The sequence below is a fragment of the Mycobacterium sp. ITM-2016-00316 genome (genome assembly GCF_002968335.2).
Taxonomy (GTDB): Bacteria; Actinomycetota; Actinomycetes; order Mycobacteriales; family Mycobacteriaceae; genus Mycobacterium.
Genome location: NZ_CP134398.1, coordinates 57,672 through 288,357, shown reverse-complemented (window position 1 = coordinate 288,357; position 230,686 = coordinate 57,672). Strand labels below are relative to the sequence as shown.

At 67.7% G+C, this 230,686-nt stretch carries 199 protein-coding genes and 3 pseudogenes (2 of these 202 only partly in view); 83 read left to right on the top strand and 119 right to left on the bottom strand.

Annotated features, from left to right (window positions below):
- On the bottom strand, positions 1-784 hold the 5' portion of the coding sequence (gene nirB, locus C6A86_RS01275) for a nitrite reductase large subunit NirB (RefSeq protein ID WP_105365969.1). The gene continues 1,778 nt to the left of window position 1, outside the view; the window shows 784 of its 2,562 coding nt (coding positions 1-784); it begins with the start codon at positions 782-784; its stop codon lies beyond the left edge, outside the window.
- A gap of 135 nt (positions 785-919) precedes the next feature.
- Here nirB and C6A86_RS01270 point away from each other — a divergent pair, with 135 nt between their 5' ends.
- Positions 920-1,756 (top strand): hypothetical protein, encoded by an 837-nt coding sequence (locus C6A86_RS01270; protein WP_105365970.1) that lies wholly within the window; start codon positions 920-922, stop codon positions 1,754-1,756.
- A 60-nt stretch (positions 1,757-1,816) separates the two neighbouring features.
- Here C6A86_RS01270 and C6A86_RS01265 read toward each other — a convergent pair whose 3' ends face one another.
- Entirely contained in the window at positions 1,817-2,575 is a 759-nt protein-coding gene (locus tag C6A86_RS01265; protein WP_105365971.1) for an isocitrate lyase/phosphoenolpyruvate mutase family protein, read from the bottom strand.
- A gap of 114 nt (positions 2,576-2,689) precedes the next feature.
- Here C6A86_RS01265 and C6A86_RS01260 point away from each other — a divergent pair, with 114 nt between their 5' ends.
- From C6A86_RS01260 to C6A86_RS01240, 5 genes are all read left to right on the top strand, one after another.
- Positions 2,690-2,983 (top strand): hypothetical protein, encoded by a 294-nt coding sequence (locus C6A86_RS01260; RefSeq protein ID WP_105365972.1) that lies wholly within the window; start codon positions 2,690-2,692, stop codon positions 2,981-2,983.
- Positions 2,984-3,030: 47 nt separating this feature from the next.
- Entirely contained in the window at positions 3,031-3,870 is an 840-nt protein-coding gene (locus C6A86_RS01255; protein WP_105365973.1) for a hypothetical protein, read from the top strand.
- A 41-nt stretch (positions 3,871-3,911) separates the two neighbouring features.
- On the top strand, positions 3,912-5,852 hold the full coding sequence (locus tag C6A86_RS01250; protein WP_105365974.1) for a fumarate reductase/succinate dehydrogenase flavoprotein subunit: 1,941 nt from the start codon (positions 3,912-3,914) through the stop codon (positions 5,850-5,852).
- A 2-nt stretch (positions 5,853-5,854) separates the two neighbouring features.
- On the top strand, positions 5,855-6,604 hold the full coding sequence (locus tag C6A86_RS01245) for a succinate dehydrogenase/fumarate reductase iron-sulfur subunit (RefSeq protein WP_105365975.1): 750 nt from the start codon (positions 5,855-5,857) through the stop codon (positions 6,602-6,604).
- Between the two features lie 133 nt (positions 6,605-6,737).
- Positions 6,738-6,899, top strand: coding sequence for a hypothetical protein (locus tag C6A86_RS01240; RefSeq protein ID WP_199196417.1), 162 nt, complete (start codon positions 6,738-6,740; stop codon positions 6,897-6,899).
- A gap of 58 nt (positions 6,900-6,957) precedes the next feature.
- Here the strand turns inward: C6A86_RS01240 and C6A86_RS01235 are convergent, their stop codons facing one another.
- Positions 6,958-7,440, bottom strand: a complete 483-nt coding sequence (locus C6A86_RS01235; RefSeq protein WP_105365976.1) for a flavin reductase family protein — start codon at positions 7,438-7,440, stop codon at positions 6,958-6,960.
- Between the two features lie 190 nt (positions 7,441-7,630).
- Here C6A86_RS01235 and C6A86_RS01230 point away from each other — a divergent pair, with 190 nt between their 5' ends.
- The gene (locus C6A86_RS01230; RefSeq protein WP_105365998.1) at positions 7,631-9,352 is read left to right on the top strand and encodes an AMP-binding protein; all 1,722 of its coding nucleotides are present in this window, start codon (positions 7,631-7,633) and stop codon (positions 9,350-9,352) included.
- A 12-nt stretch (positions 9,353-9,364) separates the two neighbouring features.
- The gene (locus C6A86_RS01225) at positions 9,365-9,997 is read left to right on the top strand and encodes a GAP family protein (protein ID WP_105365977.1); all 633 of its coding nucleotides are present in this window, start codon (positions 9,365-9,367) and stop codon (positions 9,995-9,997) included.
- 3 nt (positions 9,998-10,000) lie between these two features.
- Here C6A86_RS01225 and pe read toward each other — a convergent pair whose 3' ends face one another.
- Genes pe through C6A86_RS01210 form a run of 3 tightly spaced genes read right to left on the bottom strand, consistent with a single transcriptional unit; the run spans position 10,001 to position 15,582 of the window.
- Positions 10,001-11,134: an acyltransferase PE gene (pe, locus tag C6A86_RS01220; RefSeq protein ID WP_105365978.1), complete on the bottom strand. Its 1,134-nt coding sequence runs from the start codon at positions 11,132-11,134 to the stop codon at positions 10,001-10,003.
- Positions 11,131-14,106: an RND family transporter gene (locus tag C6A86_RS01215; RefSeq protein ID WP_105365999.1), complete on the bottom strand. Its 2,976-nt coding sequence runs from the start codon at positions 14,104-14,106 to the stop codon at positions 11,131-11,133. Before C6A86_RS01215 ends, pe begins: the two co-directional genes overlap by 4 nt.
- 54 nt (positions 14,107-14,160) lie before the next feature.
- Positions 14,161-15,582: a condensation domain-containing protein gene (locus C6A86_RS01210; protein WP_105365979.1), complete on the bottom strand. Its 1,422-nt coding sequence runs from the start codon at positions 15,580-15,582 to the stop codon at positions 14,161-14,163.
- A 288-nt stretch (positions 15,583-15,870) separates the two neighbouring features.
- Here C6A86_RS01210 and C6A86_RS01205 point away from each other — a divergent pair.
- Positions 15,871-26,921: pseudogene (locus C6A86_RS01205) on the top strand (type I polyketide synthase).
- On the opposite strand, the gene C6A86_RS01200 reads toward C6A86_RS01205, so the two are convergent.
- Complete coding sequence (locus C6A86_RS01200) at positions 26,918-28,006, bottom strand: dihydrodipicolinate reductase (protein ID WP_105365981.1); 1,089 nt, start codon at positions 28,004-28,006, stop codon at positions 26,918-26,920. The pseudogene C6A86_RS01205 and the gene C6A86_RS01200 overlap by 4 nt on opposite strands.
- A 276-nt stretch (positions 28,007-28,282) precedes the next feature.
- Between C6A86_RS01200 and C6A86_RS01195 the strand changes: the two genes are divergently transcribed.
- The 4 genes from C6A86_RS01195 to C6A86_RS01180 all read left to right on the top strand — a co-directional run bounded on the left by C6A86_RS01195 (position 28,283) and on the right by C6A86_RS01180 (position 32,097).
- Positions 28,283-30,118 (top strand): acyl-CoA dehydrogenase, encoded by a 1,836-nt coding sequence (locus C6A86_RS01195; protein WP_105365982.1) that lies wholly within the window; start codon positions 28,283-28,285, stop codon positions 30,116-30,118.
- 103 nt (positions 30,119-30,221) lie between these two features.
- A complete protein-coding gene (locus tag C6A86_RS01190) occupies positions 30,222-30,914 on the top strand; it encodes a DUF1361 domain-containing protein (protein WP_105365983.1) in 693 nt (230 codons plus the stop codon).
- Positions 30,911-31,510: a ClpP family protease gene (locus C6A86_RS01185; protein ID WP_105365984.1), complete on the top strand. Its 600-nt coding sequence runs from the start codon at positions 30,911-30,913 to the stop codon at positions 31,508-31,510. Before C6A86_RS01190 ends, C6A86_RS01185 begins: the two co-directional genes overlap by 4 nt.
- Positions 31,507-32,097: a ClpP family protease gene (locus tag C6A86_RS01180; RefSeq protein WP_105365985.1), complete on the top strand. Its 591-nt coding sequence runs from the start codon at positions 31,507-31,509 to the stop codon at positions 32,095-32,097. Before C6A86_RS01185 ends, C6A86_RS01180 begins: the two co-directional genes overlap by 4 nt.
- Here the strand turns inward: C6A86_RS01180 and C6A86_RS01175 are convergent.
- Positions 32,094-32,453, bottom strand: coding sequence for a helix-turn-helix domain-containing protein (locus C6A86_RS01175; RefSeq protein WP_105365986.1), 360 nt, complete (start codon positions 32,451-32,453; stop codon positions 32,094-32,096). The genes C6A86_RS01180 and C6A86_RS01175 overlap by 4 nt on opposite strands.
- A 219-nt stretch (positions 32,454-32,672) precedes the next feature.
- Entirely contained in the window at positions 32,673-33,629 is a 957-nt protein-coding gene (locus C6A86_RS01170; protein WP_199196418.1) for a TIGR03564 family F420-dependent LLM class oxidoreductase, read from the bottom strand.
- A 15-nt stretch (positions 33,630-33,644) separates the two neighbouring features.
- On the opposite strand from C6A86_RS01170, the gene C6A86_RS01165 reads away from it, so the two are divergent.
- Complete coding sequence (locus tag C6A86_RS01165) at positions 33,645-34,760, top strand: TDT family transporter (protein ID WP_105365988.1); 1,116 nt, start codon at positions 33,645-33,647, stop codon at positions 34,758-34,760.
- Positions 34,761-34,954: 194 nt separating this feature from the next.
- On the opposite strand, the gene C6A86_RS01160 is transcribed toward C6A86_RS01165, so the two are convergent.
- Entirely contained in the window at positions 34,955-36,256 is a 1,302-nt protein-coding gene (locus tag C6A86_RS01160) for an acetyl-CoA C-acetyltransferase (protein ID WP_105365989.1), read from the bottom strand.
- A gap of 46 nt (positions 36,257-36,302) precedes the next feature.
- On the opposite strand from C6A86_RS01160, the gene C6A86_RS01155 reads away from it, so the two are divergent.
- Together C6A86_RS01155 and C6A86_RS01150 are read left to right on the top strand one after the other, a co-directional pair.
- Complete coding sequence (locus C6A86_RS01155) at positions 36,303-37,655, top strand: 3-oxoacyl-ACP reductase (protein ID WP_105365990.1); 1,353 nt, start codon at positions 36,303-36,305, stop codon at positions 37,653-37,655.
- 33 nt (positions 37,656-37,688) lie between these two features.
- Positions 37,689-38,534 (top strand): MaoC/PaaZ C-terminal domain-containing protein, encoded by an 846-nt coding sequence (locus tag C6A86_RS01150; RefSeq protein WP_105365991.1) that lies wholly within the window; start codon positions 37,689-37,691, stop codon positions 38,532-38,534.
- On the opposite strand, the gene C6A86_RS01145 is transcribed toward C6A86_RS01150, so the two are convergent.
- Both C6A86_RS01145 and C6A86_RS01140 read right to left on the bottom strand, forming a co-directional pair.
- On the bottom strand, positions 38,531-39,133 hold the full coding sequence (locus tag C6A86_RS01145) for a TetR/AcrR family transcriptional regulator (RefSeq protein ID WP_105365992.1): 603 nt from the start codon (positions 39,131-39,133) through the stop codon (positions 38,531-38,533). The two genes, C6A86_RS01150 and C6A86_RS01145, sit on opposite strands and share 4 nt — an antisense overlap.
- A gap of 19 nt (positions 39,134-39,152) precedes the next feature.
- Complete coding sequence (locus tag C6A86_RS01140) at positions 39,153-40,313, bottom strand: glycoside hydrolase family 3 N-terminal domain-containing protein (RefSeq protein ID WP_105365993.1); 1,161 nt, start codon at positions 40,311-40,313, stop codon at positions 39,153-39,155.
- 107 nt (positions 40,314-40,420) lie between these two features.
- On the opposite strand from C6A86_RS01140, the gene C6A86_RS01135 reads away from it, so the two are divergent.
- Genes C6A86_RS01135 through C6A86_RS01125 form a run of 3 tightly spaced genes read left to right on the top strand, consistent with a single transcriptional unit; the run spans position 40,421 to position 45,363 of the window.
- Entirely contained in the window at positions 40,421-40,594 is a 174-nt protein-coding gene (locus C6A86_RS01135; RefSeq protein ID WP_105365994.1) for a DUF2613 domain-containing protein, read from the top strand.
- Positions 40,595-40,628: 34 nt separating this feature from the next.
- Positions 40,629-44,825, top strand: coding sequence for an alpha-(1->3)-arabinofuranosyltransferase (locus tag C6A86_RS01130; protein WP_311101257.1), 4,197 nt, complete (start codon positions 40,629-40,631; stop codon positions 44,823-44,825).
- A complete protein-coding gene (locus C6A86_RS01125; protein ID WP_105362799.1) occupies positions 44,806-45,363 on the top strand; it encodes a GNAT family N-acetyltransferase in 558 nt (185 codons plus the stop codon). Before C6A86_RS01130 ends, C6A86_RS01125 begins: the two co-directional genes overlap by 20 nt.
- Here the strand turns inward: C6A86_RS01125 and C6A86_RS01120 are convergent.
- From C6A86_RS01120 to C6A86_RS01110, 3 genes are read right to left on the bottom strand one after another with little or no spacing between them, the layout of a single operon-like run.
- The gene (locus C6A86_RS01120; protein ID WP_105362798.1) at positions 45,287-45,886 is read right to left on the bottom strand and encodes a GNAT family N-acetyltransferase; all 600 of its coding nucleotides are present in this window, start codon (positions 45,884-45,886) and stop codon (positions 45,287-45,289) included. The genes C6A86_RS01125 and C6A86_RS01120 overlap by 77 nt on opposite strands.
- Before the next feature lie 58 nt (positions 45,887-45,944).
- Positions 45,945-47,015, bottom strand: a complete 1,071-nt coding sequence (locus tag C6A86_RS01115) for a PDR/VanB family oxidoreductase (protein ID WP_105362797.1) — start codon at positions 47,013-47,015, stop codon at positions 45,945-45,947.
- Entirely contained in the window at positions 47,012-47,908 is an 897-nt protein-coding gene (locus C6A86_RS01110; RefSeq protein ID WP_105362796.1) for a metal-dependent hydrolase, read from the bottom strand. Before C6A86_RS01110 ends, C6A86_RS01115 begins: the two co-directional genes overlap by 4 nt.
- Before the next feature lie 86 nt (positions 47,909-47,994).
- Here C6A86_RS01110 and C6A86_RS01105 point away from each other — a divergent pair, with 86 nt between their 5' ends.
- Positions 47,995-48,972: a phosphotriesterase gene (locus tag C6A86_RS01105; RefSeq protein WP_105362795.1), complete on the top strand. Its 978-nt coding sequence runs from the start codon at positions 47,995-47,997 to the stop codon at positions 48,970-48,972.
- Here the strand turns inward: C6A86_RS01105 and C6A86_RS01100 are convergent.
- The gene (locus tag C6A86_RS01100; RefSeq protein ID WP_105362794.1) at positions 48,966-50,129 is read right to left on the bottom strand and encodes an acyltransferase; all 1,164 of its coding nucleotides are present in this window, start codon (positions 50,127-50,129) and stop codon (positions 48,966-48,968) included. The genes C6A86_RS01105 and C6A86_RS01100 overlap by 7 nt on opposite strands.
- An 87-nt stretch (positions 50,130-50,216) precedes the next feature.
- Here C6A86_RS01100 and C6A86_RS01095 point away from each other — a divergent pair, with 87 nt between their 5' ends.
- Both C6A86_RS01095 and C6A86_RS01090 read left to right on the top strand, forming a co-directional pair.
- Positions 50,217-51,428 carry a DUF3068 domain-containing protein gene (locus C6A86_RS01095; RefSeq protein WP_105362793.1) on the top strand — a complete coding sequence of 404 codons (1,212 nt, stop codon included), beginning with the start codon at positions 50,217-50,219 and terminating at the stop codon, positions 51,426-51,428.
- Positions 51,429-51,466: 38 nt separating this feature from the next.
- Positions 51,467-53,062 carry a hypothetical protein gene (locus C6A86_RS01090; RefSeq protein ID WP_199196143.1) on the top strand — a complete coding sequence of 532 codons (1,596 nt, stop codon included), beginning with the start codon at positions 51,467-51,469 and terminating at the stop codon, positions 53,060-53,062.
- 53 nt (positions 53,063-53,115) lie between these two features.
- On the opposite strand, the gene C6A86_RS01085 is transcribed toward C6A86_RS01090, so the two are convergent.
- Positions 53,116-54,288 (bottom strand): glycosyltransferase family 4 protein, encoded by a 1,173-nt coding sequence (locus C6A86_RS01085; RefSeq protein ID WP_105362792.1) that lies wholly within the window; start codon positions 54,286-54,288, stop codon positions 53,116-53,118.
- 79 nt (positions 54,289-54,367) lie between these two features.
- On the opposite strand from C6A86_RS01085, the gene C6A86_RS01080 reads away from it, so the two are divergent.
- The 3 genes from C6A86_RS01080 (at position 54,368) to C6A86_RS01070 (ending at position 57,621) form a co-directional block, all read left to right on the top strand.
- Positions 54,368-55,129, top strand: coding sequence for a class I SAM-dependent methyltransferase (locus tag C6A86_RS01080; protein WP_105362791.1), 762 nt, complete (start codon positions 54,368-54,370; stop codon positions 55,127-55,129).
- A 47-nt stretch (positions 55,130-55,176) separates the two neighbouring features.
- Complete coding sequence (locus C6A86_RS01075) at positions 55,177-56,646, top strand: aldehyde dehydrogenase (RefSeq protein WP_199196142.1); 1,470 nt, start codon at positions 55,177-55,179, stop codon at positions 56,644-56,646.
- 171 nt (positions 56,647-56,817) lie between these two features.
- Complete coding sequence (locus C6A86_RS01070) at positions 56,818-57,621, top strand: transglutaminase family protein (RefSeq protein WP_105362789.1); 804 nt, start codon at positions 56,818-56,820, stop codon at positions 57,619-57,621.
- A 77-nt stretch (positions 57,622-57,698) separates the two neighbouring features.
- On the opposite strand, the gene C6A86_RS01065 is transcribed toward C6A86_RS01070, so the two are convergent.
- The 3 genes from C6A86_RS01065 to C6A86_RS01055 all read right to left on the bottom strand — a co-directional run bounded on the left by C6A86_RS01065 (position 57,699) and on the right by C6A86_RS01055 (position 61,272).
- Positions 57,699-59,534 (bottom strand): acyl-CoA dehydrogenase, encoded by a 1,836-nt coding sequence (locus tag C6A86_RS01065; RefSeq protein ID WP_105362788.1) that lies wholly within the window; start codon positions 59,532-59,534, stop codon positions 57,699-57,701.
- Positions 59,535-59,831: 297 nt separating this feature from the next.
- On the bottom strand, positions 59,832-60,356 hold the full coding sequence (locus tag C6A86_RS01060; protein ID WP_105362787.1) for a dihydrofolate reductase family protein: 525 nt from the start codon (positions 60,354-60,356) through the stop codon (positions 59,832-59,834).
- Position 60,357: 1 nt separating this feature from the next.
- Positions 60,358-61,272, bottom strand: a complete 915-nt coding sequence (locus C6A86_RS01055; RefSeq protein WP_311100992.1) for a helix-turn-helix domain-containing protein — start codon at positions 61,270-61,272, stop codon at positions 60,358-60,360.
- Positions 61,273-61,351: 79 nt separating this feature from the next.
- Here C6A86_RS01055 and C6A86_RS01050 point away from each other — a divergent pair, with 79 nt between their 5' ends.
- Entirely contained in the window at positions 61,352-62,497 is a 1,146-nt protein-coding gene (locus tag C6A86_RS01050) for an acyl-CoA dehydrogenase family protein (protein ID WP_105361680.1), read from the top strand.
- Complete coding sequence (locus C6A86_RS01045) at positions 62,494-63,480, top strand: acyl-CoA dehydrogenase family protein (RefSeq protein WP_105361679.1); 987 nt, start codon at positions 62,494-62,496, stop codon at positions 63,478-63,480. Before C6A86_RS01050 ends, C6A86_RS01045 begins: the two co-directional genes overlap by 4 nt.
- Before the next feature lie 3 nt (positions 63,481-63,483).
- Here the strand turns inward: C6A86_RS01045 and C6A86_RS01040 are convergent, their stop codons facing one another.
- Positions 63,484-64,368, bottom strand: a complete 885-nt coding sequence (locus tag C6A86_RS01040) for an arylamine N-acetyltransferase (protein WP_105361678.1) — start codon at positions 64,366-64,368, stop codon at positions 63,484-63,486.
- 108 nt (positions 64,369-64,476) lie between these two features.
- On the opposite strand from C6A86_RS01040, the gene C6A86_RS01035 reads away from it, so the two are divergent.
- From C6A86_RS01035 to C6A86_RS01025, 3 genes are read left to right on the top strand one after another with little or no spacing between them, the layout of a single operon-like run.
- Positions 64,477-65,286 carry a 1-acyl-sn-glycerol-3-phosphate acyltransferase gene (locus tag C6A86_RS01035; protein ID WP_105361677.1) on the top strand — a complete coding sequence of 270 codons (810 nt, stop codon included), beginning with the start codon at positions 64,477-64,479 and terminating at the stop codon, positions 65,284-65,286.
- On the top strand, positions 65,286-66,950 hold the full coding sequence (fadD12, locus tag C6A86_RS01030; RefSeq protein ID WP_105361676.1) for an acyl-CoA ligase FadD12: 1,665 nt from the start codon (positions 65,286-65,288) through the stop codon (positions 66,948-66,950). Before C6A86_RS01035 ends, fadD12 begins: the two co-directional genes overlap by 1 nt.
- Positions 66,922-68,139 (top strand): alpha/beta hydrolase, encoded by a 1,218-nt coding sequence (locus tag C6A86_RS01025; RefSeq protein ID WP_311100991.1) that lies wholly within the window; start codon positions 66,922-66,924, stop codon positions 68,137-68,139. The genes fadD12 and C6A86_RS01025 overlap by 29 nt, the downstream gene beginning before the upstream one ends.
- Positions 68,140-68,209: 70 nt before the next feature.
- On the opposite strand, the gene C6A86_RS01020 is transcribed toward C6A86_RS01025, so the two are convergent.
- The 3 genes from C6A86_RS01020 to C6A86_RS01010 form a co-directional block, all read right to left on the bottom strand.
- A complete protein-coding gene (locus tag C6A86_RS01020) occupies positions 68,210-68,962 on the bottom strand; it encodes a hypothetical protein (protein WP_142406909.1) in 753 nt (250 codons plus the stop codon).
- Between the two features lie 42 nt (positions 68,963-69,004).
- On the bottom strand, positions 69,005-70,360 hold the full coding sequence (locus tag C6A86_RS01015; protein ID WP_396835438.1) for a wax ester/triacylglycerol synthase family O-acyltransferase: 1,356 nt from the start codon (positions 70,358-70,360) through the stop codon (positions 69,005-69,007).
- Between the two features lie 89 nt (positions 70,361-70,449).
- Positions 70,450-71,673 (bottom strand): alpha/beta hydrolase, encoded by a 1,224-nt coding sequence (locus C6A86_RS01010; protein WP_199196094.1) that lies wholly within the window; start codon positions 71,671-71,673, stop codon positions 70,450-70,452.
- Between the two features lie 127 nt (positions 71,674-71,800).
- Here C6A86_RS01010 and C6A86_RS01005 point away from each other — a divergent pair, with 127 nt between their 5' ends.
- The 3 genes from C6A86_RS01005 (at position 71,801) to C6A86_RS00995 (ending at position 75,508) form a co-directional block, all read left to right on the top strand.
- Positions 71,801-73,969: an acyl-CoA dehydrogenase gene (locus tag C6A86_RS01005; RefSeq protein WP_105362270.1), complete on the top strand. Its 2,169-nt coding sequence runs from the start codon at positions 71,801-71,803 to the stop codon at positions 73,967-73,969.
- 79 nt (positions 73,970-74,048) lie between these two features.
- Positions 74,049-74,579: an HD family phosphohydrolase gene (locus tag C6A86_RS01000; protein WP_105362265.1), complete on the top strand. Its 531-nt coding sequence runs from the start codon at positions 74,049-74,051 to the stop codon at positions 74,577-74,579.
- Positions 74,580-74,593: 14 nt separating this feature from the next.
- Positions 74,594-75,508 carry an alpha/beta hydrolase gene (locus C6A86_RS00995; protein ID WP_233212911.1) on the top strand — a complete coding sequence of 305 codons (915 nt, stop codon included), beginning with the start codon at positions 74,594-74,596 and terminating at the stop codon, positions 75,506-75,508.
- Between the two features lie 25 nt (positions 75,509-75,533).
- Here C6A86_RS00995 and C6A86_RS00990 read toward each other — a convergent pair whose 3' ends face one another.
- Positions 75,534-75,920 (bottom strand): heme-binding protein, encoded by a 387-nt coding sequence (locus tag C6A86_RS00990; protein WP_105362264.1) that lies wholly within the window; start codon positions 75,918-75,920, stop codon positions 75,534-75,536.
- A gap of 382 nt (positions 75,921-76,302) precedes the next feature.
- On the opposite strand from C6A86_RS00990, the gene C6A86_RS00985 reads away from it, so the two are divergent.
- The gene (locus tag C6A86_RS00985; protein ID WP_255419424.1) at positions 76,303-76,437 is read left to right on the top strand and encodes a hypothetical protein; all 135 of its coding nucleotides are present in this window, start codon (positions 76,303-76,305) and stop codon (positions 76,435-76,437) included.
- Positions 76,438-76,439: 2 nt separating this feature from the next.
- On the opposite strand, the gene C6A86_RS00980 is transcribed toward C6A86_RS00985, so the two are convergent.
- From C6A86_RS00980 to C6A86_RS00955, 6 genes and pseudogenes are all read right to left on the bottom strand, one after another.
- A complete protein-coding gene (locus tag C6A86_RS00980; protein WP_105362263.1) occupies positions 76,440-77,741 on the bottom strand; it encodes an amidohydrolase family protein in 1,302 nt (433 codons plus the stop codon).
- On the bottom strand, positions 77,735-78,841 hold the full coding sequence (locus tag C6A86_RS00975; RefSeq protein ID WP_105362262.1) for a CoA transferase: 1,107 nt from the start codon (positions 78,839-78,841) through the stop codon (positions 77,735-77,737). The genes C6A86_RS00980 and C6A86_RS00975 overlap by 7 nt, the downstream gene beginning before the upstream one ends.
- Before the next feature lie 35 nt (positions 78,842-78,876).
- Complete coding sequence (locus C6A86_RS00970) at positions 78,877-79,773, bottom strand: acyl dehydratase (RefSeq protein WP_105362268.1); 897 nt, start codon at positions 79,771-79,773, stop codon at positions 78,877-78,879.
- 91 nt (positions 79,774-79,864) lie between these two features.
- Positions 79,865-80,239: a metalloregulator ArsR/SmtB family transcription factor gene (locus C6A86_RS00965; protein WP_105362261.1), complete on the bottom strand. Its 375-nt coding sequence runs from the start codon at positions 80,237-80,239 to the stop codon at positions 79,865-79,867.
- Complete coding sequence (locus C6A86_RS00960) at positions 80,181-81,443, bottom strand: MFS transporter (protein ID WP_311100990.1); 1,263 nt, start codon at positions 81,441-81,443, stop codon at positions 80,181-80,183. The genes C6A86_RS00965 and C6A86_RS00960 overlap by 59 nt, the downstream gene beginning before the upstream one ends.
- 49 nt (positions 81,444-81,492) lie before the next feature.
- A pseudogene (locus tag C6A86_RS00955) lies at positions 81,493-82,310 on the bottom strand (helix-turn-helix domain-containing protein).
- A 101-nt stretch (positions 82,311-82,411) separates the two neighbouring features.
- Between C6A86_RS00955 and C6A86_RS00950 the strand changes: the two are divergent.
- Complete coding sequence (locus tag C6A86_RS00950; protein WP_105364995.1) at positions 82,412-83,122, top strand: SDR family oxidoreductase; 711 nt, start codon at positions 82,412-82,414, stop codon at positions 83,120-83,122.
- Here the strand turns inward: C6A86_RS00950 and C6A86_RS00945 are convergent.
- Positions 83,085-83,999, bottom strand: coding sequence for an enoyl-CoA hydratase/isomerase family protein (locus C6A86_RS00945; protein ID WP_105364992.1), 915 nt, complete (start codon positions 83,997-83,999; stop codon positions 83,085-83,087). The genes C6A86_RS00950 and C6A86_RS00945 overlap by 38 nt on opposite strands.
- Positions 84,000-84,012: 13 nt before the next feature.
- Complete coding sequence (fadD4, locus tag C6A86_RS00940) at positions 84,013-85,530, bottom strand: fatty-acid--CoA ligase FadD4 (protein WP_105364991.1); 1,518 nt, start codon at positions 85,528-85,530, stop codon at positions 84,013-84,015.
- Positions 85,531-85,698: 168 nt separating this feature from the next.
- On the opposite strand from fadD4, the gene C6A86_RS00935 reads away from it, so the two are divergent.
- Both C6A86_RS00935 and C6A86_RS00930 read left to right on the top strand, forming a co-directional pair.
- A complete protein-coding gene (locus C6A86_RS00935; RefSeq protein ID WP_105364990.1) occupies positions 85,699-86,916 on the top strand; it encodes a mechanosensitive ion channel family protein in 1,218 nt (405 codons plus the stop codon).
- Positions 86,913-87,344: an SRPBCC family protein gene (locus C6A86_RS00930; protein WP_105364989.1), complete on the top strand. Its 432-nt coding sequence runs from the start codon at positions 86,913-86,915 to the stop codon at positions 87,342-87,344. The genes C6A86_RS00935 and C6A86_RS00930 overlap by 4 nt, the downstream gene beginning before the upstream one ends.
- 1 nt (position 87,345) lies before the next feature.
- Here the strand turns inward: C6A86_RS00930 and C6A86_RS00925 are convergent, their stop codons facing one another.
- The 4 genes from C6A86_RS00925 to C6A86_RS00910 all read right to left on the bottom strand — a co-directional run bounded on the left by C6A86_RS00925 (position 87,346) and on the right by C6A86_RS00910 (position 92,823).
- Entirely contained in the window at positions 87,346-88,296 is a 951-nt protein-coding gene (locus C6A86_RS00925; RefSeq protein ID WP_105364988.1) for an SDR family NAD(P)-dependent oxidoreductase, read from the bottom strand.
- A gap of 146 nt (positions 88,297-88,442) precedes the next feature.
- On the bottom strand, positions 88,443-90,272 hold the full coding sequence (locus C6A86_RS00920) for a phosphoenolpyruvate carboxykinase (GTP) (RefSeq protein ID WP_105364987.1): 1,830 nt from the start codon (positions 90,270-90,272) through the stop codon (positions 88,443-88,445).
- Between the two features lie 173 nt (positions 90,273-90,445).
- Positions 90,446-91,888, bottom strand: a complete 1,443-nt coding sequence (locus C6A86_RS00915; protein WP_311100989.1) for a hypothetical protein — start codon at positions 91,886-91,888, stop codon at positions 90,446-90,448.
- Positions 91,885-92,823, bottom strand: coding sequence for a hypothetical protein (locus C6A86_RS00910; protein WP_105364985.1), 939 nt, complete (start codon positions 92,821-92,823; stop codon positions 91,885-91,887). The genes C6A86_RS00915 and C6A86_RS00910 overlap by 4 nt, the downstream gene beginning before the upstream one ends.
- A gap of 168 nt (positions 92,824-92,991) precedes the next feature.
- Between C6A86_RS00910 and trmB the strand changes: the two genes are divergently transcribed.
- The 6 genes from trmB (at position 92,992) to C6A86_RS00880 (ending at position 100,237) form a co-directional block, all read left to right on the top strand.
- Positions 92,992-93,762, top strand: a complete 771-nt coding sequence (trmB, locus tag C6A86_RS00905) for a tRNA (guanosine(46)-N7)-methyltransferase TrmB (RefSeq protein ID WP_105364984.1) — start codon at positions 92,992-92,994, stop codon at positions 93,760-93,762.
- 2 nt (positions 93,763-93,764) lie between these two features.
- Positions 93,765-94,469, top strand: a complete 705-nt coding sequence (locus tag C6A86_RS00900) for an NYN domain-containing protein (RefSeq protein ID WP_105364983.1) — start codon at positions 93,765-93,767, stop codon at positions 94,467-94,469.
- A 64-nt stretch (positions 94,470-94,533) separates the two neighbouring features.
- Positions 94,534-97,416, top strand: coding sequence for an MMPL family transporter (locus C6A86_RS00895; RefSeq protein ID WP_105364982.1), 2,883 nt, complete (start codon positions 94,534-94,536; stop codon positions 97,414-97,416).
- Positions 97,417-97,525: 109 nt separating this feature from the next.
- Complete coding sequence (locus C6A86_RS00890) at positions 97,526-98,608, top strand: YbhN family protein (protein WP_105364981.1); 1,083 nt, start codon at positions 97,526-97,528, stop codon at positions 98,606-98,608.
- The gene (locus C6A86_RS00885; RefSeq protein WP_199196319.1) at positions 98,605-99,882 is read left to right on the top strand and encodes a M23 family metallopeptidase; all 1,278 of its coding nucleotides are present in this window, start codon (positions 98,605-98,607) and stop codon (positions 99,880-99,882) included. Before C6A86_RS00890 ends, C6A86_RS00885 begins: the two co-directional genes overlap by 4 nt.
- Complete coding sequence (locus C6A86_RS00880; RefSeq protein ID WP_105364980.1) at positions 99,875-100,237, top strand: DUF3054 domain-containing protein; 363 nt, start codon at positions 99,875-99,877, stop codon at positions 100,235-100,237. Before C6A86_RS00885 ends, C6A86_RS00880 begins: the two co-directional genes overlap by 8 nt.
- Here C6A86_RS00880 and C6A86_RS00875 read toward each other — a convergent pair.
- The 3 genes from C6A86_RS00875 to C6A86_RS00865 form a co-directional block, all read right to left on the bottom strand.
- Positions 100,176-101,609 (bottom strand): HAMP domain-containing sensor histidine kinase, encoded by a 1,434-nt coding sequence (locus C6A86_RS00875; protein ID WP_105364979.1) that lies wholly within the window; start codon positions 101,607-101,609, stop codon positions 100,176-100,178. The genes C6A86_RS00880 and C6A86_RS00875 overlap by 62 nt on opposite strands.
- Before the next feature lie 16 nt (positions 101,610-101,625).
- Complete coding sequence (locus C6A86_RS00870) at positions 101,626-102,294, bottom strand: response regulator transcription factor (RefSeq protein ID WP_199196320.1); 669 nt, start codon at positions 102,292-102,294, stop codon at positions 101,626-101,628.
- A 78-nt stretch (positions 102,295-102,372) separates the two neighbouring features.
- The gene (locus tag C6A86_RS00865; protein ID WP_105364977.1) at positions 102,373-102,912 is read right to left on the bottom strand and encodes a hemophore; all 540 of its coding nucleotides are present in this window, start codon (positions 102,910-102,912) and stop codon (positions 102,373-102,375) included.
- Between the two features lie 296 nt (positions 102,913-103,208).
- Here C6A86_RS00865 and C6A86_RS00860 point away from each other — a divergent pair, with 296 nt between their 5' ends.
- Positions 103,209-106,061 carry an MMPL family transporter gene (locus C6A86_RS00860; protein WP_105364976.1) on the top strand — a complete coding sequence of 951 codons (2,853 nt, stop codon included), beginning with the start codon at positions 103,209-103,211 and terminating at the stop codon, positions 106,059-106,061.
- A gap of 122 nt (positions 106,062-106,183) precedes the next feature.
- A complete protein-coding gene (locus C6A86_RS00855; protein WP_105364993.1) occupies positions 106,184-106,585 on the top strand; it encodes a transcriptional regulator in 402 nt (133 codons plus the stop codon).
- A gap of 13 nt (positions 106,586-106,598) precedes the next feature.
- On the opposite strand, the gene C6A86_RS00850 is transcribed toward C6A86_RS00855, so the two are convergent.
- Both C6A86_RS00850 and C6A86_RS00845 read right to left on the bottom strand, forming a co-directional pair.
- Entirely contained in the window at positions 106,599-107,288 is a 690-nt protein-coding gene (locus C6A86_RS00850; protein ID WP_105364975.1) for a hypothetical protein, read from the bottom strand.
- A complete protein-coding gene (locus tag C6A86_RS00845; RefSeq protein ID WP_105364974.1) occupies positions 107,285-107,854 on the bottom strand; it encodes a hypothetical protein in 570 nt (189 codons plus the stop codon). The genes C6A86_RS00850 and C6A86_RS00845 overlap by 4 nt, the downstream gene beginning before the upstream one ends.
- 50 nt (positions 107,855-107,904) lie before the next feature.
- Between C6A86_RS00845 and C6A86_RS00840 the strand changes: the two genes are divergently transcribed.
- On the top strand, positions 107,905-109,896 hold the full coding sequence (locus C6A86_RS00840; protein ID WP_199196317.1) for a M13 family metallopeptidase: 1,992 nt from the start codon (positions 107,905-107,907) through the stop codon (positions 109,894-109,896).
- Between the two features lie 66 nt (positions 109,897-109,962).
- On the opposite strand, the gene C6A86_RS00835 is transcribed toward C6A86_RS00840, so the two are convergent.
- From C6A86_RS00835 to C6A86_RS00825, 3 genes are all read right to left on the bottom strand, one after another.
- Positions 109,963-110,928, bottom strand: a complete 966-nt coding sequence (locus C6A86_RS00835) for a L,D-transpeptidase family protein (RefSeq protein ID WP_105364972.1) — start codon at positions 110,926-110,928, stop codon at positions 109,963-109,965.
- A gap of 172 nt (positions 110,929-111,100) precedes the next feature.
- Positions 111,101-111,397 carry a metal-sensitive transcriptional regulator gene (locus C6A86_RS00830; protein WP_105364971.1) on the bottom strand — a complete coding sequence of 99 codons (297 nt, stop codon included), beginning with the start codon at positions 111,395-111,397 and terminating at the stop codon, positions 111,101-111,103.
- Positions 111,394-111,981 (bottom strand): DUF305 domain-containing protein, encoded by a 588-nt coding sequence (locus tag C6A86_RS00825; RefSeq protein WP_105364970.1) that lies wholly within the window; start codon positions 111,979-111,981, stop codon positions 111,394-111,396. The genes C6A86_RS00830 and C6A86_RS00825 overlap by 4 nt, the downstream gene beginning before the upstream one ends.
- 80 nt (positions 111,982-112,061) lie before the next feature.
- On the opposite strand from C6A86_RS00825, the gene ilvD reads away from it, so the two are divergent.
- Complete coding sequence (gene ilvD / locus C6A86_RS00820; protein ID WP_105364969.1) at positions 112,062-113,786, top strand: dihydroxy-acid dehydratase; 1,725 nt, start codon at positions 112,062-112,064, stop codon at positions 113,784-113,786.
- A gap of 39 nt (positions 113,787-113,825) precedes the next feature.
- Here ilvD and C6A86_RS00815 read toward each other — a convergent pair whose 3' ends face one another.
- The 4 genes and pseudogenes from C6A86_RS00815 to C6A86_RS00800 all read right to left on the bottom strand — a co-directional run bounded on the left by C6A86_RS00815 (position 113,826) and on the right by C6A86_RS00800 (position 117,702).
- Positions 113,826-114,191, bottom strand: a complete 366-nt coding sequence (locus C6A86_RS00815; RefSeq protein WP_105364968.1) for an SRPBCC family protein — start codon at positions 114,189-114,191, stop codon at positions 113,826-113,828.
- 44 nt (positions 114,192-114,235) lie between these two features.
- Positions 114,236-115,550 (bottom strand): annotated as a pseudogene (locus C6A86_RS00810) (DUF222 domain-containing protein).
- A gap of 38 nt (positions 115,551-115,588) precedes the next feature.
- On the bottom strand, positions 115,589-116,374 hold the full coding sequence (locus tag C6A86_RS00805; RefSeq protein ID WP_105364967.1) for a DAPG hydrolase family protein: 786 nt from the start codon (positions 116,372-116,374) through the stop codon (positions 115,589-115,591).
- Positions 116,374-117,702: an FAD-binding oxidoreductase gene (locus tag C6A86_RS00800; protein ID WP_311100988.1), complete on the bottom strand. Its 1,329-nt coding sequence runs from the start codon at positions 117,700-117,702 to the stop codon at positions 116,374-116,376. Before C6A86_RS00800 ends, C6A86_RS00805 begins: the two co-directional genes overlap by 1 nt.
- A gap of 70 nt (positions 117,703-117,772) precedes the next feature.
- Between C6A86_RS00800 and C6A86_RS00795 the strand changes: the two genes are divergently transcribed.
- On the top strand, positions 117,773-118,504 hold the full coding sequence (locus tag C6A86_RS00795) for an IclR family transcriptional regulator (RefSeq protein ID WP_105363168.1): 732 nt from the start codon (positions 117,773-117,775) through the stop codon (positions 118,502-118,504).
- Here the strand turns inward: C6A86_RS00795 and C6A86_RS00790 are convergent.
- The 3 genes from C6A86_RS00790 to C6A86_RS00780 are packed head-to-tail and all read right to left on the bottom strand — an operon-like array spanning position 118,497 to position 120,354.
- On the bottom strand, positions 118,497-119,144 hold the full coding sequence (locus C6A86_RS00790; RefSeq protein ID WP_105363169.1) for an O-methyltransferase: 648 nt from the start codon (positions 119,142-119,144) through the stop codon (positions 118,497-118,499). The two genes, C6A86_RS00795 and C6A86_RS00790, sit on opposite strands and share 8 nt — an antisense overlap.
- Positions 119,141-119,620, bottom strand: coding sequence for a TIGR04338 family metallohydrolase (locus tag C6A86_RS00785; protein WP_105363170.1), 480 nt, complete (start codon positions 119,618-119,620; stop codon positions 119,141-119,143). Before C6A86_RS00785 ends, C6A86_RS00790 begins: the two co-directional genes overlap by 4 nt.
- On the bottom strand, positions 119,620-120,354 hold the full coding sequence (locus tag C6A86_RS00780; protein WP_396835433.1) for a DUF2786 domain-containing protein: 735 nt from the start codon (positions 120,352-120,354) through the stop codon (positions 119,620-119,622). The genes C6A86_RS00785 and C6A86_RS00780 overlap by 1 nt, the downstream gene beginning before the upstream one ends.
- 753 nt (positions 120,355-121,107) lie before the next feature.
- Between C6A86_RS00780 and C6A86_RS00775 the strand changes: the two genes are divergently transcribed.
- The 5 genes from C6A86_RS00775 to C6A86_RS00755 all read left to right on the top strand — a co-directional run bounded on the left by C6A86_RS00775 (position 121,108) and on the right by C6A86_RS00755 (position 130,225).
- Positions 121,108-125,466: a PQQ-dependent sugar dehydrogenase gene (locus C6A86_RS00775; protein ID WP_233212990.1), complete on the top strand. Its 4,359-nt coding sequence runs from the start codon at positions 121,108-121,110 to the stop codon at positions 125,464-125,466.
- Positions 125,467-125,493: 27 nt separating this feature from the next.
- A complete protein-coding gene (locus tag C6A86_RS00770) occupies positions 125,494-126,756 on the top strand; it encodes a GtrA family protein (protein ID WP_105363172.1) in 1,263 nt (420 codons plus the stop codon).
- Entirely contained in the window at positions 126,753-128,315 is a 1,563-nt protein-coding gene (locus C6A86_RS00765) for a hypothetical protein (RefSeq protein WP_105363173.1), read from the top strand. Before C6A86_RS00770 ends, C6A86_RS00765 begins: the two co-directional genes overlap by 4 nt.
- Positions 128,316-128,462: 147 nt before the next feature.
- Positions 128,463-129,920, top strand: coding sequence for a glycosyltransferase (locus C6A86_RS00760; RefSeq protein ID WP_311100987.1), 1,458 nt, complete (start codon positions 128,463-128,465; stop codon positions 129,918-129,920).
- 38 nt (positions 129,921-129,958) lie between these two features.
- Positions 129,959-130,225, top strand: coding sequence for a LuxR C-terminal-related transcriptional regulator (locus C6A86_RS00755; RefSeq protein ID WP_105363175.1), 267 nt, complete (start codon positions 129,959-129,961; stop codon positions 130,223-130,225).
- Positions 130,226-130,236: 11 nt separating this feature from the next.
- Here the strand turns inward: C6A86_RS00755 and C6A86_RS00750 are convergent, their stop codons facing one another.
- Complete coding sequence (locus C6A86_RS00750) at positions 130,237-131,283, bottom strand: hypothetical protein (RefSeq protein WP_105363176.1); 1,047 nt, start codon at positions 131,281-131,283, stop codon at positions 130,237-130,239.
- A complete protein-coding gene (locus C6A86_RS00745; RefSeq protein ID WP_105363177.1) occupies positions 131,280-132,155 on the bottom strand; it encodes an alpha/beta hydrolase in 876 nt (291 codons plus the stop codon). Before C6A86_RS00745 ends, C6A86_RS00750 begins: the two co-directional genes overlap by 4 nt.
- Positions 132,156-132,191: 36 nt before the next feature.
- Here C6A86_RS00745 and C6A86_RS00740 point away from each other — a divergent pair, with 36 nt between their 5' ends.
- A complete protein-coding gene (locus C6A86_RS00740; protein ID WP_105363178.1) occupies positions 132,192-133,214 on the top strand; it encodes a sigma-70 family RNA polymerase sigma factor in 1,023 nt (340 codons plus the stop codon).
- Here the strand turns inward: C6A86_RS00740 and C6A86_RS00735 are convergent.
- Positions 133,197-133,697 (bottom strand): VOC family protein, encoded by a 501-nt coding sequence (locus C6A86_RS00735; RefSeq protein ID WP_105363179.1) that lies wholly within the window; start codon positions 133,695-133,697, stop codon positions 133,197-133,199. The two genes, C6A86_RS00740 and C6A86_RS00735, sit on opposite strands and share 18 nt — an antisense overlap.
- A 162-nt stretch (positions 133,698-133,859) precedes the next feature.
- On the opposite strand from C6A86_RS00735, the gene C6A86_RS00730 reads away from it, so the two are divergent.
- Positions 133,860-134,984: an NDMA-dependent alcohol dehydrogenase gene (locus C6A86_RS00730; protein ID WP_105363180.1), complete on the top strand. Its 1,125-nt coding sequence runs from the start codon at positions 133,860-133,862 to the stop codon at positions 134,982-134,984.
- 64 nt (positions 134,985-135,048) lie between these two features.
- Here the strand turns inward: C6A86_RS00730 and C6A86_RS00725 are convergent, their stop codons facing one another.
- The 7 genes from C6A86_RS00725 to C6A86_RS00695 form a co-directional block, all read right to left on the bottom strand.
- Entirely contained in the window at positions 135,049-137,760 is a 2,712-nt protein-coding gene (locus C6A86_RS00725) for a hypothetical protein (protein WP_311100986.1), read from the bottom strand.
- Between the two features lie 296 nt (positions 137,761-138,056).
- Positions 138,057-138,833, bottom strand: coding sequence for an SDR family NAD(P)-dependent oxidoreductase (locus C6A86_RS00720; RefSeq protein ID WP_105363859.1), 777 nt, complete (start codon positions 138,831-138,833; stop codon positions 138,057-138,059).
- 53 nt (positions 138,834-138,886) lie between these two features.
- Positions 138,887-139,129, bottom strand: coding sequence for a hypothetical protein (locus C6A86_RS00715; RefSeq protein WP_105363860.1), 243 nt, complete (start codon positions 139,127-139,129; stop codon positions 138,887-138,889).
- Between the two features lie 23 nt (positions 139,130-139,152).
- The gene (locus C6A86_RS00710) at positions 139,153-139,602 is read right to left on the bottom strand and encodes a DUF5078 domain-containing protein (RefSeq protein ID WP_105363880.1); all 450 of its coding nucleotides are present in this window, start codon (positions 139,600-139,602) and stop codon (positions 139,153-139,155) included.
- A 23-nt stretch (positions 139,603-139,625) separates the two neighbouring features.
- Positions 139,626-139,967 carry a DUF732 domain-containing protein gene (locus C6A86_RS00705; protein ID WP_105363861.1) on the bottom strand — a complete coding sequence of 114 codons (342 nt, stop codon included), beginning with the start codon at positions 139,965-139,967 and terminating at the stop codon, positions 139,626-139,628.
- A gap of 8 nt (positions 139,968-139,975) precedes the next feature.
- Positions 139,976-142,861, bottom strand: coding sequence for an RND family transporter (locus tag C6A86_RS00700; RefSeq protein ID WP_105363862.1), 2,886 nt, complete (start codon positions 142,859-142,861; stop codon positions 139,976-139,978).
- A complete protein-coding gene (locus tag C6A86_RS00695) occupies positions 142,858-143,280 on the bottom strand; it encodes an MmpS family transport accessory protein (protein ID WP_105363863.1) in 423 nt (140 codons plus the stop codon). Before C6A86_RS00695 ends, C6A86_RS00700 begins: the two co-directional genes overlap by 4 nt.
- A gap of 201 nt (positions 143,281-143,481) precedes the next feature.
- Between C6A86_RS00695 and C6A86_RS00690 the strand changes: the two genes are divergently transcribed.
- Positions 143,482-144,135: a TetR/AcrR family transcriptional regulator gene (locus C6A86_RS00690; RefSeq protein ID WP_105363881.1), complete on the top strand. Its 654-nt coding sequence runs from the start codon at positions 143,482-143,484 to the stop codon at positions 144,133-144,135.
- A gap of 4 nt (positions 144,136-144,139) precedes the next feature.
- Here the strand turns inward: C6A86_RS00690 and C6A86_RS00685 are convergent, their stop codons facing one another.
- A complete protein-coding gene (locus tag C6A86_RS00685; RefSeq protein ID WP_105363864.1) occupies positions 144,140-144,589 on the bottom strand; it encodes a MarR family winged helix-turn-helix transcriptional regulator in 450 nt (149 codons plus the stop codon).
- 70 nt (positions 144,590-144,659) lie between these two features.
- On the opposite strand from C6A86_RS00685, the gene C6A86_RS00680 reads away from it, so the two are divergent.
- Complete coding sequence (locus C6A86_RS00680) at positions 144,660-145,421, top strand: pirin-like bicupin family protein (protein ID WP_105363865.1); 762 nt, start codon at positions 144,660-144,662, stop codon at positions 145,419-145,421.
- Positions 145,402-146,703: a gluconolaconase gene (locus tag C6A86_RS00675; RefSeq protein WP_105363866.1), complete on the top strand. Its 1,302-nt coding sequence runs from the start codon at positions 145,402-145,404 to the stop codon at positions 146,701-146,703. Before C6A86_RS00680 ends, C6A86_RS00675 begins: the two co-directional genes overlap by 20 nt.
- A gap of 14 nt (positions 146,704-146,717) precedes the next feature.
- Here C6A86_RS00675 and C6A86_RS00670 read toward each other — a convergent pair whose 3' ends face one another.
- Positions 146,718-146,996: a GlsB/YeaQ/YmgE family stress response membrane protein gene (locus C6A86_RS00670; protein WP_105363867.1), complete on the bottom strand. Its 279-nt coding sequence runs from the start codon at positions 146,994-146,996 to the stop codon at positions 146,718-146,720.
- Positions 146,997-147,185: 189 nt separating this feature from the next.
- Between C6A86_RS00670 and C6A86_RS00665 the strand changes: the two genes are divergently transcribed.
- Positions 147,186-148,268: a phosphodiester glycosidase family protein gene (locus tag C6A86_RS00665; RefSeq protein WP_396834521.1), complete on the top strand. Its 1,083-nt coding sequence runs from the start codon at positions 147,186-147,188 to the stop codon at positions 148,266-148,268.
- A 318-nt stretch (positions 148,269-148,586) separates the two neighbouring features.
- Positions 148,587-149,897: an HNH endonuclease signature motif containing protein gene (locus C6A86_RS00660; protein ID WP_105363868.1), complete on the top strand. Its 1,311-nt coding sequence runs from the start codon at positions 148,587-148,589 to the stop codon at positions 149,895-149,897.
- Positions 149,898-150,087: 190 nt separating this feature from the next.
- Here C6A86_RS00660 and C6A86_RS00655 read toward each other — a convergent pair whose 3' ends face one another.
- The 16 genes from C6A86_RS00655 to fadD5 all read right to left on the bottom strand — a co-directional run bounded on the left by C6A86_RS00655 (position 150,088) and on the right by fadD5 (position 168,734).
- Positions 150,088-152,514, bottom strand: a complete 2,427-nt coding sequence (locus C6A86_RS00655; RefSeq protein WP_233213045.1) for a hypothetical protein — start codon at positions 152,512-152,514, stop codon at positions 150,088-150,090.
- 103 nt (positions 152,515-152,617) lie between these two features.
- Entirely contained in the window at positions 152,618-153,448 is an 831-nt protein-coding gene (locus C6A86_RS00650) for an SDR family NAD(P)-dependent oxidoreductase (protein ID WP_105363869.1), read from the bottom strand.
- A gap of 9 nt (positions 153,449-153,457) precedes the next feature.
- On the bottom strand, positions 153,458-154,138 hold the full coding sequence (locus C6A86_RS00645; protein ID WP_105363870.1) for a YoaK family protein: 681 nt from the start codon (positions 154,136-154,138) through the stop codon (positions 153,458-153,460).
- A 20-nt stretch (positions 154,139-154,158) separates the two neighbouring features.
- Positions 154,159-154,836 carry a mammalian cell entry protein gene (locus C6A86_RS00640; RefSeq protein ID WP_142407002.1) on the bottom strand — a complete coding sequence of 226 codons (678 nt, stop codon included), beginning with the start codon at positions 154,834-154,836 and terminating at the stop codon, positions 154,159-154,161.
- Positions 154,803-155,354: a mammalian cell entry protein gene (locus C6A86_RS00635; protein ID WP_105363873.1), complete on the bottom strand. Its 552-nt coding sequence runs from the start codon at positions 155,352-155,354 to the stop codon at positions 154,803-154,805. Before C6A86_RS00635 ends, C6A86_RS00640 begins: the two co-directional genes overlap by 34 nt.
- The gene (locus C6A86_RS00630; RefSeq protein ID WP_105363874.1) at positions 155,351-156,319 is read right to left on the bottom strand and encodes an RDD family protein; all 969 of its coding nucleotides are present in this window, start codon (positions 156,317-156,319) and stop codon (positions 155,351-155,353) included. Before C6A86_RS00630 ends, C6A86_RS00635 begins: the two co-directional genes overlap by 4 nt.
- Positions 156,316-156,954 carry a hypothetical protein gene (locus tag C6A86_RS00625; protein WP_105363875.1) on the bottom strand — a complete coding sequence of 213 codons (639 nt, stop codon included), beginning with the start codon at positions 156,952-156,954 and terminating at the stop codon, positions 156,316-156,318. The genes C6A86_RS00630 and C6A86_RS00625 overlap by 4 nt, the downstream gene beginning before the upstream one ends.
- On the bottom strand, positions 156,924-158,474 hold the full coding sequence (locus C6A86_RS00620; protein WP_233213046.1) for an MCE family protein: 1,551 nt from the start codon (positions 158,472-158,474) through the stop codon (positions 156,924-156,926). Before C6A86_RS00620 ends, C6A86_RS00625 begins: the two co-directional genes overlap by 31 nt.
- A gap of 6 nt (positions 158,475-158,480) precedes the next feature.
- Complete coding sequence (locus C6A86_RS00615) at positions 158,481-159,635, bottom strand: virulence factor Mce family protein (RefSeq protein ID WP_105363877.1); 1,155 nt, start codon at positions 159,633-159,635, stop codon at positions 158,481-158,483.
- On the bottom strand, positions 159,635-161,278 hold the full coding sequence (locus C6A86_RS00610; protein ID WP_105363878.1) for a virulence factor Mce family protein: 1,644 nt from the start codon (positions 161,276-161,278) through the stop codon (positions 159,635-159,637). The genes C6A86_RS00615 and C6A86_RS00610 overlap by 1 nt, the downstream gene beginning before the upstream one ends.
- Positions 161,279-161,288: 10 nt before the next feature.
- Complete coding sequence (locus C6A86_RS00605; protein WP_105363879.1) at positions 161,289-162,875, bottom strand: virulence factor Mce family protein; 1,587 nt, start codon at positions 162,873-162,875, stop codon at positions 161,289-161,291.
- On the bottom strand, positions 162,872-163,903 hold the full coding sequence (locus C6A86_RS00600; protein WP_311100985.1) for an MCE family protein: 1,032 nt from the start codon (positions 163,901-163,903) through the stop codon (positions 162,872-162,874). Before C6A86_RS00600 ends, C6A86_RS00605 begins: the two co-directional genes overlap by 4 nt.
- Before the next feature lie 61 nt (positions 163,904-163,964).
- Positions 163,965-165,185 (bottom strand): MCE family protein, encoded by a 1,221-nt coding sequence (locus C6A86_RS00595; RefSeq protein ID WP_105363217.1) that lies wholly within the window; start codon positions 165,183-165,185, stop codon positions 163,965-163,967.
- 4 nt (positions 165,186-165,189) lie between these two features.
- Positions 165,190-165,966, bottom strand: coding sequence for an ABC transporter permease (locus C6A86_RS00590; protein ID WP_396835430.1), 777 nt, complete (start codon positions 165,964-165,966; stop codon positions 165,190-165,192).
- 94 nt (positions 165,967-166,060) lie between these two features.
- Positions 166,061-166,798: an ABC transporter permease gene (locus tag C6A86_RS00585; RefSeq protein ID WP_199196177.1), complete on the bottom strand. Its 738-nt coding sequence runs from the start codon at positions 166,796-166,798 to the stop codon at positions 166,061-166,063.
- Between the two features lie 277 nt (positions 166,799-167,075).
- Positions 167,076-168,734, bottom strand: coding sequence for a fatty-acid--CoA ligase FadD5 (gene fadD5, locus C6A86_RS00580; RefSeq protein WP_396834515.1), 1,659 nt, complete (start codon positions 168,732-168,734; stop codon positions 167,076-167,078).
- A gap of 126 nt (positions 168,735-168,860) precedes the next feature.
- On the opposite strand from fadD5, the gene C6A86_RS00575 reads away from it, so the two are divergent.
- Entirely contained in the window at positions 168,861-169,541 is a 681-nt protein-coding gene (locus tag C6A86_RS00575; protein WP_199196176.1) for a GntR family transcriptional regulator, read from the top strand.
- On the opposite strand, the gene C6A86_RS00570 is transcribed toward C6A86_RS00575, so the two are convergent.
- Complete coding sequence (locus C6A86_RS00570) at positions 169,542-169,982, bottom strand: SRPBCC family protein (RefSeq protein WP_105363215.1); 441 nt, start codon at positions 169,980-169,982, stop codon at positions 169,542-169,544.
- 22 nt (positions 169,983-170,004) lie between these two features.
- Complete coding sequence (locus tag C6A86_RS00565) at positions 170,005-170,427, bottom strand: thioesterase family protein (protein WP_199196175.1); 423 nt, start codon at positions 170,425-170,427, stop codon at positions 170,005-170,007.
- Between the two features lie 26 nt (positions 170,428-170,453).
- Between C6A86_RS00565 and C6A86_RS00560 the strand changes: the two genes are divergently transcribed.
- The gene (locus C6A86_RS00560) at positions 170,454-171,536 is read left to right on the top strand and encodes an alcohol dehydrogenase catalytic domain-containing protein (RefSeq protein WP_105363213.1); all 1,083 of its coding nucleotides are present in this window, start codon (positions 170,454-170,456) and stop codon (positions 171,534-171,536) included.
- Between the two features lie 15 nt (positions 171,537-171,551).
- Here the strand turns inward: C6A86_RS00560 and C6A86_RS00555 are convergent, their stop codons facing one another.
- Positions 171,552-173,075 carry a phospholipase D-like domain-containing protein gene (locus C6A86_RS00555; protein WP_105363219.1) on the bottom strand — a complete coding sequence of 508 codons (1,524 nt, stop codon included), beginning with the start codon at positions 173,073-173,075 and terminating at the stop codon, positions 171,552-171,554.
- 156 nt (positions 173,076-173,231) lie between these two features.
- On the opposite strand from C6A86_RS00555, the gene C6A86_RS00550 reads away from it, so the two are divergent.
- On the top strand, positions 173,232-174,353 hold the full coding sequence (locus C6A86_RS00550; protein ID WP_105363212.1) for an L-talarate/galactarate dehydratase: 1,122 nt from the start codon (positions 173,232-173,234) through the stop codon (positions 174,351-174,353).
- Positions 174,354-174,360: 7 nt separating this feature from the next.
- On the top strand, positions 174,361-175,047 hold the full coding sequence (locus C6A86_RS00545; RefSeq protein ID WP_105363211.1) for a FadR/GntR family transcriptional regulator: 687 nt from the start codon (positions 174,361-174,363) through the stop codon (positions 175,045-175,047).
- On the opposite strand, the gene C6A86_RS00540 is transcribed toward C6A86_RS00545, so the two are convergent.
- From C6A86_RS00540 to C6A86_RS00500, 9 genes are all read right to left on the bottom strand, one after another.
- Entirely contained in the window at positions 175,044-176,573 is a 1,530-nt protein-coding gene (locus C6A86_RS00540) for a tripartite tricarboxylate transporter permease (RefSeq protein ID WP_105363210.1), read from the bottom strand. The genes C6A86_RS00545 and C6A86_RS00540 overlap by 4 nt on opposite strands.
- A gap of 16 nt (positions 176,574-176,589) precedes the next feature.
- Complete coding sequence (locus tag C6A86_RS00535; protein ID WP_105363209.1) at positions 176,590-177,132, bottom strand: tripartite tricarboxylate transporter TctB family protein; 543 nt, start codon at positions 177,130-177,132, stop codon at positions 176,590-176,592.
- Positions 177,132-178,145, bottom strand: coding sequence for a tripartite tricarboxylate transporter substrate binding protein (locus C6A86_RS00530; protein ID WP_105363208.1), 1,014 nt, complete (start codon positions 178,143-178,145; stop codon positions 177,132-177,134). Before C6A86_RS00530 ends, C6A86_RS00535 begins: the two co-directional genes overlap by 1 nt.
- A gap of 142 nt (positions 178,146-178,287) precedes the next feature.
- Positions 178,288-179,295 (bottom strand): tripartite tricarboxylate transporter substrate binding protein, encoded by a 1,008-nt coding sequence (locus C6A86_RS00525; protein WP_105363207.1) that lies wholly within the window; start codon positions 179,293-179,295, stop codon positions 178,288-178,290.
- 108 nt (positions 179,296-179,403) lie between these two features.
- Positions 179,404-181,101 (bottom strand): acyl-CoA dehydrogenase, encoded by a 1,698-nt coding sequence (locus C6A86_RS00520; protein ID WP_105363206.1) that lies wholly within the window; start codon positions 181,099-181,101, stop codon positions 179,404-179,406.
- 41 nt (positions 181,102-181,142) lie between these two features.
- Positions 181,143-182,381: an acyl-CoA desaturase gene (locus C6A86_RS00515; RefSeq protein ID WP_105363205.1), complete on the bottom strand. Its 1,239-nt coding sequence runs from the start codon at positions 182,379-182,381 to the stop codon at positions 181,143-181,145.
- A 10-nt stretch (positions 182,382-182,391) separates the two neighbouring features.
- Positions 182,392-183,525 (bottom strand): ferredoxin reductase, encoded by a 1,134-nt coding sequence (locus C6A86_RS00510; protein ID WP_105363218.1) that lies wholly within the window; start codon positions 183,523-183,525, stop codon positions 182,392-182,394.
- A 93-nt stretch (positions 183,526-183,618) separates the two neighbouring features.
- The gene (locus tag C6A86_RS00505) at positions 183,619-184,395 is read right to left on the bottom strand and encodes an SDR family oxidoreductase (protein WP_302031145.1); all 777 of its coding nucleotides are present in this window, start codon (positions 184,393-184,395) and stop codon (positions 183,619-183,621) included.
- Positions 184,392-185,033 (bottom strand): TetR/AcrR family transcriptional regulator, encoded by a 642-nt coding sequence (locus tag C6A86_RS00500; protein WP_105361399.1) that lies wholly within the window; start codon positions 185,031-185,033, stop codon positions 184,392-184,394. The genes C6A86_RS00505 and C6A86_RS00500 overlap by 4 nt, the downstream gene beginning before the upstream one ends.
- A 145-nt stretch (positions 185,034-185,178) precedes the next feature.
- Here C6A86_RS00500 and C6A86_RS00495 point away from each other — a divergent pair, with 145 nt between their 5' ends.
- On the top strand, positions 185,179-185,289 hold the full coding sequence (locus C6A86_RS00495; protein ID WP_019514171.1) for a hypothetical protein: 111 nt from the start codon (positions 185,179-185,181) through the stop codon (positions 185,287-185,289).
- Positions 185,290-185,357: 68 nt separating this feature from the next.
- On the opposite strand, the gene C6A86_RS00490 is transcribed toward C6A86_RS00495, so the two are convergent.
- The 6 genes from C6A86_RS00490 to C6A86_RS00465 all read right to left on the bottom strand — a co-directional run bounded on the left by C6A86_RS00490 (position 185,358) and on the right by C6A86_RS00465 (position 189,693).
- A complete protein-coding gene (locus C6A86_RS00490) occupies positions 185,358-186,137 on the bottom strand; it encodes an ABC transporter ATP-binding protein (RefSeq protein WP_396834509.1) in 780 nt (259 codons plus the stop codon).
- The gene (locus C6A86_RS00485) at positions 186,121-187,146 is read right to left on the bottom strand and encodes a glycine betaine ABC transporter substrate-binding protein (RefSeq protein ID WP_105361912.1); all 1,026 of its coding nucleotides are present in this window, start codon (positions 187,144-187,146) and stop codon (positions 186,121-186,123) included. The genes C6A86_RS00490 and C6A86_RS00485 overlap by 17 nt, the downstream gene beginning before the upstream one ends.
- Complete coding sequence (locus C6A86_RS00480; protein WP_105361913.1) at positions 187,147-188,010, bottom strand: ABC transporter permease; 864 nt, start codon at positions 188,008-188,010, stop codon at positions 187,147-187,149.
- Positions 188,011-188,168: 158 nt separating this feature from the next.
- On the bottom strand, positions 188,169-188,786 hold the full coding sequence (locus tag C6A86_RS00475; RefSeq protein ID WP_233212875.1) for a DUF3159 domain-containing protein: 618 nt from the start codon (positions 188,784-188,786) through the stop codon (positions 188,169-188,171).
- A gap of 23 nt (positions 188,787-188,809) precedes the next feature.
- Entirely contained in the window at positions 188,810-189,166 is a 357-nt protein-coding gene (locus tag C6A86_RS00470; RefSeq protein WP_199196063.1) for a hypothetical protein, read from the bottom strand.
- 95 nt (positions 189,167-189,261) lie between these two features.
- Positions 189,262-189,693: a hypothetical protein gene (locus C6A86_RS00465; protein ID WP_199196064.1), complete on the bottom strand. Its 432-nt coding sequence runs from the start codon at positions 189,691-189,693 to the stop codon at positions 189,262-189,264.
- A gap of 109 nt (positions 189,694-189,802) precedes the next feature.
- On the opposite strand from C6A86_RS00465, the gene C6A86_RS00460 reads away from it, so the two are divergent.
- The 4 genes from C6A86_RS00460 (at position 189,803) to C6A86_RS00445 (ending at position 194,870) form a co-directional block, all read left to right on the top strand.
- Entirely contained in the window at positions 189,803-190,810 is a 1,008-nt protein-coding gene (locus C6A86_RS00460) for a magnesium transporter CorA family protein (RefSeq protein ID WP_105361915.1), read from the top strand.
- A gap of 202 nt (positions 190,811-191,012) precedes the next feature.
- On the top strand, positions 191,013-192,536 hold the full coding sequence (locus C6A86_RS00455) for a Re/Si-specific NAD(P)(+) transhydrogenase subunit alpha (RefSeq protein ID WP_105361916.1): 1,524 nt from the start codon (positions 191,013-191,015) through the stop codon (positions 192,534-192,536).
- A gap of 35 nt (positions 192,537-192,571) precedes the next feature.
- Positions 192,572-193,993 carry a Re/Si-specific NAD(P)(+) transhydrogenase subunit beta gene (gene pntB, locus C6A86_RS00450; RefSeq protein WP_105361917.1) on the top strand — a complete coding sequence of 474 codons (1,422 nt, stop codon included), beginning with the start codon at positions 192,572-192,574 and terminating at the stop codon, positions 193,991-193,993.
- 4 nt (positions 193,994-193,997) lie between these two features.
- A complete protein-coding gene (locus C6A86_RS00445; RefSeq protein ID WP_233212876.1) occupies positions 193,998-194,870 on the top strand; it encodes a DMT family transporter in 873 nt (290 codons plus the stop codon).
- A 21-nt stretch (positions 194,871-194,891) separates the two neighbouring features.
- Here the strand turns inward: C6A86_RS00445 and C6A86_RS00440 are convergent, their stop codons facing one another.
- Positions 194,892-196,286: a DUF222 domain-containing protein gene (locus tag C6A86_RS00440; RefSeq protein ID WP_311100984.1), complete on the bottom strand. Its 1,395-nt coding sequence runs from the start codon at positions 196,284-196,286 to the stop codon at positions 194,892-194,894.
- A gap of 171 nt (positions 196,287-196,457) precedes the next feature.
- Here C6A86_RS00440 and C6A86_RS00435 point away from each other — a divergent pair, with 171 nt between their 5' ends.
- Complete coding sequence (locus C6A86_RS00435) at positions 196,458-197,597, top strand: acyl-CoA dehydrogenase family protein (RefSeq protein ID WP_105361753.1); 1,140 nt, start codon at positions 196,458-196,460, stop codon at positions 197,595-197,597.
- On the opposite strand, the gene C6A86_RS00430 is transcribed toward C6A86_RS00435, so the two are convergent.
- The 3 genes from C6A86_RS00430 to C6A86_RS00420 are packed head-to-tail and all read right to left on the bottom strand — an operon-like array spanning position 197,587 to position 200,350.
- The gene (locus C6A86_RS00430) at positions 197,587-198,489 is read right to left on the bottom strand and encodes an alpha/beta fold hydrolase (protein WP_105361754.1); all 903 of its coding nucleotides are present in this window, start codon (positions 198,487-198,489) and stop codon (positions 197,587-197,589) included. The genes C6A86_RS00435 and C6A86_RS00430 overlap by 11 nt on opposite strands.
- Before the next feature lie 42 nt (positions 198,490-198,531).
- On the bottom strand, positions 198,532-199,701 hold the full coding sequence (locus tag C6A86_RS00425) for a sensor histidine kinase (RefSeq protein ID WP_233212860.1): 1,170 nt from the start codon (positions 199,699-199,701) through the stop codon (positions 198,532-198,534).
- Between the two features lies 1 nt (position 199,702).
- The gene (locus C6A86_RS00420) at positions 199,703-200,350 is read right to left on the bottom strand and encodes a response regulator transcription factor (RefSeq protein ID WP_105361756.1); all 648 of its coding nucleotides are present in this window, start codon (positions 200,348-200,350) and stop codon (positions 199,703-199,705) included.
- A gap of 65 nt (positions 200,351-200,415) precedes the next feature.
- Between C6A86_RS00420 and C6A86_RS00415 the strand changes: the two genes are divergently transcribed.
- The 4 genes from C6A86_RS00415 to C6A86_RS00400 all read left to right on the top strand — a co-directional run bounded on the left by C6A86_RS00415 (position 200,416) and on the right by C6A86_RS00400 (position 204,693).
- A complete protein-coding gene (locus C6A86_RS00415; RefSeq protein WP_105361757.1) occupies positions 200,416-201,297 on the top strand; it encodes a LysR substrate-binding domain-containing protein in 882 nt (293 codons plus the stop codon).
- 46 nt (positions 201,298-201,343) lie between these two features.
- Positions 201,344-202,564 (top strand): MFS transporter, encoded by a 1,221-nt coding sequence (locus tag C6A86_RS00410; RefSeq protein WP_233212861.1) that lies wholly within the window; start codon positions 201,344-201,346, stop codon positions 202,562-202,564.
- A 123-nt stretch (positions 202,565-202,687) separates the two neighbouring features.
- Positions 202,688-203,905, top strand: coding sequence for an acyl-CoA dehydrogenase family protein (locus C6A86_RS00405; protein ID WP_311101252.1), 1,218 nt, complete (start codon positions 202,688-202,690; stop codon positions 203,903-203,905).
- Positions 203,902-204,693, top strand: coding sequence for a tyrosine-protein phosphatase (locus C6A86_RS00400; protein WP_105363059.1), 792 nt, complete (start codon positions 203,902-203,904; stop codon positions 204,691-204,693). Before C6A86_RS00405 ends, C6A86_RS00400 begins: the two co-directional genes overlap by 4 nt.
- Here C6A86_RS00400 and C6A86_RS00395 read toward each other — a convergent pair.
- The 8 genes from C6A86_RS00395 to C6A86_RS00360 form a co-directional block, all read right to left on the bottom strand.
- Positions 204,686-205,168 carry a DUF456 domain-containing protein gene (locus C6A86_RS00395; protein ID WP_057169085.1) on the bottom strand — a complete coding sequence of 161 codons (483 nt, stop codon included), beginning with the start codon at positions 205,166-205,168 and terminating at the stop codon, positions 204,686-204,688. The two genes, C6A86_RS00400 and C6A86_RS00395, sit on opposite strands and share 8 nt — an antisense overlap.
- A gap of 16 nt (positions 205,169-205,184) precedes the next feature.
- A complete protein-coding gene (locus C6A86_RS00390) occupies positions 205,185-205,883 on the bottom strand; it encodes a haloacid dehalogenase type II (protein WP_105363058.1) in 699 nt (232 codons plus the stop codon).
- Positions 205,883-206,848: an NADPH:quinone oxidoreductase family protein gene (locus C6A86_RS00385; protein WP_105363057.1), complete on the bottom strand. Its 966-nt coding sequence runs from the start codon at positions 206,846-206,848 to the stop codon at positions 205,883-205,885. Before C6A86_RS00385 ends, C6A86_RS00390 begins: the two co-directional genes overlap by 1 nt.
- Positions 206,845-207,708, bottom strand: a complete 864-nt coding sequence (locus C6A86_RS00380) for an SDR family oxidoreductase (RefSeq protein WP_105363056.1) — start codon at positions 207,706-207,708, stop codon at positions 206,845-206,847. The genes C6A86_RS00385 and C6A86_RS00380 overlap by 4 nt, the downstream gene beginning before the upstream one ends.
- A 47-nt stretch (positions 207,709-207,755) precedes the next feature.
- Entirely contained in the window at positions 207,756-209,159 is a 1,404-nt protein-coding gene (locus C6A86_RS00375; RefSeq protein WP_105363055.1) for an aldehyde dehydrogenase family protein, read from the bottom strand.
- Positions 209,160-209,235: 76 nt separating this feature from the next.
- On the bottom strand, positions 209,236-210,177 hold the full coding sequence (locus C6A86_RS00370) for a class I SAM-dependent methyltransferase (protein WP_105363054.1): 942 nt from the start codon (positions 210,175-210,177) through the stop codon (positions 209,236-209,238).
- Between the two features lie 52 nt (positions 210,178-210,229).
- A complete protein-coding gene (locus tag C6A86_RS00365) occupies positions 210,230-210,865 on the bottom strand; it encodes a TetR/AcrR family transcriptional regulator (protein ID WP_105363053.1) in 636 nt (211 codons plus the stop codon).
- A gap of 95 nt (positions 210,866-210,960) precedes the next feature.
- Positions 210,961-211,932: a pirin family protein gene (locus C6A86_RS00360; protein WP_105363052.1), complete on the bottom strand. Its 972-nt coding sequence runs from the start codon at positions 211,930-211,932 to the stop codon at positions 210,961-210,963.
- Between the two features lie 158 nt (positions 211,933-212,090).
- Between C6A86_RS00360 and C6A86_RS00355 the strand changes: the two genes are divergently transcribed.
- Positions 212,091-212,246 (top strand): hypothetical protein, encoded by a 156-nt coding sequence (locus C6A86_RS00355; protein WP_105363062.1) that lies wholly within the window; start codon positions 212,091-212,093, stop codon positions 212,244-212,246.
- A 6-nt stretch (positions 212,247-212,252) separates the two neighbouring features.
- Here C6A86_RS00355 and C6A86_RS00350 read toward each other — a convergent pair whose 3' ends face one another.
- Positions 212,253-213,932, bottom strand: a complete 1,680-nt coding sequence (locus C6A86_RS00350; protein ID WP_233212974.1) for a phosphoenolpyruvate--protein phosphotransferase — start codon at positions 213,930-213,932, stop codon at positions 212,253-212,255.
- Positions 213,933-214,032: 100 nt separating this feature from the next.
- Here C6A86_RS00350 and C6A86_RS00345 point away from each other — a divergent pair, with 100 nt between their 5' ends.
- From C6A86_RS00345 to C6A86_RS00310, 8 genes are all read left to right on the top strand, one after another.
- The gene (locus C6A86_RS00345; RefSeq protein WP_105363060.1) at positions 214,033-214,812 is read left to right on the top strand and encodes a DeoR/GlpR family DNA-binding transcription regulator; all 780 of its coding nucleotides are present in this window, start codon (positions 214,033-214,035) and stop codon (positions 214,810-214,812) included.
- Positions 214,809-215,786 carry a 1-phosphofructokinase gene (gene pfkB / locus C6A86_RS00340; RefSeq protein ID WP_105363051.1) on the top strand — a complete coding sequence of 326 codons (978 nt, stop codon included), beginning with the start codon at positions 214,809-214,811 and terminating at the stop codon, positions 215,784-215,786. Before C6A86_RS00345 ends, pfkB begins: the two co-directional genes overlap by 4 nt.
- Before the next feature lie 17 nt (positions 215,787-215,803).
- Entirely contained in the window at positions 215,804-217,777 is a 1,974-nt protein-coding gene (locus tag C6A86_RS00335; RefSeq protein WP_105363050.1) for a fructose-specific PTS transporter subunit EIIC, read from the top strand.
- Between the two features lie 38 nt (positions 217,778-217,815).
- On the top strand, positions 217,816-218,073 hold the full coding sequence (locus C6A86_RS00330) for an HPr family phosphocarrier protein (RefSeq protein WP_105363049.1): 258 nt from the start codon (positions 217,816-217,818) through the stop codon (positions 218,071-218,073).
- Positions 218,074-218,251: 178 nt separating this feature from the next.
- The gene (gene mycP, locus C6A86_RS00325) at positions 218,252-219,598 is read left to right on the top strand and encodes a type VII secretion-associated serine protease mycosin (protein WP_105363048.1); all 1,347 of its coding nucleotides are present in this window, start codon (positions 218,252-218,254) and stop codon (positions 219,596-219,598) included.
- Positions 219,595-220,998 carry a type VII secretion protein EccE gene (eccE, locus tag C6A86_RS00320; RefSeq protein ID WP_105363047.1) on the top strand — a complete coding sequence of 468 codons (1,404 nt, stop codon included), beginning with the start codon at positions 219,595-219,597 and terminating at the stop codon, positions 220,996-220,998. The genes mycP and eccE overlap by 4 nt, the downstream gene beginning before the upstream one ends.
- On the top strand, positions 220,995-222,548 hold the full coding sequence (locus C6A86_RS00315) for a PPE domain-containing protein (RefSeq protein WP_311100983.1): 1,554 nt from the start codon (positions 220,995-220,997) through the stop codon (positions 222,546-222,548). Before eccE ends, C6A86_RS00315 begins: the two co-directional genes overlap by 4 nt.
- Positions 222,545-222,889 (top strand): YbaB/EbfC family nucleoid-associated protein, encoded by a 345-nt coding sequence (locus C6A86_RS00310; RefSeq protein WP_233212815.1) that lies wholly within the window; start codon positions 222,545-222,547, stop codon positions 222,887-222,889. Before C6A86_RS00315 ends, C6A86_RS00310 begins: the two co-directional genes overlap by 4 nt.
- On the opposite strand, the gene eccD is transcribed toward C6A86_RS00310, so the two are convergent.
- The 8 genes from eccD to eccCa form a co-directional block, all read right to left on the bottom strand.
- The gene (eccD, locus tag C6A86_RS00305) at positions 222,886-224,415 is read right to left on the bottom strand and encodes a type VII secretion integral membrane protein EccD (protein ID WP_311100982.1); all 1,530 of its coding nucleotides are present in this window, start codon (positions 224,413-224,415) and stop codon (positions 222,886-222,888) included. The two genes, C6A86_RS00310 and eccD, sit on opposite strands and share 4 nt — an antisense overlap.
- Positions 224,412-225,833 (bottom strand): MinD/ParA family protein, encoded by a 1,422-nt coding sequence (locus tag C6A86_RS00300; protein WP_105361620.1) that lies wholly within the window; start codon positions 225,831-225,833, stop codon positions 224,412-224,414. The genes eccD and C6A86_RS00300 overlap by 4 nt, the downstream gene beginning before the upstream one ends.
- Before the next feature lie 88 nt (positions 225,834-225,921).
- Complete coding sequence (locus C6A86_RS00295; RefSeq protein ID WP_105361621.1) at positions 225,922-226,209, bottom strand: WXG100 family type VII secretion target; 288 nt, start codon at positions 226,207-226,209, stop codon at positions 225,922-225,924.
- A 29-nt stretch (positions 226,210-226,238) separates the two neighbouring features.
- Positions 226,239-226,541: a WXG100 family type VII secretion target gene (locus C6A86_RS00290; RefSeq protein ID WP_105361622.1), complete on the bottom strand. Its 303-nt coding sequence runs from the start codon at positions 226,539-226,541 to the stop codon at positions 226,239-226,241.
- Between the two features lie 91 nt (positions 226,542-226,632).
- Entirely contained in the window at positions 226,633-227,976 is a 1,344-nt protein-coding gene (locus C6A86_RS00285; protein WP_233212846.1) for a PPE family protein, read from the bottom strand.
- Positions 227,977-228,018: 42 nt separating this feature from the next.
- A complete protein-coding gene (locus C6A86_RS00280; RefSeq protein WP_105361624.1) occupies positions 228,019-228,315 on the bottom strand; it encodes a PE family protein in 297 nt (98 codons plus the stop codon).
- A 178-nt stretch (positions 228,316-228,493) separates the two neighbouring features.
- Complete coding sequence (gene eccCb / locus C6A86_RS00275) at positions 228,494-230,242, bottom strand: type VII secretion protein EccCb (RefSeq protein ID WP_311100981.1); 1,749 nt, start codon at positions 230,240-230,242, stop codon at positions 228,494-228,496.
- Positions 230,239-230,686, bottom strand: the 3' portion of a protein-coding gene (gene eccCa, locus C6A86_RS00270) for a type VII secretion protein EccCa (RefSeq protein WP_105364695.1). The gene runs 1,790 nt beyond the window's last position; the window shows 448 of its 2,238 coding nt (coding positions 1,791-2,238); the start codon falls outside the window, past its right edge; the stop codon is at positions 230,239-230,241. The genes eccCb and eccCa overlap by 4 nt, the downstream gene beginning before the upstream one ends.

The window sequence follows — 230,686 nt, the reverse complement described above, 5'->3', positions numbered from 1 at the left end:
CGCGGGGGCGCACACCGGCGGCGAAGATGACGACGCCGGCCTCGATGCTGGTGCCGTCGTTGAGCGTCACCCGCACCGCGTCGTTGGAGTGGGATTTGCGCAGCGGCTGGTTCTTTTGAGCGGGCTGGATGCTCTCGGTGCTCACGCCGGTGTGCACCTCGATGCCCAGGCCGCGGATCATCCGGGTCAGTACGGCGCCGCCGGCCTCGTCGAGCTGGGCCGCCATCAGATGCGGTGACATCTCCAGCACGTGGGTGTCCAACCCGAAGCCACGCAGCGCATTGGCGGCTTCCAGACCGAGCAGCCCGCCACCGATGACCACGCCGACCGGTGTCTTCGTCTTGGCCGCAGCCAGTGCGCCGTCCCGGATGCCGTCCAGGTCGTCGAGGGTGCGGTAGACGTGGCACTGCGGCAGATCACGGCCGGGCACCGGCGGCACGAAGGCGTAGGAACCGGTGGCCAGCACCAGGGCGTCGTAATCAAGGGACCGGCCGTCGGCCAGTGTGACGGTCTTGGCGGCCCGGTCGATATCCCGGGCCGCCAAGCCCAGATGCAGGACGACACCGTTGTCGCCTGCATAGTCATTGCCGGGCAGTGCCAGCTTGGACCGGTCCCAGTGCTCGGTGTATCCGGTCAGGCCGACCCGGTCATAGGCCGCGTCGGCCTCCTCGGAGAGCACGGTGATCCGCCAGGCACCCTCGGTGTCGCGGGCCCGCAACGCCTCGACGAAGCGGTGCCCGACCATGCCGTGTCCGACGACCACCACGTGCTTGGCTGATTGCATACCGCGACGGTAGGGAGCCGATATTGCCGCAATGTCGCCTCGTGTGAATCGGCCGTCACGGTGTTCTCACATCGGCCGGGCGGCCGGTGTGAGTGCCACCCCGAGATTGTCGGTGTGCCGACGGACACTGCTGACATGGGGGATCCGTTCATCGGTAGCGAGGCATTGGCCGCCGGCCGCCTGACGCGGCACCAGTTGCGCACCCGATTTGTCGCCGTGCACCAGGACGTCTACGTCGAACGAGGTACGCGACCGACGGCCGTGATGCGCGCGAAGGTGGCCTGGCTGCGGTCGCGGCGTCACGGAGTGCTGGCCGGCTATTCCGCAGCAGCGCTGCATGGTGCCCGCTACATCGACCCGGGCCTACCCGCGCACATCATCGACAGCAATCGGCGACCGGTACGGGGGATCACCGCCTGGGCCGACACGGTCGAGCAGGACGACATCTGTTCGGTCGGCGAGATGCGACTCACCGATCCGCTCCGCACGGCGGTCGACCTGGCCCGCCGGATCGCAGAGGACGAGGCTGTCGTGGTCATCGACGCGCTCGCTCGGGCCGCCCGGCTCAAGACGACCGACCTGGAATTGGCTGCCGAATGCTTCGACGGCTGGAAGGGCATCGTGGCGGCCCGCAAGACCATCGCTCTGGTCGACCCGGGTTCGGAATCCCCGCAGGAAACCAGGCTGCGACTGCTGATCGTGCGCGCGGGATTCCCGCCGCCGGAAACGCAGTACCCGATCTTCAACGAATACCGGGTACTGATCGGCGAAGCCGACATGGCATGGCCGGATATCAAGGTCGCGGTCGAGTACGAGGGCAGGCACCACACCGATCCGGACCAGCTGCGCAAGGACATCGCGCGGATGGACGAGATGATGGAGATGGGCTGGATCGTCATCAGGGTGACGGCGCGCGATACACCCGCCGTCACTTTGCGAAAGATCCTCCGGGCGTGGGCCTTACGTTCGTAACGCCATGGCACTCAAAGCTCACAAATTCCGCCGTGACGTTACGAACGACCCCGCGAAGAGCTACTTCCAGGGCGCCACCAGTTCTTTGATCCGTTCGGTCAGGGTGAACTGTAGGAACGGCCCGAAGCTGATCCGGCCGACGCCGAGCGGACCGAAGCGCGCCGGGTCGTCCTGGCCCGGCAGTGCGATCGCGTTGATCGGCAGCGGCAGCTCCTCGACGAGCCGGCGGTAGGTGTCGTCATCGTGACGGCCCACCGGGTAGAGGCTGTCCGCGCCCGCGTCGGCGGCCAGCTTCAGCTTGCGCACCGCGCGCTCGAACCGGTCGGACTCGTCGCCGACCTCCCGCAGGAAGAGATCGGTGCGGGCGTTGATGACCACATGTACGCCGGCGGCGTCGGCGGCCCTGCGGAGCTCACCGACCAGTGCGGCGTGATCCTCGTCGGAGCGGATCCGGCCGCCGTCGGAATGCACGGTGTCCTCGATGTTGAGGCCGACCGCGCCGGCCGACAGCAGTCCGTCGATCAACCGGGCCCCCGACTCGCCGTAACCCGACTCGATGTCCACCGAGATCGGCACGTCGACCGCGCCGGTGATCTGCGTGACCCGGGTCAGCAGATCGTCGTAGCTCATGCCCTCGCCGTCAGGCTTGCCCACCGAGTCGGCCACCGGGTGACTTCCCACCGTGAGCGCGGTGAAACCGGCATCCACCACGGTCTTCGCCGACCACGCGTCCCACACCGTCGGCAGGATCGCCGGGTCCCCGGGACGGTGCAGCGCGAGCAGCGCGGAGGCTTTCTGCTGAAGATCTTCGTTGGACATCTGAATCCTTTTCCTCGACGTAGACGTGATCTGTCTCACTCTCAAGTCCGCGATGTGGCTAACATCGAATGCGTAATGTGATCCCTGACACCCTTCAGCCCAAGGAGGTCAACCTTGTCCACCACGACCGAACTTGCCGAACTTCACGAACTGATCGGCAACCTTCGCCGCTGCGTCACATCGCTGCGAGCCCGCTACGGCGACACCCCGGCGATGCGCCGCATCGTCAACGACGCCGAACGCATGCTCAACGATATCGACCGGCTGGACATCGATGCCGCGGAACTGGAGATGCGTGGAGCCCCAGCGCACTCCCGCCCCACCGAGAAGGTCTCCATCCCCGACACCGACTACACCAGAGACTTCTGGCAGGGAGTCGATGACGAGGGTCTCGGCGGCAGCCGCTAGACCGCCCGGGGTTCACCGCCCCGACACAACAGAAGAAGAGGAACTCAGTGAGCGCACCGACCTCGAAACCTCAAGGTACCGGCGTCTTCTCACCCACAAGAGCGCAGATCAAGCAGCGCACACTGCGTACCGATGCGTGGTGGAAATCTCCGCTGCTGACCGATCTCGGCTTCGCCGCGTTCGTCATCTACGCGACGGTGCGGGCGTTCCTGCAGAACAACTACTGGGTCGCCGACTACCACTATCTGACGCCGTTCTACTCACCGTGCGTCGTGAAGTGGAACGAGGCGACCCAGTCCGGTTGTGTCCCGGAGGCCAGCCACTTCGGCCAGATCCTGCCGGACGTGTGGTGGCTGCCCTACGCCGCGTTCTCGCTGCCGTTCCTGCTGCTGTTCCGGCTCACCTGTTACTACTACCGCGGCGCCTACTACCGGTCGGTCTGGCAGTCGCCGACCGCCTGCGCGGTGGCCGAGCCGCACGCCACGTACACCGGTGAGACCCGCCTGCCGCTGATCATCCAGAACACGCACCGGTACTTCTTCTACATCGCGGCCATCATCTCGGTGATCAACACCTACGACGCCATCCTGGCGTTCCGCTCGCCGACCGGATTCGGATTCGGGCTGGGCAACATCGTGCTGGTCGTGAACGTCGTGATGCTGTGGGTCTACACGCTGTCGTGTCATTCCTGCCGGCACGTCGTCGGGGGCCGGCTCAAACACTTCTCCAAGCACCCGGTGCGGTACTGGATGTGGGGACAGATCAGCAAGCTGAACACCCGGCACAAGCTGTACGCGTGGATCACCCTCGGCACCCTGATGCTCACCGACTTCTACATCATGCTGGTCGCCAGCGGAACCATCAGCGACCTGAGATTCATTGGCTGACAAGGCCATCAGACCCAAATCAACAGTAGTGAGGATCTTGAATGGGTGACCTGGAACGGCACGCCTACGACGTCGTCGTGATCGGTGCCGGCGGGGCGGGGCTGCGCGCGGTGATCGAGGCCCGCGAGCGCGGCCTGCGGGTGGCGGTGGTGACCAAATCGCTGTTCGGCAAGGCGCACACCGTGATGGCCGAGGGCGGCTGCGCGGCGGCGATGCGCAATGTGAACACCAAGGACAGCTGGCAGGTGCACTTCGGTGACACCATGCGCGGCGGCAAGTTCCTGAACAACTGGCGGATGGCCGAACTGCACGCCCAGGAAGCCCCGGACCGGGTCTGGGAACTGGAAACCTATGGGGCGCTGTTCGATCGCACCAAGGACGGCCGGATCAGCCAACGCAACTTCGGCGGCCACACCTACCCGCGGCTGGCCCACGTCGGTGACCGGACCGGCCTGGAGATCATCCGCACCCTGCAGCAGAAGATCGTGTCCCTGCAGCAGGAGGACTTCCGGGAAACCGGGGACTACGAAGCCCGCATCAGGGTCTTCCACGAATGCTCGATCACCGAGCTGATCCTCGACGACGGGGCCGGGGCGAGCGGAGCGACGGGGGAGAAACGGGTCGCGGGAGCCTTCGGATACTGGCGCGAGACCGGCGAGTTCATCCTGTTCGAGGCGCCTGCGGTGGTGCTGGCCACCGGCGGAATCGGCAAGTCCTTCAAGGTGTCGTCGAATTCCTGGGAGTACACCGGCGACGGCCATGCCCTGGCGCTGCGCGCCGGTTCGGGCCTGATCAACATGGAGTTCATCCAGTTCCACCCGACCGGCATGGTCTGGCCGCTGTCGGTGAAGGGCATCCTCGTCACCGAGGGTGTGCGCGGTGACGGCGGAGTCCTGAAGAACTCCGAGGGTAAGCGCTTCATGTTCGACTACATCCCGGACGTGTTCAAGGGCCAGTACGCCGAGACCGAGGAAGAAGCCGACCAGTGGCTCAAGGACAACGACTCCGCGCGCCGCACCCCTGATCTGCTGCCCCGCGACGAGGTGGCCCGTGCCATCAACGAAGAGGTGAAGGCCGGCCGCGGCAGCCCGCACGGCGGCGTCTACCTCGACATCGCCTCCCGGATGCCCGCCGAGGAGATCAAGCGCCGGTTGCCCTCGATGTATCACCAGTTCATCGAGCTGGCCGAGGTCGACATCACCAAGGACGAGATGGAGGTCGGTCCGACCTGTCACTACGTGATGGGCGGTATCGAGGTCGATCCCGACAGCGGCGGCGCGGCCACCCCCGGCCTGTTCGCCGCGGGCGAGTGCTCCGGTGGCATGCACGGCTCCAACCGGCTCGGCGGCAACTCGCTGTCGGATCTGCTGGTGTTCGGCCGCCGGGCCGGGCTCGGCGCCTCCGACTACGTCCGGTCGCTGACCGACCGGCCCGCGGTCACCGAGGACGCCCTGACGGCGGCCAGCCAGCTGGCGCTGGACCCGTTCACCCCGAAGGCCAACGCGGAAAACCCCTACACGCTGCACGCCGAACTGCAACAGTCGATGAACGACCTGGCCGGCATCATCCGCAAGGAGGGTGAACTGCAGGAGGCGCTGGCCAAGATCGACGAGCTCAAGGCGCGCTACGCCAACGTCGTCGTCGAGGGCGGCCGTGTGTTCAACCCGGGCTGGCACCTGGCCATCGACATGCGCAACATGCTGCTGGTCAGCGAGTGCGTGGCCAAGGCCGCACTCCAGCGCACCGAGAGCCGCGGCGGGCACACCCGCGACGACTTCCCGCAGATGGACTCGCACTGGCGCAACAAGCTGCTGGTGTGCCGGGCGGTGGAGGGCGACCACCAGGTGGTGCCGGACATCACCGTCGAGGCGGAACAGCAGCCGGTGATGCGGCCGGATCTGCTGGCCACCTTCGAGCTGTCCGAGCTGGAGAAGTACTACACCGAAGACCAACTGGCCGAACACCCCGAGCGGAAGGGCTGACCATGGCTGCCTACAACGCGAAGCTACGGGTCTGGCGCGGCGACCCGTCCGGCGGCGAACTGCAGGACTACACGGTCGAGGTCAACGACGGTGAAGTGGTGCTCGACATCGTCCATCGGCTGCAGGCCACCCAGGCCGGCGATCTCGCGGTGCGCTGGAACTGCAAGGCCGGCAAGTGTGGATCCTGCTCGGCGGAGATCAACGGTCGTCCGCGGCTGCTGTGCATGACGCGGATGTCCACGTTCGACGAGAACGAGACCGTCACCATCACCCCGTTGCGGACCTTCCCGGTGATGCGCGACCTGGTGACCGACGTGTCCTTCAACTACGAGAAGGCGCGCCAGATCCCGTCGTTCACCCCTCCCAAGGATCTGCAACCGGGCGAGTACCGCATGCAGCAGGAGGACGTGAACCGCAGCCAGGAGTTCCGCAAGTGCATCGAGTGCTTCCTGTGCCAGAACGTCTGCCACGTGGTGCGTGATCACGAGGAGAACAAAGAAAGCTTCGCGGGTCCGCGATTCCACATGCGCATCGCCGAGCTGGACATGCATCCGCTGGACACCGTGGACCGCAAGGACATGGCCCAGGAGGAGCAGGGGCTGGGTCTGTGCAACATCACCAAGTGCTGCACCGAGGTGTGCCCCGAACACATCAAGATCACCGACAATGCGCTGATCCCGATGAAGGAACGCGTCGCCGATCGCAAGTACGACCCGATCGTCTGGCTGGGAAACAAGCTCTTCCGGCGGTAAGGGCGTCGACTCTGCGCCCACGGTGCAGAACTACGAGTAGCTCGCGCCCAGACCGCAGCGCCAGTGCCTGTGCGTGGCGCGGGATCGCGCGTACGGTTGTGACAGCGGCCAATCAACCCTGAAGAGGCACAGCATGTCACAACGAGAAACGATCAGCGTCAACGATATTCGCACCGCGATCCGGGAGCTCACCGCCCGCGCGGAACTCGCCCGCAAGGAAGGCAGACCGGCGGATGCCGCCGAACTGGAGCAGCGGGTCGCGAAATACCGCGATGACCTGGGATCGCGGCCGTAGGCGCACGCCGAACTAGGCGCGAGGTACGAGCTGCGCTGAGAAGTGCGCCGAGTGCAGCTCAGCCACCCAGTTTGCGGAACGCGCTGCGGTGGAACACGATCGGCGGCACGTCGTGCACGGTGATCTCACTGACCTGCAGCACCACGATGGTGTGATCGCCCGCGGGAACTTCCTGGGTGATCGTGCTTTCCAGCCACACGCTGGTGCCGTGCACGAACACCGCCCCGCTGTCGCGGGACTGGGTCTCCAGGCCGGCGAAACGGTCGCCGGTCTTGGCGGCCAGGGTGCGTGCCGCGGCGTCATGCGATTCGCCCAGCACGCTGATCCCCAGTGAGGGCAGGGCCTTGAGCTTTGGCCAGGTCTCCGATGAGTTCTGCACGCAGAACGACACCAGCGGGGGATCCAGCGACACCGGCACGAAGGTGCTGGCCGCCAGACCGACCCGGACGCCGTCGACCTCGGCGGCGATGGCGATGACTCCGGTCGGGAAATGCCCGAACGCCTCGCGCAGCGAAGCCGGGCTCAGTTCTGTGTCGCTCATAACACTTCCATCTTCACATGTAATGGTGCGCAGCGGCGACCTCGGGGTGTGCGCATACCCGACTCTTCCACGCATTGCGGCCCCGCCGGCGCCGTCCGCACAGAAAACCACCCGTCCATCGTGCCCCTCGAAGGCCACGGCTGCCATGGTCACGCTCAGCCTGAACGCAACCTTGAGTAGCCTGACCCCCATGCCCAACGCGTCCATCCTCACCGTGCTGCGGGAACGTGCTGGCGATACACCCGACGAGCTCGCGTTCACCTACACCGACTACGACCGGGATCCCGGCGGGGTCGCCGAAACCCTGACCTGGGCACAGCTGTACCGGCGCACCCTGAACATGGCCTCCGAAGCCGGCCAGTACGGGTCGCCCGGGGACCGGGCGCTGATCATCGCGCCGCAGGGACTGCCCTACATCGTGGCGTTCCTGGGCGCCATGCAGGCCGGGTTCATCGCCGTTCCGCTGTCGGCACCGGTGCCCGGCTCCCACGACGAGCGCATCGGCGCGGTGGTCGCCGACACCTCACCGGCGGTGGTGCTGACCACGTCCGCCCTGTTCGACATCGCCGCCCAATATGTGGACGACGGCGCCGCCATGACCGCGGTGATCTCGGTGGACACCCTGGACCTGGACACTCCCGAACCGGTCGCCGGCGATCCCCCGGACGGCCCGGACATCGCGTACCTGCAGTACACCTCGGGGTCGACGCGGGCTCCGGCCGGCGTGATGATCAGCCACCGCAACCTCATCGCGAACTTCGATCAGTTGATGCCGGACTACCTGCGCCAGTACGGCGGCAGATTCCCCGAAGGCGGCGCGCTGGTCTCGTGGTTGCCGTTCTACCACGATATGGGCCTGATGCTGGGCGTCGCGGCGCCCATCCTGGGCGGAACGCAGGCCGACCTGATGAGCCCGCTGGCATTCCTCACCCACCCGGCGCGCTGGCTGAAGACCATGGCCCGGCACCGGGTCACGGTGTCCGGCGGACCCAACTTCGCCCTGGATCTCGCCGCCCGGCGCACCAGCGACGAGGACGTCGCGGGTCTCGATCTGAGCGTCATCGAGAGCATCATCTGTGGCGCCGAACGAGTCCAGCCGCCCACCGTCGCCCGCTTCCTCGATCGGTTCGCGCCGTTCGGTTTCCGGCCCGAGGCACTCATGCCGTCCTACGGTCTGGCCGAGGCGACGGTGTTCGTGGCCAGTGGCGGTCAGGGGCGGGTTCCCGAGGTCGTCGAATTCGCCATCGACGAATTGACCGAGGGCACCGCGGTGCGCAAGCCCGGCGGCACTCCGCTGGTCCGGTACGGGGTGGCTCCGTCACCGTTGCTGTTGATCGTCGACGCCGAGACCGGCAGGCCCTGCCCGGATGGCGCCGTCGGCGAGATCTGGACGCACGGCGAGAACGTGTCGGCCGGATACTGGCGCAAACCCGATCAGACGGGTACCGGATTCGGTGCCGAACTCATCGACGGGCCTGCCGATCTGCCGACGACCGACTGGCTGCGCACCGGGGACCGCGGCTTCATCTCCGAGGGCGACCTGTTCATCGTCGGGCGTATCAAGGACATGCTGATCGTGCGCGGGCGCAATCACTACTCCGAGGACATCGAGGAGACGGTGCGCGGGATCACCCGGGGCAGGGTGGCCGCGATCGCCGTGACCGATGAGCAGGACGAGCACGACGAGAAGCTGGTCACCATCATCGAGTTCAAGAAACGCGATGACACCGAGGAGCTGGGCGAGGCGAAAAGCGATGTGACCGCCGCGATCTCGCGTGCACACGGACTGCAGGTCGCCGATATCGTGCTGGTGCCGCCCGGCTCGATCCCCACCACCACCAGCGGCAAGATCCGTCGCTCGGCATGTGTCGAGCAGTATCGACAGGGGCAATTCGTGCGGCTGGACGCGTAGCCAGCGCCCGCGATGTGGATCACCCTGCTGGTCATGGCCGTCGCCGTCAGCCTCGAACCGTTCCGCATCGGGATGTCGGTGCTGATGCTCAACCGGCCGCGGCCCCTGCTGCAACTCACCGCCTTCCTGTGCGGTGGCTTCCTGATGGGCCTGACCGTGGGCGCGGTGGTGCTATTCCTGCTCGAAACGCGCTTGGAATCAGCGCATTTCACTCTTCCCCGGGTGCAGATCGGGATCGGCTTGCTGGCCCTGCTGGTGGCCGTGTTCCTGGCCGTCACCACGGGACGCCCGCGTACACCGCCGGCCTGGCTGAGCCGGCTGCTCGACGGTCAATCCCTGTGGGTTGCCGGGGCGGCCGGGCTCGGAATCGCGCTGCCCTCGGTCGACTACCTGGCCGCGCTGGCCGTCATCGGCACCGCGGACATCAGCCCCACGACGCGGCTCGCGGCGCTGCTGATCTTCAACGTGGTCGCCTTCGCCCTCGTCGAGATCCCGCTGCTGGCTTACCTTGTCGCGCCGGAACGCACCCGCGCGCGGCTCACGGCACTCAACGACTGGGTGCGCGCCCGGGGTCGGCGCGGGATGGCCGTGCTGGTCGCGGTGGTCGGCGTGGTGCTGCTGGCCGTGGGGCTCGCCGGGTTGTAACCGCTAGGTGGGCGGGTTGTTCAGCACGTACTGCAGGCCGGCCATCAACTGCGACACCGGATCCGCACCGCCACCGAAGGCGGCCTGGGTGGCCGGGGCGGTGACCTCGGCGGGGTCGTAGCCGTTCACCGGGTCCACCGTGATGGGCGCCGTCAAGGGATCGTCGTTGCGCGTATAACCGGCGTCCACATAGGGTTTGAGCACGTTGTCGAGGTCGATGAGGGTCTTCTGATCCACCCCGAGGTACTTGAACGGCAGCACCAGCGGCAGGTGCTCCTCGGGGATCATGTACGTCGTCGTCCGCGCACCCCGGGAGTTGACCGTCGTCCGGATGTTCTGCGGCGGCACCATGCTCGGGTTGGTGAACGCGACCGCGGTGTGGCCGGTCGCCAGCCCGACAATCGCATTGGCGACCGAGATCCAGTTGTCCGAACGCTGCGGCCAGTCCGCGATGCTGTCGTAGGCGGAGACGAACAGATGCGTGTCGTACTGGCTCTCCACCGGCGCGGGCATCCGGTAGTCGAGCGAGGGCACCACGCTGCCGACGGGGAAGTTCTGGCTCAGAAAGCTCTCACCGAAGGCGTGCTTGCCGACCGGGTTCCCGTAGGTCGCAAAGCTCAGCTGATCCGGCGGCGGGGCTGTCGGATCGTTGGCCAGCCGCGCCTTCACGTCATCGAGAACCGACGCGCCCTCGGACAGGCCGATGGCCATACCCGGGCCGCCGGACTTGATGGCGGCCAGCAGATTGGGCCCGCCGACGTCGATGGACTCGCCGTAGCTGGGGCCGTCGATGCCGAGGCCCGGGAAGTTGTCGTCGAGGCGTCCGATACCCGGGAACAGCCGCTCCAGCGTGTGGCCCTGGACCTGGCCCGCGGGGTAGTCGACGATCTGCCGGTTCAGGTCCGGGAACCATTCGGCGCCGGTGCGCATGATGTATTCGTCGTACGGGATCCCGAGCACGTGCGCGCCGCCGAGGGCGTAGCCGCGGCCCTCGATCATGCGGGCAGCGCCGGGACCTGCCGGGCCGGGGACGGCCGGGCCGGGCGGCGGTTCGTCGGCGGCGGCGATACCGACACCCAACGGGCCGGAGGCGCCGATGGTCAGTAGCGCGGTGGCCGCCGCGAGTAGCTTCCTCATGCTCTGCTGCTCCCTCGCGCTGTGGGTCGAGACGGCCACCAGTTCGCCTTTCCGACCAGCGTAGCCATGGCGGGCACGGTGACGGTCCGGACCAGGAAGGTGTCCAGCAAGATGCCGATGCCGATGACGAACCCGCCCTGCACCACAGTACCGATGCTGGAGAACAGCAGGCCCCACATGGAGGCGGCGAAGATCAGGCCCGCCGCGGTGATGACACCGCCGGTCGAGCTCAGCGTCCGGATGATGCCGAACCTGCCCAGCGGGGCCTCGTCGCGCATCCGCGAGACGAGCAGCAGGTTGTAGTCCGCACCGACGGCGACGAGCACCACGAACGCCAGTGGCGGCACCGACCAGTGCAACTGCTGGTCGAGGATCACCTGGAACAGCAGCACACCGAGTCCGAGCGCGGCGAAGTACGAGATCACCACCGAACCCACCAGATACAGCGGCGCGATGACCGCCCGCAGCAGTGCCATCAAGATCAGCAGGACCACGATAATGGTCACGATGACGATGAACCGGATGTCGTTCTCGTAGTAGTCGCGGGTGTCGGCCAGCGCCACCGGATACCCACCCATCGACACCGAGGCATCCGCCAGCTCGGTGTTCGGCAAGGCGCTGCGCGCGGCGTCCTCGATGGCGCCCACCTGATCCATCGCGGCCGGGCCGAACGGATCGAGTTTGGTGAACACCAGATAGCGCGCCGAGTGCCCGTCCGGTGAGACGTAGGCCTTGGTGGCCGCCTTGAAATCCTCCAACTGCAGGATCTCGGGCGGGATGTTGAACCCGGCCATGGCCGGCGAGCCGGCGTTCTCGGCCATGGTCAGCAGGAAGGCCGCGGCCTGGTCGAGCCCGGTGCGCATCACCTTGATCTGCTCGACGATCTGATCCACCCCGTCGGCCACCTGCCGACTGCCGCTGGCCGAGCGTTCGGCGCCCTGCTGGAGCTGGGCCAGCGTCGCCTCGGCGCCGGCCGGGCTGCCCAGTCCCATCGCCTGCATCGCCTTGGTGAGCCGGGTGAACGCGGTGCCGACCTGCTGCAGTGCCGCGTTGAGGGACTGGCGGTCCTGCAGCGACTCCAGCTGCCCGGCCAGATCCTCGATCTCGGCGAGGGTGCCGTCATTGCGGGCCGCGGCGAGCCGGGACAGATGGATGCGGGTCTGGCTGCAGGAGGGGTCCAGATCGCAGACCACGTTGCCGTGCAGGGCCGTCAGCACCGGCGGGACCCAGGCGAACATGTCCCTGGTCGCCATCAGGTTCACGCCCATGGAGTTGCCGAGCCGGTTGATCGCGGCCACCAGTTTGGCCGCCACGTCGACGTTTTTGACCAGCTTGTCGCCGCCGTACTGGCCGCGCAGCGCGGCGAACGCGTCAACCATCTGCTGCAGGCTGTCGGCGATATCGGTGACCTGGCCGCGCACATCGGACAGGCCGCCGGCCAGCGTGTTGGCACCCGAGGACAACCGGTTCATATCGGCGGTGCCGTCAGTGATCATCTTCGCGCCGTCGGCCAGCCGGGTCCCGACGATGCCGGCCTGGTAGGTGGCCCGGAACTCGGGCGGCACCGACCCCAGCGGCCGGGTGATTCCGCTGACCATCTGGATGTCGGGCAGTTGGGTGATCCGCTCGGCCAGCTGCTCCAGGTCGGCGAGCGCCTCCGGATTGCGTAGATCCTTCGCCGACCTGATCAGCACGTAGGACGGGATGGACTGGTTGATGTCGAAGTGCTTCTCCAGCGCCGCATATCCCAGCGAGCTGGGTTCCGAAGCCGCGACCGCCTTGCGGTCGTCGTAGTTGAACGTCGCGAAACCGGCGAGACCGGCCAGTAGGAACAGCACCAGCAGGCTGCCCACCAGATGCGCCCACGGCCGGCGGACGATGCGCACGCCCGAGCGTCGCCACAGCCGGGTGGTCACGTCCTTGCGGGGTTTGATCCAGCCACGCGGCCCGACGACGGCCAGCAGGGCGGGCAGCAGCGTCATCGCGGCCAGGTAGGCGACACCGACGCCGACCGCCGACGACACCCCGACGGTGGAGAACACGCCCATCTTGGCGAAACTGATGCCCAGGAAGGTGACGCCGACGGTGGCCGCCGAGGCGGTGATCACCTTGCCCACCGACCCCAGCGCCTTGCGGACCGCGTCGTGGTTGTCCTCGCCCATCCGCACGTAATCGTGGTAACGGCTGATCAGGAAGACGGCATAGTCGGTTCCCGCGCCGAAGATGATCGCGCTGAGCAGGATCATCGCCTGGTTGGAGACCCCGAGGCCGGTGAACTCGGACAGCGCGGCGACCGTCGACTGCGCGATCACCAGCGACATCCCGATACCGGCCAGCGGCAACAGCATGGTCACCGGGTTGCGGTACACCACCAGCAACACCAGCAGCACCAGCACCGCGATCGCGAGCTCGATCGGCAGCCGGTCCTTCTCCCCGGCGACGGTGAGGTCGGCGACGGTGGCGGCCGGACCGGCGAGGTGGACCTCCAGTGGGCCGCCGGCGGTCGTCCGCTCGATGAGCTCGGAGACCTGATTGAACGACGTGTAGGACTGCGGCGTGCCCAGCGCGCCGGCCAGGCCGACCGGCAGCACCCAGGACTTGTTGTCCGCACTGGTCACGGTGGAACGCAGGGCGGGTGTCCCGATGAACTCCTGCAACATGACGACGTTCTGCTGGTCGTCGCGCAGGGCGTCCACCAGCTTGGCGTAGGTGGCCTCGTGCTCGGGGCCCAGCCCGTCCTCGTCGGTGAGTACGACCAGCAGCAGGTCGTCGGTGCCCGGTTCCTGGAACGCCTCCTCCATCTGCCGGGCCGCGACGCTGGACGGCGCATCCGCCGGCAACATCGAGAGCGGGTGCTTCTGGGCCATCTCGTTGAGGCTGGGCACCGCCAGCGGCAGCGCCACCGCCAGCGCGATCCAGATCCCGATCACGGCCAGGGGCCAGCGCACGACGAAATCGGCTAGCCGTCGCAACACACACCCCCTGGAGATACCGACCCGGACCTACTCACCGGCAGATCCCACCGCTCAGGCAAAACGGCCCCAGTCCCCGCTGTCGGCGACCTGCTCGATCACGGATTTCATGGTGGCGATATAGCGGGCGACCGACTTATGGGCCACCTCGTTGTCCGGGAACATCACCGCCATTGCCGTACCGGCCTCGTACCGGAAGACGTAAATGGTGAGCTGGTAGGAGAACCGGCCGTCGGAATAGATACCGATATTGTTCGAATAGCCCATTTCGGCTGCCGCGAGCACCGCATTCAATGGTGCGGCGCCACCGTGCAGGAAGTTCGACACCGGAAAGTTGGGTCCCGGTTTGTCCAGCCACGGCGCCAATTCCAGCACCCGGTAATACGGGACCCTCGCCAGGTTCAGGCCCGAATCGAAGGAGGTCTGCGCCGACCATGCGGCCTCGGCGAAGGTCGTCGCCGCGATCGGCACGGTGATCGGGACCAGGCCGGTGAACCAGCCCTGGGTCATGAAATTGTCCGATGTGCGCCGGGTGTCACGCGGAGTGAGTCCGTAATAGGTTGCCGCGCCGGTCAACTCGTGCTCGACCATGGCGGTGCAAGCGTAAAGGCCGCCGACGAAACGGGTGCCGGCCGCCGTGCAGGCCGCCTCGAACCTGGCGGTCTGGTCCGCGTCGAGCAGCAACTCCCCGACCATGTCGGCAACCGTCGGCTCTAGCGGATTGCCCAGCGGCAGCGGAAATTCGGGCATGCTGCCGTTGTTGTTCTCGGCGAACTCGATCCAGGCCCGGACCTCCGGGGAATCCACCGTCAGTCCTGCCGTGTTCTCGCGTTCCTGAACGCAGAAATCGTCGAATCGACCGGCGTCCGGCAGCGCCATCGGCTGGCCGGTGGAAAGCAACGACGTGTACATACCGTGCGCCTCGAGCATGGTGATCCCGATCAGCGCCGCATCGCCGTGCACATGGTCGATGGCGGCGTAGAAATCGAAATGGTCTTCGCTCTGCACGATTCCGAAGGAGAAACAGCCCCACTCCAACGGTGTGGGTATGTCGACAATGTGTTTGCGCGCGTCCACGGCGGTGATCTCGCCGTGGTTGACGGGTTCGAATTCGATATCGGCGGGGTCGACGATGCTGCGCCGGACGATCTCACCGGAACCGTCGTATTCGAACCAGCTGCGGTAGGTGTCATGCCGGCGCAGATAGTGGTTGAGCGCGTGATTCATCGCCGAGATATCGCAGGTGCCAGGCACTTCACAGGTCGCGATGATCTGCCGTGAATAGTCCAGACCTTTGGCGTCCTGCTCATAGACCCCACGGATGTGCTGGCCCTGCATGTAGCTGACCGGGACGGCACTGACCGGGGCCTGCCGGGCCTTGTCCATCGACTCGGTCGTGGGGTGCCAGGAGGTCACCACACCGGGGGCCGGCTTCCAGTCATCGATCGTGCCGATCGTGATCTTCCCGATTTGCAAGCTTTCCCTCCCGGGTCTCCAGCGGCGGCGGTCCGGCAACACCGACGGCGACTTCACGATAGCGGCTGTCGGCACGGGGAGCGCCGGGCCACCATCGGGCTCAGCGGCAGATATGAAACCGCGTGCGGTAGCAACCTACATGCAATACTGACCGGCGAGTAAGGTACCGGCCGTTGCTGTCGGCAGATAGCGGGCCGTGGCCGTCCAACAGACTGTGCGCGGCCTTTACCGATGGCACCGAAATCTCATCATCGGCAGTTCATCGGATCGACGCGGGGAGTACACCTGATGGCAGCAACCGACCATACCCGGTCGTCCGTAGAACGCTCGGGCCGCGAGGCCGGGCAGGAGCCGACCCGTTTCGCCATCATCGGCTACGCCGCGCGCCTGCCCGGCGCCGCCGACGCCGACCAGTACTGGGATGTGCTGCACGACGGCCGCGACGCGGTCTCGGAGATCCCCCAGGACCGGTGGGACGTCGAGGAGTTCTTCAACCAGGATGCCTCCGCGCCCGGCAAGATCGTCACCCGCCGGGCCGGCTTCGTCGACGACGCCACCGGGTTCGACGCGCCGTTCTTCGGTGTGTCTGCCCGCGAGGCAAGGCTCATGGACCCCCAGCACCGGCTACTGCTGGAGACCTCCTGGCGCGCTGTGGAGCATTCCGGCACCGCACCAACGGCTTTGGCGAACACCCAGACCGGTGTCTTCGTCGGCTTGTCCACCCATGACTACCTGGGCATGGCGTCCTCGGAGCTGACCTACCCCGAGATCGAGGCCTACCTGGCCATCGGAACCTCGGGTGCGGCCGGCGCGGGCCGGATCAGCTACCGGCTGGGGCTGCACGGGCCCGCGGTCACCGTCGACACGGCGTGCAGTTCCTCGCTGGTCGCCATCCACCAGGCCTGCCAGGCCCTGCAACTCGGGGAATGCGATCTCGCCCTGGCCGGTGGCGCGAACGTGCTGCTGAGCCCGGCCACCATGATCACGTTCTCGCAGTCCCGGATGCTCGCCCCGGACGGCAAGTGCAAGACCTTCGATGCCGCGGCCGACGGCTACGTCCGCGGCGAGGGTTGCGGTGTCGTCGTCATCAAGCGTCTCGAGGACGCGGTGCGCGACGGGGACCGTATCCGGGCGGTCATCCGCGGCAGCGCGGTCAACCAGGACGGCGCCTCGGGCGGGCTGACGGTGCCCAACGGTGTCGCCCAGCAGCGGGTCATCACCGAGGCGCTGGAACGCGCCGGTCTGAACGCCGGCGATATCGACTATCTCGAAGCGCACGGCACCGGAACCTCGCTGGGAGATCCCATCGAGGTGCAGGCCGCCGCCGCCGTCCTGGGCAAGGGCCGCGCAGCCGATCAGCCGCTGCTCATCGGATCGGCCAAGACGAACATCGGCCATCTGGAGGCCGCCGCCGGTGTCGCCGGTGTGCTCAAGGTCGTCCTCGCACTCGAGCACCAGGAGCTGCCCAAGCACCTGAACTTCCGCAATCCGTCACCGCACATCCCGTGGGACCGCATCCCGGTCCGCGTGGTGGAGGAATCCACCGCCTGGGAGCGCACGGAACGACCCCGCGTCGCCGGTGTCAGTTCGTTCGGATTCTCCGGAACCAACGCGCACGTCATCCTCGAAGAAGCACCGGCCGTGGCGCCGGCCGCCTCCGATGACACGGCCGACACCCGGCGTTTCATGGTGCTGCCGCTGTCCGCGCGCACCCCGGCCGCCCTGGTGCAGACCGCCGAGCTGTACCGCAGCTGGCTGACCGAGCACCCGGACGCCGACCTGGCCGACGTGTGCCTGACCGCGGGCGACGGGCGTGCCCACCTCGAACACCGTGCCGCGCTGGTGGTGAACTCGATCGAGTCCGCGCGCGAACTGCTCGGCGCGCTCGCCGACGACCGCCCCGCGCCAGGCCTGGTGCGCGGGCATTGCGCCGACGCACCCAAGACCGCATGGTTGTTCCCCGGGCAGGGCAGCCAGTACGCGGGAATGGCTCGGGAGCTGTTCGAGACCGAGCCGGTGTTCGCCGAGACCGTGCGGCGATGCGCCGACGCCGTCGCCGGGATGCTGGAAAGGCCGTTGCTGGAGGTCATCTACGACTCGGCCGACGGGGATGAGGCGCTGCGCCAGACCCGCCACACCCAGCCGGCGATCTACGCCATCGAAATGGGCCTGGCCCAGCTGTGGCAGTCGTGGGGATACGAACCGGATGTGGTGCTCGGTCACAGCGTGGGCCAGTACTCGGCGGCCTGTGTCGCCGGGGTGTTCAGCCTCGAGGACGGCGCCCGGTTGCTGGCCGAGCGCGGCCGCCTCTTCGGCGATCTGCCCGCCGGCGGGCGGATGGCCGCGATCTTCGCCGCCCCAGAGCGGGTCGAGCGGCTCACCGACGAGTACCCCAGCCTGTCGGTGGCCGCCTACAACGGCGCCAACACCGTGCTCTCGGGCCCCGGCGGTGACCTGGAACGCGCGGTGGCCGGACTGACCGCCGACGGTGTGCGCTGCGACTTCCTGGACACCAGCCACGCCTTCCACTCAGCACTGCTCGATCCCGCGCTCGATGCGTTCGAGACCTATGCGGACACGTTCACCTTCGCGGCTCCGCAACGGATCCTGGTCTGCAATCGGACCGGGGCTGCCCTGGGCCGCACCGCCAAACTGGACGGCGCCTACTGGCGCCGCCACGCCCGCCAGCCCGTCGAGTTCGCCAAGAGTGTGGCCACGTTGTCCGATCTGGGCTGCGCGATGCTGCTTGAGGTCGGCCCGCAGCCGGTGCTGACCGCTGCCGCGATGCGCGCCTGGCCCGATCCGACCAGCGCTCCGCGCGCCGTTGCCTCGATGCGGCGCAACGGTTCTGATCACCGCCATATCACCGAGGCGGTGGCCAACACCTACGTCGCCGGGCACCTGCCCGACTTCGCCGCACTGCTGGCACGCCCGGCGCGCAAGCTGGACCTGCCCACCTACCCGTTCGAGCACCGGCAGTACTGGTTCCGCGACAAGCAGACGCAGCCGGCCAAGAACGACGCCGTCCGCACCGATACGGTCAGGTTTCTCAGGACGGCCGCATCGAGGAACTCGCGGCACTGCTCGACACTTCGGGCACCAGCCTGACCACCGCTGATGTTCTCAACAAGCTTGCTGCCCAACATAATCGGCAGCGCGACGCCCAGTCCATCGCGGACGCCCGGTACGAGATCCGCTGGCTGGTATCCGCACCGGCATCCGCCGCGCCGACCGGTGAGGGCTGCGCCTGGCTGGTCATCGGCGATGATGCCGACACCGTGGCGCCGGTCCTCGACGCGCTGACCGCACAGGGCCACCGGTACCGGACGTTGCGCCTGCCGGCATCCGATGCCGACGAGGAACGCCTGTCCGCGGATCTGCGCGCCGCGGTGGAAGACGAACCCACCCTGCGCATCCTGCATGCCGCGGCGCTGGAAAAGGAGACCGCTCCGTCGATGCGCTCATTGCTGCGGATGCAGCATCGGGTCCTGGACGGCACCCAGCGACTGTTCCGCGCCGCCGCGGCGGCCGATCTGCGCGCCCCGATCTGGGTCGTCACCCGCGGCGCACAACGGGTGCTCGACACCGACCCGGTGGCACCTGAGCAGAGCAGCCTGTGGGGCTTCTGCCGCGCAGCTGCCCTGGAGTACCCCCAGATATGGGGCGGCCTGGCCGACGTTTCCGGGATCGCCGAGGAGTGGTCGCGGCTGATCAGCCAGATCGTCGGCGCCGCAACGGGTGAGGACCAGATCGCGCTGCGCGGGCAGGTCGTCCATGTGCCCCGACTCAGCAGGCGCACCGGGCAGCCGAATCCCACGACCCTCGAACTACGCTCCGACGCCACGTATCTGGTCACCGGTGGTCTGGGCTCACTCGGACTGGAGATCGCGGGCTACCTGGCCGCGCACGGCGCCCGCCACCTGGTACTGACCAGCCGTCGGGTCCCCAGCAGCGCCGCGGAGCAACGCATGGACGCGCTGCGCCAGCAGTACGGCTGCGAGGTTCGGGCCGTCGCCTCCGATGTCGCCAATCCGCACGACATCGCGCATCTGATGGCCACCATCGCCGCCGAACTGCCACCGCTGGCCGGCATCGTGCATGCCGCCGGTGAGAACAGCACCACCCCGTTGAGCAGCCTGGATCCCGCCGAACTGGATCGGGTGTTCTCCGGAAAGGTCTGGGGTGCCTGGTATCTCAGTGAGGCCATCACCGATCTGAAATTGGACTTCTTCCTGTCCACGTCCTCGATCTCCTCGGTGTGGGGCAGCTACGGCCAGAGCGCCTACAGCGCGGCCAACGCCTTCCTCGACGGGTTGACCTGGCGGTTGCGCGAGCAGGGCGTACCCGGATTCAGCGTCAACTTCGGGCCGTGGTCGGCGGGTATGGCCGACGGCGAAGCCCGCGCCCAGTTGGACAAGCGCGGTGTCCGCACGTTGTCGCCGGCCGACGCCCTGGCCGGAATGGCCGATGTGATGGTCGGCTCCGGCAATCAAGGTGTGGTGGCCCGGATCGACTGGGCCCGTTTCCTGCCCATCTATCTGCAGGCCGGGCAGCGTGCACTGCTCGCCGAGGTGGCCGGCGAGGTTCCCGAATCGGCCTCCGCACCGGCGGGATCCGCGGGCACAACCCGACTCGTCGAACGCCTCATCTCCGCTCCGGTGCAGCAGCGCAAGAAGCTCGTGCTGGAGGAACTGCGCGACGCGGTCGCCGAGGTGACCCAGATCGACGCCGCCGAGATCCGGGAAGAGACCGGTCTTTTCGACCTGGGCCTGGATTCGCTGATGGCCGTCGAATTACGACGGCGGCTGGAGCAGTCCGTCGGTGCCGAACTGCCCGCGACCCTGGCGATGGACCACCCCCGGCTGACCGATATGGCGGACTACCTGCTCGGCGATGTGCTGAAGCTCAACGAGCGCGGCGCCAAGAGGGCTGCTGCACAGCCGGTCTCGCTGACCACCGCCGCGGCCGATGAGCCGATCGCCATCATCGCCGTCGCCTGCCGTTTCCCGGGCTCTCCCGATCCGGAGGCCTACTGGGATCTGCTCGCCGGAGGCGTGGATGCCATCCGGGAGATCCCCGAGGACCGCTTCGACGTCGACGAGTTCTACGACCCGGATCAGCAGATGCCGGGCAAGATCTACACCCGAAGCGGCGGATATCTGGAGAGCGTCGACGGATTCGATCCGGAGTTCTTCGGCATCTCCCCGCGTGAAGCGGTCTGGATCGACCCGCAGCAGCGCCTCATGCTCGAACTGTCATGGGAGGGCCTGGAGCGGGCCGGCTACTCCGCTGCGTCCCTGCGCGGCAGCCGCACCGGCGTGTTCGTCGGCGTCGGCGCCAACGAGTACTCACACCTGCTGTCCAACGACTCGCTGGAGAACCTGCAGCCGCACTTCATCACCGGCAACGCCCTCAACGCGATTGCCGGCCGGGTCTCTTTCACCCTCGGACTCGAGGGCCCCGCGATGGCGGTCGACACCGCGTGCAGCTCCTCGCTGGTCGCCGTGCACCAGGCCGCCCAGGCCCTGCATTCCGGCGACTGCGATATGGCCATCGCCGGTGGGGTGAACGTCCTGCTGAGCCCGGCGTCGGTGGTCGCGGCCTCGCGGGCCCGGATGCTGTCCCCGGATGGCCGGTGCAAGACGTTCGACGCCGCCGCCGACGGCTACGTCCGCAGCGAGGGTTGCGGCGTGCTGGTGCTCAAGCGCCTGTCCGACGCCCAGCGCGACGGCGACCGGATCAGCGCGGTCATCCGCAGCAGCGCGGTCAACCAGGACGGTGCCTCCAGCGGCCTGACGGTGCCCAACGGTGGTGCCCAGCAACGGCTCATCAGCTCAGCGCTGGCCAGGGCCGGCCTGTCCGGCGATGACGTCGACTACCTCGAAGCGCACGGCACGGGCACCCCGCTGGGCGATCCGATCGAGGTGCAGGCGGCCGCGGCCGTGTACGGCGCGGGCCGGGACCCGAGCCGGCCGCTGCTGATCGGTACGGCGAAAACCAATGTCGGCCACCTCGAGTCGGCTGCCGGTGTCGCCGGCCTGGTCAAGGTCGTACTGTCGCTGCAGCACGACCTGCTGCCGCAGACCCTGCACTTCCACAACCCGTCACCGCACATCCCGTGGGACAGCCTGCCGGTGCAGGTCGTGGACAAGCCCACCCCGTGGCACGCCGACGGCCGTCCACGCCGCGCCGGTGTCAGCGCCTTCGGGTTCACCGGCACCAACGCCCACGTTCTGATCGAAGAAGCGCCCGAAGCACTTTCGGCACAATCCACCGACGAGTCACCGGCCGAGCCCGCGGACGGCACCGCCACGCCCGCGCGGGAACCGCTGAGCGTGCTGCCGCTGTCCGCGCGTTCGGCGCAGGGACTGGTGGCGCTGGCACAGCGGTACTCCGGCTGGCTGGACGCCCACCCGGAGGCCTCGGTCGCCGATGTGGCGTTCACCGCCGGAGCGGGGCGCTCGCACTTCGAGCACCGCGCGGCAGTGGTCGCGAACACCGTTGCGGAAGCCAAGATGCTGCTCGACGACCTGGTGGCCAACCGGCTGCGCCCGGGCGTGGTTCGCGGCGAATGCACCGACCCGCCGACCACGGCCTGGTTCTTCCCCGGACAGGGCAGCCAGTACCCGGGGATGGCCCGCGAATTGTTCGACTCGGAGCCGGTTTTCGCCGATACCGTGCGTCAGTGCGCGCAGGCCGTCGACGGCATGCTGCCCCGTCCGCTGCTGGACGCGATCTTCGACACCGGCCGGGAGGCCACCGAAACGCTGCGCCACACCTCGTTCGCCCAGCCGGCGATCTTCGCCGTCGAGATGGGCCTGGCCCGGCTGTGGCAGTCCTGGGGTATCGAGCCCGACGTGGTGCTGGGCCACAGCGTCGGCCAGTACGCGGCTGCCTGCGTGGCCGGCGTCTTCAGCCTGGAGGACGGCGCACGGCTGATCGCCGAGCGCGGGCGGCTGTTCGGCAGCCTGCCCGCGGGCGGGCGGATGGTGGCGGTGTTCGCCGACCCCGAGTACGTCGAGGGCGCCGCCGAGGCGTTCGGCCGGGTGTCGGTCGGCGCCTACAACGGCCGTAACACCGTGCTGTCCGGCCCCGGCGAAGATCTCGAACAGATCGTCGCCAACTGCAGTGCCGACGGCGCCCGCTGCACCTGGCTGGAGACCAGCCACGCGTTCCACTCCGAGCTGCTGGATCCGGTGCTCGACGAATTCGAGTCCTTCGCGGGTCAATTCGACTACGCCGTGCCGACCCGGCCGCTGGTATGCAACCGGACCGGGGCGGTGCTGACGGCCGAGACGCCGATCAACGCCCAGTACTGGCGCCGGCACTCGCGCCAGCCGGTGCAGTTCACCGAGAGCGTGCGCACCGTGGCGGCGCTGGGGTGCTCGGTGCTGATGGAGATCGGGCCGCAGCCGATCCTCACCGCCGCCGCACTGCAGAGCTGGCCCGAGTCCTCGGCCACGCCGCGGACCATCGTGTCGCTACGCAAGGGCGCCAACGCGCAGCGCCAGATCACCGAGGCACTGGCCACCGCGTACATCTGCGGTCACCGGCCCGATTTCGCCGCCAAGCATCACGGCGAGCAGCATCGACTCGAACTGCCCACCTACCCGTTCCAGCGCCGCCGCTACTGGCCCAAGACATCCGTGGTCGGCATGGGTTCCGGTGGGATCTCGACATCCGGGCTCCTGGGCAGCGCCAAGGATCTGGCCTCCGGCGACACCGTCTACAGCAATGTGCTGTCGGTCAAGACGCAGCCGTGGCTGGCGCATCACGTCATCTACGGCACCGTGGTGGTGCCAGGTGCGACCTACGCCGCGATGGCCCTGGCCGCCGCGGAAGCACCGGCGCACGTCAAGGACGTCTACTTCTACGAGCCGATCATCCTGCCCGACAAGGCCTCTCGCGAGGTGCAGCTGACGCTGCACCCGCAGGATGACGGCTGGAAGTTCCAGGTGCACAGCCGGCCCTACGGGGTGCGCGAGGCCGAGTGGTCGCTGAATGCGGACGGCACGCTCGGTTCGGGTGCCGATACCGATGCGCCGTCCGAGGACGCCCCGACCCTCAGCCCGGACGAAGCGGTCGAGCACATGAACCGCACCCGTCCGCAGGAGCTCTTCGAGATCTTCAACGATCTGGAACTCGCGTGGGGACCCACCTGGTCGACATCACTGAAGTCGCTGTGGGTCGGCGACGGTGAGGCGATCGGCGATGTGTCCGTCGGCGCCGAACTCGCCGAGCATCTGGGCAGCGAACCGATCCACCCCGTCCTGCTCGATCTGTGCACCGGTGTGGCCTTCCCGGCCTTCCCGGCGGTGCTGGCCGCCGAACAGGGCATGCACGACCTGTTCCTGCCGCTGCGGTACGGGCGGGTGCAACTGCTGGAGAAGATGCCGAACCGGTTCTACTGCCGGGCACGCTGGCACGAGGGCCCTCTCAACAGCGAAACCCTGGTTTTCGACCTCGATTTCGTGCACCGCGACGGCCGGGTGCTGGGCGGGATCCGTGAGTTCACCGTGAAGCGCGCGCCGCGGGAGGCGTTGCTGCGCGGGCTCGGCGGTGACTCCACCCGGTTGCTGTACACCGTCGGCTGGCACGAGGGTGCCGCGCCGGGCAACGCCGCCGAGGCCGGAGACGAGGCCGCCAAGATCGCGAGCGGCACCTGGCTGATCGCCGGTGACGACGCCCTGGCCGGTGCCGTCCCGCACGCTGTGCGCGTCGAGCAACCCGCCGACCCGGACGCCTGGAAGCAGGCGTTCGCCGCCGCCACCGACCGCGGCACCCCGGTCAGCGGGATCGTCTGGCGCAGTTCGGGGCACGCCGGTGCTGGGGCGAGCGGAGCGACGGGCAAAATCACCGATGAGCCCACCGCCGACCTCGCGGAGCGGTTGGAGTCCGAGGTCTCGGCCCTGCTCGCCGCCACCCAGAGCGCGCTGGCCGGCCAGGTGAGCAATCTGCCCGGCGGGCTGTGGATCATCACCGAAGGTGCGGTGGCCACCGAACCGGGTGAACCGGTCGACCCGGTGCAGGCCGCGCTGTGGGGTTTCGGGCGTACCCTGATCGCCGAACAGCCGACCCTGCGCTGCCGGCTGCTGGACGTGGCGGGTCCCGGAGAGCCGCTGAGCTGGCTGCCCGACGCACTCGGCACACCGGTCACCGAGCCCGAAATGGCGGTGCGGCAAGGGCGTTTCCTGGTGTCGCGGTTGCTGCACTGGGCCCGTACCGGTCATCTGCCGATGCCCCGGTCGGATGACTACGCGCTGGCTCCCACCGAGCGTGGTGCCATCGACAACCTGCGGCTGACCGAGGCGGAGGTGACCCCACCGGAGCCCAATGAGGTCCAGGTGCGGATCGAGGCCGCCGGCCTCAACTTCCGTGACGTGCTCAACGTGCTCGGCCTGTACCCCGGCGACCCCGGCCCGATCGGCGGCGACCTCTGTGGTGTCGTCACCGAGATCGGCTCGGAGGTCACCGGCTTCGAGGTCGGCCAACGGGTCTTCGGTTCCATGCAGGGCGCTTTCGCCAGTCGGCTCAACGTGCCCGCGCAGTTGCTGGCCGCGGTACCGGACGGGATCAGCGCGGTCGATGCCGCGACCATCCCCGCGGCGGCGCTGACGGTCCGGCTGGCCTTCGACTGGGCTAAGTTGCGACCGGGCGACAAGGTGCTCATCCACGCCGCCAGTGGCGGTGTCGGGTTGGCTGCGGTGCAGATGGCACGCCACCACGGCGCGACCGTCTTCGCCACGGCCAGCACCTACAAGCGGGCCACGCTGCGCGCGATGGGCGTGGAATACGTATACGACTCACGCAGCACCGATTTCGCGGATCAGATTCTCGCCGACACCGACGGTGCGGGTGTGGACGTGGTGCTCAACAGCCTGACCAATGAGGGCTTCATCGAGGCGACGGTGCGGGCGACAGCGCAGGGTGGTCGGTTCGCCGAGATCGCCAAGCGCGATATCTGGACCACCGCGCAGATGGCCGCGGTGCGTCCCGATATCGACTACGAGATCGTCGCACTGGACGTGACGATGATGAGCGATCCCGACCACATCCAGCGCCTGATGTCCGAGGTGTCCGACGGGCTGGCCAGTGGCGAGTGGACACCGGTGCCCGCCGAGGTCTATCCGCTGACCGAGGCCAGGACCGCGTTCAGGCGCATGCAGCAGGCCCGCCATATCGGCAAGATCGTGGTGCAGATGCCGAAACCGCTGCAGCCGCACAGTGATCGGAGCTACCTGGTGACCGGTGGTCTGGGTGCGCTGGGTCTGCACACGGCGGCCTACCTGGCTCAGCTCGGCGCCGGCGACATCGTGCTCACCAGCCGTCGCGCTCCCGATGCCGAGGCCCAGCAGGCCATCGACGCCATCACCGAGCGCTACCACTGCCGGATCCACGTCTTCTCCGCCGACGTCGGCGAGGTGGCGGCGGTGGCCACGCTGCTGGACAAGATCCGGGCCGAGCTGCCGCCGCTGGCGGGTCTGGTTCATCTGGCGGGCGTGCTCGACGATGCACTGCTGCCGCAGCAGAGCCTGGAGCGTTTCCAGGCGGCGTTGGGGCCCAAGGCCTATGGCGCGCACTACCTGCATCAGCTGACCAGAACCGACGAGCTGGATTTCTTCATCGTCTACTCGTCGGCGTCGGCCGTGTTGGGCTCACCGTCTCAGGCCAACTACGCGACCGCGAACGCCCTGCTCGACGGGCTCGTCGCGCAACGCAGGGCGCAGGGGTTGCCGGCGACCGCGGTCAACTTCGGTCCGTGGGGCAGCGGCGGCATGGCCAGCTCGCAGGCGGCGATGGCCAACCTCAGCGCCCAGGGCATGATGCCGCTGGAGCCGTCGGCGGCGCTGGCCGCGCTCGGCGAGGTCGTCCGGCACGGCACGGCACAGGCCACGGTGCTCAAGGCCAACTGGCAGCGGACCGCCAAGATGCTGGGCGGTATCCGTCCGCCGCTGCTGGATCAGGTGCTGCCCAGCGGGGACGCTTCATCCGGCGGGGACAGCGAGTTGCTCCGCCAACTGCAGGAGCTGCCGGTGGCGGCGCGGGCCGGTTTCATCACCGAGTTCCTGCAGCGCGAGGTGCAGGGCTTCCTGCGGCTGGCGCAGCCGCCAGCGGCGACGAGCCGGTTCCTGGACCTCGGCACGGACTCGCTGATGGCTGTCGAACTCCGCAACAGGTTGTTCGGCCAGTTCGGTGGCAAGTTCGATATCAGCCCGACGGCGGTGTTCGACTATCCGACCATCGGCGAACTCGCCGAGCACCTGGTCTCGCAGCTGCCCGATGCCGAATCACCGGCGGCTGAGCCCGAGCCGGCCGCGGAGCCGAAGACCGAAGGCTAGGCCCAGCGCGTCGCTTCCACCTCGGTGGGCAGCGCCGAACGCAGCGGCACATCCAGCCCGTCGTAGATCCCGGCGGGCTGGGTGGCCAGCCACTCGATGGCACCGAGCAGCCGGTTGGCGGCGGTGGTGTTCCCGCCGTCGGCGCGGGTGCCGCCGGGCACGTCGGCGCGGGTGGTGATGGTGAGCTGTGGATCGCCGTCGACGATGACGCGGTGATCACCGACTCCCTCGTCGGGCTGCGGCCAGTCCGGGGCGCAGGTCGGGTGGATGCGGGTGATGTGCTCGATGATGACGCGCTGTGTGCCGGCGGACCAGCCGATCACCTTGAGGAAGAACGCGCCCTGGGTGCCCTTCTCGAACGGTCCCATCACCGTGTCGACGGTCTGCTCCAGCGGTAGCCGCTCGACCTCCTCGGTGATCTCGTCGATCTCGAGGCCGAGGCCGCGCCCGATCAGGCGGACGTTGCCACCCCACACCATCGTCGGGATGGACGGCAGCAGCATCATCGGTGTCTCGTCCATGGCACCCCCGAACCCGCACGACACTTTGACCGCGAACGGCTGGTTGTAGGTGGAGTAGTCGAAGATCTCCTGACAGGTGATCGTCTTGATGCGGGTGCACAGGCTGGCTGCGGTCACCGCCAGGGCGTCATTGCCCCAGCCGGGGTCGACGCCGGACACCAGCAGACTCGCGCCGCCGGCGTGGGCGGCATCGGTGAGGCGCTGCACCCATTCCGGTGGTGCCGAGCGCGGGTCGTAGAGCGAGTACAACGACGGGGTCACCACGTGCGCACCGGCGCGCAGCGCGCGTTCGATATCGGCGATGGCCTCGTCGGGCCGGATGTCACCGGAGGCCATATAGGCGACGGCGTCTCCGTCGGAGAGCGCGGCGTCCACGTCGGCGGGATCGCTGACCGCCCGGACTCCGGTCTCGGCGTCCAGACCTGCGAAGGAGGCGGCGTCACGGCCGGTCTTCTCCGCCGACGAGGTGATCAATCCGGTCAGGCTCAACCCGGGAAAGGCCACCGTCGACCGGATCGCGGTCGCACCCATGTTGCCGGTTCCCCATACCACCACACGCCTCATCCGCCTCACTCTAGATGGCACGCCGCAGCCATCGTGGCCAGCATCACATTCGAGCGAGATATGCAGATCAGCGGGTATTTTCGGGCACGATACAACGCCCGATCAACCACCGGGTTGGGCGGTCGCCGAAAATTTGCTCCCGACCGCTTTGCGCGGAGGTTACTCGGCGGTATAGTTCACAGCAGTTACTGGTGGGTAACTTAGTGCAGTCCAGACGCAAGTACCCAACCGCCACAAGTACCAACTGCTTAGACCCAATCTCATTGAGGAGACACTGTGAGTCACTACAAGAGCAACGTTCGTGACCAGGTATTCGCCTTGTTCGATGTGCTCGGTCTCGACAAGGCACTCGGCGCGGGCAGCTTCGCCGACCTGGACGCCGACACCGCCCGCGAGATGATCAACGAGATGGCGCGTCTGGCCGAGGGCCCGATCGCCGCGTCGTTCGCCGACGGTGACCGCAACCCGCCGGTCTTCGATCCCGCGACGCACACCGTCACGCTGCCCGAGTCGTTCAAGAAGTCGGTCAACGCCACCATCGACGGCGGCTGGAACAAGGTTGCCCTCGACGAGGACCTCGGCGGCATGCCCGCCCCCAAGGCACTGCTGTGGGCGCTCAACGAGCACATCCTGGGCGCCAACCCGGCCGTCTGGATGTACGGCGGCGGAGCCGGTTTCGCGCAGATCTTCGCGCACAACGGCACCGAAGAGCAGAAGAAGTGGGCGGCCATCGCCTCGGAGAACAACTGGGGCGCCACCATGGTGCTCACCGAACCCGATGCGGGCTCCGATGTGGGCGCCGGCCGCACCAAGGCCGTCAAGCAGGAGGACGGTACCTGGCACATCGACGGTGTGAAGCGCTTCATCACCTCCGCCGACGCCGACGACCTCTTCCCCAACATTGCGCACCTGGTGCTGGCCCGCCCCGAGGGCGCAGGCCCGGGCACCAAGGGTCTGTCGCTGTTCTTCGTGCCGAAGTTCCACTTCGACTTCGAGACCGGTGAGATCGGCGAGCGCAACGGCGTCTACGTCACCAACGTCGAACACAAGATGGGCCTGAAGGTTTCGGCCACCTGTGAGCTGTCCTTCGGCCAGCACGACAAGCCCGCCGTCGGCTGGCTCGTCGGCGAGGTGCACAACGGCATCGCCCAGATGTTCGACGTCATCGAGCAGGCCCGGATGATGGTGGGCACCAAGGCCATCGCCACGCTGTCGACCGGCTACCTGAACGCGCTCGAGTACGCCAAGGACCGCGTCCAGGGTGCCGATCTGACCCAGATGACCGACAAGACCGCACCGCGGGTGACCATCACCCATCACCCGGACGTGCGTCGCTCGCTGATGACCCAGAAGTCCTACGCCGAGGGCATGCGCGCGCTGTACATGTACACCGCCACCTTCCAGGACGACGAGGTCGCCCAGGCGCTGCACGGTGTCGACGCCGACATGGCGGTCCGCATCAACGACCTGCTGCTGCCGGTGGTCAAGGGCTTCGGCTCGGAGACCGCCTACGCCAAGCTCACCGAGAGCCTGCAGACCTTCGGCGGATCGGGCTTCCTGCAGGACTACCCGGTCGAGCAGTACATCCGCGACGCCAAGATCGACTCGCTGTACGAGGGCACCACCGCCATCCAGGCGCAGGACTTCTTCTTCCGCAAGATCATCCGCGACAAGGGCCAGGCGCTGGCCTACCTGTCCGGTGAGATCGACAACTTCGTGAAGAACGCGACCGGCAATGGCCGCCTGAAGGCCGAGCGTGCACTGCTGGCGACCGCCCTGGAGGACGTGCAGGGCATGGCCGCCACCCTGACCGGCTACCTGATGGCCTCGCAGGAGGATCCGGCCGCCATCTACAAGGTGGGCCTGGGTTCGGTGCGCTTCCTGATGAGCGTCGGCGACCTGGTCATCGGCTGGCTCCTGCAGCAGCAGGCCGCCGTGGCGATCGAGAAGCTCGACGCCGGTGCCACCGGCGCGGACAAGGCGTTCTACGAGGGCAAGATCGGCGCCGCGTCGTTCTTCGCCAAGAACTTCCTGCCGCTGCTGACCAGCACCCGCACGGTGCTCGAGGCGATCGACAACGAAGTGATGGAACTGGACGAAGCAGCTTTCTGAGTCTCCGAGTTCCCCGAAGACCAAGGACCCCCGGCGATCCCGGGGGTCCTTGTCTTTCTCGGCTCGGCACACTGGAAGCGTGCGCAACCCTCAACCCGCCGCGGTGCCCACGACTCACGGCATCGTCCTGATCGGCTCACTGGCGGCGACCACCGCCCTGACCATCGCGCTCGGTGTCACCGACCCCGCCGCGCCACTGTCCTACCCGTACCGATTCCTCATCTGGAATCTGTGGCTGGCCTGGATCCCGATGTTCGCCGCGGTGGCATTCGCCGCGGTCCGGCGGCCCATCTGGCTGCTGCCGATCGGCGCGGTCTGGCTGGCGTTCCTACCCAACGCGCCCTACCTCGTCACCGATCTGGTGCACCTGGGCAACGGTGTCGAATTGTGGCGCCACATCCTGCAATACGGGTTCGCCGCGTGGACCGGGACCGTACTGGGCATCGTGTCACTTCGCCTGGTGCACAACCGCATCGAGCGACAGCTCGGGACGCTCGCGGGCTGGGTCGTGGTGGTGGTGTCAGTCGGCCTGTGCGCGGTGGGCGTGGTGATCGGCCGGTTCCAGCGGTGGAACTCCTGGGATCTGGTGACGCGCCCTGATGCGGTGGTGGCGCAGACCCTGGAGTGGGTGCGCTCACCGCTTGCCGAGGTCCAGTCGACCGGTGTGGCGATCGCGGTGGCCGCATTCTTCGGGCTGGCCTATCTGACCATCTGGTCGCTGGGCGGCGTGACCCGTTCTGCTCACAGCAGCACCGCAGGCGCAGAAGGCAGCTCACCCGGCACAGTCGAGGCATGACCGAGAAACCACCAACGTTCAGCCGTCAGTTGCGCGAGGACCTGTACCGCAAGCGGGTGCTCGTGCTCGACGGCCCCCTCGACGATGACAACGGCGCCGTGCTGATGACGCAGCTGCTGACGCTGGGCTCCGATTCCGATGACGATGTCGCCCTGTGGATCCACTCCCCCGGCGGTTCGGTGCCCGCCATGCTCGCGATCCGCGACGTGATGCGGCTGATCCCCGCCGACGTGTCCACCCTGGCGCTCGGACTGGCCTGCAGCGCAGGCCAATTCCTGCTCTCCTCCGGGACGCCGGGTAAGCGCTTCGCGCTTCCGCACGCGCGCATCCTGATGCACCAAGGCTCGGCGGGCATCGCCGGATCGGCGGTCGAGGTGGAGGTGCAGGCCGACGATCTGCGGCACACCCGCGACACCGTGCTGGCGATCATCGCCGCCGACACCGGCCAGGACGTCGAGCGCATCTTCACCGACTCACTGCACGACCGCTGGTTCACCGCCGAGCAGGCACACGCCTACGGCTTCATCGATCACATCGTCGGCGAGTTCTCCCAGATCGCCCTGAACCGCAAGCAGCACTTCGGAATTCAAGCATGAGCACCTACACCATCCCCAATGTCATCGCCCGCAGCGCCAACGGCGAACGCATCATGGACGTCTACTCACACCTGCTGACCGAGCGCATCGTCTATCTCGGCACCGCCATCGATTCCGGTGTCGCCAATGCCCTCATCGCCCAGCTGCTGCACCTGGAGGCCGACAACCCGGAGCAGGAGATCGGGCTGTACATCAATTCCGAGGGCGGTGATCTGTCGGCGATGCTCGCCGTGTACGACACGATGCGCTTCATCAAGGCCCCGGTGGCAACCACATGCGTCGGACAGGCCGTGGCGACCGGGGCGGTGCTGCTGGCCGCCGGTCAGCCCGGCCGTCGTTCGGTGCTGCCGCACACCAGGGTGGTGCTGCACCAGCCGGCCGCCCAGGGCCGCGGCACCATCCCGGACCTGATCCTGCAGGCCGATGAGGTGGTCCGGATGCGCAACCAGCTGGAATCGATCCTGTCCCGCCATACCGGCCGTGGCGTGGAACAGCTGCGGCACGACACCGACCGGGACCGGGTGTTCGATGCCGAGGGCGCGTTGGCCTATGGGCTGGCCGATCGGGTGCTGGATCAGCGCGTCTAAGCGGCCAGCAGGGTCGCGCCGCCGGCCCCTCCGGCGGGCGGGAGCGTAGCGACCCGGGAAGTCGAGGAAGTCGGACGCCTGGTCAGATCCGCCGAGATGCCACCGAGCAGCCGCACGAGGTCGATGTTCAGCGCACCGCACACGGCGGCGATCATCTCGCTCGACGGCTCCTTGCGGCCCCGCTCGATCTCGGAGAGATACTGCGGTGACAGCCCCGCGCGAGCGGCGACGTCGACGAGACGGGCACCGCGTCGTCGGCGGGTGTCACGCAGGCGCCGACCCAGGACTTCACGCCACAGGGGTTCGGGCTCGCGCGACGGCCTGCGGTCCGGGTGGATGCGAAGGATGTCGCCCATGCCAGCATCATGGCCGCATTCGGCGGGCGGTGGCGTGCTGTTCACCATGGGCAGAAGACATGAGGGCGGGTTCGGGAGGACTTGTCGGTCTTGCGACCTCGAGGGCGTCCTCACATACCTTTCGGTATCTCGCGCGGCCGGAGTTTCACCTCGTTCCGGCTCTGTGGATCTGTCTCTCCCGAACCCGTCGTGCGGTCGACTGTACGCCTGTGACGACAATCACACCAGGGGTTTTTCGGCGCCCTCCAGATCAACGTCCAGCGCCCGCAGCAGGGCCCTCGTTCGGTCTCTGACCTCGGGTGACCGGTCGTAGACCACACCGACATACTCGTGCACGCCGGCGGCGCGCAGCTCGTCGATGCGGGCGGTCACCGTCGCCTCGTCCCCGATCAGTACCGCATCGGCGGGCCCGGCGTAGCCCTCCCGGTCGAGCATGGCCCGATAGGACGGCAGGTGCCCGTACATCGCGAACTGCTCGGCGGCCTGCGACCGCGCGCCGTCGACATCGTCGGTGACGCTGACCGGCAGCGCGGCCACCACCCGAACGGAACGCCCCTCGGGCACGGCCGCGGCGCGCAACGCGGGACCGACATGCTCGGCCAACGTTTTCGGCCCGGTCATCCACGTCACGGTGCCCGCGGTGCGCCGCCCGGCGATCTTCAACAGTTGCGGACCCAGCGCCGCGATGTACACATCGGGCTGCGCAGCGCCGGGGATCTGCAGCGCACCGCGGGTCGTGTAGATCTCCCCGGGCGCGTCGGCGGGCTCGCCCGCCAGCAGCGGCAGCAGTCCATCCAGATACTCGTTGAGCCGCCGCACCGACCGATCCCACGGAATGCCCCACATGCCCTCGGTGACCGCGGCGTGGGTCATGCCGAGGCCGAGGGTGAAGCGGCCGCCGGCGATCAGATTGAGCGTCAGGGCGCGCTGGGCCAACTGCATCGGGTGCTGATTCTGGATCGGCACCACGCCGGTGCCGACCTCGATGGTGTCGACCTCGCGCATGGCCACCGCCAGCACGGTCAGCAGGTCCGGCTCGTACGGCATCTGCGTCATCCAGATCCGGCGGAAACCCTCGTCACGCAGCTTGGCGAATTCCGACACGACGCCGTCGACGAGGGATGTGGCGCCCGATCCGGACAGTGACCCGAGGATGCTTATCTGCATGCTCCTCATGATGCCCGCCGCACGATGACCGAAACCGGGAGTCGGCTGGGAAACTTCGGCCCGAACTGGTTCGCCTCGGTGATGGGTACCGGGATCCTCGTCGTCGCCGGCGCCACGCTGCCGGTGCAGCCACCCGGGCTGCGGGTGTTCACCGAGATCGTCTGGGTGTGCGCGGCGGTCCTGCTGGTGGCGCTCATCATCGCGGTCACCGTGCAGTGGTTCCGTCACCCCACCGTCGCCCGCGGGCACGCGCGCAATCCGCAGATGGCGCATTTCTACGGCGCCGCGCCGATGGCGCTGCTGACGGTCGGTTCCGGCACCATGCTGGTCGGCAAGGATCTGATCGGCGAGAGCCTGGCCGTCGATATCAACTGGGTGTTGTGGACGGCGGGCACCATCGGCGGCCTGTTCACCGCGATGACCATCCCGTACCTGATGTTCACCCAACTCAACGTCGGCCCGGACGCCGCCTTCGGCGGATGGTTGATGCCGGTCGTGCCGCCGATGGTCTCCGCCGCGTCGGGGGCGATGCTGATCCCGCACATGGCGGCGGGCACCGGCCGCACCACCATGTTCTACGGCTGCCTCGCGATGTTCGGGCTGTCCCTGATCGCCGCGCTGATCATCATCACGATGATCTGGAGCAGGCTCGCGCTCTACGGCACCTCCGGCACCGCGCGGGTCCCGACGCTGTGGATCGTGCTCGGGCCGCTGGGCCAGTCGGTCACGGTGGCCGGACTGCTCGCCACCCATGCCCACCTGGCCGTCGCGCCGGAACTCGCGGCCGGCACCGAGATCTTCGCGATCCTGTTCGGGGTGCCGGTCTGGGGTTTCTGCGTGCTGTGGATCGGGCTGGCCGCCGCGCTGACCGTCCGCACCCTGCGCCGCGGGATGCCGTTCGCGCTGACCTGGTGGAGTCTGACGTTTCCGGTCGGCACGTTCGTCACCGGCACCACACAGTTGGCGGTGCATACCGGACTGCCGGCTTTCGAGGTGGCCGCTTCGGCGGCCTACGCCGGTCTGCTGTGCACGTGGGCGCTGGTCGCGGTCCGGACCGCGCGCGGCAGCCTGGCCGGCAGTCTGTTCGCCCCACCCGGCGCGGGACCGATCACCGCGTCCAAGGACGTGCGCGAAAAATAGAGAAGCCCCGTGTTGCCGTCGGGTCGGGGGGTCAGACGGCAACACGGAGCTATCCCATGTATCGACGGTGCTCCGGCTAGCGTTACACCGAATCCGAAAAACTTTTTTCGCAACTTCCCGAGCCGGGCCGAAACTGTATTCCAGCAGGGAAAAGGCGAGTGGACGCCGTCTGGAACGCAGTTTCGGCGAGGAAGCTAGGCCTCCAGGATGGCCGTCACACCCTGTCCGCCCGCGGCGCAGACCGAGATCAGGCCGCGCACCGGCTGCCCGGTCTGCTTCTTCTTCTCCGCCAGCTGCTTGGCCAGCTGCGCGACGATGCGCCCGCCCGTCGCGGCGAACGGGTGCCCGGCTGCCAGCGAGGAGCCGTTGACGTTGAGCTTGCTGCGGTCGATGGCGCCCAGCGGGGCGTCCAGGCCGAGCCGGCCCTTGCAGTAGTCCGGTGACTCCCAGGCCGCCAGGGTGGCCAGCACCACGGAGGCGAAGGCCTCGTGGATCTCGTAGAAGTCGAAGTCCTGCAGCGTCAGGCCGTTGCGGGCGAGCAGCCGGGGCACCGCGTAGGTCGGCGCCATCAGCAGCCCGTCCGGACCGTTGACGTAGTCGACCGCGGCGGTCTCCCCGTCGACGAAGTAGGCCAGCACCGGCAGGTTGCGCTCGGCGGCCCACTCCTCGGTCGACAGCAGCGCCACCGACGCGCCATCGGTCAACGGCGTGGAGTTACCCGCGGTCATGGTCGCGTCGCCGTTGCGGACCCCGAAGACGGGCTTGAGCTTGGCCAGCTTCTCGGCCGACGAGTCGGGGCGCAGGTTGTTGTCGCGGTAGACGCCGAGGAACGGGGTGACCAGATCGTCGAAGAACCCCCGGTCGTAAGCGGCGGCCATGTTGCGGTGGCTGGCCGCGGCCAGCTCGTCCTGGTCGACGCGCTTGACGCCCATCTCCTTGGCGGTGATGGCGGCGTGCTCACCCATCGACAACCCGGTGCGGGGTTCGCCGTTGGAGGGGATGTCCACCCCGAGGGCGGCGGGCAGCTTGCCGACCAGCTTGAGGCGGTCGAGGTTGGACTTGGCGCGGCGCACGCTGAGCAACACGCCGCGCAGGTCATCGCCGAAGGCGATGGGCGCATCCGAGGTGGTGTCCACGCCACCGGCGGCAGCCACCTGATAGCGGCCGCGGGCGATACCGTCGGCGGCGACGATCGCGGACTGCAGGCCGGTGCCGCAGGCCTGCTGCAGGTCGAAGGCCTGGGTGTACGGCGACAGTGAGCTACCCAGCACGCTCTCGCGCATCAGGTTGAAATCGCGGCTGTGCTTGAGCACCGCGCCCCCGATCACGGCGTCGAGCTTCTCGCCGCGCAGGCCGAACCGTTCGGCCAGGCCGTCGAGGACGGCGGTGAACATGTCCTGGTTGGAGGCGTTCGCGTAGGCGCCGTCGGAGCGGACGAACGGGATCCGGTTTCCGCCGAGGACGGCGACGCGGCGGTCATTGGTATTTGAAGGCATGCCCCAAGGTTACCCGCTAACCTTACTCTGGAGTAAGTTAGTCCCCATGGCTTCCGACTTGTTCTCCCAAGTGGTCAATTCCGGGCCCGGTTCATTCCTGGCCAAACAACTGGGCGTCCCGCAGCCCGAAGAGCTGCGCCGCTACCGCGCAGGCCAGCCCGCGCTGGCCGGATCGCTGCTGATCGGCGGGGAGGGCCGGGTGGTCGAACCGCTGCGCGCCGCCCTCTCCGAGGACTACGACGTCGTCTCGAACAACATCGGCGGGCGCTGGGCCGACTCCTTCGGCGGGCTGGTCTTCGACGCGACCGGCATCACCGAACCGTCCGGGCTCAAGGAGCTCTACAAGTTCTTCACCCCGGTCCTGCGCAACCTCGGTGCCTCCGGCCGGGTCGTCGTCATCGGCACAACTCCGACCGGCACCAACACCGCACATGAGTACATCGTGCAGCGCGCCCTGGAGGGCTTCACCCGATCGCTGGGCAAGGAACTGCGCCGCGGCGCGACCGTGTCGCTGGTGTACCTGGCCGACGACGCCGACCCGGGTGCCTCCGGCCTGGAATCGACGCTGCGCTTCATCCTGTCCGGTAAGTCCGCCTTCGTCGACGGGCAGGTGTTCCGGGTCGGGGCCGCCGCGTCGCAGGCGCCCGCGGACTGGGACAAGCCGCTGGCAGGCAAGGTCGCCGTGGTGACCGGCGCCGCCCGCGGTATCGGCGCGACCATCGCCGAGGTCTTCGCCCGTGACGGCGCCGCGGTGGTCGCGGTCGACGTACCGGCCGCCGAAGAGGCGCTGAAGGAGACCGCCGAGAAGGTGGGCGGGACGGCACTGGCACTCGATGTCACCGCGTCCGACGCAGTGGACCAGATCGTCGCGCACCTCACCGAACACCACGGGGGCAGGGTCGACGTCCTGGTCAACAACGCCGGCATCACCCGCGACAAGCTGCTGGCCAACATGGACGAGCCGCGCTGGGACTCGGTCGTCGCGGTGAATCTCCTTGCGCCGCTGAACCTCACCGAAGGACTGGTCGCCGCGGGCGCGCTCGGCGAGGGGGGCCGGGTGATCGGCCTGTCGTCGATGGCCGGCATCGCGGGCAACCGCGGCCAGACCAACTACGCGGCGACCAAGGCCGGCATGATCGGCATCGTCGAAGCACTCGGCCCGACGCTGGCCGACAAGGGCATCACCATCAACGCCGTCGCGCCCGGCTTCATCGAGACCAAGATGACCGAGGCCATTCCGCTGGCCACCCGAGAGGTGGGCCGCCGGCTGAACTCGCTGTTCCAGGGCGGTCAGCCCGTCGACGTCGCCGAGACCATCGCCTACTTCGCCAGCCCGGCGTCGAATGCGGTCACCGGCAACACGATTCGGGTCTGCGGCCAAGCCCTGCTGGGGGCGTGATGAGCGCTTGCGCGAAGAATAGAGGACACCGGCATGTCACAACCCAATAGCTTGCTGAACATGGCGCGCGCGGTCGCTGGGGCGCTGCCGTTCGTGCCTCGTGCCGGCGGCCTGCCCGATCGCCGGATCCATGTCCCCGAACTCCGGATCGACCCGGCCAACGTCGCCGCATACGCCAATGTCACCGGGTTGCGCTTCGACAACGCCGTGCCGCTGACGTATCCGTTCGCGCTGACCTTCCCGACCATGATGTCGTTGGCCACCTCGTTCGATTTCCCTTTCGCGGCAATGGGTTCGGTGCACACCGAAAACCACATCACCCAGTACCGGCCGATCACCGTCAGCGATGCGCTGGACGTGTCGGTACACGCGGAAAACCTGCGCGAGCACCGCAAGGGCCTGCTGGTGGACCTGGTGACCAGCATCAAGATCGGCAACGACCTGGCCTGGGAGCAGACCACCACGTTCCTGCACCAGCAGCGCACCAGCCTGTCCGGCGAGCCGCGCCCCGAACCACCCCGGCAGCAGAAGTTGCCGCCGCCCAACGCAGTGCTCAGCATCTCGGCGGGTCAGATCCGGTCCTATGCCTCGATCGGCGGTGACCACAACCCGATCCACACCAGTTCGATCGGCGCCAAGCTGTTCGGCTTCCCCACCGCGATCGCGCACGGAATGTTCAGCGCGGCGGCGGTGCTGGCCAATATCGAAGGCCAGTTACCCGACGCCGTGAAGTACTCGGTGCGGTTCGGCAAGCCGGTGCTGTTGCCGGCGCGCGCCGGGCTCTACGTGGACGCCACGGACACGGGTTGGGAACTGGCGCTGCGGCACCTGTCGAAGGGCTACCCGCATCTGACCGCGTCGGTGACCGGGCTGACCTAAACCTTCTCGGTCGGCTTACCTTTCAGGCCGCGCCAGAACAGGTTGATCATCAGCTCGGTGGCGTCGTGCACGCCGGCGTCACCGGTGCTGACCCGGTCCGCGATGGCCTCGCCGGCACCCACGAGCGCGACGGCCATCATGTTGAAATCGGCGTCTGGCTCCGGGTTCCGGGTGCCGGACTGCAGCAGCCTGCCGACCAGCTCGATGATCCGTTCGCGGCCCTCACGCACGGTGTGCGCGAAGGCCTGCGAGCTGGTGGCCTGGCTGTACAGCACGATCCACGAGGCGCGGTTGCTGTCGATATAGCCGAGGAACGCACCAACGGCGTTGCTCAGCATGTCCTTTGGGCTCTGGGTGAAGTCGATCCGGCCGCGTACCTCGTCGACGAACCGGTTCAGCTCGCGATCGAGGCACGCCCCGAAGAGCTCCTCCTTGGAGCCGTAATAGAGGTAGAGCATCGGCTTGGAGATCTGCGCCTCGGCGGCGATCGCATCCATCGAGGTCTCGTGATAGCCGTTGATGGAGAACATCTGCACGGCAGCATCGAGCATCTGCTGCTCGCGCACCGCGCGCGGCAACCGCTTGGTTCCACCGGCCATCGGCTCAGAGTACGGGTGATCAGCGGCCGCAGTTGGGATTAGGCCCCTTCGCGGCCGCCACCCGCTGCACCGACGCATCCACCGCGGCCGGTGACAGCTCCCCCGCCGCGACCGCCTGCTCGAGGCGGTCGAGCACGGCGGGCACCTCGGCGGTGGTGATCCACAGGGCGACATCGGCCCCGGCCTGCAAGGACTTCAGCACCGCCGCCGCGACCCCGTACTGCTGGTTGATCGCGGCCATGCTGGACAGATCGTCGGTGTAGACGAGTCCGCCGAAACCGAACTCGGTACGCAGCAGGTTGTAGGCCGCGGGACTCAGGCTGGCCTGCTCGCCGCCCGTCAGCCCGGGAACCTGCATGTGGCCCACCATGACCGCCACCGGCGGCTGCTTGGTGAGGGTGCGGTACGGGACCAGATCGTCGTTCTGCAGGTCGGCCAGTGGCGGGGTGGAGACCGCACCGGTGTGCGAATCGCCGGCGGCGCGCCCGTGGCCCGGGAAATGCTTGAGCACCGGCAGCACCCCGGCGTCGCGCAGGCCGCGCGCATAGGCACCGGCGTACTCGGTCACCGTTTCCGGGTCGTCCCCGAAGGACCGGTCCCCGATCGCCGCGCTCTGCTGGGTCAGGTCGACGACGGGGGCGAAGTCGACGGTGATGCCCAGGCCGCGCATCGCCCGGCCGCGTTCCAGCGCGATCCCGTACACCTCGTCGGGGGTCTTGGTCTGGGCCAGCTCCCGTGCCGAGGGCTGGCTGCCGATCACGCCGGCCAGCCGGGACACCCGGCCGCCCTCCTCGTCGACGCTGACCGCCAGCGACAGCGGCCCCGCGTTCGCCGCGATGTCGGCCAGTGGCGCGCCGAGCATCGACTTGTCGGTCCAGCTGCCGATCATGATGCCGCCAACGTGCTGGTCGGCGACCACCGCGCGGGCGTCGGCGGCGTCACTGACGCCGACCATCAGCAGCTGGGCGAGCTTGTCACGGGTGGACATGGTGGCGATATCGCAGAATCCGGGCGCCGGTGCGGCAGGCAGCGGCTGATCGAACGAGGCGTTGGTCGGGACGGCCGGCCCGCTGCTCACCGGGGCCGGCGGCGCGGCCGCCTCCTGCGGTTCGGCGGGCGAGCAGGCCAGCAGGAGACCGGACAGCGCGGTCAGGGCACCGAGTGCGCGCGACATCGACATGGGTCCCCACAGTAACTTGCGGTTCCGTTCCGGGGCAGTCCGCCGAGCGCCGGACCTCCTGATCCGCCGAAGTCACCCCGGCATTCTGACGTGCTAGGTTGGCGGGCATGGAACGGTTCGTCGTGCCCGCTGCGGCCAGCATCGTGGTCGGCCTGCTGTTGGGCGCGGCCTCGATCTTCGGCGTGACGCTGATGGTCCAGCAGGACACCAAGCCACCGGTGCAGTCGGGCGACCCCGCGTCCTCGGTGCTCAACCGCGTTGAATACGGCGACCGGGCCTGACCCGGGCGCGCCGACAGCCGGAGTTCGGAATCAACTGTCGCGGCGTTGGCTGTGGCTGGTCGGCACCGCTTCTCTGATCCTGGCGTTCATCCAGTCGCCGGGTCGCATCTCTCCTGACACCAAACTCGATCTCACCGCCAATCCGCTGCGGTTCCTGGCCCGCGCCGCCGATCTGTGGAACAGCGACCTGTCCTTCGGCCAGGCCCAGAACCAGGCCTACGGCTACCTGTTTCCGCACGGCGCGTTCTTCCTGGCCGGCGACGTGCTGGGCGTACCCGGCTGGGTGACCCAACGGTTGTGGTGGGCGCTGCTGCTCACCGTCGGGTTCTGGGGTCTGCTGCGGGTGGCCGAGGCGCTCGGCATCGGCACCACCAGCTCACGGGTCATCGCCGGATGCGCGTTCGCGCTGTCCCCACGGGTGCTGACCACCCTGGGCGCCATCTCCTCGGAAACGCTGCCGATGATGCTGGCGCCCTGGGTGCTGCTGCCCGTCATCCACGCCATGCGCGGTGACGACCGCATCCGCCTGCTTGCTGCGCGCTCGGCCGCGGCCGTCGCGCTGATGGGCGCGGTCAACGCCGTCGCCACCCTGACCGGCTGCCTGGCTGCCGTCATCTGGTGGGCCGCGCACCGCCCGAACAGGCAGTGGTGGCGGTTCACCGCGTGGTGGGCGCTGTGCACCGCACTGGCGATCACCTGGTGGTCGGTGGCGTTGGTCATGCTGGGCCGCATCAGCCCGCCGTTCCTGGACTACATCGAGTCCTCCGGTGTCACCACCCGCTGGCTGTCGCTGACCGAGGTGTTGCGCGGCACCGACAGCTGGACGCCGTTCGTCGCGCCCACCGCCACCGCCGGCTCGACACTGGTCACCAGTTCGGTCGCGGTGCTGGCCACCACCCTGGTGGCGGCGGCCGGTATGGCCGGTCTGGCGATGCGCACCATGCCGGCCCGTGGGCGGCTCATCGCGATCCTCTTCGTCGGGGTCACCCTGCTGGCCGTCGGCTACTCGGGCGGGCTGGGGTCCCCGGTCGCCACGCAGGTGCAGTTGTTCCTCGACGCCGACGGCACCCCGCTGCGCAATGTGCACAAGCTGGAACCGTTGATCCGGCTGCCGCTGGCGTTGGGACTGGCGCATCTGTTGGGGCGGATCCCCTTGCCCGGCACCGTCTCCCGACCCACCTGGGTGCGAGCGTTGGCCTACCCCGAACGCGACAAACGGGTCGCCGTCGGCCTGGTCATCCTGACCGCACTGGCCGCAGGCACCTCGCTGGCCTGGACCGGCCGGTTGACACCGCCGGGCAGTTTCGAGGCGATCCCCGGCTACTGGCACGACACCGCGTCCTGGCTCGATGAGCGCAACACCGACCGCGGACGCGTGCTGGTCGCTCCGGGGGCCCCGTTCGCGACGCAGGTGTGGGGCAACAGTCACGACGAGCCGCTGCAGGTACTGGGCCACAGCCCGTGGGGTGTGCGCGACTCGATCCCGCTGACACCACCGGAGACCATTCGGGCCCTCGACGCGGTGCAACGGCTCTTCGCCGCCGGCCAGCCCTCCGCCGGACTGGCGGATACGCTTTCCCAGCAAGGCATTTCGTTCGTCGTGGTGCGCAACGACCTGGACCCGGAAACCTCGCGGTCGGCCCGCCCCATCCTCGTGCACCGCGCCATCGACGGGTCGCCAGGCCTGACCAGGGTGGCCGAATTCGGCGAACCCGTCGGTCCGGGAACCCTGGAGGGGTTCGTCACCGACAGCGGCCTGCGCCCGCGGTACCCGGCGGTGGAAATCTACCGGGTCGATGACGCAAGCCCAGGGCCGTACCTGACCGACCTGGACGCGATGGCCCGCGTCGACGGCGGCCCGGAAGCCCTGCTGCGCCTTGCTGAACGACGCCGGCTTCAGGGCCGGGAGCCGCTGGGCCCGATGCTGCTGACCGCCGATGCGCAGCGCGCCGGTGTCGGCGCCCCGCTGGTGACGGTGACCGACACCCCACTGGCCCGCGAAACCGACTACGGCCGCGTCGACAACCATTCCTCGGCGGTGCGGACCCCCGACGAGCGCCGACAGACCTTCAACCGGGTGATGGACTATCCGGCGGGCACCGACCCGCTGTACGCGCGGTGGACCGGCGGGAACATCAGCGTGTCCAGTTCAGCGTCGGATTCGACTGCGCTGCCCAATGTTTCGCCGTCCTCCGGGCCTGCGGCGGCGATCGATGCCGATTCGTCGACCAGTTGGGTGTCCAACTCGCTGCAGACCGCCGTGGGCCAGTGGATGCAGGTCGACTTCGACCACCCGGTGACCAATGCCGCGGTCACCATCACCCCGAGTGCCACCGCCGTCGGCGCCCAGGTCCGCCGCATCGAGGTGGCGACGATCAACGGCACCACCACCCTGCGTTTCGACGAGCCCGGCAAACCGCTGTCCGCGGCGCTGCCGTTCGGTGAGACGCCGTGGATGCGGATCACCGCCGTCGGCACCGACGACGGCTCGCCCGGTGTGCAGTTCGGCATCACCGATCTGTCCGTGACCCAGTACGACGCATCGGGATTCGCTCACCCGGTCACGCTGCGGCGAACCGTGGACGTGCCGGGCCCGCCGGCGGGGTCCGCGGTCGCGCAGTGGGACCTCGGCTCGGAACTGCTGGGCCGGCCGGGCTGCGCCGACGCGCCCGACGGCGTCCACTGCGCGGCCACCATGGCGCTCGCGCCCGAGGAGGCGGTGAACATGAGCCGCACCTTGACGGTGCCGGAAGCCACCGCGGTGACCCCGACGGTGTGGGTGCGGGCGCGCCAAGGCCCGCGACTGGCCGATCTGATCAGTGCGCCCGGAACCACACGCGCCACCGGAGATTCCGACCTGATCGACGTACTCGGATCGGCCTACGCCGCCACCGACGGCGACGTGCGCACCGCGTGGACGGCACCACAGAACAACGTGCAACTCAAAAAGCCGCCGACGTTGACGGTGACACTGCCCGAGCGCACCGAGGTCGCCGCCCTGACCCTGACGCCCAGTTCCACGGTGCTGCCGGCACATCCGACGATGGTCGCGATCGACCTGGGCGCCGGACCGCAGGTGCGCCGCCTCGACGGCGACGGGCCGCAGACGTTCGACCTGTTCCCCACGGTCACCGATACGGTGCAGCTGTCGATCCTGGACTGGACCGACGTGATCGACCGCACCGCACTGGGTTTCGACCAGCTCAAACCGACCGGGCTGGCCGAGGTGACCGTCCTGGACACCGCGGGCAAGCCGATCGCGGCACCCGACCCGGCCGACCGGGACCGCCCGATCACTTTGCCGTGCGGCAAGGGGCCGATCATCGGTGTGGCCGGGCAGTTCATCCAGACCTCGGTCGCCACCACCGTCCGTGCGTTGCTGGACAACGAGCCCATCGCCGCGCAGCCCTGCCAGTCCAAGCCGGTCACCCTGCCCGAGGGGCAGCAGGAGCTGGTGGTCAGCCCGGGTGAGGCATTCGTGGTCGACGGTGTCCAGCTGGCCACCCCGCGTGCCGCTGAACTGCGCACGGCACCGACCGTCGACGCGCACACCGGGACGTGGTCCTCCGATCACCGCGAGGTCGAGGTGGCGGCATCCGACCACGACCGGGTGATCGTGGTGCCCGAGAGCGTGAATCCCGGGTGGGTCGCGCACAGCGAGGACGGCACCGCGCTGCGGCCGATCACCGTCAACGGGTGGCAGCAGGGTTGGGTGGTCCCCGCGGGCACCAGCGGCACGCTGGCCCTGACCTTCCCCGCCAACCTGACCTACCGGATCGGGCTCTTCGGCGGGCTCGCGCTGCTGCCGGTGCTGGCTCTGCTTGCGCTGCTGCCGATCCGGCGCAGGAACACCGGTGAGCCGGTGCAGCCGTGGATGCCCGCACCGTGGCTGACCGCCGCCGCGGTCCTGGCGGTGGGCGGGCTGATCAGCGGGGTCACCGGCATCGTGGTGGTGGCGGCGGCGGTCGGCGTCCGGTACCTGCTGGCGGGGCGGGCCTGGTCGGAGAAGATCACCGTCGGGGTGGTCGCCGGCGGGCTGATCGCCGCCGGTGCGGTCCTGTCCCGCGGTCCGTGGCGCTCGGTGGACGGTTACCTCGGCCATTCGGCCGGGGTGCAGTTCCTCGCACTGCTGTCGGTGGCGATGCTCGCGGCGTCGACGGTGGATCTGCGCCGGCCCGGCACCCGAACACCATCCGGTGGCGAGGAGACAGATGACCGACCCGCATCGTGACACCGCCCATCGGGTGCGACGCGTCAGCAGAACCGACTGGGACTGGATTGCGTCGTGGTACCGCGATCCCGAACTGGACCGGCGGCTCGGCCCCATGGACGAATCCTGGCTGGAGCATGTGCTTGCCGACGACAGCGGCGCGCAACTGGTGGTCGAGGACGACACCGGCACGCCGGTCGCACTGGTGGGCTGTGTGTGGGATCCCTCGGGCTCTGGGCACGTCATCACCGACCTGGCGGTCGCACCGGCACTGCGCGGTTGCGGGGTCGGCCGACACGCGCTGGCCGTAGCACAACACTGGCAGGGCCACCCCGAAACCCATTGCTGGACGGCGTTCGTCGACGATGACAATCGGGGCGCCTTCACCTTCTTCTCGGCGATCGGCTGGACCTACACAGGCGTCGATGACGGCATGCACCGCTTCCGGACCGACGCGCGATGGCCGGGCTCGGCGGTGCCGGTCACTGCGGAGCCGAAACCGCCTGGCGCAGCATCGAATACACCGTCGGACCGTCCTGGATCTGCGTCGTGGCGGTGACGGTGAATCCCGCTCGTTCGTACAACCGGACATTGCGGTCGTCAGAGGTTTCCAGCGCCGTATCCGCGGTCACCCGCGATGCGTCGACTTCTGCGAGCGCGGCCCCGATCAGCGCGGCCCCCAGCCCATGACCCTGGGCCTCGGGATGCACGCCCAGCGTGGCCAAGTTCCACACCGCGTCCGGAAGAGGCGGGGTTTCGGCGGCGGCGACGACAGCCAGCCGGGCCCCGTGCAACTCGGCCACCTGAGCTTGTAGGTCATCCGATGGTGCAGGCGCAGAGGGCGATAGGACCGCGATCACCCCGTCCACATCGCCGGCACCGATTCCGCCGACGAGCACGATGCCGTGCTCGAGCGCATGGCCCAGATAGAGCCGTTGCAGACGTTGCAGACGGACCGGGTAGTCATCGGCGGGGATGGACCAGCGCGTCCACGCATACGATTCGAAGGCGGCGGCCAGGGTCTGCGCGGCGGCATCCAAGTCGGCAGCACCGGCGGGCGCGATCCTACTGGGCAACGACACTGCGACTCCTTGTGCAACCGTACGTGTTCGCCGGCCACCATACCCGGACGCCTCGCGGCTAGATGTCGAGTGTCAGACGCGACGTGAGCGAACGGGATACGCAGGGCAGCATCGACGTCTCGCGCTCCTCGGCGGTGAGCCTGTTCTCCCGGTGCTCGGGAGTGCCGGCCAGCACTCCCACCCGGCAGGTTCCGCAGAACCCTTGGCGGCACGAGTAGGCGGTGTCGGGCCGGTGCCGTACCAGGGCGTCGAGCACCGTTTCGTCCGCGGCCACCGGCAGTACCGCACCGCTGCGCGCCAGTTCGACCTCGAACGCCGTGCCGTCCCGCACCGGCGGAGCACTGAACCGCTCGAAATGCAGTGCGGCGGCGCCGGATCGGTCGAAGTTCTGGCGCACCGTCTCGATCATCGGGGGCGGCCCGCACACATAGACCGCGCCGCCGGCCGGTGCGTGCCCCAGCAGGTCGTCGACGGTGGGCAGACCGTGCTCGTCATCGAACCGGATGCTCACCCGGGACGGGTCCCACGACGCGATCTCGTCGAGGAACGGGATGGTCGACGCGCTGCGCCCGCAGTACACGAAATGCCAATCGGTGCCCAGCCGTTGGGCGGCGAGCACCATCGGCAGCACCGGGGTGATGCCGATACCGCCGGCGATGTAGAGGGCCCGTTCATACGGGATGAACGGGAAGCCGTTGCGCGGGCTGCGCACGGTGACCGTGTCGCCCACCGACAGCGCATGCATCTCCAGCGATCCGCCGCCGCCGTCGGGTATCCGGCGCACCGCGATCCGGTACTGCGACCGATCCTGCGGGTCACCGCACAGCGAGTACTGCCGGCGACGCCCGGACGGCAGGTGCAGATCGAGGTGACTGCCGGGCTGCCAGGCGGGCAGTGTCGCGCCGTCCGGTGCGGCGAAGGTCAGTGCGACGACATCGTTGTCCTGCGCGACGACGGTGCGCCCGGCCACCAGCAGGGTCAGCGGGGCATCTGCGCCGCGGACGGCCCGTTCGTCGGCGTAGTCGGCCTGGGTGACACGCCCCAGCCAGAACCGGTCCAGAAGCGAGACAACGAAGTTCGTTGCCCGATCGTCGAGCGGTGCGCCCAGCGGTGGCGCGGTGCGCTTCACCGAGCAGCGGCCCGCGCAGCGGGCGAGGAGGCGAGGTAGGCCACCGCCTGGGCGGTGTCACCGACATCACCGGGGTGATACCGCGGCGAGAAGTATTGCAGCCCGCGCCAGGTGGTGTGCGTGATCGACGGTGCCACGCCGCGGCGCCCGGAGCGGATCAGGCCGCGCCAGATCGCTTTTCGCTTGCGCCGCGACAGCGTGAGGTTCGGGTCGACCCGCATCAGGTAGCGGGTGGCCTGCCACAGTAAGTACAGCAGCATCGGACCCGCCACCACCTGGGCCCAGGCCCGCCGCGCGTAGTTGTGGTCGAAGTAGCGCAGCACATCGTGGGACACCATCCGGTGCTCGACCTCTTCGGCGCCGTGCCAGCGCAGCAGGTCGACGATGGTGGGATGCGCCGTCTGGCCGTTGAGCCGCTTGGCGTTGAGCACCCAGTCACCCAGGAACGAGAAGATGTGCTCCAGCGCGGCCATCACGGCGAGCCGTTCCACCAGGTAGTTGTGCGCCTTGGCGCCGGTGGCGTCACGGGGCCCGAGCAGGCTGCCGAACACCCAGTGCGCGCGGTCGAGCACCGGGGTCGGGTCGATACCGTGGCGTTGCAGGTATTCGTTGATGCCGGAGTGGGCGTTGGCGTGCATGGCCTCCTGGCCCATGAACCCGATGACGTCCTCGCGGAGTTTCTCGTCCTCGATGTGTGGCAACGCCTCTTTGAGGATCTCGACGAACCACTCCTCGCCGGCGGGCAGCAGCAGGCTCAGCCCGTTGTACAGGTGCGATGCGTACGGATCGTTGTACACACACTGAGCGGGCACGTCGGTGAGGTCGAATTGCACCGCGCGTGCGTGCAGCGCGATCGCCGCACCGTCCGGGGTGTCCGTGTCCAACTTCTCCATCCGCGAAACGGTACCCCTGGTACCGGGTAGATGTCGATACGCCCGAACCGCCCCGGCCGCCGCAGGCCGCTCTTAGCATCGGCGGGGTGGCCGAAACACACACCGCACGCGGGCCCGTCGACGCCGCTGACCTCGGCGTCACACTCATGCACGAGCACGTCTTCATCATGACCACCGAGATCGCCGAGAACTATCCGGAGGCCTGGGGCGATGAGGATCGCCGCGTCACCGACGCGATCGCCCGTCTCAACGAACTCAAATCCCGCGGCGTGGACACCGTCGTCGACCTCACGGTGATCGGGCTGGGCCGCTACATCCCGCGGATCGCGAAGATCGCGGCCGCCACCGAGATCAACATCGTGGTGGCCACCGGCCTCTACACCTACAACGACGTGCCGTTCCGGTTCCACTACCAGGGCCCGGGCACCCTGCTCGACGGACCCGAAATCATGACCGAGTTGTTCGTCCGCGATATCACCGACGGCATCGCCGACACCGGTATCAAAGCGGCAATCCTGAAGTGCGCCACCGACGAACCGGGTGTCACGGCCGGCGTGGAACGGGTGCTGCGGGCCGTGGCGGCCGCACACCGGGAGACCGGTGTGCCCATCTCGACCCACACCCACGCCGGCAGTCGGCGCGGTCTGGAGCAGCAGCGGATCTTCGCCGAAGAGGGCGTGGACCTCAGCCGCGTCGTCATCGGTCACTCCGGGGACAGCACCGACCTGGACTACCTGGAGGAGCTCATCGCGAGCGGCTCCTACCTGGGCATGGACCGGTTCGGCATCGACTCGATCCTGCCCTTCGAGCAGCGCGTCGACACCGTGGCCCGGATGTGCGAACGGGGCCATGCCGAGAAGATGGTGCTCTCGCACGACGCGTCCTGCTATTTCGATGCGCTCCCCGAGGACATGGTGTCGGTGGTGATGCCCAACTGGCATTACCTGCACATCCACAACGACGTCATCCCGGCGCTGAAACAGCGCGGGGTGACCGACGAACAGCTCACGACCATGCTGGTGGACAATCCGCGCCGGATCTTCTCCCACGGCGGCGGCTACTGAGCCAGATCAGCCACCGCGCTGTCCCGCGGTGCCGCACGACGGTGCCGGGCCTCCCAGCGCAGCAGCGCCTCCCGGCACGGTGACTCGACCAGCGCATAACTGACCGCGGCGATCGCGAATCCGAACACCAGCGTCAGCGCCAGCACCACCGGCATATGGCCGTTGAACGGGAAATACCCCATGATCGGGAACACCATCGCCAGGGCGGCCAGGTGCCAGATGAACAGCCCGTAGGACCAGCGTCCCAGCGTCACCATCACCGGGCTGCCCAGGAAGCGGTGTGCGGTATCGGGCGCGTCGAGCACCAGGGGCGCTAGCAGTGTCCCGGCCACGATCGCGCCCATCGTCGTCTTCACCACGAACTGGGCGACGGTCCCGGGCGTCAGCCCCTCCGGGCCGGCCAGCGGCGAGGCCGCCACCAGGAACGCCGCCAGGGCCACCGCCGCCATCAGCAGCCGGCGCCGCGCCAGCCGGTGCGCCCAGCCGACCCGGCTGACCGACAGCTCGGCCAGCACGATGCCCGCGGCGAACCAGGAGAAGAAGGCCGGCGGCCAGTTGAGCGGGTTGACCCCATAGGGCGGGTCGAACGGGATCAGGCCCCACGCCAGGCTCGCCGCTGCCAGGACGATGACGGCCGGGATGCGCGCACCCACCGGCAGCCGCCGGGCCAGCAGCGCCAGCACCGGCAGCGCGATGTAGAAGCAGACCTCCACCGACAGGCTCCACATCTGGGTCAACCCCGAGGTAAGCGTCAGCGGGACGTAGATCTGGGTGAGGGTCAGATTGGCCAGCCACACCGTGAAGCCGGCCCCGGCATCGGGCATCAGCGTCAGGATGACGATGACGGCGACCAGATAGCCGGGCATGATGCGGACCAGCCGCGAGCGCAGGTAGTGCCCGGTCGGCGGGCGGTGCCGCAGCCCGCGTTCGGCGGCGGCGTGCCCCCGCCACAACAAAAAGCCCGACAGCGCGAAGAACACCGCGACCGCCAGATCGAAGCGGCCCAGCAGCCTGCCGGTGACCCCACCGGTGTTGCCGGTCTGGAACGCCACGTGGGTGATGACGACCCCGATGGCCGCGCAGGCCCGCATGCCCTCGACGGCAGGCAGAAAGCTGCGCGTGGCACCCGAGGTGGTGCGATCGCCGGGCGCCGTCATGGCGACCAGTGTGCCCGATCTGCATCGTCACAGTTCTCGCCCTCACGGTGTGCTGTTAGGGTCGTCAGCGACCGAAGGGAGCACGGGTTGAACCGCGCCGTCGCCCTGCGAATTGCCGCATGTGGACTTCTGGGGCTGGGTGCTGCCCTGTTGATCGCAGCCCTGCTGCTCTCGACATACACCCAAGGCAAGATCGCCAAGATCCCGCTCGATCTCGACGCCGACCTGATGAGTGAGGGCACCGGCACCGCGCTCGATCCGGCGTCACTGTCCTCCGGGGATGCGTTCGTCATCGACGAGAACGTCCCGGTGGCCCTTCAGCAGCAGCTGAGCGTGGAGGCTCCGGCCAACGCCGACGTGGTGACCCTGCAGGTCGGTAGCTCGCTGCGACGCACCGACAAACAGCAGGACGAGGGTTTGTTGCTGGCGCTGGTCGATACCGTCACGCTGGACCGCTCCAGCGCGCTCGCGGTGTCCAGCGACACCAATCCCGGCGGTGCGGTGCAGAAGCCGCGCTCCATCGAGGACGACAACCCGCCGACCAACGTCGCGCTGCCGCACGAGGGGCTGTCCTACCGCTTCCCGTTCGACACCGAGAAGAAGACCTACCCGTACTTCGATCCGATCGCGCAGCAGGCCTTCGACGCCAACTACGACGGCGAGGAAGACGTCAACGGGCTGACCGCCTTCCGGTTCACCCAGAACGTCGGCTACGACGCCGACGGCAAGCTGGTCGAGCCGGTCAAGTACGCGTCGCTGTACGACAACGACGAGGACGCCGAAGTGACCGCGCGGGCGTCGCTGTGGGGCGTGGAAGCCGAGGATCCCGAAGATCCGGTCACCATGACGCGGTACTACGCGGCGCAGCGCACCTTCTGGGTCGACCCGGTCACCGGCACCATCGTGCGGGCCAAGGAACACGGGTACCACTACTACGCGCGGGATGCGCTCAGGCCCGAGGTGACGTTCGCCGATTACACCGTGACCTCGACCGAGGAAACGGTCGAGGCACAGGTCGCCGCCGCGCGTGACGAATCGGACCATCTGGCGTTGTGGAGCCGGATCCTGCCGATCACCTTCACCGCGCTGGGTCTGGTGACCCTGGTGGGCGGCGTGCTGCTGGGCTCGTTCGCACTGCGGGCCGAGTCCGCGCTGATCGATCCCGGTCTGGACGGATCGGACCGCGGCTTCTTCGGCCGGCGCGACGACGAATCCGGGCCGATGCCCGCCGCCGAGGCGCAGACCGAGAAAATCCCCACCCGACGGCCCACCGACCTGCCGCCGGACCGACCGGTCTGACCGCCCCTGCATCACCGGCCACCGCCCACCGGCGGTGGATCGGGCCTGCATATTCGCTCGTCCTGACGCTGGTCGTCACCGCACCGCTGCTGGCGCCGGGATATCTGCTGTTGCGGGACGCGGTCTCCACGCCGCGCTCCCATCTCTCCGACGCCGCGCTCGGTCTGACCCAGGCCGCCCCGCGTGCGCTGCCGCAGGACTTCGTGGTCGCGCTGCTTTCACGGGTGATCGACGGCGGCGTGCTGGTGAAGCTGCTGCTGATCGGCGGGCTGTGGCTGGCCGGCTGGGGCGCGGCGCGACTGGTCGCCCACGTGCTGCCCGACGTCGGGGTGGCGGGCCAGTGCGTCGCGGCCACGGTGGCCATCTGGAATCCGTATGTGGCCGAACGGCTGCTGCAGGGGCACTGGAGCCTGCTGGTGGGCTACGGCTGCCTGCCCTGGGTGGCCACGATGATGCTGCAACGCCGGTACTGGCCGCTCGCGTTCTGGATCGCGCTGGCGGGCCTGACGCCGACCGGGCTGTTGCTGGCCGCGGTCGTCGCGCTGGTGTGCTGCCGGGGGTGGCGCGATATCGCGATCACCTCGGCGGTGGCGGCCGGCGCGGCAGCGCCCTGGCTGGTGGCCGCGGTGATGGCGGACTCGCTCGCCTCGACGGCCGGGGCCGGGGTGGCGGCGTTCGCGGCCCGCGCCGAACCCGGGCTGGGCACCTTGGGCAGCCTCGCCGGACTCGGCGGGATGTGGAATGCGCAGGCCGTACCCGGTTCACGCACCACACTTTTCGCATTGCTGGCCACCGTGGTGCTGCTGGCCGTGGTGTGCGCGGGTCTACCGGCGGCGATCCGCCGCCCGCAGGCCCGCCCACTGCTGGTGCTCGCCGTCCTCGCGGTGGCGCTGCCCGCGGCGATGGCCACCGGACCCGGGATGGCGGCGCTGGAAGCGGTGATGCGGGCCGTGCCGGGGCTGGGGTTGCTCCGTGACGGGCAGAAGTGGGTGGCGTTGGCCGTCCCTGGCTATGCGCTGGCCGCCGCGGGGGTGGCGCGGCTGGGCCGTTCGGCGGCGGTGGTGGGCTGTGTGGCCCTGATCGCGGTGCTGCCCGATCTGGCCTGGGGTGTGGGCGGGCAGATGCGTTCGGTGACCTACCCGGCGGGCTGGACGACGGTTGCCGCGATGATCAATGCGGACCCCCGACCGGTGGCGGTGCTGCCACCGGACAGCATGCGCCAATTCGATTGGGCCGGTGACGCTCCGGTGCTCGACCCGCTGCCGCGCTGGGTGTCCGCGGAGGTGCTCGGCAGCGGCGACCTGGTGATCGGTGGGCAGACGGTGCCCGGCGAGGGTGCGCGCGGCCGCGAGGCGACCCGGCTGCTGCTCGAGGGGGCGTCCCAACGTGAGCTGACCGATGCCGGGATCGGCTGGGTGGTCGTTGAATCAGGTTCGGGCGCATTGGATTTGCCGGTGGCTTACCGTGACGGCGATATCGCGTTGTACGACGTCGGCGGCACGGCACCGGCGGCCTCGGGGCGGGGCCTGTTGATCGCCGCGCACGTGCTGTGGCTGGTGATCCTGACCGGCGCCGGGGTGGGCGCGCTGATCACCCGCCGCCGTTCACTGCACTTGCCGAAACTGCGTTCCTGAAGGCGTGTGCTCGCAATTCTCCGTCTGGAATACAGTTTCGGCGCACCGGTTGGTCAGACGACGCCGCTGACGAACCGTCCCGCGTGCACCGATTCCAGCACGGTGCGCATCGCGTCCGCGCTGAGCACCCAAGAGAATTCCGCACTGCGGGTCCGCGCCTTGGCGCCCAGTTCGTCGCGCAGCACCCGGTCGGTGAGCAGCCGGCGCAGACCGTCGACCAGGTCGTCGGGGCCGTCCACCAGCAACCCGGTGACACCGTCGACGACAGAGTCCGTCAACCCGCCGGAGCTGCGGTAGCCGATCGTCGGCACGCCGTGCTGGGCGGCCTCGATGACGGCCAGCCCCCAGCCCTCCTTGCGCGACGGCATCAGGTGCACCCAACTCTGTTGCACCACATGATGTTTGACTTCGTCGTCGATGTGGCCATGGAAGGTGACGGCATCGGCGATCCCGAGCGCCGCGGCGTGGTCGACCAGCCGCTGCTCCCACCAGCCGCCGCCGACGATGTCGAGGTGCAGGTCCGGGATCCGGCGGCGCAGCACCGCCACCGCGTCCAGGGCGTCCTCGATCTGCTTGTGCGGCACCAGTCGGGAGAGCACCGCCACCCGCGGGGTGGCGGAGCGCCGCGCGGTCAGCGATGCCTGCGGCGCCTCGTCGACGCCGTTGCGCACCACCGCGATCTGTCCGGGGGCCACCCCCAGGTCGGTGAGCTCGCGCGCCGAGGGCAGCGACACGGTGACGTACTGATTGCGCCGGTGCATGGCCGGCGACAGCCGCGATTCGACGAACCAGCCGAACCGGCCGGTGCGCCGCCCTGCCACCGGCCACTGCTCCCGGTGGCAGTGGTGCACCAGCAGCACCGAGCGCCTGCCGTAGGCGAGCCGGGCCAGGAAGGGGATTCCGTTCTGGGTGTCGATGACGACGTCCGGCCGGGCGCGTCGCAGCGGACCCAGTCCGACCCGCGCGGCCACCATCGCCAGCCCCGCCCAGACATACACCGAGTAGGGCCCGCCGGCGCGGCTGACCGTCACCCCGTCGAGGCTGTCGCGGCGCGGGGCGCCGGGGTAGCGGGCGGTACGCAGGGTGACCGCCACCCCCGAGGCGGCCAGTTGCGCGCCGATGCGCTGCAGGTAGGCCTCGCTGCCACCGCCCTGCGGATGCCCGGTGTCGCGCCAGCCCAGCAACAGCACACGCTGCACCTGGGGGTCACGGGAAGCTCGGGGCATAACGTCGCCCAGCCTAACCGCCCCGCCGGCAACGCCTGGGCGCGCCGGCAGGCCTCGGCGCAACGCCTAGGCTGACCGGGTGCGGCCCACCCGTGACTTCGCCCGCCGAGCCACCCTGAGTCGATCGGTCCGCCTGCTCAGCGCGTTCCGGTACGAACAATCCGACCCCGCCCGGTTCTACGGCGCGCTCGCCGACGACACCGTCGACATGGTCGGAAAGCTGTGGACGGGGCTGCACGCCACCACCCCCGCCGGGCGCACCGCACTGGACGTCGGCGGCGGTCCCGGCTATTTCGCGTCCGCGTTCACCGCCGCCGGGATGCACTACATCGGCGTCGAACCGGACCCCGGCGAAATGCACGCAGGTCCCGCCGGCGAACCGGGTGGCGGGTCTTTCGTCCGGGCATCCGGCACCGCACTGCCGTTCGCCGACGACAGCGTGGACATCTGCCTGTCCTCCAATGTGGCCGAGCATGTGCGCAGCCCCTGGCTGCTGGGCAACGAGATGCTGCGGGTCACCCGGCCCGGCGGCCTGGCGGTGCTGTCCTACACGGTGTGGTTGGGTCCGTTCGGCGGGCACGAGATGGGATTGACGCACTACCTGGGCGGGGCCAGGGCGGCCGACCGGTACGCCCGCAAACACGGGCACCGGCCCAAGAACGACTACGGATCGTCGTTGTTCGCGGTGTCGGCGGCCGACGGGTTGCGTTGGGCCGCCAGCACCGGCGCGCTGGTCGCCGCTTTTCCCCGCTACCACCCTCGATGGGCCTGGTGGATGACGTCGGTGCCGGGCGTGCGGGAATTCACGGTGAGCAATCTGGTGCTGGTCCTGCAGCCCTGAACTGCAACAGGTTCTCGTTTCCCCGGTTTCTGGGTAATGTGACGTCCATGACACAGACGGCGTTCAAAACAACGTGGGACAAGCTGTTCATCGGTGGTCAGTGGGTCGAACCGTCGACCTCGGAGGTCATCGAGGTCTTCTCCCCCGCCACCGAGCAGAAGGTCGGCCAGGTTCCGCTGGCCGCCAAGGCGGATGTGGACGCCGCGTGCGCCGCAGCCCGCAAGGCATTCGACGAGGGCCCGTGGCCGCGGATGTCCCCGAAGGAGCGCGAGGCGGTCCTCGCCAAGGCCGTCGAGCTCATCGAGGCCCGCGCCGAGGAGTTCAAGCATCTGCTCAAGCTGGAGACCGGCCAGCCGCAGACCATCGTCGACATGATGCAGTACGGCGCGGCCATGTCGACGCTGCAGTTCTACGCCACCGGTGCCGACAAGTTCGCGTGGCAGGACATCCGTGACGGCCTCTACGGCCAGACCCTGGTGCTCAAGGAGCCCATCGGTGTGGTCGGCGCCGTCGTGGCCTGGAACGTGCCGTTCTTCCTGGCCGCCAACAAGCTGGGCCCGGCCCTGCTGGCCGGCTGCACCATGGTGCTCAAGCCCGCCGCCGAGACCCCGCTGACCACCAACCTGATGGCCGACGTGTTCGCCGAGGCCGGTCTGCCCGAGGGCGTGCTCTCCGTGGTGCCCGGCGGTGTCGAGACCGGTCGCGCGCTGACCGACAACCCGGCACTGGACAAGTTCACCTTCACCGGGTCGAGCGCGGTCGGCAAGGAGATCGGCAAGATCGCCGCCGAGAAGCTCAAGCCGTGCACGCTGGAACTCGGCGGCAAATCCGCGGCGATCATCCTGGAGGATGCCGACCTGGATTCGACGTTGCCGATGCTGATCTTCTCGGGCCTGATGAACTCCGGGCAGGCCTGTGTCGGCCAGACCCGCATCCTGGCCCCGCGGTCACGCTACGACGAGGTCGTCGAAAAGGTCGCCGCCGCGGCAGCCGGGATGCAGGCCGGCACCCCCGATGACCCCGCCGCCATGATCGGCCCGCTGATCTCGGAGAAGCAGCGTGAGCGCGTCGAGGGTTACATCAAGAAGGGCGTCGACGAGGGCGCGCGCATCGTCACCGGCGGCGGGCGGCCCGAGGGCCTGGACAGCGGCTGGTTCGTGCAGCCCACCGTGTTCGCCGATGTGGACAATTCGATGACCATCGCCCAGGAGGAGATCTTCGGACCCGTCCTGGTGGTCATCCCCTTCGATGACGAGGCCGACGCGGTGCGCATCGCCAACGACTCGGTGTACGGGCTGGCCGGTTCGGTGTACACCACCGACTACGCCAAGGCCATCGAGATCGCCAAGCAGATCCGCACCGGCACATACGGCATCAACATGTATGCCTTCGATGCGGGCGCGCCGTTCGGTGGGTACAAGAACTCCGGCATCGGCCGTGAGTGTGGCCCGGAAGGCATCTCGGGCTACTGCGAATCCAAGAGCGTGCTGCTGCCGTTCGGCTACACCCCGGAGTAGCCACAACCTTTCTGCGCGAGCAGACACAAATGGCCCCAAAACCACCTGGTTTTGGGGCCATTTACGTTGCTCGCGGGAGTCGTTGGGTGGAGGTGCGCTGCGGATCACAGTTTCGTCGATGCGCGCGCCGGGTAGACACGGCCGTCAGACTTACCAGAGAAAGCACCAGCAATGAAACGTGACGTGAGAGCCGAACTCGACGTGGACATCACCGCGCCGACGACCCTAGAATTCCAGATCGCCGTGGCTCCGCACCCTGGTGCCGAGGTAACCGAATCGCTGTCGTTCCTGTTGGACGGCAAGGAGATCCAAGCCCGCGAGATGTCCAGCGCGCATGGCACCCGGATCCATATCTTCGATGCGCCCGAGGGCAACCTCACCGTGGATTATTCGGCCACGGTGATCGGTCACGCCGACCCCGCACCGGTGGCCGATGTCGACCTGTCCACCTACCTGCGGCCCAGCAGGTACGCCGAAGCGGACAAATTCTTCGGTTTCGCCGCAACCGAATTCGGGCAGTACGCCGACTCGGCCACCTTGCTGGAGAAGGTGTCCTCCTGGGTGGGTACCCGGCTGAGTTACGTGCCCGGCTCCAGCGACCCCATCGACGGCGCCGCGGACACCCTGCTGGCCGGCGCGGGGGTGTGCCGCGACTACGCCCACCTGGTGGTGGCGTTGCTCCGCGCGGTGAACGTGCCGGCGCGCTTGGTCGCGGTGTACGCGCCCGGGTGCTCACCGATGGACTTCCACGCCGTCGCCGAGGCCTTCGTCGAAGGGCAGTGGCGGGTGGTCGACGCGACCTGCCTGGCGCCCCGACAGAGCATGGTGCGGATCGCCACGGGACGCGACGCCGCGGACACGGCGTTCCTGGACAACCACAAGGGCTCCATCACCCTCAACAGCGCGACGGTGACCGCGGTCGTCGACGGCGATCTCCCCCAGGATTCGATCGATCAGCTGGTGTCGATCCGCTGAGGCCCGTTCGGCGAAACTCGCGTACCCGGGGTTCCGCTGGCCCGGATCACCCCGGGTACGCGAGTTTCGCCGGAAGATCAGAAGGCCGCCTCGGGCAGGTCCATCGCACCCAGCCGCATCGATTCGATGACGGCCCGATCCGAGGACAGCCGCGGCAGGATGTGCCGGGCGAAGAACTCCGCCGCGCCGACCTTGCCCTCGTAGAAGGCGCGGTCGCGATCGGGTGCGCCCTCGTCGAGCGCATCGAGGGCGATCTCGGCGTGCTCGAGCAACAGCCAGCCGATCAGCAGGTCACCGATCGCCATCAGGAACGGCACCGAGGCCAGTCCGACCCGGTACAGCTCGCGAGGCTCCTGCTGGGAACCGACAAGGTAGCCGATCATCGCACCGGCCATGCCCTGCGCATCGGCCACGGCCGCAGCCAAAGCCGCTCTGCCATCCGCGATCTCGGTTCGCGCGGAGTCCTTGTCCAGGAACGCCTGCACCTGACCGAGCAAGTGTGACAACGCCGCGCCCTGGTCGCGGGCGATCTTGCGGAAGAAGAAGTCCTGCGCCTGGATCGCGGTGGTGCCCTCATACAGCGAGTCGATCTTGGCGTCGCGGATGTACTGCTCGATCGGATAGTCCTGCAGGTAACCCGATCCGCCGAACGTCTGCAGCGAATCGGTGAGGTAACGGTAGGCCCGTTCGGACCCGAAACCCTTGACGATCGGCAGCAACAGATCGTTGACATGTTCGGCCATCCGGGCATCCGCCCCGGACACGATCGCCGCCACGCTCGGGTCCTGGTGAGCCGCGGTGTACAGGTAGAGCGCGCGCAGGCCCTCGGCGTATGCCTTCTGGGTCAGCAGCGAACGGCGCACGTCCGGATGGTGCAGGATCGTCACCCGGGGCGCGGTCTTGTCCGTCATCTGAGTGAGGTCCGCGCCCTGTACGCGGGTCTTGGCGTACTCCAGGGCGTTCAGGTAACCCGTGGACAGCGTCGCGATTGCCTTGGTACCCACCATCATTCGCGCGTACTCGATGACCTTGAACATCTGGGCGATACCGCTGTGCTCATCGCCGACCAACCAGCCGACGGCGGGTGTGCCGTGCTGCCCGAACGTCAGCTCGCAGGTGGCAGACGCCTTGAGCCCCATCTTGTGTTCCAGGTTGGTGACGTAAACCCCGTTACGCTCACCGATCTCACCGGTCTGCGGATCGAAGTGGAACTTCGGCACGAAAAACAGCGACAATCCCTTGGTGCCCGGGCCCGCTCCGGCGGGCCGCGCGAGCACGGCGTGCACGATGTTCTCGTAGACGTCGCCGGTGTCACCGTTGGTGATGAAGCGCTTGACGCCGTCGAGGTGCCACGAGCCATCGGGTTGCTCGACGGCCCTGGTACGTCCCGCACCGACATCGGAGCCGGCATCCGGTTCGGTCAGCACCATGGTGCCGCCCCAGTTGCGTTCGGCCATCAGCGACGCCCAGTGCTTCTGCTGTGCGTTGCCGAGGCCATGGATGATGTCGGCGAGTACCGGCCCGGAGTGGCAGATGTAGGCCGCGGGCTGCGCGCCCAGCGCGAACTCCGCGATTGCCCAGGTGAGCATCGCCGGCGCAGGCAGACCACCGACGGCCTCGTCGAGACCGACCCGGAACCACTCGCCGTCCTGCCATGCCCGCAGCGCGGCCTTGAAAGGTTCTGGGTAGCTGACGGTGTGCGTCGACGGATCGAATGTGGGTGGGTTGCGGTCGGTTTCGGCGAACGCCTCGGCCAACGGTCCTTCGGCCAGCCGGGCGGCTTCGCTGAGCATCTCGCGCACCGAGGCACCATCGAGCTCGCCGAAGTCACCGGTTGCCAGCGCTTTGTCGATGTTCAGCGCCTCGAACAGGTTGAATTCGACGTCGCGGACGTTGGAAATGTAGTGCCCCATGCGGGTGAGAATAATCCCGCAACCGGCCGAGGTTCCACCGATTCGAATAGCTGTGAGTGCCGCCCCGCGTCGGGTGTTCATCAGTTGTTCACCGACGACCTGCGGATACGCCGGAATACCGGATGCCGACCTCGGCGTTCATTCCTTATGCTTGAACCCACAGACAGGAGGGGCACCGATGTTGCTCATCGAGCTCAACGTCGCCGGCCGTCGCTTCACCCGACGGCTGGGTGATCGCCCGCTCCCCGTCGTCCTGCTGAACCGTCTGAACCGGCAGTTCCGGTCGTCGCGCGCCGCTTAACCGGCCTTGCGCCAGCGCGCGCAGACGAATTCACCGTTGCGGTCCACGTCTGTCAGCACCCATTCCGAGCGTATCGGCAGTAGCCGCGCCCCGGCGCCCAGCGTGCAGGGTGCGTAGGTGACCACCATCTCGTCGACGAGGCCGGCCGCGACGAACTGCGCGGCGGTCCGACCGCCGCCGACCACCCAGACATCTCTGTCTCCCGCGGCGGCCAGCAACTCGGCGTGCAGGCCGGCGATGTCGCCGTCGAACGTCTGCACCGGGTGACCGTCCTGCACGATCCCCGGCCTGCTGGTGAGAACCCAGCTGGGCTGGGTGTACATCCACTGGCCCGGTTGGTTTTTCACGATCCACTCGTAGGTCGACGACCCCATGGCCAGCGCCCCGACCTCGGCGACGAAGGCCTCGTAACCGAACGGTCCGTTCGGGTCGAAATCGCGTGTCAGTAGCCAGTCCAGGCTGTCCGCCTCATCGACGATGAATCCGTCCAGCGTGGAAGCGGTGAAGTAGATCGTCTTCATGTCAGTCCCTTCGCATCCATTCGAGTGGGTCGCCACGGTGCACCTGGACTCCATGGCGGATCAGCATGGCGCGCACCACTTCTCGGCGATGCGCCGAGTAGGTGAGGACATGCGCGATGATGCCGTACAGCTGGAAGGACTCGGGCGGATCACACAGCGCGTCGATCACGGTGTCGGTCAGCCGGCCCTGCTCGCCGTAGTCGCGCACCATCGCCGTCCAGCGCGCCGACACCTCGTCGTGGTCGGCGGCCAACCGCGGGGCCGCGCGGATACCGGGGCGGACGGGCTGGTCGCGCCCCTCGATGCTGGCCAGCCAGACCTCCTTGGTCCACACCAGCGCGCCGAGCACCGCCGCGACGCTGGGCTCTTCGCCGTCCCAGTCCAGGATCACCTGCCCCGGTGAAACCGGTTCGTTCCATTGCGTTTCCGACAATCCGGCGGCCGCACCGATGAGCGCCGCGGTATCGGCGATGTCGTGCGCGATCATCAGCAGCGAGATATCGGGGCGCTGCGCATCCCCGGGGCTGTCCAGCCACAACGATTCCGGTGGATGGAAATGCATCCCGTTGGGGGCGGGTAGCCGGAACCCGACATCGGTGGCCTGCGACGGCGGGACCCCGAAGGCGCGCCGGAACGCGCGGGAGAACACCTCCGGCGCCGACCATCCCTCGTCGAGGGCGACCGCGGCCACCCCTTCCCCGCGCTGCAACCGCCACGCCGCCCGCTCCAGCATCACGCGGCGACGCAGCGCGGCAGGCGGTTCGCCGGTGAGCCGGCTGACCTCCCGGGAGAAGTGAAACTCCGAGGCGAAGCTGCTGCGGGCCATACCGGCGACGTCGGTGTTTCCGCTGTCCACCACCGAGTCGAGCAACTCACGGAGCCGATCCCGGCGCGGCCCATTCGGCGGAACACTCACAGCTTCCGAGTATCGCGGCAACCCCCGACCGGCGACATGACATTTCCTGCTGGACCACGGGAACTAGACTCCGGAACCGGTGAGTGAATTCGATGCGCTGTGCGCCAACGACGGTGACCTGGCCGACCTACGCCTGGAGGTTCGGCGGTTCGTGCACGCCGACCGGGAGAGCTTCGGCTGGCAGCCCGAGATCGACTCCTGGCTGACCAGCTGGGACGCCGGTTTCAGCGAACGGCTGGCCGATGCCGGTTTCGTCGGGCTGACCATCCCCACCGAGTACGGCGGTCACGGGCTGGGCTTCCTGCACCGTTACGTCGTGACAGAGGAACTGCTCGGGGCGGGTGCCCCGGTGGCCGCACACTGGTTCGCCGACCGTCAGGTCGCGCCGTCACTGCTGAGCTACGGCAGCGAAGAGCAGCGCAAGCGGCTGCTGCCCGGGATCGCCACCGGCAGCCTGTACTCGGCGATCGGGATGAGCGAACACGGCGCCGGCTCGGACCTGGCCGCGACCGCCACCCGCGCCACCCGCACCGACGGGGGCTGGGTGCTCAACGGCACCAAGGTGTGGACCAGCGGCGGGCACCGCGCCCATTTCGCGATCGTGCTGGCCCGCACCAGCCCGCTGGATCCCGAACACCGGCACGCCGGCTTCAGCCAGTTCATCGTCGCGCTGGATTCCCCCGGCATCACCATCAGCCCGATCATCACGCTCGACGGTCACCACCACTTCAACGAGGTGACCTTCGACGATGTCGCGGTCGGTGACGCCGACGTGCTGGGTGAGGTGGGCGACGGCTGGCATCAGGTGACCGCCGAGCTCGGTTTCGAGCGCAGCGGCCCGGAGCGCATCCTGTCCACCGCGATCCTGATCTTCGGGGTGATCAGGGCGCTCGGCGCCCAGCAGGTCGATGACCGCACCGCCGCGGAGGTCGGCGACCTGATGGGCCGGGTGACGGCGCTGCGGCAGTTGTCGGTGTCGGTGGCCCGGGCACTGTCGGACGGGCAGGACGCGGCGACACGGGCCGCCCTGGTGAAGGACCTGGGGACGCGTTTCGAGCAGCAGTCGGTGGAGTTGTGCGCGGACCTGCTGGACTACGTCGATGACGACGCGGACTTGCGTGCCATCCTCGACACCGCACGCCGGCATTCGCCGATGTTCACGCTGCGCGGCGGGACCAACGAGGTGCTGCGCGGTGTGATCGCCCGCGGCCTGGGAGTGCGATGAGCGAGTTGGATGAGCTGAAGCAGCTGGTCGCTGACATCGGCCGGCGGTCCTATGACGCCCGGTTCGGCAAGCGCCGGCTGCCCGAGGTCTTCGACGCCGACCTGTGGCGCACTCTCGACGAGTCCGGGTTGACCCGGCTGACCACCGAGCAGGGCGCGGGACCGCGTGAGGCCGCCATCGTGCTCGCCGGGCTGGCCCGCCACGGTGCCGCCGTGCCGGTCGCCGAGACCGATCTGCTGGCAGGCTGGCTGGCCGGCGAGGCGGGGCTGGACGTCCCGGCCGGCCCGCTCACGGTGGCGATCGGCGCGGCAGGTGCCGCCCGCGAGGTGCCGTGGCCGTCGGACGCCGCCGTCGTCCTGGCCGCCCGGGAACCCGACGGACTGCACGTCGGCCTGCTCGACGACCCCGAGGTCACCCTCGGGTACAACCTGGCCGGTGAGCCTCGCGGCACGCTGCGGTACGGCACAGACGGGCTGACCCGGCTGGATCCGGCCGCCGATGACGAATTGGTGCGCCGCGGTGCGTGGGCCCGGTGCGTGCAGATCGTCGGTGCCTTCGACTCTGCGCTGGAGCTGACCGTCGCGCATACGTCCGAGCGGGTGCAGTTCGGCCGGGCACTGAGCAAGTTCCAGGCCGTGCAGCACTCACTGGCCGCCATGGCGGGCGAGATCGAACAGGCCAGGGCGGCAACCGACCTGGCCACCGCCGCGGTGGCCGACCACGGGTTCGCCGACGCCAGGTCCGATTACGCGGTGACGATCGCCAAGATCGCCGTCGGCCGCGCCGTCACCCCGGTGACCACCATCGCCCATCAGTTGCACGGCGCCATCGGCGTCACGATCGAGCACCAGTTGTGGTCGGCGACCATGCGGGCACGCAGCTGGTCCGACGAGTTCGGCAGCACCGCGTCCCACGCCCGGCGCCTGGGCCGGCTGGTGCTCGACGCCGCCGACCCGTGGGACGTGCTGATCAGCTCACCGTGATCGTCACGAATCCAGCACCTGACTGACCCGGGCCTCCACGTCACCGAGCCCGCCCAGGTCGATCCCGAACCGCCCGGTGAGCTGGTCGAGCACGTCGGCGGCGGAGTTCAGCCGGATCTTCTCGGTGCCGCCCGCGGCGTGGATGGCGAGGTGGCGGCCGCGCAGATTCCAGCGCGCATCGTCGGTGACCAGGGCGACGGACAGCCCGACGACGAAGCCGGACTTCGGGTAGGTCGAGACGTACCAGCTGCCGACCTCCAGATCGATGAGGCGTCTCGGCTCGTCGGTGAACAGATACAGCGGCTCCCACCGATCGCGGATCTGCGCCTCCAGTCGCAAGGTGCCCGCACCGGCGTCGACGATCCGGTAGGGCTCATGGCGGGTCTGCTGCACCGGCCCGGCTTCCAGGCGGATCGGCGAGGACAGCGTCTGTCCGCCGAATCCGACATCGGCCAGGAACCGCCCGTCGACGCCGGGGACGGTGACCGCCAGCACGTTGTGCGTCATTGCCGGCATCGGCGCATCCCACGCCGCCGGCGGCGATGCATCGAACTCGCCCATCCACACGACTCGTCCGGCCAGCCGGTCCACTCCGAACCCGAGGGCCTCCAGCGCGTAGCCGAACAGCCCGTTCTGTTCGTAGCAGTACCCTCCGCGGCGGCGGTGCACCAGTTTGTCGACCAGGGCGGTCGCGCCGAGGTCGACGACGGGCGTGCCCAGCACCGGGTCCAGAGTCTCGAACGGGATGGACCTGTTGTGCGCGGCGTGCAGAGCGTGCAGGGTGTCCAGTGTCGGTTCCGCCGGGCTGGAGCGCAGCGACCCGGGGATAGTCTGAGCCGGCCCCTGATAGCCGATCCGAGCGAGGTAGGCCGCGATGTCCGGTGTCATGCCCCCATCCTGGGTCCTCAACCTCGGTTCAGGTCAACGGACCTTTGACCGCCTACCGGTTCCATGCGAAACTAGAACACGTTCTAGTTTCAACATCGGAGGCACCCCATGAGCTCGCCCGATATCGATCCCACCGAGATCACCAAGTTCGACCCCAGCCTCACCGAGCGGGTGATGGGGCTGCTGCGGCCGTTCCTGAAGGCGTATCACCGCTCCGAGGTCCGCGGCCTGGAGAACTTCCCCAATGGCGGCGCGCTGGTGGTGTGCAACCACTCCGGTGGCCTGTTCCCCATGGATGTGCCCATTTTCGCGGCCGACTTCTACGAGCGGTTCGGCTACGGGCGCCCGGTGTACACGTTGAGCCACGCCATGCTGATGATCGGCCCCACCGGCGACTTCTTCAAGAAGACCGGCTTCATCCTGGCCAGCCACGAGAACGCCGATGAAGCGCTGCGCTCCGGCGGAGTCGTGGTGGTGTTCCCCGGCGGTGACTACGACGTCTACCGTCCCAGCAGCGAGGCCAACACGATCGACTTCGACGGCCGGCAGGGCTATGTGCGCGCGGCCATCAACGCCGGGGTGCCCATCGTGCCGATGGTCGGCATCGGCGGGCAGGAAACCCAGCTCTACCTGTCCCGCGGCACCTGGCTGGCCAAGCGGCTCGGCCCGATCGCCCGGCTGGCCCGCACCAAGATCGTCCCGCTGTCCTTCGGTTTCCCGTTCGGGCTGTCGGCCGTCGTGCCGATGAACGTGCCGCTGCCCGCCAAGATCGTCATGCAGGTACTCCCGCCGGTCGACATCGAGGCCCAGTTCGGTGAGACACCCGATATCGACGAGGTCGATGCCCATGTCCGTCGCGTCATGCAGCGCGCTCTCGACGAATTGGCCGCCGAACGCCGCCTGCCGGTGATCGGCTGATGGGGCTGTTCGACAAGGTCACCGATACCGCCGGCCTGATCGGAACCATGGTGCGCGCCGGTGTCATCGCGCCGCTGCGGCCCGACAAGTATCTGCGCATCGGGGCCGCGATGGCCCGCGAAAACATGGGCATCACTTCGGGATTCGCCAGCGCCGCCCAGCGCTGCGGTGACCGGATCGGGCTCATCGACGAGCTCGGGGCACTGACGTGGCGTGAGATCGACCAGCGCGCCGACGCTTTGGCCGCCGGGCTGCAAAAACTGACGGCCGGCGAGCACCACCCTCATGTCGCCGCCGGGGTGGCTCCGCCGGTGGTGGGCATCATGGCCCGCAACCACCGCGGTTTCATCGAGGCGCTGATCGCGGCCAACCGCATCGGTGCCGACGTGCTGTTGCTGAACACGTCCTTCGCCGGGCCGGCACTGGCCGAGGTGTGGGAACGGGAATCGGCCGGACGTACCGGTGCGGTCATCTACGACGAGGAGTTCACCCCGACCCTCGACCGCGCCCTGGCCGACGCGCCCGGGGTGGCCCGCATCGTGGCCTGGACCGACACCGCACCGACCGGACCGACCGTCGCGCACCTGATCACCGAGCACGCCGGGCAGCAACCCCGGCGGGCCAAGGAGAAGTCCAAGGTCATCCTGCTGACCTCGGGGACCACCGGAACACCCAAGGGCGCCAAGCATTCCGGCGGTGGACCTGAGGTCCTCAAGGCGATCCTGGACCGCACCCCGTGGCACACCGAGGAGCCGGTGGTCGTCGCCGCGCCGATGTTCCACGCCTGGGGGTTCTCCCAACTGGCCTTCGCCGCCTCGATGGCGTGCACCATCATCACCCGGCGCAAGTTCGACCCGGAGGCCACACTCGCGCTGGTGGACACCCACCGGGCCACCGGATTGTGTGTGGTGCCGGTGATGTTCGACCGCATCGTCGAGTTGCCCGACGAGATCCGCAACCGCTACAGCGGGCGCACCCTGCGCTTCGCCGCGGCGTCCGGGTCCCGGATGCGTCCCGATGTCGTCATCAAGTTCATGGATCAGTTCGGCGATGTCATCTACAACAATTACAACGCCACCGAGGCCGGCATGATCGCCACCGCGACGCCGACCGATCTGCGCGCCGCGCCCGACACGGCCGGAAAACCGGCCGAGGGCACCGAGATCCGGATCCTGGACGACGAGCTGCGGGTGCTGCCGCCCGGCGAGACGGGCACCATCTACGTGCGCAACTCGACCCAGTTCGACGGGTACACCTCGGGCAGGACCAAGGACTTCCACGACGGGTTCATGAACTCCGGTGACGTCGGCTACCTGGACGCCAACGGCCGGCTGTTCGTGGTGGGCCGCGATGACGAGATGATCGTCTCCGGGGGAGAGAACGTCTACCCCATCGAGGTGGAGAAGACGCTGGTGGCCCACGATGCGGTGGCCGAGGCCGCCGTCATCGGGGTCGACGACGAACAGTTCGGTCAGCGACTCGTCGCCTTCGTGGTGCTGCGCGACGCGGGAGAACCTGTGACCGCCGATGTTTTGAAGCGGTACGTCCGGGACAATCTGGCCAACTACAAGGTGCCGCGAGACATCACCATTCTGGATGAATTGCCGCGCAACAGCACCGGAAAGATCCTGCGCAGTGAACTCGCACAACGCACCACGGGGTAAGCCCAGGCCGCTGCTGGGAGCCCTGGCCGAACTGGCCAATGCCGCCAACGCGGTGCGCCCGTTGGGCCGCAAGGGCTACAGCACCGTGGCGACGTTCGCGTTCGGCTGGCCGACATCGGAGAACGCCCCGCTGCTGTTCACCGGCTCGGTGCTGGACGTGATCCGGCGGGCGCTGCTGGGGCACTACCGCACCCGCAACGGCCGGATCTCCCTGGCGCCCAAGGTCCTCACCTGGGGGCTGCTGGCGTTGTTGCAGCGCCGCGAGGTGGAGTCGAAGCGGTACTTCGAGGATCCGCTGAAGGCGGCCCTCGGTGCGGACTACCGGGAGGCCGAGGAACCCGAACGGCGTCCGCGCGGCGTCTTCGGAACGGGATGGTCCCGGCGGCGCTACGTGCACAAGACGGCACGCTACGGCCCGCACGGCCCCAATCTCGCGGACATCTGGATGCGGCCCGATCTGCCCAAGGACGGGAAAGCCCCGGTGCTGCTGCAGATCCCCGGCGGCGCGTGGATGATCGGGATGCGCCGCCCGCAGGCCTACCCGATGCTGAGCCGGCTGGCCGAGCGCGGCTGGATCTGTGTGTCGATCGGGTACCGGATCAGTCCGAGATACACCTGGCCCGACCACATCGTGGACGTCAAGCAGGCGATCGCCTGGGTGAAGGCGAACATCGCGGACTACGGCGGCGATGCCGAAAACATCTATCTCACCGGCGGTTCGGCCGGCGGGCACCTCACGGCGCTGGCCGCGCTCACCCCGAACGACCCCAAATGGCAGCCCGGTTTCGAAGACGCCGACACCTCGGTGGCTGCGGCGGTGCCGATCTACGGCCGATACGACTGGTTCACCGATACCGGCAACGGCAGGCCCGAATTCATCAAGATCCTGGAGAAGTTCATCGTCAAGTTGCCGTTCGACGACCACCCGCAGGCGTACCTGGACGCCTCACCGATCACCCTGGTGCACGCCGACGCGCCGCCGTTCTTTGTGCTGCACGGCGAGGACGATTCGGTGATCCCGGTGCGCGAGGGCCGCGAGTTCGTCGATGCGCTCAAGAGCGTCTCGAAGGCGCCGGTCATCTACGCCGAGATTCCACACGCCCAGCACGCGTTCGACTTCTTCGGCTCGGCACACGGGCACAACACCGCCGCCGCCGTGGAGCGCTTCCTGAACTGGGTGCGCGGCTGACCTACCCTGCCGAATGGCCAGTTGTCACACGCATTTTCACCTTCAGCGTGTCACAACTGGCCACTGGGCGTCAGCACAGCGGCGTGTGCCGGCAGACGGCGTCCGGCGGCGGCGGTAACTGCGGGCGCGGAAGCTGCGGTGGCGGTGGCAGCCGGGGCGGCGGTGGCAGTCGCGGCCCGCGCTGACCCCCGTCCCCGCCATTGCCGCTCACCGGAGGTGGGGCAGGCGCGGGCTCGGCCGGTGCCGGGGGCAGGGCCGGAGGCAACTGGGACGGTGGCGGCGCGGGCCCGGTGGCCGAGGGCAGCGCGGACATCGCCCAGATCGCGATCGGCTGCGGGTCCAGCATGTAGTTCGCGGGAGCGGCGGTGAGTTGCAACTGCGTCGGCAAGACACCGGGCTTGACGTGGAAGAACACCCAGCCCGTCACGTCGCCGATCACCCGCGCGGGTAACGGGCGCGACGCGAGGACGACCGGCCTCGACGGGGGGACCTGTTCTCCGCCGCTGACCAGCAGCCGGAAGCCGCCGTTCGGGCCCGTCGCGTCGATGGGGGCGGACACATCGGCGAAGGAGACCTCGATGCCGAGCTCCAGTTCGTCTCCGGTGTTCTGACGGACCAGGGCCATGGTGTCCGCCCGCGGTGTGACGGTGGCCCCCTTCGCCGTCAGCGGCGCCCCCAACAGCGCCGTACCGGGAAGAATCGACACCTCGGAGTGCTCGGCGCTGGAACTCACCGGGTCCGACGAGTTCGCCGAGTGGGGAGCCGGCCCGTAGGAGCAGCCGGCCACCACGACGACCGCGGCCACAGCACCCAGGACTTTCATGCCGTCATTCTCGCCCATACCCGGCGCCGCGGCGCAGGCATGTCACGTCAGCGCGGCCTCGATGACCGTCAGCTCCTCGGAAATCCCTGCCGCATGCCGGATCTCGCGCAGCTCCTGGACCATCGCCTCGGTCACCTCATGCGGGTCCTTGACCGTGTCGGTGTCGGAGATGACCGAGATGTTCAGCTGGTCCACATAGCTCCAGACCGTGATGTTCAACCCGCTGGCCGCGGTCAGCGGCCCGACCGAGTAGATCTCGGTGACCGTGGCACCGCCGACCTTGCCCTGTTCCCGCGGGCCGGGCACGTTGGAGATGTTCAGGTTGAGCACCTTGTTCTGCCCGTCCTTGTCCGACAACCGGCGGAACAGCGCCTCGACGGCGGCCGGGGGCATATAGGAAGCCCAGCGGGCCACCAGCTCGGGCCCGATCAGCTGGCTGCTCTCCTTGGCCAGCGATGCCGCCGCACTGGCCTGACGGACCCGCTCCAGGACGTCGGGTTCGTCGACCGGCAGCGCCATCAACACACCGGTGAACCGGTTGCCCGAGATGCGATCGGGTGAGAAGTCGAAGCTCATCGGCACCGAGGCCAGCAGCGGATGGTCGGCCTTGCCCTCGTACTGCAGTTGCAGTTTGCGCAGCGCACCGGAGGACATCGCCAGCACCATGTCATTGATGGTGGCGCCCAACTGTTTTCCGGTCGACTTCACATCGGCCAGCGCAAGCGAGGCCGTCGCGAACCGGCGTCCGGGGGTGAGCACATGATTCATGAAGCTCGGCGGCGGGGTGAACGGTCTGGTCAGTTCCGGGCCGAACTTGTGCTGGCTGCGACGCACCCGGGCGACACCGCCCGCGGTGTACTTGACCAGACCCGGGATCCGGCCGATCTGGCGCAGGTGGTCGGTGAAGGCGGAGCGGACCAGCTCGGACTTCGACGGGTCGGGATCGGTCGCGTAGGAATCGCGTTCCCGTTGCGGCCCGCCCTGCAGGTCCATCCCGCGGGCGAGCAGGTTGGCCGATGCCACACCGTCGGCCAGTGCGTGGTGGATCTTGCCGACCACGGCGATCCGGTCGTCGGCGAGACCTTCGACGAAGTACATCTCCCACAACGGCCGGCTGCGATCCAGCGGGGTGCTGGCGATCTCACCGATGGCTTCGTCGAGTTCGCGGCGGCCGCCGGGAGCGGCTACCCGCCAGGGGCGGACGTGGTATTCCAGGTCGACATCGGTGTTCTCCCGCCACATCGGGTGGTGGAACTTGAACGGGATGTCGACGAGCTGGTAGCGGAACGGATCCAGCTTGTGCAGCCTGCCGTGCAGCACCTTGCGGAAGTCCTCCACGCCGAAGGTACGGTCACCGAGCCCGTGCAGGTCGATGATCGCGATCTTCAAGGTGTGCATGTGCACGTTGGGCGCTTCCGTGTACAGCAGGAACGCATCCCAACCGCTGAGCCTTTTCACCGGCTAATTCCTCCCCTGCCTGGAGGAGTCTATATAACCGCCTTGGCCTTGCGCGCCGTCGAGTTTCGGTGGATCTGGTTGAGGAACAGTCCGATTGCCTTCGCCATCGCGCCGGTACGCGCGCCGTCGGTCATGTCGAATCCGTGGCCCGCGCCGGGGAACTCGACGTAGCTGACCGGCCCGGCCGAGGTGGTTTCGAGACGATCGACGAAACTCCGCGCCTGGGCGACCGGGATCACGGTGTCCCCGGACCCGTGGATGACCAGGAACGGCGGCGCGTCGCGGTGCACCCTGGCGATCGGGGAGGCCTTCCGGAAGATCTCCGGATGGCGGGTGATCGTGCGGCCGACGACGACGCGTTCCAGGAAGTCCACGAAGCGGTCCCGTTCGACCGTGGAGCGGTCCTCCCAGTCGTAACGACCGTAGATGCCCACCACGGCGTCCACCGAGGTGTCCGCATCATCGGGCAGATCGCCCTGCAGTTCGGGATCGTTCGGCGTCAGCCCGGCCAGTGCGGCCAGGTGACCACCGGCGGAGCAGCCCGCGACGGCCACGAAGTTGCGGTCCCCGCCGAACTTGTCGACATTGGCCCGGGCCCACGCGATCGCCGCTTTCACATCGGTCATGTGGCGCGGCCAGCGGTGGTGCGGCGCCACCCGGTAGTCGATGGACAGGCAGACCCAGCCCTGTTCGGCCAGGTGCGACAACATGGCATACCCCTGCAGCATCCGGCTGCCGTGCACCCAGGCGCCGCCCGGGACGAACAGCAGCACCGGCGCGGGCTCGCTGGGCAGTTCGGCGGGGCGCCACACGTCCAGCAGTTGCATCGGGTGGTCGCCGTAGCGCACCGAGGTGCGGCGCACGTTGCGCCGGTATTCCATCGTGTTCCACAGTGGCGGGAGCTGTTCGGGCGCAGGCCAGTCCCCGGCCAGGTCGGCGGCGGTGACCACGCTGCGTAACCCGTCCTTGGCGACCGTCACCGTCTGATCCCGTTCGGCCTTGCGCACCGCGCCGTTGCCGGGCGCGAACCAGGCCTTGGCCGTCGAAGACATCATCTCGGGGAACTGACGGAAACCCCACACCCCCATCGCGGCCAGGCCACCGAGTGGCTCAAGCTGCTTACCGATCACCGGCAGCGAAGCCGAGGCAACCGATAGAGCGAGCATACGATCGGCATGATTGGCCTTCAGCAACCATCGTGCACGGCTCATCAACGTCGGTCCGGGGTACCGGGTGTCCGGTGTGGCCGTCATGGCGCGAGCGTACCCGCGCAGGCCCATTCCTAAGCAGACATTCTCGGCAATCTGTCTACACGATGGTCAAATTGTGACCCGCATCACTTATGGCCGCGCCGGTGCGGCCGGTAACTTCATTCTCATCATGAGCATGTCTGCGCTGGCCATCACCGAAGAACATCAGGATCTCGCGGCCTCGGCCATCGGGCGACTCCAGCGGTCCGGCAGCCGCGCCGCCGCCCGCGCCACCCTCGATCAGCCCGGCAGCTATTCGCGCGAAATCTGGTCCGCGGGAGCAGAACTGGGCTGGAATGGGCTGGCGATCGCCGAGAAATTCGGCGGATCGGGTTTCGGCTTGCCCGAGCTGGCGATCATCGCCGAGATCACCGGCCGCGAGCTGACCCCGGGCCCGTTTCTGCCGACCGTGGCAGCGGCCCTGGTGATCGACCGGTGTGCTCCGGATTCCGTTCGGGCCCAACTGCTTCCGGGCCTTGCCGATGGCAGCACCGTGGCCGCGCTCGGCCTCAACGGACTGGTGTGCATGGAGTCCGATCTGACCGCCATCGCCCAGTGGCCGGCGGTACCGGGCGCTCCGGACGCCGATGTGCTGGTGCTGGCCGCCGGCGCGGACCTCCTCGTGGTGGACGCGGCTGCCGACGGCGTCACCGTCACCGCGCTGCCGTCCCTGGACACCACCCGGTCGATCGGCTCGGTGTCGATGCGCGGGGCCGCGATTCCCGCCGACCGGGTGCTGCGCGGAGCCGCCCGGCACGCCCGCACCGTCTTCCGCATCCTGGCCGCGGCGGAATCCGTCGGCATCAGTTGGGCCAGCCTGGACATGGCGGTCGAGTACGCGAAGGTCCGTGAACAGTTCGGCCGCACCATCGGCACCTTCCAGGCCGTCAAGCACCATGCCGCGAACATGCTCGTCGACGCCGAACAGACCACCGCGGCGACCTGGGCGGCCGCCCGCGCCGGCGACCTCGACGCGGCGTGGCTGCCGGCGGCGACGGCCGCGGCGCACGCCATCCGGGCGCAGGTCTTCAATGCGCAGAACAACATTCAGCTACACGGCGGCATCGGATTCACCTGGGAGCACGATGCCCACCTGTACCTGCGCCGAGCGCGCACGCTGTCTGCCCTGCTCGCCGACGGCAACGATCCGCTGGCCGATCTCGTCGACGCGCAGCGTGCCGGGCAGACCCACGGGGTGGCCTTCAGCGTGCCCGCGGAGGCCGAGCAGTACCGTGCGGCCGCCGCGGAGGCCGCCGCCACGGTCCGCACCCTGCCCGAGGCCGAGCAGCGTGACTTCCTGGTCGACTCCGGCTATCTGGTGGCGCATTGGCCGAAGCCGTGGGGCCGGGGAGCGGACGTGCTGGAACAGCTGGTCATCGAGGAGGAGTTCCGCGATACAGACATTCCGGACATGGGCATCACCGGATGGGTGACCCTGACCATCGTCCAGGCCGGCACCGACGATCAGCGCGAGCGCTGGGTGGAGCCGGTACTGCGCGGGCAGTCGATGTGGTGTCAGCTGTTCTCCGAGCCCGAGGCGGGTTCGGATGCGGCCGCGGTGCGGACATCGGCCAAACGTGTCGACGGCGGCTGGAAGGTGACCGGCCAGAAGGTGTGGACCAGCCTGGCTCAGCACTGTCAGTGGGGCCTGGCGACCGTGCGCACCGATCCCGAGGCACCCAAGCATGCCGGTGTCACGATGATGGCGATTGATATGAAAGCACCTGGTGTGCAGGTCAACCCGCTGCGCGGCATCACCGGCGACGCCCATTTCAACGAGGTGTTCTTCGATGACGTCTTCGTCCCCGACGCCGATGTGGTCGGCGACGTGAACAAGGGCTGGCTGGTCGCCCGCGCCACACTGGGCAATGAGCGCATCTCGATCGGCGGTGGATCGGGCGCCCCGACCGGCTTCACTGCCGCCGATGTGGTCGCACTGCTGGATCAGGCGCCGCCCGCGGTGGCGGCAGCGCATGTGCACGAGGCCGGGCGGGTGATCGCCGAGACCCTGACGCTGCCGATGCTCAACCTGCGCCGGGTCAGCCGGGCGATCGCGGGAGCCGAACCGGGCCCGGAGGGCAATGTGACCAAACTGCTGGTGGCCGAGCAGTCGCAGCTACTGACCGAACTGGGCATGGCGCTGGCCGGGGTGTCGGCCGTCACCGGCCGCAACGACGCACTGGCCCGGACATACCTGGGCAACCGCGCCATGACGATCGCCGGCGGGACCTCGGAGATCACCCGCAACACCATCGCGGAGCGAATCCTCGGGCTGCCGCGCGATCCGCTGCTCAAATAGCGCCGAGGAGAACAACATTCGGTGAACACTCGATGGCGACCCGAGCGCGGACGGCGCGGCCATGCTTATACCTGACGTCATGTCCGAGCACACCGATCTGGCCGATATCCTGCTCTCGCTGCGCGGCGTATGGGACGAGGCCGCCGTCGACGAACTCGACCATGCGCTGCAGTCAGCCGCCCGCGCGATCGATGACGGGGCCGACGACGAGCTGGTGCTGGCCGCTGCACTGCACGACATCGCGCACAGCCCGCTGCTGCCCGCGGGCGCGGCGCATGACCTGCTGGCGCGGGAATGGCTGACACCCCGGTACGGGGAACGGGTGGGCTGGCTGGCCGGCGCCCATGTGGCCGCGAAACGCTATCTGGCGGCCACGGTGCCCGGCTACCAGCTCAGCGCCACATCCGAACAGTCGCTGCTGCATCAGGGCGGAGCGGCCGCCGATCCTGCCTTCGTCGGTCATCCGTGGTGGCCGGATGCGTTGCGGCTGAGGCACTACGACGACGCAGCCAAGGCCCCCGGTGCCCCAGGCGCCACCGTCGAACAGGTACTGGAGATCGCGCGACGGGTGGCCGGCACGCGAGATACCGATCCGGACGGCGCACGGTAAGCAATACTGTCGAGGTGTCGACAACCGCCGCCTTCCACCGGGACCTCGCCCGCTTCGCCCGCTTCCTGCCACGCAAGATCGTCACTCCGACGAGTCTTGCTCTGCTGCAGCGAATGACCGCGCTGACCGACCGTCGCGTCCCGCACGGTGTCGAGGCGCTCACCCTGACCTCGGGTGTCGGAGTACGGCTGTACCGGCCGACCGGGGTGAGTTCTCCCGGTCCGGCGTTGCTGTGGATTCACGGCGGCGGATATGTGATCGGCAGCGCCTCCCAGGACGACGTGCTGTGCCGCCGCTTCGCGTCCACGCTCGGCGTGACGGTGGCCTCGGTGGAGTACCGGCTGGCCCCCCAGCATCCGTATCCGGCCGGTCTGGAGGACTGCTATGCGGCCCTGACCTGGCTGGCGGGGTTGCCCGCAGTCGACACGGGGCGGGTCGCGATCGGGGGCGCCAGCGCCGGCGGCGGTCTGGCCGCTGCACTCGCGCTGCTGGCCCGTGACCGGGGCGAGGTGCCGCTGGCGGCGCAGCTGCTCGTCTACCCGATGCTCGATGACCGCTCGGTGGGCCCGCAGTTCGACGACCCGGGGCATCGGTTGTGGACACAGGAAAGCAATCGTTTTGGCTGGTCGGCCTATCTGGGCGAGGCCGACCCTGAGGTCGCGGTGCCGGCCCGTCGCGACGATCTGAGCGGGTTGCCCCCGGCCTGGGTCGGCGTGGGCACCCTGGATCTGTTTCACGACGAGGACCTCGCCTACGCCCAGCGGTTGCGCGCGGCGGGTGTGCCGTGTGATGTCGAGGTCGTCCAGGGGGCTTTTCACGGATTCGACGGCGTCGCGCCGAAAACCGCGGTGTCGCGCGCCTTCTTCGACAGCCAGTGCGCCGCGCTGCGGCGGGCGTTCACCGGCGAACCGGTCCCGTCACCCGCGTAGGCGGATGACGGGAGCTCCGATTCTGCTAGCCGGCCATGAATTCCGAGTAGGCCGATGCCAGTTCGGGCGACAGCAACGCGACGTTGCACTCCCGCTGGGTGTCCCCGATCGGCGCCAGGATCCCGCGCAGCTCGTAGTACTCCTGCGAGTTCGCGGTGAAGTACGCCCGGATATTGGCCGATGCCTCGGCACGCGGCTGCGTGCGCGCCGCCTGGACCACCTGATTGGCGCCCGGGTGGGCACTCAGGTAGGCGCTCGCGGCGCCGGTCACCGAGCTGACGGTGCCGGCCACGGCGTCAGGATTGCAGTTCGGGGCGGCCGAAGCGGTCGGCGCAGCTATCAGTGCGGCAGCGGCCGCACCCAGCAGACTGCTCGCGGCGACCCGGCGCATGCTTGTGTTCTTCAGCTTCATGATTGATTGGTGTCCTTCGTGTTCTGATCTTTTGTATGCCTCGTTCTAGACATCCCAGGCTTACGGTCCCAGACCCGAAAACAACGGTACGCGTGTCTTGTTGGTGCCCCGTGCGGCCGAATGCCAAACGTCGGCCCGTGGCAGCCGGTGTTACATCATCCGAACGTGAGTTCGGTCGCATTCACGCCGGTTTCGGACCTGTGTTCGCAGGATTGCCGGCATTTTCTTATGTCAACCGGCAAACACTTAATTGATCGTGATCTCCCACTGTGACCGGATTGTTATCCGGCCGCGCCGCCGGACCGCCATTCGCCGGAGTTTTCGGCGCGCTGCCGGTGGGTAGCCAGCCCAGGCATTCGTCACACCGTCAGAAAGGGAGCCGATGCCTCGCGGTAAAGGTATGTACGTCGACGACGATTCCGGTGACGACTCCCGGCCGAAGGTGGACGAGTCCGATGTCGACGAGCAGACACCGGATGTGCACAAGCCCGAACCCGGCTCCGAACCACCGGACTGACCTCACCTGCGATAGCTGAGTTCACCGTCGATCAAGGTGGCCACCACGGCGCCGCCGTCCAGGTCTTCGAGAAGGTCCGCCGGCGGCACGCCGAGGACGCACAGATCACCCGGCTGTCCGGGCGCCACGCTGCGCGGGGCCGTCGGCGCGGCCGCGGTGCCCAGGAACAGCTCGAGCGCGGCGCGTGGACTGATCCGTTCGGCCTCGCCCAGCACCGCCCCGCTCGGCGTGCGGCGGTGTACCGCGGCACGCATGGCGGCCCAGGGATCGCCGTCACCGAACGGCATATCCGTCGACAGAGCCACCCGAATACCGGCATGCAGCAGTGACGCGATGCGCCACAGCTGATGATGCTCGTCGGCCGGGACGTCCGTCAGGTACTGGTCACCGCGTTCGGCCACGAAGTTGGGCTGGGTCACCACCGTGACGCCCAGATCCGCGAGGTCGCTGAGACAGTCGTCGGGCACCACCGCGGCATGCTCGATGCGGTCATCGGGGTGGCCGCCGGCGGCGCGCAACGCGGCAATGGTGACGACGAGCTGGGCCGCGGTCACACAGTGCACGGCGACCGGCGCCCCGTCGCGGTGGCGCCGGGCCACCCAGTCGGTGAGCTCGTCGAGGTTCAGACTGTCGTCATGCAGGATTCGCTTGCCGGGTGCCAGATGGTGCAGCCGCTGACGCATTCCGCCGTGTCGGTGCACCTCGTCCAACTTGACGATGTCGCCGATGTCGAGATCCGGTGTGGCATCGGTGATTCCCGTGATCCCATACGCGGACAGCCGATTGCTCAGCTCATCGATCGCGGTATCGCGGCGTTGCAATGCATCCGACCAGGTGCGGTCGGCGCTGCGCAGCCTGCCATCGGGGTGATCGGCCAGGCCCACCGCGGCCAGGCCCTTCGAGTTCAAGGTCCACAGGATGCCGCTGCGATGCTGAATCCGCACCGGGACCGGCGGGGCGAGCGTATCGAGCCTGTCCCGGTCCAGCGGACCGGCCACCGCCTCGTGGTAGCCGACAGCGCGGATCCAGCCGTCCTCGCCGGGTTCGGCGTCGGCCAGTACCCGGGCCAGGTCGTCGCGACCGCTCACCTCCGCGGTACCGACCCGGACCGAATCCGCCGCCGCCGCAGCCGAATGCACGTGCACATGGTGATCGTGCAACCCGGGGATGACCGCGCCACCGGCGGCGTCGAGCACCCGGTCGTCGGGGTGCGGGGTGAGGCGGGGGGCCATCTCGGTGATCTGCGCGCCGACCCGGATGTCGACCACCCGTCCGTCGAGCAGCGCTGCCCGTTGGATCAACATGACACGGAATGCCTTTCGTCCAGCAGTGCGTGCACCGCAGCGTTGTCGGCGCCCAGTGCGGATGCCGACGGGCCCGTTTCCGGTTCGGTGGGTTCCCGGACGGGTCCGCCGACAAACCCTGCGTAGCCGGCGGCGGTCGCCGACATCGACATCTCGATCAGCTCACCCCCGCCGCGCGCCAGCGACTCGACCACGGCGGCCGCGGCATGCAGACCGGTCAGCGGATCCGCGATCGCGTCACCCACGAATTCCGGCCCGTCCGGACCAGACCGGACCAACCTGCCGGCCACCGCCGCGTCGTCGCCGAAGGCCACCCGGGTGCCGGCGTCACCCTCGGAGCCGTATCCGCTGATACGCAACCAGATCCGCCCGGCCCGCGGTGCGATATCGGCAGGGCCCAGACCGCGGCGGTTCAGCCCCGCGGGCCGCGATCCCTCGATCACGACATCGGCCGCCTCCAGCAGACGTCTCATGGCCGGTTGATCGTCGAATTCGACCGCATAGGAGAGCTTCCCGCGATTCATCCAGTCGTAGAAGGCGACAGACCCCGCTCTGGTGCCGTCGGGACGCCTTGGGCTTTCCACCTTGATCACGGTGGCACCCGCGCCACCGAGTAGCCGCCCGCACAGCGGACCCGCCCACATCGAGGACATGTCGACGACCAGCAGCTGGGCCGGCCGCTCGCCTCTTGGGCCGTGCGCCCGGGTCACCGGCGGGCCGGGTGAAGTCTCACCGAGGACCGCCGCCGGTAGGTCCAGCAGCCGGGCCCGCGCCACGGCGGCCGTCGCGGATCGGGTGCTCACCCAGCGTTGCAGGGGCGACCAGGGGTCGGCGCCGAGGTCGTCGGTCTCGACCAACGCGGGTACCACCGCGATGTCATCGGGGCGGGAGAGCGTGACGGCGCACCAGGTGTCCTCGCCGCGCAGGATGCGGGTGGCGCCGCCCGCCGAGATCTGGCCCTTGGTGGTCAAACCCAGCAGCGCCGCCCTGCCGGTGAGCAACGCGGCGGCGTCGACCCGGACGCCGGTGTGCGCGGTGAACGCGTCGGCCACACCCTGGGCACGCGCACTCAGCGCTTCCGGGACCCCGACGGTGCTCACACCGCCATCTTGCCCCGTCTCAGACCTGCCCCATATCAGAAATGCAAAGCGGCGAAGCGCCAGTCCAGCACCGGGCCGCGGCCCTCCCCGACCGCGTGGACCAGCGAGCGCAGCCGGAGCCGCGTTCCCGCCGGGGTGGGCTCGGCGGCCTCGATGTGCAGTTCGCTGTGCAGCGTGTCGTTCTCGTGCACGGGTCCGGTGTGATCACAGGATTCCCAGCCCAACACGGTCGCCAGGTTCGGCAGCAGCCGGTTCGCCTGGGCCAGCGCCAGTCCGATGGTGTGCCCGCCGTACACCAGCCGCTGCCCACCGGCCCGCCAATCATGATGGGTGGCAGCAATGTTCAGCGAGAGCCTGGCCAGTTCCGGTGCACTGCTCACGACATCGGCGGTGCTGTGCAGGACGGTTCCGACCAGCGAGTGATCGAAACCGGAGCCGGTGAACGCCTGCGCGTTCCACCCCGCTGTCGGATCTGGCGGGGTCTGCTGGTCGGCGCCGACGGCACTCAGGTCATCGGCATGCCCGGTCTGCACGTCATCGGCGGACAGCGGCAGCATCGCGCATCGGTAGAAGTCCAGCACCGACCGACCGGCCTGGTCCGCGGTGGTCATCCGTAGCGCGGCGAGTCCGGTGGCGGCCCGGCCCGCTTTCGCCGAGTTCTGCCGCAGTGCCACCACCTCGGTGCGGGTGGTCAGGGTGTCACCGATGACCGGGAAGCGGTGAAAGTTCAGCCCGCGATAGAACAGGTTGGCCTTGACACGCTGGGTCACCAGGGTCGATTGGCCGATCGCCACGTCGCAGACCAGCGCGGGATGGGCCAGCGGTCCGATGTCGCCGGTGACCGCCGCGGCAAGGCCGGCATCCAGTGCAAGTCGCAGCCGGTCGCCGAGAATGCTCTGATGCGCGGCGGCCGCACCGGAGGTCAGGGTCATCGACGGTGCGGTGTCGAATACCTGCCCGACCTGTAAATCGTCGAAATAGGGGCCACCGGCTGCAATCGGAGTCACGGCGGGCACTCTAGTTTCAGGCGTGCGGCGGCTCGCCGGTCACCCGGTGATCGGCGTGATTGAGGCCTTCCTGCACCAGCCTGCCCAGATGCCCGTCGCGCAGCCGGTAGAACACCCGTCGCCCGTCCTTGCGGGTGTCCACCAGCCGGGCGAACCGCAGCTTGGCCAGGTGCTGGCTGACGGACGTGCGGGAACCGCCGGTCACCTCGGCCAGCGCGCTGACATCGGCCTCACCCTGAGTCAGTAGCCAGAGCAGATGCAGGCGGGTCGGATCGGCAAGCATCCGGAAGGTGTCGCTGGCGGCGTCGAGGCGGTCGCGGTCCGGGGAGGCGTCATGGACGAGACTCGGCGCCGACTCGGGTCGGGGCTTCCCGGGCGCTGTCCCGCTCATCGGCCTCACCCCTCCCGTGCGCCATGATCCATGCCGCAGCGAGCGCCGCGAATGAACCGAGGATAGCGAGTATCACCGCGGCGAGCCCCTGATTGACGGCCACGCCCACCCAGCCGGCGATCGGATAGGTCAGCAGGAACCCGGCATGTGACAGCGAGAATTGGGCGGTGAACAGAGCGGTGCGGTTCGTCTCGGTGCTCGCCCGGCGCAGCAGGCGCCCGGCCGGGGTGTTCACCAGCGATGTCGCGGCGCCCAGCAGCACCCATGTCGACGCCAGCAGCGTCCACGTCGGGGTCACGACCACGACCGTCGCGGCCACCAGCAGACCGCTCGCGGCGGCGCCCGCCCCCGTCAGCATCATCACGCGGTCGGTGACGACGGTGAGCAGCCTGGGCACCGACAACGCCACCACCATCGACCCGGTTCCGTAGGCGGCGAACATCATCGCCACCTGCGCCTCGCTGCCGGCGAGCATGTCGCGGACGTACACCACGGTGTTCACCATGACCAGTGCGGTGGCCGCGGCGACCGCGATATTCATCGCGACCAGCGCACGTAACTCGCGATGTCCCAGCATGTTTCGCACACCCGAGAACAATCGACGGCGCCACGGCGCACCGTCGGGGTCGATGTCGGGCACCGCCGTGCGCCGCACCAGCACGGCCGAGAGCAGGAACCCGGCAACCGTTCCGGCGAACAGACTGTTGTAGGACATCACCACGAGCAGAGCGGCAGCCAGGATCGGGCTGACCATCGCCTCCAGGTCATAGGCCAACCGGGACAGCGACAGTCCCCGGGTATACGCCCGCTCGTCGGTGAGAACGGCGGGAATCACCGCCTGGAAGGCGGGGGTGAAGGTCGCCGAGGCCGCCTGCAGGACGAACACCAGCACGAAGATCTGCCAGACCTGCCCGACGAACGGCAGCAGCAGGGCGACCGCGGCGCGGGTCAGGTCCGCGCCGACGAGAACGGCTCTGCGCGGCAGGCGATTCGTCACGGTGGCCATCACCGGCGCAATGAAGACATAGGCCAGCATCTTGATCGCCAGCACGGTGCCGAGCACGGCTCCGGCGGCGGGTCCGGCCAGGTCGTAGGCCAGCAGGCTGAGCGCGACCGTCAGCAGCCCGGTCCCGCCGAGCGCCACGATCTGTGCCGCGAAGAGCCGCCGGAACACCGGGTTTGCGAGGACGCCGGTTCTGCTCACCCACCAAGCATGACATACATGTGCGCACGTGCGCACATGTATGTTGGATTCAGCTGTCGGCGGTGGCCGCCAGACTGCCGAGCAGTGCCACCGCGTCCGCACTCGTGGACCCCGGTTCGGCCTGGTAGACCACCAGCTCCTGGCCCGGCGCCGAGCGCACCGCGAACGTCTGCATGTGCAAGGTCAGCCGCCCCACCGTCGGATGCTGAAACGTTTTGGTGGACAGCGTTTTCCGCGGGCATCGTGTCGGGCCCACAGGTCGGCGAAGTCGGTGGCCGTGGCCAGCAGCTCGGCCAGCACGGCCGCCACCCGCGGGTCCCCCGGTGCTTCGGCGTAGTTGCGGCGGAAACCCGCGACGGAGTTCGCCGCGATCGAAGGCCAGTCCACATAGAACTCCCGGGCCCGCGCCTCGGTGAACACCAAGGTCATCAGGTTGCCGTGGGCGCCGAAGTCCCCGAACAGCGCATCGGCTATCGCGTTGGTGGCCAGCACGTCATAGGCCCGGTTGTAGACCAGCGCCGGATTGTCCGGCCAGGCGTCCATCAGTCGCATCAGCGCGGGGTCGACGCGATCCGGGACGACAACCGTATGGGGACGCGGAGCCAGCCCGGCGACCCGGAAGAGGTGCTGGCGGCCGTCGTCGTCGAGTCGCAGCGCCGCCCCGAGCGCGTCGAGCACCTGCGCCGACGGGGACCGTTCCCGGCCCTGCTCCAGCCGGATGTAGTAGTCCACGCTGACCCCGGCCAGCAGCGCCACCTCCTCGCGTCGCAGCCCCGCCACCCGGCGGTGCCCGACGCTGACCAGACCCACATCAGCAGGGCTGACCAGTGCACGCCTGCTGCGTAGGTAGTCCCCCAGATCCGACATACCGCCACAGTAGGACGCATCGACACCCCGCCGCCTGGGTGCACTGCACCCAGGCACACCGCGTCCTGGCTGACCGTCCGGCTCCGGCCGACGCTGAGGTCATGACAGATAACAAGATCGTCCTCGTCACCGGAGCCACCAGCGGCATCGGCGCGGCGGTGGCCCGCAGGCTCGCCGCCCAGGGCCACCGGGTGCTCGCCGGCGCCCGTCGCGAAGACCGCCTCGCCGAACTGGCGGGTGACAACATTGCGGTGCGCCGCCTCGATGTCACCGACCGCGCCGATTTCGCGTCGTTCGTCGATTGGGCGGTCGCCGCCCACGGCCGCATCGACGTGATCGTCAACAACGCCGGCGTGATGCCGTTGTCCCGGCTCGACGCGCTGTTGGCCGACGAATGGGACGCCATGATCGACGTCAACGTGCGCGGTCTGCTCAACGGGATCGCCGCAGCGCTGCCGCAGTTCCAGCGGCAGGGCCACGGGCATTTCGTCACGGTGGCCTCGGTCGGCGCACATGAGGTGGTGCCCACCGCGGCGGTGTACTGCGCGACCAAACACGCCGCCTGGGCGATCACCGAGGGTCTGCGGCTGGAACTCGACCCGTCCATCCGGGTCACCACCGTCTCCCCCGGGGTGGTGGAATCCGAACTGGCCGAATCGATCACCGATCCGACGGCGGCAGCGGCGATGCAGACCTACCGTGCCGACTCGATTCCTCCGGACGCCATCGCCAGGGCCATCGCCTATGCGATCGACGAACCCGCAGAGGTGGACGTCAACGAGCTGGTGATCCGGCCGGCACGTCAGCGCTGACCTCGTCGACCAGGCCCCAGGCCAGCGCCGTTGCCGCGTCGATGGTCACACCGGAGAGCACCAGATACGCGGTGCGCCAGCGCCCGATACGGCGGGTGATGCTGACCGTGCCACCGGCACCGGGGATCAGCCCCAGTGCGAGTTCGGGCAGGCCGATCACGGCGTCGGGGTGGCACCGGATGTGCCCGCAGTAGGCGGCCATCTCCAGGCCACTGCCCAACACCTGGCCGTGCACCTCGGCGCGGCAGGCCGGCCCCAGCCGTTCGGTCAGTTCGGCCAGCACCAGGGCCGGGCTGTGCCGGGTGCGCGCCAGGTGCGCGCTGGCCGGGTCGACGAATGTGCCGAACTCGGCCAGGTCACCACCGCTGCAGAAGGACGGACCGTTGCCGGTCAACACCACCTCGGTCACCGAATCGTCCAGCCGGGCCACCCCGAGAACCTCCAGCAGGGCGGCGCGCGCATCGGTGGTGAAGGCGTTGTGCCGCCGTGCCCGGTTGAAGCGGATCGACAGGGTGTCGCCACGGCGTTCGGCCTGCACCGGATCCGCCAGCGCCGGCAGCTGCACGGGCCCGCGTTCGTCGAGCCAGCGGGCGAATTCGGCTCCGGACTGCAGCGTCGAGTAGGCCAGCGATTCGGTGATGACGCCGGCGAACACGGGGGCGGCCGGCTGATGTGCGCGCAGCACGTCATCGCAGACCGCCGCGGCCTGCGGCCACCGCCGGCAGCGCTCGGTCAGGTCGGCCAGGGCATCATCTACCGATGCGACCGTGACCACCCGCCGGTCGGCCGAAACCGCTTCGCTCAGCGTGAAAGTCGCGTCGTCGAACGGCTTCTCGACGGCGACGCGGATTCCGGCGGGGAGCTCCAGCACGGTCATGAGGCCGCAGTCGTCATGAGTACCGCGCGATCAACTCCTGCTTGTACAGCTTGCCGGTATCGGTGCGCGGCAACTGCGCTTCGAAGGAGATCGAACGCGGGCACTTGTAGTGCGAGAGCTGATCGCGCAGCCAGGCCAGCAGTTCCTCGGCGAACTCGGGGGTGGCGTCGGCAGGATCGACGGTCTGCACGACACCCTTGACGGTCTGGCCCATCTCCTCGTCGGAAATGCCGAACACCGCGGCGTCCATCACCTTCGGGTGGATGACGAGCATGTTCTCGGCTTCCTGCGGGTAGATGTTCACCCCGCCGGAGATGATCATGTGGTGGCGCCGGTCGGTCAGGTACAGGTAGCCGTCCTCATCGAGATACCCGATGTCGCCCACCGTCTTCCAGCCGTGCGAGTCCCGGGAGGACGCCGTCTTCGCCGAGTCGTTGAGGTACTCGAAGTCGGCGCCGCCCTCGAAGAAGATCTCGCCGTGCTGGCCGGCGGGCACCTCGTTGCCGTCCTCGTCGAGGATGTGCACCACACCGGTCATCGCCTTGCCGACGGAGCCGGGGTGTGCCAGCCACTCGTCGGCGCTGATCAGGGTGGCGCCGATGGCCTCGGAGGACGCGTAGTACTCGTCGACGATCGGCCCCCACCAGTCGATCATCTGCTTCTTGATCTCCACCGGGCAGGGCGCCGCCGCGTGCATCACCCGCTGCAGGCTCGACACGTCATACGACTTACGCACCTGCTCAGGCAGTTTCAGCATCCGGGTGAACATCACCGGAACGAACTGGCCGTGGGTCACGCCATACTTCTGAATCGCGTCCAGGGCGCCTTCGGCGTCGAACTTCTCCAGCACCACCGTGGTGATGCCACCGGCCTGCGCCTGCATCGACCATACCGACGGGGCGGTGTGATAGAGCGGCGCCGGGCTCAGGTAGACCGCCTCGGGGTTCATCCAGAACGACACCAGCGCGGCCATCATGCCCGGGGTCTCCGAGGGCGGCAGGTGCGGCAGATCGCGCTTGATGCCCTTGGGGCGCCCCGTGGTGCCCGACGAGTACTGCAGCAGGTCCCCGTCCCACTCGTCGGCGATGGGCGTGGTCGGCAGGTCGGCGACCGCGTCCGGGTACTTCGCCCAGCCGTCGAGGTCACCAGTGGTCAAGAGAACCGCGGGGAGTCCGTTGGGCAGGTGCTCGGCCAGCCCCTCCAGCACCGGGCGCAGCGCCTCCGAACCGACGATGGCCTTGGCCGCGCTGTTGTCGACGATGTAGGCCGCCTCGGCCGCGGTGAGATGGGTGTTGATCGGCACGTAGTAGAGCCCGCTGCGACGCGCGGCCCACATGACGGTGTGCATGTGCTCGTTGTTCTCGATGAGGATCGCGACCGCGTCGCCCTCGACCAGTCCGTGCTCGCGGAAGTAGTGCGCCAACTGATTGGCGCGGGCCTCCATCTCGCCGAACGTCACCACCGTGCCGGTGGGATACAGGATGACGGCGGGCTTATCGGGCGTGGCGACGGCCGTTTCACGGATCTGCATGAGCCGACTTTACGATGCCGCCAACGCGCCCCGGCAGCCAAGTCACCAAAAACTTGACATCCGTCAAGATTGCGAACGCCTGCCGAGGTTGACCCGCGGGCCGGGCGGGTAGCCAACAAGGCGTGCAAGGACGCACGGGCCTCCTCAGATCCCGACCCGAAAGCAGCCATGCCTGAGCAGTTCCAGTTCGACTCTGCAACGAATCTCGCCGTGACCCTGACCTGGGTGACCGGTGCCGTCACCTGCGCGTATTTCCTCGGCGTCGCGCTGTCCTGGGCGGTGCTGCGCGCCGGCCGACGCAGCCACTGGCTCACCGATATCGCCGTGCTGACCCGCAAGCCGGTACGTACCGGGCTGATGGTCATCGCCGCGTCGGTGGCGCTGAAACGAACGTCGCACCCCCAGGACAGCTGGCGGCCCTGGGTGGACCACAGCATGCGTATCCTGACCATCGCCACCGTCACCTGGCTGATCGCCAAGCTGGTCGTGGTCGTGGAACGCCGGATGATCGCCCGTTTCGGCGGCGGCGACACCGGACTCACCGACGCCGATCTGCAACGGCGGAAGGCGCGTACTCAGTTGACGGTGCTGCGCAGGCTCGCCGTCGCGGTCGTGGTGCTGCTCGGGATGGCCGCAACACTGATGACTTTCCCGTCCTTCGCCGACATCGGCAAGACGCTGTTCGCCTCCGCGGGCGTGCTGTCGGTGGTCGCCGGCCTGGCCGCGCAGACCTCGCTCGGCTCGGTGTTCGCCGGGCTGCAGATCGCGTTCACCGACGCGATACGGGTGGGCGATGTCGTGGTGCTGGAGAAGGAATGGGGCCGCATCGAGGAGATCACCATGACCTATGTGGTGGTCCAGGTCTGGGATGAACGTCGACTGGTGCTGCCGTGCACCTACTTCACCACCACGCCGTTCCAGAACTGGACGCGCAGCGCGACCGAGATACTCGGCACCGTGATGATCGACGTCGACTTCACCGTGCCCCTCGACGCCATGCGCGACGAGCTGGACCGACTGCTGAGCCGAAGTGAGCTGTGGGACGGCCGTTCCGGAGTCCTCCAGGTCGTCGACGCGGTGAACGGCACGGTTCGGGTCCGGATCACCGTCAGCGCACCCAACGCCGGCGCGCTGTGGGACCTGCAGTGCGCGGTCCGTGAGGGCATGGTGTGCTGGCTACAGCGCAGCCAGCGTGGCGCGCTGCCACGCTGGAGGTTCCAGCCGGCATCGGGGGATACCGTGACACCCGGTCCGCGTCCGCAAACCACCACTGCCACAGAAGAATCCGGGCTGTTCTCGGGGAGCGATGAAGCCGAGGAGCGCGGCAGGGCCTTCGCCGATTCGGGCGAGGACGCCCACCCGCTCATCAAAGAGGAGAGCAGATGATCGAGATGCAACGTGAGGTCACCACCACCGCCGCTCCGGAGGTGGTGTTCGCCTACCTGTCCGACTTCACCACCACCGAACAGTGGGAGCCGGGAACCGTACGCACCACCCGCGTCAGCGGCGACGGCGGCGTCGGTACCCGGTATGCCAACACCTCACGATTTGCGGGCCGCACGAGCGACCTCGAGTACGAGGTGATCGGTGTGACGCCGGGGCGATCCATTCAGCTACGTGGACAGAATGATTCGCTGATCGCGCATGACACGATCACCGTCAGCCCGCACCAGGGTGGCTCGAAGGTCACCTACCGCATCGAGTTCGCGTTCCAGGGCTTGCTGCGTTTCGGTGAGCCGCTGCTACGCATCCCGGTGGCACGTCTCATGGACAAGGGCGTCGAGGGACTCCGGCGCGAACTCGCCACGCTCTGAATCAGGACAGTCCGACCGCGCCGAGACAGTACTTCCACACCCGCTGCAGTTCCGCGTCGCTGTAGCGGGTGCTGGGCAGATAGTGGGTGGGCCGGACCGCGCGGTCATGCCAGAACCGGCCGGACGGCGGTGTCGGTGAGGTCGCCGTCAACCAGACCGCGGTGTCGGCGGCCTGTTCCGCCGTGCGCAGCACCGGGCCGGTCAGCTTGCGGAACGCGGGCAGCGAGGTGGCCACACCGGGGGTATCGGCCCAGCCCGGGTGCATGGCGGCGACCATGACCGACTGGGCGGCCCACCGGTTCGCCAACAGCGGTGTCAACGCCACCTGGATCCGCTTGCTGCGCGCGTAGGCGACCGCCCCGCGGTAGTGGCCCGCGGTGTATTCGATGTCATCGGCGGGCAGGCGCTGGGTGTACATGCCACCGGAGGACATCAGCACCACCCTCGGGTCCGGCGATTCCACCAGCACCGGCAGCAGCAGTTCGGTGAGCAACAGCGGTCCGAGCACGTGGGTGGCGAGCGAAAGCTCATGGCCCTCGTCGGTCCGGGACCGCTCCGGGGGCATCGCCCCGGCGTTGTGGATCACCGCATCGAGCCTGGGCACCCGGGACACCAGGTCGGCGGCGAAGGCCCGCACCCCCGCCAGATCGGACACATCGCACCGTTCGATCTGCACATCCGCGCCGGGAGTGGCGTCGAGGATGTCCTTGCGGGCCGATTCACCGCGGGCCCGGTCGCGCACCGTCAACAGCACGGTGCCGCCCAGCCCGGCCACCCCGGCGGCGATGGCCTTGCCGATGCCGGAATTCGCCCCGGTCACCAGGATGGTGGACCCGGCCAGGGCGTCGGGATCCAGCGGTGACCAGAACCGCTCACGCACCGCCAACCCGAGGCGGGTGTATCCGGGCACAACCGTCCGGTCGAGCACTCCGTCCAGAACCGTGCGCAACATGTCCTTCGAAACTCCCGTCAACCGATCACCTGGTATTCGGAGCCGACGGGCGTCCGGTTGGTGCCGCGGACGCAATGGGTGCCGGGCAGTCGCAAATGGCCCCGAAATCAGGTGATTTCGGGGCCATTTGGGACTCTTCGCGGGTATCAGTCAGATTCGGCCAGACGCGTCTTCAGGGCGTCGAACTCGTCCTTGATACCGGTCGGCAGCTTCTCGCCGACGAACTCGAACCACTCCTCGATCAGCGGCAGCTCGGCACGCCACTCATCGGCGTTCACGGCCAGCGCCTCATCGACATCGGCCGGGTCCACGTCCAGTCCCGAGAGATCGAGATCGGCTGCGGTCGGGACGATGCCGATCGGGGTGCTCTTGCCCTCGGCCTGGTGCTCGATGCGCTCGATGGCCCACTTCAGCACGCGGCTGTTCTCGCCGAATCCGGGCCACAGGAAGCGGCCGTCGGCGCCACGGCGGAACCAGTTGACGAAGAACACCTTCGGCAGCTTGGACTCGTCGGCCTGCTTGCCGATGTTGATCCAGTGCTGGAAGTAGTCGCCGACGTTGTAGCCCAGGAAGGGCAGCATGGCCATCGGGTCGCGCCGCACGGTGCCGACCTTGCCCTCGGCGGCGGCAGTCTGCTCGGAGCCCAGGGTGGCACCGATGAAGACGCCGTGCTGCCAGTCGCGGGCCTCGGTGATCAGCGGCACCGTCGTCTTGCGGCGGCCGCCGAACAGGATCGCCGAGATCGGCACACCCTGCGGATCGTCCCATTCGGGCGCCAGCGTCGGGCACTGCGAAATCGGGGTGCAGTACCGCGAATTGGGATGGGCGGCCTTGGTTTCCGTCTCGCGGAGAACCCAGTCCTCGCCCTTCCAGTCGATCAGGTGATCGGGCTCGCCCTCCAGGCCCTCCCACCAGACGTCGCCGTCATCGGTCTTGGCGACATTGGTGAAGACTGTGTTGCCACCGGCGATCGTCTTCATCGCGTTGGGATTGGAGTCCCAGTTGGTGCCCGGCGCGACACCGAAGAAGCCGAATTCGGGGTTCACGGCGTAGAGCTGGCCGTCCTTGCCGAAGCGCATCCAGGCGATGTCGTCGCCGACGGTCTCGGCGCGCCAGCCTTCGATGGTGGGCTGCAGCATCGCGAGGTTGGTCTTGCCGCAGGCCGACGGGAACGCCGCGGCGATGAAGTAGGACTTGTTCTCCGGCGAGATGAGCTTGACGATCAGCATGTGCTCGGCGAGCCAGCCCTCGTCGTGGGCCATCGCCGAGGCGATGCGCAGCGAGTAGCACTTCTTGCCCAGCAGCGCGTTGCCGCCGTACCCGGAGCCGTAGCTCCAGATCTCGCGGGTCTCGGGGAAGTGGGTGATGTATTTGGTGTCGTTGCACGGCCACGGAACGTCCTGCTGGCCGTCCTCGAGCGGGGCGCCGAGCGAGTGCAGCGCCTTGACGAAGAAGCCGTCCTCGCCGATCTTGTCCAACGCCGCCTGGCCCATCCGGGTCATGGTGCGCATCGAGACGACCACGTACTCCGAGTCGGTGAGCTCCACGCCCAGCTTCGGGTCCTCGGCGTCCAGCGGGCCCATGCAGAACGGCACCACCCACAGGGTGCGACCGCGCATCGAGCCCCGGTACAGCTCGGTCATCAAGGGCCGCATCTCGGCCGGGTCCATCCAATTGTTCGTGGGGCCGGCGTCGACCTCGCGTTCGGAACAGATGTAGGTGCGCGATTCGACGCGCGCCACGTCGGACGGATCGGAGAGCGCCAGGTAGGAGTTCGGCTGCTTCTCGTCGTTCAATTTCTGGAAGGTGCCGGCCTCGACCAGCTGAGTGGCCAGGCGCTCGTACTCCTCCTGTGAGCCGTCGGCCCACGCGACGCGGTCGGGCTGTGTCAGCTCCGCGACCTCGCGGACCCAGGCCAGCAGCCCCTGATGCGTCGTCGGTGCGGTGTCCAGACCGGGAATGGTCGCTGAGGTCATCAAAGTCTCCTGCGTAGTTTCCGTGAACATGCCGATAACCGACTGGTCACGATCGTCCCTAATAAGAGGTTAACGCGGGTGACTTTGGTCTGAGGAATCGGGACAATGTCCGATCACTCACAGGAACGATTCAGAAAGATATCCAGAAAAGTCCTACTGGGCGGTAACCGAATTCATCTGATTATTAAATCGGCGCGGATGGCCGCCAATGCCGCGCGCAGCGCCGGTAAACGGTGCTCGGCCGCCGACGCGGCACGCGCCGCGGCCACCGCACGCTCCCGCAGCCGGGCATCGAGGGCATCCAGCCGGCGGGCCGTCTCCATGGCCGCTCGCTCGTCGGCGGCCGCCGCCTGACCGGTGAAGTCGACCTCGGCGGCCAGCACTCGGGTGGCGACCAGCGCCTCGGCGTCCTCGCGCAGCGTCGCGGTGACGCGGCCGACCCATCGATCCAGCAGCGCCCGGTCGTGCAGCAGGCCCCGGATGCCCACCACCCACACCGTGAGCAGCAACCCGAGCAGGCCACCGGCGACCGCACCGACAGCGGTCAGACCCGGCGCCAGCCCGGTGAACAGCCGGCTGGCCGCCAGCGCGACACCCAGCCCGAAGCCCGCGCCCAGCAGCATCATCAGTTGCATCTCCAGACGCCGGGATGTCAGCCCGGGCCCGCCCACCTCCGGGGCGGGCGGCGCCGGCGGCACCGGCGGTGCGGACAACGCCAGCTCCGCGGCGATATCCAGGAACTGTTCGGTGACACCGGAATCCACCTCCGCGGCGACCTCGGCCACCCGGCCGGCCACATAGCTGGAGAAATTGTCGGCGCGGCGCCGCGTCACCCAGGGCAATCCGCCCCAGGACGCAGCGTCCTCGGAGAGCTCGGTGCGCACCGACGCGCACCGATTTCGGGCGAAGTAGCCCAGCTGCACGCGGGCCTGCTGGATGCGGCTGCGCAAGGCGATGGAACGCTGCGAGCGGGACAACCTCGCCTCTCGCAGGATGTCCGCGCGCTGACGGTGCAATGCCGCCGATTCGGCGTCCGCCGCCGCAGATGCTGCGGCGATCTGCTCGGCGAGGTGATTTTCCCACGCCCGCAATCTGTTTCGTTGTGCGAGCGTGTCATCGGACAACTTTTCCCGCAGCATCGCGACCAGACCGTCGAGGTGCGGTCTGCCCTCGCGGGGCGCGGCGGCCACGCCCACCCACGGCATGTCACGCAGCCGCGGCACGTGCGCACCGACGGCGTCGGCGTCGGCACTGCGCACCGCCCGCCAGTCCCGGTGGACGTCGATCTTGGTCACCGCACCGAGCACGAGGTCGGTGTGCCGCGCGGCGCCATCCAGTGCCGCGCAGTCCGATTCGGCGAGCGGGGCCACGGCGGACACCGCGAAGACGACCGCGATGGGCGCGATATCGGGTGCGAGTTCCTCGGGCTCGACGAACATCTGCTCGGGCATGTGCCGCCGCAGTGCCGCGGTCAGGCTGGACACTCCGGCAAGCCAGGGGCCGATGACCAGCACGGCCGCACCGGGGACCGGTCGCGGCGGTGTCAGCCCGGGCACCATGGCGGACACCCTGGCGTCCAGGTCGCGGGGGTCTTCGCGGAGCAGTTCTTCGGTCACCACACCCCCGAGCGCAACGCTCCCCGCGCGATATCGGCGCCGCAACGGCGGTGCAGGGCGTTGACCGGGCCCCGGCTGTAGCTCTGCCAGCGCACCGCCCGGCGCAGCGGATCATCCGGGCCGGTGTCCATGCCGTCCGCGCCCAGCACCTCGGCGGCCGCGACCATCGCGGCCCGCACGGCGGTGTCCCCGGCGAGCATCGCGTCCAACCGTGGGTCGGCGGTCCCGGCCGCCAGCGCCCGCAGCCGGGTCATCGCCTCACACAGTCTCCGATACCGCAGCGGCGCGGCCGCGCCACGCACAGCGGCGGACAGCGCGTCGATATTGCTCGCCCGGCGCAGCAATGCGGTCAGCGCGCGGCCGTCCGCACCCGCACGGACGGCCGTGATCGCCCTCGCGGTCCCGGCCAGATCGGCCACCTCGAGCAGCCGTGCGCGGGTGGCGGCAGCCACGGAGTGCGCCGCGGCGCAGAACGCATCGGTGGAGCTGAGATCCGCCGGTTCGGTGGCCAGCGCCCCGATGGCAGCGACCAGTTCGTCGTCCAGCGTCGCGATCGCCAGCAGACCCGACACCGGTATGACCGGGGCACCGGTGATCCGGCGGACCAGCTCGACGTGGCCGGGCACCGCGGCACCGAGCAGATCGGCCTTGTTCAGCGCGACCACGACCGGACCGTCCGCCGCGACGGCGATCCGGCAGTCCTCCGGTTTCGCGGTCTCGGCGATCACCAGCACCTCGACATCGGCTCCGGTGTCCACCACCGTCACCCCGGCCGCACGCAGCCCCGTCGCGAGCGTGCGCAGGCCCACCCCGGGGCGGCCCACCGTCCGGCACCGGATCGGGCGGGACAGCGCGTCGATGACCGGACGGAGCTCGCGCGGGCCGGCGGCCTCCGCAAGCGCGGACAATTCCGAGACGAATTCGTCGACAGACATCACCGCTCCTGTCACATCTGTTGCACTGTCACCACGGCCCACAGCACAGCCACACATCACATGGTGTCATCGCCACGGCACCCCGGTGAGCAGTGTTTTCCGGACATATCGGCGCAAAGACAACTGTTGGGTATCAATCTTCACCACGATGCGGGTACACCTGTCTGGATGAGCGACGATGGACCGATGTATGCCCAGCGCGAGGAGGCCGGGGAGGCCACCGGTGCGGATGCCTCCCCGCCCCATCACATGCGCCGCGTCACCAGCTTCCGGTCGCGGCGTTCCACCCTGTCCGGCGGACAGCAGGAAACCTGGGAACGGCTGTGGCCGCGGATCGGTACCGAGGCCCGCGACGCTGACGCCCGGCCGACGGTGCTCGACACCGCACAGTGGTTCGGCCGCCACGCCCCGCTGATCCTGGAGATCGGCTGCGGAACCGGCACCTCGACGGCGGCGATGGCCCAGCAGGAACCCGACCTCGACGTCATTGCGGTGGAGGTTTACAAGAAAGGGCTGGGCCAGTTGCTCGGCGCGATCGACCGCGACGGCATCCCCAACATCCGGCTGGTCCGCGGTGACGGCGTCGACGTGCTCGAACACTCGCTGAGCACGGCATCGCTGACCGGGGTGCGGGTCTTCTTCCCGGACCCGTGGCCCAAGGCCCGGCATCACAAGCGGCGACTGCTGCAGCCCGAGACGATGGCCTTGATCGCCGACCGGCTCAAGCCCGGCGGGATCCTGCACGCGGCGACCGACCACCAGGGCTACGCCGAGCACATCGCCGAGGTCGGGGACGCCGAACCGCGGCTACGCCGGGTCAGGCCCAGATTCGACGGTTCCGACGCCTTGCCGATGTCGGTCGCCAGGCCCGAGACCAAGTACGAGCGCAAAGCCCTGGCGGGTCCGGTCGTGACCGAACTGCTCTGGGAGCGCATGTGACGATGACGACCGACCCCACCATCCCCGAGATCCCACCGACGGCTCCCGAGATGCCGCCCACCCAGCGTGTGCTGCTGGTCTGGGATGCGCCCAATCTCGACATGGGCCTCGGATCCATCCTGGGCGGCCGGCCGACCGCCGCGCACCGGCCGCGTTTCGACGCATTGGGCCGCTGGCTGCTGAGCCGCACCGCCGAACTGTCCAGCCGCCGCGACGCCGAGACCGGAGCGGTGGCCACGCTGGAGGCTCACCTCGAACCTGAGGCGACGGTTTTCACCAACATCGCCCCTGGTAGCGCCGATGTCGTCCGGCCCTGGGTGGAAGCGTTGCGTAACGTGGGCTTCGCTGTCTTCGCCAAACCCAAGATCGACGACGACAGCGACGTGGACAGCGACATGCTGGAGCACATCGCGCTGCGCCGCAGCGAGGGGCTGGCCGGTGTCGTGGTGGCATCCGCGGACGGTCAGGCGTTCCGGATACCGCTGGAAGAGATCGCCCACGAGGGCGTTCCGGTGCAGGTGCTCGGATTTCGCGAACATGCCAGTTGGGCGTTAGCGTCGGATAGCTTGGAGTTCGTCGACCTGGAGGACATCCCTGGTGTCTTCCGGGAGCCGCTACCGCGAATCGGCCTTGATTCGCTGCCCGAGCAGGGCGCTTGGCTGCAGCCGTTCCGGCCGTTGTCTGCGTTGCTGACCTCGCGCGTGTGAAGAACTGAAGTGACAATGCGCGCGGAGCGTGATTCAGATCGACAAGAACAAATAAGGAGCTGACGTGTTCGCCTGGTGGGGTCGAACGGTGTACCAATTCCGATACATAGTGATCGGGGTCATGGTCGCACTGTGCCTTGGTGGCGGCGTTTACGGGGCCAGTTTGGGATCCCACGTCACCCAGAGTGGTTTCTTTGATGAGGGCAGCCAGTCCGTGCAGGCATCGCTGCTGGGCGACGAGGTCTACGGCCGCGACCGCGGCAGCCACGTGGTGGCGATCCTGACCCCTCCCGATGACAAGTTGGTCACCGACCGGGCTTGGCAGGAGAAGGTGTCCGGCGAGCTCGACGCCCTGGTCGCCGATCACCCCGACCAGGTGGTCAGCTGGGTGGGCTGGCTGAAGGCGCCCGACGCCCCCGCGGTCGCCGCGATGAAGACCGACGATCTGCGGAGCACTTTCGTCAGCATCCCGCTCAAGGGTGACGATGACGACTCGATCCTGAAGAACTACCAGACCGTCGAGCCGGAAATGCGGGCGATCAACGACGGTGCCATCCAACTCGCGGGGCTCAACCCGATCGCCAGCGAGCTGACCGGCACCATCGCCACCGATCAGAAGCGCGCCGAGCTGGCGATTGTGCCGCTCGTCGCCGTGGTGCTGTTCTTCGTGTTCGGCGGCGCCGTCGCGGCGGCGCTGCCCGCCATCATCGGTGGCCTGACGATCGCCGGCGCGCTGGGCATCCTGCGGTTCACCGCGAATTTCATGGACGTGCACTTCTTCGCGCAGCCCGTGGTCACCATGATGGGCTTCGGTATCGCCATCGACTACGGCCTGTTCATCGTGAGCCGATTCCGGGAGGAACTCGCCGAGGGTTACGACGTCGAGGCCGCCGTCCGGCGCTCCGTGATGACCTCCGGTCGGACCGTGGCGTTCTCCGCGGTGATCATCGTGGCCTCCTCGCTGCCGCTGCTGCTGATCCCGCTGGGCTTCCTGAAATCGATCACCTACGCCATCATCGCGTCGGTGCTGCTCGCGGCGTTCCTGTCGATCACGGTGCTGCCCGCGGTACTGGCCATTCTCGGACCGAACGTCGACGCGCTCGGGGTGCGCACTCTGCTTCGGGTGCCGTTCCTGGCCAACTGGCCGTTCTCGCGCAAGATCATCGACTGGTTCATCGAGAAGACCCAGAAGACCATGACCCGGGAAGAGGTCGAGAAGGGTTTCTGGGGCAAGCTGGTCAACCAGGTCATGAAGCGCCCGATCGGCTTCGCCGCGCCGATTCTGATCATCATGACGCTGCTGGTCATCCCATTGGGACAGCTGGCGCTCGGCGGGTACAGCGAGAAATATCTGCCGCCGGACAACGCGGTGCGCATGGCGCAGCAGAACTTCGACGAGAGTTTCCCCAGCTTCCGCACCGAGCCACTCACTCTGGTGATCCGCAGCGACAACGGCGACCCGATCACCGATCAGCAACTGGCTGAGCTGCGGTCCGAGGCGCGAACGGTGCCAGGCTTCATCGGCGCCGACGATCCGTCGACCATGTGGCAGGAACGCGCGGTCCAGGAGGGCGGCTCCAAAGATCCGTCGGTGCGGGTGCTGCAGAACGGGCTGGTCACCAGCGCCGATGCGCCTGACAAGATCGAGGAGCTACGGGCGCTGTCGCCGCCCCGCGGTACAACGGTGTTGGTCGGCGGCACTCAGGCGTTGGCACAGGACAGCATTCAGAGCCTCTACGACAACCTGCCGCTGCTAGTCGTGCTCCTGGTGCTGACCACGACGGTGTTGATGTTCCTGGCCTTTGGATCGCTGGTGCTGCCGATCAAGGCGGCGTTGATGAGCGCGCTCACCCTGGGTTCCACGATGGGCATCCTGACCTGGATGTTCGTCGAGGACGGGCACGGATCCGGACTCCTGAACTACACGCCGCAACCGCTGATGGCTCCGATGATCGGCCTCATCATCGCGGTGATCTGGGGTCTGTCCACCGACTATGAGGTGTTCCTGGTGTCCCGCATGGTCGAGGCCCGCGCGCGGGGGCTGTCGACCGCCGAGGCCATCCGCATCGGTACCGCCACCACCGGACGCCTCATCACCGGTGCAGCACTGGTGCTGGCAGTGGTGGTCGGTGCCTTCGCATTCTCCGATCTGGTGATGATGAAGTACCTGGCCTTCGGCCTGCTGATCGCCCTGTTGCTCGATGCCACCGTCGTCCGGATGTTCCTGGTGCCGGCCATCATGAAACTACTCGGCGACGACTGCTGGTGGGCGCCACAGTGGATGAAACGGGTGCAGGAACGTATCGGGCTCGGTGAGGTCGAGCTTCCCGATGAGCGCAAGCGCCCCGTCGTGCGTGAGCCCGAGGGCGAGGTCGCCGACCAGGCCGCCCTCGTCGGCGCCGGCGCACCGGCGCACCCGGCCCAACACGATCCGGGTCATCCGGTGATCCCGCCGGCGCCGAGCCCGCGCGGTGCGTTGCCGCCGGTCCGCCCGTCGGGCCCGTCGGCCGCGGGGACCACCCGGATACCGACCCCGCCACCCGGACCCGCACCGGAACCACCCACGACTCGCTTTGCTGTGCAACCGGATTCGGCTGCGACCTCGGCGATCAACGCGGTGAACGCACCCCCGACGGAGCGCGTCCCGCGGGCCGATCCGGCACCCGGTCGCGAACGCCGCGAGATCGAGTCGTGGCTGGGCGAGTTGCGTGGCACCAACACGCCGACGACCGCCATCCCGAGCGCGACTCCTGCGCCCCGCCCGTCCACGGACCAGACCCGGGCCATCCCCGACGCCGGCGGTAGCGAACCGACGACTGCCATTCCCGCCCAACAGGATCCGGAGTCGACTGAGAAGATCGACACCCGCGAGACCGGTGAGACGCCGCCCCGCCGCGGCGGCGGTGTCAGCGCGGCGGATCTGTTGCGCCGGGAGGGTCGTCTGTAGGGTCGTCGGGCGCAAGCTCGGCGGCGACCTGCTGACTCTCGGCCCCGGTGCACGGCGCGCCGCGGAGAACCGGCGGGTACCCGGTCCACGCGCCGTTACCCTGTAGAGCGTGTCGCACGACGCGCCGATGAGCGACGCCCCTGGCCAGGACGCGCGTCCCCGGGGCAGGTACTGGTGGGTGCGGTGGGCCGTCCTCGCCGTCGCCGTGCTGGTGCTGACCGTCGAACTGGTGCTGGTGTGGGATCAGCTGGCCAAGGCCTGGGTCAGTCTGCTGTCGGCGAACTGGTGGTGGGTACTGGCCGCGGTCGTCGCGGCGATGGCGTCCATGCACAGCTTCGCGCAGATCCAGCGCACCCTGCTGCGCTCGGCGGGTGTCACGGTGCGGCAGTGGCGGTCCGAGGCGGCGTTCTACGCCGGGAACGCGTTGTCCACCACGCTGCCCGGCGGACCGGTGCTCTCGGCCACCTTCGTCTACCGCCAGCAGCGCATCTGGGGCGCCTCCCCCGTGGTGGCGTCCTGGCAGCTGGTGATGTCGGGGGTGCTACAGGCGGTCGGCCTGGCATTGCTGGGCCTCGGCGGGGCTTTCCTGCTGGGCGCCAGCAAGAACCCGCTCTCGCTGATCTTCACCCTCGGCGGGTTCTTCCTGCTGCTCGTGCTCGCCCAATCGGTGGCGTCGAACCCCCAGCAGCTCGACGGCATCGGCGTCCGGCTGTTGTCCTGGTTCAACTCGCTGCGTGGCAAACCGACGGACACCTGGCTGGACAAATGGCGCGAGCTGCTGCGCCAGCTGGAATCGGTGCAGCTGAGCCGTCGTGCGCTCGGCAACGCCTTCGGGTGGTCGTTGTTCAACTGGATCGCCGATGTCGCCTGCCTGGCCTTCGCCGCGTACGCCGCGGGCGGGCACCCGTCGCTGGCGGCGCTGACGGTGGCCTACGCCGCCGCACGCGCGGTCGGATCCATCCCGCTGATGCCGGGTGGGCTGCTGGTGGTGGAGGCGGTGCTGGTGCCTGGCCTGGTGTCCAGCGGGATGACACTCGCCGCGGCGATCTCGGCCATGCTCATCTACCGACTCGTCAGCTGGATCTTCATCTCGGCGATCGGCTGGGTGGTCTTCTTCTTCATGTTCCGCACCGAGATGGACATCGACCCCGACGCACCGGATGACCGACCGCAGCAAGCAGGAGACCCGTGAAGCGCCGAACCCCTTTCACCGCAGTGACTCTCACCGCCTTGGTGGTGCTGGTCGGCTGTGCGCCCAGCACCGAGCAGGCGAGCACCGAGACGTCGGCGACCACGCCGGCTCCCGCTCCCGCCCCCACGCCGACGCCGAGCACGCCCGCGGCACCCGCAGCCGCTCCGGTCGCCACCCCACTGCTGGCCCGGGTGTTGGCCGCACCGGTACCGGTGCCCGCCACCGATGGCCGCACCCACCTGGTCTACGAACTGCTGCTGACGAATTCGATGAATCAGGACATCACCGTGGACTCGGTGGTGGTACGTCCGGGCGATGGCGATCCGCTGCTGACACTGGCCGGCGCCGAGCTCGCCGACCGTACGCGGGTGCTCGGCACCACAGTCCCGACCGCCGAACTCGGGCCCTCGCAGTCCGCGCTGGTCTGGCTGGACGTCATCACCGAGAACGGTCAGACACCAACCGAACTCGATCACCAGGTCAAGGTGACGTTGACCCAGCCGATGCCACCGCTGCTGCCCGCCGAGGTGACCGAGACCGTCGCGCCGGTGACCGTGCAGACACGGGAACCGGTGAGCATCGCCGCACCGCTGCGCGGACCGCAGTGGTGGGATGCCAACGGCTGCTGCGGGATGACCCCGCACCGGATGGCGATCAACCCGATCGACGGCGAACTCTGGGGTGCCGAGCGTTTCGCCATCGACTACGTGCAGCTGATGCCCGACGGCCGGCTGTTCGACGGCAAGGTCGACGACGTGTCGGGCTATCCGTATTTCGGCGCCGATGTCCACGCCGTCGCCGACGGCCCGGTGGTGGCCGTCCTCGACGGGCTGCCCGAGCAGGTGCCCGGCGTCAACCCCACCGGGCTGCGGCTGGACGAGTACGGCGGTAATCATGTGGTGCAGGACATCGGTGGCGGTAACTACGCGTTCTATGCGCACCTGAAGACCGGTTCGGTCGCGGTGAAACCCGGCGACCGGCTGAGCACCGGGCAGGTGCTCGGGCAGCTGGGCAACAGCGGGAACACCGACGCACCACACCTGCACTTCCACGTGATGGACGGGCCGGACCCGCTCAAGGCCGACGGGCTGCCGTTTGTCATCGACGCGTTCCGGCTCACCGCACGGACCTCGGGGGGTGTCGGCCCAGACGGCGACGCCGTCGACACCGTGTTGGCAGGCAAGCCCGCGCCCCTGCAGCCCGGTGTGACTGCGCGGGATGAAACCGGGCGCGCCCCACTGGTTTCCGATGTGATGGACTACGCCGATGAATGAACGCCCGCGCCCGCTGGTGGCGCTGCTGACCGACCTGGTGTGCGTCGTGGTCTTCTGCACCATCGGCAGGCGTAGCCACGCCGAGGGGCTCACCGTCGCCGGTATCGCCGAGACGGCGTGGCCGTTTCTGACCGGAACGCTGGCAGGCTGGCTGGCCGCGCGGGCCTGGCAGCGGCCCGCAAGCCTCTATCCGACCGGGCTGATCATCTGGGTGTTCACCGTGGTCGTCGGAATGTTGTTGCGCAAAGCCACCTCCGCGGGCACGGCAGGCAGCTTCATCGTGGTGGCCTCGATCACGACCGCCGTCCTGCTGCTCGGCTGGCGCGCCATCGCGACGGTTCTGGCGCGGCGCTGACCGCCGAGGGCTGCTCGCTGTCTTCGATCTGATCCGGGGCACGGTCGGAGATCGTCAGCGTCGCCCGCAGCCCGCCCAGTGGGCTGTCCGAGAGTTCCAGCCGGCCACCGTGCAGTGCCGCCTGCTGGGTGACCAGCGCCAGTCCCAGACCCGAACCGCCGGGCGCGGCGGTGCTCCCCCGCGCGAACCGGCCGAGCACCGCCGTGCGCTCCTCGGCGGGCAGTCCGCGCCCGTCATCGTCGACCACGATGCGCAACTGCCGGTCCGCGCCGCGGATCCCGGACAGCACGATCCGCTGCGCCGCTCCGTGTGCGACGGCGTTGCGCACCAGATTGTCGACCGCCAGGCGCAGACCACCGGGCCATCCCCACACCATGCCGAGATCGTCGCCGGCCTCCACCGTGATCTCCACCGGCGCATCGGTGCGCGCGTTCTCGCGCGCCACCCGGTCCAGCAGATCGGTGATGTCGATCAGTTCGCGGTCCTCGGCCTGCGCCAATTGACCCGACGCCAGTTGACCCAGCGCGGTGATGATCGCTTCGACTCTGCGCTGTGCGCGCAGCAGGTCGGCCACCACCTCCTCGCGCTCCTCGGTCGGCAGATCGTGGATGCGCAGGGTGTCCAGGTCCGCGCGCATCGCGGTCAGCGGGGTACGCAGTTCGTGCGCGGCGTTGGCCGCGAAATCCTGTGCGGCCTGCAGAGACCGGGTCGTCGCCTGCTGGGCGGCCACCAGCCTGCTGAGCATGCCCGCCATCGCATCGGACAATTCCTCGGCTTCCCGGGCGCCGGTGACGGCCGGCATCTGCGCACCCGGTTTGGCGCCGTTGCCGAGCAGCTTGGTCTGTTCGGTGAGCCTGCGCAGCGGCCGGACGGCGGGCCCGGCCAGCAGCCAGCCGAATCCGGCCGCCACCAGCACGGTCAGCACACCGACGGCGATGTAGATCGGAATTCTGGCCTGGCTCAAGAGGATACTGTCGGCGCGGATGCCGATCGACAGCAGCACACCGCCACCCTGCTGGTCCATCGGGATGGTGCGGACCCGGTACTCCACGCCGTTGACCTCGACGGTCTCGGTGCCCGGCGGCAACGCAGGTAGCTGGAATCCGCGCTGGAACATCACCTGGCCGCTGGACCGTGACCGGCCGGTGGTGAGCACCCCGCGGCGCGGATCGGACAGCTGCTCGGGGAACATGCTGGCCTCGACGATCGAGTCCAGGCGCCGATCGAGTTGTGCCGCATCGTTGTTGACCAGCACGACGGTGGTCAGCACCGTGAAAGCGGCGACCACCGCGGAGGCCGCGATCGCGGAGGCGACGGCGACCCGGGTTCGCAGGGAGGCCGACCGGCCGATCAGGGGCAGAGATAAGCGCATCGGCGGCCCCTTCTCATTACGCCTCCTCCCGCAGCACGTACCCGATGCCGCGCACGGTGTGGATGACCCGCGGGCGGTCCTCACGTTCCAGCTTGCGCCGCAGATAGGAGATGAAGACGTCGGCGACGTTGGTGTCGACGTCGAAGTCGTAACCCCACACCAGCTCCAACAGACGCTGCCGGGTGAGCACCACACCGGCGTTCTCGGCCAGCACCGCCAGCAGATCGAATTCGCGCTTGGTCAGATCGGCGCGTTCACCGTCCACGTAGACCAGGCGCCGCGCGGTGTCGATGGTCAGCGGGCCCACGATCATGACGTCCGATTCCTGTTCGGAATGGCTGGCCCGCCGCAGCAGGGCATGCAGCCGTGCCACCAGCTCGCCCAGATCGAACGGTTTCGTCAGATAGTCGTCGGCGCCCGCCTCCAGACCGGCGATGCGGTCGTTGACGGTATCGCGCGCCGACAGCACGCAAATCGGGATGTCGTTGCCGAGCGCCCGCAGCGCCGTCACCACGGCGACACCGTCCAGTTCGGGCATCTGCACATCCAGTACCAGCGCGTCGTGCGCCTCGTTGGAGAGCATCCGGAGGGCCTCCTTGCCGTTGGAGGCGACCCGGACGTCGAACCCGGAATGGCGCAGCCCGCGGGCCACCGACGTACGCACATCCGGATCGTCGTCGACCATCAGGACAGTGCGGCCGGTGTTCTCCGACGGCGAATGCTCGTGTGTGCGCACTCCTGGATTATGGCCGCATCAGCGGTGTCAGCGTGTGGCAGCGGCAGGACCGGTCAATGAACCGACGCCGGGCACGGTGCCCGAGGACACCACCTCGGCGGCACCCTGGGCACCGACATTGGCCAGCGCGTCCAGACCACCCGGCAGGTTCGTGGCCGGCGCCTGAGCGGCCTGCACCAGGCCGAGCAGCTGGGGCAACGTCACCGGTAGCTTGCACTGGGTCGACAGTTTCACCAGCGGAGCCTGCAACTGCTGCAGATCCGCGGCCGTCTCGGGGTTGGCATCCAGATAGTTCTTCGTCGCCACCAGCGACTGCGGGCCGGCCGGTTGGGCCGCGATGGCGGTGAGTGACTGGTTGGCCGCCGGGTGTGCCTCCAGGTAGGTGCCCATCGAGGTGGCGACCGAGCCGACGGTCTTGGCGATGTGGCTGGCGGCGCACGGATCCGGCGCGGCACCGGCTGCGGGCGCGCCCACCGCGGACATGCCGAGCAGCGCGGCCCCTCCGATCGCGGATCCAGCGAACGCAGCGAACAGTCCGCGGCGCAGCGGCGCAGTGGTGACAGTCATGGGTAACTCCTTCGAGTGATGCACGTGATACCGCTCGCGAACAGTCGCGATCGGCGGTGCTCGAATCCCCGACCCAGAAACGATCAGGGGCCATCATGCCATCCGCGGCACCCCGCGACCAATCCGCACAGCAAACTTGCTGGTCGCCCTGGGTGTGTCCGGTGCCGACGCCGGCAAACGCGAACATTCCGGCCTGGTCACAGTGGAATCGACGCCCCGCCACCTCACAGACTGCTGCGGTAGGCTCTCGCTACCAGCCAGCGGGGAGAAAGGCAGAGGGCGCCATCCAGCAGTTCATGATGCGCTTGAGCAGCAACCTGCGCAGATATCGCTGGGCGGTGTTTGTGGTCTGGGTTCTGCTTCTGGTGCCCTCCGTGTACCTGGCGATGAACCAGTCCGACCAGCTCACTGGCGGTGGCTTCGAAGTCGCGGGCTCGCAGTCGCTGCGCGTACAGCACCAGATCGAGGAGCAGTTCCCGGACCAGGGCGCCTCACCGCTGGCCCTGGTGGCCGTCCCGCGGGCGGACGCGTCGTTCGAGGACATGAACGCCGCCGTCGCACAGCTGCAACGCATCGCCACCGAGGTGCCCAGCATCACCGAAGTACCGAACCCGCGACAGCCGCCCCCGGCACCGGATCGGCCCTACGTGGTCCAGCTGCAGATGGACTTCAACAACAGCGGTGCCGTCGACATCGCCAATCAGCTGCGCGACAAGGTCGGCATCGAGGGTGAGGCCGCGGGACAGTCCGAGAACGGCAAGGTCCGGCTCTACGTCATCGGACAGGGTGCGCTCGGGGCCGCCGCCCAGCAGGCGACCAAACACGACATCGCGCAGGCCGAGAAGTGGAACCTCCCGATCGTCCTAGTCATCCTGCTCGCGGTGTTCGGTTCCCTGGCCGCCGCGGCGATGCCGTTGCTGCTCGGGATGTGCACCGTGGTGGTGACGATGGGTGTGGTGTTCCTGTTGTCCTCGGTCACCACGATGAGCGTGTTCGCGACATCGACGGTGTCGATGTTCGGGATCGCGTTGGCGGTCGACTATTCCCTGTTCATCCTGATGCGATATCGCGAGGAGCTCCGGGCCGGCCGGGATTCGGCGCAGGCCGTCGACGCGGCGATGGCGACCTCCGGGCTGGCCGTCGTGCTCTCCGGTGCCACCGTGATCGCCTCGGTCACCGGCATCTACCTGATCAACACCCCGGTGCTGCAGTCCATGGCGACCGGTGCCATCCTCGCCGTCGCCGTCGCGGTCCTCACCTCGACCACGCTGACCCCGGCGGTGCTGGCCACCTTCGGACGCTCCGCGGCCAAACGCTCGCGGCTGCTGCACTGGTCGCGACGCCCGGATGTCACCCAGTCCCGCTTCTGGACCCGCTGGATCGGTGCCGTGATGCGACGGCCCTGGCTGTCGGCTTCGCTGGCGGCCGCCGTCCTGCTCATCATGGCCGCCCCGGCGTTCGCGATGACGCTCGGCAACAGCATGCTGCGCCAGTTCGACCCCAGCCATGAGATCCGCGGCGGCGTGAACGCCGCGTCCGAGGCGCTGGGACCGGGCGCGCTCGGTCCGGTGCGGGTATTGGTGACCTTCCCCGACGGCGGCGCGGACAGCCCGGCGTCGCGGAGCACCCTGGACACCATCGGGCAGCGGATGGCCCAGGGACCCAATGTCGCGGAGGTGTCCCCGCCGGCGTTCGGTAGGGACAATGACAGCGCGTTGCTGTCCGCGGTGCTCTCGGTGGACCCCGAAGACTTCCGGGCCCGCGAGGCCGTCGACTGGTTGCGCGCCGAGCTACCCGGTGTCGACAGCAACCTGCGCATCGACGTGGGTGGCCCCACGGCGTTGATCAAGGACTTCGACGATCAGGTCTCGACCGTCCAGCCGTTGGTGTTCGTCTTCGTGTCGGTGATCGCATTCCTGATGCTGCTGATCGCCATCCGGTCGGTGTTCCTCGCCCTCAAGGGCGTGCTGATGACCGTGCTGTCCGTGGGGGCCGCCTATGGCAGCTTGGTGGTGGTGTTCCAGTGGGGCTGGCTGGAAGATCTCGGCTTCGCCCCGCTCGAGTCGCTGGACAGCACCGTCCCGCCGTTGGTCCTGGCCATCACCTTCGGTCTGTCGATGGACTACGAGATCTTCCTGCTGACCCGGATCCGGGAGCGGTACCTGATCACCAACAACACCCGTGACGCCGTCACCTACGGAGTGTCGACCAGCGCCCGCACCATCACCAGCGCGGCGCTGATCATGATCGCGGTGTTCATCGGTTTCGCGTTCGCGGGTATGCCCCTGGTCGCCCAGATCGGGGTGGCCTGCGCGACGGCCATCGCGGTGGACGCCACGATCGTGCGGCTGGTGCTGGTGCCGGCGTTGATGGCGATGTTCGATCAGTGGAATTGGTGGCTGCCGCGCTGGCTGGACCGGATCCTGCCGTCGGTCGACTTCGAGAAGCCGCTACCCAAGGTCGACATCAGCGACCTGGTGATGGTCCCCGAAACCGCCGCCGCCGCCCCCGGGGCGGACCTGCGGATGGTGGTCAAGTCCGCCGCCAAGCTGAAAAGCCTTGCCCCGCACACCGTGGTGGTGCCCGATCCGCTGGCGTTCAGCGGCTGCGGCCCGGCACCCGATGTCGTCGGCGCGCGGCGGTTCAGCGGGCGCATCCCGACGAACACCGCGGCCCGTCCCCTGCACCCGATCACGATGTGGCGGGGACGGCTCAACGTCGCACTCGACGCGCTGGCCACCGCCTCGGACTCCGAGCGCCTCCCGGTCCAGCGGCGCGGCCCGATGGAGGCCACCAATGTCCAGCTGCCCACCGGTGACCGGCTGCTCATCCCGACCGGCGCCGAGACGCTGCGGCTGAAGGGCTACCTGCTGATGTGCCGCAACAGCACCAAGGACTACACCGAGTTCGCCCGGCTGGTGGATTCCATGGAAACCCACACCGCGGCCCGCGTCCTCACCGGAATGGACCGGTATTACTGTGGACAGCGCCCGCGGGCGCAATGGGTGGCCACGCAACTGGTTCGACGCCTGGCAGACCCACGCCCATCGGACGATCCGGATGCGCCGGAATCGACCGATGCCGATTGGGCCACTGTCCGGCAGCGATGCCTGTCGGTGGCCGTAGCGATGCTGGAGGAGGCTAAGTGAGTTTGGCCGCGAAGCCCTCGCCGAGCCGACAGGACGATCCGAACTTCGGTCCGGGCGAGCGCAGCGACGGGAAATTCGCCCGTCCCGACGACCGGCCGGTCGAATTCTGGCCGACGTCGGCGATCCGGGCCGCCCTCGACAACGATGATCTGGGCGTGTGGCAGCGCATCGTCGCCGCCATCAAGCGCGATCCCTTCGGCAGGACCGCCCGTCAGGTCGAAGAGGTGCTGGAAACCGAGCAGCCCTATGGCGTGTCGGCGGCGTTGGCCGAGGTCCTGGAGAAGGCCCGAGAGCACCTTGAGGCAAACGAACGTGACGAGGTGGCCCGCCACGTACGCCAGTTGCTGGAACGCTCGGGTCTCGGCGCCCCGGAGTTCGCCTCCCGCATCGGGGTTCCCAGCGACGAATTCACCGGCTTCATGGATGCGGCCACCACACCGTCGGCCTCGATGATGATCCGCATGCGCCGGCTTTCGGACCGGTTTGCCCGGATCCGCGCCCAGCGCGCCGCCAACTCCGGCTGAGTTCCACTGCCCGTCAGCGGGCGTTGATCGGCGTCACGTCGGTCACCAGCCACCTGCCGCCTTCCTTTTCCAGCGTCACGCGCAGCGCGAGCACCGCCACATCGGCGGGCTTGCCCGGCGCGTTCTGGGTGCCCCGCATCACGACGGCGACGCTGGCCACCGCCGGCCCGATGGCCTCCACCCCGGCCGACACGGTCTGCGCCTGACCGGAGATGTTGCGGCTGGTCAGATCCTTTGCCACCGCGGCGAATTCGCTGCGATAGGCCTCGGCCCGGCGCGGTGACATCAAGGCGGTGGCCCGGTCGATCGACGCATTGGGACTGCTCGGCGAGAACGTCGCCGAGGCCTCCGAGACGCTGCTGGCGATGCCCACGACCTCGGCGCTGTCGCGGTTGAGATTGCGGTCCGGGACTGTCCACTGCGTGTAGCCGACGAACACTCCGACGGCCAGCGCCACCGCGGCGGCGGTGACGACGCCGAAGCGCAGCACCGGCCCGTCGTCGTCGGTGCCGACGGTGACCCCGTCACGGCGGTAGAGCACCAGGTTGACCACCACACCCTGCACGATCAACAACGCCAGCGCGGTGCACACCGCCACCCACCAGCGCGGCCAGTCCAGCGCCGCACCGATGAACACCAGCGCCGCAATCGCGGCCAGCGGGGCCACGATGTCGACGGCGAGTACGCGCAGCCGGTTCCTCATCGGATCGTCTCCAGCTGCGAGATCAGCAGCGTGCCGTCCACGTCGGCGACATCCAGGCGCAGATGCCAGCGCACGGTTGTCGGTTCCGCGCCGGCGTTCTGGTTCACCGAGGTCGCCACCACCAGCACGGTGTCGGTGCGCGAGGCGACCGTCGCCAGTTCGGGCTGGGAGTCCTCCGGCGGCCGGCCCTGTGCGTCCCCGCTCTGGTGGTGCAGCGTCTCGATGGACACCGACTCGACCTGGCCGACGGTCTTGGAATCCAGCTTGGTCACCAGGCTGGTGAACGGCTCCATGGTGTTGTCGAACTCCACGTTGAGCTGGCCGACGGTGCCGTCGCGCAGCTGCTGCAGGTTCGCTGCGGCCGAATCCTTGTTCAAGTTGATCAGCAGTCCTGTCCAGTCCGCGGCCGCCTGCAGCACCTCGGTCTGGTGTACCCGTTCGGCGACCTCGCCGCGGTGTCCGGACCAGATCATCGTTGCCAGGACCGCGGCGGCCACTCCGATCACGCCGAACACGATGGCGGCGATGCCGTACGCGGAAAGCCCCCGGGTTTGCTCATCAGGCATGGCCGTGAGGCTACCGGTGCCGGGATCGCCGGCTCTGGCAGGATGTGAGAGTGACTCTGGATAGTGATATTCGTTCCGGTATCGATCTGCGTTTCGTCGACTCCGAGGTGCGTCCCCAGGATGACCTGTTCGGCCATGTCAACGGCCGCTGGCTCGATGAATACGACATTCCCGCCGACCGGGCCACCGACGGTGCCTTCCGCACCCTGGCCGATCGCGCCGAGGAGCAGGTCCGCGACATCATCACCTCGGCCTCTGCGGCCGACGGGCCCGATGCGGCGCGCAACTCGGGATCAATTGATGCGGCGCGCATCGGTGACCTGTACGCCAGCTTCATGGACACCGACACCGTCGCCAAGGTGGGCGTCGCCCCGCTGCTGGCCGAGCTGGCGACCATCGCGGACGCCCCCGACCGGGAGGCGCTTGCCCTCGTGTTGGGCCGGCTGCAGCGCACCGGGATCGGCGGCGGCACCGGCGTGTACGTCGACACCGACTCCAAGAACTCCACCCGCTACCTGCTGCACATGTCGCAGTCCGGGCTCGGGCTGCCCGACGAGTCGTACTACCGCGACGCCTCGCACGCCGAGATCCTGGCGGCCTACCCCGCGCACATCGCGCGGATGTTCACGCTGGTGCACGGCGAGGGCGATCATGCCGCCACCGCCGACCGGATCGTCGCGCTGGAGACCAAGCTGGCGGCCGCACACTGGGATGTGGTGAAGCGCCGGGACGCCGACCTCACCTACAACTTGCGCGTCTTCACCGAATTGGCAGGCGAGGCACCCGGATTCGACTGGTCCGGCTGGGTGGGTGCGCTCGGCGCGGCGCCTGAGGAAGTGGTGGTGCGCCAGCCCGACTATCTGACCGCGTTCGCGGCGCTGTGGTCCGGCGAGGCGCTGGAGGACTGGAAGCACTGGCTGAGCTGGCGGGTGGTCAGCTCGCGGGCATCACTGCTCACCGACGAACTGGTGGCCGAGAACTTCGCGTTCTACGGGAAGACGCTCAGCGGCACCGAGGCGATCCGCGATCGCTGGAAGCGCGGTGTGGGCCTGGTCGAGAGCCTGATGGGTGACGCCGTCGGAAAGCTCTACGTGGAGCGCCACTTCCCGCCCGAGGCCAAGACCCGGATGGACGAGCTGGTGGCCAATCTGCGTGAGGCCTACCGGGTGAGCATCACCAACCTGGCCTGGATGACCCCCGAGACCCGGGAACGCGCGCTGGCCAAGCTCGACAAGTTCACCCCGAAGATCGGCTATCCCGCACGCTGGCGCGACTATTCGGCGCTCGTCGTCGACCGCACCGATCTGTACGGCAACTACCAGCGCGGGTACGCCCTCGAGTACGACCGCGATCTGGCCAAGCTCGGCGGCCCGGTCGACCATGACGAATGGTTCATGACACCGCAGACCGTCAACGCCTACTACAACCCCGGAATGAATGAGATCGTCTTCCCGGCAGCGATTCTGCAGCCGCCGTTCTTCGATGCGGGAGCCGACGATGCCGCCAACTACGGCGGGATCGGTGCGGTGATCGGGCACGAGATCGGGCACGGCTTCGATGATCAGGGCGCCAAGTATGACGGTGACGGCAATCTGGTGGACTGGTGGACCGACGCCGACCGCACCGAATTCGGGCAGCGCACAACAGCGTTGATCGATCAGTACGAGACCTTCAGCCCGCGCAGTCTGGACTCTTCGCATCACGTCAACGGCGCATTCACCGTCGGGGAGAACATCGGCGATCTGGGCGGACTGTCCATCGCACTGCTGGCCTACGAGCTCTCCCTGGCCGGTGAGGAACCCCCGGTGATCGACGGGCTCACCGGGGTGCAGCGGGTGCTGTTCGGCTGGGCGCAGGTGTGGCGCACGAAATCCCGTGATGCCGAAGCGATCCGGCGGCTGGCCACCGACCCGCACTCACCGCCGGAGTTCCGCTGCAATGGCGTCATCCGCAATATCGACGCGTTCTACGATGCGTTCGAGGTCGGCACCGACGATGCCCTCTACCTGGAGCCGGAGCGCCGGGTTCGTATCTGGAGCTGAGGCACCGAACGAGAAATCCCCCGAACCGCGAGGCTTCGGGGGATTTCTGCGTGATGAGAGGTCCGGCTAGAACATCTGCCAATCGGACGCACCGTCGGGCTGGTCGTAGAGCCCGCCGTCGGTGTTCTTGATGACGACCGCGTCACCGCTGCCGAAGTTGTCGAAGAACCACTTGGCATCGGCGGGGCTGAGATTGATGCAGCCGTGGCTGACATTCTCTTCGCCCTGCGAGGCAACCGACCACGGCGCGCCGTGCACGAAGATGCCGCTGTTGTCGATGCGCACGGCGTCCTTGACCTTGGTCCGGTAGCCATCGGCGGAATCCACCGGCACTCCGTAGGTCGAGGAGTCCATCACCATGTCGGCGAATTTCTCCAGCACGTAATAGGTGCCGTTCTTGGTGTCATTGCCGGCCTTGCCCATGGACACCGGGAATTCCTTCTCGACCTCGCCGTTGCGCACCACGGTCATGGTCTTGGTGCTGTCGTCGATGGTCGCGACCAGCTGCTCCGGCACGGTGAACGTCGACTTGGTGCCCGCGGCGTCGATGCTGACCACGGCGCCCTTCGGCCAGAAGTCTTGGGGCCGCCAGCGCAGCTGGGTGTCGGTGACCCAGTAGAACCGCCCGGGCACCGGCGGGTTCGACGTGATGTGCACCGCGTCCTGGGCCATCTGCCGGTTGGCGATGGGCCGCTGGAAGTTGATGTAGATCGGCTTCGCCGCGCCCGCGATCGACCCGTTCACCGGATTGAAGGACGGCGGGACGAACGGCGGCATCCCGATGAAGGGGTTCGGGTTCTGCCCGGCCGGGGTGCCTTCCGGGATCGCCAGGGGCACCGCACCCGGGCCCCCGACCGGTGCGAACGGGTCGGGCTCGGCCGCCGGCGGCGGTGCGAACGGGTTGGGGAACGCCGGCGCCGGCGGTGGCGCCGGGGGTTCCGCCATGGCAGCCGGGCTGCCGAAACCGAGTCCGACGACCAAACCGGCCGCCAGGAACGCGCTGGCGAGTGTGGTTCTCATCCGCTGCGTCATATGTCACCTCCACAGGCATATCTGCAGACCAGTGTGTCATAACAGGGGAGCGAGCCAACCCCCGGCGAGGCCGGACGGACCCCTCGTCGCCGTCCGACCTGCACCACTGACCTGGGATTTTCATCGCCGTCAGGCCGTGGTTCGTTACAACTGTGATCTCTCTCAGCGTCGGCTAGGACCGCACCAGCCGGGCGATGGCGGCCGACGCCTCGGCGAGCTTGGCGTCGGCCTGCGTGCCGCCCTCGGCGACGGCCTGGGTGACGCAGTGGCCCAGGTGCTCGTCGAGCAGTCCCAGGGCGACCGACTGCAGTGCGCTGTTGACCGCGCTGATCTGGGTCAGGATGTCGATGCAGTATTTGTCGTCGTCGATCATCTTGGCGATCCCGCGGACTTGGCCCTCGATGCGCCGCAGCCGTTTGGCGTAGTTCTCCTTCTGCGGCGAGTAGCCGTGCTCCGGTGCCTCACTCATCGCGGAATGCCTCCCATCAGCTGCTGCATGTGCACGATCTCTTCCTGGCGGGTGGTGATGATCGCCTGCGCCAGCGTCTTGGCGTTGATGTCCTCACCCTCCCTGATCTCGGAGGAAGCCATGGTCATCACCGCCTGGTGGTGGTTGAGCATGACCTGAAGCCATAGTTTGTCGAATTCCGTGCCCTGCAGCGACCCGAGTCGCTCGACGGCGCCCCGGTCGAACAGCGTCGGCCCGGCGGGCGGTGGGCCCTGACCGCCCTCTTCGCCGTCCGTCCACTGCACCAGCAGCGCGTTGATGGTCTCGCTCTGCTGCTGCTCGCTGACGGCCAACGTGTCGGCCATGGCAACCATCGACGGGTTGCCGGAGTTGGTGCGCGCCAGCGCGACCAACTGGTCCACCTGCGGGCGCTGCGCCAGCATCCCGTAGGCGAACGCCCGGTCGGTGGCGTTGACCCCGGGGGTCAGGGCCGCGGTCTCCGACGACGTCGCGGCGGGCGACCCCGCCGATGGGGATTCCTGGCCACCGCAGCCCGAGAGCAGCGCAGCGAGTGCCAGTGCTGCCAGTAGTCCCGTTCGGCTCATGCGCCCAGGCTACCGGTACCCCAGTGGGGTATCGAAGATAAGTTTGGGCGGGCAACGACGCCGAATGCATACTTATTTTCATGCCCTCAGCCTCAGATTCTCTCCCCACCACGGCCGATATCGACATCAAGCCGCGCAGTCGCGATGTCACCGACGGCCTGGAGAAGACCGCGGCCCGCGGCATGCTGCGCGCCGTCGGCATGGGCGATGACGACTGGGCCAAGCCGCAGATCGGCGTCGGGTCGTCGTGGAACGAGATCACCCCCTGCAACATGTCCCTGCAGCGGCTGGCGCAGGCGGTCAAGGCCGGCGTGCACACCGGCGGCGGCTATCCGCTGGAATTCGGCACGATCTCGGTGTCCGACGGCATCTCGATGGGCCACGAGGGTATGCACTTCTCGCTGGTGTCCCGCGAGGTGATCGCCGACAGCGTCGAGACCGTCATGCAGGCCGAGCGCCTCGACGGCTCGGTGCTGCTGGCCGGTTGTGACAAGTCGATCCCCGGCATGCTGATGGCGGCGGCGCGGTTGAACCTGGCCAGCGTCTTCCTCTACAACGGATCGATCATGCCGGGCGTCGCGAAAATGACCGACGGCAGCGAGAAGGAAGTCACCATCATCGACGCCTTCGAGGCGGTCGGCGCGTGTGCGCGCGGGTTGATGTCCCGCGAGGACGTCGACATCATCGAGCGCGCCATCTGTCCGGGTGAGGGCGCCTGCGGCGGTATGTACACCGCCAACACCATGGCCTCGGCCGCCGAAGCACTGGGGATGTCGTTGCCGGGCAGCGCATCTCCGGTCGCCATCGACAAGCGCCGCGACGAGTACGCCCGCCGCTCCGGCGAGGCCGTCGTGGAGTTGCTGCGCCGCGGGATCACCACCCGCGACATTCTCACCAAGGAAGCATTCGAGAACGCCATCGCCGTGGTGATGGCGTTCGGTGGTTCCACCAACGCGGTGCTGCACCTGCTGGCCATCGCGTGGGAGGCGGGCGTCGAACTGACGTTGGCGGACTTCACCCGCGTAGGGCAGAAGGTCCCGCACCTCGCCGACGTGAAACCCTTCGGCGCCTACGTGATGAAGCACGTCGATGAGATCGGCGGTGTGCCGGTCGTGATGCGTGCGCTGCTGGATGCCGGCCTGCTGCACGGCGATTGCCTGACCGTCACCGGAAAGACGATGGCCGAGAACCTGGCCCACATCGAACCGCCGGACCCCGACGGCAAGGTGCTCCGCGCCATGGACAACCCGATCCACCCCACCGGCGGTATCACCATCCTGCACGGCTCGCTGGCGCCGGAGGGCGCCGTGGTCAAGTCGGCGGGTTTCGACTCGGATGTGTTCGAGGGCACCGCAAGGGTTTTCGAGCGCGAGCGGGCGGCACTGGATGCGCTGGAGGACGGCACCATCACGCACGGCGATGTCGTCGTCATCCGGTACGAGGGCCCCAAGGGCGGTCCGGGGATGCGCGAGATGCTGGCCATCACCGGCGCCATCAAGGGCGCCGGACTCGGCAAGGATGTGCTGTTGATGACCGACGGTCGGTTCTCCGGGGGCACCACCGGCCTGTGCGTCGGCCACATCGCGCCCGAAGCGGTGGACGCCGGCCCGATCGCCTTCGTGCGCGACGGTGACCGGATCCGTCTCGATGTCGCCAACGGCACGCTGGACCTACTCGTCGACGAGGCCGAGTTCGAGTCACGCAAGGCCGGTTTCGAGCCGCTGCCCCCGGTATACAAGACCGGTGTGCTCGCCAAGTACACCAAGCTGGTCGGATCGGCGGCCGTCGGCGCGGTGTGCAGCTGAGATTCTCCGCTGTTCCCGGACGGCAGCGGGTGCGCTGATCTACTGAGCCATCTTCTCGATCCGGCGCACGGCAAGCTCGAGCACCGGCAGATAGCTCGGTGCCCAGAACGGGGCACTCATCCAGACCCGGCAGCCGCCGTCGGTCGGCTGCACGCCGTGCCGGGTGGCGGGCACCCCGGCCACATCCCATCCCCACGTCCGGTCGGGATCGAGCTCGGAGATCACGAAGGGCAGCGGGACGCCGACCGGCGTCCACACCCGGCCGGTCGCTCCCAGCAGGAACGCCGTGCCGTCGAGTTCGGCCCTGGCAACCGTCAGTCCCCAGCGCGGCCAGGCCTCGAGGTCGGTGAGGATCCGCCACACCCTGTCTGCGGGCGCCTCTACGTCCCGGCTCGCCTTCCACATGAGACAGACATACCCGCAGCAACTGTCCGTCGAACGGCAACCGCCTAATTCGCCGATGTCGGTGGTGACGCGAAGGGCGTGTACCACCACCATTGGGCGCGTTCGCCTTGTGGCCCGGGGCAGGGCTCGACATCGGGTGGTGGCGTGGTGGGTGGCCGCGCCAGCGACGCGTCGGTGAGTATTTCGCCGTCTTCGTCGGTGACTTTCAGTTGTTCGGCGGGCCCGGTCAGGGTGATGACACCCTTGTGGTGCAGGCGGTGGTGGAACGGGCAGACGAGCACCAGATTCCACAGTTCGGTCGGCCCGCCGTTCTCCCAGTGCACCAGATGATGGGCATGCAAGCCCCGGGTGGCTCCGCAGCCGGGCACCACGCAGGTCTTGTCGCGATGCTCCAGGGCCCGGCGCAACCGGCGGCCGATGGTGCGGGTGGCCCGCCCGACCCCGATGGGGCGGCCGTGACGTTCGAACCACACCTCACACGTCGCATCGCAGAGCAGGTAGCGGCGGTCGTCGTCGGACAGCGCCGGCCCCAGATGCAGGGCCGCGACCCGTTTCTCGATATCGAGGTGCATGACCACGGTGGTGTGCTGCCCGTGCGGGCGCCGCGCCACGTCGGCGTCCCAACCGGCCTCGATCAGGCTCATGAACGCATCCACCCCGTCCGGGAACGGCGGCGCCTGCTCAGAAACCGTGGACTCCTGGTCCCAGACCCGGGCGCTACCGTCCTCGGGATCAATGCTGTCGGTCGCATCGTGGTCGCGTTTCCAGTCCGCGACCAGCTTGTCGCGGTGGGATTGCAGGCCGGCCTCGAACTTCGCGGCCTCCACCTTGGGCAGGGTGATCCGCCACGTCGTGGAGTCCTCACCCTCGATCTTGGTGATCCTGCGTGTCGGTTCGGGCTTGGGATCAGGCTCGGGGGCGTGGTTCCTGCTTGACCGCGGTGCGCAACTGGCTCACGCTGGCGACCGTCACCAACTCCGCGTAATGCTCATCGCAGCCCTGGCCACCCTGTTCGGCGATCACCCCGATCTGATCGAGTGACACCCGCCCGTCCCGCAAGCCTTGGGTGCAGCGCGCAAGTTCGTCGATGCGATGCGCGACGGCGACCATAGTGTCGGCGTTGCGAGGAGAGATACCGGCCTTCCAGGCCACCAGCGCCTCGATCGAACGGCAGCCGGTCGCACCCCACAACGAGTTCCCGTCATCTGTGCCTCTGCCATCGATCTCGGCGACGATCTCCACCAACCGGCCATCGATCGCATTACGCTGCCCGGTCAACTCCGCCATCTCCTCGAACAACACCTCCAACCGCGACACCCGAGGTGCGTGTGCGGCGAAAGGTGTTGTCGGCGGCGGCATACCATTGATTCTAGAAGAGGGGTCCGACAAGTAGCCGATCAGTTCGGCGGTGGTTCGATCGGCGTCATTCGGGCGTACAACTCCGGCAGGAACCCGGCCAGATGGTTCATCTCCTGCGCGCAGTGCACCAGTAGATCACGCGGATCGGGAAGCTGACGGGCGGCGATCGGCCGGACCATTCGATCGGCGACACCGGGGCCGTTCCGCACCGCCACGTGCCTGCCGCCCATCCAGAACCGGGACCGCATCTCCGCGCCGTCGCCAGTAGGTCTCACGTGGTGAATCAGCCAGCCCACGTCGACGGGGATGTCGACGGATCCAAGCCGCGCACAGACGGCTAATTCTTTGTCGGGCACCACCAGGCCAAGCACCGATGGCTCCACGAACTGAATCGCCGCCTTGGCGTATGAGGAGCCGAGATACTCACGCACCAGCGAGGTTCGGCCCACGTAGCGTACATCGGTATCACCATCGAGCCATCTCGCTGACACATGTGCCCGCGGGTGCCAGAGCTTATAGCGTCGCGAATCCGATCCGTGCCAGCCGAACCACCACGACCACATCTGCGGAGTCACATCCGCCATTTCGGTGCGTACCGAGACCTGTATACCGCCATCGGCCAGCGTGCCGTAGCCGTTCTCGGTCTGCTGGTGTCCTGGATCCATCAGTGCGGCAACATCATCGAATGCAGGAAGTGTTGGTTCGGCCTGACGCCCGTGTTCCAGAGCCACGACGACGTGGCGAGGCAGCGGCGCCATCTGCGGGTTGAAGAAATCGCCGAACGGGGTGTCCGCATCACCACCGCGATAGCCCAGATACGACATCAGACGCGGCCCATCCAACTGTGGAAACGGCCGTTCGGGTCGTACTGTGCACGGACCCGATCCAATGTGCTCATCGCCCCGGCGGTGGCGAACGCGGCCGGCCGCTGCCCCAGGTTTTCGTCGGCCAGCTGGATGCCGGTCTGCAGATGCTGCATCGCCACCATGTTGGAACGCGCCCAATCCCCGTACTTCTCGTCGTCGGCCGGGTCCTCCCATACCCCGTAGAGCGCGAGGTAGATCTCGTCTTCCAAGCTGTAGGCCATATCTTGCCGCTCTGGCGACGGCCCCCAGTTCATCCAGAGAAAGTGCGCCGGATGCGGTGGCATCGTTGCCAGGATGCGCCGGATACCGGTCATCAGGTCTTCGGCCGGCGCCGAGGTCCACATGTTGTCGACGCTGTAGCGGTATCCCGTGGGGTAGTTCGTCATGACACCCGCGTACCAGGTCTGCAGGTCCGTCGGCGCATAGGGCACCGCGGCGATCGCCCTGCTCCGCGCTGGGCAGGTCTCCAGCAGCGACAGCGCATCGATCGCCTCCTGCTCGGTATCGGCGAAAACTGGTGAGGCCATGACGATCCCAGGGGTATCCAGGCCCACACCCGGCACGGACCGGGAAGCCACGATTTGCAGTTCGACCCGACGATCGACCTCGCTGCTGATCGAACGCGCCCAGGGATAGATGTCCTCCGCCGCGTCGAGCGGGTAGACATACAGACTGCTACCGCAGACTGCGGGGAGGGCGTAGAGCTTGAGGTGGAATGCGGTCACCACCGCGAAGAACCCGGGACCGGAACCCCTTGCCGCCCAGTAGAGTTCGGCATGGTGTTCCGCGTCGATGTACAGCTGCTCGCCGTCGGCCGTGACCACATCAAGGCCTAGCACGCTCTCGCAGGCCGGACCGAGCACCCTGCTGTTCCAGCCGTACCCTCCCTGCAACAGGTACCCGCCGATACACACGCCCTTGCAGTGCCCGGCCGGGAAGAACAGATCCCGCTCGGCCAGCAGTTCGGCCAGCACGCTGCCCCCCATCCCCGGACCGACCACCGCGGTGCGGGTGTCGGTGTCGATGGCGCAATGGTCCAGCCCCTTGACGTCCAGCAGCATCCCCCCGTCGCGGACGTGGCTGCCGGCCCAGCTGTGCCCACCCGATCGAACCCCGATGGTCAGCCCGCGTTCCGTGGCATAACGAATGGCTTCGACCACGTCGTCGGCGTCCGCGGCCTGCACGACGACCTCTGGGTAGCGCTGCGGAGTGCGCGCGTTCCACACCGTCTGTGCGCGGGCCCGCTCATAGCCGTCATCGTTGCGGAAAATGTATCGACCGGTCATTACTCCACCCCCGAAGAGATCCGTCATGCGAATCTTGGTGATTCGTATAGCGGATCAATATAGTGACACCATGGCCCCGGCGGAAGAGCATCCCCACACCAAAATTGACGGACGCGATGACGGGCTGCAGGCGCTACGCCGTGCCGCCGCTGCGCTGGACGAGATCGCCACTGCGCCGGGCGTGCTGCGGCCGGTCGATATCGCAGCCAACCTCGGCCTGGCCAAGTCCACCGCGCGCAGGCTGCTGGTCGCCCTCGTCGATGTCGGGTTCGCCACTGTCGACGAGGGCGGCCACTACCGTCTCGGCGACCGGCTCATCGGGCTGACCAGCGCCGACGGCGCGAATCTGGCGGCGGCTCTGCGCCCGGTCGTCGAGCGGGTCGCGGCAGCTACCGGCGAGACCGTGGACCTCTCGGTGCTCCGTGGACGGCAGATGTGGTTCATCGATCAGATCGAATCCACGCAACGGTTACGTGCGGTGTCGGCGATCGGCGAACGCTTCCCGCTCAACGACACGGCCAACGGCAAGGCCGCCCTGGCACTGCTCGACGACGACCAGATCCCCGTTTCGCTATTACCCGAAATCCGTGACATCCGCGAGTCCGGCATCGCCTACGACCGCGATGAGCACACCGGCGGGATCTCCGCCGCCGGTATCGCCCGGAGATTGCCGAGTGGGCATATCGTGGCGATCTCGGTGCCCACGCCCACCGAGCGGTTCGTCCACCGCGAGTCCGTCATCGTCGATGCGCTGCGGGCCGCGCAGACGGCAACCGAGTGGAATCCCGAATCGTTCAGGTGACGATGGCGACCGCGAACCCGTCCCAGCCCTTGGCACCGACGGTCTGGATGGCCGCCGCGTCCAAGCGCGGATGCTCCCCCATCATCGCCAGCGTGTCGCGCACCGCGATGGCCTGCGCATCCTCGGGCGCTGGGTCGAGCACCCGACCACCGCGGGCGATGTTGTCGACCACGATGAGTGCACCCGGAGCGGCCAGCCCGATGGCCGCCTCCACATAGGCCGGGTTGTTCTCCTTGTCGGCATCGATGAAAAACAGGTCGAACGGACCGGTCAGGGTGGGCAGGGTCTCCAGCGCGGACCCGACGATCACCTCGACGCGGTCTGCCACCCCGGCCCTGTTCAGGTTGGCCGCGGCCACCTCGGCATGCCGGGGCTCGTACTCGAGGGTGACCACCTGCCCCTGCGGACCCACCCCACGCGCCAGGCAGATCGTGGAATACCCTGCGAGCGTGCCAATTTCGAGCACCCGGCGAGCCTTCGTCAGTTTGGTGTACAGCGTCAGCAGGTGACCGTGCTGCGCGGATACCTCGATGGCGGGCATCCCCGCCGGCCCGGTCGAGAGCCGCGCCGCACGCAGTGCGTCGTCCTCGGTGTGCAGCAGCTCGTCGAACAACTCGTCCACCGCGGCAGGCTCGGTCATCCGGACACCCCCTCTTTCGAATAGATCACCCGTAGCACGTGCTGGACCTCGGGTCCCATCACCCAGCCTGCCAGTTCGGTCATCGCGCCCACGAACTCCCTGCCGTGCGGGGCACCCGGCCCGGCCAGATGGTGGGCAATCTCGTGCAGCACCACCATCTCCCGAAGCGCCCAGGTGCTGTCCCCAGCTGGCACCGCGATCGTGCCGGATTCATAGTGCGCGGCGGTCTGCCCACGGCGGGCCCGCACTGCCAGCTGCCCCGCACCGGGCCAGCGTTCACGCACCGCGGGCATCGCCAGCACATCGTCGACGTAGCGGCGCACCGATTCGACGGAGGCGAACCGCGCCTCCGGCGGCAGCGTCAGCGCGGTCCCGAAAAAATCGATCGAACCGTTCCCGTGCTGGGCGACGCGGTCGAACAGGGTGCGCACGAACTCCTCTGCGGCATAAACTTTCACGCGCTGACTGTCGCGCACTAGCCCTCCAGCGGTGCCCGCGCCCCGGAGATCTCCTGGCTCGGACCCAGCCGGGCGCGCCGGCCGGCCCGGTCCCCGGCGCGCCGCGCCGCCGACGAGTATCCGGCCGATGCGCTGGCGGCCCGCCAGGTTCCCCGCGCCGCGGACGACTGACGGTAGAACGATGTGAGTTCGAGATCCTTGTTACGCAACGCAAGCGCGGTTCCCGGCGCGCGCGTGGTGTCCTCGGTGGCCGCTCGTCGGGCCTCGTCACGTGCCTCGGACAGCCGCTGGCCCACCCGTGCACCGAAGGCCAGGTGAAAGTTGAGCCGGGCGGTGATCGTCGGGGTCGGGCGATGCGCCCCGGTGGCGATATAGGTGTCGGATGCCCGCACCATCTGCACCAGCAGCCCGGCATACAGCGCGTGGCTGGCGTCGATGTCCTCGCCGAAGCCATAGGCGTACACATACGTCGAATTGGACGCCACATCGCATTTCACATCATTGGCCATCGCGATCACCACGAACAGTTGCACGTAGGTGCGCAGCCCGCGGGTGCCGGGTTCACCGATGGTGATGGTGCGCTGCACCGGCGCCTGCGCCGCGGTGCGTTGCGCCGAATGCGCGCGGGCCACTGCCAGGTCGATCGATGTCGCGGTGGCCAGCCGTTGCGCCGCGGTCATGAACGCCTCGGCCTCATGGACGTTGTCGGTGCCCTCGGCCTGGCGCAGCAGGGCCGCGATCCGGGCCAGCATCTTGTCCTCACCCACGACGCAAGAGTAAGGGAGCACCCCGACACCTCTCGGATCGCGCCGTGCGCCCGCCGCCGCAGCAACTACGTTCAAGCTCCTTCGACCGACCCAGCATCGGACGACTCCGGAACAATACCGACGACTGGTCCCGCAGTAGCCAAAGGCCAAGCGGCGGCCTACAACGTCATCGAAACCGCCATTCAGTTAAGTAGTGTCAGTTTATGACGCGCTTCGAAAGTCCTTCAAACTGCCCCCCGCGTCAAAAACCGGTGAGATTTGCTGTTTGCGGGAGCCTCGGCTTGCCGCAACCGGCTCCAACATCCAGACACCAACTTGGCACTTCTTCCCACACCTAGCGCGTTAGCGGAAGTTCTAATCCATTCGTGTGACATATGCACTGTTAAACAGCGCTTCTCTCAAGATCAAAATTTTGGGTGGCGATTGCCAACGGCATCTGCAGTGTTCTCACATGCAAGCTTCTGCTCGCCGCGAGGGCTCTTCATCAAGCTTTGCTGAATCTTCCGTGTCATAGTTTTTTCAATCAGGTGACCTAACCGCGGATCGTCGAGAACTGCGAAGAGAGATGCAGATATGGCGAACACATCGAGCCGGCGTTCGACGCGGTCCACACCGCCAAGCACCCACGCGGGCGCCACAGTCGGTGACCCGATGGGCAAACGCCGAGTGATTGCCCCCGGCGGGAGCCGGCATGCCGGCAAGGCAAAAGTGGCAAAGGCGTCACCAATGCTTCACCCGGTGGCTTTCGGATTCCCCCGGTCCATCGGCCGGGTGGGTGCGTTGGCTGTCGCGCTGGGTATCGGCGGGGCGATCGCGACAAATCCGGTACTGGCCCTCGCCGATGACTCCGGGCCGTCCTCGGACTCATCGCAGTCATCGCCCGCGTCGAGCCAGGATTCGACGTCCAACCAGGCGGAGCATCCTTCGAGCACAACAGCAGAATCGGGCGGCACCGACTCGGACGGATCCGTACCGTCTGCCGGCCCGGGCGCCGATACCGATACCGACCTCGTTTCCGCCGAGATCAGCGGGGCGGACTCAGATGTGACAGACCTTGATGACGTCTCCGGCGACAAAGCGCCGCTGGACGGCGGTGAACTCGAAGACGAGCTCGAACACCCCACCAGCGCCGATGATTCGACCAAGCCACCGGAATCCGACCCCGATCCGGTTGAGCCGGTAAGCAGCAACCGCACGGCACAGCGATCCGCGTCACTGTCGTCGAGCACTGCCGAGGCCGCACTCTCGACAGCTCCGCGCTCGTCGGCCCTTGCGCCTGTGGTCCCAACGACTGAACCGACGGCCCCGTCGGTGGCCACGCCGAGTCCGATCGCCAGGATCATGGCGGTCCCCCGTGCGGTGGCAGTGATGGCGTTCAACGTTTTCGACGCAATCCTGACCCCGCTCATCGGACCCAACCACACCTCGATGCCTCCTAACTCGCCCCTGTTGTGGGCGGTGCTGGGCTGGGTTCGCCGCAACCTCAGCGACATGCTCGGCATCGAGGCGCCACTTGCCGCCGTGCCGGCAGCCGCACCTGCGGGCGAGAACCCGAACGCCGGCCACCCCGGCGCCGATCCCGGAGATGGCACCGGACTGCCTGACGAGTTCGAGCGCACCACTCTGGTCTCCGGACTCGATCAGCCGACCGACTTCCGGTTCCTGCCCAACGGCGACATCCTCATCGCCGAAAAGGGCGGCGCCATCAAGCTTTATCATGACGGCCACGTGCACGGCGAACCCTTGATCACCCTGGCGGTGCTGCCGACCGACACCGATGAGGAGCGCGGGCTGCTCGGCATCGCGGTCGATCCCAACTTCGCCACCAACGGCTATCTGTACGTCTCCTACACCACGGCACAGAACCGGGATCGACTGTCCCGCATCACGGTGGTCGGTCACTACGCCGACCCCGCATCGGAGATGGTGCTCATCGAATCCGACCAGCCCGGCAACGTCTACCACCACGGCGGCGAGGTCCAGTTCGGACCGGACGGCAAGCTGTACTGGGCGATGGGCATGAACACCAACAATCCGAACTCGCAGAACCTGTCCAATGTCCACGGCAAGATCCTCCGGCTGAACCCCGACGGCTCGGCACCGGCAGATAACCCCTTCGTCAACACACCGGGTGCCATTCCGCAGATCTGGGCCTACGGGCTGCGCAACCCTTTCCGGTTCACGTTCACGCCGAACGGCAAAATGCTCGCCGGCGATGTCGGCGGCGACCAGTGGGAAGAACTCAATGTCATCACCGGCGGGGCGAACTACGGTTGGCCGCTCGCCGAAGGCCAATGTGATGGTTGCTCATTCGCGAACCCCATCTACACCTACGCACACACTCCCGCGCCCGCCAAGGCCGGCTCGATCACCGCCGTCATGACCTACACCGGTAGCACCTTCGGTGCGGAGTACCAGAACAAGGTCTTCATCGCCGACTACACATTGGGCTGGATCAAGGAACTCACCTTCGACTCGACCTACACCAGCTTCATCAGTGAGCGAATGTTCGATGATCAGGCCGGTACGGCCGTGAAGCTGGCGCAGGGTCCCGACGGCAACATCTACCAGTTGAACATCTACCCCGGCGAGCTGTCCGTCATCGCACCCTCCGGCGGCAACCGGGCACCGGTCGCCGTCATCGACGCCACCCCGACCAACGGCCCTGCACCGCTGGCCATCGACTTCTCCTCGGCTCGCTCCAATGATCCCGACCCCGGAACCACCCTGACCTACTCCTGGGACTTCGGCGACGGCACCACCGCCGTGGTCGCCAACCCGTCCAAGGCATACAACGTCGTCGGCGCCTATACCGTCACGCTGACAGTCAGCGACGGCGCCAAGACCGGCCAGGTCACCCAGCGCATCGTTGTCGGAAGCACTACGCCGACAGCCCAGATCCTCACCCCCACAAGCGTCACCAAGTACGACGCGGGCGATGTGATCACCTTCAGCGGCATCGGTACCGACGCCGAGGACGGGACGTTGCCGGACAGTGCCTACTCGTGGTCGGTGGTCTTCAAGCACGCCGACCATGTGCACCCCTTCCGTGACGACCTCGTGGGCAAGACCGGCAGCATCACCATCCCGCGCGGCGCCGACAACATCGACACCACGTCCTACGTCCTGACCTTGACGGTCACCGACAGCACCGGCCTGTCGACCTCACGCTCGGTCGAGATCACGCCCAACCTGGTGGCGTTGACCATCAGGGCCAACGATCCCGATGCGGTGTTCACCATCGATGGAATCCCTTACAAGGGTTCACACACCGAGCAGGCCGTCGTCGGAGTCGAGCGGGTCATCGCGGCGGTCTCGCCCCAGTACGTGCCGGGCGGGCAGTTCGTCTTCAACGGCTGGTCCGACGGTTTGGGACAGAGCCACACCATCGTCACCCCCGGCGCTGCCGCCACGTACACGATCAACTACGACACGTTCACCACCGCGCCTGCACCGTGGCAGGGCGTCGACATCGGCCATCCATCAGTCGCGGGTTATTCGTCCTACGTCAACGGTGTCTTCACGATTCGCGCTGCAGGCGGTGACATCTGGGGTCCCACCGACGAGTTCCACTATGTCCATCAGACACTCAGCGGAGACGGCACGGTTATCGCGCGGGTGACCTCGCAGACCGACACCGACGACTGGGCGAAGTCGGGCATCATGATCAAGGAGTCCGCCGCAGCCGGGGCGAAGTACGTGCTGCTGGCAGTCACCCCGGAGAACGGGATCAGCTTTCAGTGCAACTTCGCGGGCGACGCGGGCTCGGCGCCGTACACGTTCCCGAACGCCTGGCTGAAACTCGAGCGGGTCGGTGACGTCTTCAGGGGGTACACCTCGGCCGACGGCATCGTCTGGACCAAGGTCGGAGAGACGACACTGGTCATGAACAGTTCAGTCACGGCGGGTCTGGCGGTGGTGTCGCACAGCTTCGACACGTTGAACACCACCACCTTCGACCAGGTCAGCGTGCTGTCGGACAAGCAGTGGACGAGCCAGGACGTCGGCGGACCGGTACGTGCGGGCAGCACCACGATCGTGGGGAGTACCCACACCCTCACGGGCGGCGGCGACGACATCTGGGGCACCGCCGACCAGTTCCACTTCAGCTACCAGACGCTGCCCGGCGACGGCGAGATCATCGCGCGGGTGACGTCGTTCACCGGCACCTCCGACGGCTGGGCGAAGGCGGGGTTGATCATCAAGCAGTCGGCAACGGCGGGCTCGGCGTACGCGCTGCTGGCGGTGACTCCCGCAAACGGCATCAACCTGCAGGCCGATTTCGACACCAGTATCGCCGAGCCGGCCACGGCATCGGGCGCCAACTGGCTCAAGCTGCAGCGACTCGGGGACACGCTCACCGGATACACCTCTGTCGACGGTGTCGTCTGGACCGAGATTGGCTCCACGACGGTCGATCTCGACGGTGCCGCGCTGGTCGGATTGTTCGTCTCCGCCCATGACGGTTCCCAGCTGAGCACTGCGACTTTCGACAACGTGAGCCTCACCAAGTCAGTCAATGCACCGGCGGGCCTGCCGGCGCCCTGGACAGCCGGTGACATCGGCGCCCCCAAACTAGCCGGGTCCTCGAGCTACGCCGGGGGAACGTTCACCCTCAACGGTGCCGGCGATGACATCTGGGGCACCGCCGACCAGTTCCATTTCGTGCACCAGACCCTGACCGGTGACGGCGAGATCATCGCCAGGGTCACCGCTCAGGAGATCGGGACCAACGGCTGGGCGAAGTCCGGCGTGATGGTCAAGCACTCGACGGCACAGGGGAGCGACTACGCACTCCTGGCGGTGACCCCCGAGCACGGAATCACGTTCCAGCACAACTTCACCGGGGACACCGGTACCGCGGCCTACGCAGTGCCCGATGCCTGGCTGAAGCTGACCCGGTCCGGCAACGTCGTGACCGGCCAGGTGTCCGTCGACGGCGTCAACTGGACCTCGATCGGTTCGACGACGGTCGCGCTCGGAGCAACCAGTGAGGTCGGCCTCTTCGTGACCTCACACAACGGATCTGCACTCAGTACCTCGACGTTCGACAACGTCACCGTGACCTCGCTCGCCGGCATCCCGGCCCTGGTCTGAATCCGGAACAGCGTGGGGGGAAATCGAATGACCATGAAAGACAAGACGTCAGACGGTCTTGCCCTGCCGTCCAGAATCATGCGGTTCGCCATCGTCGGGGTCAGTTGCTTCCTTGTGCAGCTGATCCTGCTGCTTCTGCTGGACAACATCCTGCACCTCTACATCGCCGACGTGCTGGCCTTCATCATCTCGGCACAGCTGAATTTCGCACTCAGCCAGGCGTTCACCTGGGCGGATCGCCGCCAATCCGAACGCCTCGCACTGCAGTGGCTGAAGTTCAACGCCAGCGCACTGCTGTCGGTGGTCGCGGTGAATGCCAGCGTGTTCTGGTTGCTGGCCGAGGCCGGCCTGCAGATCTGGCTGGCGATGCTGTGCGCCAATGCCGCCAGCGCCATGTGGACTTTCTTGATGAACCACCTGTTCGTCTTCAAGAAGGAACAACAAAGGAAGTCAACTCGAATCCCGGAGAGAACCGATATGCACATTTTGCCGCTTGCCAATCCCGGCGCCTCGCCAAGTGTCGCGCTGTTCATGCCCGCTTTCAACGAGGCCTCCAATCTTCCGCAGGTCGTGGCCATGGCCTACGACTTCTTCGACCGGGCCGCGATCACCGAGCGGTCGGTGATCATCGTCGACGACGGGTCCTCCGATGACACCGCCTCGGTGCTCGCGGAAATCCAGCGCAGCTACCCCGTGGTGGTCGTGACGCACCAGACCAACCACGGCTATGGCAGGGCCTTGAGGTCGGGTTTCACCGCGGCACTGGCCACCGGCCACGACTGGGTGGCCTACTGCGACTCCGACGGCCAGTTCAATCCAGGGGATCTGGCGCTGCTGATGGTCGCCGCGTTCTCACATCAGGTCGATGTCGCTCTGGGAATCCGGGTGAAACGAGCCGACAACCTCGCCCGGCGCCTAGCCGGGCGCGGCTGGCACGGGGTGAGCCGGATGGCGCTCAAATTCACTGCCGCCGATGTGGATTGCGGATTCAAGCTGATGCACCGGACCGCCGTCGCCGCCGTCGCCGACCAGCTGCAGAGCGACTTCGCCGCGATCTCGCCCGAACTGTTGGCACGCCTGCACCAGCAGGGGCACCGGTTCGTCGAGGTACCGGTCCCGCACTATCCGCGGGCCGGCGGCATCCAGTCGGGGCTACAACCGAAGGTCGTCGTCCGATCGTTCATGGACCTGTACACCGTCCGGCGTGACCTGGCCACCCACCGTGTCGCCGTTCCGGAGGCCATCGCACCGGCACCCGCTCTCCCGCTGATCGGTTCGGAGGCGACGTGACCATCACCGACCGCACCGAGGCACCCGCAGTCCGGGCCGACAGTCCGACCGCCCCCCGAGACCGCACTGTTCGGTGGGTGGCGCTCGGCGCGGCACTCATGTCGTTGGGCGCCTACGCCTACTTCTTCAGCAAGGGTATGGCGCTGGGCTATAAGGACTCGATCTCGCACCTGCAGATCGCGGCCCGCACGTTGAACAGTCCGACCGCGGGTTTCGCGCAGCTGGGCGGGGTGTGGTTGCCGCTCCCACATATCCTCGCACTACCGCTGATTTGGATCACGCCGTTCTACTACAGCGGTTTCGCGGGCGCGGCGGTCAGCATGGTCAGCTATGTCATCGCATGCGTCTATGTATACAAGACCGGTTTCGCTTTGACACAAGGCAAAATTCCGGCGTTCGCCGGACTTGCCGTGTTCGCGCTGAATCCCAATGTGCTCTACATGCAGTCGACGCCGATGACCGAGCTGCTGCTCTTCGCCGCCATAGCTGCCGCCACCTACTATCTGCTGCGGTGGATCCAAGCCGAGGATCACGCCCGCAAGTACCCGTATCTGTTCGCCACGGCCATAGCGGCTTTCGTGGCATGCCTGACGCGCTACGAGGCGTGGCCGCTCACCATCGTCATCGGCGCCATCGTGGCGTTCGTGGCGTGGCGCCAGTACGGACGGCAGGCAGTCGTCGGCATCACGCTGGGTTTCGCTTTTCTGGCCGGAGCGGCCATTGCGCTCTGGATGGGCTGGAATCTGCTGATATTCGGTAATCCGCTCAACTTTCAGAGCGGTAAGTATGCCAAGCCGTCGCTGTGGGTCGGCGAGGGTGAGGTCGCGGTGGGTCGCCCGGTGGTGGCCGCCCAAACCTATTGGTACGCAGTGGTGGAGAACCTCGGCATCGCCGTCGTTTTGGCCGCGATCGTCGGCGTGGTCGTGCTGGTCGTGCGACGCCGGTCGCTGCAGGTGCTGCCGGTGCTGGGCTTGCTGACCATCGCGCCGTTCTTCGTCTTCGCGTTGACCGTCGGGCAGCGGCCGCTCCACGTCCAGCAGCTCACCCAGGATCTGTACAACGTGCGTTTTGGCCTGCTGATGGTGGTGCCTGCCGCGATTCTGCTGGCCTATCTGGTCAGCCTGCTGCCCGGGCGTCCCGCGATCGCCGGACTCTGCGCGGCGATCGCCTGCACACTGCTACCACTGCTGCCCGGCGGACCGACCCACGTGGTGACCGCGCTGGAAGGCAGCACCGGTTTCCCCGAGACCGCGGTATCCACCAGCGATTACCTTCGTGAGCACTATGACGGTGGAGTGATCCTCATCGAGTCGTTCGGCAATGAATCAATACTGTTCCACGCCCGAATCGGGCTGTCCAACAACGTCTATGAGGGCAGCTATCAAAAGTGGGATCCCGCACTGAGCAACCCACCCGGCCAGCGGATCCGGTGGATCGTCATGCGCGGGGGCAACGGCGCCGACGAGACCTACCGCGAGCTGTCGGGGACTCCGAAGCTGGACGGTTACCACGAGGTGTTCAGCAATGACCTGTACGTCGTCTACAAGGACGGAATCTGACCGATGCTCAAGATGAAGAACTCCAACCCGATTCGGCACACCGCGGCGACGGTCATCAGCACCGGTCAGTTGGCCTGCATACTGGCCCTGCTGGCGCTCACGGCGGCGGCGCTCGTATTCAATCCGCTCACCCTCGCCAAGGTCATCGTGGCGACGGTGCTGATCTTCTTCGCGGTCTTCGTGATCCTGCTGAAGATGGGACTCTGGTACGCCTCGACGCGGTACCAATACCCCGATTACCACGTGCCGGAAGTCGACGACGCCGATCTGCCGCACTATCTCGTCCTCATCCCGATGTTCCGGGAAGCGAACATGGTCGAGCCGATGGTGCGCGGTATGTCGGCGCTGCGGTATCCGAAGCACCGGCTCAAGGTCAAGCTTCTCGTGGAGTCCCGCGATCGGGATCCCGGCACCCGCGCCGCCGCCGACGCACTGGAACTGCCAGACTTCTTCGAGGTCGTCGAGATCCCGGACGTCAAGCCCTACGGCAAGCAACGCGCGCTGAACTTCGGCGCGCACAAGGCGATTGAGGATGCGCGCACGCTTTCCAGAAAGGAGCGGGCGGGCCGACTGTGCGTCATCTACGACGCCGAGGATCGCCCCGAGCCGGACCAGCTGCTCAAGGCCGTCGGCATGTTTCGGGCCTACGACACGCTTGATTCCCAAGTGGTGTGCCTACAGGCTCAACTTGAGTTCTCCAACGTGACCAGCAGCTGGGTGTCGCGCCTGATGTGGGTGGAGTATCTGGTGCACTTCTGTTGGGTGCTGCCGGGTATGGCCAAGCTGGGTCTGATTCCGCCGCTGGGCGGCACGTCGAACCATTTCAGGCTGGAGTTGCTCACCCGCGTCAGCATCGATCCCCGACAACAGCCGCCGGGGGTGCAGTGGGCCGGCATCTGGGACATGTTCAATGTCACCGAGGATGCCGATCTCGCCGGCGCACTCGCACTGCACGGCTACAAGATCGCGATGCTCGACAGTGTCACCAATGAGGTTGCGACCACCCGGGTGAGCGCACTCATCGGCCAGAAGTCGCGCTGGCTCAAGGGATACATCCAGACCGGACTCATCTTCACCCGAAACCCCATCCAGACCATGCTCCGGATGGGCCCCCTGCGCTGGTTCGTCTACGTCCTGTTCCTGATCGGAACCCCGCTGTCGATTCTGCTGAGCGCACTGTCCTGGACGCTCACGATCGCCTACTTCTCGACCCGCTCTCCGGTGATCGAAGAGCTGTTCCCCGGACCCTTGCTCTACCTCGGTGTGTTGTTGCTGGTTTTCGGCAATTTCGCGCTTTTCCTACAACACGTGGCTGCTGCGACGAAAAATGAAGGTTTCTGTACTGTGAAGTACATGCTGGTCGTGCTGACCGGCATCTGGCCCATGCTGACGGTGATGTCGCTGGCCAAAGCGTGTTACGAACTTGCGAATCCCCGGATGCGTCACTTCTGGGACAAAACGGAACACGGTCACGACCTGCACACGCTCGACGAAGCGGTAGGCGGCCTGCGGGGGGTTGGAACCGGTCACCAAACACGTAGTGCCGTTACTGTTTCGGCACGGGATGGGGGTCAACGTGAGGAAGCCAGAGCCGAGACAGCGTAGGGGCCAACCGACAGCTGGGCGCAGGGGAGTCGGCTGACATGAGCTCACCAGAGCATGTTCCCCCCGATTCACCGCGGCGCCGCCCGGACCTCACGCTGCGTGAGCGACAGGTGCTGATCGCCTGGATCCTCGACGACAACAAGGATTCGGTGGCGCTTCGCCTGCACATCTCGGCGGCAACGGTTCGCACGGTGGTGCAGCGCGTCCGTGCGAAGTACGCCGCGGCCGGCAGACCGGCGCCCACCAAGGCGGCACTCGTTGCGCGTGCACTACAGGACGGTCTCATCAAGATCGATCAGCTCTGAGACGGCGCGCTCTATCTGGTGACGAAGGTGTCCAGCGCCGTGATCAACTGCGGGGACAACGGGCCCGGCTTCGCGTAGTTCGCGACGTTGTCGGACGGGTCGTCACGCAGCACATGGTTGACACCCTTGAGGTCCACCACGGTCAGCGCGGTGTGTTTGAGCGCGGCCGTCAACGGACGGACGGACTCACAGTTGGCCTGTCCGTCGGAATCCGAACAGGTCAACAGCACCGGTGTGCCGGTGGGTGTCTTCGCCGCGAGCGCGAGCGGATCGATGGCGTCGGCCTCGACGACGGCTTTCACGTTGCCCGCGTTGAGAATCGCGCCGAGGCCGTCGGGCAGTTGTGCCGGCGCGGTGCCGCGGGTGCGCGCCTCGTCGACCGCCCCGGCCCAGGCCTCGAGCACCGTCTTGCCCTGCTCCGGTGTCTTGGCTCCGGCTTCGACCGCGGCGTCCACGTCAACCCGCACCCGGTCGGTGATGATGTCGAGGTAGCGGCCAGGCAGCGGTTGAAACAGCCCGAGCGAGTGGATCTTCGGAGCGTCCGGCTCGAGGTCGTCGGCCAGTGTCATCGCGTGGATGGTGCCCTCGCCGAGAGCGTAGACGGAGATCCGCGCGCCGTCGGTGCCCGGACGGCCGGCCAGGTACCGCACCGCGGCACGGGCGCCCGCCGAATAGGCGGCGCTGCCGACATCGGCCGGGCGTTGCGCATACGGTCCCAGACCGGTCTTGCCGGTACCGACCTTGTCGTAGCGCAGTGAGGCGATGCCCTTCTCGGACAGATACTCCGCGAGCTGGCGCATGTTGCCCACCGGTCCGGCCACCGCGTTGTCACCGTTGCGGTCGGTCTGGCCGCTCTCGGAGATCAGCAGCGCGGCAGGGCCGGAGTCGTCACCGTGGTGCCGGTAGGTCCCGTGCAGGGTCAGACCGGAGGAATCGGTGAAGGACACCTCGTCCTCCACCCAGCCCTGCTGGGTGGACTGCTGTTCTCCGGAGGAACACCCGGCGACCAGCACGGTGGCAAATAGCAGGGTAAACAGTTGACGGGCAGCTCTTTTCACAGTCTGGTCTCGATCCACGAAGTGACATCGTCGAGCACCACGGCACGTTCGGGTTCGTTGAACACCTCGTGATACAGCTCCGGATAGACCTTGAGCGCGACGTCTGTGGACCCGACGCATTCCACCAGCCGCTCACTGCCTGCCACCGGAATCAGCTTGTCCTGTCCGCCGTGCACCACCAGCAGCGGCGCGGTCAGCGCGGCCGCCCGCTGCGGCATGGTCTCCCCGACACCGATCAGCGCCTTGGCGACACCCGCCGGCAGCTTGCCGTGATGCACCAACGGGTCGGCCTCGTACGCCGCCACCACCTCGGGGTCACGGGAGACGGCATCGGCGGGCAGATCCTCGACCGGCAGCCCGGGGGCCAGACCGCCCAGCACCTTGGCCACCACGGTCATCACCGGGGACACCCCGTCCTGCGCGTAGACGGCCGGGCCCGACAGCACCATCGCGGCGTAATCGTCGGGGTGCTCGACACCGTAGGAGAAGACGACCCCGCCGCCCATGCTGTGCCCGAGCACCACCCGCTTGAGTTCGGGGTGCGCGGCGGTGGCGAGCCCGACCAGGTGGTGGAAGTCCTCGGTGTACTCGGAGATGTTCTTGAGGTACACCCGCTTGCCGCCGGAGCGGCCGTGCCCGCGCAGGTCCAGCGCGTAGGTGATCAGTCCGGCCTCGCCGAACCGTTGCGCGACGTGGTCGTAGCGGCGGGCGTGCTCGGCGTAGCCATGGCAGATGATGACCACACCTTTCGGAGCCGGCTGCCCTGATCCCCCAGTCGCTTCGCTCCCGCCCGCCGAGGGCGTCCACACGTCATAGCGGATCGGCACACCGCCGACACCGTCGAAACTGCGCTCACTGCGGGTTGTCGCCACCCGACGAGCCTATCTGCAACCGGCGATGCATCCCGCTTGTCGGTGGGGGTCGGTAAGCTCGCCATCGTGAGCGTCCTCACAGCAGTAGATGACAAATTCGACTCCAGAGATGCGTTCCTCGCCGACGCGCAGCGCTATCGGCGCGAGCTGCTGGCGCACTGCTACCGGATGACCGGGTCGGTGCACGACGCCGAGGATCTGGTCCAGGAGACATTCCTGCGCGCCTGGAAGTCCTATGACCGATTCGAAGGCAAATCCTCGGTGCGCACCTGGCTGTACCGCATAGCCACCAATACCTCACTGACCGCGCTGGAGGGTAAACAACGCCGTCCGCTGCCCTCGGGCCTGGGTACGCCGAGTTCCGATCCGCACGCGGACATCCATGAGCGGCATGAGGTTCCGTGGCTGGAACCGCTGCCCGATGCCGATGATCCGGCCGATCCGCAGGCAGTGGTCGGCACTCGCGAATCGGTGCGACTGGCCTTCGTGGCTGCCCTGCAACATCTCTCGCCGCGACAGCGCGCGGTGCTCGTATTGCGCGATGTGCTGCAGTGGCGAGCCGCCGAGGTGGCCGACGCGGTCGGCTCGTCGACGGCCGCGGTCAACAGCCTGTTGCAGCGGGCCCGCGCCCAACTCGATGCCATCGGCCCCAGCGAGGATCAGCCGCTGACCCCTCCGGACTCCCCCGAGGCGAAGGAGCTGTTGACGCGCTACATCTCGGCCTTCGAGGCCTACGACATCGACAAGCTGGAGAAGCTGTTCACCGACGACGCCATCTGGGAGATGCCCCCGTTCGACAGCTGGTACGTGGGGCCCACAGCCATCGGAGCCCTGTCCCGCGACAAGTGCCCGGCCGAACGCCCGGGCGACATGCGACTGGTGTCGACCACCGCCAACGGCCAGGCCGCCGCGGGAATGTACCTGCGCAACCCGGAGACCGGTGTGCACGAGGCGTTTCAGCTGCACGTCCTGGACGTCACCGGCGCCGGGATCACCCATGTGGTGGCGTTCCTGGACACCAGGCTGTTCGAGAAGTTCGGTCTACCGCCCACCCTCTGACCGGTGAGCCGCCTCAAGTGCCGCCACATCGAACTTGCCGAACGTGGCCATCACCGCGTTCATCAGCCGCTCTTTGGCCTGCGCGTCCCCGCGCGTCATCAGGTCGTAGTACGCCGTCGGGGTGATCTGCCAGGACAAGCCGTACTTGTCCTTCAGCCATCCGCAGGGCTGTTCCTCACCACCGTCGACCAGGGCGGCCCAGATCCGGTCCAGTTCCATTTGATCCTTCACCCGCACTTCCAGTGAAACGGCCTCGCTGAAGGTGAACTCCGGACCGCCGTTGATCCCGACAAACGGTTGACCGTCGAGTTCGAACTCGACGACCATCGGCACATCCTGCGGAGAGGGGGCGCCCGGGTGTGCGGGCGTCGTGCCGATGATCCTGCCGTTGCCGCCGAAGGCGGCAATGTAATGCTCGGCGGCCTCGAGGGCTTGCCGGTCGAACCACAGGTTGGGGACTATGCGGGCACTGATCTGAGTCATCGGTATGCACTTTCTTCCGGTTGTCGGTACTCCTACGGGTAGACCGGCCTGAGCGGCCGGGTTCATCGCAGGGCGGACGGGAATGACGAGAGAAAGCCGGCAAACCTGCAGTTCACAGTCGGGAAAGGCGCCGATCTGGAACGTGTTCTATTATCGGCTTCCATGAAGACCAAAGGTGCCCTGCTCTGGGAGCTCAATTCGCCGTTCAAGGTTGACGAGATCGATCTGGGCGACCCGGTGGCCGACGAGGTGCAGATCCAGATGCACGCCGCCGGCATGTGCCACTCCGACTACCACATCACCACCGGCGCGACCCCGATCGGACTGCCCGCCCTCGGCGGCCACGAGGGCGCCGGTGTAGTCACCAAGGTCGGCAAGAACGTCACCGGTATCGCCGAGGGTGATCACGTCATCCTGGCGTTCATCCCGGCCTGCGGTACCTGCCCGCCATGCCTGAAGGGGTTTCGCTCGCTGTGTGACCGCGGCGCCGTGCTGCTCGGCGGCAAGGCCATCGCCGACGGCACCAGTCGCATCCATGCCGGATCGCACGAGGTGTCGCCGATGAACCTGCTCGGCACCTTCGCCCCGTACATGACGGTGCACAAGGATTCCGTGGTCAAGATCGACGATGACATCCCCTTCGAGACCGCGGCCATCATGGGCTGCGCGGTACCCACCGGCTTCGGATCGGCGACCAACGTCGCCGACGTCAAACCCGGCGAGACCGTCATCATCGTCGGCGTCGGCGGTATCGGCATGAGCGCGTTGCAGGGTGCGGTGATCTCGGGGGCCAAGCAGGTCATCGCGATCGACACGAACGAATGGAAGCGTGAGCAGGCCATCAAGTTCGGCGCCACGCACGTGTACCCGACCATGGCCGAGGCGATAGCGCCGGTCATCGACGTCACCCACGGGCTGATGGCCGACAAGGTCATCATCGCCGTCGGCACCATGAAGGGCGAGTACATCGAAGAGGCGATGATCCTCACCGCCAAGACCGGCACCTGCGTGGTGACCGGGATGGGTTCGATGATGGACGCCGACGTCAAGCTAAACCTGTTCCTGTTCACCATGTTGCAGAAGACGTTGAAAGGCAACATCTTCGGTGGGGGTAGCTCCCATGTGGAGACGCCGCGACTGACCGCGCTCTACAAGTCCGGGCTGCTGAACATCGATGACATGATCACCCGCACCTACCGCCTGGAAGACATCAACCAGGGCTACCAGGACATGCTGGACGGCAACAACATCCGTGGCGTCGTCCGCTTCGACGAGGCCGACTGGTAACACCACGCAGACGGCAGAACCGCCCAACTCCGTTCGGAGTTGGGCGGTTCTGTATTTCGGACACTCAGGCGGCGTTCTGCCCGCCGGCGCTGTCGCTCGGTTCGGACGTGGCATCCGGGCCGCCGCTGTCGCCCTGGTCGTTGTCCGACTTCTTTGGCGCCTTGTCGGCGGCGGGCCCCTTGGCCGCCGTGAGTTCGGCGGCGGTCCTGGCCGCTTCCCTTACCCGCTTGGGCGTCTTCGGCAACCGCTTGACCTCCGGCTCGACCACCTCGACCGGTTCTTCGGCGACCGGTTCCGCGGGCTGCTCGACCGGCTCCCCGGCCGGCGGAGTGGTTGCCGGCGCGGCATCGGCAGATACCGAACGGTTCGCCGCCCCTTCGTCGGCCGCCGCACCACCCGATTCGTCCGCGGTGATCGCGACGTCGGCCAGCGCATCATCGGCCGCACCGGTCAACCCGGACAACACATCGCCGATATTGCCGTTGAGCAGATCACCCACCGACGAGAGCGCATTCGGACCGGTGTTGTTGTTGGTCGTCATCGCGGTCCGGAATCCGCTGCCGAGCTGCCGGAGCACATTCGGCAACACCTCGCCCCAGTTCACGTTCGGCAGCGTGCCGAACTGCACCCGGGTCGCCGCAGAGTCGAGCGTGCGCTCATAGGCTCCGGTCTCGGGGTTCCAGAACGCATCCGAGTAGCCCAGGTTGGTCAGACTCCGCAACGCCGGCGACAGGGCATTGGCCAATCCGTTCACCAGGTTCGCCACCGGCGCCAGGCCCGCCAACCGCATGACGTCACCGATCAGGTAGAGCGGTTCCAGCATCGGAAGACTGTTGGCTCGCACCGTCAGATAGATGTTGGTGTCTGCGGCGTTCTGGTCGGCCAGGCTGCCGACCAGTTCCTCCAGCTCCGCGGTCAGCTGTCCGGCCGCACCGGTGACATCCACGCCGCGCAGCATGTAGGTCGGCAGCAGCCCTGCGACCACGTTGTTCAGCAGCGTGACCGGGTTGGCCCATGCCGCGAAATCCGACATCAACTGATACTCGACGGTGGCGTCGATCTTGACCGGCACCAGGTTCGCCCCACCCAGAGCGAGGCCGGTGTCACCGATCGGTGTGCCACCACTGCTGGTGATCGCGACATCCGGTGTCACGGCGTCGATTCCGAACATCGCGAACAGATCGGCAAATCTGGCCATGATGCCGCCGTTGGCGCGGCCCGCATTGTTCAGCAGGATCGCCGGCAGGATCGTCAGGCTGCCCAGCAGTGGATTGTCGCCGGCGTAGTCCACCCCGCCGGGCTGAGATGACAGTTGCGCCAGCACGTCCCGGTAGGCGGCACCGGCCGAGAACGCACCCATCCCGCTACCGATCACGATCGGGATGCGGACCGAGGCGATCTCCTGGTCGGGGATGGCATCGATGGCTCCGGTGACGGCCTCGTTGAGCGCATCGCCGATGCTGCCCGTGCCGGTTTCCACGACGCCGTCGACGAGATCGGCGACGTTGCCGGAGATTCCGTCGTTCAGGCTGTCTGCGAGGTTTCCGATCAACGGGGAGATCGCGCTCTGCAGGGCGCTGCCGATCGGGATCGTGATGTTCTGCCCGAAGACGCGGACCGTGTAATTCAAACCGCCGACCGCGCTGTTGAGGCTGGCCCGCAGATCCTCCTCCAAGGTCGCCGTCGCGTTGTCCACGATCTGGTTGACGACATTGTTCAGGGTGGGTGTCAGCACAGTGCCCAGATCGGCGGCCAGCGACCCGTCGGCCAGCGCGTCGGCCAAAGCGGCGGACAGGTTGGTCTTCAGCGTCGTCGTTCCGAGGTCGAGGTATCCGGTGCCATTGACCGAATCGGCGATCGCCGACTGCGTGCCGGGCGTCCAGCCGAGGTCGACACCGCCGAGCAGTCGGGCGAGGGTGAACAGCGGGCCAGCGGTGGTGATCGACAGGGCTCCGCTGTCGGCAAGACTCTTGAGGTTGAGGCCCACCAGATCCAACAGGTTGCCCAGCTGGAAGTTGCCCTCGGAGTCGGTCAGGTCCGCGGAGTTGAACAGTGTTGTCAGCAGGTCCGGAAGGACCGCAGTGACCTCGGCGGTCAGTTCGTCGGCGGTGGGCAAGATGTCACTGAGGTTGTCCATGATGCCGCCCGCCACCGTCCCGGCAACGCTGTTGGCGATGCCGCTGATGCCGGAACTGCCGATCACCGAGGACAACGTGATCGTCCGGTTGCCGAGGATCGGGACGTTGACGGTGACGCTCACCCCGTTGAGCCGCTCCGCCACCGCCGCGGCGATGGCCGCTCGCAACTCCGCCTCCAACGCAGTGGCGTTCTCGCCGGTGGTCGCCGAGGTCAGAAAGTCGGTCAGCGCCGAACTGATCGCCGCGGTGACCGCGGTGTTCAGATCCGAACCCGCGTCGTTGAGGCCGAGCGTGGCCAGCAGCGACGCCACATTGATGGTGTTGCCGTTGGCATTCAGCAGATCGGTCAACATGCTCTGCGGAACGTGAGCCAGCAGCGTGTCGAGGGTGACTCTCGGCTGAGCGCCGAAGGTATCGACCAGCGCCGGCAGCAGCGTGTTGATGACGTTCTGGGCCTGCTGGTAGGGCCTGCTGGCCGCGGTCAGGCTGACGCTGTGTTGTTCCTGGGCGAGCAGCGCCGGCGGTGTCGGCACCGGCGCCGAAACCGCGATCGTGGCGGCCATCGCCGTTGCCGTGGTGACACCCAGCAACGCTGTACGTACCGTTCGGCTACTATTTTTACGATGCTTCTTGCTCACATTGATCCCCGGCCTCACCGTGCGAAGAACTGACAGTAGCGGAGACTGTACGCGCGACTTGCCAGGCGTAGACACGTTTTAGCGGTTAATAGCAAGATCTTTCGGAAAGCGGCGGTTCGGCGACCGTGCACCACCGGCGACCACCGCCGGCCGTGCATCGCCACGGAATTTGCATATGTGGCAAATTTCTTCGCAACGAACTGCGCATTCCGGCAGTTTCGCCACGATGGCCGGGCGTTGGCACAGTAAAAAGCCCCCTCGCCCGGGCGGGCGAGGGGGCTGCGTGAGTGCGGAACCTACTTCGGGGGCATCCGGATGCCGCCGTCGACGCGGACAACCTCGGCGTTCATGTACGAGTTGGTGAGCAGTTCGATGACCATCGAGGCCAGCTCCTCGGGCTTGCCGAGACGATGCGGGAAGAGCACCGACTCACCCAGCTTCGCCTTGAACGCCTCAGAGGCCTCACCCTCCCCGTAGATCGGGGTGTCGATGAGGCCGGGGGCGACGGTGTTGACGCGGATGCCCGATGCGGACAGATCACGCGCGACCGGCAGGGTGAGGCCCACGACGCCGCCCTTGGAGGACGAGTAGGCCGCCTGCCCGATCTGACCGTCGAAGGCCGCGACGCTGGTCAGGTTGACGATCGCCCCACGCTCACCGGTCTCGGTGAACTCGTTGCGGCTCATCGCGGTGGCGGCCAGCCGGATGCAGTCGAAGGTGCCGACCAGGTTGATGGCCAGCACCTTCTTGTAGGCGTCCAGGTTGTGCGCCGAGTCGAATTGACCGTCCTTACCGATGGTCCGCTGCGCCCAGCCGATGCCGGCCGAGTTGACCAGGGCACGCAGCGGGCCGAGGTCGACGGCGGTGTTGACCGCGTCCAGGATCTGGTCGGTGTTGGTGACATCGACGGTGACGAACACACCGCCGATCTCGTGCGCGAGTTCCTGCCCGCGTTCGGCGTTGAGGTCGGCGACGACGACCCTGGCGCCCTTGGCGGCCAGCTGACGGGCCGAGGCCGCGCCGATGCCGGACGCGCCACCGGTGACGATTGCGCTAGCTCCATTGATATCCACGTCGACAGACTAAGGCCTGCTGACCGGCCCCGGCCCACCGGTCGGTTGAGCGTTCAGAAGTTCCTCACCACACGCACCACCGCCACCACGAACACGGCGATGAACGCCAGCGTCACGACCGCGCCGACCTCGAACCAGGGGCTCTGCAACTCGCTGAGCAGGATGCCGGCCGTCGGCAGGAAGAGCCACCCGAGCAGGAAGACACCGACGGCACCGCGGTTGCTGGGACGCGGCGGTATCTCGTCGTCATCGGCGAAGTCGTCGTAGTCGTACTCGTCCGGGTACGGCTCTCCCATGCGTCGCAATGGTAGGCGGTCTGTCAGCGGGCCACCGGCCAGTCCCACACCGACAGGTCACCACGCGGATAGTTCATGCAGACCGCGGCCGCCTTGGCCACCACGCCCTTGTTGTTGAAGAAGACCTTCGCCCAATTGCCCCAGCGGGTGGCGACCTGCTCGTAGTAGATGTTGGTGGCGGTGTCCTCGGAGTACTGGCGCCGCCCGGCGGCATCCAGCGAGTAGAACCAGTGGATGCGGTCTTCCGCCATCTGCTGAACGTCCAGCGGCCGGTTGCTCTTGTCCAGCATGTACCGCTCGAAGTAGACCGGACTGGTGTCGCGAGCCGCCGCCAGGTACTGCTCGGCGTCGCATGTTGTTTCGATCTGCTTGCTGGGGATCGGATATTCGTCGGTGGCATCGGCGAATGCCCGTGGCGACGCGAGCAGTGCCGCCGCGGCCGATGCCGTGACGATCAGCAGGAGCGCCCGCATCGTCCACCGAAGGCTGTGCAGGGTCATGGCGCCTCCGAAGGATCGTTGGACATCGCGGTGAGTTTCCCGAGATGTTCGGGGCAGTACAGCCGCAGCCCACTGCCCAGGAACTGCCACACCTGTTCGGTGCTGGCCGTCCGCGCGAGGTTGCCGGACAGGAAGACCGCCGATTCGGCGGCGTCGGCGTCCACCCCGGTGGTCAGGCGTTTGCAGGTGATCTTCGCCAGCCACGCGTTGTAGTCGCGCTGGCCGTAGATCCCGAAACCGTGCAGTTCGGTGGCGAAGTCGGTATCCCGGTCCGCCGACGCCGCGGGCGCCACACCGATCGGCAGCGCGATCAACGCCGACACCAGCCCGGCGATCATCCGCCGCCTCACGCGTTCACCTCCTGGGTGACCTTGGGCCAGGCCTGAGGTTTCGGCCGGGGACGTACGTGCAGCGGCCACCAGAACCACCGGCCCATCAGCGCGGCGATCGACGGCGTCATCAGCGACCGCACCACCAAGGTGTCGAACAGCAGGCCCAGACCGATGGTCGAGCCCACCTGCCCGATCACGATCATGTCGCTGACGAGCATGCCGATCATGGTGAAGGCGAACACGAATCCCGCTGCGGTGACCACAGATCCGGTACCGGCCATGGAGCGGATGATCCCGGTGTTGATGCCGGCCCCTATCTCCTCCTTCATGCGCGACACCAGCAACAGGTTGTAGTCAGCACCCACCGCGAGCAGCACGATGACCGTCATGGGCAGCACCATCCAGCCCAACGGGATACCGACGATGTGCTGCCACAGGAGCACCGACAGTCCGAAGGAGGTGCCCAGACTCAGCACCACCGTGCCGACGATGACGGCGGCCGCGGCGACGGCGCGGGTCAGGATCACCATGATCAGGAAGATCAGGATCAGCGATGCGACGGCGGCGATCAGCAGGTCGTAGTCCGCGCCCTGCTGCATGTCCTTGTACATCGCGGCACTACCGCCCACGTAGACGGTCGAGCCCTCCAGCGGGGTGCCCTTGATGGCGTCGGCGGCGGCGATGCGCAACGGATCGATGCGCTCGGTGCCGTCCTCGGTCAGTGGATCGCCCTGATGGAACACGGTGAACCGGACCGCTTTTCCGTCCGGCGACATCATGAGCTTCATACCGCGCTGGAAGTCGGCGGTCTGGAACGCCTCCGGTGGCAGATAGAACGTGTCGTCATTGCGGGCGGTGTCGTACGCCTCGCCCATCGCGGTGGCGTCCTCCTGCATCGCGATGTTCTGATCCTGCTGCATCTTCTGCGCCTGGTACTGGTTCAGCAATGTCTGCTTCTGGTTCTTCAGCGTCTGGATCTGCGCCGGCATCACGGCCGCCATCTGCGGTGTCAGTTCGGCCATCCGCTCGATATCGGGGACCAGTTCGGTGAAATCGTCCGACATCGTGCTGATGCCGTCGAGGCTGTCGAACACCGACCGCATCGACCAGCACAGCGGGATGTTGAAACAGTGTGGCTCCCAATAGAAGTAGTTCCGTAGCGGTCGGAACTGATCATCGAAATCGGCCAGATGGTCGCGCACATCGTTGAGATTGTCCGAGGTGTCGTTCATCTTGTCCGACATCCGACGGGTGACATCGGCCAGTTCCAGCGTGACGCGCTGCATCGTCTCCATCGCGTCGATGCTCGCCTGCAGGTCGTCGGCTTGTTTGAGGGTGTTGTCCAGCACCGTCTGTTGGAAATCGTTGTTCATGACCTGGCCGTTGCCGCTCTGGCTCACCGTGTACGCCAACGAGGCATGCTTGATCGGTTTACCGTCCGGGCGGGTGATGGTGGTGACCGAGGCGATCCCGTGCACCCGCACCAGCGCTTTGGCGATCTTCTCGATCACCAGGAAGTCGGCGGGATTGCGCATATCGTGATCGGACTCGACCATCACCAGATCGGGATTCATCTTGGCGTCGGAGAAATGCCGATCCGATGCGGCGTAGCCCACGTTGGCGGGGACATCGCTGGGCAGATAGATGCGGTCGTTGTAGATGGTGTGGTAGCCGGGCAAGGCCAGCAGACCCACCATGCACAGCACGATCGCCATGACCAGGATCGCACCCGGCCAGCGGACCGTCGCGGCGCCGAGCCGGCGCCAGCCCCGGGCACGTCCATTACCCTTGGGCTCCAACACCTTTCCGAATCGGGTCACGATCGAGATCAGTGCGGGACCCAGCGTGAGCGCGGCTGCGACCACGATCGTCATACCGATCGCCAGCGGGAAGCCCATGCTCTGGAAGTACGGCAACCGGGTGAAGTGCAGGCACGCGGTGGCACCGGCGATCGTCAAGCCGGATGCGAGCACCACGTGCGCGGTGCCGTGGAACATGTCGTAGTAGGCCGATTCCCGGTCCATTCCCGATCGTCGGGCCTCTTGATATCGCCCGATCAGGAAGATCGCATAGTCGGTGGCGGCGGCGATCGCCAGCGTCACCACCATGCTCGTGGCAAAGGTGGTCAGTCCGAACACCTGGTAGTAGCCGAGGAAGGACACGATGCCGCGGGCCGACAACAGCCCGACGAACACCATCGCCATGGTGACGATCATCGTGACGACTGATCGGTAGATGATCAGCAGCATCACGATGATGATGATGATCGTCACGCCCTCAATGGTTTTCATGCTGGCGTCACCGACGATGTTCTGGTCGGTGGTCAGCGCCGCGGGCCCGGTGACGTAGGCCTTGACACCCGGCGGGGCCTGGGTGCCTTCGACGGTGTCGCGCACGGCCTGTACCGACTCGTTGGCCAGCGCCTCACCCTGGTCACCGGCGATGTACACCTGCACATAGGCGGCCTTGCCGTCGATGCTCTGCGCACCGGCAGCGGTCAGCGTGTCACCCCAGAAGTCCTGCACATGCTGCACATGGGTGTGGTCCGCGTTGAGTTTTCGCACCACTTCGTCGTAGAACTCGTGCGCGTCCGAACCCAGCGGCTGATCGCCCTCCAGCACGATCATCACCGAGCTGGAGGTGTCGTACTCCTCGAACTTCTGCCCGACGTGCTTGGTGGCGATCAGCGCGGGTGCATCGTTGGGACTCATCGAGACGGCGCGCAGCTTGCCGACCTCTTCGAGTTGCGGGACGACCGTGTTGAGCAGCGCCACGATGACCACCCACGCCAGCACGATCGGCACGGCGAAGGCTCTGATGAAGCGGGGTAACTTCGGACGGGCCGCGTGTCGCGCCGGCGGCATGGCGTCGGTGGGCGAATCGTCCACGAAGGTGGTCATGCGGCCTTCACCAGGCAGTAGGTGGCGGCGTTCATACCGTCAGCCGTCCTTTCGTCTTTGACCTCGTCATCGACGGTGACGCGGCAGGTGATGGAGGAACCGTCGCCCTGGGCCATGATGTTCGGCATGACGGACGGCAGCGTGGTCTCCAGGGTCAGCGTCCAGGGCAGGCTGACCTCGCCCGTGCGCTGCGGTTTTCCGTCCAGGTCGGCGTAGTTGATGCTGGCGTAGGAGCCAGTTCCGAAGATCTCGTAGGTGACGACCTTGGGATTGAAGTTCTCGGCGGTGTCGGCGTCGATCGGAGTGACGATGGCACCGTCCGATCCGAACACCGAGCGCAGATTCGAGACGGCCACCAGGCCGATCGCGATCGCAAACACCACCAGCACGGGCAACCAGACCCGTTTGATGACGGTCATCGCGCACGAACTCCGTTGTCGAACAACGGTTTCGCGGCCGTCAGAGCGCGCACGAAAACTGCAGGCATGATGCTGCCTTTCAATGAGGGACGCCGCGAGCCACCGGCGGCATGCGATCTGATCTTGGAATCTAAACCCACAAGTGGATAGAGTCAATCCGGTTATAGCGTTTAGGTAAGGGACATCACTAAAGTGGACTTCGTGATTGACAAACCATGTCGCGGCCTGCGCAAGGATGCCGAGCGCAACCGACAGCGCGTGCTCACCGCAGCGCGCGAGCTGTTCGCCATCAAGGGCATGGAGGCCACCCTCAACGATGTCGCTCACCACGCCGGCGTCGGCGTCGGGACCGTGTATCGGCGCTTCGCGACCAAGGAGGAACTCGTCGAGGCCATCTTCGAGGAAGGCATCGCCGAGGTCGTCTGCCTGGCCGAAACCGCGCTACAGCAGCCGAATTCGTGGGACGGACTGGTGTGGTTCATCGAGCGCCAGTGCGAGCTCGCCGCCACCGATCGGGGGCTGCGCGAGATGATCTACAGCAAGGCCTACGGCGGGGATCGTGTCGATTGTGCCCGCGAGGAACTGGTGCCACTGATAACCACCTTGGTCGAGAGGGCACGCCACGACGGCCACCTGCGCGCCGATATCGAGCACACCGATACCCCGATCATCGGCCTGCTGGCGGGCACCGTCAGTGAGTGGGCGGGCCACGTCGACCCCGATCTGTGGCGCCGCTACGTGGCACTCCTGCTGGAGGGCATGCGGTATCACCCGGATCAGAAGCCGCTCGGCACCGCTGCGCTCGACGGGGATCAGATGCATGCCGCGATGCACGGCTGGGACCCGGCCGGCTGACCCGCTACCGCGTCGGAAGCCGGCCCAGCACCCCGGTCACCCATTGGTCGACCGCGCGCAATTGAGCGGGCGTCATCCCCTCGAAGACCACCGCGCGCACCAGTTCGGCGTGCGCCGGCGCGGCGGTGACCAGCGCGGTGCGACCCTGCGCCGTCAGTTCGACGATCGCCGCGCGCCGATCGTCATCGGGGTGGTGGCTGTCCACCAGGCCGCGGTCCCGCATCCGCCGCAGTTGGTGTGACACGCGACTTTGCTCCCAGCCCAGGTGCTCCCCCAGATCGGTCATCCGGCATCCCGGCGACTCGTCGAGCGCGACCAGCACGTCATAGTCGGCCAGCGACAATCCGCATTCCTGCTGCAACTGACGGTTCATCGCGGCCTGAAGCCGTCCGGTCATCGCCAGGTATCTCCGCCACAGCGCCTGCTCGCGCGCATCCAGCCACATGGAATACATGACACATCATTTAAGTTGTGCTGTCCATCGCCCCGCGCCTAGGCTGGGCACTGATCTCAGAGGAGCATCGATGACCCGAACCGCATCCGTGGACATCCGGCCCGCGGCGGATCGCGCGGCGACCAGGATTTCCTGGCTCGATTCCAAGCACTCGTTCTCGTTCGGCGGCCACTACGAGCCGGACAACACCCACCACGGGCTGCTGCTGGTCAACAACGACGATCGAGTGGCCCCGGGTACCGGTTTCGATACTCACCCGCACCGCGATATGGAGATCCTGACCTGGGTGATGCAGGGCTCACTGGTCCATCAGGACTCCACCGGCAACAACGGTGTCATCTATCCGGGCCTGGCCCAACGCATGTCGGCCGGGCGCGGCATCCTGCACTCGGAGAAGAACGATTCCTGGACCCTGACCGGACGCGAGACACACAGTGAGCCCGTGCATTTCGTGCAGATGTGGGTCGTCCCGGACGAGTCCGGCCGCGACCCCGGTTACCAGCAGCTGGAGATCGATGACGAATTGCTGAGCGGCCGACTGGTCACGATCGCCTCCGGGATGCCCGAGCACCGCGACCAGTCGGCGATCACCATCGGCAACAAGTACGCCGCCCTTCATGGTGCGCGGCTGCAGGCCGGTGAATCGGTGCACCTGCCCCAGGCGCCCTACTTGCATCTGTTCGTACCGCGCGGGGCGGTGAGCCTGGAAGGCGCCGGCGAACTGCTCGAGGGCGATGCCGCGCGCCTGACGGCCACCGGCGGACAGCGGGTCACCGCCACCGAGCCATCCGAGATCCTGCTCTGGGAGATGCATGCCGGTCTGGGCCGATAGCCGAAGAATCGTCGGCGGCCTGGCCGGCGCAGCGATGCTGGTCGCCTGCTCGACCAGCACGCCGGGCGGGCCGCCCTCCGCCGGCAGCCCGAGCAGCGCACCGCCGGGCACGTCAAGCGCACCGACCGCAGCGGGCCTGACCGAAGTGACGGTGGCCGTGCCCGACGGTATGGGCGAGGCCCCGTTCGACGAGCCCCGCCGCGCGCTGGTCCCGGCGGGATGGTCGTTGGAGGTATGGGCCAGAACATCCAAGCCGCGGCTGGCCGCGTGGGCACCCGATGGAGCGATGCTGGTCTCGGTTCCCAGTGCGGGACAGGTGCTCTCGATGCGCGCGGGGCAGACCGAGGTTCTCCTGGACGGTCTCAACCAGCCGCATGGGCTCACCTTCGCCGGCGATTCCCTCTACATCGCCGAGAGCGACCGGGTCGACGTTTACGCCTACCGTGATGGCGCCGCCACCGACCGCCGCACCGTGGCCGACGGCCTGCCCGATGCCCGCAGCCCCGAGCTGCGGGGCGCCTACTCGCACGCCCTGAAGAGCGTCGCCGTCGGCGCCGACGGCGACGTGTACTTCTCCATCGGGTCCACCGGCAACATCTCCGAGGAAGACCGCACGGCGACCCCGCCGCGCGCGACCATCATGCGTGTCCCCGCCGACGGCGGTGCGATGGAGCCGTTCGCGACCGGGGTCCGCAACGGCACGGGCCTGGCCATCGCACCCGACGGTGCAGTGTGGACGGCAGTGAACAATCGCGACAATGTGGCGGACCCGAGGACGGGTGCGGTCGATCCCGGCTACGTCGACGACCATCCGCCCGAATCGGTCGCCCGGCTGACGCCCGGACGCGAACTCGGCTGGCCCTATTGCAACCCCGACGGCGGCTCGGCCGATCTCGAGCTGATCCGCGACGTCCAGACCAATGCCGACGGCGAGGCCATGGACTGCGCTGCGCTGCCCCGAGTGGAGCAGAGCCTGGGCGCCCACTCGGCGCCGCTGGGGATGAGCTTCACCGACGGCCGCCTTCCTGCGCCCTACGCCAGCGGCGCACTGATCGGCGTGCACGGATCATGGAATCGACAGAACCCGCAGGAGCCCGAGGTGTCGTTCTTCGAGTGGCGTGACGGCGTTCTCGGCGATCAGCAGACCCTGGTCGGCGGATTTCAGGCGCCCGACGGAAGTCGTTGGGGCAGACCGGTTGCCGCCGTGACCGGTCCCGACGGCGCGGTGTACGTCACCGACGACTACGCCGATGCGGTGTACCGGCTTGCGCCGCCGGGATAGCCCCGCGCAGGGCGCTAGCGGACCGTCGTGCCTTTACGGCCGGTGACCCCGACATAGATCGCGATCAGCACGACGGCCACCACGACACCGGCCAGGAACGGGATGACGGCCCAGCCTCCGTTTTCGTTCGCGTAGCCGAGTTGGAATGTCAGCCAACTACCCACCACCGAGCCGACGGCACCCAGCAGGATTGTCATGATCACGCCAATGCTTTGTTTGCCGGGCATGATCAACCGCGCCAACACGCCGACGATCAGACCGACGAATAGTGCGCTGATGATGGTTCCGATCATTGCTGCTCCTCAGATTGGCCAGTGGTTTTGCCTGGACTCGGCTGTATTACCCGATTCCGCTGGGCTTCAAGCCGATAACCCGATGCTCAACTGTGACGATGTTGTGACGCAAGTTGACAGTGTTGCTGGTGTGATTGATTGTGTTCGCTGTCCACACCACTGCAGGCTCTGTTTTCTGAAGGGATCGCCGTGCCGACCGTTGTCGCCCGTCTCCGGCGCCTCGCCGCCGGTATCGCGACGCTGACGGTCACCGCGGCGCTGTCGACGACCACGGGCGCACCGATCGCGGCTGCCGCCGACGGCCGGACATTGCTGGCGACCGCCATCGCCAACACCCGCGGCTCCTACCTGGTGTACAACTTCGGCGGCGGCAATCCGACACCGATGCTCAACGCGGCAGGCAACTGGTACGAGGGCGGCGGCGGTGGCCACCTGATGATCATCAAATCCGCCTCGCAGCGGCTGGCACCGAGGCTGCTGGTGGACACCCACAACGGCTATCAGTCCCGGTGCGAACGCACCCCGGGCGCCCGCACCGGGGACGGACTGGTGCAGGCCTCGGAGATCTACACCCCGATCGCCGCGTGGCAGGCGTTGGGGCAGCCCACCATTGCCATCAATGCCAACTTCTTCGACATCCGCGGCCAGCAGCGCGGATCCTGGAAGACGACCGGCTGCAGCTCACCGCTGGGCCCCTACGTCGACAACACCCGCGGGCTGGGCCGAGTGAACGTGCCGCTCACCGGAACCGTGGCCTACGCCGGTAAACAGGGTCTGTCCGGGGGTGACGAGGTCTGGACCCCGCTGTCCACCATGATTCTGCCGGTCGCGGGGGCACCGTTCGTGGTGACGCCGCGCTCAGGCGACGACTTCGATGCGGCCGGCCCGGTGATCTCCGATCTGATGAACAAGGGCACCCGTTTCGTCGCGGTCAGCGGTCTCGGGTTGCTCGCCCCGGGCGACACCGGACAGATGAACGATCCGGGCCCTTCAGCGGCGCGCACCGCATTGGCCTATGCCCGCGACCGCGACGAGATGTACGTGTTCCAGGGCGGCAGCTACACACCCGATCAGATACAGGACCTGTTCCGCGGCTTGGGAAGTGACACCGCTCTGCTGCTCGACGGCGGCGGATCCTCGGCAATCGTGCTGCGTCGCGACACCGGCGGCATGTGGGCGGGTGCGGGCGTACCCAAGGGGTCGTGCGACACGTTGCAGGTGCTCTGCGATTCGCGGGAACGCGCGCTACCCAGCTGGTTGGCCTTCAACTAGACACTCGAACCGGCCTACTCGGCACGAATAGTGTGGTGCAGGAACGGTTCCGGCCCGATTCGACAAGACCGAGAATGTCGAGACCGTCACCAAGACCGCACGAACTGTCGCCCGTGTCCCCAAAATTTCCCTTGCGCGGGGCCTTGATTCGGCGTAGCATCGAACACAAGTTCGAATGCGACGTTGCTCCCATCACCACCCGGTGAGCACAGACCGCGACTCCGGTCGCCGCGAGGTTCGATGGCCCCTTTCGGGCTGTGCGGACCGTTGTGACTGATCGTGCCCGTTGGGGCACCTTCTGTGAAAGTCGGTATCCACATGGACGCCACTGATCTCGACATGTTCATTGATGCGTTGATTGATGACCTCACCCCGGTACCTGCAGCCGAGGATGACGCTGATCGCACGCTGTTTCAGCTGCTGGACTGTCCGCGAAGGGTGATCGATGAGCAGCCGTTGTTGGCGGTGTTGGCGGCGGCGGTGACCTTGCGCAATCTGTTCGATCATGTGATCGCTCAGGCGGTTGCGGCCGCGGAGCGGGCCGGGATCCCGGCGCGTAGACACCTGCGCACGGGGGTCGATCTGCTGACCAGTCTGGGTGTGGCGCCGGGTGCGGCGTACCGGGCGGCGCGGGTGGGCCGGGCGGCGCACACCTTGCCGGCGTTGACGCAGTTGCAGCGGCTCGGTGGGGTCGGTATCGAGTTCGCCGACGCGGTCGGCAAGGGCCTCGCGCATGTGTCCGGCAGGGTCGCGTTGTCTGATGAGGACCGGGCCGCGGTCGTGACGACGCTGATGATCGAGACCACCCCGTCGGGTGTCGATAAGAAGGCCCGCGAGATCGCCATCGCAAGAACCGCCGCCACTCCGCTCGACGACGGGGCGGTGCCGGTCGCCGAAAACACCGACCTCAACGACATGACCCTGACGCAGACCGACGACGGGCGGGTCGCGGCCAGCTTGGATCTCGACGCGCTCACGGCAGAGGAACTGCTCACCGCACTGGATCCGTTGTGCCGGCCGATACCGCTGCCGGACGGGTCCCCGGACCCACGCCCGACCGGGCGGCGCCGCGCCGACGCGTTCGGGCAGATCATGCGCACCTACCTGTCGAGTTCCCTGCGCCCGATGAGCGGGGGCGTGCTCCCGCACGTCACCCTCACCCGCCCCGCCGCAGCACCAGGCGTGGACATTCTCGGGTTCGGCGGTCCCGTCAGTACCCGCACCGCGGACCTCATCATGTGCGACAGCACCCTGACCTCGGTGACGGTCGACGGTGCGGGCGCCCCACTGGACGTCGGGCGCGCCGAACGATTGTTCACACCCGCCATCCGCAAAGGGTTGGCGGTCCGCGACCGTGGATGCGCGCACCCGGGCTGCGGACGACCCGTGTCCTGGTGCGACGCCCACCACATCCAACCCTGGAGCAGCGGAGGCCACACCAGCATCGACAACGGCGTGCTGCTGTGCCGACTGCACCACACCGCGATCCACCACGGCGGCTGGCAGGTCTACCTCGGCCCCGACCGCCACCCCTGGTTCATCCCACCCCACCGCCCCGGCCAACCGAAACCGGAACACCTACGCTCACACGCACGACGCACCATGACCGACCTACCCACCGCCGCATAACCAAACCCGCACGGCACCTTGACAACTACACAGAGAACACCGTCCACGCGGCGGGTCCGGCGGGAGATCGCGCCGCCGGACCGGTCGCGAGGCACTACGGCTGAGCGTAAGACGCTGCGCTACTGCACGTTCCGCAGAACACGGCCCCACGACGCCGAGAATGCCCTACGTGACAGGCGACTAGGTACAACTAGGCGGCTTCCTTATCCGCCTTCTTGGTGTCCGACTTCTTGGTCTCGGACTTCTTGGTCTCGGACTTCTTGGTTTCGGACGTCTTGGTCTCCGGCGCCTCGGACGTCTTCGCGTCCGCGTCGGTATCCCCCGCGGTCGACGTGGTCGCCGGCTTCTTCTTCTTGGGGGTGAACGCATTGGTGATGTCACGCACCAGGTTCTCCAACGGGTTCTTCTTGACCGTCGGCTTCTTCACCACCGGAGCCTCGGCCTCAGCGTCGGGGTTGGCCTCGGTGTCGGGAACGGCCTCGGCTTCGGGTTCGAGCTCGGCCTCGGGTTCGGGTTCGGCCGGCGTCTCGGCGGGAGCCTCTGCCTCCGAGGGAGTTTCGGCCTCGACAGGAGGATCCTCGGCCTCCGCATCGTCGGGGGCGGCGTGCTTGGGCGGCAAGCCGGAGTCCTCTGGAATCGCGGCGCTCGGATTGGCGGCGTGCTTACCGGTCGGGACCTCTCCGTCGGGATCCACCGAGAGGGTGACGAGCTTGGCATCGGGGTCTGGAAGATCGCCTGCCGCGGCGGCCAGGGTGCGCGCCGCATTCGGGGATTGGCGACTCGCCTGTCCGGTGAGACCGGCGACCAGGTTGTCGAGGCCGTCCTGCAGCCCAGCGGTGAGGCCGCCCAGATTCAGCCCCTTGGTGAGGGTCTGGATCAGCTTGCCCAGGTTCTCCAGCACGTTGGGCGGCGCCGCGGTCGGGTTGCCGCTGATGAACTCCTTGTGGAATCCGTTCGCCAGTGAGGTCAGCACATCGTTGATGGCCCGGCCCCAGTTCACATCCGGGAAGGACATGAACGGTGTCGCGGTGTCCGGGTCGTCCAGCGTGCGGGTGTAGGTCCCGTCCGGGTTGCGCACCACGTCGGTATAGCCCAAGTTGACCAGACTTGTCATGGCCGGGGCGAGCGCGTTGGCCAACCGGATCGGCAAAGTGCCCAACGTCCCGAAGCTCACCATGTTCAGCAGATCGCCGGCCAGGTAGAGCGGCTCCAGCAACGGCAGCGTGCTGGTCGCCAGTGTCAGGTAGATGTTGATGTTCAACGGATTGCCGAGATCCAGTGCATCGCTGACGGTCTCGCCGACCTCGTCGAGGATCTGGTCCAGCGCGCTGTCCAACTCGACACCGCGCAGTATGTAGGACGCTCCGATGGTGCCGGCCAGCAGGTTGTTGAACAGTGTGAACGGATTCGGCCACGCCGCGAAGTCCGAGTAGGGCTGGTACTGGACCGTGGCATCGACCTTGATCGGGACGAGGTTCGCCGCACCGAGCTCGATTCCGGTGCCCAGTATCGGGATCCCGGTCCCGGCGTTGCTGGCCTGGACATCGGGGGTGATCAGGTCGATGCCGAGCAGTTCGAACAGCGGGTAGAACCGGGCGAGCATGCCGCCGTTGGCGCGACCGACGTTGTTGGCCAAGATCATCGGCAGCAGGGTGAGGCTGCCCAGCGGGCCACCGCCATTGGCTCCGAGCCGCGGCTGGTTGCCCAGGTCGGCGAGCGCCTGCTCATACGCCGAACCGGCCGCCATCGCGCCGAATCCGTAGCCGATGACGATCGGGATCCGGACATCGATGACGTTGAGGTCCGGCAGATTGATGTCTTCGACGCCCTGTAACACCGCGGAGATCAGCGGACCGAGCAGCGGGATGTTCCCGACGGCGTCACCCGCGAGGTCGAGCACCGCGTCCAGCAGGTTCTCGACCCCGACCTCCAGGTACGGCGTCTGATTGATGGCGTCGGCCACGGCGTTGGCGGTGCCGGGGGTCCAGCCGAGGTCGAGCCCGGACAGCATCTTCAGCAGGAGGAATGGCTCACCCGGGGTGATGATGTTGACCCCGGGAATGTTCAGCCCCGCCAGGTTCAGCGGGTCCGACAGGTCCAGCCCGACCAGGCCCAGCACTGCCGACAAGGTGATGTTGCCCTGCGCGTCCGTGATGTTCAGCAGGTCAAGGATGTTGATCAGCAACGGGGTGACGAGACCGCCCAGGATCGGCGTCAGCACCGAGCCCAGATCGATCGGGATCGCCCCCAGGATGTCGTCAAGGAACGCCGTGGGGATCTGGCCCAGCAGAGACTCGACGTTCAGACCGAAACCACCGGCCAGGTTGACACCGGCCAGCGCGCGCTCGTAGGCGGCGATGAACTCCTGGAAGGTGTTGTAGGCGGCCTGCCCCGAGCCACCGGTGACGTCGGAGAGGCTGCCGGGCGGACCGAACGGGCTGACCGCCGCGCTCAGGTCCACCTGCTGCTCCACCACCCGGAGGTAATGCTCCTCCGGGCGTGGCGGCGGCGTCGGTGCGGCCGCACCAACCGTCAGTGCCGTCGCCGTCGCAGCAGCCGCCGTGACCACCGCGACCCGCCTGGTCCGCTCAGCCACATTCCGGTGTTTTCCAGCCATCAACCCCGCACCTCCCCCGCTGCCCCATGCAGTTCTCAGCGAAAACTTAACATTCAAGATTGCCGGGCTGGGGCGTTTGGTCGGGAATGATCGACGCCGGCGATCAGGGCTGGCGCATGACCATCCGCAACACCCGGTCCCGAACGCGCGCTGGCAAATTCGTCATCAGCGCCAGCTGGAGGCGAGGGCCGGCGCCGACAATGTAGCGGGCACGGGGCCGCTTGGCGCTCAGCGCCGCCCGCACCACGTCGGATACCTTTTCCGGTGCCACAGCCATCCTTTGCGAAATCGGCACCGACTTGCGCATTCCTGCGATATGCCGCCGGTACAGTTCACGCTCGGTGGGTGTCAACGCGGCCTCGACGTCATCGACCATTGTCCCCGCGGTCCGCCACATATCGGTGTCGGTCTGTGCGGGTTCGATCAGAACCACCGGAATCCGCCACGGGCTCAGCTCCATTCGGAGGGCATCGGCGGCGGCCTCCAACGCGAACTTCGATGCCGCGTATGCCCCGATCAACGGAGTGGACAGCCGGCCGTTCACGCTCGAGATGAACAGCACCCTGCCGTGGCAGGCGCGCAGTCGCGGCAACACGGCCCGGGTCACCGCGAGCTGACCGACGACATTCACATCCAGCTGCCTGCGCCACTGTTCGCTGCTCAGGGTTTCCATCGGTCCGGCCATCACGACGCCCGCGTTGTTCACCACCGCGTCCAGTTGCGCGGGGAGCGCGCTGTCGAGTGCGGCGATCTGGCCGTCATCGGTAACATCGAGAACGATCGCCGAAATATGCTGGGGGTCAACGGCTGTCAGAGCCGCGCCATCGGCCTCGCTGCGTACGCCCGCGATGACATCCCAACCGTGGGCGGCCAGCTGTTCGGCGATGGTGCGGCCGATACCCCGGCCCGCGCCGGTAACCAGGACTGAAGGCATGCGGTCAGACTATCCATCATCGGTCGCCGGCGGACCGAACGCGAAGATCAGAGCCGCCGTCGTGACGACCGCGGCGGCCAGACCGATCACCGGGGCCACCACGTGCAAAGTCATCGTCGCGCCGAGCACTGCTCCCGCGCACATCGTCAGCACCACGGTGTAGCGCAGCTTCTCGCGTTGCCCGGTGCCGCCGGCCAGCCTGCTGTCGAACCCGATGCCGACGATGGTCTGGGTCAGCACCGTCGTGCTGAGTTCCTGGATGCCGAACTGCCGGGCGGAAGCGTTCTGGATGCCGAACGCCACTGCGAGCCCGGCAATCAGGATGAGTTTGGTGTCATCGTGGTAGCGCAGCACACCGCTGCCGGCCAGCACCGCAAGCACGATCAGCAGCGCGACCTCCACCGACAGCGCGACCGTCAGCCAGCGGCGCCTCGAGGAGCCGAGGTGCCGGACCAACCGCCCGCCGAGCACCGCACCGGTGACGAAGCTGAGGAAAGCCACCACCGCGGCCCACAGGTCCACGCCCGAATGGGGCACGAACCAGAATCCCAGGAAGATCACGTTGCCGGTCATATTGGCCACGAACACATGACCGAGGACCAGCACGCTCACCGCATCGACCAGGCCGGTGGCAAACGTGAGCAACAGCAGCGCCGTGACGGTCAGCCGATGCGAGACAGGCGATTTCATGAACGTGCGCCCGAGAGCCGCTACAGTCTGGGCGTCAGGTCCAGCGAAGTGATGGCGTTCATCTGAGTGATGAGCCAGTCTGTGCCGCGTTTCTCCATGGTCAGGCGGTAGGACAGGTACCGCAGCGACGGGATGTTCTTGGTCACCGGACTGGTTGCCACCGAGTTGGTGTAGACGATCGCCGACGCGCTGTCGGTGTCCAGCGATTCGACCGCGGCGCCGAGTACCTGGGTGTTGTTGGACACCTGGGCCTGCTTGTTGGGCGCGGCGATCGCGTCGATGTACTTGCGGTACTCGGCCTGGAAATCGCCGCCGAGGAACTTGGCGGCCCGATCGGGCAGGGTCTCCATGTCCTCGGGTGTGTAGGTCCACAACGTGGTGATGGCATCGGCGGCGGTGCCGGCGATATCCAGCTTCACCTGGACCAGTGCCCGGTCGGTCAGGTACGGCGCCGCATTGGCCCCGGCGAACGCGGCCGCGGCGACGAACACGGCGGCGCCGGCGACGGCAGCCACCCGAACGCCGCGGCCCGGCGGGCGGTGCGGCACCAAGACGGGTTCGGACGCCGCCTCGTCGGACGCCGCCTCGGCCTCCTTCTCGGCCTCAGCCTCAGCCTCGGCCTCCTTCTCGGTCTCGGCCTCGGTCTCGGCGTCCGCCTCGGTGGTCAGATCACCTGAATCAGCCGGCTGATCTTCCACTGCTGTCCCTCCTTGATCGCCGTTGCCACCCAACGACTTCCGGTCTCGATGGTCTGCTTGCCGTCCGGGGTGGTGGTGGTCATCTTGGTCGCGACAAGTACATCGGCGCTGCCGTCGTCGTTCCACCGTTGCACACCGGCTTCCAGCACCTCGCCGTTGGTGGGTTCGTTGCGGGCCACCTGCAGCACGATCTCGTTCTGTTTCTCGGTGAACGTCTTGACGAACTCCCCGGTGCCCTGCGCGCGTATCCGGTCGGCGTAATCGTTGGCGTTGAACGGATCCAGCGTGGTGTAGGCCGTCATGAAGGCGCGCACATAGCCGAGCGCGTCTGCGTCGCGGATCTGGGTCCGGCGGTCCGACTCGTGGGAGACCGTCATGAACGTCGCCAACCCCAGCGTCACCGCGATCAACAGCGCGGAGATCCCGGCGACCAACGGCAAACCCCACCGGGTCGGCGGATCGACCGGTGCGTAGAAGTACTCCGGTGCATCGGCCTCGACGACGCGGCGCGGGCTCATTGGCCGCCCCCGGTGCGCGGCTTGGTCAGCACGGACAGATTCTGCACCTGCCATTGATCGCCGGTCTTCACGAAGTCCGCCCGCACCGTGGCGGTGATGAACCGCATGGCATTCGGGTCGCTGCCACGCTGTCCCTGCATCGCCAACAACATCGATGCGGTGTTCGTGGTCAACGCGGGCTGTTCCAGCACCACACCATTGACCGTCCAGTATTCGTTGGACACCAGCGGAGCCTTCTGCAGCGCCTCCTGCTGCTCGATCAGCTGCGGCCGGTAGATGTCACTGGCCAGCGACTGCGCGCGGGCGAAATCGTCCTTGGCGGTACCCGGGGCGTAGCTCAGGATCTGCTCGACGATGCGGGCGCCCTGCGCGGCGATCTCGGCGCGCGCGGTGTCCAGTGCGCGGTCCTGGCGGTACACCATCAGATAGCCGGCGGCGGTCGCGACGGCGCACAGCAGCGTCGTCGCCACCAGCCCGATCGCCACCGGCCGGCGCAGGTTCCGTTCGGGTTCACCCACCCGGTGAACCTCGGTGCGCAGCAACAGGTCTGCGAAGGTCCGGTGCCGCCGGTCCCACAGCGGCCACAACCAGCCCAGGAACACGGCGGCGGTGTCCAGCAGATGAGCGAGATCGCGGGCCAGCAGCCGGCCGGTGCCCGCCGGGGCGCCGTCGCGGCCCACCACCCGGATTCCGGTGACGGCGCGGCCCACGGTCCAGCCCGTGCGCGTCGGAAGCACCCAGCGGTTGACCATCATCGCCAGGCCCGCCAGCACCGCCACCGCGACGTACACCCACCACAGCCAGTCCATCAGCGGCGCGGTCCAGGCCAACAGGGCCAATGTCACGATCAGCGCCACACCGAACAGCACGTCGATACCCAGCGCCGCGGCCCGGGCACCCCAGGATGCGGGTTCCGCGAGCCCGGCCATTTCGGTGTCGTCGATCTCGTCGAGCACGGCCGTCACGTGGTGACCTGGACGAGGTTGGCGATCTTGTAGGTACCGTCGGCGCGTTGCATGGTGACCCGCAGCCGGTAGCCCTGTTCCTGATCGGCGGTCTCGGAATTGGTCACCTTGGTGCGGACCGCCACCAGCACGTCGACGGAGCCGTCGTCGTGGTGGCGTTCCACGGCGGCACGCAGGTCGGCGACCTCGACCTGGACGTTGGCGGCTTGATAGGCCTCCAACATCATCGAGCTGTAGAACACCGCCTGGGCGCCGAAATCACCCGTCGCACAATCGACGATCCTGGCCTGCGCGGCGCCCATGGAGGCGGTGTCGGGCGCCTGGGTGGCCGTCACACAGTCCTTGGCCGCCTGCAGCGCGACCGCGTCATCGCGGGCGATCTGCTCGCTCTGCGCATTGGACCGCAGCAGCAGATAGCCGCCCGCGGACAGCGCCGCGGCCGCCAGGAAGAGCACCAGGCAGATGCTGACGAGCCAGCCCTGGCCGAATCGCCCGTGATTCGGTTCCTCGGTGGATTCCCGTTCTGCGAGATCCTCGGGGGAGTCCGCTGTCGATACCTCCGCCGCCTCATCGGCAGCGGCGTCGTTCTCGTTGTCGGTGGGGTTCAGCCGGCTGGTGCCAGCATCTCCTTCCATCCGCTATCTCCTGAGTTACTCGAGTTGGTGACGGAGTACTTGACCCCATCGGGTCCGACCACCTCACCGCTGGACGGGCTGTACACCGCCGATGGACCTGCTGCCGGAGTGTAGATGCACGGGTTGGGTTGCTGTCCACTGCAGGTGACCGTGCCCTGGCCAGGCGGGGTCAACGGGTCGCTGGTCGGCAGCGTCGACTCCGGCGGTGGCAGCTGGCTGGCGGGCAGCGGGTTCATCCCGTTGTTGATCGACGGCGCCGGGATCACCTGACCGGGGTTGACCGGCTGGGTGCAGCGCGCGCCCGCGGCGGGGCAGTCGACGATCTGGTTCGGGTCGCCGTACCAGGGGTTGGTGCCCAGCGGCACGTACGGCTCCTCACTGCGGCACTCCCGCGGGGTGGCGGCCCGCTTACCCGGCACATCGGCGCACGGGTAGTTACGCGCACCGCGGACCGCGTTGGGCGCATCCTTGGGGATCTTGCAGTACAGACCCGACGGCAACGGTTCGGTCTTGGTGTCCGCCGGCGACCGCCACTGCGAGGCGGGCAGGAACCCGGTCAGGCAGGGCGGCGGGATGTTGATACCCAGGCCGAAGTGCAGCAGACCCTCGGGAGCGAAGATGGTCGCGGTCTGCGCGATCGCCGCGCCCTGCGGAAGCACGACGAGCACCTGCTCGACGTTCTTGTTGTACCGCTTGAGCATGTCGATGACGACCTCAAGGTTCGCCAGCGTCTGCGGCAACGACTCCCGCACATCCCCGAACACCGCGTTGAGCTGATCTGCCGTGGGCGCCGCCTGCTGCAGCCCACTGCGCAGCGCGGCGTCCTTCTCCGCGGTCTGCGCGGTGATGGTGTTCAGGTTGGCGGCCCACCGGGAGATGGCGTCCTGCGAGTTCACCTGAGAGTCGATGATCGGGCCGGAGTTCTCGACGATGTCGGTGACCGATGACAGATTCTCCCGGAAGTCACCGGCCAGCGCCTGGGTGCCGTCGACAAGGCGTTGCAGTGACGGCCCGAGACCGCCGACCGCCTGTGCCGTCTCGTCGAGCAGGACGCTGATCTTCTCCGCCGGCAGCGCCGCCAAGCCCCGCTGGGCCGAGTCGAGCGCCGGACCGACCTCCGCGGGCACCCGGCCCTTGGTGATGGTGTCGCCGTCGTTGAAGTACTGCCCGGTGTTCTCGGTGGAGACCAGATCGAGGAACTGTTCACCGACCGCCGAGACCGAGTGCACATTGGCGACGGTGTCGACGGGCACCTTGGTGCTGTCCTCGATGTTCATCGTCACCCGGGCACCCTGTTCGGTGGGCTCCACCGTGATGACCTTGCCGACGGTGGTGCCGCGGAAGGTGACGTTGGCCGTCTCGTACAGACCGGCCGAGTTGGGCAGGTTCGCATACAGGCGGTACATCCCGATGCCGGCGTAGGCCGGCAACCGCAGGTAGCCCAGCGAGAGCACCACCAGTGCCACCACCGTCAGCGCGACGAAGATGAGCAACTGGGTCTTGATCATTCGGGTCAGCAGCATGGGTTACTCCGACCTTTCGATCAGCGGACCACCGGGCGCGTTGTTCGGGTTCGGCGTGAACCGCACGTCCGGGATCATCGTCGCCGGATCGCGGCCCCAGGCCTGTTCCAGTGCCCGCAGCATGCCCGAGATACCGGTGCCCGACAGGAAGCCGTTGTCGATGGCACTCAGGGTGAGGTCGATGGTGACCGACACGTTGATGTAGTCACCGCGGATCGCCTTCGGGATGTTCTCGATGTTGAACGGCACCGTCAGCAGCAGCTTCAGCGCACCCACCAGGTACGGCGAGGCCTTCGCCAGCTCCCGCAGCGGGCGCTGCAGGTTCTTCAGGTTGGTGTTCAGGTTGGCGTTGGTGTTGCTCAACGTCTCATCCGCGGTCGCACTGAGCCGGCCCAGCGCGGTCACCGCATCGGCGAACAGATCCCGGGTCTCCGCGAAATGCTGGATCAGCGGCGGGAACTCGGTGAGCACCCGGTCCAGCGTCTCGTTGCGGTCGGCCACGATGGACAGCAGCCGGTCGGTCGAATCGATGGCCCGGGTGATGTCCTGGCGCTGCTCGTTCAGCTCGAAGGTGAAGGTGTCGAGCCGGTTGAGGAACTCCCGGATCTCGCCGGAGCGCCCCGTCAGGATCGCGTTGACCTCGTTCTGGATGACCTCGATGTTCGGGATACCACCGCCGGTGAGGATGCCCGAGACGCTGGCAAGCGTCCGCTCGATGGTCGGGAACGCCGACGAACGCTCCAGCGGGATGGTGTCCCCGTTGCGCAGCGGCTCCGGCGACGGGGCCTCATCCTCGGGCTGGTCGAGTTCGACGTGCTGGGAACCCAGCAGTGAGGTCTGACCGATGCGGGCCACCGCGTTCTGCGGCAGCTCGACACCGGGCTCCAGGTCCACCGTCAGCAGCGGCACCCAGTTCTTCAGCTCGATCTTGCGCACCCGGCCGACGAACACATCGGCCACCCGGACCCGGCTGTTGGCGTTGAGCGCCAACGTCTCCGGCATCTGGATGTAGATCGTCGAGTGCCCGGACTGGGTGCCCGGACCGCCGGGCAACGGCACGTTGGCGATACCGCGCCACTGCCCACAGCCGCTGAGCATCAGTCCGGCCGCGGCCAGCGCAACCGTGCGGGTACCCAGTTTCTTCCAGCTACGGCTCATCACGCGCCACCTGCCTCTGCGGGCAGCGGAGGCCCTGGCGGAGCCGGCGCAGCGGGTGCTGCGGGCACGGCCACCGCCGCGGCCGGCGGCGGATCACCGGGGATCACACCGGGCGCCGGGATGGGCGGCGGCCCGGGCTGCGGGTACCACGGCGGCGGCAGCGGGGTGTTCTCGCTGTACGCGTTCGGCGGGCCGGGCAGGTTGCCGCCCGGCGGCACACCGAAGGCCGGCGGTGCCGGCGGCGGCACGATATCGGGCCCACCGAGCAACGCGGCCAACGAATCCGGGGTCAGCATGTTCGCGGTGAACGGCTGCACCTCGACACCCTGCATACCCGGCGCGACGATCCAGCCCGGCTCGTGGTTGCCGTGCGAGAACAGGGTGTCGCGGGAGAAGATGCCCGGCACGGTGGTGTCCTTGTAGCCCGGGGGCGGACGCAGCCGCGGCTCGGAGTACGCGATCTGCTTGGGCAGCGTCATCGCACCGGCGGCCAGGTTCGCTCCGAACGGGATGTAGTTGAACTTCATCGCATCCATCACCGGCGCCAGGTACTGCGCGCACAGCTCCGCGGACTCCTGGTAGCCGAGCCGGCTGCCGGCCTGGATCGAGCTGCAGATAAAGTTGAGCGGGTTGGAGAAGTTGGTGACGCCGGGCAGCACGGGCAGGCCGACGATGCCGCCCTGGTTGGGCGCCACCACGTTGACGACGTTGGCGACCAGGTTCGGGTAGGCGTGCAGACCGGTCTCCAGCCCGTCCCGGGGTTCGGGCTGCAAGATCGCGTTCGTCACCTCCGCCAGGTTGTTGACGTCGTTGGTGAGCGGTGTGCCGTTCTCGTCGAGGAACTTGCGGGTGGTGGCCAGCACCGAGTTCAGATCGTCCAGCGCGGTGGCGACCTCACGGTCGGTGTTGGTGAACGAGTTGGTGAACTGCGCCAGATCGTTGTTCAGCGCCACGAACTGCTGGTCACTCTTGTGCAGCGCGTTGACGAAGACGGCCAGGCTCTTGACGATCCCGACGAAGTCACCGCGGCCCTCGTTGAGCGCGCTCACTGCGTCCGACAGACCCTTGAGGGTCTTGTTGAACTGTTCGCCCTTGCCCTCGAAGCCGTCGGCGAACGATTCGACGATGTCGCCGAACGGGCCCTTCGGCTGCTCCGGTGTCGGCCCGAGATCGGCCAGCAGCCGGGTCACCTGATCGCGCACCTCGTCGTACTCGATCGGGACCTGGGTGCGGTCCTCGTCGATGACCGCGCCGTCCTGCATCGCCGGCCCGCCGGTGTAGGGCGGGGACAGCTGGATGACCCGGGACGCCACCAGCGACGGGTTGAGGATGGAGGCGCTGGCGTTCTCGGGCACCTTGTACTTGCTGTCCACGTGCAGGACGACCTTCATCCGGTCGCCCTCGGGTTCGATCGAATCGATCGAGCCGACCTTGACGCCCATGATGAGCACCTTGTCGCCGGGGTACAGCGCCAGTGCCTGCGGGAAATAGGCGGTGATCGTGGTGGTGGTCAGCTTCTTGTAGACGGTCCAGCCCACGGCGGCGGCGCCGACGGCGACGGCGAGCACGATGGCGCCCATGATGACGGCCGCCTTCGAGAAGCGCGGCAACTGGATGTTGCGGATGTTGAAGATTGTCGACATCTACTCGGCCCTATCCCTGAGATCCGGGCGGAAGGAACGGCGGGTTGCCGGGAAGCGGCTCGGTGCCCACCGGCGAGAGCTGCTGGCCCGGCCCGGCCGGTGGCGGCGGTCCCGGCAGCGGCGGCGGCAGCGGCGCGCGACTCGGAATGGGTCCCGGCGGGGCCGGAACCCCGGGCGGACCGACCGGCACCGTGCGCGCCCCCGGCGGACCGGGCACCTGCGGCACCGGGGTGCCGGGGACATTCGGCGGCAACTGGCCGGGGATGCCTGCGCTCGGGATACCCGGTGTCGGACCGAGACCGTGCGCATTCGGATCGGAGGTCTGCACTCCGACGGGGCCCTGGTAGTTCGGGCCGTACGGGTTGTCGCCGAACGGGCCGACGGTGAGATCCGCACAGGGCAGCGGGTTTCCGGGACGCGGCAGGCCGTCGGCCGGCGGCGTGTAGGAACACGGCGACCCCTTGGGCACGGCCGGGCCCGGGAATTCCGGGGTACCTTCCAGCACCCGCGGTGCCGGCGGCGGCGCGCCATTCTCGAACCGGGTGCCGTTGGGATCCGGGAACTGGAAGGCGGGCAGACCGGCGTTGCGCCAGAACTCCTCCGGGTTGATGCCGCGCTTCTTGAACGCGGCGTCGACGAAGGGCTGCAGCAATGTGGGCGGCAGCAGATTGACCAGCATCACCTTGAAATACGGGCCCGAGGCCAATGCCTCGGCCAGCGAGGTGATGAATTTGCCTGCGATGCTCAGGGTGTCGGCGAGGTCCTGCTTGCGCTCCACCAGGGTGTCACTGACGGTATTGAGCTGCGTGAGCACCTTGTTGAGGTTCGGATTGTCGTTGATCAACCCGGAGACCTGCTCGGACACCCCGGAAATGCGTTCCAGCAGCAGGTTGACGGCCTGACTGCGCTCGTTCACCGCGGCGAGCAGGGTCTGCGCGTTGACCAGCAGCGCGTTCACCTGGCCGCTGCGGTCACCGAGCACGGTGGCGATCTTGTTGGCGTTGGCCAGCAGCTGCTTGAGATCCTCGTCGCGCTGACCGAGTGTGTCGGAGAACCGCTGCACACCCTCCAACGCGCCTTGCAGGTGCGGGTAGGTCTGATCGACGGTCTCGGACAACACATTCAGCGACTGCTTGATGGCCTGGGTGTCCCAACCGGACGCCGCCTCGGTGACGTCCAGGAACGCGTCGTAGATCTGGTACGGCGTCTGGGTCTGTTCCACCGGCAGGAAGCCACGCGGTTTCAGCACCGTGTCACCGCGCGGCTCGACCTCGATGTTCTTGCGGCCCAGCACGGTATCGGTGCGGATCGCGGCACGGCTCTCGGTGCCGATCTGGCGACCGCCGAGGGTGTAGCCGATCTCGACCTTGTCGCCCTTGATCTCCATGCTCTGCACGGTGCCGACGTCGACGCCGGCGATGCGCACCTTGTCGGCGACGCTCAGACCTCCGGTGTCATTGAACTGTGCGTAGTAGGTCGGCACCGCGAACAACATCGGCACGCTGGTGATGCTGGAACCGACACCGATGACCAGTGCCACCGTCAGCACGCCCATCACACCCTTACGGATGCGGTCCGAACCCTGGATCGTCCTCATTGCGGTGTGCACCTCCCCGTCGGCTGGGTGGTCACCTTCACGACGCGGGTCGGGCCTCCCGGCTGAAGGCCGTTGAGCCGCAGCGAGAGATCGCAGGCGTAGAAGTTGAAGAAGTCACCGTAGATGCCACCGGCGCGTCCGATGACCCGCAACGATGCCGGGATCTTCGCGACGATGTCGTTGACCTGATCGAGCTGATCGATCAGCGGCTGCTGGATGGTCTCCAGGTAACCGAACGTGTCCCGCAGCAGCGGCCGGTTGTCGGCCAGCAGATCCGACAGCGACCCGGCGGCGTTGCTGATGTCGGCGACCGAGGCTCCGATCGGGTCGGCGCGGTCCTTCAGCCCGGTGATCAGCGTCTCGAAGTTCTTCAACGTGTCATCGAACTGCTTCTGGTGCTTGACGGTGGTGTCCAGGACCGTATTGAGGTTGGTGATGACCTCGCCGATCGCCTGGTCGCGATCGGCCAGCGCGGACGTGAGCTCGGCGGTCTGGTCCAGGATGTTGTTGATCGTCCCGCCCTGGCCTTGGAAGATCGTGATGATCGAGGTCGCGATGTTGTTGACCTTGTCCGCGTCAAGGGATTTGAACAGCGGGCGGAATCCGCCGACCAGCGCGTCGAGGTCGAGCGCGGGTTCGGTGCGTTCCACCGGAATGGTGCTGCCGCCGGGGAGCACCGCGTCGCTGTCGCCGCGGCGCAGTTCCACGTAGCGGTTACCGATCAGATCGAGGTAGCGGATCGCGGCGGTGGTCTCCTGGAACAGCTGGAGATTGCGTTCCACCGCGAAGTCGACCCGGACCTGGTTGCCGCCGTCGATGAGGACGACGTCCTCGACCTTGCCGACCTCGACGCCGTAGGCGCGCACGAACTGTCCGGCACGCAGGCCGCTGGCGTTCTCGAAAATCGCCGAATAGCCGGTGGTGCGGTCGAATCGGAGCTGCGCGAACACCACGAAGATGATCGCGGTGAAGGTGAGCAGCACCGCCGATATTGCACCGAGTTTGAAAAGAGTTCCCTTGATACTCATGCGGCTCCCTCGCAGGCTCGGGTCCCGCATGCCAGTTGTCTATTCGTTCCGCAAGCGTCTCTCATGGGTTGATCGTGTTCTCCCCCACTTGGCGTCCCCAGACGTACTCAGTCATGATCGGCTGGCCGAGTTCGAAGTGGTTGTACGGGGCGAGGCTCGCGCCGGTGTCCATCACCAGATACGGCATCGGCCACAGGTCGCGGGTGATCGGCTGCCAGCAGCCGGGCCGCCCGCCGGGGCCACCCTTGGCGTTGACGCGGGGCAGATTGTCCGGGAACACGTACGGGTTTCCGGCACCGAGCACCGAGGAACGCGTCACCAGGGAATAGCCGTTACCGCCCAGCGCCCCGGCCAGTTTGGGCGCCGCATCGTGGTAGTTGCGGATGGTGCAGAACAGCTGCGGGCTGTAGTAGTCCAGCAGCTTCGAGGTGGGCAGCAGGTCTTGCGCACCGCGCACCAGGTACGGCCCGCCGCGCTCGAAGATGTCGGCGCCGGTGTTGCCGAAGCCCACGGCCGCCATCAGGGCCGCATCGATATTGCCCTGCTCGTCGTTGAGCGCCTGCGCGGTGATCACCGCATTGCTCAGGCCGTCGAACAGATCCGGCGCCGCATCGGAGTACACCTCGCCCAGGTCGGCCAGGCCGGCGATATCGCGGCGGATCTGCGGCATCCGCGGATTCAGTTCGCCGAGAATGTCATTGCCGTCCACGATCGACTGACCGAACTTGTCGCCGAGCCCGTCGAGGGCCTGGGCGGCGGCGGTCAGGGTCTGGTTCAGCTTCACCGGGTCGATCTGCTCGGCGATCTTCATGATCGTCTCGAACAGGGTGTTGAACTCGGTGGTGGTGCCCGAGGCCTCGATGGTGGCCCCGCTCGCCAGCCGGGTGGCTGCCGGGTTGTCCGGGGACAGGAAGGAGATGTACTTGTTGCCGAACACCGTGGTGGCCCGCAGTTCGGCCTCCACGTTGGACGGGATGAGCGACAGGTACTTCGGGTCCACGTCGAGGGTGAGCTTGGCTTTGGGAACCTCACCGACCGTGACCACCCCGGCCTCGGTGAGGCGCCCGATCGGGACGCCGTTGAAGGTGACCTTCGAACCCGGGTCCATTGCCAGACCGGCACGTTCGGCCATCACCGTCAACTGGACCCGCTTCTCGAAGAAGCCGCGGAACTGCAGCCAGGTCAGGCTCAGGATGAGCGCACTGATCAGTAACAGCACCAGACCGGCCAGCTTGTAGGGCGGGGTCTTGGGCTTGTTCAGAGGTGCATGCGTAGTCGTCATGGCGCTACACCGTGAGGTTGAAGTTCGGGTCGGTGCCGTACAGCGCCAACGAGGCCAACAGCACCACCAACACGATGGCGATCAGCGAGGTCCGCATCGAGCGTCCCACCGCCTCGCCCACGCCCACCGCGCCGCCACTGGCGAAGTAGCCGAAGTAGCAGTGGTTCAACATGATGATGATCGACATGATGATGACCTCCAGGAACGACCACATGACGTCGTCGACGCGGAGGAACGTGTGGAAGTAGTGCTCGTAGGTACCGACCGACTGTGAATAGAACACCGTGGTGACCAGCTGAGCGGACAGGAAGGACAGCAGGATCGCCATCGCGTAGAGCGGGACGATCACGATGGCGCCGGCCATCAGGCGGGTGGACACCAGGTACGAGATCGACTTGATGCCCATCACTTCCAGCGCGTCGATCTCTTCGCTGATGCGCATGGCGCCGAGTTCGGCGGTCGCACCGGCGCCGACGGTGGCGGCCATGGCCTGGCCGGTGACGACGGGCGCAACCACCCGGATGTTGGCCAGGGCGGCGAAGAATCCGGTGAAGGCCTCGACACCGATGTTGCCCAGGGAGGCGAAGCCCTGGATGGCGATCAGGGAGCCCGCCGAGAGGGTGACGAAGCCGATGATGGCCACGGTGCCGCCGATGACGGCCATCGCGCCGGTGCCCATGCCGATCTCGGCGACCAGGCGCAGCGCCTCGCGGCGGTAGTTCTTGAACGCGTGCGGAAGTGAACCGACCGCCTGCACCACGAACCAGGCGACATGGCCGATGCTGTCGAGGAATCGGCCAGGCCCGCCGGCGAAGCCGCGGGTGCGGTCGAACGCGCGGGGGAAGCGTGTCCGCAGGACTGCAGCTGTACTCACGTCAGCCTCCCGTTCCGAAGCGGACGCCGATGGTGGTCAGCACCACGTTGACCGCGAACAGCGCGACCACGCAGAGCACCAGGGTTTCGTTCACCGCGGTCCCGACCCCCTTCGATCCACCGGCGACGGTCAGGCCCCGGTAGCAGCCGACCAGCCCGGCGATGAGTCCGAACAGCGTGGCCTTGATGACCGAGATCATCACCTCGGGGAAACCGGTGAGCAGCGTCAGCGTGGAGACGTACGCGCCGGCGTTGACGTTCTGGATGTAGACACCGAAGAAATACCCGCCGACGAGGCCGATGGTGATCACCGCGCCGTTGAGCAGGAAGGCCACGAAGGTCGCGGCGACGACGCGGGGTGCCACGAGGCGTTCGATGGGATCGATGCCGAGCACCTCCATCGCGTCGATCTCTTCGCGGACGGTGCGGGCCCCGAGGTCGGCGCAGATCGCCGTGGATCCCGCGCCGGCGACCACGAGCACCGTGACCAGCGGCCCGAGCTGGGTGACGGCGCCGAGCGCGGCGCCGGCACCGGAGACGTCTGCCGCGCCGAACTCGGCCAGCAGGATGTTGAGCGTGAAGATGATGAGCACGGTCAGCGGGATGGACACCGCCAGCGTGGGCAGGAACGCCACCCGGATCAGGAACCAGCTCTGGTTGACGAATTCCTTGAACTGGAAGGGCCGGGTGAGCAGCGCCTTGCCCGTCAATACGCTCATCTTGAAGAAGCCGCCGACCATGGTCAGCGGTTTGTCGAGCTGTTCCTTGACGTAGTCGACCAGACCGTTGCCCGCCGTCACCGGCACACCTCGGAACCGAGTTCACAGCGTGGCGGCATCACCTGTCGCACGCCCCCTCCTTCACTTACTCGGAACCCCGCGTCCGTTGGCCTGTGATGCCGGTCTACCTACTGGTCGGTAGTAAGACAGACCACAGGACTGTACCCGATCCGATACCGGCGGTGTCGCACATCGGCTTTATTCACACCGCAACTGTTAGCAAAGACATCCCGTCCGGTTACCTCTCCGAAGCTGTTTCAGAAACCCTTGCCGCAGTGGAACTTTCGTCGGCGTCAATGGAGCTCTCCGCACCGAAGGCCGAGCGCAGTTCCGTTTTGAGAACCTTGCCCGACGGATTTCGGGGCAGTGCGTCGACGATCTCCAGCGCCTTGGGATGCTTGTATCTGGCTAACCTCTCGGTGAGGAAATCGTCGAGTTCGGCGAGCGTGAGACTCGTCGCGGACAAAGCTACAACAGCGACCGGAACCTCGCCCCATTTCCGGTGTGGACGCCCGATCACCGCAACCTCCGCAATTGCCGGGTGAGCGGCCAGAACGTTCTCCACTTCCGCGCAGTAGATGTTCTCGCCGCCGGAGATGATCATGTCCTTCTTACGGTCGACGACCCAGATGTAACCCTCCTCGTCCTGGCGAACGAGGTCCCCGGAGTGGAACCAGCCGCCCGCGAACGACTCGGCGGTGGCCTTCGGGTTGTTCCAGTAGCCCGACATCAGCGTCGGCGCCCGGTAGACGATCTCGCCGACCTGGCCGACCGCGACATCGTTCATATCCTCGTCGACGATGCGGGCCGACACCGTGGGGATGACCCGTCCGACCGAGCCCAGCTTGCGGATTGCATCTTCCCCCAACAACATACAAGTCACCGGGGACATCTCGGTCTGACCGAACGCGGCGAGGATATTGGCGCCGGGGAAGGTTTCGGCCATGTCCTTCAGCAACGTGTCCGATGCCGGCGCGGCACCCCAGGACAGCACCCGCAGCCGGAGGTTGCGCGGCTGGGCCCGCTGGGCCGCACAGACCGCCTGCCACTGCGCGGGCACCAGGAAAATGCCCGTCACCTGCTCGGCCGCCAGCACGTCGAGCAGGGCACCGGGGTCGAAGGCGCCGAGCGGATAGAGCACCGTCGGGCGGCCCAGCAGCAGGCCCGGGATCATGTTGCCGATTCCGGCGATGTGGAACAGCGGAACGCCGATGAAGCCGACATCGTGGTTCAGGTCGGCACCATTGGTGAACAGGAAGGTCAGCGCCTGTCCGGTGATGTTGGTGTGGGTGAGCACCGCGCCCTTGGGCCGGCCCGTGGTGCCCGAGGTGTACATGATCAGCGCCGGTGAATCGTTCGGGATGTCGACAGGGGCGGGTGCCGGACCGGGTTCGGCCAGCAGGTCGTCATAGCCCAGGACATCGTCATCGCCGGCGGTCCCGGCGACGATCACCGTCGACAGGGTCGCGTCCAGCGCACGCACAGCGGTGGCCACCGGCGCCAGCACTGCTTCGGTGATGACCACCGCGGCGGCGCAGTCGGCGACCAGGAAGGCGATCTCCGGCGGGGTCATCCGGAAGTTGACCGGGACCGCGATGGCGCCGAGCCGGTTGGCGGCCAGGAACGACTCGATGAACTCGGTGCGGTTGAGCATCAGGATGAGCACCCGGTCCCCGGACCCGACGCCGCGTCGCTGCAGCGCCCCGGCCAGCTTGGTGACCCGCTCGTCGAGTTCGGCCCACGTGGTGGTGTGGCCGAGAAAGCGCAGCGCCGTCTTTTCCGGCTGCATCAAGGCGTGTCGGGTCAGCTGGTTGGACCAGTTCTGCTGACGGGCGAGATAGGGCTGTTCGGTGCTCTGAGCAGTCAACGCGAAGGCTCTTTCGTCAGGGATGCGCAACCGGGCTTGCGCAATGTTGATATTTGATCAAACATTGTGTCGTCGCGGTCACACTATGACGACACTGCCGACGTGAACAAGCCGTCCGCGATAGGTCACCATCGCTCGTTGAGAGGACGGCAGCCCGTGGACGCACCCGCGAAACTGCGGCCTGCCCGTCGTCGCGAACAACTCTCCGATGAGGTGGCCGGCCATCTGCGGGTCGCGATCATGTCCGGGGCCCTGCGGCCCGGCACGTTCGTGCGCCTCGACGAGACCGCCGCGCAGCTCGGCGTGAGTATCACCCCGGTACGCGAGGCGCTGCGCACCCTGCGCGGTGAAGGGCTGGTGCAGCTGGAGCCCCACCGCGGACATGTGGTGGCCCCCTTCACCCGCGATGACATCGCCGATATCTTCTGGCTGCAGGGAATGATCGCCGCCGAACTCGCCTCGACCGCTGCTCGGCGTGCCGACGACGCCGATATCGACGAGCTGGAACGGCTGACCGGCGCGCTCGACGATGCGGTGCGGGGTGGCGATGTCGACGCGATCGCGCTGGCGGAGTTCAACTTTCACCGCACGTTCAACCGCACCACGAACCGGATGAAGCTGGCCTGGTTCCTGCTGAACGCCGCGCGCTATCTGCCGCCGCACATCTACGCCTCCGATCCCCAGTGGGGTGTGGAGGCGGTGGCCAACCATCGGGAACTGGTGGCGGCGCTGCGACGACGCGATGTCGGCGAGGTGGTCCGGCTGACCCGCAGCCAGTTCGACGACGGTGCGCGCCGGCTGACCAGCCTGCTCGACGATCTGGGGCTGTGGACCTAGCTAGCCGGCCAGTTCTTCGGCGCGCTTCTTCAGATTGCCCGCCAGGTGTTCGAGCGCATCGCCCGCGACCTTCTTCACCATCATCGCGGGCACGCCGGGCATGGACACCTCGACATCCATGTCGACGGTGAGCAGGCTCGTCGCGCCCATGTCCACGACGGCGAACAGCTGCTCCTGCTTGGAGAACAGGTTGCCCTGCTGCATCACCGTCTGGATCTGGCTCTCGCCCGGGTAGTACACGGCCTGGATGTAGGTGCCCTCCATGCCCTGGACCTTGGTGTCCAGCCGTAGCTGGCTGGGCCGGCCGTCGTCGTACCTGGCCAGCACCCAGGCGCCGGTGACCTCTTCGTTCCACTGCGGGTAGGCCTCGAAATCGGCGACGATCGCCATGATCGCGGCAGCGGGGGCGACAACCTCGACGGTCTTGCTGACGACTGGCATCGGCCGAGCATATCGCCGGGGCTCAGTCCGCCGTGATGCCCACCATCAGTGCGCGGATGTCATCGGGGATCGGGACGGGCCGACGCGTCTGGCGGTCGACGTAGACGTGTACCCAGGAGCCGACGGCAGCGACCGGCCCGCCGTCGGCCCACAGTCCGGTCCGGTAGGTGACGCTGCTGGTGCCCAGCCTGGTCACCGCGAGCCCGACCACCAGATCGGACGGGAACTTCAATTCGGCGAAGTAGCGGCAGCTCGACTCGGCCACCACACCCAGCCAGGGTGCGGTCACCGCGTCGACGGCCGCCCGGGTGCCGATCCAGGCGTTGATGGCGGTATCGAACAGCTGGTAGTAGATCGCGTTGTTGAGATGGCCGAACATGTCGTTGTCGGTCCAGCGCGTCTGCACCGGCCAGTGCAGCGGGAAGTCCGCGTCCGAGTACTCCATGTGGGCAAGCATGTCAGGCTGGTGACATGTTGATCCGTGGTGCGGTACTGGAAACGATCGGAGCTCCCCGGCCGTACGCGGCGTCTCGGCCGCTGTCGGTGACCGAGCTGGAACTCGACGATCCGGGCGACGGTGAGCTGCTGGTGCGGATCGAGGCGGCCGGGTTGTGCCACTCCGATCTGTCGGTGGTCGACGGCAACCGGGTGCGGCCGGTGCCGATGCTGCTCGGCCATGAGGCCGCCGGCATCATCGAAAAGGTAGTTGGCGCTTCAGATCTCGCGCTCGGACAACGGGTGGTGATGACCTTCCTGCCGCGCTGCGGGCAGTGTTCGGCGTGCGCCACCGACGGGCTGGCGCCGTGCATCCCCGGTAGCGCCGCCAACGGTGCGGGCACGCTGCTCAGCGGTGCGGTTCGGTTGAGCGGTGGTGTGCTGCACCACCTCGGGGTATCCGGGTTCGCCACCCACGCGGTGGTGGACCGGCGTTCGGTGGTGCCGGTCGACCCTGATGTGCCGGCTGTCGTCGCCTCCCTATTGGGGTGCGCGGTGCTCACCGGTGGCGGTGCGGTGCTCAACGCCGGTCGGCCCAGGGCCGGACAGACGGTCGCCATCGTCGGGATGGGTGGGGTCGGGATGGCCGCGATGCTGACCGCGCTGGCGCACGAGGATGTCCGGGTCATCGCCGTCGACAGGCTGCCGGACAAGCTGGCGCTGGCACGCGATCTCGGCGCGCACGCCACCTACACCCCCGAGGAGGTCACCGAGAAGGCCGAGGTGGTGATCGAGGCCGTCGGGCACGCCGCCGCACTGGAAAGTGCGATCGCGTTGACCGCGCCCGGCGGGCGCACCATCACCGTCGGGCTACCGGCACCGGATGCGCGGATCTCGTTGTCGCCGTTGAGTTTGGTGGCTGAGGGCCGAACGCTGATCGGCAGCTATCTCGGGTCCGCGGTGCCCGCCCGCGACATCCCCCGCTTCGTCGAGTTGTGGCGGGACGGAAAGCTGCCGGTGGAGAAACTGGTGTCGGCGACACTGGCCCTCGACGAGATCAACAGCGGCATGGACGAACTGGCCGACGGACGGGCGGTCCGGCAGATCATCGAGTTCTGAACGCGCACCGCGCGATCAGATGGACAAGCCGATCCGGTCACCGATTCCACGCACCACCGACCACACACCGGGTGCGCCCTTCATCAGCGGCCAGGTGACGGCTGCGGTGACCACCGAGCACACACTCTGCGCCAGGGAGGCCGGGACGCGGACCGGATCCATCAGGTCGTTCTCGGCGAACGGCCCCTCATCGGCCGACACCATGAGCTCGGTGAACTTGCGCAGCGAGCGACCGGCGCCGCGCAGACCGTCGACGGCGCCCAGAAACGATTCCCGGCGCGAGATCTCGGCGCGGAGGTCCTCGACGGACACCCCCAGATGTTCGGCCAGCAGACCGTCCCGCACGGAGGCGACCACGGCTCGCACATCATCGCGGTCCGACGAATCATCAAGTGCGAGATCACATTCGCTGTCGAATCCCAGTGAGCGATTGTTCAGGTTGGACGATCCGATGCGCAGGAACCGGTCATCGACGATCATGACCTTGGAATGAATGTACAGCGACGTGCCGCCGGGTACCGCAGGCCAGTAGACGCCGAACCGGCCGTGTTCATCGGCCTCCCAGAGCAGCCGCACCATGCGCTCGCGGGCGCTGTCCATCGACGCGGTTTCCAGCGGGCTCTCCGACGTCCGCGGCAGCACGATCACCACTTCGGGTCCGTCCGGCTCACGCAACCGCTCCGCCAGCGCCTCGCAGATCCCCCGCGCGGCCAGGTACTGGTTCTCCAGATAAATGAAGTCACGGGCTGCTCCGATGGCGGCGAGGTTCAGTGCCTCCACCTCGCGGACCTCGTCGCGATCCGGCAGTGGCGGCAGTGTGCGCGCAATGCCGACCTCGACCTGACGTAACGCCGGCTCGCAGTGCCGCGGCCATGCCGCCGCGCCCGCTCTGACCGGCGGTAGCGTCTGCCCAGTCGCCGTGTGCCACCGGTCGCGGGCCAGTTCGGCCAGACACGATGCGGCCTCCCCGTCGACCACCGTGGCCACTTCATGACGCGGGCCGTACGGCTCGCCCCCGGCGTGCCGGCCGGGATCGTTCGGTGTGTGCGCGCGGGTGTCCCACCGCCCGAGCGTCAGGTCGATACCACCGCAGAACGCCACCGCGTCGTCGATCGCGACGATCTTCTGGTGATGCACCGCGCCGAGTGGATGTGCCCCGTCGACGGCCAGATGCATGCGCTGCGAAGTGATCCGGTTGAGCCACTGCACCGGGACGATGCTGTACCAATAACGTTCGAACGCGGCAAGCAGACGGAGATTCGACTTCAGCACGTAGACCTTGAGGTGCGGTCGCCGCCACAGCAGCCAGAACAGAAACGGACCCAGCTGGTTCGGGCCGGGCATCGTCGCGCCCTCGGGTTCGAACGTCGTGCGGGAGTCGAAGTCCCATCCCACCAGAAGAATCCGGCTTTCGGCGCCCAGCATCGCGGATTTCACGTGCCTGAGATAGTCCGCACCGTCGATGATCGGGGCGTAGCGACCCGCCTCCGCGGTACGCCAGCACGTCTCGCCGGGTGACAGCAGCGGATCCTTGACCATGGTCATCAGCGCCTCCTTCGCTCCGGGCGATCAGCCGCGCGGACTCATCTACTGAGTCGCGCACCAGTGTGCACCACGCACGCGAACGAGATGCACCCCACAATCGTCCCGCACAGCGCCCTTCACAACTTGTATGATGAGTTATAGACTCATCATATGACTGACGCCATTCGCCATCTCCGCCTGTCCCATGTCGTGCTGCCACTGCCCAATCCGGTCAGCGATGCCAAGGTCCTCACCGGCCGTCAGAAGCCGCTGACCGAAACGGTGTTGCTGTTCGCCGAGGTCAGCACCGAGCAGGGCTTCGAGGGCATGGGCTTCAGCTACTCCAAGCGGGCCGGCGGGCCGGCTCAGTACACCCACCTTGCCGAGATCGCCGACGTCGCGCTCGGTCAAGACCCCTCCGATATCGACCGCATCTACCAGTCCCTGCTGTGGGCCGGCGCCTCGGTGGGACGATCCGGTGTGGCCACCCAGGCCATCGCCGCACTCGACGTCGCACTGTGGGATCTGAAGGCTCGACGTGCCGGACTGCCGCTGGCCAAACTCCTCGGCGCACATCGCGACTCATGCCGGGTGTACAACACATCCGGCGGATTCCTGCAGGCCTCCGTCAGCGAGATCAAGGAGAAGGCGACCGCCTCACTGGAATCCGGTATCGGCGGGATCAAGATCAAGGTGGGACAGCCGGATTGGCGGATCGATCTGGACCGGGTCGCCGCAATCCGTGAGCATCTCGGAGATACCCCGCTCATGGTGGACGCCAACCAGCAGTGGGACCGGGCACGGGCCCGACGGATGTGCCGCGAACTCGAACAGCACGACCTGATCTGGATCGAGGAACCCCTGGATGCCTGGGACGCTGTCGGCCACGCCGACCTGTCGCGCGCCTTCGACACCCCGATCGCGACCGGCGAGATGCTCACCTCCGTTCCCGAACACATGGCGCTGATCGACGCCGGCTACCGCGGCATCGTGCAACCCGACGCACCGCGGATCGGTGGCATCACCCCGTTCCTGCGCTTCGCCACGCTCGCCTCACACGCCGGGTTGGCCCTGGCCCCGCATTACGCCATGGAAATCCACCTGCACCTGGCCGCCGCGTACCCGACCGAGCCGTGGGTCGAGCATTTCGAATGGCTCAATCCGCTGTTCAACGAGCGCATCGACATCCATGACGGGCGGATGTGGCTGCCCGAGCGCGCGGGACTCGGCTTCACGCTCAGCGATCAGATGCGGGCCCTCACGAAAGAGAGCGCGAGTTTCGGTCAGTCATGATGTTGCGATGACAACCTCGTTGGCCCAGCGGGTGGTCGCCGGCCTGAAGGACAAGATCTTCGCCGGCGATCTCCCGCCCGGGCACAAGCTGCCCTCGGAAACCGAACTGGTCGAGGAGTTCGGGGTGTCGCGCACCGTGGTGCGCGAAGCCGTCACCCGGCTTCGCGCCGAAGGCCTCGTCGAAACCTTCCAGGGCCGCGGATCATTCGTGCTCGCCGTGCCCGAGTCGACGGCCTTCACCGTCGAGTCGTCGGCCATCCGGTCCCATCGCGATGTGCTGGACATGATCGACTTCCGGTTGGGCATCGAGTGCGAGGCCGCCGCGCTGGCGGCCGCACGCATCGATGCTCGCGGCCGGGAGACCGTCCGGGACGCGCTCGACGAATTCACCGGGGCCGCAGCGAGCGATGCGGTGGAGGCCGACTTCCGTTTTCACCGCGCGCTTGCCGCCGCCAGCGGCAACCGGTTCTATGTCGAACTGCTGGATTCACTGGGACCGATGATGATCATGCTGCCCCGCACCCGATTGGGTTCCGAGCACTCCATCACCGACGCCGGCCATGCCGATCGGGTCCGGCGCGAACACGACCAGGTGGCCGCCGCCGTCATCGACGGCGACCCGGAGCTCGCCCGGGCCGCCATGCGACTGCACCTGGGCAACACCCGGCGCCGGCTTGACGCCGGCAGGCGTTAGCGCCCCACGGTTTCGGCGTCATCGGCCGTGGCCGGCACGGACGCTGCGGCACGCTTGTGGCGCACGTACTGGATCACCGGCAGCAGCACCAGCAGCAGGAAGACCGCCAGGATGCCACCCGAGATCGGCCGGGTGATGAATCCGGTGGGGTCGCCGTCGAAGATCAGCAGGGAGCGCCGGGTGCTGGCCTCGATGATGGTGCCCAGCACGAACGCCAGCACCATCGGCCCGGGGTCGAAGCCGGCCTTCTTCATCAGGTAGCCGACGATGCCGAAGGCCAGCATGACGAAGATGTCGAAGGTCGAGTTGTTGATGGTGTAGACACCCAGGATGGTGATGAGCGCGGTGATCGGCGCGAGGATCGCCGGGCGCACCCGCAAGATCCGGACGAACAAGCCCACCAACGGAATCGACAGGATCAGCAGCAGGATGTTGCCGATGTACATCGAGTTGATGACACCCCAGAACACGTCGGGATGTTCGTCGACGAGTTGCGGTCCGGGCGAGATGCCCAGGATCAGCAGCGCCCCGAACAGCATCGCCATCGACGCGTTGGCGGGCAGGCCGATGGTGAGCAGCGGGATGAACGAGGAGGTGGCGGCCGCGTTGTTGGCCGTCTCCGGTGCGGCGACGCCCTCGATGGCGCCGCGACCGAAACGCTCGGGGGTCTTGGAGCGCCGTTTCTCGGTGGCGTAGGCCACGATCGACGACAGGGTGGCACCACCGCCGGGCAGCACACCCAACACGAAGCCGATGATCGAACCGCGCCCGATGGCACCCGAGGACTGCCGGAGATCCTTGCGCGACGGCCACACATTGCCGACCTTGGCCGGGACATGCGTCTTTCCGTGGCGCTGCTCCAGGTTGTACAGAATCTCCCCGACACCGAACAGGCCCATCGCCACGACGACGAAGTCGATACCGTCGGCCAGTTGCAGGCTGTCGAAGGTGAAGCGGGAGGCACCGCTGAAGCTGTCCCGGCCCACCGTGGCGAGCAGCAGGCCGACCGCGCCGGCGATCAGCGCCTTGAGCTTGTTACCGCTGCCGATGGTGGCGACCAGGAGCACACCGAGCAAGGCCAGGGCGGCGTACTCGGGCGGACCGAAGTCGAGCGCGATCTCTGCCACGACGGGGGCCAGCAGCGTCAGGCCGATGATCGAGATCGTCGCGCCGACAAAGGATCCGATGGCCGCAATGCCCAGGGCGGTGCCGGCCTTGCCCTGTTTGGCCAGCGCGAAGCCGTCGAAGACGGTGACCACCGAGGATGCTTCGCCGGGGAGCCGCAGCAGCACCGAGGTGATGGTGCCGCCGTACTGGGCGCCGTAGTAGATACCGGCCAGCATGATGATCGCGGCCACCGGGTCGATGGTGTAGGTGATCGGCAGCAGGATCGCGATGGTGGCGGCGGGGCCGAGGCCGGGCAGCACACCGATGATCATGCCGATGAGCACACCCATCAGGCAGTACAGCAGGTTCTGGGGTTCGGCAACCAGAGCGAATCCATCCAGGAATGCGTTGAAGTCCATGATGTTTCGGCTTCGCTCAGAAGGCGATGAGGTGGGGAAGCGGAATCCGCAGCCCGTAGATGAACAGGACGTAGAACACTGCTGTGGTGGCGACGCTGATCACCGCAGTGCTACGCCAGCTTTCACCACCCAGGAACCGCAGCCAGATCACACACAGCACCACCGCGGGAATCTCGAATCCGATCAACGGCATCAGCAGACCGAAGCCCGCGAATGTGACGGCGCCGATGGCCACCAGAAGGCTGCTGCGGGTGAACTTTTCGGCGTCGTCGAGCCGTCGTCCGACCACCAGCAGCAGCAGCGACAGTGCGGCGATGAGCACGCTGACCACGAAGGGCCACAGTCCGGGACCGGGCTCGCGCAGCGAGCCCAGACCGTAGCCGGAGGCCAGCGCGGCGCCGGCGACTCCGATCACCAGACCGGCCAGCGCACCCGCGATCTGATAGCCGGGACCGCCCGCGGGCGGGCGCTCCTCGTGCAGTTCGTGGGCGACCTCGGCCTCGATCTCGGCGAGGATGTCGTGTGCGTGCGGAGCGTGTGGCTCCCCCACGGCGGTCATCAGCCCGCGTTCCGCAGGTCGAGGTCGTACTGGCCGACCAGCTCGGCGTAGCGCTGCTTGTCCTCGTTGAGCTGGGTCAGCACGTCCGCACCGGACAGCTCCATGGGCGTGAGGCTGTTCTGCTCGTTGAACTTCTTGTAGTCCTCGGTGGCGAACGTCGCCTTCAGGCCCTCGACGAGCTTGTCCTTGACCTCCTGCGGGGTGCCCTTGGGAACCGTCATGAACCGGTACTGCGTCACCTCGACGTCCAGTCCCTGCTCCTTGGCCGTCGGCACATCGGGCAGGTAGCTGATCCGGTCCGGGCCGAACACCGCCAGCGGCACCAGCTTCCCGGACTGGATGTTCTCGATCGCCTCCCCCACCTGGATGGAGGCGACCTCGACCTGGTTGCCGAGGACGGCGGCCAGCGCCGGTGCGCCACCGTCGAACGGAACGGCCGCCGACGGCACACTGCTGCTCTTGAACAGCAACGCGGCAGACAGCTGCGCGCCGGTCCCGACGCCGGTGGTGCCGTAGCGCACCGTGCTATCGGCGTTCTGCATGTCCTGGATGGTCCTGAACCCGCTACCGGGGCTCGCGACCAGCACGTAGTCGTCGCGGGATATGCCGTAGACCACGTCGAAGGCGTCGATGTCGGTGACCTCGTCGGGGCTCACGGCGAGCGGGGTGATGGTGAACAGCGACGCGTTCTGGATGGCGATCTTCGAGCCGTCCGGCGCGGCGTTCGCGACCTCGGCCGCGGCCAGGGCTCCGTTGGCACCCTCGCGGTTGATGACCGGGAACGAGGCACCCAGGTCATCGCTGAGGCCCTTGGAGACGGCACGGCTGATCAGGTCGCTGGATCCTCCGGCCGAGGCGCCGACGTACATCTCGACGGTGCCGGACGGCCAGCCGTCACCGGATCCGCTTCCTGTGCTGGTCTGCACTCCGCCGCAGGCGGTGAGCAGCAGGCCTGCGGCGGCTGCGGCGGCCAGCGCGGCGCGGGGACGTCGGCGGGTGGCTTCGATCGCCATCGGGCACCTCCTGTTGGTCAAGTCTCAGATTGCCACCGGTGTGGTGGCCATCACTTAACTTAGGAAGCTCGGCGATACCTGTCCAAGGCATAATTGGTATCGCTTCATGCCGATAGTGCATCGACACAGTCCTCGTCGCCGATCAACCGCCGTCGTGCAGATCGATGCCGTTCTGCTGCACCACCTGCGCGTAGCGCTGTTTGTCCTCGGCGAGTTGGCCCAGTACCTCGTCCCCGGGTATCTCCATCGGGGTGAAGCTGTGCTGTTCGTTGAAGTTGCGGTAGGCCCCGGTGTCGAATGTCGCCTTGAGGCCCTCGACCAGGGCGTCCTTGATGTACTGCGGGGTCCCCTTGCGCACCGTCATGAACCGGTACTGGGTCACCTCGGCGTCGACACCCTGTTCCTGGGCCGTGGGCACATCGGGCAGGTAGCTGTTGCGGTCCGAGCCGAATACCGCCAACGGCACCAACCGTTCGGAGCGGATACTCTCGATCGCCTCGCCCACGTGGATGACGGCGATGTCGACCTCACCGGCGAGCACCGCGGCCAGCGCGGGTGCGCCGCTGTCGAACGGCACCGGCAGCGCCGGCACTTCGGCATTCTTGAACAGCAGCGCGGCGGACAGCTGCGCACCGGTGCCGACGCCGGTGGTGCCGTAACGGACAGCGTGATTCGCGCGCAGGATGTCCTGGATCGCGCGGAAACCGCTGGCGGGGTTGGCCACCACGACGTAATGGTCCCGGGATATGCCGTAGACCACGTCGAATCTCCCGATGTCGGCGGCCTCATCGGGGGCGACCGCGAGCGGAGTAATGGTGTACAGCGAGCCATTCTGGATCGCGATCACCGAACCGTCGGCAGGGGCGGCGGCGACCTCCGCCGCGGCGATCGCGCCGTTGCCGCCCTCCCGGTTGATGATCCGGAACGGCGTCGCCCCAGCACCGGAGAGGCCATCGGCGACCGCTCGGCTGATCAGATCGCTGGATCCACCCGCGGCGTAGCCGACGTACATATCGACGGTGCCCGACGGCCAGGTGCCGCCGCCATCGTCCGCGCCCTGGGGCTCGATGGCGCTGCTGCACGCCGTGACCATGATGGCGGCGAGCGCCGGCGCGACCGCCGAACGGAGTCGGGCGGTGGCAATCGCCATAAGAGCATTCCCCCAGTGCGGTAGGCCCCCCGGCCTGCCGTCGGCTTTGACGGCTACGCAAGAAACGCTACACGTCGCGCCGCTGCCGCACGGGACTATCGGGCAACCTCAGAACCAGGAGTCGGCCATCTCCAGCGTGGTGCGGTCCAGGCTCTCCAGCAGATCCAATTGTGCTGCGGTCTTGGGCAGTTCGTAGCGGAAGAAGAAGCGGGCAGCCTGGCGCTTGCCCTCGTAGAAATCGCCGCCCTGGTCGCCGGCAACCAGGTACTGCTCCAGCCAGATCCAGGCGATGACGATATGACCGAACGCCTCCAGATAGATCGCGCTGTTGGCCATCGCGGCCTCGACGTCGCCGGAGGCGAACATGCCCGCGGTCACCGTCACCAGCCGCTGCCAGGAGGCCTGCAGTTGGGCGGCCATCGGGTCGTCACCGGCCTCGGCGATGGTCGCGGAAACCCGCTCCGACAACGCCGCCAGGCTGGCGCCACCATTCTGGGTGACCTTGCGGCCCAACAGGTCCAGGCTCTGTATGCCGTGGGTGCCCTCGTGGATGGGGTTGAGCCGGTTGTCCCGGTAGTGCTGCTCCACGTCGTATTCGCGGGTGTAGCCGTAGCCGCCGAGCACCTGGATGGCCAGGCTGTTGGCTTCCAGGCACCACTGCGACGGCCAGCTCTTGGCGATCGGAGTCAGGATGTCCAGCAGGGCGGTGTCCTCTTCATCGGCCAGCCGCGCGCAGTACAGCGCGAGTCCGAGCGCGCCTTCGACATAGGCCTTCTGCGCCAACAACATCCGCTTGACGTCGGCGTGCGCGATGATCGGGACCTGCGGGCTCGCCGGATCCTTGACCAGCCGGCCCTGCGGACGTTCCCTGGCGTACTCCAGCGACTTGAGGTACCCGGTGTAGCCGAGCGCGACCGCGCCCATCCCGACGCCGAGTCGGGCTTCGTTCATCATGTGGAACATGTAGACCAGGCCGCGGTGCGGTTCCCCGACCAGATACCCGACCGCGCCATCGAAGTTGAGCACGGTGTTGGTGATACCGCGTTGGCCCATCTTGTGATTGAGCCCGGAGATCGCCACGCCGTTGCGGGTGCCGTCTTCCAGGAACTTCGGCACGATGAACAGCGAGATGCCCTTGGTGCCCACCGGTCCGCCCGGGATCTTGGCCAGCACCAGGTTGACGATGTTCTCCGAAAGTTCGTGCTCGGCGCCGGAGATCCACATCTTGGTGCCGAACAGCCGGTAGCTGCCGTCATCGTGGGGTTCGGCGCGGGTGGTGATATCGGCCAGTGAGGAGCCGGCCTGGGTTTCCGACAGCGCCATGGTGCCGGTGAAGCGCCCGGCCAGCATCGGCTCGACGAACGTCTCGATCTGTTCGGGACTGCCGAACTTGGCGATCAGGTTCGCGTTGGCGATGGTGAGCATCAGGTACCCGGAGGTGCTGGTGTTGGCCGCCGAGATCCACGCGAAGCCGGCCTGCGCGACGGTCGCCGGCAGCTGCGCGCCACCGAGTTCGGCGTCGAAGCTCATGCCGATCAGGTCGGCCTTGGCGAAGGCCTCGATCGCCGCCTTGACCTCGGGGATGACGGTGACCGTGGTGCCGTCGAACTGGGGCTCGTGAGCGTCGCTGAGCTTGTTGTGCGGGGCGAAATAGCGCTCGGCCAGCTGTTCACACAGATCCAGCACCCCGTCGAAGGTTTCCCGGGAATGCTCGGCGAACCGCGGCCGCGTCGTCAACTCCTCCACGCGCAGCCACTCATAGAGCAGAAAGTCGAGGTCGCGGCGGGACAGGATGGTCGACTTCATGCCGCCAGGTTAGCCCTCGGCTTCCGGCACCGCACCGATGCTCAGGCGACGGCGATTTCCTCGTTCTTGAGCTCGCGAATCGCGGTGCGCAGCCCGCGACGCTTGCCGGTGCGGGGGTCCACACCGAAGGTGTCACGCACACCACCGCGGATCCGGAACTTGAGTTCGGAGTTGGTCTCCGGTGCGTCATCGACGGTCGCCTTGAGGAACCGGTTCGGCAGGGCCAGCTTGGCGATCGTCCACCAGGACTGACTATATTGCCGCACAAGCGAACCCGTCGTGTACGGCAGATCGTACTTCTCGCACAGCGCCTGGACCCGCTGCGCGATCTCGGCGTACCGGTTGCTCGGTAGGTCGGGGAAGAGGTGGTGCTCGATCTGGTAGCAGAGGTTGCCGCTCATGAAGGCCATGGTCGGGCCCGCATGGAAGTTGGCCGAGCCGAGCATCTGCCGCAGGTACCACTCGGCGTGGGTCTCCTGCTCGAACTCCTCCTTCGTGAATTTCTCTGCACCGTCGGGGAAGTGGCCGCAAAAGATGACCATGTAGGACCAGTAGTTACGAATGAGATTTGCCACCGCGTTGGCGCCCAGGGTGTGCTTCCAGTTCCGTCCGGCCAGGGCCGGGAAGACGATGTAGTCCTTGCCGACCTGCTTGCCGACCTTCTTACCGATGATGCGCAGGTCCTTGCCCACCTCCCGCAGCGACTTCTCGCCCTTTCGCCACTTGGTCGTCTCGACACCGTGCAGCGCGACACCCCACTCGAACAGGGTGCCGAGCAGGAAGTTGTAGACAGGGTTGCCGATCATCCACCGCTCCCATTTCTGGTCGCGGGTGAGCCGCATGATGCCGTAACCGATATCGTCGTCGAGGCCGACCACGTTGGTGTACTTGTGGTGAATGAAGTTGTGCGACTTCTTCCAGTGCACCGTCGGTGAGGTGGTGTCCCATTCCCATTCCGTGGAGTGGATCTCCGGGTCGTTCATCCAGTCCCACTGGCCATGGGTGATGTTGTGCCCGAGTTCCATGTTCTCGATGATCTTGGCCGCAGCGAGCATCCCGGTTCCCGCCACCCACGCGAACTTGTTGCGGCTCTTGAACAAAGCGATACGCCCGCCCACCGCCAGTCCACGCTGCAACTGGATGGCCCTGCGGATGTAGCGGGCATCGCGCTCGCCGCGGGATTCCTCGATGTCGGCCCGGATCGCATCCAGCTCGCGTTCGAGTTCGGCGACGTCCTCGGGTGTCAGGTGTGCATATTCCTTGATATCGGTGATGGCCATGCTGAGCCTCCTAGACGTTGAGTGTGCAGTTGCCGGACACTGCCGAGATACAGGTCTGAATGCGGTCGCCCTCGCCGTGCTCGGTACCCGACCGGAAATCCCGGACGTGGCCGGATTCCAAAGGCAGCACACAGGTTTGGCAGATACCCATCCGGCAGCCGAACGGCATCTGGATACCCACCTTCTCGCCGGCTTCCAGCAGCGAGGTGGCACCGTCGACGTCGACGGTCTTGTCCGACAGCGCGAACGTCACGGTGCCGCCCTCACCGCCCTTGTCGGTACGGGCGATGACGAAGCGCTCCATGTGCAGTCGGTCCTCGGGCACGCCGGCATCGGCCCAGACCTTCTCGATCGTGTCGAGCATCGCGGGCGGGCCACACGCCCAGGTGGGGCGTTCCTTCCAGTCCGCGACGATGTGTTCGAGGTTGCCGAAATCGAGGTGCCCCGCCTCGTCGGTCAGCTGCAGGTGCAGCCGGTAGTCGGTCCGGCCGTCGTGGAGTTGCTGCAACTCGTCGTGAAAGATCACGTCGTCCGCGGACGGGGCGGAGTGCACGTGCACGATGTCGGCCGACTGGCCACGCGCGGCGATCGACCGCAGCATCGCCATCACCGGCGTGATACCGCTACCCGCGGTGACGAACAGCGCTTTGGCCGGCGGCGGGTCGGGCATCGCGAAGTCGCCCTTCGGCGCCGCCAGGCGAACGATCGTTCCGGGTTCCACCCCGTTCACCAGGTGTGTCGACAGGAAGCCCTCCGGCGTGGCCTTGACGGTGATCGAGATGAGCTTGTTGTCGCGCTTGGGCACCGAGGTCAACGAGTAGGACCGCCAGTGCCACCGGCCGTTGATCCGCAGACCGATCCCGACGTACTGGCCGGGCTGGTAGTCGGCCGCGAATCCCCATCCCGGTTTGATGATCACCGTGGCGGAGTCCTCGGTCTCCCTGCGCACATCCACCACCTCGCCGCGCAGTTCGCGCGCGGTCCACAGCGGGTTGAGCATCTTCAGGTAGTCGTCGGGCAGCAACGGCGTCGTCATGCGCGCTGCCAGGCCTCGGACCATGTTGATCTTCGGCGTGGTGGCCGTGGCCACGTCGCGCGCGGGGGCCGCACTCCACCGCGTCAGACCCTTCAGATTCAGCACCATGGCACACCCCTCGGGACGGTTTTCGGTGAACACATGTACACCGGTCTACCCCGCGGCGGCCCGGTTCACACATCGCCGCCCAAGAGGTGTGCGTCAGCGGATGGTGCTGAGCCCGCCGTCGACCGGAATGATGGTCCCGGTGATGTAACTGCTGGCCCGGCTGGCCAGGAACACCGCGATACCGGCCATGTCATCGGGCTGCCCGACGCGCTTCAGCGGCAGCGCCGCGCCGACGGCCTCCTCCCCGGCCGACATCAGCACCTTGGTCATCTTCGACGGGAAGAGCCCCGGCGCGATCGCGTTCACCAGGATCTTGGGCGCCAGCTCGCCGGACAGATGCCGGGTCAGCATGTGCACGGCGGCCTTGCTGGCGCTGTAGGAGAAGTTGTCGCGCCCGATCTCCGGCACGAAGAACCCGTCGATGCTGCCGGTGTTGATCACCCGGGCCGGGTCCTGTTCGGTGGCGGCGGCCTCCAGCAGCGGCACCAGCGCCCGGGTCAGCAGGAACACGCCCTTGACGTTGACGTCGAAGACCTTGTCGAAGCCCGACTCCGGGAACTCGCCGAACGGCGCACCCCAGGCCGCACCGGCGTTGTTGAACAGCACGTGCACGGCGTCCTCACGTGCCGCCACCGCGTCGGCCAGGGTCTGCACACCCTCGGCGGTGCCGAGATCGGCCGGTATGCCCTCGACGGCACCCAGCGGGGACAGCTCGGCCACGACGGCGTCCAGCTCGGCCTCCTTGCGGGCCGCCAGGTAGACCTTGGCAGCGCCGGCCTCCAGCAGCCCGCGGGCGATCATCACGCCGATGCCCCGGCCGCCACCGGTGACCACGGCGACCTTGCCGTCGAGGGCGAACAGGCCGGTCATTTCTGCGCACCGCCGAGGGGCTGTTCGTTGCGGACCGTCTCATCGCGGATCAGCCCCCGCAGCAGCGCGGTGCTGAACTCCACCGCGATCTCCTGGGCGGTGCGGCGGCCGTGCGGACGCAGCCAGCGGTAGGCGCCCAGCGTCATCCCGATGTAGCCGAGTGCGAGCACATGCGAATCGCAGTCGTAGAACTCGCCGCTGGCGATGCCGCGGTCGATGACATCGCGGACATGCTCGTAGACGGTGGATTCGGCCTTGCGGATATAGGCGACCTGCTCCTCGGTGAACCACTCCGAGATGTAGGGGCCCTCCTGGAAGTAGACGGCGGCCGCTTCCAGGTCGTTGGCGATGCCGGTGAGCAGCCGCCGGGTGAAGTGGTAGATCGTCTCCCGGGCCGTGGCGGTGGGATCATCGTGCAGGGCGTCGACGGTGAAGTCGGCGGTGCGCTTGTAGATGTCCCACAGGATCAGCGACTTGCTGGCGTAATAGTGGTAGACAGTGGCCTTGTTGAGGCCGACCGCGTCGGCGACATCGTCCATCCGGGTGCCGTGGTACCCCCGGGCGGCGAACAGCTTGGCGGCGACCGCCAGCAACTCGTCGCGGCGGGACGACCCGTTGGGTGCGGACTCGGTGGACATGACTACTCACTATCTGCAGACCGGGGTGACCCGGGGTGTACCAATCAACTGGTTGGCCAGTGTAGGCATTAACGCGGTTACGGTGTCCCGACATCTACCAGTAGGTCTAAACTCCTGAGAAAGTGGCCGTGCCTGGGAGGTACCGATGGATCCGAATCCTGATTACGACATCAGCGATGAAGGCGAGTTCTTCTTCAGCTGGCTGGCCTGGGGTCTGCGCGGCGTCTACCCGCCCCCGGCCTACCCGCCGGTCTAGACAGTCCGACGCAAAAGCACCCGCACGCCTTGGCGTGACGGGTGCTTTTCTGCATTCAGGTGGTCCGGCTACGCGGCGGCCGTCTTCACCGCATCGCTGACCTCATTGCGCAGCCTCAGGAACTCCGGGGAGCGCCGCAACTCATCGGCCCCCACCCCGGCGCGTGGCAGCTCCGAGGGCAGGTCCAGCGCAACCGTGCCGGGGCGCCGGGTCAGGACCACGATCCGCGATCCCAGGAAGGCCGCCTCGTCGGCGCTGTGCGTGACGAACACCGTGGTGCGCCCCGACTCGGCGCTGACCTGACGCACGTCGTCCTGCAGCCGTTCGCGGGTCAGCGCGTCCAGCGCGGCGAACGGTTCGTCGAGCAGGAACAGCGGGGTCTCGGCCGCGAGTGCCCGCGCGATCGCCACGCGCTGCTGCTGCCCGCCGCTGATCTCCCAGATCTTGCGGTCACCGGTGCCCTCCAACCCGACCCGCTCCAGCAGCTGATCGCGCCGCTCGGCGCGCCGCTCGCGGGGCACCTTCGCGTACTTGAGCGCCAGGTCGACGTTGCCACCGACGGTGCGCCACGGGAACAGCCGCGGCTGCTGGAACACCACGCCCGAGGTGACACCCGGTGTGGGTGAGGCGCCTTCGACGCGCACCTCGCCCGCGGTGGGTTCCTCGAAGCCGGCGATCAGCCGCAGCAGCGTGCTCTTCCCGCAGCCCGAGGCGCCGACCAGCACCAGGAACGCCCCCGGCTCGACATCGAGATCGACCGGGCCCAGGGCGGTGACGTCACCGTAGCGGTGCGCGACGTTCGCGATCCGCAACCCGCCGCGGGTGGCGATGTCACTGGTCGAGGGCACCGGGAAGACCCTTGGTGTAGATGGCGTCCTGGAACGTCTGCAGCGGCGCGGCCTCCGGGATCTGCTTCTGCTCGGCGAGGAACTCCGAGGCGCTCTGCAGGTTGGCCGCGATGTTGCCCGGTGCACCGTCGGAACCCAGCCACTCCGGGGAGGCCACCTGCGCCGGTGTCAGGTAGACGCCCTGCTTGAGCTGTCCGGCAAGCTCTTCCGGCGTCAGACCGACCTCGGCGGCGATCGCCTTGGCGGCGGCCTCCGGGTCGCCGGCGATGACGTCGAGCGCGCGGGCTTGCTGCCGGCGCCAGATGTCGACGACCTCGGGGTGCGCGTCGGCGAACTCGGTACGCACCGCGCCGAGATCCAGGGTCGGCTTGCCGTCGGCGGCCAGCTGGCGGCTGGTGATCAGGTCCTTGCCGGACTTGCGCAGATCGTCCAGGGTGGGCAGCCAGGTGTAGGCGGCGTCGATGTCACCGCGATCCCACGCCGCCAGGATGGCCTGGGGCTGCAGATCGATCAGTTGAACATCATTGGCGGACAAGCCATTCTGCGCGAGAGCGGCGAGCAGACTGTAGTGGGCCGTGGACGCGAACGGCGTCGCGATCCGCTTGCCCTTCAGCTCGGGGATGGTGTTGACACCCGACTCGTTGCGCACCACCAGGGCCTCGTTGTCACCGGCGACGTCGAGGACGAACGCCACCTTGTAGGGGATGTTCAGCGGGGCCGACAGTCCGCGCGCCACCGGACTGGAACCCAGCGCTCCGAAATCGAGTTCCTTGGCGATGAACGCGGTGTTGACGTCGGCGCCGGAGTCGAATTTGATCCACTTGATGTTGAACTCGGGCAGTGCCTCTTCGAGCCACCTGTTGTTCTTGACGATCAGGTCACCGCTGGGGAAGGACTGGTAGCCGATGCGGACGGTCTCCTTGCTGTCGTCGCTTCCGGAGTTGTCCACCGCGCATCCGGCCAGCGCGAGAGCGCTGACGGCCACTGCCAGTAGGGATGTGAACCTCATCTAGATTTTTCCTCTCCAGGGGACGGCGCGCCGTTCGGCGGCGCGAAGTAGACCGTCGATGATCAGGCCCGAGAAACCGATGGCGAAAATGCCGACCAGCACGACCGGGGTGTTGTTGTAATTGCTGGCGTCCTTGACCAATCCGCCGATGCCGGGGATGCCGTTGAACAGTTCCGCGGCGACCACCGACGAGTAGGCCATGCCGACCGCCAGCCGGATCCCGGTGAAGGTCTCCGGCAGCGCCGAGGGCACCACCACATCGCGGATCACCTGGATCCGGGTGGCGCCCAGCGCTCGGGCCGCTTCTTGCAGACCCACGGGCGCGGCGACGACGGCAGCCGTGGTGGCCACCGCGGCGGGCGGCAGTGCGGCCAGCGCCAGCAAGGTGATCTTCGGGGCCTCGTCGATGCCGAGCCAGATCACCAGCAGGAAAAAGTAGGCCAGCGGTGGCAGCGCGCGCAGGAACGTCAGCCACGGCTCCAGCACGCTGCGCAGCCACCCGACCGACCCCATCAACAGGCCGAGTAGGACACCGAGCACCACACCGATCGCGACGCCGGCGAGCACCCGGCGCAGCGTCATGTAGAGGTGCTCGTAGAGCAGGTAGCCGGCGTAACCGCGGGTGCCGTCCTGGGTGGTGGAGACATCGACGAACGCGCGCCACACCGTGCCGGGGTAGGGCACGAAGGTCTGGTTCCAAATACCCAGGGCCGCAACGGTTTGCCAGACGGCGAAGAACACCAGCACCGAGAGCAGCGGCAAGGCGGTTCTGGTGAGCACGCCGCGCCACCGCTGAGACGGCGGGACCGTACGGGACGAGTCGACTTTCGGCTCGCCGGGCACGATATCCACGAAGACAGACACTGTTGGCCGACTCTCTTGCTGTGAGAACTGTTGGAAGACAAGCGCTGGGGCGAGGGGCCTCAGCGGCAACAGCAAGGGGCGGCAGTCAGCGACATCGTCACCCGCGTATTAGAACCGCGCGGGCGATGCGGCGAGAAGATCTGGGATCGGGGTGAGTTTTATCCGGCGGCCGGGCGCGGCAGCACACGGATGGCGTACCGGACCGCCAGCACCATCAGCGTGGTGGTGACCAGGAACAGCGGCCAGCCCATGGCCAGCCGCGCCACCGCCAGCAGTTCGGCCTGGTCACTGTCGTAAAGGTGGTACTGCACCAGGAAGCGCGACCAGGACACCGCGGCCATCACCGCGGTGACGACGTCGAAGGCCAGCCGCACCCGCGGGGCACGCCGCCACACGCCGTCGCGCCCGGTCACCCAGGCCCACACGACACCGACCAGCGGGCGCCGGATCAGGATCGATCCGGTGAGCAGGACGGCCGTCACCAGGGCGATCCCGATACCGGGGAGATAGAAGTCCTTGGCCTGCCCGGTGACCAACGCCAGTCCGGCGCACAACGCGACACCGGCGAATCCCCACAATGCCGGCCGCAACGATTCCCGGTGCGCCAGCTGCCAGGCCAGCACCAGCGCGGCGACGGTCAGCGCCGCGATGATCGCGGGGATGCGTCCCAGCGCGGCGGCCGTCACCGCGTAGGTGGTGACCGGCAGCGCGGAGTAGATGAGCCCGCGGATTCCGCCCGCTCGTTCCAGCAGCCCGTCCAGCGGTGCGTCCCTCACACCCGCCGAGCGTACCGACTGTCCTAAGCGACGGGCTCCACGACGGTTTCGGGCCGGCGCCGCGCGCGGGCAGCCGCCCACGCCGATGTCGTCGCGGCGGACAGCGACGCGGCCCGGCGGCGGGCCATACCCACCCAGCCGTCCATCCGCGCGCGCAGCGGGAGGCCGGGCTCCGGCACGACGGGCAGCCAATCGTCGAGGGTGGCGAGCGCACCGGCCTTCGGCTCGACCGGGCCCAGCTTCTCCCGGTAGGCCTCGCCGCAACCCGTGCAGTTCACTTCGTAGCGAAGCAGATTCGGTCCCAACTCGACAAAGGAGTACTCGGCCACCGCGACACAACGCGGGCAGCGGGCCTTACCGCGTTCGACCACGAATTCCATGGAGTACATGGTGGGGTCACCGGCGGCGGTGCGGACCAATCCGTCCCATGTCGATGCACGTTCGCAGCGCAAACGAGATGCGGCCTGGGTTTCCACTAGCGAGGGTTCTCGACGCGCGATGGCGGATCGGTGATCACCTGGCGGTCGGGAGCATCATCACCATCGCGCCCACGGGTCTTCACATCGGGATCGAGTTTGTCGATGTGCCTGCTGCGCTGATCGAGATCCTCCAGGTGCGTCGCGGCCGTCTCCTGATGCGTGGAGGCCCGCTCGCTGAGCCGCCGGGCCTCGGCGGCCTTGGCCTCGGCTTCGGCCGCGGCCGCACGCGCCTTGGCATCGGTCTCGTCCGCCAGCGCCTGCCGCTTGGCGACCTGCTCACGCTCGGATTCGAGATCGGTGCGCAGCCGCTGGGCTTCATCGCGCCTGCTCTGGGTGCGTTTGTTGCGAGCCAGCAGGACCAGGCCCACGACGACCACCAGGGCCACCACCGCCGCCACAATGATCCAGAGGGTGTTGTTGTCAGACATCTCGGCTCCTTCGGAGGGTGGACGAGCCGCGCTTATCGACGCGCCCGGCAATTACGTGCATTCCCCGCAGTGGGTGCGCCGAAACTCTCCGACGCGCAATGATGGCGGCGTGACGACAGTGACGGGCCGGCTATGGCGGGATGGCGAACCGCGCGACGACGCCTTCACCTTCGATGCCATCTCGGACTGTCTGGCCTCCGACGATCAGCTGGTGTGGGCCGATCTCTACGACCCGGACCACGCCGCTCTGCTGGCGCTCGCCCACGAACTGCACCTCAACATGTGGGCCGTCGAGGACGCGATCGCACCGAAAGAGCGCACCAAAGCTGCTGTCTACCAGACACATACGTTCTTCACGGTGTACGCACTGGATGTCCGCGATACCGGCGCCGACAGCGATTCCATGCTGGTCAAGCACCGCATCTCGGCCTTCGTGCTGCCCCGCGGACTCATCACCGTTCGGCTGCCGAGCATCAACGGCGAGCGCCCGCCCTTCGACATCGGTGAGGTGTCGCGACGTTTCGATGAACTCGGCGGGCAATCCCACGGGGTCGGCGCTCTGGTGCACGGCCTGCTCGACGTGGTGGTGGACGGACACTTCGACGCCGTCCAGGCCCTCGACGATGCCATCGAATCCCTGGAGGACGAACTGTTCGCCGACGCCGGACCACCACACGGCTTGCAACGGCGGACCTTTCGGGTCCGCAAGGATCTGGTGGATCTGCGGCGGGTCGTGCTGCCGGTGCGTGAGGTGGTCAGCACCATCCAGCACCGCCGCCTCGACGCCAAGACCTCACCCGAGCTCGACCCGCTCTACGCCGACCTGTACGACCACGTGCTGCGGGCCTCGGAGTGGACCGAGTCGCTGCGCGACATGGTCACCACCGTGTTCGAGACGAACCTGTCCCTGCAGGACGCCCGGCTGAACACCGTGATGAAGAAGCTGACCGGCTGGGCCGCGATCATCGCCGTGCCGACCGCGATCACGGGGTTCTACGGCCAGAACGTGATGTACCCGGGCCTGGAGACCGTCGGCGGTTTCCTCACCAGCTCGGCGCTGATCGTCGTGCTCGTGCTGATCCTGTACGTGATGTTCAAGCGGCGCGACTGGCTCTAGGCGCTCCACGTATTCGAGGCATCCGCGGCGTACTGCCCACTTCGACCAGGTCGTCACCTGAACCACTGCGGTGCCGAAAGTGCGGAAATGCGCGACCCACCGACCGGAGATCGCGCATTTCTTCACGTTGGGCGAGTTAAGCGGACCGCTCACCGCCCGAGGGGCGTGCGCACAAACCGGGCGCGGATGCGAGACTCTTCGGATGATCATCGGGATACCGCGCGAGTCTCAAGCAGGTGAGACCCGCGTCGCCGCCACGCCGCAGACCGTCGGCCAGATCCTCAAGCTCGGCTACTCCGTCGTCGTCGAATCCGGCGCCGGCGCGGCCTCGAGCTTCTCGGACGCCGCCTATGAGGAGGCCGGAGCGAGCATCGGCTCGCCGTGGGACGCCGAGGTGGTACTCAAGGTCAACGCACCGGATGACACCGAGATCGACGCGTTGAACGACGGCGCGACCCTGGTCAGCCTGATCTCCCCGGCGCTGCGGCCCGAACTCGTCGAGAAGCTGTCGACCCGCCCGATCACCGTGCTGGCCATGGACGCGGTGCCGCGCATCTCACGGGCCCAGTCACTGGACGTGTTGTCCTCGATGGCCAACATCGCCGGCTACCGCGCCGTGGTGGAGGCCGCGCACGCGTTCGGGCGGTTCTTCACCGGTCAGGTCACCGCCGCGGGCAAGGTGCCCCCGGCCAAGGTGCTCGTCGTGGGCGCCGGGGTGGCCGGCCTGGCCGCGATCGGCGCGGCAGGCAGTCTGGGTGCGATCGTGAAGGCCACCGACCCGCGGCCCGAGGTCGCCGATCAGGTCAAGTCCCTGGGCGGGGAATACGTCTCGGTCGACCCGGCCGCCGCCGAGGTCTCGGCCACCGGCTACGCCAAGGAGATGGGCGACGACTACAAGGCCCGCGAGGCCGCCGTCTACGCCGAGTTGGCCCGCGAGGTCGACATCATCATCACCACCGCCCTGATCCCCGGCCGTCCCGCCCCACGCATCATCACCGCCGACATGGTCGCCTCGATGAAGCCCGGCAGCGTGCTGGTGGACATGGCCGCAGCCAACGGCGGCAATGTCGAGGGCACCGTGAAGGATCAGGCCGTCATCACCGACAACGGCGTGACGATCATCGGGTACACCGACCTGGCCGGCCGGCTGCCCGCGACCGCGTCCCAGCTCTACGGCACCAACCTGGTCAACCTGCTCAAACTTCTCACCCCCGCCAAGGACGGCGCACTCACCCTGGACTTCGAGGACGTCGTGCAGCGTTCGGTGACCGTCGTACGGGACGGGCAGACCACCTGGCCGCCGCCGCCGGTGCAGGTATCGGCCGCACCCGCAGCCGCCAAGGCCGAACCGGTGCAGGCGCCCAAGGTCAAGGAGCCGATGTCCACCGGGCGCCGGTTGGGCATCGCCCTGACCGGGGCGGCCATCCTGTTCGTGCTGTTGGCACTGTCGCCGGCCGCACTGCAGATGCACCTCACGGTCTTCGCCCTGGCCATCGTCATCGGGTACTACGTGATCGGCAATGTGCACCACGCGTTGCACACACCGCTGATGTCGGTGACCAACGCGATCTCGGGCATCATCGTCGTCGGCGCACTGCTGCAGGTCGGGGAAACCGATGCTGTCATCGCCGCCCTGGCCACCGTCGCCATCATGCTCGCCAGTATCAACATCTTCGGCGGCTTCGCGGTCACGCGCCGCATGCTCGCGATGTTCTCCCGCAGCTAGCGTCTCTTGCCTACCCGATCGGAATCAATCTCCCCATGTTGACCCTGGAAACCGCTGCGACCGCGGCCTACGTCGTGGCAGCACTGCTCTTCGTCCTCTCCCTGGCCGGACTGTCCAGGCATGAGACGTCCCGCGCCGGCATCAGCTTCGGCATCGTGGGCATGGCGATCGCGCTCATCGCGACCATCGCCCTAGCGATCAACCACCAGATCGAGCCACTGGGCCTGGGGCTGCTGTTCGGCGCCATGGCGATCGGCGCGACCATCGGCCTGTGGCGAGCCCGGATCGTCGAGATGACGGGCATGCCCGAGCTGATCGCGCTGCTGCACTCGTTCGTCGGCCTGGCCGCGGTGCTGGTCGGCTGGAACGGCTACCTGCACATCGAGGCGCACCCCGAAGGACCGGACGCCATCGCGATGTCCGAGCAGGGCATGCTGGGCATCCATTCCGCCGAGGTGTTCATCGGCGTCTTCATCGGCGCGGTGACCTTCACCGGGTCGATCGTGGCCAACCTCAAGCTGTCGGCCCGGATGAAGTCCGCACCGCTTATGCTGCCCGGCAAGAACGTCCTCAACCTGGGGTCGCTGGTGGCATTCGCCGCGCTCACCGTCTGGTTCGTGATCGACCCCAGCCTGTGGCTGCTGATCGCGGTCACCGTGCTGGCCCTGCTGCTGGGCTGGCATCTGGTCGCCTCCATCGGCGGCGGCGATATGCCCGTGGTGGTGTCGATGCTCAACAGCTACTCGGGCTGGGCCGCGGCCGCGGCGGGTTTCCTGCTGGGCAACAACCTGCTGATCGTCACCGGCGCACTCGTCGGCTCCTCGGGCGCCTACCTGTCCTACATCATGTGCAAGGCCATGAACCGCTCCTTCATCTCGGTCATCGCCGGCGGATTCGGCATCGAGGCCGGCCCGGCGGAGGACAAGGACTACGGCGAGCACCGCGAGATCACCGCCGATGCCGCCGCCGAGCTGCTGTCCTCGGCGTCCTCGGTGATCATCACCCCCGGCTACGGGATGGCCGTGGCGCAGGCCCAGTACGGGGTGGCCGATCTGACCCGCAAGCTGCGCGAGCGCGGTGTCAACGTCCGCTTCGGCATCCACCCCGTCGCGGGCCGGCTGCCCGGCCACATGAACGTGCTGCTGGCCGAGGCCAAGGTGCCCTACGACATCGTGCTGGAAATGGACGAGATCAACGACGACTTCGACGGCACCAGCGTCGTGCTCGTCATCGGCGCCAACGACACCGTCAACCCGGCGGCCTCCGAGGACCCCTCCAGCCCGATCGCCGGTATGCCGGTGCTCACAGTGTGGAACGCCGACAACGTCATCGTCTTCAAACGCTCCATGGCCTCGGGCTATGCGGGCGTGCAGAACCCACTGTTCTTCCGCGACAACACCCAGATGCTCTTCGGTGACGCCAAGGACCGGGTGGACGCGATCAACGCCGCGCTGTGATGCCGTGACGCGGGTGCCCGCCTGGTCGGTGCCCGCGTTCTTCGTCGTCGGTGCGATCTCGCAGTACATCGGTGCCGCGGTCGGGGTGTTCCTGTTCGAGACGACCGATCCCGCGGCGGTCGCCTGGCTGCGCGCGGCGGCGGCCGCACTGGTGCTCATCGCCTGGCGTCGGCCGTGGCGGCGGGCCTGGACGCGCCGCGGTATCGCGGTGGCCGGTGGGTTCGGCATCGTGACGGTCGGCATGAACGTCGCCTTCTTCGAGTCGATCGCCCGGATCCCGCTCGGCACCGCCGTCGCCATCGAGTTTTTGGGGCCGGTGGCGGTCGCGACGCTGGGTTCGCGACGCGCGCGTGACGTGCTGGCGGTGGTGCTGGTGGCCGCCGGCGTCGCATTGCTGGCCGGGGTCCAGACCGGGGCCGACACACTGGGCATCATCTTCGCGCTCGTCGCCGCCGCGCTGTGGGCCGGCTACATCCTGCTCGGCAAGCGGGTGGCCGACGCGGGCGGCGGGCTGGACTCGCTGGCGGTCGGGATGGCGGTGGCCGCGGCGGTGCTGGCCGCACCTCTGGTGAGCGGCCAACTGCTCGAGGACGCGGCCGTGTTCGCCGAGCCACGCACCTGGCTGTTAGGTCTCGGTGTCGGCGTGCTGTCCACCGCGGTGCCATATGCGCTCGATCAGGTGGTGCTCACCCGGGTGGGCCGAGCACGGTTCGCGCTGCTGCTGGCGTTGCTACCGGCCACCGCGGCCGTGGTCGGCGCCCTGCTGCTGCACCAGATTCCGGCGGCGGCCGAGGTGGCGGGCATTGCGCTGGTGATGGCTGCTCTGGTGATCAGCGCGGGTGGGCAGGACGCGGTAACGGGGCCGGTCGGCGGCTAGTGTCACCCGTCGCCCGCACACCTAAAAGGGCGGTGGGTTCGCTTCGTAGTGGGCGCGGTTGAGCCCACGTTCATGGGCTATTCGGTATGCCCGGTTCTGCGCCCGGGTGCGTTTTCGCTTGGGAGCGGCGAATACTCGGTGCGTGCCGGGAGGTGGGGCCGGTGGCAACACGAGGGCTGCGGTCGGCTGCGCGATCTGCGGGAAGAACAGCGTCCCGCCTGGTGTGGTGGTGTACATACGGCCGTTGGGGGCGGTGATCGTGATCGTGCCATCGGCGTGCTGCTGGTCGTTCCAGCCACCCGGTCCGGAGTGAAACGTCTTGATTAGGTGATGAATCCGGCAATACAGCTTCGTGTTCGACGGATGTGTCGGGCCGTAGGGCCACGGGGTCGTATGGTCGATATCGCAGCGCGTGACCGGGACATTGCACCCGGGCCAGCGGCAGGTCAGATCCCGGCAGCCGATGAACTCGGTGAGCGCGCGGGACGGTTGGTAGCCGCGCTCGGCCCCCAGATCGGCTACCTCAGGTACGGGCCGGATCGTGGCGCGCGGTCTCATCTCGCGGACCTTTTCGGCGGGGACCGGTCCATAGCCGGGCAGTAGCGCGGGGTGGTCCGAGCTGCCCTCGACAGTGTCCCGGTCGCCGTGCAGATGGAGGACGATGTGCCCGTGGGGAGCCTCGTTGCCGGCAGCCGGGCATTCCTGCTTCCCGCACAAACACGGCAAGCTGGTCGCGCCCAGGGCGAGGGGCTCGACAGCATCGGCGCGGCGTTCGGCGGTCGTGCGTGGATCATCCGGGCACACCGTGCGGACCAGGTCATCGAGGCGCTGATCGAGCACCGCACCGGCGGTGGCATCGAGGCGGCCGTAGATCTCGACCAGCCCGTCACCGCACGGCTCCACCGTGATGCTGCGGGCACGCCGGGATTCCCGGGCCCGGCGCACCGCATCGGGATCGACGTCGATGACCATCCAATCGACGAGTTCGGAGACGCGGTCATCGGAGAGCCCGTTCCACGAGGGCGCCGCCTTGGCGAGCAGGGCGTCGATGACGGACATGATGTCGGGGTCGGTGATCAGCCCGGTGCGGTGCAGGATGATCCGCAGCACCCGTAGATCCACCACACCGGTGGCGAAGACCTCAGCGAAGCGGGGCAGGTGGGCGAGCAGGGTGCGGCCCTGGGTGATCATGGTGCAAGCGCGGCCGCGGCTGAGCCCGAGTTCGGCGCCGAGTTCGGCGGCGACCAGCTCCCAGTCATCGACGATCAGGTCCTCGAACGCATTGCCCAGCTCCGCCATCCGGGCGACCGCGAAGGTGCCCGCGGCCAGTATCTTCGCGGCCACCGCGGTGCGTTCGGCGCGCAGCTGCTCGCGTGCGGCGTCCAGTGCCGTCACCGCCTCCGTCGCCGCCTTCATACTTCGAACATACATTCGGTCACCGACAAGTCCTGACACGCGTTCGCCTGACGCCCAGAACCGCCCCCAGCAGGTCGGACATTCCTAAATAGTACTGAGCGCCAACTTCCAGTACTCTCTGGATGGTACTGTTCGATCGATCTGAGTACCGTTTTCCGAGAGGTGACTGCCGTGCCCGTCGACCGCCTGCTCCCGTCCGACGAGGCGAAAGAACTCATCGCGCTCACCCGCGATATCGCCGACAAGCTGCTCGACCCCATCGTCGACGCCCACGAGAAGGCCGAAACCTATCCCGACGGGGTGTTCGCGCAACTCGGTGCGGCCGGGCTGCTGAGCCTGCCCCAGCCCGAGGAGTGGGGCGGCGGAGGCCAGCCCTTCGAGGTGTACCTGCAGGTGCTCGAGGAGATCGCGGCGCGGTGGGCGGCCGTCGCGGTCGCGGTCAGCGTGCACAGCCTGTCCTCGCATCCGCTGCTGGCCTTCGGCACCGATGAGCAGAGGCGGCGCTGGCTGCCGGGGATGCTCGCCGGTGATCAGATCGGCGCGTACAGCCTCTCGGAACCACAGGCCGGTTCCGATGCGGCGGCGCTGCGGTGCGCGGCCGTCCCCGATGGCGACGGCTATGTGCTGAACGGATCGAAATCCTGGATCACCCACGGGGGCGTCGCGGACTTCTACACACTGTTCGCACGCACCGGTGAAGGCTCCAAGGGAATCAGTTGCTTCCTGGTACCCGGCGACCTGGACGGTCTGACCTTCGGCAAGCCCGAGGAGAAGATGGGCCTGCACGCAGTGCCCACCACCGCAGCGTTCTACGACAATGCCCGCATCGACGCCGACCGGCTGATCGGCGTTGAGGGACAAGGCCTTTCGATCGCCTTCTCCGCCCTGGACTCGGGACGACTGGGCATCGCGGCGGTCGCCGTCGGCATCGCCCAGGCCGCCCTCGACGACGCGACCCGCTACGCCAATGAGCGAACCACGTTCGGCCGCAAGATCATCGATCATCAGGGGCTGGGATTCCTGCTGGCCGATATGGCGGCCGCGGTGATCAGCGCCCGCGCGACGTACCTGGATGCGGCCCGCCGACGGGACCTGGGGCTGCCGTATTCGGCGCAGGCCAGCGTCGCGAAACTGGTCGCCACCGACGCCGCCATGAAAGTCACCACCGATGCTGTCCAGGTGCTCGGCGGAGTCGGCTACACCCGTGACTTCCGCGCCGAGCGGTACATGCGGGAAGCCAAGATCACGCAGATTTTCGAGGGCACCAATCAGATTCAACGCTTGGTCATCGCCCGCGGACTCACCCTCTGACGAATTCGCCGATCGCCGAGAGGAACTCATCGGGCTTCTCCACCATTGGACTATGCCCCGCACCGGCGATGATGCGCGGGGTCAGACCCGCCGCGGAGTACCGCGTGACATTGGGGTCCGTCGGCGTGAGCGCGTCAGTCTCACCCCAGACGACCAGCACCGGCTTGCCCAGATCGGTCAGCATGTCCGCGACCGAAGGGGGCGCGCCACTCTTGGAATCGCAGACACCCCGGTAGGTGAGCCGTTCCAATGACCGGTATGCGAACTGCGGCACCGGATAGTCCGCGGCAAAGCCGGTTTGCAACGAGCCCTCGGTGATCGCCGGCACCCGACGGAACTGATCCATCGCGGGACCGATCACCGGCCAGCACACCATCTTTCCCAGCAGCGGCATGGACACCAGATCGCCGGCGGCGGGCGTATCCGAGACCACCACCCGCTCCACCATGTCGGGATGGGTGCCCGCCAACACCGATGCGACGGTTCCGCCCATCGAATGCCCGATCAGCACCGCCTGCCTGATACCCAAGGCCGACAACGCATTCCGCACCGCGCGTGCCTGCCCGGCGGCCTGAAAATGTTTCGGCTCGCTCGGCGCCTCCGAACCGCCGTGCCCGACGAGATCGATGGCAACGACCCGCCGGTCATGCGCCAACCGCGGCGCCACCGCCTCCCACCACTCGATGGAGGCCGAGTATCCGTGCAGCAGCACGATGGCGCGCTCACCGGGCGGCCCGTACTCGCGGACGTTGAGGTCAGGGCCGTCGAGCTCCAGCACATGCCCACCGGCGAACGATTCGGCGGCGCGCGTCGCACCGGTCACCACACATGCGTTCACCAGCGCCGCGACCACGACTGCGGCGACGGCCACGAGGGCGATCCGGAGTTTCATCCGTGGAACGCTACTGTCACCCTACTTTCCGGCGCGAGGGAATTACTCCGGCGGTGAGGTCACCGTGATGACGGTGCCGCGACTGGACATCGAGTCGATGTCCAGCGCACCGCCCACCGCCTCGAAACGCGCCAGCAGCGAGCCCAGCCCGATATGGCCCTCCTCCAGACGCGTCGCGATGACGGCGGGGTCGAATCCGGGGCCGTCATCGGAGACCACCAGCACGACCCGGTCACCAACCCGCCGCAGTGTGACCGCGACCTCCGTGGCGCGAGCGTGCTTGTGGATATTGGCCAGCAGTTCACGAGCGGCCCGGTGTAGCAGTGTCTGGGATTCCGGCTTGCCGACGTCCTCCAGGTCGGCCGACACTGTGTACGCTCCGCGGGATTCGAACTGGCGCAGCAGTTCCCGGATGGCCGCGGCGAGGCCCAGTTGTGCGAGTACCTGCGGGTGCAGCTCGGTGACGGTCGAACGCAGCAGGGCGGCGGTGTCCTGCAGCGCGTCATACACCATGTCGAGGGCAGGGTCGGGGTGGGTGTCGCGGAGCAGGTCGACCTCCATCCGCGCCGCCAGCAGCGTCTGCAGCGGTCCGTCATGCAGGGTTTCGGCGACCTCCCTGTTCTGCCGCTCGTCGGCCTGCATCGCCTCGGCGACCAGTTGGCGGCGCACCTCCAGCAGGGTCCGCACCCGCGCGGCCCGCAGGGACAGCACCAGGCACAGCGCAGTGGTGGCGACCGCCAGCCACAACAGGAACCCGAAATGCGTGTAGACCATGTCCGGCAGGCCGATTCGGTCATCACGTTTGGAGTAGACGATCCACACCGACAGATAGGCGCCGGCGGTGACCGTGCCGATGATCGCCGTCAGCAATGGCCGGTCCTGGAACGCCACCGAGATGGGCAGCAGGAAGAACACCGGCAGCAGCGCGGCAGTGGCGCCACCCGAGACCACGCACAACACCACGATCAGCAGCACGTCGACACCGGTCGACGCCCAGTCCGCCCAGCGCGGCAGCGGTCCGTTGAGCACGGCCAGCAGCCACACCACCGCAGCGATGGCGTAGCCGCCGAGGACCGCGGCATACAGCCCGGGCAGCCAGTGGTCGACCTCCCAGATCCACACCAGCACGGCAATCAGTGCGATCAACGGCAGCCGCAGAACCGCCGACACCCGAACGGGTTCGGCCGCGAAGAACTCCACCAGGCGTGACACGTCAGTCGAGCAGCTTGCGGCGCATCGCCTCGGCCACCGCAGCCCCCCGATCGCCGACACCGAGCTTCTCGTAGAGCCGTTGCACATGGGTCTTGACCGTCGACGGCGCCAGATAGAGTTCCTTGGCCATCGCCGGAATCGTCAGCCCGCGCGCGATCATCGCGAGCACTTCGGCTTCCCGTGCCGACAGTGTGGGGACATCGGGCTCATGGCGGCGGCGGATCTCGCCGGCCAACGACGCCGCCAGCGCGGGAGCGATGACGTCACGGCCCCGCGCGCACGCCAGCACGGCATCGACCAGTTCGCTGCGTGTCGACTCCTTGGACAGGAACCCCGCGGCACCATCCTGCAACGCCTTGTAGACGATGGCCGACTCGTCATGGGCCGAGATGAGCAGCACCCGGGTCGGCAGATCATCGCGGGTCACCGCGGCGGCCACCTCGGAGCCGTCCATGCCGGGCATCCGGTAGTCCAGCAGCGCGACCGCCGGTCGGTGGGTGCGGATCAGTTCGAGCGCGGCGATCCCGTCGTCGGCCTCGGCGACCACGTCGATCGATCCACTGGCGGCCAGCGCCCGGACCACACCGTCCCGGAACATCGGGTGGTCGTCGCCGACCACCACACGCACCTTCTGGGCCGAATCCTGCATGTGAGCAGCTTGTCACAGCGGGACGGCTCCGGGTGGCAAGATTCGGTGCGGGAGAGGCGGTGGCGGTGAACATCGAAGAGCTGCAATGGTTCGTGACGCTGGCCGAGGTCGAGCATGTCACCGAAGCGGCGGCCGAACTGGGCATCAGCCAGCCGACGCTGTCGCGATCACTGGCCCGGTTGGAGTTGCAGGTCGGGGCACCGCTGTTCGACCGGCTCAACCGCCGGCTGCAACTCAACGGTTATGGCCGGATCCTGCTGGAGCACGCTCGCCGCAGCATCGACGAAATGCGCTCGGCCACCGAACGTATCGCTACCCTGCGCGACCCGGAGACCGGCACGGTGCGGCTGGCCTTCCTGCATTCACAGGCCGGCGGGTTCGTGCCCGACCTGCTGCGCCGGTTCCGCGCCGAAGCCCCGCGCGTGCAGTTCGAACTCTTTCAGGGACCGGCACACGCGATTGCGGAGCGGCTGGCCAACGGTCAGACCGATCTCGCGATCACCTCGCCGCGACCCGCCGGTCACCCGTGGCGAGTGCTGTACGTCGAACGGTTGTGTCTGGCGGTGCCGCGGGGGCATCGCTTCGCCGGGCGATCCAGGATTCGGCTGGCCGATGCCGCCGACGAGCCGTTCGTGGCACTGCGGCCGGGCTTCGGCCTGCGGCTGCTCACCGACGAATTGTGCGCCGACGCCGGGATCTCCCCGCCGGTGGTGTTCGAGGCCATGGAGATCCCGACGATGGAGGGCCTGGTCGCGGCCGGGTTCGGTGTCGCGGTCGTCCCGGTTCCCCGGCCTGATCGCACCGAACCCGGCGCCGCGTACATCCCGCTGACCGAGGCGACGGCGAAACGGCAGATCGGCCTGACCTGGAGCACGGACCGTGAGATGGCTCCGACGGCGCGGCGCCTCGCGGACTTTCTCATGCAAATTCGTCATGAACTGCACTAGTATCATGCATTGGACACATCACCGGTAGCGCCCTAGCGTCGTCCGGGTGGCGACCACGGTGACCCCTGTTGACTGGCAGGGCCATTCACGTGGATCCGCCGAATACCGGCGCTTGCTGGCCGCATTGTTCTTCGGGGGTGTCGCCACCTTCGCGCAGCTGTACTCCCCGCAGTCGGTGCTTCCGCTGATCGCACGTGACCTGGGCACCGGCGCCGCCGACGCCGCACTGACGGTGTCGGCCGCGACCGTCGGTCTGGCGCTGGGCGTCATCCCATGGGCCGCACTGGCCGACCGCATCGGCCGCGTGCAGGCAATGACGCTATCCATCACGGCGGCAACGGTTCTGGGGCTACTGGTTCCACTGGCGCCGACCTCAGCAATGTTGCTGTCCGGGCGTTTCATCGAAGGTCTGATGCTCGGCGGCGTGCCGGCCATCGCGATCGCCTACCTGACCGAGGAGGTCGACGCCGGCAACGCCGCTCGTGCCGCGGGCAGCTACGTGGCGGGCACCACGATCGGCGGGTTGGCCGGCCGGCTGGTCACCGGCCCGCTCGCCGAGCACGCCGGTTGGCGGGTCGGCGTGCTGGCGGTGGCCGTGCTCTGCGGGTTGTCTGCGGTGGCCTTCGTGCGCCTCGCGCCGGCGGCCAGGGGTTTCCGGCCCGCCCCGGGCGGCGACCTGGCCGGCCGGCTGCTCGACAACCTGCGCTCACCACGACAGCTGGCGCTCTACAGCCAGGCCTTCCTGCTGATGGGCGGCTTCGTCGCCCTCTACAACTTCCTGGGGTTCCGCCTGACCGCGGCGCCGTTCCACCTGCCGCAGACGCTGGTCAGCCTGGTGTTCCTGGCGTATCTGGCGGGCACGTTCACCTCCGCGCGCGCCGGCGCCGGGGCCGGACGCTTCGGGCGCCGAAAGGTCCTGCTGGGTTCGATCGCCACCATGATCGTCGGCACCGCCCTCACCGTGAGCGATCACATCGCCGTGGTGCTGCTCGGACTCGTCATCGCGACCGCCGGGTTCTTCGGTGCGCACGCCATCGCGTCGGGTTGGGTCGCCTACGCCGCCGGGACCGGCAAGACCCAGGCGTCCTCGCTCTACAACCTCTTCTATTACGCCGGGTCCAGTGCCGTCGGCTGGTTCGGCGGGCTGGCATTCGACGCCGCGGGCTGGACGGCGGTGGCCGGGCTGGTCATCGGACTTGCGGTGCTGGCCGGCGTGCTGGCCCTCACCACCCTGGGAAGTCGTGTCTGCGTCGAGCACCGGGTGTGAATCCTCGGCGGCGATCCGGCCGGTTTCCCGACGACGATTCACCGTCGGGCGGCCGGCGGCTCCCACCGCCCCCATTCCACTTGTCTAACCATGTGACATATCGTGGCGGTCATGGACTTCGCGATGTCTGCCAAGGCGGCTGATTACCACAAGCGGCTCTCCGACTTCATGGTCGAGAACGTCTTCCCGGCAGAGGCCTCCTACCACGCCTATCGCGAGGAAAAGGGGCCCAAGGATCACACGGTGCCCCCGGTGGTCGAGGAGCTCAAGGCCAAGGCCAAAGCCGCCGGGTTGTGGAATCTGTTCCTGCCCTCGGAGTCGGGGCTGACCAACCTGGAGTACGCACCACTTGCCGAGCTGTCCGGGTGGAGCATGGAGATCGCTCCCGAGGTGCTCAACTGCGCCGCACCGGACACCGGCAACATGGAGACCCTGCACCTGTTCGCCACCGAGGCGCAGAGCAAGCAGTGGCTGGAGCCGTTGCTGGCCGGGAAGATCCGCTCGGCGTTCGCGATGACCGAGCCCGCGGTGGCCTCCAGCGATGCCCGCAATATCGAGACCACCATGCTGCGCGACGGCGCCGACTACGTGATCAACGGCCGCAAGTGGTGGATCACCGGGGCCGCCGACCCGCGCTGCAAGCTGCTGATCGTGATGGGCCGCACCAACCCCGACGCCGCGAGCCATCAGCAGCAGTCGATGATCCTGGTGCCCGCCGACACCCCCGGCGTATCGATCGAGCGGTCGTTGCCGGTCTTCGGGTGGCAGGACCAGCACGGACACTGCGAGATCACCTTCGACAACGTCCGGGTGCCCGCGGAGAACCTCTTGCACGAAGAGGGCAGTGGCTTCGCGATCGCCCAAGCCCGCCTCGGCCCGGGCCGGATCCATCACTGCATGCGTGCCCTGGGGGCCGCCGAGCGGGCGCTGGCGTTGATGATCGACCGGGTGCAGACCCGTATCGCGTTCGGCAAGCCGCTGGCCGAGCAGGGTGTGGTGCGCGAGCAGATCGCCAAGTCGCGCAACCAGATCGACCAGGCCCGGCTGCTGTGCGAGAAGGCCGCCTGGACCATCGACCAGGAGGGCAACAAGGCAGCCCACGTGCTGGTCTCCCAGATCAAGTCCGTCGCCCCGCAGATCGCGTGCGACGTCATCGACCGGGCCATCCAGGTGCACGGCGGCGCCGGGGTCTCCGACGACTTCCCACTGGCCCGCCTGTACGGCTGGCACCGCGCGATGCGGCTGTTCGACGGGCCCGACGAGGTGCACATGCGCACCATCGCCCGCGCCGAACTCGGCAAAGAAAAGAGCCCTTTCGCCGCGGCGGTCACCGGACGATGACCGCGATGCTGGCGGGAGCGTGGAACTTTCGCGATGTTGCCGAGTCCGCCGGCATCCGGCCCGGCCTGCTGTTCAGGTCCAGCGAACTGAGCCGCCTCACCGACGAGGGACAGGCCGCGCTGCTCGCACTCGGCATCAACGATGTCGCCGACCTGCGCTCGCGGCGCGAGCTGGAACGCCGCGGCCCCGGCCAGGTGCCGGCGAGCATTTCCTTGCACCACTTGCCGTTCCACTTCGAGGACGACTCCGAGCAGGACGCACCGCACGAGGCCACGTTCCAGCGGGTGATGTCGGAGTCCCCCGACGGTGAGGACGTCGCCGAGTCCGCCAAGCGGTACATGACCGAGGTGTACGAGGAGTTCCCGTCGCTGACCGGCGCGCAGGTGGCCGTGCGCCAGGTGATCTCGCTGCTGGCCGACGGCAGGCCGGTCATCGCGCACTGTTTCGCCGGCAAGGACCGCACCGGGTTCACCGTCGCCACCGTGCTGGAGGCCGTCGGCGTGCCGCGGGATGCGATCCTGACCGACTTCCTGCGCAGCAATGACGCGATCGACCCGCTGCGGATGAGCATCATGGAATCGGTGAGGGCCCGCGCCGGCGAGGCACCCGAGGTGCTGACCTTCGCCGAGGCGCGGCTCACCGATGCCGTGCTCGGTGTTCGGGCGGAGTACCTTGAGGCGGCCGGCCGCAAGGTCGACGAGCTCTACGGATCGGTGGGCGGTTTCCTGGAGGCCGCCGGGGTGACCGAGGCGGATCTGGCCCGGCTGCGTACGTCCCTCACTAGCTGACGAGGACGCCGACGACCCAGGTGACCGTGGCCAGCAGCGCGCCGGTCAGCTCCACACCGACCGACAGCGCCACACCCTTGAGTGCGTGCACCGTCGAGGCCCACGCGCGGGTGGTGTCACGTCGCATTGCCAGTTCGGCGGCGAACACCCCGAGCACGAATCCGATGAGCAGACCGATGACGGGAATGACGAAGAAGCCGACGATACCGGCCACTGCACCGATCACCAGCACCGATGTTCGGACCTCTGCACGGCGCATCCGCTGGACGGGCCAGGTGTACTTGATCACCTCGGCGATGACGAAGAACGCCGCCGCGATACCGAATGTCACCCAGGACGTGGTCGAACCCTCGACGTAGGCCCACACCCCGATCGACGCCATCACCAGCAGTCCGCCGGGCAGGATCGGGATCACGATGCCGGCCAGCCCGACGGCGATGGCCAGCGCGACCAGGACGATCCCGAGGGTGCTCACCCCCTGAATCTACGGTCTACGCGCCGAGCTGTCGGGCCAGGTCGACGAAATCCTGCGCGACAAGCTCGAACTCACCGTCGGTGACTTTCGGCAGCCGATGGCCGGGGCCGTGCTCGAGCGGGCGCACGACGTAGCCGGTGCGCAGGCCACAGGCCCGCGCCGCCCGCAGATCGCTCGGGTGGGTGGCAACGAGCATGAGCTCCTCAGGTGCCACATCGAGCAGTCGGGCGCAGCCGAGATAGGCCTCGGGGTCGGGTTTGTAATGGCCGAACAGCTCGGCGGAGATGACACAGTCCCATGGCAATCCGGCGTTCTTGGCCATGTGCGTGAGTAGCGAGACGTTGCCGTTGGACAGCGTGGTGATGACGAAGCGCTGCTTCAGGCGGTGCAGGCCGGAGACCGCGTCCGACCACGGGGGCAGTCGGTGCCAGGCCCGGTTGAGGTCGTCGAGCTCGGCCTCGCCGACCGGGACACCCTCGAGCAGACCGGCCAGGATTTCGCGGTGCAGATCGTCGATGCGCGTCCAGGGCAACGCGCCCCGGCGCACCCGGTCCATGGCCGGGGCGTAGCCGGCCCGCCACGCATCGGCGAAGGACGCCCAATCCCGTTGCAGCCCATGGCGGGCCCCGAAGGATTGCAGTTCGGCGATGATGCCGGACCGCCAGTCCACCACGGTGCCGAACACGTCGAACGCCAAGGCGCGCGGAGCGTCCACTACGGCTCCAGGACGAGCTTGCCCCGGATCTTGCCCTCGGCCAGCGCCTGCAGACCTGCGGCACCGTCGGCGAGCCGGTAGGTCACCGGCGCCGGCGGCCGCAGCCCGGCGGCGACCAGGTCGGCGAGCCCGGCGCCGACCTCGGCTTGTGCGGCCGGCGAGTGCCGGACGAACTCGCCCCAGCCGACACCGACCACACTGACGTTGCGCAGCAGCAGCCTGTTCACCTTGACCGTCGGAATCCCCTGTCCGGCAGCGAAACCGATGACCAGCAGCCGCCCTTCGGGGGCCATCACCCGGATGGCGTCGTCGAACGCGTCACCACCGACCGGGTCGACCACCACATCCACGCCGCGGCCACCGGTGGCATCGAGCACCGCCTGCTTCCAGCCCTCGGTCAGCGGGAGCACCACATCGGCACCCACGCTCGCCACGAATTCCTGTGCGTCGGGGCGGTGCACCAGCGCCACCACCCGGGCGCCGAGCGCCTTCGCGACCTGGATGGCCGCCACCCCGATGCCGCCGGCCGAGCCGAGCACCAGCACCGTCTCCCCGGCCCGCAACGCCGCACGGCGGTGCAGGGCGAAGTACATCGTGTAGTAGTTGCCCAGCAGCGCGGTCGCCGCTGCGTCGTCGATACCGTCGGGGGTGGGCACCACGCTCGACGGCGCGACCGCCACCTGCTCGGCGTAGCCACCGAGCATGGACATCGCCGAAACCCGCTGGCCTACGGTGAAACCCGAACCCTCCGGAGCCGACCGGACGGTGCCGGCCACCTCCATGCCCGGAGTGAACGGTGGCTCCAAGCGCAGCTGGTACTCGCCGCGCAGCAACAGCAGGTCGGGGAAGCAGACACCGGCCGCGCCGACGTCGATGATCACCGAGTCCGCTGACTCCGGATCGGCGACATCGAGGTAGGCCAGCCCGTCGGTACCGGTCAGCGCCTGTGCGACAAGCGCTTTCATCCGAGTTTGAAGCTGGCGGCCTGCGCTGCCGACAGGTCGGTGATCTCGCCCCATTTGCCGGCGATGTCGTCCACGGTCGGCACCTCGGTGAAGGTGACGCCCTCGTTCTGGAACAGTGCGGTGCGCTGCACCTTGCCGCCGCCGACGATGAACACCGAATCGGTGTCGGGCAGTTCCTCGGTCATCAGGTACGCGACCACGGGCGCAACGTATTCCGGGGTCAGCTTCTCGAACACCTCGGGCGGCAGGATGTCCTGGGTCATGCGGGTCGCGGCGATCGGAGCGACGGCATTGGTCTTGATGTTGTACTTGGCGCCTTCCTGGGCCAGCGTATTGATCAGTCCGACCAGGCCCAGCTTGGCGGCGCCGTAGTTGGCCTGACCGAAGTTGCCGAACAGACCGCTGGTGGAGGTGGCGACGACGACGCGGCCGAAGCTTTGCTCACGGAAGTGCGGCCACGCCGCCCGGATGACGTTGTACCCCCCGTACAGGTGCACCTTGAGCACGGCATCCCACTGCTCGAAGGTCATCTTGTGGAACGTGCCGTCACGCAGGATGCCGGCATTGCTCACCACACCGTCGACCTTGCCGAACTCGTCGACGGCGGTCTTGATGATGTTCTCCGCACCCTCGGGTTCGGCAACGCTGTCGTAGTTGGCAACGGCGCGGCCACCGGCGGCCTTGATCTCCGCGACCACCTCGTCGGCCATGTTGTGTCCGGCGCCGGACCCGTCGCGGGCACCGCCGAGGTCGTTGACGACGACACTGGCACCCTCGCGGGCCAGGGTCAGGGCGTATTCGCGGCCGAGGCCACCGCCGGCTCCGGTGATGACGACAACGCGATCCTGCACTCCGGGCATTGCTACCTCTCCTGTTTGGGTCGATCCTGTTTGGGCCGATCCGCCGGCTAGAAAAGCCGCCGGGCCAGTTTCCACGCCTTCTCTGTATACGGCGGGTAGATCATCGCCCCCAAGTCGGGGCGGGTGGTCTTGGTCAGCACCGATTTGCGGTGGCTGAACTCCTCGAATCCGTACCGGCCGTGATAGGCGCCCATCCCGGACGGGCCGACACCACCGAACGGCAGCTTGGTGGTCGCGAAGTGGAAGATCAGGTGGTTGACCACCATGCCGCCGGCGGGCACCTCACGGATCACCCGTTCTCGGGTGGCCTTGCTCTTGGTGAACAGGTAGGCGGCCAACGGCTTGGGCCTCGCGTTGACGAAAGCGATTGCCTCGTCCAGGTTCTGGACCGTGACGATCGGCAGGACCGGTCCGAAGATCTCATCGGTCATCAGTGGCTCGTCCAGCGACGGGTCGACCACGACGGTCGGCTCGATCGCCAGCTCGGCGGCATTCGTGCCGCCGCCGATCGCCACCTCGCCCTCGGTGGCGGCCACCGCCGCGGCGAGCCGGTCGAAGTGGCGCCGGTTCACGATGCGCTTGCCGCCGGTCGCGTCGGCCTCGAACACCTGTACCGCGGCCTTGACCTTGGCGACCAGCTCGTCACGCACCGCGGCGTCGACGAGCACGTAGTCCGGGGCGATGCAGATCTGACCGGAGTTGATCAGCTTGGTCCAGGCGATCCGTTTGGCGGCGACGTCCAGGTCGGCGTCGGCGGCCACGATGACCGGGCTCTTGCCGCCCAGCTCCAGGGTCACCGGGGTCAGATGCGCGGCGGCGGCTTGATAGACCTTGCGGCCGATCTCGGTGCCACCGGTGAAGCAGATCTTGTCGAACCCCTGGTCGATGAGCAGCTGGCTGACCGAACCGTCACCCTCGATGACCGCGACGGCCTCGGGGTCCAGGTATCGAGGGACCAGCTCGGCCATCAACGCCGAGGACGCGGGCGCCAGCTCGGAGGGTTTGAGCGCGACGGTGTTACCGGCGGCGATGGCACCCACCGCGGGGCCGAGGGTCAGCGCGAACGGGAAGTTCCAGGCGCCGATGACGAGCACGGTGCCGAAGGGCTCGTACTCGACCCAGCCGCGGGCCGGCAGCTGGGACAGCTCCAGGAGCCGGTACCGGCGCTTGGCCCACTTGCCCAGATGCTTGGCGGCGTCGCGGGCCTCGGCGGCGGTGCTGGCGATATCGGCCAGCCACGCCTCGAACGGCTTGCGGCCCAGGTCCGATGCCAGCGCGTCGGCGATGGCGGACTCGTTGTCGACGACCATCCGTTCCAGCGCGCGGAGCTGCTGTTTACGCCATTCGATGTCGCGGGTGCGGCCGGTGGCGTAGGCCGCGCGGAGTCCGGCGACGACCGCCGGGATGTCGGTCACCGCTGGTGAAGTGGGTGCGTCTGCATGCATGGTCATTGGAGCGTCCTTCCAGACCGAGGAAATCTGATACTAACCATCCGGTCGGTCGGTCCATAAGACCTCAGTTCCGCTCTCAGCGTCTGATGGCGGTCACGAACTGGGAGAACGCGTCGTCGGCGGGCGCATCCGGGCCGTCGGGCAGCGCCCAACGATCGAGCCGGCGCATCTCGGCGGCCGATTGCACCGCGGCGCTGTCCCAGCCGTGGGCGCCGAGCCATTCGGCCACATCGGCACGGTCCGGATCGTTGTACATGAGCTCGCCGACATCGAGGCTGTCGGTGATACCGAACTTCTCCTTGATGGCCTCGAACCGTTCCTTCATCTGCTGGCGACGTTCCTCGGCCTGCGTCGGAGCTGTCTCCACCGCAATCCGGCTGCCCGCGGCGCTGAGTTCGGTGATCTGGGCGAAGAGCCGGTCCTGCGCGTCCGCGGGCAGGTACATCAACAGACCCTCGGCCAGCCAGGCTGTCGGCGTCGAGGCGTCAAAACCGGCCTGGCGCAACACCTTCGGCCAGTCGTGGCGCAGGTCGACGGCGACCTCCCGGCGGGTCGACGTCGGCTGCACGCCGTGCTCGGAGAGCACCGAGTGCTTATATTCGAGCACCTTGGGCTGGTCTATCTCGAAGACGGTGGTGCCGGCCGGCCAATTCAGTCGGTAGGCGCGCGAGTCCAGGCCGGACGCGAGGATCACCACCTGACGGATCCCGGCGCCGGCGGCGGCGGTGAAGAAATCGTCGAAGAAGCGGGTGCGCACCGCCTGATAGCTGCCCATGTGCGCGAAGATGGCGGCGCCTTCGGGGTCGATGTCGACCGCGCGGGCGACCCAGTCCTCGTCCATCATCAGGCCCCAGACACCACCGCCGGCGCCCTCGACCAGCATGCGCGCGTACGGGTCGCTGATCAGCGGGTCGGCGCTGGCCGTCTCGGCCGCTCGCGCTGCGGCGACCATCACGGCGGTGGTTCCTACGCTGGAGGCGATATCCCAGCTGTCATCGTGGGTGCGCAGTGAGCTCATGTCCCGATGCTACCGATAGTTAGGTGATCTATCCGTCTTCGCCGGTGCGCAGCTACTTCGTGAGCGTCCACAGCTTGTTAGCCATCAGCAGTTCCAATTGCTCGACCACCGCGGCGGCTTCGTCATGCGTCCCGACGTAACCGGCGTAGAAACCCATCCCCCACATCACCGCGACCAGCATCTCGACCAACGTTGCGACGTCGGTGTCGGTGGTCAGTTCGCCGCGCTCGATGGCATCGCCGACGGCCCACTGAACGAACGCCCGCGAGTTCGCGAGCGGGTCGTGCTCGTCCTGGCTGAGCTCGGGATGGCGCTGCGCCTCCAGCACCGAGGTCACCAGGAAGGCCGCGACCGAGCGGTCCTTGCTGTCGGCCTGCATCGCCACCGCGTAAAACGCCGACAGCCTCTTCAAAAGTGTCGGCTCGGCCTTGGCTTTTTCGATGCCGGCACGCACCACGACGGCGTTGGTGTGCTCGACCACTTCCCGGTAGAGCAGGTGCTTGCTCTGGAAGTAATGGTTGATGGCCGGGCGGGTCAGATCCGAACGAACCGCGATGGCCTGGAATGTTGCTGCGTCGTAGCCGAGTTCGCTGAATACCTCGCGTGCGGCCTGCAGGATGCGCTCCCGGGTCTCCGCTGCCTTGGCGGCAGGCGGACGACCCGGACCTCTGCTGGCTATATGCGGCACAGTCAAATTGTGCCACAGATCACCTGCCCCGCTACTCGAGGATGATTGCGAAGTCAGGCGGAATTGACCTTTCAGCAAACTGCTGGGAGCAGGGTTCAGCGCACCCGGTGCGGAGTGAGAGCGTTCGGCGGCAGTGACCCGAACCGGCCGGCGTTGAAGTCCTCCATCGCCTGCAGCACCTCCGATTTGGAATTCATCACGAACGGCCCGTACTGCACCACCGGCTCGCGGATCGGGCGTCCGCCCAGCAGCAGCACCTCCAGCGCCGGCCGGTTGCCGTCCTGTCCGGAGTCCGCGGCGATGTCGATGCGGTCACCGGAGCCGAGCACGGCCAGCTGACCCTGCTGGATCGGCCGGCCCTCTGACCCCACGCTGCCCCGCCCGGACAGCACATAGACCAGTGCGTTGAACTGCCGATCCCAGGGCAGGTTCAGCCGCGCGCCGGGCTCGATGGTGGCGTGGGCCAACGCGATCGGGGTGTGGGTCTGGCCCGGTCCGGCATGCTCGCCGATGGACCCGGCGATGACGCGGACCAACGCGCCACCGTCGTCCGAGGACAACAGCTCCACGGCACCGCCCTCGATGGATTGGTAGCGCGGCGCGGCGAACTTGTCCTTGCGCGGCAGGTTCACCCAGAGCTGGACGCCGTGGAACAGACCACCGCTCTCGACCAGTTCGGCGGGCGGGGTCTCGATGTGCAGGATGCCGGCACCCGCCGTCATCCATTGGGTGGCACCGTCGGTGATCAGACCTCCGCCGCCGTGCGAGTCCTGGTGCGCGAAGCGTCCGTCGATCATGTAGGTGACGGTCTCGAAGCCGCGGTGCGGATGCCAGTCGGTCCCGCGGGGTTCACCGGGCTGGTATTCGATCTCACCCATCTGGTCCATGTGCACAAAGGGGTCGAGGTCGGCGGCGCTGACGCCGGCGAAGGCGCGGACGACGGGGAACCCCTCGCCCTCGTAGCCGCGGGGGCCGGTGGTGATGGAGCGCACGCGGCGCTCGGTCTCGGCGGGCGAGGCCGCCGCGATGCGGGGCAGGGTGAGCGTATCGGCTGTGATGGCAGGCATGTTCAGATTAACCGGACTGTGGTCCGATTCATTCCTGGCGCGCCCGGTCCGAACCACACCGGGGACCCGATCACGACCGGCAGGTTTGGATTTTGACGGTTTTGGAAATTCCTCTCGAGCGATAACGCGTCAGCATCACCTCAAGGATGGGAATTACCATGATTGTGCTCGGCATCGTGCTCCTGCTGATCGGATACTTCACCAGCCTCTCGATCCTCTACACGATCGGCGCGATTCTCGTCGTCGTCGGCGTCGTGCTGTGGATCCTGGGCGCCGTCGGCCGTCCGGTCGGTGGTCGAAAAGTCTGGTTCTAGCCCGCTTTACCCCAACACGGCAAGTGCCGCGGACCTGGCGTCCGCGGCACTTGCCGTCTGCACCACCGCCTGCGCCGCGGCACGGCACCGCTCCAGCGTGACCCCGGCCAGCGCGGCGCCCACTCCCGGCACCGCCGTCGCGGCCGCCGACAGTGACGTCACGCCCATCCCCACCAGCACGCAGGCCAGTAGCGGGTCCGCGGCCGCCTCACCGCACACACCGACCGGCTTGCCCACGGCCGCACCGGCCTTGGCGGTCATCGCGACCAAGGTCAGCACGCCGGGTTGCCACGGATCGGTCAGGGTGGCCAGTTCGGCCGACATCCGGTCGGCGGCCATCGTGTACTGCGCCAGATCGTTGGTGCCGATCGACAAGAAGTCGACATGCTCCAGGATGCGGTCGGCCAGCAGTGCAGCCGCCGGAATCTCGATCATCACACCAGGCGTCAGCCCGAAGGAGCGTGCTTGGGCGGCAAAGTTTTTCGCTTCGTCGGGAGTGGCGATCATCGGCGCCATCACCCACGGATCGCTGCCGGTGGCCTGTGCCGCCGCGGCGATCGACTCGAGCTGACGGGTGAGCAGTCCCGGGTTCCCGAACGAGATGCGAACGCCGCGCACCCCCAGTGCCGGGTTGGCCTCATCCGCATGCCCGGCGAATTTCAGCGGTTTGTCCGAGCCGGCGTCCAGGGTGCGGATGACAACCTTGCGGCCCTCGAACGCGGTCAGCACCTCACCGTAGATGCGCGCCTGCTCGTCCACCGTCGGCTCGGTATCGCGGTTCAGGAAACACAGTTCGGTACGGAAGAGCCCCACGCCTTCGGCCGGAGTCTGACTCGCCGACCGGGCCGCCGCACCATCCTGGACGTTCGCCAGTACCGCCACCGCCTGCCCGTCGGCGGTGGCGCCGGGTCCGGTCCATTGCGCGATGCGCGCGGCGTCCTCGCGTGCTTTCCCGACGGCGCGCTGCGCCTGCTCGGCATCCGGGGACACCGTCACTGTGCCGAGGGCACCGTTGACCATCACCTTCACACCGGCCGGCACCGCGTCCAGCCCGCCCACCGCCACCACGCACGGAATGCCGAGCTGGCGGGCGATGATCGCGGTGTGGCTCGTCGGGCCGCCGAGAGTGGTGGCCAGCGCCACCACCAGGGTCGGGTCCAGGCCGGCGGTGTCGGCGGGCGCGAGGTCCTCCGCGCACAGCACCGAGGGAACATCCGGCACCGGGACGCCGGGTTCGGGCAGCCCGGCCAGCTGAGCGAGCACCCGGTCACGGACGTCCCGCAGGTCGGTCACCCGTTCGGCCATCAGGTCGCCGGCCTTCGACAGCGCGTCAGAGATCTTGGCGATGGCCCCACCCACCGCATGATGGGCCGGACTGCCCGCCTTGATCCGCTTTTCGGCGTCCAGCAGCCAGGCCCGGTCCTGGGCCAGTGCGGCGGTGGTGGCCAGCACCTCCGAAGCCACGCCGGTCGCGTGGGCCGCCCGATCGCGCAGCCGCTCGGCGACTGCGGCCGCCGCGGCTTTGAGCCGGTCCACCTCGCCCGGCCGGTCCGCCTCGGGCACATCGGCGGCCGACACCGGGGCGGTCGGTCGCGCTCCCGGCCGGATCACCGGGGCGTAGGCCACTCCGGCCACCACCGGAACGCCGGTCAGAACCTGTGTCTCAGTCACGGATGAAGTGCTCATGTGATTCAGATTACAAGAAAGCATTGACAAGTCAACAGATTCAAGCGTAAAACCACATATATCAACATTTGAGCCGGTCAGCTCACCCGAACGGAGACGGATGTACGCCGAGGAACGCCAGAACGCCATCGCCACCCTGGTGATGCAGCAGGGGCGCGCGTCGGTCACCGAACTGGCCCAGACCTACGACGTCACCACCGAAACGGTGCGCCGCGACCTCGCCGTGCTGCACAAGGCCGGCCTGCTGCGCCGGGTCCACGGCGGCGCCGTCCCGGCGCGGGCGCTGCACCTGGTCGAACAGGATGTCGGCGAGCGGGACGCCACCCGGGCCGCGCACAAGGACGCCATCGCCGCGGCCGCCACCGACGTCTTCCCGGCCGGTGGTGCCAGTGTGCTGCTGGACGCCGGCACCACCACCAGCCGGGTCGCCGCACTCATCCCGACCGACCGCGAGCTCGTGGTGGTGACCAATTCGGTACCGGTGGCCGCCCGGCTGTCCGCGGTGCCATCGGTATCGCTGCAGTTGCTCGGCGGACGGGTCCGCGGGCTGACCCAGGCCACCGTCGGCGAGCAGGCCCTGCAGACCCTCGAGCAGCTGCGGGTGGACATCGCCTTCATCGGCACCAACGGGATCACCGTGCGGCACGGCCTGTCCACACCGGACACCGAGGAGGCAGCCATCAAACGCGCCATGGTCAAGTGTGCGAATTATGTCGTCGTGGTCGCCGATTCCTCGAAGATCGGCCGGGAAGAACTCCACAGCTTCGCGCCGATCTCCGCCGTCGACGCTCTCATCACCGATACCGAGATCGCCGACACCGCCCGCGAGGAGCTCATCGGCCTCGGAATCGAAGTCACCTGTGCAGGAGCATCCGCATGATCGTCACCGTCACGCCCAACCCCAGCATCGACCGCACCGTCACGCTGCCCGGCACCCTGACCCGAGGTGCGGTACACCGGATCAGTTCGGTGACCGACGAACCCGGCGGCAAGGGCGTCAACGTTGCGCGCGCCCTCGGCCTGGCAGGTCTGGATGCGTTGGCCGTGCTGCCCTCGGCCGACGCCGACCCGATGCTCACCGCGCTGCGGGCCGCCGGGGTCCCCTACGCCACGGTGCCCATCCGCGGAACGATCCGCACCAACGTGGCCATCACCGAAAATGACGGCACCACCACCAAACTCAATGAGCCGGGTGCGACGCTGGACGCCGACGCCCTGGAAGCGCTGACCCGCACCGTGGTGGAAGCCGGGCACCGGGCGGAGTGGATCGTGATGTCCGGGTCGCTGCCACCGGGCGTACCGGTGAGCTGGTACGCCGACGTGGTCGCCCAGTTGTCCGACAAGGACTGCCTCGTCGCGGTGGACACCTCGGACGCACCGCTGTCCGCGCTGGCCGCGTCCTTCGGCCGCGCGGCCCCCGATCTCATCAAACCCAACGCCGAGGAACTCGCCGGCCTGACCGGCACCTCCGCCCAGGAGCTGGAAGATGCTGCCGCCGCCGGTGATCCGATGCCGGTGATCGCCGCGGCCCGCCGATTGGTCGACCGCGGCGCCCGCACCATCCTGGTCACCCTCGGCGCGGCCGGCGCGGTGCTCGTCGACCCGACCGGCGCCTGGTTGGCCGGCTCTCCGCCGATCACCCCGCGCAGCACGGTCGGGGCCGGTGATTCCGCACTCGCCGGCTACGTACGGGCGGCGCTGTCCGGGGCGGACGCCCCCGACCGGCTGCGGATGGCTGTCGCCTATGGCAGTGCCGCCGCCTCGCTGCCCGGGTCCGCGCTGCCGACGCCGGACCTCATCGATCTGAAAGCCGTACCAGTGAAGGCCATTTCACTGTCCCGTTCCGAGTCCTGACAACAGAAGGTCACTCCATGTCCAGTTCACCCTCGGTGATCACCACCGACCTGGTCCTGCTCGACGCCGATGCCGGCGCCGACAAGCAGTCCGTCATCTCCCGCATCGCCGGGCTACTGGTCGGCGCGGGCCGCACCACCGACGCCGACGGGCTGATCGCCGCCGCGATGGCGCGCGAGGCCCAGTCCGCGACCGGCCTGCCCGGCGGGATCGCCATCCCGCACTGCCGGTCACCGTATGTCGACACCCCGACCATCGGTTTCGCCCGGCTGTCCCCCAAAGTCGACTTCGGCGCCCCAGACGGTCCGGCCGATCTGGTGTTCCTCATCGCCGCACCGGATTCCGGCGGCGCCGAACACATGAAGCTGCTCTCCAGCCTGGCCCGCGCGCTGGTACGCAAGGACTTCGTCGAGTCGCTGCGGTCCGCAGGCACGGCCGGTGAACTGGTCGCGCTGGTCGAGGGCGTGGTGAACCCCGCCCCCGCGCCCGACGCACCCGCCGCCGCGCCGGCCGCCTCCGCAGCACCTGCCGCCAAGAAGAAGATCGTGGCGATCACCGCCTGCCCCACCGGAATCGCGCACACCTACATGGCGGCCGATGCGCTGAAACTGGCCGCCGAACGCGCCGACGTCGAGTTCGTGGTGGAGACTCAGGGCTCCTCGGGCAGCACACCGCTGCCCGGTTCGACCATCGCCGCCGCCGACGCCGTCATCTTCGCCACCGATGTGGGTGTCAAGGACCGCAGCCGGTTCGCGGGCAAGCCGGTGATCGCCTCCGGCGTGAAACGCGCCATCAATGAACCCGACACCATGATCGCCGAAGCCGTTGCCGCCGCGGATAACCCGAGGGCCGCCCGGGTGGAGGGCACCGCCGGCGCCGACAGCGGTACCGAGGGTTCCTCCAACGTCGGCTGGGGCACCCGGACCCGGCAGATCCTGCTCACCGGTGTGAGCTACATGATCCCGTTCGTCGCGGCCGGTGGTCTGCTGATCGCGCTGGGCTTCCTGTTCGGCGGCTACGAGATCGCCGACAACGGCCAGGACATCGCGCTCAACAACTCGCTGACCAACCTGCCCGACGGCGGCATGATGCAGTACCTCGGTGCCATCCTGTTCACCCTGGGCGGGCTGGCCTTCAGCTTCCTGGTGCCCGCGCTGGCCGGCTACATATCCTTCGCCATCGCCGATCGGCCCGGTATCGCGCCGGGCTTCACCGCGGGCGCGCTCGCGGTGTTCGTCGGCGGCGGCTTCATCGGCGGCATCGTCGGCGGCGTGATCGCCGGCTTCACCGCACTGTGGATCAGCAACCTCAAAGTCCCGCAATGGTTACGCGGCCTCATGCCGGTGGTGATCATCCCGCTCATCGCATCACTGTCGGTGGGTCTGATCATGTTCTTCCTGATCGGCCGCCCGCTGGCCTGGGTCAACACCAGCCTCACCGATTGGCTCAACGGGCTGACCGGCACCTCGGCGGTGTTCCTCGGCGTCATTCTCGGCCTGATGATGTGCTTCGACCTCGGCGGCCCGGTCAACAAGGCCGCCTACGCCTTCGCCACCGCCGGCCTCGCCGCGGCCACCACCGCATCCTTCGAAATCATGGCGACGGTGATGGCGGCCGGCATGGTCCCGCCGCTGGCCATGGCTCTCGCCACGACCATCCGCCCCGGCCTGTTCAGCGAACCCGAGAAAGAAAACGGCCGCGCGGCTTGGCTTCTCGGCGCCTCGTTCATCTCCGAGGGAGCCATCCCGTTCGCCGCGGCCGACCCGCTGCGCGTCATCCCGTCGATGATGTTCGGCGGGGCCATCACCGGCGCACTGTGCATGGCGTTCGGTGTGACGCTGCGGGCGCCGCACGGCGGCATCTTCGTCTTCTTCGCGATCGGCAACCTGTTGTGGTTCGTCATCGCCTTGGCTGCCGGCACCGTCGTCTCCGCCTTGGCGGTCGTCGCGGCCAAGCAGTTCATCAAGCCCCGCCAAGCTGTGTCCGTCTGACATTCTCGACCACAACCCCAACACACAAGGAGAAACACATGCCCGAGAAGACCGTCACCGTCGGATCCTCCATCGGCCTGCACGCCCGGCCCGCCGCGATCATCGCCGAGGCCGTCGTCAATGCCGGTGTCGAGGTGACCCTCGCCGTCGACGGTGGCGAACCCGTGGATGCCGGCTCCGCACTGATGATCATGACGCTGGGCGCCGGAAACGGCGCGCAGGTGACGGTGGCATCGGAGGATGCCGCGGCGCTGGCCACCATCGCCGAGCTGGTGACCAAGGATCTCGACGCCTGATCCAGAAAGCGGAACGAGGCCCATCTGCACCCCCGTAAAATGACTCTGGCAAAGCTGGATGGGAAGTCCACACCTAGGCTGTCGTGACAGGATGCGCCGCCGGTAGGCGGCCTCCACTTTGCTGCGGGGTGTGCCGGCGCAACCCGCATCCGGGGACTGCAAGGGGGAGTGAACAACCGTGCGACGCATCGGTGCGCTGCTGGCCGCTTTGGCACTCGTCCTGCTGACGGCGCCGCCGGCCGTCGCGATCGAACCGCCCGTCATCGATCCGGCCGCCGTCCCGCCCGACGAAACAGGTCCTGACCAGCCGACCGAGCAACGCCGGCAGTGCTCGGCGCCGATCAGCTTCCCGGATTCGAATTTCATCGACAAACCGTGGGCCAACGAGTACCTGCGCCTTGCCGATGCGCAGAAATTCGCCACCGGGGCCGGGGTGACCGTCGCGGTCATCGACACCGGGGTCAACGGCTCTGCCCGGGTCCCTGCCGAACCCGGCGGCGACTTCGTGGACAAGGCCGGCAACGGAATGTCCGACTGCGACGCGCACGGGACACTGACCGCGGCAATCATCGCGGGCAGGCCCGCTCCCACCGACGGGTTCATCGGCGTTGCCCCGCAGGCGCGCATTTTGTCGTTGCGCCAGACCTCGGACAACTTCCAGCCCGTCGGTTCACGCAGCGACCCCAATGACCCGAACACCACCCAGACGGCGGGCTCGTTGCGCAGCCTGGCGCGCTCGATCGTGCATGCCGCCAACCTGGGGGCACAGGTCATCAACATCAGCGAGGCCGCCTGCTACAAGTCGACGCGGCCGATCGACGAGGCCACCGTCGGCGCGGCGATCAACTTCGCCGTCAACATCAAGGGCGCGATCGTGGTGGTGGCGGCCGGCAACACCGGCCAGGACTGCACCCAGAACCCGCCGCCCGAGGCCGACGTGCCCAACGATCCGCGCGGCTGGAAACAGGTGCAGACGATCGTGTCCCCCGCCTGGTATTCGCCGCTGGTGCTCACCGTCGGCGGCATCGGGCAGACCGGTCAGCCCAGCACCTTCTCGATGTCGGGCCCCTGGGTCGACGCCGCCGCGCCTGCCGAGAACATCACGGCGCTCGGCTATGGGAGCGAGCCGGTCAATGCGCTCAACGGCGCCGAGGGACCCATCCCGATCGCCGGCACATCCTTTGCCGCGGCCTATGTTTCGGGGCTGGCCGCGCTGCTCAAGCAACGGTTCCCCGACCTGACGGCCGCACAGGTCATGAACCGCATCACCGCCACCGCCCGCCATCCCGGGGGCGGCGTGGACAACTATGTCGGCGCCGGCGTCATCGATCCGGTTGCGGCTCTGACCTGGGATGTACCGCCCGGCCCCAAGGCGGCTCCCTACCGCGTCAAGCAGCTGCCGCCGCCGGTGGTCATCGAACCGCCCGACCGCGGCCCGATCACCATCGTGGTCCTGACCGGCGCCGGGCTGGCGCTGGTACTGGGCATCGCGGCGCTGGCCCGGCGGGCCATGAGGCGCCGATGAAGGAGTTCCTCGGCCAGTTCGGGTTCCGGTTCACCACCGGTCACCTGCTGTGGGCGGCGGTCCTCATTCCGGCCGGTATCGCGGTATTCAGCGCGCTGGACCTGTTGTGGCTCGGCATCACGCTGGCCGTGCTGCTCGCGATCTCCGTCACGCTGACCGTGCGTGGACGCCGCATCACGGGCTGGGTCGCGGCCCTGTTCTCGTGGCGCCGCAGGCTCACCACACCGCCCGCCGCGCCCTCGGCACCCGCCGTGGGGGCCACCGTGTTGCCCGGCGACCACGTCGCGGTGCGCTGGCAGGACGATTTCCTGGTCGCGATCATCGAACTCATCCCGCGGCCGTTCACCCCGACTGTCCTCGTCGACGGCGAGGCCTTCACCGATGACGTGATCGACACCCGCGTGGTGGAGCAGCTGATCAGGGCGCACTGCCCCGAGCTCGAGGCCGACGTGGTGGCGGCCGGATACCGGGTCGGGAAGTCGGCACCGGCCGGTCTGGTCGCCCTCTACGAACAGGTGGTGGGCCCCTACCCGGCGCCGGCGAACCGGCGTACCTGGATCGTGCTGCGTGCCGATCCCGAGGTGACGCGACGGCCCGCACAGCGCCGTGACACCGGGGTGTCGGGGCTGGCCCGCTATCTGGTCGCCTCGGCCACCCGGATCGCGGATCAGTTGGCCAGCAACGGAATCGACGCGCGCTGCAGCCGCAGCTTCGACGATTTCGACCATGCCACCGAGATCAGCTTCGAACGAGAATCCTGGTCGTCGATCAAGGGCCGCAGCACGTTCACCACCGCCTACGTCGCCCCGGGCGGTCCCGACATGTGGTGGTCGGCGCGCGCCGACCACACCATCACCCGGGTGCGCATCCGCCCCGGCGCGGCGCCGACCACGACGGTGCTGCTGACCACGCTCGCCAATCCTTCGACGCCGCGCGGATTCTCGTGCCTGTTCGGTGGCCAGCGTGCGGCCCTGCTCGGCGAGAGCCCGGTCACCGACCGGCACTACGAACTGCCCATCGGTTCGGCCGGAGTGCTCATCGGTGAGACCGCGGACCGCTACCCGGTCTACATGCCGTTCGACGATGTCGACGTGAGCGTCAACCTCGGCGATGCCCGGCTGTTCACCCAGTTCGTGATCCGCTCGGCGGCCGCCGGCGGGATGGTGACACTGGGCCCGCAGTTCCGCGAGTTCGCCGGGTTCGTCAACGGCCGGATCGGACCGGTCGCCAAGGTGTCCTGGCCGAATTCCACCACCTACCTCGGACCGCACCCGGGGGTCGGCCGAGTTGTGCTGCGCAGCAACTTCATCGAGACCCCGCGGCACAGTCAGTTGCCCATCCGGCTGATCAATCCGCGCGAGGAGAGCCGCTACCAGATGGCGCTGGAGGGGGCGTCATGACATCACCGCTGAAGGTTGAACCGGCAGACCTGCGCGGCAAGGCCGCAAGCCTTGACGTGCCACTGCCGCCCACGCCCGAGCAGCCGCAGGCGCCGTGCGGTCTGGAGCTCGCGGGGATCGCGGTGGGACAGATCAGTGCTGAGGGCGAGGGGATGAGATCCTTCATCGCGGCCGGGCAGGAGGAAGCCGCCCTGCTCTCCGGGGCGTTGAAGGCCGCGGCCAGCACCTACGAGTCGACCGATCGGGCCGGCGCCGCGGCGATCGACGGCACCGTCGGCGAGATCGCGGGGATTCCGGTTCCCGAGATGGACGTGCCGGTATCGGCGCCGCAGATGCCCGTCGCCGCCTGTCCTGCCCCACCCGGCTACCTGGCCGTCGAGGTTGCCGCAGAACAGATCGCACAACCCGACCAGGCCGCGACGCTCGACAGCTTCGCGGCGAACTGGGGCGACTATGCGGCCCAATTGGCCTCGCGAGCCGAGGAATTCGACCTCGACGCGGTCGATTGGGACGGCTCCGCTGCCGAAGTTGCGGGCACGGCGCTGCGGCGCCACAAGACCTGGCTGCAGGAAATGGCCCGCGCCGCAGTGAAGATGGCTGACCACGCCAAAGAACTCGCCCGCATCCACCGATGGGCGGCCGCGTCACACCCCACCGTCGCCGAGGTGCAGGCGATCACCGCACAGCTCGGTACGACCACCGACGCGACACAGATGTCGCTGCTGCTTGCGGAGTACCAGAAGCTGCAAGCCAAGTCCGAAGAGGTGCTCGCCGACTACGCTGCGGCTGCGGCCGTCACCCCGGTCACACCGCCGACCCCGCCGATTCGGCAGGCGCTGCAGACCGGTTGGGACAGGGGCAAGAACAAGACGACGACCCGGCCTACTGCGCCACCTCCCACCGGCACCGGGAACCCGGCGGGCGGCGGCGGCTCGGAGGGCGGCGCACCGGCGCAGGCCGCCCCACAGCAACCCCCATCGACACCCATGTCCACGCAGTCCGGTCAGCCCGCCGGTTCCCCGCCCTCGGGGGGTGCACCGTCGAGCGGTGGTTCCCCTTCAGGTGGCGGATCCCCCTCCGGGGCGGGCAAACCCGGCGGAGGCGGCGGTCTCCCGAGCGGCGGCCTGCCCGGGGGCGGTGGAACTCCGGGCACCGGCCTGCCCGAACCGGGCCTCGACGATCCCGGGATATCGCCGGCCGGTGTCGGTGGTGGTGGCTCGGGCGGCGGATCCGGGGCTGGTGGCGGTGGCGCCCCGGCACTGCCGTTGCAGCCCAACGTCGGTGCCGAAACGGTTGCACCCAGCCCCGGCGGTGGCGCGCGGGGCGGTGGGTCCGGGGCCATCCCGGCGTCGGCCATGGGTGGCGGGATGGGCGCCATGGGCGGCGGCATGGGCGGTATGGGTCACGGCGGCGGCCAGCAGGGCAAGGAGAAGCGCCGTGACCCCCGCTTCGCGCCGGACGAGGAGCTCTACGTCGAAGAGCGCGCCTACACCGAGCCCGTGATCGGTAACCGCAGGCGCAAGGACGTGCCGGACAAGGAGCCCAAATGAGCACCGATCACGGCGGCGCGCAGATGCACCCGGAGGTGGCGGCAGTGCTGCGCCAGGCCGGCCGCCTCCAGGACCTGATGGACCAGCAGCTGCACAAGATGGCCAGCGAATCCTTCACCGCGACAGACGAAACCGAGACCGTCGAGGTGACGCTGAACGGTCACCACCACCTCGTCGATGTGTTCATCGCCGACGGCACGCTGCGGCTGGGTGCCGGCACGGTGGAGCAGCGGCTGAACGAGGCCCTGCTCAATGCGACCGCCGAGGCCGCGGAATCGATCGCCGCCGACCAGGACCGCCTCAACGAGGCGGTCGCCGAGATCACCGGGACGACTCCCTAGAATCGCAGGTTGCGCAGCAGGTCGTACACGCCGGATATCCACAGCAGCAGCGGTATCACCGCGGCGATCGATGCACCGTCGAACAACTCGAAGATCCGCTTGGTGACCGGTGAGAGCCGGTTGACGTTGTCGGTGGCCGCCACCGTGATCAACGCGACGAGCGCCACCAGCAGGTAGATCGCCAACACGAGCCAGGCCCGATCCGGGTACCACTGACACAACCGGACAGCCACCCCGGTCGGCACCGCGACGCTCACCGCCATCAACGCCCAGGCACACCATCTTTCGGCGTACAGCCGGGACCGGAATCCGCAGATGACGGTGACCAGTGCGGCCACGATCATGCTGTGCAGGAAGAAGTGTCCCTGCACCACCACCGAGATCGCACCGGCGGCAAGGACCACTGCGCCGGCGGTCAGGAAGCCGATCAGCAGCTGTTTGGAGAGCTGGCTGCGCTCGGTCAGGCGGGCCGCCGAATCCGGCACCGAGGCAATGATCGCCTGCCAGGTGGGAGACTCGTCGTCGGCGATGTCGGGCCGCGAAACCGGGTCCAGCAGTTCGTCATTGGTCACCGCCTCGCCCGGGGCCGGGATGGGCGGCAGGGCGATGCGCGCGACGGCGACGGTCAGCTTGGCGGCGTTGGTCACCACGATCAGACCGAAGGCGATGGCGCCGGCGGGCACCCATTCCTGGCCGCCATATCCGTAGGTGACGGCGGCCGCGGTGATGGCCACCGTGAGTACCGCGAAGAACGACGCCACGCTGGCCCGTTTTCGTGGTCCGCCGCGGGTGGACAGCGTGAACAGCAGCGTGAGCGCGGCCGCGGCCGCCAGCTGCGGGGCGCCCAGCCCGTCGGCCTCCCGCGGTAACGGCACCGCCAGCGCCGCGGCCGCGGCCAGAGGTGGGAGTGCGGACAGCATCAGGCTCTCGGCCAAATCGATGCTCTGGTAACGGCTCTGCGACAGCATGGCGCCACCGAGCAACCCCAGCCCCAGCACCGCGAGAGCGACCGCCCACCACCAGGACTGCCCGGACTGCGTCCAGGCCACCAGAGCGGTGACGGTGCCGACCACCGAGACCGTCGGGATGGCCAGACCGACGAACCGGTTCAACGCGCTGCGGTCGAACTCCGGGGATTCGTCGAGCACCGCGATGGCGTCGATGACGTCCTCGACCAACGGCCGGTACCTCTCGGTGCGGCTGACCGACACCAGCGTCAGCAGTGCACCGTCCACGACACCGGCGTCATCCAGCGATTCGCTGGCCTTCAGCGGGGGTGCGCCCGGACGGGCGAAGGCCCAGACGCCCTGCGCCTTGAAGTCGAAGCCCGCCAACACATCCGCGGGTGCGTCGTCCAGCAGTTCGGCCAGCACCGCGACCGTCTCGTCGATATAGGTCTCGATCGGCGCCGACGCCGGCAGCACCAGATCGGTCATCCGTCGGCCGGTGAGGATGGTGACCCGGGTTGTCGACGGCCGGCCCGGAGTGACGGCCGACGGCCCCGACGACATGGCGGTGGCGGTCAACGCCGTTCGAGCCGGTCGAAGTCATCGGACAGCGAGGCTGCCAGTTCCAGGATTCGGCGCTGGAAGGTCTGGCCGAGCAGGTCCAGCTGGATCTCGGTGCCCGCGGCGATGTGCTTGTCCCAGGGCAGCACCACCACCCGGCCGGGCGCGATGTGGCGCTCGAACTGCTGCACCAGATCATCGACGTCGATATTGGTCTTACCCGGGGTGACGTGGTTGATGACCACACAGGACCGGCCCAGCAGATCCTGATATCCGTTCTGGCGCAACCAGTCCATCGTCACCGCGGCCTGGCGGGCCCCGTCGATCGATGCGCTGGCCACGATCACCATGCCCGACACCGTGGACAGCACCCCGCGCGAGGACGGGGTGAACAGACCCGCGCCGCAATCCGCCAACACCAGGTTGTAGTACCGGGACACCACACCGACGGCAGCTCTCCAGTCGTCGTCGTTGAACTCGCGCCGGGCGGCGCTGTACTCCTCGGAGGACAGCACCTCGAGATTCGCCGCGTTCATGCTGGTGTAGGCGCGGATATCGTTGTACCGGGACAACTCCTTGTCCGACAGCAGATCCGATACCGTGGCCGCCGACTGCCTGCCGGCGCGATCGGCGAGGTTACCGCCGTCCGGGTCGGCGTCGATGGCCAGGATACGGTCACCGCGGACCCGGCTGAGCGCCGAACCCAGCGCCACCGTGACGGCGGTCTTTCCGACTCCGCCCTTGAGGCCGAACACGCCGATCTGGTAGGAGTCCCTGGCATTCCGGCGGACACGGGCCTGCAGGTCCATCTCGTAGATCTCGTCCGGTGACGGGCCCATGTTGATGCGGGTGAACATGTAGAGCCAGTGCCGCCATCCACGTTGCGACGGCATCTTCACCGCGGAGCGCACCCCGACGTGGGACAGCGCGTCGATCGCGCGATGGTTGCCGATGGTGGCCGCCGACGTGGGTGCGGGCTGCCCGGTCGGAGCCGGGGCATTGGCCTGGGACCACGCAGTTTCCGGCGCCTCGTTGAAGTGCTGGCTGGGGGCGGGTGCGGGAGCCGAGCGCTGCTGCGGCGCGGGAGCGGCGTACTGCTGCTCGAACCGCGCCCCGGCGCCGGGGTTGGCCTGCGGGGTGCGCAACAACCCGTTCTGTACCCGCTGCGGCCCGGTCGAGGGCGTCACCGGAATCTGGCTGGTGACCTCGCTCGGCCGCGGCGGTGGCGCCGCGGTTGGCGGAGCCGTCGACGTCTGTGTCGGCGCGATCGGCATCGGTGGGGCGGCGTGCTCTCCGGTATAGCCCGAACCGCCTGCGCCGGAACCGGATGCGTTGACCGGCATCGGGGGCGTGGATTCGCGGTGGGCCGCGGTTTCCTCGTCGGCGGCGTCGGACGCACCGGAGGAATGGAACAGCCGGTCATAGTCGGCCGACATAGGCACCTCTCAAAGTCGTTCTGTTGCCGGTACGCACGGGGTGGGCGGACGCCCGAAGGCTGGTCCGCCCACCCCTCGCGCCGTCGTGCTAGATGAACATCCCGGTGACACCCTGCTCGACCTGGAACATGTTCTGGCCGGAATCCCGGATGGTCGCTGCGAGGTTCTGCAACGCGGCGTTCAGTTCCGCCGAGGTGCTGTCCCATCGCGCCTGTACGGCCTGATAGGCCTCCGAGCCGGAACCACCCCACACTGCGGCCAACGATGCGAGCGAGGCCTTGCCCTCGTCCAGCAGACCCTGAGTGCGTGCGACATAACCGTCGATCTCGCCGGCGGATCCTTCGATCCCGCCGAATTCCCAAACCTGGTTGCTCATGTGTTATCTCCTTCTGTGGCTTCTCGGGATCAGAGGTTCATCGCGGACGACAGGTTTGCGGCCTGGTCGTCATCTGCTGTGGTGTACTGCGTACCCGAGGTCTGGATGTTCTGGGTGATGTCGTTGAGCTCCTGGACCTGGCGGATGGCGGCCTCGTGGAAGCGCAGAAGTGCGGCCTGCCCGGCGGTGCCTGCCTGACCGACCATCTGGGCGGCCAAAGCCCCACCAGTGGACTCGACCTGGCCGATGACGGTCTTCAGCTCTGTGGAGATGGTCTCGAAATGGGCTGCCTCCTTGGCGAGGACAGCGGCATCTGTATTCATCTGTGCCATGCTCGGTACTCTTCCTGTTTTCCTGTGTCCTCACCACGGATGGCGAGTCTTCCAGCCCCCTCGGCCGGGAAGTCTTGTGTTGGTGGATGATTCACCAGTCATCATCTTCTTCTTCGTCTTCGCCCAGATCGTGGGCCAACTGGGACGGCGCCGCGAGACTCTGCCTGTTGCCGCCCCGCTTGCCCGCACTGCCCATGCCGCCCATCGGGGCGCCACCGGCCCCGGCGCCCACCGGCGCCAGTCCCGCGCCGGCCCCGCCGGCAGCCGCACCGGTCGGTACCGCGGCGCCGGCTGCCGGCTGGGCGATCAGGCTGTTCATCAACGGCGTGCTCGCCAGCGTGCCGCCCGCGCCCGGCAGCGACGCTGCGCGCACCAGGCCCGCGCCGGAAGCCGGTCCCGTCCCGCCGGCCAGCGGGTGGTTCGAGAACGGGCTCGCCCCCATCAACCCGAACTGCGCCCCGTGGTTCATGCCGCCGGAGCCCATCTGACCGAACATGGAGCTGACCTGCTGCAGCGGGGAAACCAGCTGCTGCATCGGTTGGGTCACGGTCTGCATCATCTGCTGGGGCGCCTGCATCGCCATGGAACCCAGTTGCGAACCGAGCTGCATACCCATCTGCGCGCCCTGCTGCACACCTTGCATCAGCTGCTCGGGCTCGCCCTGGGCCTGCTGCGCGGTGTTCTCCGCCTTGCGCGACTGGCTCTGCGCCGCGACCGATGAGAAGTTCGCCTGTGCGGCGGCGCGACCGGCATGCAGGCCGGCGGATTCCACCGAAGCCTGGGCCGCGACGTGTCCGAACGCCATCTCGCGCATGACCGAACCGGGCAGCGTCGCCGCGATCCGACCGGTGGCCATGCCGAGAGTGGCCTCACCGACGCCCGGCATCACCATGGGTTTCAGTGGCGCGATCGGCTCGAAAACGGTGTTCGCGGCCGTCTCCAACTGGTACCCGTGCATCGCCACGGCCGCCTGCGTCCACATCCGCACGAAATAGTCGAACTCGTTGACGCCGATCGGCACGGCATTCACCCCGAGGAAGTTGGTCGCCTCCAGCACCGCGTGGGTGACGTGATTCATCTCGATCTCGACGAGCGGTGGTGTGACCGCCATCGCCAGCAAATAGGAGTTTGCCTGCGCGATGGCCTGCATGGCCCGCTTCTGGGCCTGCAGAGCGCTGGTCCGGAGCCACACCACCATCGGCATGGTCGACGAGATCGCCCGCTCGCTGGCCCCGCCCTGCCATGACCCCGCCAGTGACGCCAGGCTCGCCGACAACTCCTCTGCCTGGGTCTCCATGGCGATGGACAACATCTCCCAGGCAGCCGCCGCCTGGTACATGGGCGCAGCACCGGCACCGGCCATCAATCGGCCGGTGTTGACCTCCGGTGGCAATGCCGCATACAGCATCGGCACAATTGCGGGTACCGTCGTCATAGTTTGCTGGACCCAGTCTCGTCGAGGACGGCGGAATACCGGTCAGGAAAGCGTGGCAGCCGACTCGGCGTCCACCGTCGTGTAGATCCCGGAAGCCTCCAGGTAGGCCGCTCCGGTGCGGGCCAACTCCTGCTGCGCAAAGGCATTCAGCGCAGCCATCTGGACGCTTTCGCTGGCGAATGCCATCACGGCCTGCGCCGAAACCTCCTCGGCACCGGCCGGGATCAGGGCGGCGGCCTCCGTGGTCGCGGCCGTCCCGGTCGCCAGACCGCGCGAACCGTTTGCGATGACCTGATTACCGATACCCAGAACCCCGGGATTGTGTTGCAGCGGTTGCATGTGCAGATCCTCCTCACAGATTCCAAACGTGCTGGAAAGGCTCCTGTAAAGGGGGGACGCAGCTGTTGCTCCGTCGCATCAGAATCGTTCCCCCGACTCATTTGCTAGCGCGTTGCCGTCAATTTTGCTGAGCGGCTCAGATTCCATACTAACCGCGGTTTGGGGGTGCTCGACACACTTATTCTTCGGGGGGGTCGATATAGGCCGCCTGCACCACTTCCTTGCCGTCCGGCGACACCAGAAGTGCCTGGCCAGGAGGTCTGCGCTTGAGCTTAAACTGGCTCGACGGGAACTCCGTCTTGTCACCGGACAGGAACAAGGTCGGAGATCCCGCCCCGAACGCGGCGCCGACGAACTTGTCCATCGTCGCCCGGTGCGCCTGGCTCATCTGACAGGTCACCACGACGTGCAGGCCGATGTCGGCGGAGGCCGGCAACAGCGGGGCCAGCGGCGCCATCGGCGGGATCATTCCGCCGGCCGCCACGATCATGTGCCAGTCGTCGACCAGCAGCACCACATCGGGCCCTGTCCACCACGATCTGGCCCGCAGCTGAGCGGTGGTCAGGTCAGGTGGGGGCAGACGTTTCTTCAGGTTGGTGGCCAGCGCCTTGATCGACTCATCCAGCGAGGCACTGTTGCGGTTGACGGCGCCCGCGTCGAGCAGGTGGCTCTGCGGTACCGCGTCCAGCAGACCGGACCGGTAATCGGCCAGCATGAACCGGACCTGGGTCGGGTCGTTGCGGGCGCAGATCGCCTGCGCCACAGCAGCCGCGATCGTCGTCTTCCCCGACTTCGGAGCGCCGAAGATCAGCAGATGCGGCGTCACCGACATGCTGTTGTAGGCAACCGACAGATCGGATTCCCGAATGCCTACCGGAACCGTCCATCTGGTCCGGTAATCGGCGTCCGGGCCGGGTGGAGCCGGATCCAGTTCGTGCAGGTGGATACGCTCCGGCAGCACCCGCACCCGCGGAGCTTCGTCGGTGTGCAGCGAGGCGATATGGTCCACCGCCGCGGTGATGGCCGGGACGATGTCGGCCGCACTGTGCACGCCATCGAGGCGGGGCACACCCATCATCAGGTGATGCTTCTCCGTCGAGATGGCGCGCCCCGGCCGGTTCGCCGGAATGTCCCGGGTCATCCGGTCGACCTGGGTCTCGTTGACGTCGCCCAGGCGGAATTCGACCTTGGTGCCCAGATAGTCACGCACCCGCGACTTCAGCTCGGTCCAGCGCGGCGTGGAGATGACGGTGTGCACCCCGAAGGCGAGCCCCTGGCCGGCGAGATCCTGCACCACCGGTTCCAGATCGGGGAATTCCGACACGAATGCGGGCCAGCCGTCGATCACCAGGAACACATCGCCGAAAGGATCGGCGGACGCCGGATGGTTGGGGTCGTCACGCATCTGCCGATAGGTCGCGATGGAGCCGACGCGGTACTGCTTGAACATCGCTTCCCGCTGTCGCAGTATGGCTTTCATCTCGGCGACGGCCCGGTTGACCCGGTCGGGTTCGGAACGGGTGGCCACCCCGCCGACGTGCGGCAGGTCCTCCAGATACATCAGGCCGCCGCCACCGAGGTCAATGCAGTAGAACTGGACCTGGCGCGGGGTGTGGGTGGCCGCCGCCGAAAGCACCAGGGTCTGCAGGAATGTCGATTTGCCCGTCTGTGGGGCCCCGCCGATCGCGATGTTGCCCGCCGCCGCGGATACGTCGATGCCCCACACCTCCTGGCGGTGCCGGCGCGGCTCGTCCATGATGCCGAGACCGAAGCGCAAGGGCTGACCCTGATCCCGCTCCACGAGTTCGTTCACCGGCGTCGGATCGGTCAGCGGCGGCAACCACATCTTGTAGGCGCGTTCCTCGCCGGTGGCCAGCTGGCCGAGCACGACCTCGCGCAGCACGCGCGGCTCTTCTGCTGTCGTCATCGCGACGTCACCTCCGTCGCGTCCATCATCGGTGCGGCCGTGAACGGCTGGATCCGCACCCGGCTGGGTGCATGCGGCCGCGGGGCCACGTCGCCGTCGGCGGTGATCGCCGAAGCCGGAAGATAGTTGGTCCCGGTGTAGACACTGCGAAATTTCACCGGGTCCTCCATGCCGACCCGCAAGAAGCCCACACCGCTCTCCTTGTTGGTGATGTACTGCGCCTCCGGAGTCCCGATCACCGCCTTGGACTCGGCGGAGCTGGTGGTGCGCAGCGCAATTCGATAGGTCAGGTTGGGTTCCAGCTTGTCGATCCGGACACCGCCGGTGTTCAGCGACTGGGTCGCCAGCAGCAGGTGCACCCGCAGCGACCGGCCGACGCGGCAGATGCGGTCGAACAGCGCGATGAAGTCCGGGTGATTCTGCAACAGCTCGGCGAACTCGTCG

Coding starts and splice junctions, on each gene's coding strand:
- C6A86_RS01270 (WP_105365970.1), top strand. CDS start 920: ATGGGGGATCCGTTCATCGGTAGCGAGGCATTGGCCGCCGGCCGCCTG.
- C6A86_RS01265 (WP_105365971.1), bottom strand. CDS start 2,575: ATGTCCAACGAAGATCTTCAGCAGAAAGCCTCCGCGCTGCTCGCGCTG.
- C6A86_RS01250 (WP_105365974.1), top strand. CDS start 3,912: ATGGGTGACCTGGAACGGCACGCCTACGACGTCGTCGTGATCGGTGCC.
- C6A86_RS01245 (WP_105365975.1), top strand. CDS start 5,855: ATGGCTGCCTACAACGCGAAGCTACGGGTCTGGCGCGGCGACCCGTCC.
- C6A86_RS01240 (WP_199196417.1), top strand. CDS start 6,738: ATGTCACAACGAGAAACGATCAGCGTCAACGATATTCGCACCGCGATC.
- C6A86_RS01235 (WP_105365976.1), bottom strand. CDS start 7,440: ATGAGCGACACAGAACTGAGCCCGGCTTCGCTGCGCGAGGCGTTCGGG.
- C6A86_RS01230 (WP_105365998.1), top strand. CDS start 7,631: ATGCCCAACGCGTCCATCCTCACCGTGCTGCGGGAACGTGCTGGCGAT.
- C6A86_RS01225 (WP_105365977.1), top strand. CDS start 9,365: ATGTGGATCACCCTGCTGGTCATGGCCGTCGCCGTCAGCCTCGAACCG.
- pe (WP_105365978.1), bottom strand. CDS start 11,134: ATGAGGAAGCTACTCGCGGCGGCCACCGCGCTACTGACCATCGGCGCC.
- C6A86_RS01200 (WP_105365981.1), bottom strand. CDS start 28,006: ATGAGGCGTGTGGTGGTATGGGGAACCGGCAACATGGGTGCGACCGCG.
- C6A86_RS01185 (WP_105365984.1), top strand. CDS start 30,911: ATGACCGAGAAACCACCAACGTTCAGCCGTCAGTTGCGCGAGGACCTG.
- C6A86_RS01180 (WP_105365985.1), top strand. CDS start 31,507: ATGAGCACCTACACCATCCCCAATGTCATCGCCCGCAGCGCCAACGGC.
- C6A86_RS01175 (WP_105365986.1), bottom strand. CDS start 32,453: ATGGGCGACATCCTTCGCATCCACCCGGACCGCAGGCCGTCGCGCGAG.
- C6A86_RS01170 (WP_199196418.1), bottom strand. CDS start 33,629: ATGAGGAGCATGCAGATAAGCATCCTCGGGTCACTGTCCGGATCGGGC.
- C6A86_RS01165 (WP_105365988.1), top strand. CDS start 33,645: ATGACCGAAACCGGGAGTCGGCTGGGAAACTTCGGCCCGAACTGGTTC.
- C6A86_RS01160 (WP_105365989.1), bottom strand. CDS start 36,256: ATGCCTTCAAATACCAATGACCGCCGCGTCGCCGTCCTCGGCGGAAAC.
- C6A86_RS01155 (WP_105365990.1), top strand. CDS start 36,303: ATGGCTTCCGACTTGTTCTCCCAAGTGGTCAATTCCGGGCCCGGTTCA.
- C6A86_RS01150 (WP_105365991.1), top strand. CDS start 37,689: ATGTCACAACCCAATAGCTTGCTGAACATGGCGCGCGCGGTCGCTGGG.
- C6A86_RS01145 (WP_105365992.1), bottom strand. CDS start 39,133: ATGGCCGGTGGAACCAAGCGGTTGCCGCGCGCGGTGCGCGAGCAGCAG.
- C6A86_RS01140 (WP_105365993.1), bottom strand. CDS start 40,313: ATGTCGATGTCGCGCGCACTCGGTGCCCTGACCGCGCTGTCCGGTCTC.
- C6A86_RS01135 (WP_105365994.1), top strand. CDS start 40,421: ATGGAACGGTTCGTCGTGCCCGCTGCGGCCAGCATCGTGGTCGGCCTG.
- C6A86_RS01125 (WP_105362799.1), top strand. CDS start 44,806: ATGACCGACCCGCATCGTGACACCGCCCATCGGGTGCGACGCGTCAGC.
- C6A86_RS01110 (WP_105362796.1), bottom strand. CDS start 47,908: ATGGAGAAGTTGGACACGGACACCCCGGACGGTGCGGCGATCGCGCTG.
- C6A86_RS01100 (WP_105362794.1), bottom strand. CDS start 50,129: ATGACGGCGCCCGGCGATCGCACCACCTCGGGTGCCACGCGCAGCTTT.
- C6A86_RS01085 (WP_105362792.1), bottom strand. CDS start 54,288: ATGCCCCGAGCTTCCCGTGACCCCCAGGTGCAGCGTGTGCTGTTGCTG.
- C6A86_RS01075 (WP_199196142.1), top strand. CDS start 55,177: ATGACACAGACGGCGTTCAAAACAACGTGGGACAAGCTGTTCATCGGT.
- C6A86_RS01070 (WP_105362789.1), top strand. CDS start 56,818: ATGAAACGTGACGTGAGAGCCGAACTCGACGTGGACATCACCGCGCCG.
- C6A86_RS01065 (WP_105362788.1), bottom strand. CDS start 59,534: ATGGGGCACTACATTTCCAACGTCCGCGACGTCGAATTCAACCTGTTC.
- C6A86_RS01060 (WP_105362787.1), bottom strand. CDS start 60,356: ATGAAGACGATCTACTTCACCGCTTCCACGCTGGACGGATTCATCGTC.
- C6A86_RS01045 (WP_105361679.1), top strand. CDS start 62,494: ATGAGCGAGTTGGATGAGCTGAAGCAGCTGGTCGCTGACATCGGCCGG.
- C6A86_RS01040 (WP_105361678.1), bottom strand. CDS start 64,368: ATGACACCGGACATCGCGGCCTACCTCGCTCGGATCGGCTATCAGGGG.
- C6A86_RS01035 (WP_105361677.1), top strand. CDS start 64,477: ATGAGCTCGCCCGATATCGATCCCACCGAGATCACCAAGTTCGACCCC.
- fadD12 (WP_105361676.1), top strand. CDS start 65,286: ATGGGGCTGTTCGACAAGGTCACCGATACCGCCGGCCTGATCGGAACC.
- C6A86_RS01020 (WP_142406909.1), bottom strand. CDS start 68,962: ATGAAAGTCCTGGGTGCTGTGGCCGCGGTCGTCGTGGTGGCCGGCTGC.
- C6A86_RS01015 (WP_396835438.1), bottom strand. CDS start 70,360: ATGCACACCTTGAAGATCGCGATCATCGACCTGCACGGGCTCGGTGAC.
- C6A86_RS01010 (WP_199196094.1), bottom strand. CDS start 71,673: ATGACGGCCACACCGGACACCCGGTACCCCGGACCGACGTTGATGAGC.
- C6A86_RS01005 (WP_105362270.1), top strand. CDS start 71,801: ATGAGCATGTCTGCGCTGGCCATCACCGAAGAACATCAGGATCTCGCG.
- C6A86_RS01000 (WP_105362265.1), top strand. CDS start 74,049: ATGTCCGAGCACACCGATCTGGCCGATATCCTGCTCTCGCTGCGCGGC.
- C6A86_RS00990 (WP_105362264.1), bottom strand. CDS start 75,920: ATGAAGCTGAAGAACACAAGCATGCGCCGGGTCGCCGCGAGCAGTCTG.
- C6A86_RS00985 (WP_255419424.1), top strand. CDS start 76,303: ATGCCTCGCGGTAAAGGTATGTACGTCGACGACGATTCCGGTGACGAC.
- C6A86_RS00980 (WP_105362263.1), bottom strand. CDS start 77,741: ATGTTGATCCAACGGGCAGCGCTGCTCGACGGACGGGTGGTCGACATC.
- C6A86_RS00970 (WP_105362268.1), bottom strand. CDS start 79,773: ATGACCCTGACCTCCGGTGCGGCCGCCGCGCATCAGAGCATTCTCGGC.
- C6A86_RS00965 (WP_105362261.1), bottom strand. CDS start 80,239: ATGAGCGGGACAGCGCCCGGGAAGCCCCGACCCGAGTCGGCGCCGAGT.
- C6A86_RS00950 (WP_105364995.1), top strand. CDS start 82,412: ATGACAGATAACAAGATCGTCCTCGTCACCGGAGCCACCAGCGGCATC.
- C6A86_RS00945 (WP_105364992.1), bottom strand. CDS start 83,999: ATGACCGTGCTGGAGCTCCCCGCCGGAATCCGCGTCGCCGTCGAGAAG.
- fadD4 (WP_105364991.1), bottom strand. CDS start 85,530: ATGCAGATCCGTGAAACGGCCGTCGCCACGCCCGATAAGCCCGCCGTC.
- C6A86_RS00935 (WP_105364990.1), top strand. CDS start 85,699: ATGCCTGAGCAGTTCCAGTTCGACTCTGCAACGAATCTCGCCGTGACC.
- C6A86_RS00930 (WP_105364989.1), top strand. CDS start 86,913: ATGATCGAGATGCAACGTGAGGTCACCACCACCGCCGCTCCGGAGGTG.
- C6A86_RS00925 (WP_105364988.1), bottom strand. CDS start 88,296: ATGTTGCGCACGGTTCTGGACGGAGTGCTCGACCGGACGGTTGTGCCC.
- C6A86_RS00920 (WP_105364987.1), bottom strand. CDS start 90,272: ATGACCTCAGCGACCATTCCCGGTCTGGACACCGCACCGACGACGCAT.
- C6A86_RS00910 (WP_105364985.1), bottom strand. CDS start 92,823: ATGTCTGTCGACGAATTCGTCTCGGAATTGTCCGCGCTTGCGGAGGCC.
- trmB (WP_105364984.1), top strand. CDS start 92,992: ATGAGCGACGATGGACCGATGTATGCCCAGCGCGAGGAGGCCGGGGAG.
- C6A86_RS00900 (WP_105364983.1), top strand. CDS start 93,765: ATGACGACCGACCCCACCATCCCCGAGATCCCACCGACGGCTCCCGAG.
- C6A86_RS00880 (WP_105364980.1), top strand. CDS start 99,875: ATGAATGAACGCCCGCGCCCGCTGGTGGCGCTGCTGACCGACCTGGTG.
- C6A86_RS00875 (WP_105364979.1), bottom strand. CDS start 101,609: ATGCGCTTATCTCTGCCCCTGATCGGCCGGTCGGCCTCCCTGCGAACC.
- C6A86_RS00870 (WP_199196320.1), bottom strand. CDS start 102,294: ATGGTCGACGACGATCCGGATGTGCGTACGTCGGTGGCCCGCGGGCTG.
- C6A86_RS00865 (WP_105364977.1), bottom strand. CDS start 102,912: ATGACTGTCACCACTGCGCCGCTGCGCCGCGGACTGTTCGCTGCGTTC.
- C6A86_RS00860 (WP_105364976.1), top strand. CDS start 103,209: ATGATGCGCTTGAGCAGCAACCTGCGCAGATATCGCTGGGCGGTGTTT.
- C6A86_RS00850 (WP_105364975.1), bottom strand. CDS start 107,288: ATGAGGAACCGGCTGCGCGTACTCGCCGTCGACATCGTGGCCCCGCTG.
- C6A86_RS00845 (WP_105364974.1), bottom strand. CDS start 107,854: ATGCCTGATGAGCAAACCCGGGGGCTTTCCGCGTACGGCATCGCCGCC.
- C6A86_RS00835 (WP_105364972.1), bottom strand. CDS start 110,928: ATGACGCAGCGGATGAGAACCACACTCGCCAGCGCGTTCCTGGCGGCC.
- C6A86_RS00830 (WP_105364971.1), bottom strand. CDS start 111,397: ATGAGTGAGGCACCGGAGCACGGCTACTCGCCGCAGAAGGAGAACTAC.
- C6A86_RS00825 (WP_105364970.1), bottom strand. CDS start 111,981: ATGAGCCGAACGGGACTACTGGCAGCACTGGCACTCGCTGCGCTGCTC.
- ilvD (WP_105364969.1), top strand. CDS start 112,062: ATGCCCTCAGCCTCAGATTCTCTCCCCACCACGGCCGATATCGACATC.
- C6A86_RS00815 (WP_105364968.1), bottom strand. CDS start 114,191: ATGTGGAAGGCGAGCCGGGACGTAGAGGCGCCCGCAGACAGGGTGTGG.
- C6A86_RS00805 (WP_105364967.1), bottom strand. CDS start 116,374: ATGTCGTATCTGGGCTATCGCGGTGGTGATGCGGACACCCCGTTCGGC.
- C6A86_RS00800 (WP_311100988.1), bottom strand. CDS start 117,702: ATGACCGGTCGATACATTTTCCGCAACGATGACGGCTATGAGCGGGCC.
- C6A86_RS00795 (WP_105363168.1), top strand. CDS start 117,773: ATGGCCCCGGCGGAAGAGCATCCCCACACCAAAATTGACGGACGCGAT.
- C6A86_RS00790 (WP_105363169.1), bottom strand. CDS start 119,144: ATGACCGAGCCTGCCGCGGTGGACGAGTTGTTCGACGAGCTGCTGCAC.
- C6A86_RS00780 (WP_396835433.1), bottom strand. CDS start 120,354: ATGCTGGCCCGGATCGCGGCCCTGCTGCGCCAGGCCGAGGGCACCGAC.
- C6A86_RS00770 (WP_105363172.1), top strand. CDS start 125,494: ATGACCATGAAAGACAAGACGTCAGACGGTCTTGCCCTGCCGTCCAGA.
- C6A86_RS00755 (WP_105363175.1), top strand. CDS start 129,959: ATGAGCTCACCAGAGCATGTTCCCCCCGATTCACCGCGGCGCCGCCCG.
- C6A86_RS00735 (WP_105363179.1), bottom strand. CDS start 133,697: ATGACTCAGATCAGTGCCCGCATAGTCCCCAACCTGTGGTTCGACCGG.
- C6A86_RS00730 (WP_105363180.1), top strand. CDS start 133,860: ATGAAGACCAAAGGTGCCCTGCTCTGGGAGCTCAATTCGCCGTTCAAG.
- C6A86_RS00715 (WP_105363860.1), bottom strand. CDS start 139,129: ATGGGAGAGCCGTACCCGGACGAGTACGACTACGACGACTTCGCCGAT.
- C6A86_RS00710 (WP_105363880.1), bottom strand. CDS start 139,602: ATGCGGGCGCTCCTGCTGATCGTCACGGCATCGGCCGCGGCGGCACTG.
- C6A86_RS00705 (WP_105363861.1), bottom strand. CDS start 139,967: ATGATCGCCGGGCTGGTGTCGGCGTTGATCGCGCTGCCGATCGGTGTG.
- C6A86_RS00700 (WP_105363862.1), bottom strand. CDS start 142,861: ATGACCACCTTCGTGGACGATTCGCCCACCGACGCCATGCCGCCGGCG.
- C6A86_RS00695 (WP_105363863.1), bottom strand. CDS start 143,280: ATGACCGTCATCAAACGGGTCTGGTTGCCCGTGCTGGTGGTGTTTGCG.
- C6A86_RS00685 (WP_105363864.1), bottom strand. CDS start 144,589: ATGTATTCCATGTGGCTGGATGCGCGCGAGCAGGCGCTGTGGCGGAGA.
- C6A86_RS00680 (WP_105363865.1), top strand. CDS start 144,660: ATGACCCGAACCGCATCCGTGGACATCCGGCCCGCGGCGGATCGCGCG.
- C6A86_RS00675 (WP_105363866.1), top strand. CDS start 145,402: ATGCCGGTCTGGGCCGATAGCCGAAGAATCGTCGGCGGCCTGGCCGGC.
- C6A86_RS00670 (WP_105363867.1), bottom strand. CDS start 146,996: ATGATCGGAACCATCATCAGCGCACTATTCGTCGGTCTGATCGTCGGC.
- C6A86_RS00660 (WP_105363868.1), top strand. CDS start 148,587: ATGGACGCCACTGATCTCGACATGTTCATTGATGCGTTGATTGATGAC.
- C6A86_RS00655 (WP_233213045.1), bottom strand. CDS start 152,514: ATGGCTGGAAAACACCGGAATGTGGCTGAGCGGACCAGGCGGGTCGCG.
- C6A86_RS00650 (WP_105363869.1), bottom strand. CDS start 153,448: ATGCCTTCAGTCCTGGTTACCGGCGCGGGCCGGGGTATCGGCCGCACC.
- C6A86_RS00645 (WP_105363870.1), bottom strand. CDS start 154,138: ATGAAATCGCCTGTCTCGCATCGGCTGACCGTCACGGCGCTGCTGTTG.
- C6A86_RS00635 (WP_105363873.1), bottom strand. CDS start 155,354: ATGAGCCCGCGCCGCGTCGTCGAGGCCGATGCACCGGAGTACTTCTAC.
- C6A86_RS00625 (WP_105363875.1), bottom strand. CDS start 156,954: ATGGAAGGAGATGCTGGCACCAGCCGGCTGAACCCCACCGACAACGAG.
- C6A86_RS00615 (WP_105363877.1), bottom strand. CDS start 159,635: ATGAGCCGTAGCTGGAAGAAACTGGGTACCCGCACGGTTGCGCTGGCC.
- C6A86_RS00610 (WP_105363878.1), bottom strand. CDS start 161,278: ATGTCGACAATCTTCAACATCCGCAACATCCAGTTGCCGCGCTTCTCG.
- C6A86_RS00605 (WP_105363879.1), bottom strand. CDS start 162,875: ATGAGGACGATCCAGGGTTCGGACCGCATCCGTAAGGGTGTGATGGGC.
- C6A86_RS00600 (WP_311100985.1), bottom strand. CDS start 163,903: ATGAGTATCAAGGGAACTCTTTTCAAACTCGGTGCAATATCGGCGGTG.
- C6A86_RS00595 (WP_105363217.1), bottom strand. CDS start 165,185: ATGACGACTACGCATGCACCTCTGAACAAGCCCAAGACCCCGCCCTAC.
- C6A86_RS00585 (WP_199196177.1), bottom strand. CDS start 166,798: ATGGTCGGCGGCTTCTTCAAGATGAGCGTATTGACGGGCAAGGCGCTG.
- C6A86_RS00570 (WP_105363215.1), bottom strand. CDS start 169,982: ATGCCAGTCGTCAGCAAGACCGTCGAGGTTGTCGCCCCCGCTGCCGCG.
- C6A86_RS00565 (WP_199196175.1), bottom strand. CDS start 170,427: ATGGAGTACTCGGACGCGGACTTCCCGCTGCACTGGCCGGTGCAGACG.
- C6A86_RS00560 (WP_105363213.1), top strand. CDS start 170,454: ATGTTGATCCGTGGTGCGGTACTGGAAACGATCGGAGCTCCCCGGCCG.
- C6A86_RS00555 (WP_105363219.1), bottom strand. CDS start 173,075: ATGGTCAAGGATCCGCTGCTGTCACCCGGCGAGACGTGCTGGCGTACC.
- C6A86_RS00550 (WP_105363212.1), top strand. CDS start 173,232: ATGACTGACGCCATTCGCCATCTCCGCCTGTCCCATGTCGTGCTGCCA.
- C6A86_RS00545 (WP_105363211.1), top strand. CDS start 174,361: ATGACAACCTCGTTGGCCCAGCGGGTGGTCGCCGGCCTGAAGGACAAG.
- C6A86_RS00540 (WP_105363210.1), bottom strand. CDS start 176,573: ATGGACTTCAACGCATTCCTGGATGGATTCGCTCTGGTTGCCGAACCC.
- C6A86_RS00535 (WP_105363209.1), bottom strand. CDS start 177,132: ATGACCGCCGTGGGGGAGCCACACGCTCCGCACGCACACGACATCCTC.
- C6A86_RS00530 (WP_105363208.1), bottom strand. CDS start 178,145: ATGGCGATCGAAGCCACCCGCCGACGTCCCCGCGCCGCGCTGGCCGCC.
- C6A86_RS00525 (WP_105363207.1), bottom strand. CDS start 179,295: ATGGCGATTGCCACCGCCCGACTCCGTTCGGCGGTCGCGCCGGCGCTC.
- C6A86_RS00520 (WP_105363206.1), bottom strand. CDS start 181,101: ATGAAGTCGACCATCCTGTCCCGCCGCGACCTCGACTTTCTGCTCTAT.
- C6A86_RS00515 (WP_105363205.1), bottom strand. CDS start 182,381: ATGGCCATCACCGATATCAAGGAATATGCACACCTGACACCCGAGGAC.
- C6A86_RS00510 (WP_105363218.1), bottom strand. CDS start 183,525: ATGGTGCTGAATCTGAAGGGTCTGACGCGGTGGAGTGCGGCCCCCGCG.
- C6A86_RS00505 (WP_302031145.1), bottom strand. CDS start 184,395: ATGACCGGCCTGTTCGCCCTCGACGGCAAGGTCGCCGTGGTCACCGGT.
- C6A86_RS00500 (WP_105361399.1), bottom strand. CDS start 185,033: ATGTCCACCGAGTCCGCACCCAACGGGTCGTCCCGCCGCGACGAGTTG.
- C6A86_RS00495 (WP_019514171.1), top strand. CDS start 185,179: ATGGATCCGAATCCTGATTACGACATCAGCGATGAAGGCGAGTTCTTC.
- C6A86_RS00485 (WP_105361912.1), bottom strand. CDS start 187,146: ATGAGGTTCACATCCCTACTGGCAGTGGCCGTCAGCGCTCTCGCGCTG.
- C6A86_RS00470 (WP_199196063.1), bottom strand. CDS start 189,166: ATGGAATTCGTGGTCGAACGCGGTAAGGCCCGCTGCCCGCGTTGTGTC.
- C6A86_RS00465 (WP_199196064.1), bottom strand. CDS start 189,693: ATGTCTGACAACAACACCCTCTGGATCATTGTGGCGGCGGTGGTGGCC.
- C6A86_RS00455 (WP_105361916.1), top strand. CDS start 191,013: ATGATCATCGGGATACCGCGCGAGTCTCAAGCAGGTGAGACCCGCGTC.
- pntB (WP_105361917.1), top strand. CDS start 192,572: ATGTTGACCCTGGAAACCGCTGCGACCGCGGCCTACGTCGTGGCAGCA.
- C6A86_RS00440 (WP_311100984.1), bottom strand. CDS start 196,286: ATGAAGGCGGCGACGGAGGCGGTGACGGCACTGGACGCCGCACGCGAG.
- C6A86_RS00430 (WP_105361754.1), bottom strand. CDS start 198,489: ATGAAACTCCGGATCGCCCTCGTGGCCGTCGCCGCAGTCGTGGTCGCG.
- C6A86_RS00420 (WP_105361756.1), bottom strand. CDS start 200,350: ATGCAGGATTCGGCCCAGAAGGTGCGTGTGGTGGTCGGCGACGACCAC.
- C6A86_RS00405 (WP_311101252.1), top strand. CDS start 202,688: ATGTCTGCCAAGGCGGCTGATTACCACAAGCGGCTCTCCGACTTCATG.
- C6A86_RS00400 (WP_105363059.1), top strand. CDS start 203,902: ATGACCGCGATGCTGGCGGGAGCGTGGAACTTTCGCGATGTTGCCGAG.
- C6A86_RS00385 (WP_105363057.1), bottom strand. CDS start 206,848: ATGAAAGCGCTTGTCGCACAGGCGCTGACCGGTACCGACGGGCTGGCC.
- C6A86_RS00380 (WP_105363056.1), bottom strand. CDS start 207,708: ATGCCCGGAGTGCAGGATCGCGTTGTCGTCATCACCGGAGCCGGCGGT.
- C6A86_RS00375 (WP_105363055.1), bottom strand. CDS start 209,159: ATGACCATGCATGCAGACGCACCCACTTCACCAGCGGTGACCGACATC.
- C6A86_RS00370 (WP_105363054.1), bottom strand. CDS start 210,177: ATGAGCTCACTGCGCACCCACGATGACAGCTGGGATATCGCCTCCAGC.
- C6A86_RS00360 (WP_105363052.1), bottom strand. CDS start 211,932: ATGCCTGCCATCACAGCCGATACGCTCACCCTGCCCCGCATCGCGGCG.
- C6A86_RS00355 (WP_105363062.1), top strand. CDS start 212,091: ATGATTGTGCTCGGCATCGTGCTCCTGCTGATCGGATACTTCACCAGC.
- C6A86_RS00350 (WP_233212974.1), bottom strand. CDS start 213,932: ATGAGCACTTCATCCGTGACTGAGACACAGGTTCTGACCGGCGTTCCG.
- C6A86_RS00345 (WP_105363060.1), top strand. CDS start 214,033: ATGTACGCCGAGGAACGCCAGAACGCCATCGCCACCCTGGTGATGCAG.
- pfkB (WP_105363051.1), top strand. CDS start 214,809: ATGATCGTCACCGTCACGCCCAACCCCAGCATCGACCGCACCGTCACG.
- C6A86_RS00335 (WP_105363050.1), top strand. CDS start 215,804: ATGTCCAGTTCACCCTCGGTGATCACCACCGACCTGGTCCTGCTCGAC.
- C6A86_RS00330 (WP_105363049.1), top strand. CDS start 217,816: ATGCCCGAGAAGACCGTCACCGTCGGATCCTCCATCGGCCTGCACGCC.
- eccE (WP_105363047.1), top strand. CDS start 219,595: ATGAAGGAGTTCCTCGGCCAGTTCGGGTTCCGGTTCACCACCGGTCAC.
- C6A86_RS00315 (WP_311100983.1), top strand. CDS start 220,995: ATGACATCACCGCTGAAGGTTGAACCGGCAGACCTGCGCGGCAAGGCC.
- C6A86_RS00310 (WP_233212815.1), top strand. CDS start 222,545: ATGAGCACCGATCACGGCGGCGCGCAGATGCACCCGGAGGTGGCGGCA.
- C6A86_RS00300 (WP_105361620.1), bottom strand. CDS start 225,833: ATGTCGGCCGACTATGACCGGCTGTTCCATTCCTCCGGTGCGTCCGAC.
- C6A86_RS00295 (WP_105361621.1), bottom strand. CDS start 226,209: ATGAGCAACCAGGTTTGGGAATTCGGCGGGATCGAAGGATCCGCCGGC.
- C6A86_RS00290 (WP_105361622.1), bottom strand. CDS start 226,541: ATGGCACAGATGAATACAGATGCCGCTGTCCTCGCCAAGGAGGCAGCC.
- C6A86_RS00285 (WP_233212846.1), bottom strand. CDS start 227,976: ATGACGACGGTACCCGCAATTGTGCCGATGCTGTATGCGGCATTGCCA.
- C6A86_RS00280 (WP_105361624.1), bottom strand. CDS start 228,315: ATGCAACCGCTGCAACACAATCCCGGGGTTCTGGGTATCGGTAATCAG.
- eccCb (WP_311100981.1), bottom strand. CDS start 230,242: ATGACGACAGCAGAAGAGCCGCGCGTGCTGCGCGAGGTCGTGCTCGGC.